Below are 229,749 nucleotides of genomic sequence, written 5' to 3'. Positions count from 1 at the left end.
CGATGAACAAGAACAACGACAGGACAATAATGCCGCCCTCTTCGTTTCTGAAAAAGCTGCGCGAAGCTTGCACGCGGCACGTGTGACGGTACTTTTGTTCAAATCCTGCCAACATTCTAAACAACCACTTCATCTCATGACCTGCAGGCCTTGATCCGGCCAGCGCAATATCTCTAAAATCCAACTGATACAGGTCGGATAAGGCCCCATTAAGGCGGAGTTTGTGGAAATAATGTCAGGACCTGGGCAAAATAGTGGCGCGCTCTGAGGCAGATATGGACCCCGGCTATACTAGCGGCATAATGCCCGTGCGCCACAACGGCGCGGCCAGTGTGATCCGGTCGAGGTAATCCAATGCATGTGACTTAAGAGCGAGGCATGTGTCGTAATATACGCCGGACAAGCCCCACGACGCGCGGGCTGGGCTATAACGCCTGTTTCGCCAATCAGAGCAACAGGCGGGATGTGTGCAGGTCGCCGCTACAGCAAACCCTCAAACATCCAGCTCCTCCACAAACCGCGCATTCTCGCTGATATACTGGAATCGCAATTCCGGTTTCTTGCCCATCAGCCGCTCGACCAGATCGGATGTCTCGCCCGGCAGGTCGTCATCCACCGACACCCGGATCAACCGGCGAGAGGCGGGGTCCATTGTGGTTTCTTTCAGGTCTTTTGCGTCCATCTCGCCCAAGCCTTTGAAGCGCGACACATCGACTTTGCCTTTGCCGCCAAAGCCTTCGGCCATCAGCCGGTCTTTCTCGGCCTGATCCAGCGCATAGACTCGCTTGGCCCCTTGCGTCAGGCGAAACAGCGGCGGGCAGGCCAGATACAGGTGGCCCGCATCAATCATGGGCCGCATCTGGGTGAAGAAAAACGTCATCAATAGGGCCGCGATATGCGCGCCGTCCACATCGGCGTCGGTCATGATGATGATTTTATCATAGCGCAGGTCATCAAGGCGGAATTTGGTCCCCATCCCGACCCCCATCGCCTGACACAGATCGTTGATTTCAGCATTCGTGCCCATCTTTGACGAGGCCGCGCCCAGCACGTTCAGGATTTTGCCGCGCAAAGGCAGCAGTGCCTGTGTCTTGCGGTCACGCCCCATCTTCGCGCTGCCGCCCGCCGAATCGCCCTCGACGATGAACAGTTCCGTGCCCGCGCGCGCTGTGGCCGAGCAATCGACCAGCTTGCCCGGCAGGCGGAGTTTCTTGGTGGCGGTCTTGCGGCTGGTTTCCTTTTCCTGCCGCCGCTTCAGCCGTTCTTCGGCGCGCAGCACCAGAAAATCAAGGATCGCGCCTGCGGCCTTGGGGTCAGCGGCCAGCCAGTTGTCGAAATGATCGCGCACCGCCCCTTCGACCAGACGCGCAGCCTCGGTCGTGGCCAGCCGGTCTTTGGTCTGGCCCACGAATTCAGGTTCGCGGATGAAGCAAGACACCAGCGCACAGCCGCCGGTAATCATGTCTTCGCGGGTGATCTGGGCCGCTTTCTTGTTGCTTGCCAATTCGCCGTAAGCGCGGATGCCTTTCAGCACGGCCGCCCAAAAGCCCGCCTCATGCGTGCCGCCCTCAGGCGTGGGTACGGTGTTACAATACGACTGCACAAACCCGTCGCGTGCCGGTGTCCAGTTGATCGCCCATTCCACAGATCCGGGCTGGTTGAACTTTTCCTGAAACTTGACTTTGCCCGCAAAGGGCTTGTCGGCATAGGTCAGATTGCCGGTCAGTTGCTCGTTCAGATAATCGGCCAGACCGCCGGGGAAATGGAACACGGCGTCCATCGGGGTGTCGCCATCTTCCACGGCAGATTTCCAGCGAATTTCAACGCCCGAGAACAGGTAGGCTTTCGAGCGCACCATCTTCAACAAGCGCGCGGGGCGGAATTTCAGCGTGCCGAAAATCTCGGGGTCAGGGTGAAAGGTAAAGGTCGTGCCGCGCCGGTTGGGGGCCGGGCCTACTTTGGCAACCGGTCCTTGCGGAATCCCGCGCGCGAATTCCTGCACATAAAGTTCGCGGTTGCGCGCAACTTCTACGCGCAGGTGATCGGACAGCGCATTGACCACGCTGGCCCCCACCCCGTGCAACCCGCCCGATGTCTCATATGCCTTGCCAGAGAATTTGCCGCCCGCATGCAGCGTGCACAAGATCACCTCCAACGCTGACTTGCCAGGGAATTTGGGGTGCGGGTCAATCGGGATGCCCCGGCCATTGTCACGAATTGTGATGGAATGATCCGCGTGCAACTCCACCTCGATCCGGCTGGCATGGCCCGCCACCGCCTCGTCCATCGAGTTGTCGAGCACTTCAGCGACCAGATGATGCAGTGCGCGTTCATCCGTGCCGCCGATATACATGCCGGGGCGCTTGCGCACCGGCTCCAGCCCTTCCAGCACTTCGATGGAGGAGGCGTCGTAACTCTCGGACGGGTTCAACAGGTCGGACATGGGCTGCTCGATTCTATTCTGGGTGGGTGGCACCACCAGTAGACCATTGCAGCAAGGCAGGCGCAAGGTTTAGCCCTTGCGCCGCTGCCGATTACAACATCGTCCAGAAATGGAACGCCACAGCGGTCGTAAACGCCCCGCCAAGCGATATGGCGACATACAGCGCGAACACCCGGAACTTGACCAAAGCCCAGACCGCGATGGCCGCAGGCAGCGAGGTTACACCCCCCGCAATCAGAAATGCCATGCCCGCGCCCGCCTGCATGCCCTGATCCATCAGCGCGCCAATCAGCGGTAGCGCCGCATAGCCGTTGAAATAGGCAGGCACCCCCACAAGCGTGGCAATTGCAATCGGGGCCAGCCCTGTGCCGCCCAGTGTCTGCGTGACCAACTCGGCAGGCAGATAGGCGAGCATCAGGCTTTCCAGCAGAAACGCCAGCGACAGCCATTTCAGCAAGAACAAAAAGGTCTTGGTCGCCTCAAGCCGGAACTTGACCACCCGCGCAGGTTCACGCCAGAAGGCCCAGACTGGGGGCGTTGGCGCACGCACTTTCGCACCGCCACAGCCGCCATTGCCAATACCCTCGCGCAACGGATTGCTCAGACCGCCCGCGCGGATGACCAGATGCACGATTGTGCCCCCCAGCACCCCCATACCCAGTGCAATCAAGGTCTTGGCAATCGCAAATTCCAGCCCCAGTACACCCGCTGTCAGAACAAACATCGACGGGTCCATCAGGGGCGAGGCCAGCCAGAATGCCATTACCGGGGCCAGCGGTACACCAATGGCCAGAAGTGCGGCAATCAGCGGAATCACCCCACAGGAACAAAACGGCGATAATCCACCCGCCAAAGCGCCCATCACGATCATCATGGCCGGTGCACCTGTGAATGCGCGCGCGATCAGGTTATCCGCCCCCGTCGCCCCGGCCCAAGCCGCCATCAGAATGGAAACGGCCAGAAACGGCGCAATCGAGACGAGCGCGCTGGCGACCTTCGCCACAGAGGGGGCGAATTGAGCGGGGTCGATCACAGTAACCACCAACAGGATCAGAAGAAATGCCGGCCAAGGCCGTTCCTTGCGCCACAAATGTTGCCATGCCGCCGACACAGGGCCGGGCTGTGGAAGGGAATTGTCCGTCATATCTATATCGCCGGCTTTCTAGTTATATTAGGCAGCAGTATTTCAGTCCTGCCGCGCAAGTGAGGGCACACCCTTGCAGCATTCACTCATCAAAAAATCGAGCACGTCGCGCATGGCGTGCGTGTCCGCGCGCGTCTCGACCTCGCGCCCTCTGCGGGTTTGCACGATCAGACCCGCCTGTTTCAGGCTGCGCAAATGATGCGCAAGCGTCGACAGCGGCATGTCAAGATGCGCGGCAATTTCCCCCACCAGCACCCCCTCCGGCCCGGCCCGCACCAACAATCGGAACACTGTCAGCCGCGCGGGATGTCCAAGGGCTGCGAGTGCCGCAGCGGCGGAATCAGTTTGTTTATCCATAGCGGAAATAATAACTATATTTCTAGTTTTGTAAACACTTCATTGACAGGCGGCAGTATGAACTGCGCAACAAATGAAAAGAAATCCGCCCCTTTCGCGCAATCACATCAGGTTTCGCCATTGACGCGAGGCCAGCGCGCGCTTAGTTACGGCGTGCTAGAGAATGGTGGATGGCAATGAAAAATGCACTTGTGGTGATTGTGGAGAGAATGCGCATGGGCCGGTAACGGACTCCCACACAGGAACCCATGCGCCCCCGAAATTGAACGGGGGCTTTTTTATTGCCTGCTGCCAAGCTACAGCGCCTTTGAACTCGACGTTGGATGGAGCAAACGATGACACGTCAGATGACCGGAGCGAAGATGGTGATTCAGGCCCTGAAGGATCAGGGCGTCGAAGTGGTATTCGGCTATCCGGGTGGTGCTGTGCTCCCCATCTATGACGAAGTGTTTCAGCAAAACGATATCCGCCATATTCTTGTGCGCCATGAACAAGGCGCGATCCATGCCGCCGAAGGCTATGCACGCTCGACCGGCAAACCGGGTGTTGTGCTGGTGACATCCGGCCCCGGTGCCACCAATGTCGTGACCGGCATTGTTGACGCGCTGATGGATTCGATCCCGATTGTCGTGCTGTCCGGGCAGGTGCCAACCTTTATGATCGGCTCGGACGCCTTTCAGGAAGGTGACACCGTCGGCATTACCCGCCCCTGCACCAAGATGAACTGGCTGGTCAAGGAAACCGACAAGCTGGCCGAAACCATTCATCAGGCATTTCACGTTGCAACCTCTGGCCGCCCCGGTCCGGTTCTGGTGGACATCCCCAAGGATGTACAATTCGCAACCGGCACCTATTGCGAAAAGCCAAAAGCAAAAACCGACCATTACGCCCCGCGCGCCAAGGGCGACCCCGAGATGATCACCAAACTGGTCGAATTGATGGAAACCGCTGAGCGGCCCGTCTTCTATACCGGTGGCGGCGTCATCAATTCCGGCCCCGGTGCCAGCCATCTTCTGCGCGAATGGGTCGAGGCGACGGGCTTTCCTGTCACATCAACCCTGATGGGCCTTGGTGCCTATCCGGCCAGTGGCAAGTCGTGGTTGGGAATGTTGGGCATGCATGGCACCTATCAGGCCAATTGGGCGATGCATGATTGCGACCTGATGATCAATATCGGCGCGCGCTTTGACGACCGGATCACCGGGCGCATCAATGCCTTCAGCCCCGACTCGAAGAAGGCGCATATCGACATTGACCCGTCCTCGATCAACAAGGTCATCCATACGGATGTGCCGATCGTCGGCGATGTTGGCCATGTTCTGGAAGACGCGCTGAAGATCTGGAAATCGCGGGGCCGCAAAGTCAACCGCGAGGCTATCGCGCGTTGGTGGAAACAGATCGAGGAATGGAAGGCAGTGAATTGCCTGGCCTACAAGCCAAGCGCCACCTCGATCCGGCCCCAGCACGCCATTGCACGGCTGGAAGCGCTGACCAAGGGCATGGACCGCTACATCACCACCGAGGTCGGCCAGCACCAGATGTGGGCCGCGCAATATCTGGGATTCGAAGATCCGAACCGCTGGATGACCTCTGGCGGGCTTGGCACCATGGGCTACGGTCTGCCGGCATCGGTGGGCGTGCAGATCGCACACCCTGATGCGCTGGTTATCAATGTCGCGGGCGAGGCGTCTTGGCTGATGAACATGCAAGAAATGGGCACCGCCATGCAATACCGCGCCCCGGTCAAGCAATTCATCCTGAACAATGAACGCCTTGGCATGGTGCGCCAGTGGCAGGAGTTGTTGCATGGCGAGCGCTACTCCAGTTCATGGTCGGAATCCCTGCCTGATTTCGTCAAACTGGCCGATGCGTTTGGCTGCAAGGGCATTCGCTGCGACAACGAGGCCGATCTGGATGACGCCATCCGCGAAATGCTGGCCTATGACGGGCCGGTGATTTTCGACTGTCTGGTGGAAAAGCACGAAAACTGCTTCCCGATGATCCCCTCGGGCAATGCCCATAACCAGATGCTCCTGGGCGAGGCCGAGACGCAGGGCGTTATCGGCGCTTCCGGCGCGGTATTGGTGTAAGGAGAAGACAATGTCGGCGCTACAAATCAAAAAAGGCTCGTCCAAGCATTCCGCCTATGACCTGCGCGACCCGAATGCCGAGCTGATCGAAACCCACACGCTTGCAGTCAGCGTTGACAATGAATCGGGCGTCCTCGCCCGTGTCATTGGTCTGTTTTCTGCGCGCGGATACAATATCGACAGCCTGACCGTGGCCGAGGTCGACCATCTTGGCCACCGCTCACGCATCACAGTCGTCACCTCCGGCACGCCGCAAGTCATCACCCAGATCAAAGCACAACTGGAACGTATGGTCGTGGTGCATGAAGTGCATGATCTGACTGCTGAGGGGCCATCCGTGCAGCGCGAACTGGCCCTGTTCAAGGTCAAGGGCCGTGGCGAGGCGCGGATCGAGGCGCTGCGCCTTGCGGAAATCTTCCGCGCCAATGTCGTCGACTCGACACTGGAAAGTTTCGTGTTCGAAATGACAGGCACCCCTGAGAAGGTGGACGCCTTCGCCGAACTCATGCGCCCGCTGGGGCTGGTCGAGGTGGCGCGCACAGGTGTGGCCGCTCTGGCGCGTGGCGCGTAAGCGCCCGCGACAGCATCGTCAAAGAAACTTGAAGGGCGGCCCATCGGGCCGCCCTTCTCAATGAGGTCAAACGTGCTTGAGCAGCTCTCAGGCTTCGTTTTCCAGTGCTTCGATTGCCTTTTGCAGATCGTCCTTGCCGATTTCTTTCTCGGTCACGGTGATCTGCTCGATGATGTGGTCAACGACCTTGTCTTCAAAGATCGGCGCGCGCAGTTGCTGCTGCATTTGCGGGTTCTTCTGAACAAACTCAAAGAAAGCACGTTCCTGGCCGGGATACTGGCGCGCCTGCGCAATAACCGCCTGCGTCATATCCTGATCGGACACTTCAACTTCGGCCTTCTGGCCGATTTCGGCCAGCAAAAGCCCCAGTTTCACGCGGCGCACGGCAAGCTTGTCGCTTTCCTCGGTGGCCGGGATTTCTTCGTGGTTGTGGTCGTTCTGGTCAACTTCTTCCTGCGCGTCATGCCACAACTGATGGGCAATCTGCTTGCTTTCCGCTTCCACCAGCGACGGCGGCAGATCGAAGCTCACAGCCGTGTCCAATGCGTCCAGCAGCCCGCGCTTCATTACTGCGCGCGATGCCTGCCCATATTCGGCCTCCAGTCGCTCGGTGATCTGGGTTTTCAGCGCCTCAAGGCTCTCTGCGCCAAACTGTTTGGCCAGTTCGTCATCAATCACAGCTTCTGCCGGGGCTTTCACCGCTTTGATGGTGCAATCAAACACGGCTTCCTTGCCAGCCAGATGCTCTGCGCCATAGTCGGCGGGGAAATTGACGGTCACGGCTTTTTCTTCACCCGCCTTTACGCCGACAAGCTGTTCTTCAAAGCCGGGAATAAACTGGCCCGAACCCAGCACCAGCGGGAAATCCTCTGCCGTGCCGCCCTCGAACACTTCGCCATCAATCTTGCCCACGAAATCCATGGTGATCTGATCGCCATCCGCTGCGGCGCCGTCCTTGTCTTCGAAGCTCTGTGCGTTCTTGGCAAGGTTTTCCAGCGCTTCCTGAACCGCAGCATCATCGGCCTTGACCACCAGCTTTTCCAGCGTGATGCCCGCGTAATCTGGCGCGTCGATTTTTGGCAGCGCTTCGTAATTCAGCGCAACAACAACATCATCGCCTTCCTTCCAGTCTTCGTTTGTCATTTTGACATCAGGCTGAAGGGCGGGACGATCGCCGCTGTCTTCGAAATGCTTGTTCATCGCGCCATCGACTGCGTCCTGCATCACTTCGCCCAGCATCCGCTGGCCAAACTGCTTTTTCAGCAGTGCCAAGGGCACCTTGCCTTTGCGAAAGCCCTTCATTTCGATATCGGGCTGTGCCTCTCGCAGTTTTTCATCAACTTTCGCCGCAAGTTCATCTGCGGTGATCGTGATTGTATAGCCGCGCTTGAGGCCTTCGTTCAGGGTTTCGGTGACTTGCATGAGCATCCTCGCATGTATGAAAGGCCGCTCTGGTGGCGGCCTGATAGAATCTGCGCCTTAGTATGGTGCTGTCTGACAAGGATCAACCCTCATTCTCTGCATTCCGGCGAAGTCGGCAGATGCGTTTTGCACTTTCCCTGCGCGCAAAACGCGCTCAATCTACCGTCAGGTCAAATTGCGAGGAAAAATGCGTCGACTGATTGCCCTTCTGTGTCTGGTCATCATCGGGCTGTCGGTCTGGCAGCTAGAGGCGGATCGCGCGGGGCTGACCATAACCCCCCTGCCCGTCGAGGGGGGCACCCCCGCCACCTTGTTTTTGCGCGATGGCGCGGGCACGGCCCCTGTTGTTGTTATTGCGCATGGTTTCGCAGGCTCGCGCCAATTGATGGAGCCCTTCGCCCTGACGCTGGCGCAGGCGGGCTATGTCGTGGCAAGTTTCGATTTTGAGGGGCATGGCCGCAACCCGCGCCCCATGTCCGGCGATGTCAGCACCATTGACGGCACCACCCGGCTGCTGATGGAAGAGACAGCGCGCGTCGCGCGCGCCGCACTTGCCCATCCGCGCGCAGATGGGCGGCTGGCCTATCTGGGGCACTCGATGGCGTCTGATGTCGTTGTGCGCCAGTCTCTCGACAGCCCGCCCGGCGATGCGGTCATCGCCATCTCGATGTTCAGCGAGGCGGTCAGCGCGGACGCCCCGCCCAACCTGCTGGTCATCGCGGGGGAATGGGAAACCATGCTCGCCGAGGAGGCCATCAAGGCATTGCGCCTTGCCGACCCGCAAGCGAACCCGGGCGAGGTCGTGGGCGACCCCGCGCACGGCACCGGTCGGCGCGCCGTGATCGCGCCAATGGTGGAACATGTGGGCGTGCTCTATTCCGCAACGGCGCTGAACGCGGCCCGCGACTGGCTGGATGCCAGCTTCGGGCGCGACAGCGCAGGGCCGGTCGCGCAACGTGGCGGCTGGATTGCGGCGCTGTTGCTGGCAACTGTCGGCCTTGCGTGGCCGCTGGCCCGGTGGCTGCCTGCGGGGACTGGCCCGGCCTTGCCCCCACTCTCCGCGGGTCGTGTACTTGTTGCGGCGCTGGCACCTGCCCTATCGGTGCCCCTTGCCCTTGCCCCGTTCGAGATACGCGTCCTGCCGGTTCTGGTCGCCGATTATCTGGTGCTGCATCTGGGGCTATACGGGCTGATGACGCTGGCATTGCTGTGGTATTGGGGCCAGTTGCACGGGCAATTCCCCAAACGCATCTGGTGGATTGCCGCTGCGGTAGCGATTTTTGGCATCGCTGTGCTGGGCGGGGCGATTGACCGCTATGTTGCGTCCTTCCTGCCCCATGCGGGGCGCATGGTCATCATTGCGGGGCTGGCACTGGGGGCAATGCCGTTTCTGCTGGCCGACGGCATCCTGACCGAGGGGGGCAAGGCGCGGCTTTGGCGTGTGGTTCTGGTGCGGGTGGCCTTTCTGGGGTCGCTTGGGCTGGCCGTGGCGCTGAATTTCTCGGCGCTGTTCTTCCTGCTGATTATCCTGCCGGTGATCGTGCTGTTCTTCTTGTTGTTTGGCACGATGTCAGGCTGGGTCGGGCGCAGGACCGGCCTGCCTGCGGCAGGCGGGCTTGGCCTTGGATTGGTGCTGGCATGGGCGTTGGGGGTAACATTTCCGATGTTTGACGCAGCCGCGTTCTAAAGCGGTGCCACCGGCGCGATCCGCCGCGCCTCAATCACCACGAAAGCTTGCGCCCAAGGGGCGTCATCGGTCAGGCTGACATGGATAACGGCCTCGTGCCCCTCTGGGGTCATCGCGGCCAGACGCTCGGCCGCCCAGCCCGAAACATGCATAACCGGCTGGCCGCCCAGCCGGTTTGTAACCCACATGTCGCGCCAAGAAATGCCCATCGCAAGCCCGGTTCCCAGCGCTTTGGAACACGCCTCTTTCGCGGCCCAACGCTTGGCATAGGTGGCCACATCGTCGCCCCTGCGGGCGGCACGGGCGCGTTCCTCATCCGTAAAAACGCGGTTGCGGAACCTGTCACCAAACCGCGCCAATGTCTTGGCGATGCGGTCAATATTGGCCAGATCCGTGCCGACCCCCAGAATCATGGCGTCTACATCCGCGCAAGGTTCATCTGCCGACGCATTTCGCGGATCACGGCTTCAAGCCCCACAAAGACGGCTTCACCCACCATGAAATGGCCGATATTCAACTCGACCACCTCTGGAATCGCGGCGATGGGGCCAACGTTTTCATAATTCAGACCGTGGCCCGCATGAACTTCAAGCCCCAGTTCCTGCGCCAGCGCCGCCGCAACAAACAGCTTGCGCAACTCTGTCTCTCGCGCGGCGTCGTTGCCTTCGGCGCAATACTCGCAATAGGCCCCGACATGGAACTCGACCACTTGTGCACCAACACGCGCCGCCGCTTCGACCTGCGCTTCATCAGGCGCGATAAACAATGACACCCGCGACCCAGACGCGCGCAAGGGGGCGATGAAATCGCGCAAACGGTTGTCGTCGCCCGCGACTTCCAGCCCGCCTTCGGTCGTGCGCTCTTCGCGCCGTTCCGGGACAATACAAACGGCATGAGGTTTATGCGCCAGCGCAATGCGCTGCATCTCTGCGGTTGCAGCAAGTTCGAGATTGATCGGCAGGCTGACTGCGGCCATCACAGCGGCAAGATCGGCATCCACGATGTGACGCCGGTCTTCGCGCAAGTGCAGGGTGATCCCATCCGCTCCGGCCTGTTGCGCCAGCAGCGCTGCGCGCACCGGATCAGGGTCACGCCCACCACGCGCATTGCGCAATGTCGCAACATGGTCGATATTTACACCCAGCCGCAAAGGGGTGTCAGGGCTAGTCAGGGGCATGTTGATCCTCTCGGTTCCGTGAGCAGAACATACGCCACTTGCATCAGAATTCAATGCGTCATGCTCGTGCTTGCGTCATTTCTTCGCGTCGCTTTTCCGAGCTTGTTCAAACCTTTCCTGAAGCTTTCTCAGCCTGCGGTTGCGATACGCCCGGATCAGCGGCAGGGACAGGAAATAGGCGATCACACCACATACTGTCCCGATAATGGCACCCCCCAACATATAGGGCACAAACACATCCCAGCCAAACCGGCCAAACTTTTCCCAGACAATGCTGTCCGAGGTGAACACCGCCAGAAAATTGCGCCCCAACTCCCCCCAGAGCGCACCAAAGGCACTCATCGCCTCGGAGGCTTTGGCCGATTTATCGCGCCCGAGTAAGAAATTTCCCAATTCCAGCGCGCTGACAACAATAATCGGAAAAGTGAAGGGATTGCCGAAAAACGTCGCCAGCAACGACGCCAGAATATTCCCGCGCAAGGCCCATGCGACCGATGCAGCGGCGATAAAATGCAACCCGAACAGCGGCAGGCAGCTGACTGCCACCCCAGCCGCGACCCCTTTTGCAATGCGCTCGGGGCTGTCGGGCAGACGCCGCAGGCGGTGCATGACGTAATTGGCGGACCGTCCCCAGCCGCCACCAGGAATGAATAAATTCACCACTGACTGGCGGAAATTCCTCGGGCTGCGACGTTTGAACACCAAGGCAACTGACCTTCCTGAGCCACGCCCCGACTGTCACAGTCAGGGACGCAGAGACGGATCGCGTGAACGGCCGACTTGCGCGACCGCTGTTTCAGCTTCGAGGGCCGTCAGCACCTGATGCAGATGCGAGATGCCGCGCAACTCCAATTCGACCAACAGACGGTAGAAATCGGGTTTACGGTCCACAAAGCGTAGATCAGAGATATTGGCCTTATGCTCGCCAATCAAGCTACAGACTCGGCCAAGTACACCTGCGTCGTTGGAAATCGTCAGATCAAGCGGCACACTATACACGGCGGGATGCGTACCATCCAGCCAATGCAGGTCGATCCAGCGTTCTGGCTGGTCCTCATAATCGGCCAAGACCTCGCAATCCATCGAATGCGCAACCACGCCCTTGCCACGATAGGTGATGCCGATAATGCGCTCTCCGGGCAGCGGGTGGCAGCAGGGTGCGCGGCGAAACGACTGATCCGCCTGCAACCCCACAACCGGACGCGCGGCGTCTACTTCGGGTTCGTGCAGAATCGTTTCGGGATATAGCGCGCTGACAACCCGCCGGGCGCTGATCTCGGCAGAGCCGACACGCGCGCGCAACTCGGCGGCATTGGGCACACTCAGCAATTTTGCCGCCGTTGTCAGCGCCTTGGCACTCACCTCGCGCCCGGCCCCTTCAAAGGCCAGCCGCAGCAATTCATTGCCCAGACGGATAAAGCGTTCGCGGTCCTCATTGCGCAACGACCGGCGGATCGCAGATTTCGCGCGCCCTGTGACGACAATATCAATCCAACTGGATTGCGGGCGCTGCCCCTCGGCGGTGATAATCTCGACCGATTGCCCGTTGCGCACCCGCGTCCAAAGCGGCACGCGCAACCCGTCAACCTTGGCCGAGACACAACTGTCGCCGATGCGCGTATGGATGGCATAGGCGAAATCCAGTGGCGTTGCGCCACGCGGCAACTGGATGACATCGCCCTTGGGGCTGAAGCAGAACACCTGATCGGAATACATTTCCAGCTTCACATGTTCGAGAAAGGCGTCGTGGTCTTCTTCGTTCTCGAACCCCTCGGTCAGGGTGCTGATCCATTTTGCAGGGTCCACCGCAAAGGGGTTTTCGCTGCGCTGGCCATCGCGGTAGGCCCAGTGTGCTGCGACACCTGCTTCGGCCACTTCGTGCATCTCGCGCGTGCGGATCTGGATCTCAACGCGCTTGCCATCGCGCCCTGATACTGTGGTGTGGATAGAGCGGTAGCCATTCGATTTGGGCTGGCTGATATAGTCCTTGAACCGCCCCGGCACGGCTGTCCACCGACGGTGCACAGCCCCCAAAACGCGGTAGCAATCCTCGAACTCCGCCGTGATGATGCGAAAGCCGTAAATGTCGGACAGGCGCGAAAAGGCCAGATCCTTTTCCTGCATCTTGCGCCAGACGGAATAGGGTTTCTTGGCGCGCCCGTAAACATCCGCGACAACCTGTGCGCGGTCCAACTCGGCGCGGATATCGGCGCTGATGCGGTGCACCACATCGCCTGCCTCGCGCTGCAAGGTGATGAAGCGGCGCAGAATGGAATTGCGGGCTTCGGGGTTCAACACCCGAAAGGCCAGATCTTCCAACTCTTCGCGCATCCATTGCATACCCATGCGGCCCGCAAGGGGGGCATAGATATCCATCGTCTCGCGCGCCTTTTGCGCCTGCTTTTCGGGGCGCATGGACCGGATGGTGCGCATGTTGTGCAACCGGTCAGCCAGTTTGACAAGGATCACGCGCAGATCACGCGACATGGCGATCAGCAGCTTGCGGATATTTTCGGCTTGTTTCGCCTCGGACGACGACAACTGAAGATTGGTCAGCTTGGTAACACCGTCGACCAGTTCGGCAATCTCGTCGCCAAACAGGCGCGCGACTTCCGAATAGGTCGATTTGGTATCTTCAATTGTGTCATGCAGCAGAGCCGTGATGATTGTCGCATCATCAAGGCGCATTTCTGTCAGCAAAGCTGCCACCGCGACCGGATGCGTGAAATACGGCTCGCCCGAGTGGCGGGACTGCCCTTCATGCATCGCTTCGCCATAAGCCCAGGCTTCGCGGATCAGTTTCTCGTCACTTCGCGGATTATAGTTGCGCACAAGTGCGATCAGATCGTCTTGCGTGATCACGCCTGCGGCCCTTCCCTAGCCTGTCGTCATCCCGGCCTGCGCGCACACGTTACGGCGCGCGGGCCAGAATGGCTCAGCCTGCCTGCCCTTGCGCTTCCATCAGCGCACGAAGCATTTGTTCTTCGCTCATGCCGTCCTGCTCGGGGGCATCGCGTTCTGCGCCGCCCATAAGCAGCGCCATATCGTCATCTTCTGGCATATCGACTTCGATCTGCGTTTGCAGGCTTTCGATCATGCGCTCTCGCAGATGATCGGCGGATTGCGTTTCTTCTGCAATCTCGCGCAGGGCAACGACAGGGTTTTTGTCATTGTCACGATCAACCGTGATCGGCGCACCCGCCGCGATTTCACGGGCGCGATGCGATGCCAGTGCCACCAACTCGAAGCGGTTGGGTACCTTGTCGACGCAATCTTCCACTGTCACGCGGGCCATGATGTCTCTCCAGTCTGTCGGATATCTCGGGTCAAGAGGGCTGCATACTGCGCCTGCGGCCATATGACAAGCGCTTGCACGCGCGAAATCACGTGAACTTACTGTGAAACCGGCCATATTTCCGCCAGATCCGCCGGATCAAGCGCTGCGTGCATTTCGGCAACGGTTTTGCCCAGCACGGGATGGCGCCAATCCGGCGCGATATCCATCAGGGGCACCAACACAAAAGCACGCTCATGCATGCGCGGGTGTGGCAGGATCAACTCGCCCGGGGCCAAACGCATCTGATCTTGCAAGTCCAGACCGGCCCAATCGCGGTAGCGCGCTATATCAGGGCAGATCAGATCGCCCACGGCCAACAGGTCAAGGTCCAGCACGCGCGGCTCCCACCGTTGCAAGCGGGTTCTGCCAGCGCGTGATTCGATCTCGTGCAGCGTTCTCATGATCGATGAGGGCGGCAAATCGGTCACGCAAGCTATCGCGGCGTTCACAAAGTCGGGACCGGCACCGGCAGGGAAACAGGGGGTCCGATACACCCTGCTTTGCGCCTCAACTTCAACGTCTGATTGTGAAAATTCGCATATGGCATCATGGATGTATTCTAAAGGACTATCCTTTTCCCCAATAAGATTGCCCCCAAGAGCTATGAGCACCCAATTGTAATCTTTGGATTCATCTATATTTCTCATGGTATAACGTGATGCATTTTGCGGTTACCTCATTCTGCTCTGATCTTCTCGAGGTTGAGCATGCGTCATTACCCGAAACACATACGATTGTAAGGCGAATTAGATGTTCTACAAAGACGAGCGGCTCGCATTATTCATTGACGGCGCAAACCTCTATGCAGCAGGCAAAGCGCTGGGTTTTGACATCGACTACAAGCTTCTTCGGCAGGAATTTATGCGTCGTGGCAAACTGCTGCGCGCCTTCTATTACACGGCATTGTTGGAGAACGAAGAGTATTCACCCATCCGGCCCTTGGTCGATTGGTTGCATTACAACGGCTACAACATGGTGACGAAGACCGCCAAGGAGTACACAGACTCGATGGGTCGGCGCAAGGTCAAGGGCAATATGGACATTGAACTTGCGGTCGATGCGATGGAATTGGCCCCAAGGCTTGACCATGCGGTTCTGTTTTCCGGCGATGGTGATTTTCGGCCTCTGGTTGAAAGCCTGCAACGTCAGGGTGTCCGCGTCTCGGTCGTGTCGACGATTCGCAGCCAGCCGCCAATGATCGCGGATGACCTGCGTCGGCAGGCAGATAACTTCATCGAGCTGGACGAGCTGCGCGATGTTATCGGTCGCCCGCCCCGCGAACCTCGCTTCGAGCGCGAACAAGACACAGAGATGTCAGAAAGCTGATCCCCGATCAGCCTATGTGATTTTTGGCCGGAATGCAGACTGCATTCCGGCCAATTCTCATGTATAAGGACATCCAACCTTGAAAAACATACGCTCAGCCAACTCTTCTCTGACATAGGACCGCCGCCAAAAAGCGCGGCCTTGGCGGTTGATACTTCCGGCACGCGCATCATTTCTGCTTTGAGAGTAGATTAAGGGCGCACGGCACATCCCGACGCACCGATGGCCTGCGACATAAATGCAAAGAATGACATTGCCATAAGTATTTTTGTTGCTCAGAGCAAAAGAAGGCCCTATGTAATGCTGCAAGCGCATAATAGAGAAAAGATCAGATTGGAGCCACACATGCCACATGATGGACAAGCAATGCAGTCGCCGATTATCGCAGACCTGCTTGATGTGACACGCGCCGCTTTACCGCCTGTAGAGGCAGCTCTCACGCTGGCCCTTGAAGCGATGCGCACCCGTATTGCACCCGCTGGCAAAATCGACGCAACGCTGCTTGATGCGGATCAATATGCGGCACATGGGCTGGCGTGGCTGGCAACTTATGTCGAAAGCCTGCGCCAGATGCAGGGCTGGGCCGAACGCTTGCAAGACGAAGGTCGCTTCGGCGAAATGGAGCAACTGATACACCAGATCGGTTTTGGCGAGTACCTGAACCAGATCGCGGGCGGCATCGCCATGAATCAAGGCGAAGTGGCGCGTCTGGCGGACCTTGGTGTGTCTGCCGATCTGGACGCTGGCGCGGCAGGACAACTGCGCCGCGATGGCAATAGCGATGCCGCGCGCATGTCGCTGGTCGCCTGTATGCGGTCCAACCACGGGCGGGCCACCTTCGGCGCGACGGGCTTGGATGAAGAATTGGAAATGATCCGCGATCAGTTCCGCCGCTATTCGGACGAACAGATCGCCCCACATGCCCATGAATGGCACCTGAAGGATGAACTCATCCCGATGGAAGTGATCGAGCAACTTTCGGAAATGGGCGTCTTTGGACTGACGATTCCCGAAGAATTCGGCGGTCTTGGAATGCCAAAAGCCGCGATGGTGGTGGTGTCCGAAGAATTGTCGCGTGGCTATATCGGCGTGGGCAGCCTTGGCACCCGCACAGAAATTGCAGCAGAGTTGATTATCTGCGGCGGCACCGAGGCGCAAAAGGAACATTGGCTGCCGAAACTGGCCTCGGGTGAAATTCTGCCAACGGCGGTATTTACCGAACCCAACACCGGCTCGGACCTTGGCGCACTGCGCACACGCGCAGTCAAAGCGGGCGAGGATTGGGAGATTACCGGCAACAAGACATGGATCACCCATGCCGCGCGGACCCATGTCATGACCGTGCTGGCCCGCACTGTTCCAGACACGCAGGATTACCGTGGCCTGTCCATGTTTCTGGCCGAGAAAGAACCCGGCACGGATGAACACCCGTTCCCCAGCCCCGGCATGACCGGCGGCGAGATTGAGGTACTGGGCTACCGCGGCATGAAGGAATACGAACTGGCCTTTGACGGGTTCAAGGTCAAAGGCGACAACCTGCTGGGAGGGGTTGAGGGCCAAGGTTTCAAGCAGTTGATGCAGACCTTCGAATCCGCGCGCATCCAGACTGCGGCGCGCGCCATCGGTGTGGCGCAAAACGCACTGGAAGTGTCGATGCAATATGCCGAAGATCGCAAGCAATTCGGCAAGTCACTGATCGAATTCCCGCGTGTCGCATCCAAGCTGGCCATGATGGCGGTTGAGATTATGATTGCGCGGCAGTTGACCTATTTCAGTGCGCGCGAAAAGGATGCCGAACGCCGCTGCGACCTTGAGGCGGGCATGGCCAAGCTGCTGGGTGCGCGTGTGGCTTGGGCTGCGGCCGATAATGGCTTGCAAATTCACGGCGGAAATGGCTTTGCTCTGGAATACCAGATCAGTCGTATCTTGTGCGATGCGCGCATCCTCAATATCTTCGAGGGGGCAGCCGAGATTCAGGCGCAGGTCATCACCCGCCGTCTGATCGCATAAACAAGTTATCCGGCCAATATTTCAAGGCTGGACTGGGGCGCGCGGAGGGAGGAGCTGCGCGCCCCGGACTTTTTTGAGATCTACAGCAATCGACGCTGGTGAATGATTTCGGGGATCTTCTTCTTTACCTTGAAAAATCCCGCCGTCGCATGGGGCCAGATTGCGCTGTCCCAAGGGCGCTGCCATTCGCAAAGGGTTATTCCTGCCGCGTCCAGCGCGGGGGCCGCCGCGCACAGCCAGTCGCGCAGCGGGCCTTCGGGCACATAAGGTGTCACGATCTGGCGTGCGCCTGCTTTAGCCGCCCAGCGGGCCAGATCGCTAGGCACGCCCGCACGCAATGGCGCGACTGACAGCCCGCTGCGCGTCGCGGCGTCTTGCAGAGCCTCTGCCTCGAACTGCATCACACCCTCTGCCACCGGATTGGGTGAGCGCAGATGCGATGCACTAAGCGTTGCGGCGGCGCGAATGTCGAACGATTCTAGGTCGAAATCTTCGACCCGGCAATCTTCTTCGGTCAGCAATACTGCACTCGGCAGCTTCGGGTCGGGCATATCGGGCTGGCGCAGTGGGGTGACAGAGGGCAGCCCCTCCGGCTCTGACGCGTCCAGCCCCTGCACCACCTCGTTCAGATCAGTATCGCGCGGGGTGAAGCGCTGGCCGGTGAATTTGGCTATGTTCCAGCCCTGCGCGGCATAGGGTTTGCCGCGCGTGTGCAGCCCTGCCACCCAACGCCAGCCAACGCCAGCCAAGTGTGTTCGAGGCCGGATCGCCATCCAGCAAGTGCCGATAGAAGAAATTCGCCCCCAACCGCCATGGCAGGCCCAAGCTGAAAATCCAGATCGAGGCGAACCACATCCGCGCATGGTTGTGCAGATACCCCGTCTCGACAAGTTCCTGCGCCCATGCGTCGAAACACGCCAACCCCGTCTGCCCTGCCTCTGCGTCGGCCACGGCACGGCGCAGGGCGCGGTCACGCGCCAATGCGTCCAGATCCTGCAATACCCCGTCGCGGTAGCTGGCCCAGATCACGGGGCGCCGCTCCAACCAGCCTTTGAAATAGCCGCGCCAGACCACTTCCTGAATGAATTTCTCCGCCTGTTCCGGCCCGTGGGCAGCAAGGGCGGCGGCGACCACCTCTTCTTCCAGCACCAGCCGACGCCGCAGATAGGCCGACAGGCCCGACACATCGCGGTGCTTGTCCGGCCCGTAATCGTAATTCCGGCCCGCCGCATAGTGCCGTCCCATACGTGGCACGAAAGCGGCCATGCGCGCCTCTCCCTCGGCCCGCGTTGCTGCCTGATATCGCATATTCTCGCCTCTGACTTGCTGCTCATGGGCGAGATAGCCTGACCCGCGCGGCCTTCAATCAGATGCGCGCTACTCAGGCGTCTTGGCGAAATCGAAATCATCCAGCCGCGCACCGCGCCGCGTGATCTTGTCTGCCGATATACGGATATCCGACAGATCACCTTGAACTTGGGCAAAATGCCCTTCCAGCTTTGCCACCCGCGCGCCCAGACGCGTTGCATCCTCGACCAGCAACTGCACTTCGCGGCGCACCGCGCGGGCCTCATTGCGCAGGCGCGTATCTTTCAGCACCGCGCGCAAAGTGACCAGCGTGGCCATGCAGGTCGAAGGCGACACGATCCAGACGCGCGCGGCAAAACTTTCGCGCAGCACATCGGCCATATTGGCGTGCAGTTCGGCATAAACCGCTTCAGAGGGCAGGAACATCAGCGCGCCCTCCGCAGTCTCGCCCGGCAGGATATAGCGGTCAGCAATGGCGCGGATATGCCCGCGCATGGCCCGCGACAAGGCGCGTCGCGCCTCACTGCGCTGCGCATCATCTGTGGCGCGGGTCAGCGCCTGCCAGGCTTCCAGCGGGAATTTGGCATCCAGCGCCAAGGGCTGTTCCAGATGGATCAGCGCATCTGCCCGCCGACCGTTCGAAAGGGTCGCTTGCAGGCTATAGGCATCGGGGGGCAAGGCATCGGCCAGAAGTGCCTCTAGCTGCACCTCGCCAAAGGCACCGCGCGCCTGTTTGTTTGAAAGGATATCCTGCAAACTCAGGACATTGCCCGAAAGCGCCTCGATCTTGGCCTGCGCAGCATCAATCACTTGCAACCGCTCGCGCAAGGCCCCCATGCTGCTGGCCGTGGCCTGCGCATTGCCCGCCAGTGTGTCGCCCATATAGCGGCCCATATCGGCAAGCCGCGCTTCAACCAGCCCGATCACCTGTGTCTGGTTTTGCGAAACCTGCCCCAGCCCGCCTGCAAGTTGCTGCTGGCTTTCGCCAAGGCTGGTCAGCCGTGCATCCAGCACCGCCAACCGCCCTGAAAGCGGCCCCAGCACACGCGCCAGCCGCCACAATACCACAAGCGCAACCGCCCCCAACACAAGCGCGATCATAACAGAATCGTCCCAGGAAAGGCTCATCTGCGGCCAAACAGCTTTTCGATATCATCAAGGCCCAGTTCAACATAGGTGGGCCGCCCGTGGTTGCACTGGCCTGACAGGGGCGTTGCCTCCATCTCGCGCAAAAGCGCGTTCATTTCCTCGACCCGCATTACCCGGCCCGACCGGACAGAGCCGTGACAGGCCATGCGCGACAGAACCGCATCTATGCGCACTTCCAGCGTCTGGCTTTGGCCCAGATCGGCCAGATCATCCAGAATGTCGCGCAACAGGTCTGCGGCATTCACCTGCCCCAGAATGGCCGGAGTCTCGCGCACGATGATACTGGCCCCGCCAAAAGCCTCGATCACCAGCCCAAGGGCGGCCAGATCAGGCGCGAGTTCCAGCAGGTGCGCCGTTTCATGCGCGGACAGTTCGACAATCTCGGGGATCAGCAACGCCTGTGACGCGACCCCGTTTTCCGCCCGCTGGCGCTTCAGCCGCTCATAGACCAGCCGTTCATGCGCGGCATGCTGGTCGACAATTACCATTCCGCGCGTTGTCTGGGCGATGATGTAATTCTCGTGCACCTGTGCGCGCGCGGCCCCCAAAGGCGCGTCTTGCGGGCCGTCAACGGGGGCGTCATGGCGCGCCGATACGCCCTGCGGCGCATCCCATAGCGCGGGCGCTTCCTCGAAGCCTTGCGGGGCTTGCATCTGATAAGCGCTGCGCACGGCCCCGCTGGACGGTCGGTCCATCTGGTAGCGGTGCGGCACGGCTTGGGGCTGCATCGCGCCCAGCATCGCACCCCCAACCGTGCTGGAGGCTCGATGCCCCGCCCCTGCCAGCGCATGGCGCAACCCGCTGACGACAAGCCCACGCGCAAGACCGGGGTCACGAAAGCGCACTTCGGATTTGGCAGGATGGACATTTGCATCCACCAGTTCCGGGTCACAGTTCAGAAACAGCGCCACAACCGGGTGGCGGTCGCGCGACAGCACATCGGCATAGGCCGCGCGCAACGCGCCCAACAGCATCTTGTCGCGTACAGGGCGGCCATTGACGAAAAGATATTGCGCCACCGCCGCGCCGCGCGAATAGGTGGGCAGCGCGGCAAGCCCTGTCAGATGAAGACCCTCGCGCTCTGCATCTATGCGCAGGGCGTTATCGGTGAATTCGCGGCCAAGGATCGTGGCCATCCGTTCTTCCAGCGCATCGAACAGCGCGCCTTGGGCGGCATCTGCGCGGAAAATCTGGCGGGCCTCGTCATTGGACACATCGCTCAGGGTGAAGCTGACATAAGGTTCGGCCATAGCAAGGCGCTTGACGATATCGGCTATCGCCTGCGCCTCGGCCCGGTCAGAGCGCATGAATTTCAGCCGTGCAGGCGTGGCGTGGAACAAATCGCGCAGGGTGACGGTCGTGCCGTATTGCGCAGCCTCTGGCCGCACCGCGCCAATACGCCCGCCATCGACCGACAGCGCAGCCCCCTCCTCGCCCGCAGCGCGGGTCGTCACGGTCAGCCGGCCGACAGCGCCCAGCGATGGCAGCGCCTCGCCGCGAAACCCGAATGAGCGGATATTGAGCAGATCACTGCCATCAATCTTGGATGTGGCATGCCGCGTCAGCGCCAAGGGCAGGTCTTGCGCGCTCATCCCGTGGCCGTCGTCGCGCACGCGGATCAGGGTTTTGCCACCATCCGCATAGGCAAGGTCCACGCGCGCAGCGCCTGCATCCAGCGCGTTTTCAACCAGTTCCTTGACGGCGGATGCGGGGCGCTCAACCACCTCGCCAGCGGCAATGCGGTTGATCGCCGCCTCGTCAAGCTGGCGGATTTCTGGGCGTATATTGCGATCTGGTGCGTTCATGCTACTGCATATAGCATGAGCGCGCGGCACCTGCCAAGCCTCAGTTCAAGCCGACAGGCTGGCCCACGATCACAAAAAACAGCGCGTCAGGATCATACAGTCTGGATGCCAGATCATTCACCTCATCCAGTGTCAGCGAACTGATCATGTCATTGCGGCGATTGACATAATCTATGTCAAACCCCTGATACTGCATCGAGGCCATGATCGACGCGATCGAGGAATTGCCATCAAACCGCAACGGATAGGCCCCTGTCAGATAGGTCTGAATACGCTTGAGTTCTTCCTCGGTTACGCCGTCATTGGCCATTTGCGCCCATTCTTCGCGCAGCAATTCCAGCACTATTTCAACATTGTCATTATCCGTAGACAATCTGCCCTGATAGCTTTCGCCAAGCGCACCAGAGGACAGAAAAGCGCCGATTCCGTAGGTTAGGCCACGCTCCTCGCGCAAGCTGCGCATCAGCCTTGTCCCGAAGCGCCCACCGCCGAATATCTCATTCACAACATAGGCGGTCAGAAATTCAGGATCATCCCGCGCGATACCGGCATGGCCGAATGCGACAACCGATTGCGGCCCGTCAAAGGGAATAACCTCCACGCCCGGCTCTGCCAAAAACTCGGCATGGTCGGGCAAGTCCCAACCGGTTTCAGGAATCCCTTCAAACAGACGGTCCAGCAATTCGCCCAGATCCTCGGCAGAGATATCGCCCGCAGCCCCGATATACACACGATCCCGCGCGATTGCGCCCTGATGGGCGGCGACAAGCGCGTCGCGGTCCAACGCGCCCACAGTTTCCGGTGTGCCATTCGCTTCGCGCCCATACGGGTGCCCGTCAAACGCCACGCTGGCAAAAGCGCGCGAAGCAAGCGTATTGGGGTCAAGCGCGTCGCGGCGCAATTGCGCCAAAAGCTGCCCGCGCGTGCGTGCAATCGCGTCTTCGTCAAAGCGCGGCTCGGTCAGGGCAAGGCGCAGATGTTCAATTACGGCTTCCGCATCTTCGGTCAGGAACCGCACCGAGACAGACACCGAATCGCGCCCTGCGTTGAAGCTCATGCGCGTCGCCAACTCCTCGCTGCGCGCGGCAAAGGCCTGCGCATCCATATCGCCCGCCCCGTCGCTGAGAAGCGCTGTCATCAGGTTCACGACACCGGCCTGCTCGTCGCTTTCAAGCGTCGCGCCCCCCGGAAAGATCAGGTCCAGCGACACAAACGGGATTGAGCGTTCTTCAACCAGCCAGGCGTTCAGCCCTGATGGCGATGTGACCTGCGTAATGTCCACCTCGGCGCGCAGCGGAAAGGCAGCAAGAATGAAAATGGCAATCAGGCGCTTCATTGGCTCAACTCCGTGCTCTGGGGTGCGGTCATGTAGCCTGTGACGGCGTTGCGGCGGTCCAGCAACATCTGGCCTGCGGCGATCACCTCTTCCGGTGTGACGGCTTCGAGCGCGTCGATCCAGCCTTCGACATCTTCGACCGTCAACCCGATGCTAAGGCCGACACCAAACTGGCGCGCGCGCGATTGTGCGTCATCCAGCCCATAGATTTCAGAGGCCCGAAGCTGACGGCGCACCCGCTCGAATTGGGCGGTATCAACGCCTTCTTCCAGAAACTCTGCGACAACACGGTCAAGCGCCGCCTCGCCCTCTTCCAGCGACACACCTTCAACTGGCGCAATCCCCAGCATGAACACACCATAATCGCGCGCCATGCCGTTATAGCTGGCCCAAGCCGACAGCGCGACGCCTTCGTCAAAATTCAAGCGCCGCTCCAGCACGGACGTGGTGGAACTGCCGCCCAGCAGGGCCGCCAGCATCTGCAACGCGGCCGCTTCCGACTGGTCGCCACTGCGGCGCACAGGGGCCAGATACATGCGGGCGACATAGTCCGTGCCCACGCGCGAATCTTCAAACACAATGCGCCGCTCGGCCAGATGCGGCGGCTCAGCGGGGCGGATCGTCTCGGTGACATTCGGGTTTGCCGGGATCGCACCATAATATTGTTGAGCCATCTCCAGTGCTTCATCCGTGTCGACATCGCCTGCAATCACCAGAATGGCGTTATTAGGGCCATAATGCTGATTGTAGAACTCCATCGCATCGTCGCCGGTCAGCCCTTCCATTTCGTGCCGCCAACCAAGGATCGGGGTGCCATAGGGGTGTGCCTTGTAAAGCGCGGCCAGCATGGTTTCGTTAAACTGCGCGCCCACACGGCTTTCCAGAACCTGACCCCGTTCCTCCAGAATCACACCGCGCTCTGGCAGCCATTCCGCCTCGGTGAAGGACAGGTTTTGCATTCGGTCGGCTTCCATTTCCATCATCAGATCAAGCCGATCTGACGCAACGCGCTGAAAAAAGCCTGTGTAATCCCACGACACGAAGGCGTTGTCGCGCCCGCCATTCTCTTCCACCACGGCAGAAAACTCGCCCGGATCACGTGTGTCTGTGCCCTTGAACATCAGGTGTTCGAGAAAATGCGCGATTCCCGATTTCAGCGGGGGTTCATCTGCCGCCCCGGCGCGGTACCACACCATATGCACAACAACAGGCGCGCGGCGGTCTTCGATCACCACCACTTCAAGCCCATTGTCCAATTCAGCATGGGTGACTGGCTCTGCGTGGGCGGGGTAAAGCCAGCCAAGCGAAAGCAAGGCAGCGAAAGCAAGATGACGCGCGAACATGAATTTCCTCCAAGACCCAGACATCGCGCAAGCTACCGTCTTTGGTCAGGGTTTCAAGCCCGCCCCACGCAAGCGTGACGACAATACCTGTGCCGGACCATAGTCCGGCACAGCCAATCCCTATTCGATTGTGACAGTAATCATCTCGGACACGATGGGCGGGTCATGCGGGACATGAAACTGATCGCCCATAACCAGAATAAAAGTATGGGTTCCAGTAGGCAATTCGAGCGTTGCTTCGGTCTGGCCACCCCCGAAATGCAGCGACGTATCCGAGAAAGCGATATCTGCGCTGAAATCGATTTCATCTGGCGCAACATTGATCAGCATGTGGTGATGACCCGTATCAGGCCAATCCACACCGGCTGGCGCAATTCCGATCCCGCGTGCACCGAATTGAAATGTCACCGGGTTTGACACCGTGTCACCATCTGCGGGACTTATGAAATAGACAGATGCCCCCTCTGGGGCCGGGGTGCGTTCGATGTGATCGTGACTGTGGCTATGGCTGTCTGCAAAGGCAGTGGACGCAGCAAAAATCAGACCACACGCAAATAGATTGGTTTTCTGCATTCTGGTATTCCTCCCTAATACGGCAATGTGCCGATATTAGCAGGGTAACGCAAAACGCGCGATATCAATATAAATTTCCGCAGCCCGACGCAAACATTACCGGCCAAAAGCCCTGCCGGAAGTGATTATTCCCGCGGTGGGGCCGTTGGTGTTTGCGCACCAGCACGGCGCCAGCGTTCCAGCTCGGCATATTTGTCCAGCCACATGAACTCATAGGCGTTGTGATAGACATTCACCGAGAACAAGCGCTCCAGCAGACGGCCCCGATTGCGCTGCCGGAATTCAAGGTCTTCTGCGGCCAACTGCGCGCGGATACCTTCGGACCGGCCAAAGCGACTGGCATGGTTCACGATGCCGCCATCCGCCGTGCCGCGCGTAACCGCAGCGGCGGGATTTCCACCCAGCGCACGTGCAATATCAGCCCGTGGCTGCGGGTCCACACGGTTCGCGCCCGCAGGATTGGGCGGGGGCAATTCACTTAGATTGGTGGGCATTTCCAGTGGCCGGGTGGGCACAATGCCGAATTCATCCGGCCCCCGCTCTTGCGCGGCCGCATGCATCAGGATGGGATTCTCATTGTCTGAACAACCGCTAAGCGACAGCACAGCAATGCCCAACCCTGCGAAGATGACCTGCCTGACCGCCATCAAGACCCCCATTCCTTCCGATCCAACGCCTTGCTCATAGCGCATTCTAATCTTTGCGTCACGCCCTCGATGGACAAATCGCAATATCACTTCTGTTGCCGCTGCGACGTATTGCGCCCTGAAAACACAATCAGGGCAAACGCACCAGCAAAGATCGCCGCATCTGCGATATTGAAAGAATACGGATTTCTGAGCCCGCAACAAGACATGTTGATGAAATCGGCCACCGCGCCCCAGCGCAACCGGTCAATAACATTGCCCAACGCGCCCCCGATCAGCAATCCTGCGCCCAGTTGCAGGCCGCGCGTGGCCCCTTCGTGTTTGACCCAGACCCAGACAAAGGCGCTGATCGATACCGCTAGCGCCACCAGCGCATAGCGCATGATGTCGCTGTCGGTCCCGAACAGCCCGAAATTTATGCCGGTATTCCACGCCATGGCGAAATTCAGATAGGGGTCGAACACCGGAATGAACAACCGCTGATCCAGCGCCAGCCGATCAATCACCCACCATTTGGTGGCCTGATCCGCGATCACTGTCAGCCCAAGCGTTCCTATTGCAACGCGCATTGCGTGGTGCTCCTTAATGGCGAAAATGGCGTTGGCCGGTAAAGACCATTGCCAAACCGGCGGCATCTGCGGCGGCGATCACCTCGTCATCGCGCAGTGATCCGCCCGGCTGGATGACTGCGCGCGCGCCCGCCTCTGCTGCTGCCAGCAACCCGTCTGCGAAAGGAAAGAACGCATCCGATGCCACGACCGAGCCTTGCGTCAGCGGTGCATCCAGCCCAAGCACTTCGGCCATGTCCTGCGCCTTACGCGCGGCGATGCGTGACGAATCAACACGGCTCATCTGGCCTGCGCCCACACCGACCGTCGCCAGATCCTTAACATAGATAATGGCATTGGATTTGACATGCTTTGCCACTTTCCACGCGAAGAGCAGATCGGCCAACTCGGCCTCGGTTGGCGCACGCTTGGTCACGACTTTCAGATCTTCAGGCAGGATCATGCCATTGTCGCGGTCCTGCACCAGAAACCCGCCGGATACCTGCTTGAACGCAAGCCCGGCAAGCCCCGGATTGGCCAGCCCCTTGGAGGTCAGCAGGCGCAGGTTCTTCTTGGTGGCGAAATGTTCAATCGCAGCCTGATCGGCAGCGGGCGCGATGACCACTTCGGTCAGGATGCCGGTGATCGCCTTGGCGGTTTCCAGATCCAGCTTCATGTTCAGTGCAATGATCCCGCCAAAGGCAGAGGTGCGGTCGCAATCATAGGCCCGCGCATAAGCTTCGGCCAGTGACGCACCGCGCGCCACACCGCAAGGATTGGCGTGCTTGATGATCGCGCAGGCTGGCCCGTCAGCAGGCAAAAACTCTGACACCAACTCGAATGCTGCATCCGTGTCGTTGATATTGTTATAACTCAACTCCTTGCCCTGATGCTGCACGGCGGTTGCCACCCCCGGACGGGTTGATCCGTCGCGGTAGAACGCCGCCCGTTGATGCGGGTTCTCGCCATAGCGGAGGGTCTGCGCCAGAGTGCCCGCAAAGGCGCGGCGGCGCGGGGTGGGCTGGCCAATGGCCTGCGCCATCCATGTGCTGACGGCAGTGTCGTAGGCAGCCGTGTGCGCATAGGCGCGCTGCGCCAGCGTCTGGCGGAAGGACAGGCGCGTCTTGCCATTCTCGGCGTCCAGTTCGGACAATAGCGGAATGTAGTCATCAGGGTCGGTTACAACCGTGACAAACGCATGGTTCTTGGCAGCCGCGCGCAGCATGGCGGGGCCACCGATGTCGATATTCTCGACCGCTTCGGCATAATCCCCCCCGCGCGCCACGGTTTGTTCAAACGGGTAAAGATTGACCACCAGCAGATCAATCGGGCGGATACCATGCGCGGTCATGGACCCCATATGCGCGGCGTCATTGCGCAGGGCCAGCAGGCCACCATGCACCGCCGGGTGCAAGGTCTTGACGCGCCCGTCCATCATCTCGGGGAAACCCGTCACATCGGCCACATCCTGCACGGCCAGACCTGCCTCGCGCAGCGCACGCGCCGTGCCCCCGGTCGAGATCAGCTCGACCTTGCGCGCAGCCAGTGCTTTGGCAAGGTCAATCAGCCCGGTCTTGTCCGAAACAGACAGCAGCGCGCGTTTGACAGGGGCAAGGTTCACAGGGGCCGGATTGGCAGAGGCCGTATCAGTCATATCTTATCCTTGGTTCACATTCTCTAAAGCTCGGGCACCGCGAACGGGTCGGCTTGTAAGGTATCTCGTACCGCAAGCGGGGTTTCTTGCGCCTTTGCAAGGCTCCAGATGACCTGCGTCGTATAGCCTGTGGCCCGCAAGGACAACACGATCTGTTGGCTGGCGCGCGGTTTCAGGCGGCCTTTCTCCAGATACACCGAAGGCGCAAGCGTCAGGTGCAGCCCACCTGCACGAAATACCCAAATCTCGCCCGAACGCAGGGCCACGGAAACCGCAGTTCCATTCATATCCAACGAGGGTTCTGCCTCTGGGTGCAGGTGGAAGCGCAGCGCGAAGGGCACACCTGCCCCGCCTGTGCGGGCCATCACATCGTCAAAGCGCGACATCGCGCGCTTAGAGGTCGAAATCAGACTGTCCTCGCCGGTCAGCACCCGCCCATCGCTGGACAGGTCCAGATAGCGCAGATGTTCAAGCCCGTGACTGGACAGATAGCCGTCATGGCTCAGGCGCACGGTATAGGCGTGGGGCATATGCCGAAATTCGACCCCTACATGACGCGGCCCATCAGCAAGGTCCAGCCGCGCCTGATGCTGGCTGGCAAAGCGCGACGAGGAATACCCCTCGAACGCCAATGTCGAATGCGACGCGGTGGCGCGACTCGCGCGGTGCCATTCCGCACCGAACTTGTGCCCATCTCCGCAAGACACGATCAGCGGCCGCCGATTCGAGGTCAACTCGAACGCAAGCGTCGAGGCATGGGCGCGCATGGGGGCCGATTTCAGCGGGGGTGGGGCCGCATCAATAATCACAGTGCTGCGCCCTGCCATCAGCCGGGCATAGCCCATCGCCTTATCTGCGCGCGAGATGACATGGGCAGGGTTAATGCCATCATGCAGCGACAAGGCTGCGGCCAGCGCGCCCTCCTGACCCCGCCCGCCGCCGTGAAACCGCACAAGGCCGCCATCGGCATGGCGCAACAGGCGCAACGCCCCTGCCATGCGGTCCAGAAGCCCCACAAACTGCGCGCTGACAGGGCGGTCATGGTCCGTCATGGCCTGCGCGGCCCACACCAGCAGCTCAAAGACTTTCAGCAATTCCTCGGGGTTGCGGGTTGTGATCCCGCCATCATCGGCGATCTGCGTGCGCGCCGCCTTGACCACCGCGCCGCTTGCATATGCAACACGGTCCGACAACCCCTCCAGCGAGAGTGTCGTATACAGCAAACCAACCTGCGCCTCGATCCGTGGCAGGCCAGCCGCAGCACGGCTTGCGCGGCGTTCAAGATAGGCGGAATGCTGGGCAAGGGCGCGCAAAAACAGCGTTTGCCCCTTGGCATCCATGCCCTGCATCAGAAACACGGCATGGGCGATCCAGCGAATCACGCGCGCGCCCGCCAGTCCCGGCGCCCAACCGGGGCCAGCACCCTGCCCGAACCGCGCGATCCAGTCCTGCAAACCGGCCTGCGCAAGCGCGCGCGCATCGCGGTCGCCCACGGCTGCCAGATGGTCAAGCCAGCCAAACCCGTGCAGCGCATCGGTGGCAGCGGCGCTTTTGGCGCTGAACGGCACCCCACCAGAGGTTTCGATCAATTCCCCCGCAACAAGGAAATTTCCCGCCATCATCTGTTTTCCGCGCGCATAAAGGCCAACCATGCGTGGCTCGGGGTCAGACACCAGCGCCGACACCTGCACCCGCCGCAGCAACCAGCGCAGCAACAGGCGGTCAGTAAACCTGATCTGGTTTTTGCCGGTCGCGCTTGGGTCACTCACAATAGCCGCGCCTTCTTTGCTGATGGCTCTCAGGGCAAAATTTTCTGTGCAAATCTGCTTGTGGCTGTACAAAGATATGCCCAATCCGGCAAGCCTGACGCGCCGCATTTCGGCACAGCACCGCTGTTACTGCTTATGTTGCAACACTGCGATGAAGAAACCATCCAACCCGCCCAATTCCGGCCAGTAGTCGGGCCGCGTGCGCAAGCACCCATCCGGCAAGCGCCATTCTTCCGGCAGGCCCGGCAGATCAGGGGACACAACCTGTATGCTGTGGCGGGCAAGCGCGGCTGCGATCTGGTCAGACCCTTCGCTGGGCAAGAGCGAACAGGTGCAAAACACCACCCGCCCGCCAGGCCGCAACAGCCCTTGTGCCGGATCAAGCACCCGGTCCAGCAGGGCGGCCTGTAGCGCCCGCAATGCCTTCACATCCTCCTTGCTGCGGATCAGCGGCAATTCAGGGTGGCGGCGCAAGGTGCCTGTGGCCGAACAGGGCGCATCCAGCAAGATTGCATCAAACGGCGCTTCAGGCTGCCATTCCAGCGCGTCAGCGATAACCAGTTCCGCCTGAAGCTGCGTGCGCGTCAGGTTTTCGCGCAACCGCACCATACGCGCCGCCGAGATGTCCAGCGCCGTGACCTGTGCGCCCTGTGCTGCCAGTTGCATCGTCTTGCCACCCGGCGCCGCGCAGATGTCCAGCACGCGCAAGCCCGCCACATCGCCGATCAAGCGCGCAGGCAGGGCGGCAGCGGCGTCTTGCACCCACCATTGGCCCGAATCATAGCCCGGCAACGCCGAGATCTGGCCCGCATCGCGCAGGCGCAGGCTGCCCGTGGGCAAAACTTCGCCCTCCAGCCCCTCCGGGCGCGTGTCGCGCAGGGTCAGATCAAAAGCTGCGGGCACCAGATGGGCCGCCTCTATCGCGGCAGTCACCTTGGCCCCGTAAGCATTCTGCAACGCCCCGCGCAGCCAGTCCGGCAGGCGAGGTGCGGGCGCAGACGCCCAGTCCAACCCATCGCCCAACTGGCGCAGCACCGCATTGACCAGCCCGTCCAGCCTTGGCTGACCTGCGCGGCGGGTCAGGGCAACCGCATCATTGATCACCCCATGCGCGGGGGCGGCCATGACATGCATTTCCGTCAGGGCAAGGCGCAACACCCACATCACCGGCTCTGGCGGCGCTTTGCGCATGGCACGGCGCAAATGCGCGTCGGCCCGCCCCATCTGGCGAAAGGTTTCACTGGCAAGCCGTTGCGCACGGGCGCGCCCTTCAGGCGGCAAACCCGCGAAGCTGTCCGGTGCGCGCGCGATCACATCGCTCAGGCTGCGACGATCCTGCAAAACCGAGGATATCAGATCGAGTGCTGCCGCACGCGGCGCGAGAGAGGGGGCATCAGCCATGAGCAGGTTTCTTGTCCTTTGAGGCCCGCGCGGTATATCAGGGGGGACGCCTGTTGCAAGGAAAACACCCATGTCCGACGATACACCCACACCAAATGAGCCCACCCCCATACCAGAGGCAGAGCGCCGCGCCACCCTGCCCGCCGCCGCCCAACGCGCGCTGGCCGAAGCCGATGCCCGCCGCGATGCGACCCAAGCCGATCAGCGCCCACCAGAACTGGGCGGACGCAAAGGGCCGGAACCCGTGCGCTACGGCGACTGGGAGAAAAAGGGCATCGCAATCGATTTCTGACCAAGGCGGTTTGTAACCCTGCGGCGGATGGTGACGTATATTTCAGCATCAGCCGAAGGGAAAAGCCGATGCGTATGCTTGCCACCTGCGTCACTGCGATCTTGCTCAGCCTTGGGGCGGTCCATGCGGACCCGTCGCAATGGCGCGCGGAATGGCCCGATACTGATTTCACGCGCAGCACGGTCGATTTTGCCGAAATCATCTCGGGCGGACCGCCCAAGGATGGTATCCCCGCGATATGGAACCCCGCGCTGATCGCGGCGCAAAGCGAACAGCGGCTGGATGCGCGCGAACCCGTACTGACCTATGCCCCCGAACACGGCCCTGCGCGCGCCTATCCGATTCGCTATCTGATGTGGCATGAGATCGTGAATGACGTGGTGGACGGGCTGCCGATCGCGGTGACGTATTGCCCGCTATGCAATTCAGCGATGGTGTTTGATGCGCGCATTGATGGGCAGCGGCTCACTTTCGGCGTCTCGGGCAAGCTGCGCCATTCCGACATGATCATGTATGACCGCGAAACCAAAAGCTGGTGGCAACAAGCCGTGGGCAAAGGGGTTGTGGGCCAACATGCGGGCACGCAATTGATGCAATTGCCTGCCTGGATGGAAGATTGGGCCAGCTTTCTCACGGAGCATCCCGACGGGCTGGTGATGGACGAACCTGATTGGCGGCGTGCCTATGGGTCAAACCCCTATGTCAATTACGACACCTCAAGCAGACCCTTTCTGTATCAGGGCGAAGACCCGCCGCATGGAATAAACCCGCTGGAACGCGTGGTGCGTGTCGAGAACCGGGCATGGCCTTTCGCGCGGTTGCGCGAGAAAGGCGAAATCCGCGAAGCAGGTGTGATGCTGGACTGGCGCGCAGGTCAGGCCTCCGCGCTGGATGCGCGCGATATCGCCTCTGGGCGTGATGTCGGATCAGTTCGGGTCCGCGATGAACAGGGCCGCGATATTGCCCATGACGTGCCCTTCGCATTCGCCTTTCATGCCTTCTTTCCTGACGGGGTCTGGATGCTGGGCGACTGACATCTGATCCGAGGCACGACCTCACCGCAGCCAGCCCCCCGACCCTCGCTGTCCCCGTCAGTGACTGGTGGGGCACACTCCGTTGAACGCTGCCCCTCAACCTCATATTAAATGCCGATTGGGCCACATGCAGATGCGACATGCAGCAAACTATTCTCCCATCTACGAAGTCGAGCGGTGCCCTGCGGCATTTGCCATCAGGGCCAGACCTACGGGATACACCGCCCCGAACCTGCCGATTAACTGCTCACCGGGATCGCCATACCCTTTTCCCGCGCAAGAGTGCGCATACGCCCCTGAAGTTTTTCAAATGCGCGCACCTCAATCTGGCGAATACGTTCGCGGCTGACATCATAGCGCTGTGACAGGTCTTCCAGTGTCACAGGCTCTTCGCTCAACCGGCGTTGTGTCAGCACATCCCGCTCGCGCTCGTTCAGCACATCCATTGCATCCATCAGCAATTCCCGGCGCAATTCCAGCTCATCACGTTCGGCGTAATCATTGGCCTGATCCGCGCCCTCATCCTCCAGCCAGTCCTGCCAGCTTGACGCGCCTTCTTCGCTGCCGATGGTCGCGTTCAGCGACGAATCGCCCCCGGACAGGCGGCGATTCATGGCGATGACCTCATCCTCGGTCACATTGAGTTCACGCGCGATCTGGGCCACGTTTTCTGGGCGCAAATCGCCTTCTTCCAGCGCGCCGATCTTGGATTTCGCCTTGCGCAGGTTGAAAAAAAGCTTCTTCTGCGCGCTTGTCGTGCCCAGTTTGACCAGCGACCATGACCGCAGGACATATTCCTGAATAGACGCCCTGATCCACCACATCGCATAGGTCGCCAGACGAAAACCCTTGTCAGGGTCAAATCGTTTTACCGCCTGCATCAGCCCGACATTGGCCTCAGAAATCACCTCGGCCTGTGGCAGCCCATAGCCGCGATAGCCCATTGCAATTTTTGCCGCCAATCGCAGATGGCTGGTCACCAGCTTATGCGCCGCCTCTGTGTCCTGATGATCAACCCAACGCTTGGCCAGCATAAATTCTTCTTCCGGTTGCAACATCGGAAAACGGCGTATTTCCTGCATATAGCGGTTCAGGCCCTGTTCCGGGCTTGGGGCGGGTAAATTGGTATAACTGCTCATCTTACCATCCTTGGAACGCGTGTTTGCCAGAACCGAATACGGCACCTCAGCACCGTATCATACCCGGATAACACGCAAAAGTTTACATGTAGTATACGCATGGCACGGGCTTTCCGACGCAACGCTCACTGCGTTGTGTTCGGGCGTGACATGCGCAAGACCTCCAACAAACCCTCCATATCGGGCGGCAAGGGGGCAGAGAAATCAAGCATTTCGCCTGACACAGGGTGCGCAAACCCCAATGTCGCGGCATGCAGCGCTTGCCGCGCAAACCCAGCGCAAGCCGCCACCCCGTCCACGCCCAGCGCGCGCTCGGACAGCTTGCGCCGCCCCCCATAGACCGGATCGCCCACCAACCCATGGCCCGCATGCGCCAGATGCACACGGATCTGATGCGTGCGCCCTGTCTCCAGCCAGCATTCCAGCAAGGCGAGTGCCGGCGGGGTGCCGAAACTTTCCAGCCTGCGCGCACGGGTGATCGCATGGCGGCCATTCGCCCAGACAACCGCCTGCTTCTGGCGGTCGGTCTTGCTGCGGGCCAACTGGCTGGTCACTTTCAAAATATTGCCTGTCTCGAAACTCACCCCGCGCATGCCGCGCAGGCGCGGGTCCCCGGCATCCGGCACGCCATGCACCAGCGCCAGATAGCGCCGCATGACCGTGTGGCGCTCGAATTGTGCCGCCAGCCCCTGATGGGCGCGGTCGGATTTCGCCACCACCAGCAGGCCCGACGTCTCTTTGTCAATCCGGTGGACAATTCCGGGCCGCTTCTCGCCACCGATCCCCGACAGGCTGTCGCCACAATGATGCAGCAAGGCGTTGACCAGCGTGTAGTCCGGGCTGCCGGGGGCAGGATGCACCACCATGCCCGCAGGCTTGTTCAGCACGATCAGCTCCTCATCTTCCCAGATGATATCCAGTGCAATCTCCTGCGCGCGCGTCTCCACCTCCGCAGGCTGGCGCATGCGCAGAGTCAACACATCGCCATCCGACACTTTCAGGCGCACATTGTCCAAAACTTCGCCTTCGCGCGACACGGCCCCGTCCTCGATCAGTTTTACCACGCGAGAGCGCGACAGGCCGTGCCCCTCTGGCACATCGCGCGCCAAGGCTTTATCAAGCCGTGCAGGGGGCTGTGGCCCGATCCTGACCTTTATCTCTGTGAAAGGCTCTTCAGCCATGGACCTGCCCCCTGATATGCCCCCGCCCCCGGACCAGCCCCCGCCCGATGTGCGGCTTATAAAATGGCTGGTTCTGGTGCTGACAAGCGTAATGATCCTCGGCGTCATAGTCATCATCGGGCTGCTTGTCACCCGCCTTGGTATGGCACCTGCCCCGTTGGCGCTGCCAGACAGCATCAGCTTGCCCGCAGACAGCACCGCGCAGGCCATCACGCTTGCGCCGGACTGGGTGCTTGTGCTGACACAGCAAAACGAGGTTCTTCTGTTCGACCGCGCCACAGGCGCGTTGCGCCATCAGATTGCACTGCCCGAAGATTAACACCGATCCTTGATCATTTTCTTGCCAAAAATACTCAAATCCCGTGCGCGATGACATGCGCAACAGATGATTGCCAGCCCTGCGCTGCCAAGCTACCCTTTCCCCACCACCATAAGGGAGAGACCAGCATGCGCCGCACCATCACCCAGACCATCGGAGACGCCAAGGTCAGCATCATCACCGACGGGGCCGTCACCTTCACCCCTGATCTGTTTCCGGGCACAGCACCCGAGACGATCACAGACCTGCTCACCCAGGCCGGTGCCGCAGAGATTGAGACGAATTTCAACGCGGTGCTCATTCGTCATTCCGGCCGCGTCATTCTGGCCGATGCGGGGCCGCGCGATCTGTTCGGACCAAGCTGCGGCTTTCTGTCCGAGGGGCTGACGGAACTGGGCGTTGCCCCCGATCAGGTGGATACACTGGTCGCAACCCATCTGCACCCCGACCATGTCGCAGGCATGATCACCCCGGAAGGGGACGCAGTCTTTGCCAACGCAACCCTGTTCGTGACGGATGCAGACCGCGCCTTCTGGTCAGAGGATACCAATTTCCAAGGCGCGCTGTCCGGGGTTGCAGACTGGGCAAAGCTGGCGCAATCCGTACTTGCCGCCTATGGCGACAGGCTGCAAACCCTGTCCGAGGGGAAAGAGGCAGCACCGGGCTTGTGGGGCATGGGCTTGCCGGGGCACACACCGGGCCATTTCGGCTGGCGGCTGGACAGTGGCGGGCAGAGCCTTGTGCATGTGGGCGATATTGTTCATGCGCCCGCCTTGCAGGTGCCAAACCCCGATATCGGGATCAATTTTGACATCGACATGGATCAGGCGCGCGAGACGCGCAAACGGCTGCTTGACCAACTGGCCAGTGAGGGGGCGCTGTTTACGGGTGGGCATTTCCTGCACCCCGCCTTCAACAAGGTCACGCGTGCGGCGACAGGCTATAGTCTGGAACCGGGCCGCATTTAGCGCCGCTGGGTGCAAGCCCCGTCGCGCCCTCCCAAAACGCAGACCTTGCGTCGGCTTTGGGGGCGTGTGCGGATCAAGTCCCGCAATAGGTGACGATTGACGGGGCATCTTGCGGGGCGGGTTGGGCGAATGCCTCCATGCCTGCGACCGGGTGGTAAGGGTTCTGAACACGCTCCAGCAGGGCATGGAACGGGTCCATATCGCCGTGATCGCTGGCGGCTTGCAGCGCCGCTTCGACCAGATGATTGCGCGGTATATACAGCGGATTGCGGGCCTCAAGCATGCGCGCCGCCCCCTGTGGGTCACTGAATGCCGCGCGGTAGCGCGCAAGCCAACTTTCCAGTCCCGAAGCGGACTTGAACAGCGCGGCCACGGGGGCGGGATCGCCCCGCAAGGCCTCTGGCAAGGCACGGAAGAACAGCGTGAAATCAACCTCCTGCCCCTGCCACAAAGCATGCATATCGTCGATGAGGGCCGCATCTGCCGTGTCCAGACCCAGCTTATGGGCAAAGACATTCAGCCAATCCTGACGATAGGCGGCCTCTGTCGCCTCGATCACTTTGCTTGCGCGGGCAATGGCGCGGTCTTCTTGCGTGTCGATCAGCGGCAACAAGGCCTCGGCCAGACGCGCCAAATTCCACGCCATGATTGCGGGCTGATTGCTGTAAGCATAGCGCCCCATCTGATCAATCGAGCTGAACACACTGGCCGGATCATAGCTGTCCATGAAGGCGCAAGGGCCGTAATCAATGGTTTCGCCCGAAATCGTCGAATTGTCCGTGTTCATCACACCGTGGATGAAGCCAAGCCCCATCCATTGGGCAACAAGCTTCGCCTGACGCTGGCCCACACGTTCCAGAAAGCGCAGCGCAGCATCCTCGGCGCCCGTCAGGTCAGGGTCATGGCGCGCGATAGCATATTCCAGCAACAGCTTCAGCTTTTCGCTTTCGCCGCGAGCGGCAAAAAACTGGAATGTGCCCACCCGCAAATGGCTGGAAGCCACACGCGCCAGCACCGCGCCCGGCTCCAGCCCGAACTGGCGCAGAACGCGGTCGCCTGTGGTGCAGGCCGCAAGCGCGCGCGTTGTCGGTACGCCCAAGGCGGCCATTGCTTCAGACACCAGATATTCGCGCAACACAGGCCCCAGCACGGCGCGCCCATCACCGCCACGGGCAAAGGGCGTGCGGCCAGACCCTTTCAGCTGAATATCCCAACGTGCACCTTTCGGGTCGATCACCTCGCCCAGCAAGATTGCGCGCCCGTCCCCGAGCTGCGCAGAAAACCCACCAAACTGATGCCCGGCATAGGCTTGTGCAATAGGGCGCGCAGTGTCGGGCAAGGCGTGCCCTGACAGCATGCCCACGCCTTCGGCCCCGCGCAAAGCGGCCGTATCAAGCCCAAGCGACTGCGCCAGCGGTTCGTTCAACACCAAAAGCTGCGGGTCGGGCCATTCCTGTCCCTGCCAAGGCACATATAGTCCCGTCAATTCCTGCGCATAGCTGTTGTCAAAGCGGATCGAGAAAGCCATCGCGCACTCCGGTTGTCAACTGCGCTTCATTGATACCACGAATCGTGTTCGTGACCAGCCTAGCCATCAACCTGATCCAACAGATCGCCATAGCCTTCTGCTTCCATCTCGTCTTTCGGGATGAAACGCAGCGCAGCAGAATTGATACAATAGCGCAAACCGCCACGGTCGGCGGGGCCGTCGGGAAAGACATGGCCCAGATGGCTGTCCCCATGGGCTGAGCGCACTTCGATACGGGCCATGCCAAGACTGTCATCACGCAACTCGACGACATGTTTGCTTAGAATGGGCTTGGTAAAGCTAGGCCAGCCGCACCCGGATTCGTATTTGTCGGATGACGCAAAAAGCGGCTCGCCCGAGACGATATCGACGTAAATGCCTGCCCGCTTGTTGCTGTTATATTCCCCTGACCAAGGCCGCTCGGTCCCGTTTTCTTGCGTGACATAATGCTGCTCCGGGGTCAGCGATTCGATGATTTCAGGGCGGCGTTCGTAACGCGACATGGTGGCCTCTTGGTCTGGTTTCTATGTTGTGATGTAGCCATCGCCGCGATGAAGACAACCCCGGCGGCTTCGCTCTGGATTTCCGTGCAAGGCTGGTGCATAAGGACGCAAATTCGCCGCGCCCTGAACCGAAGAGGTGGCCCATGAAATTCCTGCTGCGTATGCTGACATGGTGGAACTTCTCCACGCTGAACACAGCGTTCTTTACATGGCGTCACGGCAATAAAGTGGGCGAGGATGCGCAAGGCAACATCTTCTACCGCTCCGCCGATGACAAAAAGCGCTGGGTCATCTTCAACGGCGAATCCGAGGCCAGCCGCGTTTCACCTGATTGGCACGGATGGCTGCACCACACATGGGACGAGCCGCCGACCAAACGTCCGCTGACGCATAAGGACTGGGAAAAGAAACATCAGGAAAACCTGACAGGCACCCCGCTGGCCTATGCGCCAGAAGGGTCTATTCGGCGCGCGTCACCGGCCCCGCGCAAGGATTACGAGGCGTGGACACCAGAATGAATATGGGTCAGGCCATCGGACTGCTGATGCGCTTGTTGCGCATGGTACAGCGCAGACAACGCCGCAATCGGCGCAGATAGACATGCGGTTTCTTATTCTCTCCATATGCGCCTGTTTTGGCCTGGCGACGACCGGCCTCGCACAGGAAATAGAGCCGCCGACACCGTCGGAGCGCATTTCTGCCGCTGGCGGGGCGCTGTTGCGCGGGCTGGACAGGGTCGCGGGAACCAGCACGGATATCACGCTTGAAGTGGGCGACAGCGCGCAGATCGGGCATCTGGTCGTCATGCTGGAAGAATGCCGCTATCCGGTCGAAAACCCGGCAGGCGAAGCCTATGCGTGGATTGATGTGTTCGACAGCCGCGCCGATGAAATGGTTTTCTCAGGCTGGATGATTGCCTCCAGCCCGGCGCTGAGCGCGCTGGATCACGCGCGCTACGATGTCTGGGTCATAAACTGCATCACATCATAGGCGCTGGGCAGGGGCGCGCGGTCGAACGCGGCATCTGCTTGCAAGGCATGCGCCAGCCGTGCGCGATACGCGACGCGCGAAATCTCGACCCCGCCCAGACTGGCCAGATGCTCTGTAGGATATTGCGTGTCGAACAGCGTATAGCCACAGTTGCGCAAATGCGTGACCAGATAGGCCAGCGCGACTTTTGACGCATCGCGGCGGCGCGAGAACATGCTTTCCCCACAAAACGCCCCGCCAAGGCCCAGCCCGTAGACGCCGCCAACCAGCTCCTCCCCCTCCCAGACCTCGATTGAATGGGCATGGCCCTGACGGTGCAGAATCGTGAACAACCGCGCAATCTCGGAATTGATCCATGTCGATTCGCGCTCGGCACAGCCCGTCAGCACCGCTTCAAACGCCTGATCCAGACTAAGCCTGAATGGTTCGGCGCGAATCCGGCGGCGCAGACTGCGCGACATGCGAAATCCGTCCAGCGGCAACACCCCGCGCGCGACCGGATCAAACCAGTGCAGGCGCGGGTCATCACGGCTTTCGGCCATGGGGAACACGCCCATCCGATAGGCTTGCAACAATGTCTCGGGGGTCAATTCCAGCCGCATCACGCCCAAGCCTCAGAATTCGGCGGCGCAAGCCTCGCGGGCCATGTGATCCAACACCGCATTGACGAAATTGGTTTCGCGGCCTTCGGGGGAGAAAGCTCTGGCAATATCGACAAATTGCGAAATGACCACACGCGCCGGGGTTTGCGCACTTAGCATCTCGGCACCCGCTGCGCGAAACAGCGCCCGCAAGGTGGGGTCGATCCGGCTGATCGGCCATTTCGCCACCAGCGCGCGGTCCGTCATCTGATCAATCGCGGCCTGCCGGTCCACGGCCAGTTCGATCAGGCGGCGGAAATGGTTCACATCCGCCTCGGCCCATGTCTCGGTTTCCGTCTCGGCCCCGATACGGTGCGCTTCAAACTGGCGGGTGATTTCGCCAATCGGCACATCCGAGGCTTCCATCTGGAACAGCGCCTGCACGGCATAGAAGCGCGCGGCCCCTTTGCGCGCACGGCGTTCTTCCTGCGTGGGTCGGCGTTTCGGGGGGGTATCGCTCATGCAACCGGTCCCTTGTTCTGACCTGCAATCTGAATTTCTTCGCGCTCTGGCAAGAACCCGACCGAACGGCGCGCGCCGCCCCAGTGACGTCCAAGCGCGATCAGATGCAAGGCCGCCGCTGCGGCCCCGCCGCCCTTGTTCTGGCCCGAAACCTCGGCGCGGGCTTCGGCCTGTGCGCGATTCTCGACGGTCAGAATACCATTGCCGATGCACGCACCCTGCAACCCCAGAAGCGCAATCGCGCGCGAGCTGTCATTGCAGACCGTGTCATAATGCGTCGTCTCGCCCCGGATCACACAACCAAGGGCCACAAAACCGTCGAAATTCGACATGCGATGTGCCTGCCCAATGGCTGTGGGCACTTCCAGCGCGCCGGGAACCTCAATCACCTCATGGGTGCCGCCGACCTTTTCAATCTCGGCGCAAGCCCCTGCGACCAGTTGATCCGCGATATCCTTGTAATAGGGGGCGACCACGATCAGCAGTTTTGGGGCCTTGTCAAATTCAGGCAATGGCAGGGTGTAATGTGTTTCATGTCCGGCCATGTCAGGCGCCTTTCGCGGGTGGAATTTTGCGGGTGCCGACAATGGACAACCCGTAGCCATCCAGCCCCACCACTTTGGGCGTGGCGGAATTGGTCAGCAGAATCAGATCATGCAGCCCCAGCGAGGACAATATCTGCGCGCCCAGCCCGTATTGGCGCAGCACTTGCGGTGTGCCGCCCTCGGCGGGGGTCATTTTCATCTCTGTGTCACGCAGCAGCACCACGACCCCGCGCCCCTCAGCGCCGATCAGGCGCATCGCATCGCTGAATTCATTGGCACGCGCGCCCCCATCCGTGCCAACCATGTCCAGCAGCGGATCAAAGGCATGCATACGCACCAGCACAGGATCAGGCGTGGTGATATCGCCTTTGATCAGGGCAACATGCTCGGCCCCTTGAGTGGTGTCGGAATAGACCCGCATCATCCACTCGCCGCCAAAGGCAGAGGTGATCTGCTGCTCGCTCATCACGCGCACAAGGTTGTCATGACGACGCCGATACGCGATCAAGTCCGAGATTGTGCCGATCTTCAGCCCGTGTTTTTGCGCGAATGCCACCAGATCGGGCAGCCGCGCCATTGATCCGTCTTCCTTCATGATCTCGCAGATCACGCCCGAAGGGTTCAGCCCCGCAAGCCGCGAGATATCCACCGCCGCTTCGGTGTGGCCCGCACGCACCAGCACGCCGCCATCACGGGCGCGCAATGGAAACACATGACCGGGTGTTGCGATATCGGCCGCGTCCTTGCCTGCATCAATCGCCACGGCCACTGTGCGGGCACGGTCATGGGCGGAAATGCCCGTAGACACCCCTTCGCGCGCTTCAATCGACACTGTGAACGCGGTTTCATGGCGCGACGAATTGCTGGACGCCATCAGGGGCAGGCCCAGTTCGTCGATACGCTCGCCCGGCAGGGTCAGACAGATCAGCCCCTTGCCATGAGTCGCCATGAAGTTGATCGCCTCTGGCGTCGCCATCTGCGCAGGAATGACAAGATCCCCCTCATTCTCACGATCTTCATGATCCACAAGAATGAAGATCCGGCCATTGCGGGCCTCTTCAACGATCTCCTCGGTCGAGGAGATGGCATCTTTCCAGCTTTGCTCGACATCACCGGGTTGTTCGTAACTCATCGCGGACTGATCCTTTGCTCTGGAATTGGCAGATAGCCCAAAGGGCGCGGCGGGAAAAGGGGGCAAACAGGCACATCACCTGTGTACCGCACGCTCACTTAGTCTGGAATTGAGGGAAATCCGGCAAATTCTGGCAAATCTGTCCCTGCCAGAGGTGCCACATCATGAAATCCGTTCGCCAGCTTGCCACCGAGATTGTCGCCCGCGAAGGCGGCTTCGTCAATGATCCTGATGATCCCGGCGGGGCCACGAATTTCGGTGTGACGATCCATACCCTGCGCCGCCTGCGCCCCGGACAGCACGTCACCATTCAGGATGTGCGCGCCCTGACGCGCGAGGATGCCGTTGAAATCTATATCGAGCATTACTTCAACCGCCCCCGCATCGCCGAGTTGCCCGAACCGCTTTGGCCCACGATCTTCGATATGTATGTCAATGCAGGGGCCAATGCCGTGCGCATCTTGCAGCGGTTGTTCAACCAAATGGGGCTGCAAGTGGCCGTTGATGGTGTGATCGGCCCGCAGACCATCGCGGCGGCGCACCGCGCTTATGACATGGCCCCTGCGCATTTGGTGGATGCCTATGGCATTGCACGGCGCGACCACTACTACAGCATCGCAGACCGCCGTCCGGCCAGCCGCAAATTCGCGCGCAGACGTGATGGCGGCAAGGGCGGCTGGATTACCCGCGCCGAGGAATTCATCAGCGCACGCTTTCACCTGACCGACGGTCAGCACCGCGACCGCACACGGGGCTGGGCATGATCCGGTCGGTGTTCGGCTGGATCTTTGGCGGCGCGCGAGAGGCGCGTGCGCTGGGGCAGACTGTCACCTCAGTGGCAGAGGTGTTTCGCCCCAATGCCACCCGCGCGCTGGAACTGGGCCATGACGCCTATAAGGCCGCGCATGCCAGCCACACCGCAGAATTTCAATATGCGCGCGGCGGCTGGTTTGATTCGGCGGTCAACGGCCTGAACCGTTTGCCCCGCCCGCTTTTGGCATTGGGCACGCTGGGGTTGTTCGTCTACGCGATGGCCGACCCGGACGGATTTGCCATCCGTATGCTCGCCCTGAGCAATGTGCCCGAACCGCTCTGGTGGCTGCTGGGCGCTGTCGTGGCGTTCTATTTTGGCGCAAGAGAGGCGCATCACCTGCGTGTCAAGAAAGTGCCCGCACCCCCGCTGGCAAATAAGCCTGAGAGGCCAGAGCCGCTGCAAGATGCAGGTTCAAACCCCGCTTTGGCCGAATGGAGCAGCGCGAAAGGCTAAGCACGCAAGCTGCGGGTCAAGACCCTTGGCGCAAGAAGTCCTCTTCTTCGCCCGTGACATCTATGCCCAGCGCTTCCAGCCCGCTTTCAAGGTTTTCCGCCAGATGCGGCATTCCAAGCAAGTAATCTGCGGTCGGGGTCGTCGCCTCTGTGATGGCAGTTGCGACGGCTTCGTTGTATTCCTCCGCCTCGAACGCCCCGCGCCCGACCCATGCAACCGCTGTCAGGCTGGCCTGCTCATCGTCATTCAAACCGCTGATAAAGGCATGCGCTTCTCGGTCGCCCACGGTTCCTTCGCGGGCAAGGTAGATGATATGTACGATTTTGCGCGGGCTAATGGCGAGCATGAGAACCTCCTGTATCGCGGCCCCAAGTGTCGCTGAAACAGCATTGCGTTGCAAGGTTAGATCGTGACCGCTTATTTGCCCGCGAACACGCGGTAATACAGCCAGTCTGGCAAAAAATTCGCACCCCTGAACAAAAGCGAGAACAGGCGCGGAAAGGCACGCTGAAACTTGAGCGAGCGCATAAGCTGCATCATCTCTTCCGCAGCCTGATCCGGCTCCATCAGAAACGGCATTGTGAACTCATTTTTATCGGTCAGTCTTGTTCGGATGAAACCGGGATTGGCCAGTTGCACGTCAACACCAGAGCCGCGCAGATCGGCATGCATCGATTCGGCCAGATGCATCAGCCCGGCCTTGCTGGAACTGTAGCCGATGGACCCCGGCAAACCCCGATAGCCAGAAAGCGAGCCGGTGATGACGATATGACCGGCCCCGCGCGCGACCATCCCCGGCACCACTTGCCCCAACACGCGCGCGGCGCCGGTCAGGTTGACGTCAAACATCGCCTCGGTCTGCTCTGGTTGCCATTCTGTCGCGGGAAAAGGCCAATAAGCCCCCGCAAGATAGATCATCCCGTCAACAGCGCCCGCCTCTTGCGCCGCGCGAACAACCGAATCGCGGTCTGACACGTCACATGTCACGATCCGCGCTTGCCCCGGCAAACTGTCTGCCAGCGCTTTCAGGCTGTCTTCGCTGCGCGCACTCAGCACAAGCGTGCACCCTGCCTTGGACAGCTTTTGCGCCAAGGCGCGGCCCAGCCCCTCGGACGCGCCGACAAGCCAATAAGTTTTTCCTGACAGCTTTCTCATGCATCCACCCTGCGCAATGTTGCCACCAGTTCGGCCACCTTGATACCAAACTTGCGAAACTGGCTGCGGTTCACGATGGTCTTGTCATCGACCAGATACATCCAGTCCGTGACCTGCAACGTGTGCCCGCCCGCACTTTCAGGCAGACGGATCGTGTAGTTCAGATGCAAAGCGCCCCCCGTCTGCTGACCCCAGCCCGCGCCGACCAGATCATCCGCCTCGGCGGTGATGCGCCCGTCATTGCCCAGCGTCAGCCGCCATTCGCGGTCTTGCTTGGTGCCGCTGTCATAGGTGAAATGCTCGGCCAACACACCACGATTGCCGTCCCAGCGCCCGTCCATATCGGCGGTAAAGCGCGAGGTGACACGCCCCATAGGCCCATAAATCACGCCCTCGCACCGGATCGGACCAGACAAGTGATGACGGATATCCACAGGCGGTTCCAGCTTGGCATAATCCGCAGATTTTTGCGCACGAAACCCCAGCAGCCGCTGCGCCAGCGCCACAAGCACCACCATCAGCACGCAACCGGCTAGAAAAGTCAAAAATGTGCTCATGGTCAGCTCTCTTTCAAAGGGGTAAGCGCCAGAAGCGCGATGGCCGCCACCTTCAACACCGAAGGCAGGGCCGCATATAGCAAAACGAGGGTTGTCAGCGCGGCGGGGGTGTTGTTGGCCCCGGCCTCGAATCCTGCAACCTGCAAGGCTGGAAAGACCATCAGTGCGGCCAGCGCCAGTGTGGCCTTGGTCACAAAAGCCCACAGGCCAAAGCCCTTGGCCGCTTCGGGCGACAATTCGGCCATACGGCGCGAGAAGATCGCGGGCAAAAGGGTCAGGTCAGCCCCGATGCCCGCGCCCGAAATCACGCAGATCACCGCGAACAGCGCCAGATCGCCGGGGCCAAGCGTGGTGACGAAGGCAAAACTCAGCGCCGCCAGCCCCATTCCTGAGAGAAGCGCTGTCTTGGCCCCCGTCCGGCGCGCCAGCCGCGCCCAAAGCGGCGCAGATGCCGCCGCGGACAGAAACAGCAGGATCAACAACACCCCTTCCATGCCTTCGGCTTGCAACACACTTTCGGCATAAAACAGAAACAACGTTGAGGTGATGGCCACAGGCGTTGCATTGACCAGCGCGATAATCAGCAGCCGCCGCGCTGTCGGGTCGGCGAACACATCGCGCAACGACAAGCCGACATCGCCAATCTGCGCCGCCCGCGCGCGGGGCCATTCGGCGCGCATGGCCATAATTGCCAGCACGGTGATAACCACAAAGCCAAGGGCAAACCCCATAAAGGGCGCGGGCAGGACTGCGGCCAGCGCCACAGGTGCCGCCGCCGCCAGACATACGCCCAGCAAAGCACCGGTTTCGCGCCAGCCCGCCAGATAGACGTGCCCACCCTGCCCCAATGCCTCGCCACGCGCGGCACCTGTGGCGTAGAAGCAGATTGTCAGGAAGGAATAGCATGAAAACAGCAGCGTCAACGCAATAGCAAACCACGCAAGCGGCGCGAACAGGGGCGGAATGGCAAACAGCATCAGCATGGCCGCCGCCATGATGCTGGCCGTCAGCGCCACTGCCAGCCCGCGCATGTGACTGATGCGTGCCGCCAGCCAGCCCAGTGCCGGATCTTGCACAAAATCCAAGCCACGCAACACGAACAAAACCGTGCCCAATGCCGCAAGCGACACCGCATACTCATCGACGTAAAAATAAGGGGCGTGAATATAGATGGGCAATCCGGCCATCGCCAGCAACCCGCCGAACAGCGAATAGCCCCAAAGTTGGGGGCGCGCCGGTATGGCGACGGCCTCGGTCATTGGCTGATCTCTTGGGTGGGTGGCTTTGGCCGCGCGGTGAATTTCGCGCCCAGCCACCACAATTTGAACGCCTGCCAATGGATCAGTGCCAGCACCCGCCGCGATCCCATGCGCCGCACCATCGCGCCCAGTATGGTGCGATTGCGCAATGGGTGGCGCGTGCCGGTCAGCGTGGCCACCAGCCCGGAACCCGGCGCTTCATGGTCTTGCCGGTAGCCGATGCGGATCGAAAGCTTGTCAGCGCCAATATCGAAATTGAACGCATAGGCCCCCTCGACCGGCTGGAAGGGCGAGACGTAGAATATCTTTTGCGCCGCAAGCGTATCGCTGCCCTCAATAACCGAGCGGTCAGGCTTGACACACAGATAGGAATGCCGGTCGCCATAGGTGTTGTTAACCTCGGCAATGACCGCGCGCAGGCCGCCTTGGGCATCGTGGCACAGCCAGAAACTGACCGGATTGAACAAATGCCCCAGCACGCGCGGTTGCGTCAGTAATAATACCGGCCCGTTGGTGATGTCGGTCAGGTGATGGGCGCTTAACACGTCGCGCACCCAAGCCGCCCCGTGCCCCTGCCCCGGCGCGCCACCATGATCGCGGTCACTCAGGCTGGCGATGTTGCGCCCGTTGCGCGACAGCAGGCGCGGCAGGCGCAACTCCGCTTCGGCATCGAACAACACATAATCCACCCCATAGGTGAAGCGGTTGGCAATGGGACCACGCCGACCGTGAAAGGTCTGGCCTGCGATATGTTCGATATCTTTCATGCGACGGCCAGTTTGGCGCTGCGTTCTTCCATCGCACGCGCGACATCGACCGCGCTGGCAAAACCGTCCTCATGAAAGCCATTGCGCATCCACGCGCCGCAAAACCATGTGCGGTTGGTGCCGTTGAAATCTCGGATCGTGTTTTGGGCCTGCAACGCAGCACTGTCATAAACCGGATGCGAGAATGTGTAAGTGTCATAAATACACTCTTCGCGCACCGGATGATTGGCATTCAGCGTGATGAACATAGGGTCATCCTGCGGGATGGGTTGCAGCGAATTCATCCAGTAACTCAGCGAGATGCGGTCGCGGTCTTGTGGTCCGCGTTCCGTATAGACCCAGCTTGACCAGCATTTGCGCCGCTTTGGCATGAAATCCGTGTCGCAATGCAGGATCGCATCATTGGGCTGATAGGTCACAGCGCCCAAAGCCTGTGCCTCGGCCCCGGTCGGGTCTGCCAGCAGGCGCAGTGTGACATCGGAATGGGTGGCGAAGATGACCTCGTCAAATTGTTCTTCCTCGCTGCCATGCGCCTTGACCCAGACACCCATAGGCCCGCGCCGCACGGATTGCACCGGTGTGGCTGTGCGCAGGCTGACGCCCGCGCGGTCAAGATAGGCTTGCAACCTGCGCACATATTCCACCGATCCGCCCTGCACCGTGTACCATTGATGCTGCCCTTCATACCCAAGCAGGGCGTGATTGCGGAAGAAATCCATCATCGCATGGGCGGGGAAATCGAGGATCTTCTGTGTGGGCGTTGACCAGATCGCGCCAGAGAAGGGCAAAAGATACCGGTCGCGGAACCAGTCGCCTGTGCCGAGCTTGTGCAACAGCCCGCCGATGCTCAGGCTTGGGTCCGCGGCACTGGCTGCAAGGCCGTTCTTGTTGAAATGGACAATATCGCGGATCATGCGCCAGTAGCGCGGGTTTGCAAGGTTCTTGCGCGTGGCGAACAACTCGTCCAACCCCGACAGCGAATACTCGAATGCGCCATCATCGAAGGACGCGCCGAAAGACATGTTCGACTTCGCCACCGGAACATTCAGCTTCTCGAAAAGCGCGGTCAGATACGGGTAATTGGTATAATTAAAAACGATAAAGCCGGTATCGACAGGCTGGGTGCCATTTTTGCCCGCCAGAATTGTGCGTGCATGCCCGCCCAAGCGCGGCTCGCCCTCGAATACTGTGACACGGTGTCGCTGCGACATGAGCCACGCGCTCGCCATTCCAGAGATACCCCCACCGATGACAGCAATTCTTTTGGCGGGGGTATCAATAAGTTCAAATGGCATGCAGCCACTCCTTGTTGGTCTTGAGATATTGAGGTTACGCGCTGAATGAGGTGGCGGATCATTTCGTAAAAGCTATCATTCAAATGCCGATTTTTTCCTGCGCAGGAAGTGATCTGCTTGCGCATATGTGACGTAAACACAGCATGTTTGATTTTGCACACCCCTCGCACACTGCTCGACAAGCCGGTTTGGCTGTGGATATGCTGTTGTCAGAGCGCGAGGGAACTCGCCGCGGGAAAAGGCAGTCGGCAGTGAACGCACAGAACGGAGCGAAATGGGTTGTCCTTCTCGAAAAGGTCGCGGCCGAGCAAAGCACAGACGCTTTTACTGAGTTGTTTGAGCATTTTGCGCCGAGGGTCAAAGGATTTTTGATGAAGTCCGGCGCAGATCATGCGCTGGCTGAGGAATGCGCGCAGGATGTCATGGTAACTGTGTGGAAAAAAGCCGCGCAGTTCGATCCGGCCCGCGCGAGTGTGGCAACCTGGATATTCACCATAGCACGCAACAGGCGCATCGACATGATGCGCAAGGATCGCAGGCCAGAGCCTGAAGAATTAACCTGGGGACCGGAAGCAGAGCCAGACCAACTGGACGTGATGACATTACAGCAGGAAAGCGAATTGCTAATCTCAGCCATCGCAAACCTGCCAGAGAAACAACGCGTGATGATCGAGCGCGCGTATTTTGGGGATCTGACCCATAGTGAAATCGCAGATGAAACCGGGTTGCCGCTGGGCACCATCAAATCCCGAATAAGACTGGCGCTGGAGCGTTTGCGCCATTCCTTGAGCTGAGAAAGACGACCATCATGATTAACCACCACTTGAGCGACAAGTTATTGATGGCCTATTCGGCAGGCACCCTGCCCGAGGCATTCAATCTGGCTGTCGCAACCCACATTGCCATGTGTGACGAGTGCCGCGCGCGGCTGGCCAGCTTCGACGCTGTCGGCGGGGCTGTGCTGGAACAGGTTGCACAAGACAGCGCCGCCATGGACGACACGGCATTGTCTGCGACGCTGTCGCGCATCAAAGCGAAATCGCCCAGCGAGAGGCCCAGCGCCAAGCCCAAGGGCGCTGGAATTCTGCCAGAACCGCTATGCAGCTATGTCGGCGGCGATGTCGATGCTGTGAAATGGCGCAGCGTTGGCGGCGGGGTGCGGCAAGCCGTGATACCCACCTCTGACAGGGCCACGGCACGGCTGTTATACATTCCGGCCGGGGTTGCGGTTCCCGATCATGGCCATAATGGCATGGAGCTGACACTGGTGCTGCAAGGTGCTTTTGCAGACGAGGCGGATTGTTTTCGGCGCGGCGATATCGAGATTGCCGATGAGGGAACCGAGCACCAGCCCATCGCGCAAGCGGGGCTGGATTGTATCTGCCTTGCTGTGACAGATGCACCGTTGAAATTCCGTGGCTTTCTGCCCCGGCTGGCCCAACCCTTTCTGGGGATTTGACGCAGATCAAGGCAACCACAGACAAGCCATGCAACCTCGCATTCATATAAATAAATGTGAGGACGCAACATGGACTACCCTGCCTTCATCGCCGAAACACGCAACCAAAGCCGCACTCTGGCGAAAGCCCTGCCCGACACGATGAAAGGCTTTGGCACGCTCTCACGCGCTGTGAAGGAGGGCGGGGTTCTGGGCGTGAAGGAAAAGGAGTTCGTGGCACTTGGCATTGCCATTGCAGTGCGCTGCGAGCCCTGCATCGCGTTTCACGTCGAGGCACTGCTCAAGGCTGGTGCGGCGCGCGAAGAACTGGGCGATGTATTGGCGATGGCCATTCAGATGGGCGGCGGGCCTGCGGTGATGTATGCGGGCAAGGCCCTTGCGTGCTGGGACCAGTTGCAAACGGCTTGACCTGATTGTGCGGCTGCGCCGCAAGTCTATAAGACGCCCCCTGCCCGTTCCGGGCCGGGGGCGCCGGTTTTTTGAGTATTTTCAGCAAGAAAATGTCGCAGTGCAGGTGCTGACATTGAGATGAAAAAAACCCCGCCATGAAGCTAGGCGATTCACACATTTCTGAGTTTCCATCCGTGTGAGACGGATTTGAAGTATTGTAGGCCATGTCGGAATGTAATTGGACCTGGCGGTTTGGATTTTGGGTAGCCGTCCCATCCGCCGAGCTTGGCGATGATCCACGCGGCCCAGGCAAGTGTTTCCGGCGGGTGAGGGTTTTTCTGGAGCGCGGTCTTGCCTTCGAGTTCGGGCAGGAGAGCATGAAGGGTCTGGATTTCGGAGGATGAGAAGGCGATTTTGGCGTCTTGCCCGGACTTGCCATCGCGCGCCTGAACGAGTTGCATGATGGTGCAGGCCGCGCGGGCGGCAATCGCGGTCAGCTTGATCAACCGCTCGGCATTTTCCAGTTGGCTGTCCTCCAGTTGCAACCCCTGTTGCTTCAGGGTGCGGAAGAATTGTTCGATATGCCAGCGTTGCCGGTACCAGCTTACCGCGCGCCAGGCCATGTCCGCATCCTCGACCTTGTGAGTGGTCAAAAGCCGCCATGAGATGGGCTCGGCGCCCGGTGGCGCATTCACCTCGCTGACTTCGATCAGGCTGACCTCCACCGTCTCGGCCAGCCCCGGCTGTCTGGCCAGATTGGCAGGACGCTTGATCGTAACGGGGCCAAATCGGGCCTCAAGTCTGGCGGTGCGCGCCGGGCGCCCTGGGCGTGCGCGCATCGCCACTTGTGCCGTACCTGCCAATTTCAGCGGGGCAGAGGACAGCTTGCCGCCACCTTCCAGGATTGAGCGATCCGTCATGGCACGGGTCAGGATGTGAAAGCCCGGCTCCGGCAATCGTGCCCATTTCTCATAGATATCGCTCTCGCGATCGCCGATTTCAGTCACCATATGCGCCTGGGCCAGAACTGTCTTGGCAGCCTCTGCCGTGCTCAGCCACCGATGCGATTCCTTCTCGGACAGGGGGCGGGCCCGGTGGGGAGCACTTACGCGGCCATCGCGTGTCCATATCCGGCCCGCGGCCAAACCCAGAATGCCACCCGTCTCGGCATCCACACCCAGCATCGCGTGGAGCAAAACACCGCGCCCAGACCCCTTGCCGATTGCACCCAGTCCGCGACTGCGCTCTTTGGTTGTCGAGAAATTGAAGTCGCTGCTGTCCTGAATCGCAAGAATATGCCGCCCCGCGCAGGCTTGCGAAAGCTCCGCTCCCCAGCCTTCAATCACCGCCTCAGCCGTCACGCGCGGATTGGCCAGAAAGCGCGAAAATCCGACAATCCCACTGCGGCGGCCACCCGCCAGACGCCGAAGACAGGTGCTCGTGCGCGCCACCATTGCTGCGAGCAGCAGACCCCCCTTTTTGCCAGGCGTTCGTCTCCGAAATCACCCAGCCTCCAGCCTTCCGAAGTCACCACAGACGCCCTCCCACTTTAGGTAGAGCGATCGAATCATGCGCAACAAAAACGGTCAAGTGCCGAAAACCGGAGCGCACAGCCAAAGATGTGTGCATCCCTTAGCGCCATGAAGGCGGGGCAAGTTGGCGTCCCGGCGGGTAACACAGGACACCGGCGGTAAACTGTTGCAACGTCAGTCGTGCATCTCGGCGCGGATTTGCTGACGCAAAATGTCGATGGGGATCAGTTGGCCATCGCGTTTGAACTGCCAATAGGTCCAGCCGTTGCACGATGGCGCATTTTCCAATGCCGCGCCCACCTGATGGATGGAGCCGCGATGCTCGGCGCTGACCAGAGAGCCGTCGACGCGCACCTTGGCGGCCTGACCGCGCGGATTGACCAGCATTTCACCAGGGCGCAGCATACCGCGCTCGACCAGTTGGCCGAAAGCGACGCGCGGCTGTGCGCGTTTTGACAGGGTTGTTTGCAAGGCTGCTGTTTCCAGCGTGCGCACCTGCCCCAATCGTTTCGCGGCCACCTTGCGATAAGCCTCTTCGCGCTCGATCCCGATATAGTTGCGGCCCAGCAATTTGGCGACAGCCCCTGTGGTGCCTGTGCCAAAGAACGGGTCCAGCACCACATCGCCCGGTTTGGTCGAGCCGACCAGCACACGGTGCAGCAGGGATTCGGGTTTTTGGGTCGGATGGGCCTTGTCGCCCTTGTCATCCTTCAGCCGCTCATGACCTGAGCAGATCGGCAACACCCAATCCGAGCGCATTTGCACACCCTCGTTGAGTTCTTTCAGCGCCTCGTAGTTGAAAGTGTATTTCGCCCCTTCGGACTTGGAGGCCCAGATCATCGTCTCATGGGCATTGGTCAGGCGCTTGCCACGGAAATTGGGCATCGGGTTCGATTTGCGCCACACCACATCATTGAGAATCCAGAAGCCCGCATCCTGTAGCGCAGTGCCAACGCGGAAAATGTTGTGATAGGAGCCAATCACCCAGATCGCGCCATTGGGTTTGAGCAATCTGCGCGCGGCCTTGAGCCATGCACGGGTGAACTGGTCATAGACCTTGAAGCTGTCGAACTGGTCCCACGCATCATCGACGGCATCGACGCGGCTGTTATCGGGGCGGTGAAGATCGCCCTTGAGTTGAAGGTTATACGGCGGGTCCGCGAAGATCAGATCGATGCTGCCTTCGGGCAGGGAATTCATCACTTCGATGCAATCGCCAGAAAGTATCTCGTTAATAGGAAGCATTTTCGCCTCCTGCGCCACTATTGTCACTGCCATGCCTGCCTCAATCTTGCGCCTTTTTGACGCTTGTTGAGGGCATCATGAGTCAAAGGCGATTCGGCGTCAATTTCTTTTTGAATCAGCGATTTGAAAAACTTTCTTCATGTGACCTATGGACACAATATTTTGCGTATGGGGGCGAAGGAGCGTCTATGCTCTGGGGTCAGCCCCAAATCTGCTATGGCATTTTTGTGACGCTTCGTCGGATAGCCCGCATTCTCGGCCCAGCCATATCCGGGGTAGCGCAAATCCAACTCGGCCATAATCCGATCGCGCGTAACTTTGGCGATGATGGAGGCGGCAGCGATGGACAAGACCTTGCCATCGCCCTTGACCACCGCTTGCGCCGCGCATGGCAAACCAGTTGGCAGGCGGTTGCCATCGACCAGCAGAAAATCGGGCGGCACATCCAGTGCGGCAATAGCGCGGTGCATCGCCAGATATGTCGCTTGCAGGATGTTGATCTCGTCAATCTCAGACGGGCTGGCATGGCCGATACCAACATCGGCGCTGGCCATGATGGCGGCAAAAACCTGTTCGCGGGCGCGCGTGCTGACACGCTTGGAATCGTCCAGCCCCGCTGGCAGCGCCGTTGGGTTCAGCCAGACAGCAGCGGCTGTCACAGGCCCGCATAGCGGGCCACGGCCCACTTCATCCACACCGACCACGCGGCGCGCGCCTTGCAGAATTGCAAGGCGCTCATAGTCATAGTCGGGGCCTGATCTTGGGGTCATGACCGGGTAATGCCCGAACGTGCCCGGTTTGTGCAACCCTTACCGGCGCGGGCTGCGATAGCCACGCTCGGTCAGGCATTGCGCCGAATAGATCATTCCTGTTGTGCTGCGCACCTGACAAGTGCGGGGCAGATCGCGCACGCCGCGCTGCTCAAGACAAGAGCCGCGATACCCTGCCAAGGTCTGCCCACCGTAGCGGTAGGATATCAAACATTGTTGCGGCAAGTGAAGACCACTATGCCAACCGCCACCGCGCTGTGGTGGCTGGTGGCGGTCACGCCCGCGGTTGGGTGTGCCGCGCTCGGCGTAAAAGCCCGCATCCTGTAGGCAGGCGGCACGGTAAACGCTGCGTTGCCCGCGATTGGTGCGCGTGTTTTCCAGACAGTAGCGCGGCAGGTTGCGCAACCCAGCATCGCGCAGACATTGGGCGTTATAGAGCGAGATGTTGCGGTTGCGGACATTCCATGTCTCGCGGCAATGGTTGGGCAATTCGCGGCTGTGGGGCTGCGCGCGGTTGCTGCGCCCGTCAGACCGCGCTGCCTGCACCACAATCGCCACGGCGGCGGCCCCCAGCAGCAGTTTGATCAGCGCATCATCCGACGCCTGCGCAGGTGCAGCGGGCAAGGTCATAGCGCCCATGGCGATACCTGCTGCCACAAGGGCGCTGGTGGTTTTCAGTCTTAGGTTGCTTAGAAACGTGGTCATACCTTGGGGTCCTTTCTGTACAAAGGTCATGCCACGAGCCTGCTGCGAGCGATCGCGTCGTACAATAACGCCTGCCTGCTATCCGATAACACCCAAGCCGCATGGGCGCGGATATTGAATAACTCTGCCGCTGGTGCGATGGTTCCGGTATGAAGAACACCATCATAACTGCGGTCTTTCTGGTACTGGCGCTTGCGGGACAAGCCTCGGCCCAGTGTTACGCAGATTACAAAGCCAAGCAGGACAACCCTTTACGCCTGCAATATGGTATCATCGAATTGCCGCAAGCGGCTTGTGCCTCTCCGCAGGCCGCACGCACCTATGCCGAACCTGTTATTGCACGCAGCGGCTGGACGCTTCTACAGATTGAATCCATCTTTGACGAAACCGAGTTTCAACGCAGGAGCGCCAATGCCGGGGCCATCCATCTCCGCCAGTGATATTTCGCGGCTTGGCAACCGCGCGGTCATCTGGGGCATTGCGGCCATCGTAGGTGTTCTGGCGCTGACGGCGGTTTTGCTGTTTCTGAACTTGCCCGATGCTGGTGCGTTCAATGCGCGGGTCGAGCGGGTGTTCATCGAGAATGCCGACCTGACCAGCCAAGCCGAGATCAAGCTGCTGGAAATCCTTGCCCAATCGGGCACGGCGTTTTCCGAGACACTTGTGTCGTACCGCATTGTCATCTTTGTGCTGCTGATCTTTGCAACGGGTCTGTTGGTGACGTCGCTGGTCATGATCGTGATGCTGATCGTGCTGAACCGGCGCATGGCGATGGTCGAGAAGCAGGGTTTGCAGGTCTCGCAACTGGTGATCGACCGGGCGACCAATTCGGTGGCAATCAATGACATGGAATTCAAGCTGACGCCTGCCGCAGTCGAGACATTGGCGGTGCTGGCCGAGGCGCGCATTGATGACGAAGTGCTGACCGGCGCAGCGATCGAGGCGGTCATTTCGGGGCGGCAGGAGATTGACTGCGATGAGGCCGCCGGGGCCACGCGGATCAAACGCCTGCGCGATACGCTGGGAAACCAGTTGATCAGCGAGGTTCTGGTCAAGAATATTGCGCGCCAAGGGTATATGCTGGCGATTGACAGCAAGGTGATCCTGCTGCGCTAAGCCGACCCTTTTGCGCCATCATTCACGAGTGCCCTTGCACCCGCCCCCCTGCAATGCCAGATATTGCGGCAGAGAACAGGGAGAGATGCGATGCTGGACAAACGCCAATTCTATATCAATGGCAGCTGGTGCGACCCGGTCGCGGGGCAGGATCTGGACGTTATCAACCCCTCGACCGAAGAGGCCTGCGCGGTCATCTCGCTTGGGGGGGCGGCAGATACAGACGCTGCGGTTGCCGCCGCCAAGGCCGCCCTGCCCGGCTGGATGTATTCTGATCCCTCCGAGCGGCTGGCGTTGGTCAAGCGCATACTCGAGGAATATAAGGCGCGCGCGGAAGACATGGCACAGGCCATCAGTCTGGAAATGGGCGCGCCCATCGACATGTCGCGCAGCTCTCAGGCGACGTCGGGCACATGGCATATCAGCAATTTCATCAAGGCGTTCGAGAAGGTTCATTTCATTGAACCCTTGGGCGATCATGCCCCCGAGGACCGCATCATCCGCGAGGCGGTGGGCGTCTGTGCCCTGATCACGCCATGGAACTGGCCGATGAACCAAGTCTCATTGAAAGTGATCCCAGCCTTGCTGGCGGGCTGCACGATGGTGCTGAAACCGTCCGAGATTGCGCCGCTATCCTCCGCTGTCTGGAGTGAGATCATGGATGCGGCAGGCACGCCGAAGGGCGTGTATAACATGGTCAATGGCGACGGGCCGGGGGTTGGCACCCAGCTTTCGGGCCATAAAGATGTCGATATGGTCAGCTTCACCGGCTCGACCCGCGCGGGCATTGCGATTTCCAAGAATGCCGCCGAGACACTGAAGCGCGTGCATCTGGAACTGGGCGGCAAGGGCGCGAATATCATCTTTGCCGATGCCGATGAAAAGGCCGTGAAGCGTGGCGCGCTTCATTGCTTCAACAATACAGGCCAGTCCTGCAACGCCCCCACACGGATGCTGGTGCAGCGCGACATGTATGATCAGGCCGTAGAGACTGCGCGCGACGTTGCCGAGAAAACGGCAGTTGGCCCCGCATCCGAGTCCGGGCGCCATATCGGGCCGGTCGTCAGCCAAGCGCAGTTCGACAAGATACAAGACCTTATTCAGGCGGGCATATCAGAGGGCGCGCGGCTGGTCGCGGGCGGCTTGGGGCGCCCCGAAGGCGTCAATCGCGGCTATTTCGTGCGTCCGACTGTGTTTGCAGATGTGACCAATGACATGACCATCGCGCGCGAGGAAATCTTTGGGCCGGTGCTGTCGATCATCCCGTTTGAGTCCGAGGAAGATGCCGTGCGCATCGCCAATGACACCGTCTATGGCCTGACCAACTATGTCCAAAGTCAGGATGGCGCAAAACGCAACAAAATGGCACGGCTGCTGCGTTCTGGCATGGTCGAGATGAACGGCAAGCCACGCGGCGCGGGCGCACCCTTTGGCGGCATGAAACAGTCAGGCAACGGGCGCGAAGGCGGCGTCTGGGGAATCGAGGATTTCCTAGAGGTCAAAGCCGTATCCGGCTGGGCCAATGACGCGGAGTGAGCAGATGACTTACGCCTATGACGATCAGAACATCTTTGCCAAAATCCTGCGCGGGGAAATCCCGTGCAGCAAAGTGTATGAGTCAGATCATACACTGGCCTTCAACGACATCTCGCCCAAAACGCCGCATCATGTGCTGGTGATCCCGAAGGGGCCATATGTGTGCTATGACCATTTCGCGCAGAGCGCCTCGGACGCCGAGATCGTGGATTACACCCGCGCCATAGGCGCAATCTGCACGCAGCTGGGTGTCGCGCAGGGCGATGGTGGCAAGGGTTATCGGATGATCTCGAATGCCGGACCCGACGGCGTGCAGGAAGTGCCGCATCTGCACGTACATATCCTTGCAGGGCGCAATATCGGGCCAATGGTCATGATGCGCCCTTGACGGGCTAGGCGCGAGTGCATAATCAAGCGCTCAGGATGGCGAGTTGGCGGAGTGGTTACGCAGCGGATTGCAAATCCGTGTACAGGAGTTCGATTCTCCTACTCGCCTCCAAATAACCCCGAAATCATGAACAGGTGCGGCCCTTGGTGGCCCAACGCAGATCCGGCTTGTGGCATCTGACAGCACCCCCTCGCGCCCTGAAACGCGGGGGTTTCTGCGCCGGATGGGCGTCGGCATATAGGTCATTCACCCCCCATTTCGAACGTGAACACCGCGTGAGGGCTTGCGCGCTTGTATTCTTGATAATAAAATATTATTCTTATAGTGCATATTGAGGGGGTGCAGACCATGCTTGATGATCCCTACCCGAAAGTCAGACCCGGCCCGCCGCGCGCCAGTGCCATCATCTCGCCGCGGGTATTTTCATTGCCACCGGGCACCGAGCGATATGTCGTCGCGGGGGCGGGGGCGATTCTGGTGCCTGTCTGGTCGGGCGATTCGGTGCGTGTGCATAATGACGAAGGTGGTCAGCCCTGTGAAATCGTTTCGACCGACGCCAAAGGTCGTGCAGATGCCGGGATTATCGGCGCGGTTGCGAATGGCACCGCCTCTGGCCTGCAAGCGCTGCTTGACAGTGACGACAGTTCGCTCACCGGGCTGCGCATGGGGATTGCGGCGCGCAATATCGACCTGTCATCCGCCCCTGCCCTGCGCCTGTTCGAGGCAACGACCCCTGCGGGCACTGAAGAGACATTTCGCGTCGTCCGCAACGGTGTGGCGATCATCGCCGCCCCCGGTGGCGCGATGGATTTTGAGCGACAGGACACTGCCACCCCCCTGACCGTCACAATTACGCGCGCCACTCTGAAACCACATACGCGCTTCGAGTTGCCCGACCCGCTGGCCGAACCGCTGGCCGAGGTCCGCGTGCATTCGGCCACGGCAGAGGCCTATTTCGTCAAGGCGGGCGACTATATCCAGATACTGGATGTCGATGGTCGCCAATGCACGGATTTCCAGTGTTTTTCGGCGCGCAAACTGGATAAGGGGCTTCAGCACCCGCTCGATGTGACCACCACGCGCACCCTGATGGGGCATGCCTATCCCATGCCGGGGCTGCACGCGAAATACTACGATCACGAGATGGAGCCGCTGGTCGAGGTGGTGCAGGACACATGCGGGCGGCATGATGCCTTTGCGATGGCCTGTGCGGCGAAATATTACGACGATATCGGCTATCCGGGTCATGTGAATTGCACCGACAATTTCAATGCAGCGCTTGCGCCCTATGGCGCAGACCCGCGGCCGGGCTGGATGGCGATAAATTTCTTTTTCAACACCGGGCTGGATGAGCATGGCGTGCTTTACACCGACGAGCCGTGGTCGCGCCCCGGTGATTATGTGCTGCTGCGCGCGCTGACCGATCTGGTCTGCGTCAGTTCCGCCTGCCCCGATGACACAACGCCCGCGAATGGCTGGAACCCGACCGATATTCACATCCGCACCTATAGCGGCAAGGAAACCTTCAAGCGGGCCATCGCCATGCGTGCCACGCCCGATTCGGAGCCAAAGATGACCAAGGAAACCGGCTTCCATGCCAGCTTTGCCAAGCATACCGGCAATTTCATCGAATATAACGGCTATTGGCTGGCAAATTCCTTCGCCGAGACCGGCGCGGTAGAGGAATATTGGGCCTGCCGCCAGAAATCGGTCATCATGGACCTGTCGCCGCTGCGCAAGTTCGAGATTACGGGGCCGGATTCCGAAGCGCTGTGCCAGTATATTTTCACCCGCGATGTGCGCAAATTGGCCGAAGGGGGCGTGGTCTATACGGCCATGTGCTATCCGCATGGCGGTATGATCGACGATGGCACCTTGTTCCGGCTAGGGCGCGACAATTTCCGCTGGATCGGTGGTAATGACTATGGCGGCGAATGGATCAGAGAGCAGGCCGAGAAACTGGGGCTGAAAGTGCTGGTGCGTGCCTCGAGCGACCAGTTGCACAATGTCGCGGTCCAAGGCCCCGAAAGCCGCGATTTGCTGCGCAAGATCGTCTGGACCGCGCCGCACCGCCCGACATTCGACCAGTTGGGCTGGTTCCGGTTTACCCCTGCGCGGTTGCACAGCCATGACGGTGTGCCGATTGTCGTGTCCCGCACCGGCTATACTGGCGAATTGGGCTATGAGGTGATGTGCCACCCGAAAGATTGCGCGACGGTGTTCGAGGCGATCTGGGAGGCAGGGCAGGATCATGGCCTCAAACCCTTCGGGCTGGAGGCGCTGGATATGGTGCGGATAGAGGCAGGGTTAATATTTGCAGGCTATGATTTTTCCGACCAGACCGACCCGTTTGAAGCGGGCATCGGCTTTACTGTGCCGTTGAAATCGAAAGCGGATGATTTCATTGGCCGCGACGCCCTGATCCGGCGCAAGGAAAACCCCATGCGCAAACTGGTGGGGCTGGATATCGACAGCAATGTTGATGTCGGGCATGGCGACTGCGTCCATGTCGGGCGTGCGCAGGTGGGTGAGGTCACATCTTCCATGCGCTCGCCGCTTCTGGGCAAGAACATAGCCCTTGCGCGGCTGGATGTCGCCCATGCAGACTTGGGCACCGAGGTCGAGATCGGCAAGCTGGACGGGCATCAAAAACGCCTGCCCGCACGCATTGTCCCCTTCGCGCATTACGACCCGAAGAAAGAGCGCCCGCGCTCGTAGAAAGTCAGGCGCGCCAATGTCGTAGACACCCTTGATCGAACAAATGGGCGGCGAGAGCGCTGTGCGCGCGCTTGTCGAAACGTTCTACGATCTGATGGAAAGCCTGCCCGAAGGCGCGCATCTGCGCCTGTTGCATGAGCGCGGACAGGGCATGAACAATGCACGCTCGGAGCAGTTCGCCTTCATGTGCGGCTTTCTTGGCGGGCGGCGCTACTATGCCGAGCGCCACGGGCATATGGACCTGCGCGCGATTCACGCCCATGTGCCGGTAAGACCTGACGACGCAGAAAACTGGTTATTATGCATGGACCGCGCACTGGCCGCGTGCGGCCATTCAGGCCCAGAGGTGGAGCGCCTGCGCGCGTCCCTGCGTCGCGCGGCCTTGCGTCTGGTCAATGATCTTGGGGAATGGGGCGTGCGCCAGTCAAGCGCCCCGAAGTGATGGCAGACTCGGACCCCGTGATCTGGCGCAGACCTGCCCTTTGTATATTCGATTCGGACCAGCTTGGCGGAATGCGTGACGCGTCCAGACCAATTTCAGCCCAGTTAATACCAATCAGCATTGATCAGAACTCTTGAGCCCAGTCGCGGGTTCCAATGGAGGTGATTGTGTCGGGCATGCTGACCAATTTGTTCCAAGCCTTGCAGCAATGATCTACGATGTCTTCATAGGTTTCGAAGATGAGGTTTGATAGCCAGTTGTCTCGCATGAATTGCCAGATGTTTTCGACTGGATTGAGTTCTGGGCATTTTGCGGGGATCGGGATGATGGTGATGTTGTCCGGAATGACCAGCTTGTCAGTCATGTGCCATGCGGCTTGATCCACGAGCACAGCCCCATGTGCTTTGGGTGCGACAGTTTGGGAGATTTCAGCAAGATGCAGGGCCATCGCTTCGGTATTGCACGCTGGCAGCACAAGACCTGCAGCTTTCCCGAGGGCTGGGCAAATCGCTCCAAAGATGTAGCTTGAACTCGTGCGCTGATCATGTGGGGCGGAAGGTCGCGTACCGCGCTTCGCCCATCGGCGCGTGATCTTGTTTTTCTGGCCGACACGCGCTTCATCTTGGAACCAGACTTCGATCACAGTGCCTTGCAGGAGCCGTGCGCGGAGCTTTGCTACTGCGGCTGCAAACCCTTTTTTTTAAAGTCCTCCAGTGCGGCTGTATCTTGCGCGTGATGGCGCGGGCGTGCTGTGAGTTTGACATAACCAAGCGCCCTGAGTTCCCGGCTTATCGACGTCTCGTGAAGTGAAATCCCAAATGTGTCTGCAATCCATTTCCTCAGATCACTCAGGCGCCAGCGGACGACCCCATGGACCGATAAGGTCGGACCGCTCTCAACAATTGCAGCAAGCGCCCTGCGCTGCTCATCGTTAAGCTTAGACTGCTGACCAGGAGCTTTGCCGTTGATCAAGCCGTCAGGCCCGCGGGCATTAAACCGCTCCACCCAGTCACGGACAATTTGTAGGCCAACACCACCAATCCGAGCAGCATCGCTGCGCCGACCGCCATCATAGATCTCCGCCAGCGCCAAAAGCCTGCGGGCTTGGTTGGCATCCTTTGTCTTTCGCGCAAGTTCTCTCAACTTCATGCCGTCGTAGTCTGTCCGTAACGCGAGCGCTGCGCCCATAGAGAGGCCCTCCCCAGAAAATCTGACGCCATTGAGTCAGATCTTCATAGATTTGGGAATCCCAAAACCCTCAGAAGAGTCAGATTTCGCGAGACTTGGTATAAGGCCACTGAAACGGTGAAAACTGCGCCAATACTTGCCCAGCAGTAAAATATTTTTCTTTTAGTATTGATTTTGAGGGCAAGCTTCGGTCAACCTGTTGCCAAGTGGGTGCACTTGCGCAACCAATATAAACCAAAACGAACCAGTACGAACCAAACAGGGAGAGGTGACATGACAACATCTTGGCGATTTTCGGCGCTGGCGGATCGGCACCGGGCCATGGGCTCGGCGTTGGAAGACTGGTCCGGTATGGGCACGGCATGGAGCTACGACAAGGATCAGGAAGAAGAATACATCGCCATCCGCACCAAGGCCGGGTTCATGGATGTGTCGGGCCTCAAGAAAGTGCATGTGGTGGGGCCACACGCGTTCCATGTGATCGACCGCGCGACCACGCGCAATGCCGACAAGATCAAGCCGGGGCGCAGTTCCTACGCGACGATGCTCAATGACGAAGGCAAGTTCATCGATGACTGCGTGATCTACCGCACAGGACCGAACGCCTATATGGTTGTGCATGGCGCGGGGCAAGGCCACGAGCAACTGACCATGGCCGCGATGGGGCGTGATGTGGACATCCGCTTTGACGACAACCTGCATGACATTTCTCTGCAAGGGCCGATGGCGGTGGATTTTCTGGAAGCCCAAGGCGTGCCGGGTATCCGCGATCTGGCCTATTTCGCGCATGTGCAAACCATGCTGTGGGATAAACCTGTCATGATTTCGCGCACCGGCTACACGGGCGAGCGCGGGTACGAGATTTTTTGCCGCGCGCAGGATGCCGTGGCGATTTGGGATGCACTGGTTGAGAAGGGTGCGCCTATGGGCATTATTCCCACGCGCTTTACCACGCTCGATCTGTTGCGGGCCGAAAGCTATCTGCTGTTCTACCCCTACGACAACTCGGACCAATACCCGTTCGAGGATGAGAAATGCGGCGATACGCTCTGGGAGTTGGGCCTTGATTTCACAGTCTCCAAAGGCAAGACCGGCTTTCGCGGCGCAGAAGAGCATTACCGCCTGAAGGGCAAGGAGCGCTTCAAGATTTACGGTGTGAAGCTGGAAGGCACCACCCCCGCCGAGGAAGGGGCCGCGCTGCTAAAAGACGGCAAGCAGGTCGGTGTTGTGACAGTGGGCATGTATTCCTCGCTCAACAAGCACAATGTGGGCATTGCCCGTATGCCGGTGGAGTGCGCTGTCGATGGCACCGCAATGGTGGTCAAGAACTCGGACGGCGAAATTCCATGCGTTGCCCATTCCATGCCCTTCTATGACCCCGACAAGAAGCGTCGCACGGCCAAGGGCTAAGACAGATCCGGGCGCGGCACCTATCGGGGCCGCGCCCTTTTCACACGCAGACCGCAGAGGAGTGATGCCCGAATGAGCAGGTTTACCTTTCCCCCGTCCATACCCAGTCGGCCTGTTTATGGCACACTTGCCCCGCGCAAGGCCGCGCAACATCTGATGATTGCCGATGCCGAAGGCGCAGAGGCTTTGCTGGATCTGGCCGCCACCGCGCCCGAGATTATGGCACAGGCGCATGTCATCTTTATTCCGCGCCATACCGGCGACGCACTTGCCGACAAACTGCGCGCCACAAAACCTGCCATCCTGCATATCGGCCCCAGCTATCCGGCGACGGTCCAGCGCATCCGGCGCGTACTTTCCGACACGGTCATGGGCGCGCAGATTTATCTGGCAGGCACCGAAGGGCTGATCGGGCAGGCCATGCGCGAGGCCTTGCAGGCGGGCATTCCCATGGCGGCGATCCAGTCCGAGCATCGCGGATCAGTCGCGCGGCGGGTGCAATGTGTGCACTGCAAGGGGATCACCGAGGAGGTGATGACCGACCCGTTTGTGTGCAGCCATTGCGGGCTGAACCTGTTTGTGCGCGATCACTATTCGCGCAGGCTGGCCGCCTTTCAGGGCGTGTGCATCGATGCCGAAGACCCCGGCGAAGTCCCTGAACCCGTGGAATTGTATAAATGAGTGCTGGCACACAGAAAATCCCCGTCATCGTCACCGCCAAAGTGCCGCTGAACGATCTGGTCACACGGTTTGAGTTCCAGCATGCCGAGGGGGGCAGTTTACCCCCTTTCTCGGGTGGCGCGCATACAGTTGTCGAAATGCAGGACGGCGCGAAAACGCGGCTGAACCCCTATTCGCTGATGTCCGATCCGATGGACCCCAGCCATTACGCCATCTCGGTGCGGCGCGACGATCAAGGGCGCGGCGGGTCCATCTTTCTGCATGACAAGGTGCAGGTGGGCGACCGTATGGTCATCAGCTACCCGATCAATCTGTTCGCGCTGGACCTGACCGCAAAGAAGCATCTGATGATCGCGGGCGGCATCGGGATCACACCGTTCCTGTCGCAAATCCGGCAGCTTGAGCGGATCGCTGGGCGGTTCGAGTTGCACTATGCGGTGCGCAATGCAGCACTTGCCAGCTATGCCGATGATCTGACCACCCGCCACCCGTCGCAAGTGCATGTCTATCATGACGATCAGGACGAGCGTATTGCGCTGGCCGATCTTTTGCGCGGCCAACCCCTTGGCACACATGTCTATATCTGCGGTCCGCGCGGCATGATCGACTGGGTCTTGGGCACCGCCGCCGATCTGGGCTGGCCCGAAACAGCCGTGCATTACGAGGAATTTCTGGCCCCGCAATCCGGCAAGCCCTTTGAGGTGGAACTCGCCGCATCCCGCAAGACCGTGCGCGTGGGTGAACATGAAAGCCTGCTGGAAGCGATTGAACGCGCGGGCGTGGATGCGCCTTATATGTGTCGCGGCGGGGCTTGCGGGCAGTGCGAGACCCGCGTCATGCGCCATGACGGCACGCTACTGCACAACGATCACTGGCTAGATGAAGACGAACATGCCAGCGGTGAAAAGATCATGCCCTGTGTCAGCCGCTTTGAAGGCAAGACACTGGTGCTGGACCGCTAACAGGGAGATGCCGGAATGACCATTCAGTTCAACGACGAGACTTTCCGCGACGATTATACCTTCCGCAATTCGGACTGGGCGATCAGGCGATTTCCCTTTCCGTTCCACGAAGACAGCTACATGTATTCGGTCAATATGGAACAGCATCGGGGCGGGCCTGCGGGATCAGTCTATGAAAAGCGCTTCGATGTGGACGAGCATTACATATCAGAGATGCGCGACCGTGCGCTTGTTCTGGCTGAGGACCCGCTGCGCTGCCAGTCCCTGCCGCATATGACCCTTGCAGGCTGGGACTTGTTGGAGCTGATCATGGTCAGCAAATCCGAAGACTACCCCGATTTGTTCGAGCTGCATCGCAAGGGCGACACATGGCGCTGGATCAACAAGCCCTTGGGCATTGATGACACATTCACCTTCATGGATGACGCCAGCCTGCCTTATGGGCCGATGGAATACATCACCCGCCAAAGTCAGGGCGATTTCGCTGTGCTGGACCAGCGCGAAAACAACCTGTGGATGGATGCAGGTATGATTACGACACAGGCCGACTGGTCGCTGGATTTCGACATCGGCATGAATTTCTTTGAATGGCACGCGCCGGTGCCACGGGCGCATGAAATGGGTGTGTTCAAACGCGCGCTGAAATTCCTGCTCAATATCCAGCAAGGCAGCCCCGCGCGGCGGCTGAACTGGACCATGACGGTCAACCCGTTGCTGGACACAAGCCCAGAGAATTATCACAAATGGGGTGTGCAAAAGACCACGCTGACGCCAGAGAATATCGGGCGTAAACAACATTTGCGGGTGGAATTGCAGACGTTCTACCGCCTGCCGCGTTCCAACGCGCTGGTGTTTCCGATCCGATGCTACCTGATTGCGCTGGACGATCTGGTGACGGTGCCCAAATGGGGCCGCCGCTTGCACCGTGTGATCCGCGATCTGCCCGAAGATCTGGCCAGCTATAAAGGCTTCATCCGCAACCGACCGCTGATCCTTGAGTACCTGTCGCAATATGATGACGGCAAGCCCACGTCACCCGGTATCTGGCCCGATCTGGACACCGAGCCGCCGCTTGAGACATAGGTCAGCCGTTTTGCGGGTAGGCAATAATCGACAGATAGCGCGCTGGCAGCTTTTCCAGCCCTTCGGGGCCATGCGGGGAATCTGCGTCAAAGAACAAAGTGTCGCCAGGTCGCAAATGATAAAGCTGGTCGCTGTGGCGATACAGCAATTCGCCTTCCAGCATATAAATCGTCTCGATCCCGCCATGCTGAAATGTTGGAAAAATGTCAGAGCTGGTGCTGAGGGTGATCAGATAGGGTTCCACCATGACACCGCTGGCATTGGCCCCGATATGGCCGAGCAGGTTGTATTGATGCCCCGCCCGCGTGCCCGCGCGCTCAATCTCGACCCCCTCGCCTGCTTTGGTATGCACCGCTTCACGATGCTCCTCAAAGCCACGAAAGAAAGATGTCAGCGGCACACTCAACGCATGCGCAAGCGTCTGCAAGGTGGTCAGCGAGGGCGAGGTGTTACCATTCTCGATCTTGGACAACATGCCGATGGACAGCCCTGTCAGCGCGGCCAGTTCTGCGACAGTGATACTTTTCTGACGCCGAAAGGCGCGCACTTCGCGGCCAATCGCCACCTCCAGCACCTTTTCGCGTTCATCACGGATACGGTGGGGGTCTTGGCTGAACGTCGTCTTGCTGTCGGTTTGCTTCACTGCCTGAGGCATGCTGGCTCCGTGAAAATGGTGCTGTTTTTTCCCCATGATGACCGCGTCCGAGCAAAGGGAGTGGGATGATGTTTCACAAGAGTATAACCCGAAGCAACGAAAATGATCATATTCATCTGGGATTCCTGATTATGCCGGGCTTTCCCATGGCGTGCCTGACCTCGATGATCGAGCCATTGCGCGCGGCCAATGAGATCGCGGACACACAGGCGTTTCGATGGACATTGATTTCCGAGACGGGCGGCGCGGTCGAGAGCAGCGCGATGGTGACATTCCACCCCGCGATAAATTTGGCCGCCGCCGAAGCCATTGATTATCTGATCGTCCTCAGCCCACCGGATGCAAAATTTGCCAACCCGCGCGCCAGTAACGGCGCCTTGCGCATGATGGAGCGCCATGGCGCCACTCTGGGCGGGGTCAGCGGCGGGGTGTTCCCGCTGGCCCGCGCTGGCCTGATGGAGGGGCATGTCACCTCGGTGCATTGGTGTTATGCGGCGGCATTCGCTGATGAATTTCCGACCCACGCGACAACGGATGAAGTGATCATGCCCGACCGACGCCGCGTGACGATTTCCGGTGCGGCCGCCGGTTTCGATTTCGCGCTGATGCTGATTGATCACAAACTGGGCTCTGAGGTCATGACCGAAGTGGCCTGCTGGTTTCAGCATCCGTTGGTGCGGGGCGAGGGTGTGCGCCAGAAAATACCAGCCATGCAGGTTGCGACAACGTCCGACATGCTGCCCGACCCCGTCGCCAGCGCCATGCGGTTGATGTCGGAGAATCTGGAAGACCCGATCTGCATTGCAGATATCTGCGAGCAGATCACGATCTCGCCGCGCCATCTGGAACGGCTGTTCAAAAAGCTGACAGGCAAAAGCCCGCTTGCCTATTACCACACGCTGCGCATGACATCTGCGCGGCAATTGGTGATGTATTCCAACCGCTCTATGCGCGAGATTGCGCAAGCGGTCGGATACACCACGGCAAGCCCGTTCCGCCAGCGCTACGCAGAGATCTTCGGCCTGTCGCCGGACGAAGACCGCCGCAAGATCAACATGTTTCGCGTCCAAGGCAATGCCCCGCTGCCCTCGGCCACGCCGCAGCTTGGAACGCAGCACTGAACGCCGCGTGTGGACCAGGTTTTTAGTGCCGGAATTTTGAGTATCTCCGGCAAGAAAATGGGGGCTGCGGTTTAGGTATGCCCAAGGGTTCACGACCCACAACCGAACGCAGCGCATGATGATTCGCGCGCCATGTATGTTTTCGCAGTTTTGGCCGCCTCCGCGCCGATTTACCCAACTGGTCCGGTCCAAACTGCACCAAATCACTGCATATTTTCAATTATTAAGAAAAATATATTCTTTTAATGCAAAATATTCTTTGGGATTTGGGATATTTCAGTCAGAATTTGAGAGTTCTTGCTGCGACGCGCAACCAGCGAGAACCAAACAAGACCAGTCCCGGTGGAACGGCTTTCTGCTGGTGCAGGCCAAAGGGCGCAAACGCCCAAGACTTCAGAAACCAACGGGACAGGGAGACACTCATGTCGCTTAACCTTGCAGCGGTTCATGCTGATCAGGTCAGTCTGAACTCACTTGTACAAAACCTCGTCTATGCCTCGGGCACTGTCGGTGCCATCATGGTTGTTGTCGGCTTGCTAATGATTGACGCCGGCACCACGCGGCATAAGAACCTGCTGACCTCGACTGTGGAGAAGCTGATGGGCTTCTTCATAGGCTTTACAGTGTATTTTCTGATCGGCTTTTCGCTATGGGCCGCGCAATATTACATCATCGAGGACGCCACACTGGGCGATTCCATCGCGGATTGGTGGATGGGCGGCGGCATGTTGAATGCGCGCGCGCACGACGTTTCGCCCGATGTCTTTCCGGGTCTGAACAATTTTCAGATCTTCGTCTTCTTTCTGGCCTGCTTTGCCGGGATCATCAATGTGTTGCTGCATTTCGCAGTGGCCGAACGGATGAAGGCGGCGGCCTATTTCATCTTGTGCATTGCCGCGACGCTGGCGTCTTCGGCGCTGAGCTGGGCGACATGGGGATCTGTCGGCCCGCTGACCAATCCGGGCTTTCACGACTTTTTCGGGGTGGGGTTTGTCTATCTGTTCCCGGCAGGCATGGCGCTTGTGCTGGTGCCGCGCCTTGGCGCACGCCCCGGCATGTTTGCCCCCCACCCCAAGGTTCCCAGCTACAATGCCCCCAGCATCGGGCTGGCGGCAACCGGGCTGATGACCATCTTTGCAGGCCTGCCGATGGTCATTCTGTCCTGTCTGTTCTTTTTCGACCCTGAAGCGCTGGCCGTCAGCGTCACCATGGCCAACACAAGCGTGGGTATTGCGTTCAACAATTACGGGCTGGCATGGGCCGGTGGTGCGCTGTCTGGCCTGCTGATCGCGTATAAGACGCGCAACTATGCGTATACATTGCTGGGGCCATTGGCGGGCTATGTCGCCGGGGCGTCGGGCTTTGATGTCTATCTGCCGTGGCAGATGTTCATTGTGGCACTTGGCGCGCCCTTTGCGGCATGGGCGGTGTATGAGTTCACCCTCAAGCGCGGGATTGACGAGCACAAACTCTTCCCGCTGTTTCTGGGCGCGGGGTCGTACGGGCTGATCATGCTGGGCATCTTCAAGGCAGGCACACCGCGTGGCGGCTATCTGGGCATAGAAGAAGGGGCCTATGCGTTTCAGCACGGCCAGATCGGGATTGTCATGCAGCTTGTGGGCACTCTGGCCTGTATCGGTGCAGGGGCGCTGACCGCGCTGGTTGTGGGGCTGATCCTGGAAAAAACCATCGGGCTGCGCGTGGACGAAGACGCACAGGCAGACGGGTTGGACAAGCGGAACTGGGATGTGGAGCATGATGGCGATGCGATTGTGCTGACGCCCGGCGAGTAACCCCTGACATGCCGCCCCGGACCTTGCGCGCCGGGGCGGTCGTTTAAATGCGCCAGATCACTGGAGTTTCTCTGCCCACCGCATTATGTCGAAACCCTGCCACCTGCCCGCGACGATCCTGATGCTTGTGCAACAGGTGCGGGCTTGTGTAGACTGGGGCAGTATAAGGGTGAGTATGCGCATGACCATCAGGCTGGATGCAAACGACATTTCGGGGTATTCCGTTGGGGGCACGGTTCAGGTCGTCATCGACACGCTGTTTGCCAAGATCAAATCCGAGGAATATCCGGTCGACACACGCCTGCCCAGCGAACGCTCGCTTGCTGCTGATCTGGGTGTATCACGCAATACAGTGCGCGAGGCGCTGGATGTGCTGGAAAGCCACAAGGTGATCCGGCGCAGACCCGGAAGCGGCAGTTTCGTGACATGGCGTGCCGAACCTGAACCCCAGAACGAGCCTGACAGCGTGGCCGAGCGGACCAGTCCACTAGACCATCTGGTCGTGCGCAGCATCATCGAGCCGGAAATGGTGCGTCTTGCCACCATCAACATGAGTCCGCTTGATCTGGACGAGCTGGACGGCATCGTCTCGCGCATTGAGCAGGTGCGCACCGATGTAAACGCTTTTGTGTCCTGCGAAGAGGCGTTTTATCGCAAGATCGCCCAAGGCACGCGCAACCCGCTACTGGAAACCTGTTACGAGTTGACGATCACGGTTTGCCGCCAGAGCTTCCGCACCGCCCTGATGCGGCGACACCTGACCCCTGACCGGATCGAAGGGTATCAGAAACGCTACAACACGCTGTTCAACGCCATCGCATCGCGCGATGTGGAAGCGGCGGTCGAATTCATCAAGCTGCACCTGATCGAAGAGCAAAAGCTGCTGTTGCACGAAACCGGGTAACCGCTAGCCCGTGACACCAAGCGTGCGGGGCGACAGGGGCAGCGTCAGCGCCTTGCGCGAAAACCGCTGCGTCCAGAGCTGGCCCAAGGCGGACATCTCGTCATGCAGCAGGCTTTCATGTGCGGCCAGCCAGTCGGGCACCGACTCAAAACTGACAATCCGCGCCCTGCCTTCTTGAATCGTGACGACCGGCCATTCCCCGACCAGCGCATTGTCGATCCCGAACAGGCTTTCGCCCCACCATTGCGCCGGGCCAAAGGCATGGCTGACGCGGCCCATCTGCTTCATCGCCGCCATCACCGAAGCGGTGCTGAGCGCGCCGACCTTTTCAACGGCGGCGTGCCAGATATCGAGGATCGCGGCATATTCCCAGCTTACCGCACTCCAGCTGTCGGGAAAGCGGCGGTTATATTCGCTGAAGAACAGGTTGGGCTGATTGAAGAAAAATGCCTTTTCTGCCAGTGCAGGGTCGTCGAAATCTGGAAACTGAAAGATTGTGCCTTCCATGAAATCCAGCGACGTGCGCGCGACCAGCCGGTCATATTGGTCCATCGTGCACGACAGGATCGTGCCCTTGAACCCCTGCGCATGGGCGTATTCGGTCATGGCATGAACCATAGGGGTGTAGCTGGTGCACCAGCACAAGACCTCTGCGCCTGCGTCCAGCATTGGCTGCACAATCGCGGCGGCATCGGTCGTATCGGGCGCATACTGAATTTCCTTGCACACCTGCAATCCCGCCGCCTTGAACGCTGCGCGGTAGGTTGCCAGCGAGGGCAGCCCAAAGGCATCGGTCTGGCTGCACATTACGACCTTGCGCACTTGCGGCTTATTTTGCGCCAGCCATGTGACGCCTGTGACATTATAGACCGGATGCACCTCGGACGGGGCGATGAGATAGCGCGTGTCGGGGGACAAATCGCTGGTCAGCAAGGTCGAGGTCAGCACCTTGTGGGTGTTCAGAAAGCTGCGCAAAGGCGTGTAGCTGTCGCCGCCCAGCATCATCAAAAGCGTCACCTTGTCAGAGAGGACCAGTTTGCGCGCCCCTTCCAATGCCTGTTCGGCATCATAGCCACAATCCTCGGCAATGATCCGCACAGGATAGCGTCGCCCCTGAATAAGCGCCCCACCGGCGGCGTTCAGCCAGTCTTCCCAGATGCGGCACCCGTTCAGGCCCGGCTGCCCCCAAGACATGGCAGGGCCAGACAATGGCAGCAGCATACCAATCTTGATCTCTTGCGTCATGCCCACCCGATAGGTCGGCAATTGACTGCGCATGGCCATTTGATGTGCGAAACTTGATCCGATCATAGACCATGATTTAGCACAAGAGATACGCAACGCGAGACAGGAAACTAGCGTGATAGATGAAATTAATATTCCCTTTGTGAAAACCAGTTGACAGATTGGTTCTAGGTGGCGCAGATTTGGTACAGCCAAAACGCATAATTGGTCCCCTCGCCCAACAGCACGGAGAAAAACATGTCAGTAAAAAGAACAGCGATCATCGGGGCCGGCCCGTCAGGTCTGGCACAGCTACGCGCCTTTCAGTCCGCCGCGGAAAAAGGCGAGGAGATCCCGGAAATCGTCTGCTTCGAGAAACAGGACAATTGGGGCGGGCTGTGGAACTATACTTGGCGCACCGGGCTGGATGAAAATGGCGAGCCGGTGCATTGCTCGATGTATCGCTATCTGTGGTCGAACGGCCCGAAAGAGGGTCTGGAATTCGCGGATTATTCCTTCGAGGAACATTTCGGCAAGCAGATCGCCTCTTACCCCCCGCGCGCTGTCTTGTTCGACTATATCGAGGGGCGAGTAAAAAAAGCGGGTGTGCGCGATATGGTCCGGTTCAACACTGCCGTGCGCTGGGTCGAATACGATGAGGATACCGGCCTGTTCACAGTCACCGTGCATGACCACGCGAAAGACCATGTGTATTCAGAAACCTTCGATCATGTGATCGTGGCATCGGGCCATTTCTCGGTGCCCAATGTGCCCCATTACCCCGGCTTCGAATCGTTCAACGGCCGCTTGCTGCATGCCCATGATTTCCGCGATGCGCGCGAGTTTTCGGGCAAAGACATTCTGGTGATGGGCGCGTCCTATTCCGCCGAGGATATCGGTTCGCAATGCTGGAAATACGGCGCGAAATCGATCACATCGTGCTACCGCTCTGCGCCTATGGGTTTCCACTGGCCCGCAAATTGGGAAGAAAAGCCCGCGCTGGAGCGGGTCGAGGGCAACACCGCATATTTCATCGACGGCACCTCGAAGCATGTGGATGCGATCATCCTATGCACGGGCTACAAGCATTTCTTCAACTTCCTGCCCGATGACCTGCGTCTGAAAACCGCCAACCGACTGGCTACGGCAGACCTGTATAAGGGCGTGGTCTGGGTGCATAACCCCAAGCTGTTCTATCTGGGCATGCAAGACCAGTGGTTCACCTTCAATATGTTTGACGCGCAAGCATGGTGGGTGCGCGACGCGATTATGGGCAAGATCGAGATACCGGCTGACAAAGATGTTCTGCTGGCCGATGTTGCAGAACGCGAAGCCCGCGAGGAAGCGGACACAGATTCCAAATACCCGATCATCTATCAGGCCGAGTACATCAAGGAACTGGTCGCGGAAACCGACTATCCGTCGTTTGACATTGATGGCGCGTCAGCGGCGTTCTTTGAATGGAAAAAGCACAAGGCCAAGGATATCATGGCCTTCCGCGACAACAGCTACCGCTCTGTCATCACGGGCAGCATGGCCCCTGCGCATCACACCCCTTGGAAAGATGCGCTGGATGACAGCATGGACTGTTATCTACAAAACTGATCTGGCACGCGCAGCGCTGACAATAGGGATGTTGGCGCTGCATCTTGCCTGGGGCACGGGTCAAGACAGCGGCGGCCCCTCACCTGGTATCTGTTCGGTGTCAATTGCGCGCAGCAATGCCGCCAGTCCTTGCTCCAGCGCCGCGCGGTCATCTGCGGGCATTGCGTGCAGGATATTGCTGGCGCGCGCTTCGACCTGTGGAAGGATTTCGGCGAACAGCGCCTTACCGGACGGGGTGCAGGTATACAGCCGCAAGCGCCGGTCACGGGCAGCAATCGCGCGCGAAATCAGACCCTTCTCTTCCAGCTTCTGCGCGGCACGGCTGACCTGAACCTTATCTAGGGTGGTGCGTTGGCCCAATTCCAGCGATGTCATCTTGTCGACCCCGGCCAGCAGAAACAGCAAACGCCATTCTTCACGGCTTAACCCGTAGCGGCGGCCATAGACATTCATCAGGCTGCGCGAGAAAGCTTCGGCCGCGATTGCCAGTCTGTAAGGGAAGAACCCGTCAAGCTGGACAATATCCTTCATCATCAACGCCTTTTGTTGCTGCCTGCGCCGGGACCGTATCCGCGCCATGAACTTGCGCCACAATATCCATAATCATTGCAGTTGCAACGATTTCAGGGGGTGCGGGCTGGGCCGATCGGCGCTGAAACCAAGCCGCGCGCGTGATTATTCCACTTTCGCGGTGCAACCATGCCGCAGGTGGCGGCAAAGTGTATTGTTGCGTCGGGGAATAATGTCGTACAAGCTGCGCTGCCAAAACTTGCCAAAACAGGACTGCCAATGCAATCGTATGAGTACCTCGCCCTGCCCGCGCCGCTTCGGGGGCAGAAAGTCAAGGGTCTGAAAACCCCAGCCGAGCGTTATGCTCATGAACTGACGACAGTTCTGAACGACCTCTCCGCCGAAGGATGGGAATATTGCCGCAGCGAATGTCTGCCGAGTGAAGAGCGCAAAGGTTTCACAGGCAAGATGGTCGTGCAAAATCATCTGCTGATCTTTCGCAGACCCAAGGCAGAGGTGCTGGCAGAACGCATGACGCAAGAAGAAGCACCGCGCGTGTCGGTTGAGCCGCGTCAGGAATTTGTGGCCCCTCCTGCGATTGACAGCCCCAGCCCCGACCGGCCGATTCACGACAACCGCAGGGAGCCTATGTTTGCCCCGCGCAAGGACGACTGACGCCCCTGCGACAAGGCGTGATTACGCATCAATATCCAGCGCCAGCGCGTGAATGCGCGCAACCAGATCGCCGCCAAGCGCGGAATGCACCGCGCGGTGGCGTTGCAGACGGGACATGGGGCCAAAGGCGGCGGCGCGAATCTTCACGTTGAAATGTGTCTCGCCGCCCTCTCGCCATCCGCCGTGGCCGCGGTGACTTTCGCTGTCATCTTCGACAATCAGCAGGTTTGGCGTGAATGCATCATTTAGTCGCGCCTCGATTTCTTCACAAAGTCGCATCTCGGCTGTGTTCCCTCTTCAATCATCTGCCAAACATATCTAGAGTGTCGCCTCCGGATCGGAAAGGGGCACCCTGTCCTTTCGATCGCAGCAAGAGATTACAGACCGCACAGGATAATACATGGACCGCAAGCCGCTTTTCGATTTCGACATTCGCGCCTCAACCGACAAGATGAAACGCTCTCGGGGGCGTCGGGGCATGTCGGGGGCGTGGGAAACGTCGGTGCGGCAATGCGAACATCCGGGCTGCACAGAGGATGGCAAGTACCGCTGCCCAAGATCCCCTGATCTGCTGACCGAATACCTGTGGTTCTGCAAAGACCATGCCCGCGAATACAATCTGAAGTGGAACTATTTCGAGGGCCAGACCGAAGCCGAGATGATGGACGAGATGGAGCGCGACAGGGTTTGGGGCCGGACATCCAAGCCGCTGGGGCGCGATGACGAACGGCTGGCATGGCAGCGCTTGGGCATTGAAGACCCGCATCAGGTGCTGGGCGACAAGGCCACGCAGAACCCCGGAAAAGAATCGCGTATGGGCGGCACACGCAAACTGCCCGCCACTGAACGCAAGGCGCTGGAGATTCTGGATGCGCGTGACAGCTGGTCGCGCACCGATATCCGCAAGCAGTATAAAAGCCTCGTGAAAGACCTGCACCCGGACCGCAATGCCGGGGCGCGCGCGGATGAGGACCGGCTACAGGAAGTTGTCTGGGCATGGGACCAGATCAAGGATAGCCGTAACTTTCGAGACTGAGGCGCAGCTTGCCAACCCCCTGCGTTAGACGGTGCACAAGGTCGGGCCGCGCACATGGCGCGTCCTGTGCGTCAATCGTGCCTTCAAGTTCGCGCAGGATGTTCAGATCTTCCAGACGCCGGATCTCGGCATCGGACTGGCGCGCGGCCCCGGCATTTGGTGATATGTCCAGCATGGAAACCCCCTGATCTGTCTCATGCAAAGAATACCCGCCAAAGGTAAATACCTTATGACAGCGGCGCGCGGGCCATCTGATTTGAAAAAATCTGTGAATGCCTAGATTTCCCTCTTGCGGCGCACAGGGATAGTTTGTAAATCGCCCCTACCCAAAGGACGCGGGCGTAGCTCAGGGGTAGAGCATAACCTTGCCAAGGTTAGGGTCGTGAGTTCGAATCTCATCGCCCGCTCCAATCAAAAAGACCGTTGCTGCAAAGCAACGGTCTTTTTGCTTTTGGTCCCGACCGACCCATGCCCAAAAATTAACTTTCGAGTCTTTCTCAGCACTTATCCAGTCCAGCTTAACGTCAAGCTAAATTTCGTCATCGAAGTGTTAAATTACTCGTTGACGACTCCCCCTCAAATACGCCAGGTTGTGCATATCCACGGGCTACCCACTAAATCTGGCAAGCGACGCGAAGCGCAGTAGAGGGATTCGGGATAAGGAATATGAACAGCGCCTGAAAGGTTGCCAATCGGTCAGATTGGCAAACGAATTCTTTTTGCCGCGCGTCGTGCCTTAGCCCTAGCTTGAAATCAGAATATCCGGGTGCGCCCGGACAAATCAAACCGAACAAAGGGGCATCTGGCAGATGATCATCGAGCGGCACTTCACCACCACAGGCACAGACGCATATGCGGCGCTGGACTTCACCACCACGGTTTCGGAGATTCGCAACCCCGATGGGACAATTGTGTTCCGCAATGACGCAGTCGAAGTGCCCTCTAGCTGGTCGCAGGTTGCCTCGGACGTCATCGCACAGAAGTATTTTCGTAAAGCCGGTGTGCCCGCACGCCTGAAGCGCGTGCCAGAAGACGGTGTGCCGGAATTCCTGTGGCGTTCGGTTGCAGATGAGGCCGAATTGAAGAAATTGCCCGAAGACGCACGCTATATCGGCGAGAATTCCAGCAAGCAGGTGTTTGACCGTCTGGCAGGCGCTTGGTGCTACTGGGGCTGGAAAGGTGGCTATTTCACCACCGAGCAGGACGCGCGCGCCTATTTTGACGAGATGCGCTTCATGCTGGCGGCTCAGATGGCGGCCCCCAACAGCCCGCAATGGTTCAACACTGGCCTGCATTGGGCTTATGGCATCGACGGGCCAAGCCAGGGCCATTTCTATGTGGACCCCTTCACCCACAAGCTGGTGAAGTCGAAATCCAGCTATGAACACCCCCAGCCCCATGCCTGCTTCATCCAAAGTGTCAGCGATGATCTGGTGAATGAGGGCGGCATCATGGATCTTTGGGTGCGCGAGGCGCGCCTGTTCAAATATGGTTCCGGCACCGGAACCAACTTCAGCTCGCTGCGTGGAGAAGGCGAGAAACTGTCGGGCGGCGGTAAATCCTCTGGGTTGATGGGTTTCTTGAAAATCGGTGATCGCGCTGCGGGTGCGATCAAGTCGGGCGGGACCACGCGCCGCGCGGCCAAGATGGTAATCTGCGACATGGACCATCCCGATGTTGAGGAATTCATCAACTGGAAGGTGATCGAAGAACAAAAGGTCGCCTCGCTTGTTGCCGGCTCCAAATTGCACTCAGCGCGTCTGAACGAGATTTTCGGCGCGATCCGGGCATGGGATGGCAGCACAGAGGATGCCGTTGACCCCGTCAAGAACCCTGCGCTGAAAGCCGCGATCAAATCGGCCAAGAAGTCGATGATCCCCGAAACCTATATCGGGCGCGTGCTGCAATATGCCCGCCAAGGCTATGACAGCATCGAATTTCCAACCTATGATACGGACTGGGATTCGGAAGCCTATATTTCGGTATCGGGCCAGAACTCCAACAACTCTGTCCGTGTGACCGATGCGTTCCTGAAGGCGGTCAAGGATGACGCCGATTGGGAGCTGCTGCGCCGCACCGATGGCAAGGTTGCCAAGACCGTCAAGGCACGCGAGCTTTGGGATCAGGTGGGCCACGCGGCTTGGGCCTGTGCCGATCCGGGTATCCAGTTCCACGACACGGTCAACGCATGGCACACCTGCCCGGCGGATGGCCCGATCCGCGGCTCGAACCCCTGCTCTGAGTACATGTTCCTGGATGATACGGCCTGCAATCTGGCCTCGATGAACTTGCTGAAATTCTACAACAGCACCGAATTCGACGCCGAAGCCTATATGCACGCCACTCGCCTGTGGACGATCACACTGGAAATCAGCGTGATGATGGCGCAGTTCCCGTCCAAGGAAATCGCGCAGCGCTCGTATGAGTTCCGCACGCTAGGTCTGGGCTATGCCAATATCGGCGGCTTGCTGATGAATATGGGCTTTGGCTATGATTCCGACGAGGGCCGCGCGCTGTGTGGCGCACTAACCGCGCTGATGACAGGCGTGGCCTATGCGACATCTGCGGAAATGGCCGCCGAACTGGGTGCTTTCCCTGGCTACAAGAAGAATGCCGACCACATGTTGCGGGTCATTCGCAACCACCGCCGCGCCGCCTATGCCGATAACAGCTATGAGGGTGTGAATATCGCCCCCTTGGCGCTGGATGCCGCCAACTGCCCCGAAGCGCGCCTGGTCGAGCTGGCCCGCGCCGCATGGGACGAGGCGCTGACCCTTGGCGAAAAGCACGGCTACCGCAACGCACAATCCACAGTCATCGCGCCCACCGGCACGATCGGGCTGGTGATGGATTGCGACACCACAGGCATCGAGCCTGATTTCGCGCTGGTGAAATTCAAAAAGCTCGCCGGTGGCGGGTATTTCAAGATCATCAACCAGTCCGTGCCCGCGTCGCTGCGCAAGAAAGGTTACCGAGAGTCTGAGATCAACGAGATCATCGCCTATGCGGTCGGGCATGGCAGCTTGGGTCAGGCCCCCGGCATCAACCACACCAGCCTGCTGGGCCACGGTTTTGGCGAAGCGGAAATCAAGAAGATCGAGGCCGCGTTGCCATCCGCCTTCGATATCCGTTTCGTGTTCAATCAATGGACCTTGGGCGAGGCGTTCTGCCGCGAGACACTGGGCATTCCGGCCTCCGAGTTGAACAACCCCGGATTCGATCTGCTGCGGCATCTGGGCTTCACCCGCGCACAAATCGAGGCGGCCAATGACCATGTCTGCGGCACCATGACACTGGAAGGCGCGCCGCATCTGAAGCAAGAGCATTACAGCATCTTCGATTGCGCCAATCCCTGCGGCAAGACCGGCAAGCGCTATCTGTCCGTCAATGCCCATATCTACATGATGGCAGCGGCGCAAAGCTTCATCTCGGGCGCAATTTCCAAGACGATCAACATGCCCAACTCGGCCTCCATCGAGGAAACACTGGCGGCATATGAGTTGTCATGGTCGCTGGGGATCAAGGCCAATGCGCTGTATCGTGACGGCTCGAAACTGTCGCAGCCCTTGGCCGCAGCCCTGATCGAGGATGATGAGGAAGCCGAAGAAATCCTTGAATCCGGCAGCCAGCAGGAAAAGGCGCAGGTTCTGGCCGAAAAGATCGTCGAGAAGATCATCGTCAAGGAAGTGATCCGCCGTCACCGCGAGAAACTGCCAGAGCGGCGCAAGGGCTACACGCAGAAAGCCATCGTCGGCGGGCATAAGGTGTATTTGCGCACCGGCGAATATGGCAGCGGCAAGCTGGGTGAAATCTTCATCGACATGCACAAGGAAGGTGCGGGCTTCCGCGCGATGATGAACAATTTCGCCATCGCCGTGTCGGTTGGTCTGCAATATGGCGTGCCGCTGGAAGAGTTTGTCGACGCCTTCACCTTCACCCGCTTTGAACCGGCGGGCATGGTGCAGGGCAATGACAGCATCAAAAACGCGACCTCGATCCTCGACTACATCTTCCGCGAACTGGCGGTCAGCTATCTGGACCGCACCGATCTGGCGCATGTGAAACCTTCGGGCACCGCGTTTGACGATCTGGGCGCAGGCGAGAATGAGGGGCAGGCGAATATCTCGGAACTGTCCGACGGGGCTGCGTCCCGCTCGCTTGAAGTGCTGCGCCAGATCAGCTCGACCGGCTATCTGCGCAAGCGCATGCCACAGGAACTGCATGTGTTGCAGGGCGGGCAGTCCGCGACCAGCTACTCGACCGAAGGCAGCGCCGCGCTCTCTTACGAGACGCGTGAGGTGGAAACCCTGACAGTCGCCCCGCTGGATGCCCGCTCCAAAGCCAAGATGCAGGGCTATGAGGGCGATCCGTGCGGCGAATGCGGCAACTACACGCTGGTGCGCAACGGCACCTGCATGAAGTGCAACACATGCGGCGGCACGAGCGGGTGTAGCTAACATATTGAAAAGAATTATAGGATGCGTAAAGGAATAGTTGTTCGCAACAGTCAAAGTGTTCTCGTGTCGGGAAACCATGTCCACAATGCCGACATTGCATATGACTTCGAAGGGGTCGAAAACCTGACCGCAACAGGAAACAAAGCAACTTGGGACATTGATCCGATTTTGATCCAATTCCCAGTCTTGCAAGACGCAGAGGAAAACGATTTGGTAGCGGCCGCAAACGCAGTCGCCGCGGCCTCCCCAGATGAACGTGTAAACGTATTAAGGGGCACAAAGCTCGGGCAGTGGTTGGCACAACAAGCATTTCTCGATTGGGCCGTGCTCGCGGTTGCGCTAATAGGACTTACACAATAGTGACCCACTATTGAACGCTTTCGGCCTCGGCATCGCATGTGGCAACTACACGCTGGCACGCAACGGCACCTGCATGAAGTGTAACACCTGCGGCGGCACGAGCGGGTGTAGCTGACCTGACATTGGGAAACTCTGTCCAGAGCAGAAGTACGAGTGAGACGGGCCTGAGGGAAACACCCTCAGGCCCTTTTCAGTCGGCATTCGGAAAGAACAACTGCGCGCCGTTGATCGTGAAGCTGGCGATTGCCGCTTGCCCCGCGTCCGAGATCAGCCAGTCGATGAAGGCCTGTGCCTCTGTGGCTTTCACATGCGGGTGGCGTGCGGGGTTCACGAGGATCACGCCGTAAGGGTTGAGCAGCCCCGCGTCGCCCTCAAACACAATGTCCAGATCGCCGCGATTCTGAAAGCTCAGCCATGTGCCCCGATCCGCCAGAACATAGGCGGGCAATTGTGCTGCCATGTTCAGCGCGCCCCCCATGCCCGCCCCGATGGACAGATACCATCTGCCTTGCGGCGCGACCTCGGCTGCATCCCACAGTGCCATTTCCGCGACATGTGTGCCGCTGTCATCGCCGCGCGACACGAAAGGTGCACCCGCTTCGGCAATCGCGGCGAATGCGTCTGCGGCGCTGTCCGCGTCGCGCAGATGGGCCGGATCGTCACCGGGGCCGACAAGAACGAAGTCGTTATACATGACATCAACCCGCTGCACGCCGTAACCCTTGGCCACAAAGGCCTCTTCCTGCGCGCGGGCATGGACGAAGACAAGATCGACATCGCCCCTGCGCCCTGTCTCCAGCGCCTGTCCGGTGCCTTGGGCGACGACGCGCACCTCTATGCCGGTCTGTTCCTGAAACAAGGGCAGAATATGGTCGAACAGCCCCGAATTCTCGGTCGAGGTGGTCGACGCCACGGTGATGACCTGCTGCGCGCTGGCCGGAAACGCGGCCAGAAGTGCCAACCCAAAGGTTGCGGTCAGCATGAAGCGATGAACATGGGTCATGGTGCGCCTCTCTCCGGTCACCAGACCAGATCGCCCGCAAGGAAGGCGCGGGCCTCTGGGGCTATGGGGTCTGCGAAGAACGCGGCGGCCGGGCGGTGTTCGCTCAGCCGACCACGATGCAGAAAGGCCACGTCCTGTGCCAGTCGCCGCGCCTGCCCCAGATCATGCGTGCTCATGACGATGGTGATGCCGTCGTCTGAGAATTGCGCGACCATCTCTTCAATAATTCGCGTGGCGGACGGGTCGAGTGCCGAGCATGGCTCGTCCAGAAACAGCACTTGCGGGCGCATGGCCCATGCGCGTGCCAAGGCCAGCCGCTGCTGCTCGCCGCCCGACAAAAGCCGCGCGGGGCGATTGGCCAGTGCACTCAGCCCGAACCGCTCCAACGTCTGCGCAACACTGTTACGGCGCGTTTTGCGTGCCAGCCCCATCAGCGTCAGCGGATATTCCAGATTGGCCGCAACGGACCGGCGCAACAGGACAGGTCGTTGGAACACCATCGCCTGTTCGCGCGCGCGCACCGCACCATTCGCCCAGTCGCAATGGCCCGCTGTCGGCGCAATCAGCCCGTGGCACAGGCGCAAAAACAGGCTTTTGCCTGCGCCATTCGCGCCCATGACGATCAACCTGCGCCCCGCTTCAATGCGCAAGGTGATGTCCTGCAAAAGCGTCTGGCCCGCGACAGTGTAACCGGCCCCCTTCAGCGACAGGGGCAGAATGGGGGCATCAGCACTGCACAGAGGATCGCGCGCGCCCGTCATCCCAGCCGCTCCCGCGCCCATTGCCCTGCCCACCACGCAGCGGCGTTCAGGGTCAGGGTCAGCACCATCAGGATGATCCCCAGCGCCACCGCAAGGCCAAGCTGCCCCCGCGCTGTCTCCAGCGTGATAGCGGTGGTCATGGTCCGGGTATGGCCTGCGATATTGCCGCCCACGATCAGCACAGCGCCCACCTCGGCGCTGGCGCGCCCGAAACCGGCCAGCACACCTGTCAGCAGACTGACGCGCCCGTCCCACAGCAGCGTCGGTACTGCCCGCAAGCGCCCTGCCCCCAACGAGCGCAACTGCTCTCGATATTCGGCCCACAGGTCTTCGACCACCGAGCGCGTCAGCGACACCACGATGGGCAGGATCAGCAAGGTTTGGGCGATAATCATCGCCGTTGGCGTGAACAGCAGCGCAAGCGACCCGAACGGCCCGGAGCGCGACAGCATCAGATACACCAGCAACCCCGCCACCACGGGCGGCAGCCCCATCAGTGCGTTAAAGGCCACGATCACCACCCCGCGCCCCGGAAACCGCGCAAGCGCAAGCGCGGCACCCGAGGGCAGACCCACAACGCAGGCAATCAGCACCGCAGTCAGCGTGACCTGCAACGACAAGCCGATGATCTGCATCAGGGCCGCATCGCCACTGGCAATCAGGCTAAGCGCGGTTGCGAACGGGCTGTCCATGCACGAGGATTCCTTGCAGAAAGAAGTAGAAAAGAAACAGAAAACAAATTATAAATCAAATATGTAAATTTTGCAGGAAAATTCATGGATACGCAGGACGCATTGCCCGGAACACCCCTTGATTTGTCGCGCGCACCCTCCCCCATGCTGACAACGGCTGAGGTTGCGGATTACCTGCGGGTGAAGGAACGCACGATTTATGAAATGGTCGCCCGCCAAACGATCCCGTTCAGCCGCGCCACCGGCAAACTGCTTTTCCCGCGTCGGCTGATCGATGCCTGGCTGGAGGCGCAGACCGAATTGCCCGCCAGCGGAATCGCGCCCGCCCCACCCATTTACGCAGGGTCTAATGATCCGTTGCTGGAATGGGCATTGCGCCAATCGGGCAGCGGGCTGGCGGTGCTTGCGCGCGGATCGGCGCAGGGGCTGGACGATCTGGCGGCAGGCCGCGCAGTTCTGGCCGGCCTGCATCTGATAGACCCTGACAGCGGGCGCTGGAACCTGTCAGCTGCGGCAGCACATTTGCCGAGCTCAAGCCATGTCCTGATCCATTGGGCGCGGCGCGTGCAAGGTATGATCACTGCGGCGCGCAATCCCTTGGGGATAACCGGCCTGCAAGATGCCGTTACGCGCCGCTTGCGCTTTGCCTTGCGCGCCGAAGGTGCAGGCTCGACCCGGTTGCTGGAAGTGCTGCTTGCGCGCGAAGGGCTGACAATGGCGGACCTGACCACCACCGAGCGCCCCGCCGAAACCCATGCCGATCTGGCCATGCTGATCGAAACCGGCGAGGCGGATTGCGGTCTTGGCCTGCAAGCCGCAGCAGGACATCTGGGCTTTCTGCCCTTGCTGACGAATGAGAGCTTCGATCTGGCCATGAAACGGCGCGACTATTTTGAACCACATATCCAGCGCCTTCTGAGTTTCGCGCGCTCCGACAGCTTTGCCAAACGGGCGGAACACTTGGGCGGATACGACCTGACCGACCTTGGCCATGTGTTGTGGAATGGTTAAGCGGGGGTTTGCCAGTTCTTGCACTTCGCCACCGGCATGGATGGGGGTTTACCGACGCGCTTGTTGTAAAAGTGGTCGCAAAAATGATCTCAATCTCTAGATATGCGCAGTAGAAGCAGATCATATGGCGCGGCACCGCTTGCTGCGGCCTGCCGTGGTGGAATGACAGAATGAAAGTTTCGACCGAATGAAGAGGCTTGGCCTTGATGCAACTGATATTCGCATTCTCACGGCGATTCAGCAGCATGGCCAACTGAGCAAGACCAGATTGGCCGAAATCGCCAATATTTCGCCAACACCCTGCTGGGCACGACTGGACAGGCTCAAGGCGGCGGGCTTTATTCGCGGCTATCACGCTGACATTGTGCTGGACAAGGTTTGCAACTTTACCGAAGTCATCGTCACTGTCTCGCTGACCCATCACCGCAAGGCGGATTTTGACCGCTTTGAAAGCTTTGTGAAAACCCAAGACGAAATCACAGAGTGCATCTCTACAGGGGGTGGCATTGACTATATTGTGCGGGTTGTCTGCGCCAGCTTTGCCGCGTTTCAGGAAGTGATGGACGCCATGCTGTCAGATGAGTTGGGCGTGGATCGCTACATGACCTACATCGCGTCGCGCAGGGTCAAATCAATCCCCCCCAATCTTGCAAAACTGACAGGCAAGGCCGCCAAATAAACGCCCCCGTCTGAACGGTCTGGGAACGGGCGAAAAAATAGTCTGTTCAGTCTGCGTCGCGCGTTTCTTCAGCCCGGATACACCCTGCAATCTCTACTACAAGATCGTCACGATCAGACTTCGTGCAGCGGGTAGGGCTGCCGATAAGCAAGGGAGAGAGACATGACGCAAGCAGATGACTTCGGGTTCGGCACACAGATCCGCAAATCGCCCTATTTCGACGCCACCGTGCGTTGGGGCGCCAAAGGATTTTCTGTTTACAATCACATGTATATCCCCCGCGATTTCGGCGACCCCGAACAGAATTTCTGGAACCTCGTGAATGATGCGATCCTGTGCGATGTAGGGGTGGAGCGTCAGGTCGAAATCACTGGCCCGGATGCTGCGCAGTTTGTCCAGATGCTGACCCCGCGCGATCTGTCCAAGATGGCGGTCGGGCAGTGCAAATACGTCCTGATCACCAATGCCGAGGGCGGTGTTCTGAACGATCCGATCCTGCTGCGTCTGGCAGAAAACCATTTCTGGATTTCACTGGCAGACAGCGACATCCTGCTCTGGGCACAAGGTGTCGCGGTGCATTCCGGTCTTGATGTCACGATCTGCGAGCCAGATGTCTCGCCCTTGCAATTGCAAGGCCCCAAATCGGGCGAGATCATGCGCGAATTGTTCGGCGACAGCATCATGGACCTGCGCTACTACTGGCTGCGCGAGGTCGAGTTGGACGGCATCCCGCTGATCGTATCGCGCACGGGCTGGTCAAGCGAGTTAGGCTACGAGATCTATCTGCGCGATGGTGCGAAAGGTGATGCGCTGTGGGAACGCATCATGGTGGCGGGTATGCCATTCGGCCTGAAGCCCGGTCACACATCGTCCATCCGCCGCATCGAAGGCGGCATGCTGTCCTATCATGCGGATGCAGATATCAACACCAACCCGTATGAGCTGGGCCTTGACCGTCTGGTGAACCTCGACATAGAGGCCGATTTCATCGGCAAGGCCGCGCTGCGCCGCATTCAACAGCAAGGACCGCGCCGCAAGCAGATTGGCCTGATTCTCGATTGCGCGCCGCTTCCGGGGCCGAACACGCGGTTTTGGGGCATCAACAAGGATGGCGAAGATATCGGCAAAGTGACCTCTGCGGTGTATTCCCCGCGCCTGTGCCAGAACATCGCGCTGGCGATGGTCGATGCCGATTACGCCAATATCGGCGCAGAGGTGGAAGTCTGGACCAGTTCAGGCCCGACCCGCGCCACCATTGTAGAACGCCCCTTCTACGACCCCCGCAAAAAGATTGCCGCCGCCTGAGCGTACCGGCCAAGACAAGGTGCCTCGAACATGTCTGACCTTTCGATCGATCTGCACTGGCAGCGCGCTGGACCTGTGTTGCACACAGGCAAATTCTCTAACGCGCACACAGTGCAATATAACAGCAGTTTTGATGTGCAAGTGGACGCCGCCCCCGACTGGGGCGGCGATCCCGCGCACACCAACCCTGAACAGGCCTTGGCCGCTGCCCTGTCGAGCTGCCACATGATGACCTTTCTGGCGCTGGCCGCCAAGGCGGGCTGGCCGGTGGCCAGCTACCACGACCACGCAACGGCCCATCTGGGCAAGAACGCCAAGGGCCAGATGGCGGTGACGCAGATTGATCTGCATCCGGTGGTGCGCTTTGATACAGGGTTCACCCTTGATCCGACCGAATTGGCACAAATGCAGCACCGCGCGCATCGCTATTGCTTCATTGCGAACACGCTTTCTGATAGTGTGGAAGTCAACATACTGTAGAGTGCTTTGAAAAGGATCTGACCCCGTGCAAAAGACTGATATCCTGCTGCGTGAACTGAGCGAAGACGGCATCCTGCGTCTGACACTGAATGACGCCAAGCGGCGCAACGCCTTGTCCGAGGCGATGCTGACGGAACTGGGCACAGCCTTTGCAGAGGCGGGCGATAATCCAGACGTGCGCGTCATCATTCTGGCCGCGAATGGCCCTGCATTCTGCGCAGGTCATGACCTGAAGGAAATGACTGCCGGGCGCGCAGGCCCGGATCGGGGCCGCGCCTATTTCACCAAGGTCATGGCCCAATGCTCGGGCGTCATGCAGGGCATTGTCGGCTGCCCCAAACCCGTCATCGCCGAGGTGACAGGCATTGCCACCGCCGCTGGCTGTCAGTTGGTGGCCAGTTGTGATCTGGCGGTTGCCGCAGATACCGCGCAATTCAGCACACCGGGCGTGCATATCGGGTTGTTCTGCTCCACACCAATGGTGGCCTTGTCGCGCAATGTATCGGCCAAACACGCGATGAAAATGCTGCTGACCGGCGACATGACATCGGCTGCGCGCGCCGCCGAAATCGGCTTGATAAACCGCGCTGTCGCCCCCGACGGCTTGCAAGATACAACGCTTGAAATGGCCCGCAAGATCGCGTCGAAATCCAGTATGACCCTGTCCACAGGCAAGCGCGCGTTTTATGCACAACGCGAGATGTCGCTGTCTGCCGCCTATGACTTCGCCTCGACCGTCATGGTGGACAACATGTTGGCCCGCGATGCCGAAGAAGGCATTGGTGCCTTTGTCGAGAAGCGCGCGCCCCAGTGGCAGGACGCCTGACACGATGGCCCAGAACCCCTACAATACCGGGCTGGACCGCACCTCGGCAAATTATCAGCCCCTGACGCCGCTATGTTTTCTGGAACGCGCCGCAAGCGTGTTCCCAGATCATACCGCCATCGTTCACGGCGCGTTGCGGCGCAGCTATGCCGAATTTTACGCGCGTGCGCGCCAACTCGCCTCTGCGCTGGCGCAGGCGGGTATCGGGCGCGGGCATACTGTGTCGGCGATGTTGGCCAACACCCCTGCAATGCTGGAATGCCATTACGGGGTGCCGATGTGCGGCGGCGTGCTGCATTCGGTCAACACCCGACTGGACGCGGCGATCATCGCGTTCCAGCTGGACCATGCCATGTCCGACATCGTGATCGTGGACCGCGAATTCATGCCGCTGATGCAAGACGCGCTTGCGCTGGCCACCCGCAAGCCGCTGGTCATTCAGTATGACGACCCGGAATTCACCGGCCCGCCAACCGCAACGGACGCCACGGATTATGAGGCGTTCTTGTCCACAGGTGATCCCGATTTCGCGTGGCTGATGCCCGAAGATGAATGGGACGCCATTGCAATCAACTACACATCCGGCACCACGGGCGACCCCAAAGGTGTGGTGTCGCATCATCGCGGCGCCTATCTTCTGGCGCAGGGAAATGCGCTGACAACCTCAATGCAGAAGCACGCGGTCTATCTGTGGACCTTGCCGATGTTTCACTGCAACGGCTGGTGCTTTCCATGGACCTTGTCCGCCATTATCGGCACGCATGTCTGTCTGCGTCAGGTGCGCGCCGAACCGATCTGGAATGCCCTTGCTGATGAGGGTGTGACCCATTTATGCGGCGCGCCGATTGTCATGTCGCTGATGATTTCGGCACCCGAGGCAGAGAAACGCGGACTTGCGCAAACCGTGCAGTTCTTCACCGCAGCCGCCCCGCCACCCGAAAAACTGCTGGCGGATATGAAGACCGCGGGTTTTGACGTCACGCACCTCTACGGGCTGACGGAAACCTATGGCCCTGCGGTCGTCAATGACTGGAACGCAGCATGGTCTGAGCTGCCCGCCGACGCGCAGGCCGCGCTGAAATCTCGTCAGGGTGTACGGTATCTGGCGTTGGAAGCGCTGGATATTCTGGACCCGGAAACCATGACCCCCGTGCCCCGCGATGGCAAAACTATGGGCGAGGTCATGTTTCGCGGAAATGTCGTGATGAAAGGGTATTTCCGCAACCCGGATGCGACGCAGGCCGCGTTTGCGGGCGGATGGTTTCACTCGGGCGATCTGGGGGTCCGGCACCCGGACGGGTACATCCAGCTCAAGGACCGCTCGAAGGATGTTATCATCTCGGGCGGCGAGAATATCTCCTCCATCGAAGTCGAAGAAGCGCTCTATCGGCACCCGGCGGTTGAAGTGGTGGCCGTGGTTGCCATGCCGCATGAGAAATGGGGTGAAACGCCGTGTGCCTTTATCGAGCTTGGCGCAGGTCAGCAGGCCGATGGCGAGACATTGCGCCAATGGTGCCGCGACCAGCTTGCGCCCTACAAGGTGCCGGGGCGGTTTGTTTTCATGTCGATTCCACGCACCTCTACAGGCAAGATCCAGAAATTCCTGTTGCGTGACGAAGCAAAGAAGATTGCGGCCAGCGCAGACGCATGACTGTGCCTGTTTGAGGGCACCCCGAAACTAGACGCCGCGCGCCAGTCCGTTCATGGCCCGAGCATCCATAGCGCTATGGGTTTTTGCCTGCGCGCCCTCATGCCTTGCTTGCGGCGCGCTGTGTTTTACGGGTAAGAGATTTGCTTCAGCATCCAATTAAGTGATTTCGGCGATGACCCGAACAGAGTTTCAAACATGACACCCGACCAAGAATGGCAAGTGATCCTTGTGCTTTGGGGGACGAAATATCCGGTTTCGGATGTCAGTCATCTGATTGCGACAATCCGCGCCCAGTCTAACCCCGCACCCGCCCGCGTCGTGCTGCTGACCGATCACATCCGCGACGGGCTTGATCCAGATGTCATACAACGCCAGATGCCGGAATTTTTCCTGCGCCCTGAATTCAGGGGCAGCGGCTGTCAGGCAAAACTGTGCATCTTTGAAGAAGGGTTGGTCCCGCCGGATATGCCCGCGATCTTCGTCGATATCGACACGGTGGTTTTCGGCAATCTTGCCCGTCTGCTGGGGGGGATGGCCAACCGCAAGACAGTTGCGATTTTGCAAAGTGCACTCCTGCCCTTCAGCTCTTTCGCCCGTTTTCTGCATCGCGTCACATTGGGGCAGCGATATGCGCGGGGCAATTCTTCGATTGTGGTTTTCCATCCTGCGGAATGCACCCATATCGCGCGCCGTTTTCGAGAGTTGGAGGCCCAGCATGGGCCAAATGGTGTTCGGCCCATGATTGCGGATGAACGCTTTATGAGTTGGGCCAACCAGCCAAACATGCGCGCGATCCCCCGCCGCATGGCTGTGAAACTGCCGACCGAATTCATGCTGCCTTGGCGCTGGCTGATCCTGAGGCGCGCGTCGCTGCCGTGGGTGCGCAAGCGCTGGAATGGCTTGATTGCGGTCACGCTGCCGGGGATCGAAGTGAAGGGCGAGGCGCTGCTCGCCCTTGCAGATGGGGCCGAGATCGTAGACCGTAAGGGCAGACGGCTGATCTGGTCCGAGGCGGCACTTGGTCCGGTCAAGATGCAACTGGAAAACTATTACCGTATCCTTCAGGCAAACAAGGACGCCCCGCAATGATCCTCGGCCATATCGGCGCGCGCAAAGGCTCTAAAGGCGTGCCCGGAAAGAACTTTCGTAACATTTGCGGCAAGCCACTGATTGATTGGTCGCTTGACCAGCTTTTCGCCAACCCACGTATCGAAGATGTCGTCGTCTCGACAGATGATGCGGCGATCTATGACCACGCCATACAGCGCGGCGCGCTGGAGATCGGGTTGCGACCGGCAGAACTGGCGACGGACGCGGCCCCCAAATGGGGCGTGTGGCAACATGCGCTGGCAGCGGGCGAAGCCGCAGCAGGGCGGGCGGTTTCGGCCTTTGTGGATCTTGATTGCACCTCGCCCCTGCGCCTGCCCGAAGATATCGACGCAGCGCTCGATCTATTCCAAAGCGCGCGCCCCGATATGGTGATGAGCGTGTGTGAAGCGCGCAAGAACCCCTATTTCAACATGCTGGAACTGGATGCGCAGGGGGCCTTGCAGGTTTCCAAATCATTGCCCGGCGGGGTCTGGGCACGCCAGAATGCACCACTGGTTTACGAACATGTGGGCCTTGTCTATGTTGTGGCCCCCGACTACTTGCGGCGCGCGAAAACGCTGTATGACGGGCGGGTCATTCCGGTTGAACTGCCCGCAGAACGCTGCCACGACATTGATATGCCACATGATTTTCGTCTGGTGGAATTCCTGCTGCAAGAGCAGTTGAATGAGGGTGTCAGGAAGGTCTGAGAAGCTTGGGCAATGCCGCAAGGGTTTTGTCCGTGGCATTGGAATGGGCGGCGACAAATCCCTCGATCCGGCCCTTATCCGGGCGCCAGTCCGACAGCAGCACCGCTGTCAGTTCTTCTGCATCGCGCACCGACCGCGCAACGCCTGCCGCCTCGGCCTCGGCAAAGGGGTATTCGATTGTATGGACATGCGGGCCGGTGACGACAGGGCGGCCCAAAACCAGAGCTTCCGAAATGTTATGCGCGCCCTTCGGGTTGAAACCGCCCCCGACAATCACCTCATCCGCCATCGAGAGATAGGCATACATCTCGCCCAATGAATCGCCAAAGAAGACATCCGGGCAGTCAGGCACAGGCCCCCACCTGTCGGACATGAACTCCCCCGCGAAGGCAGACCTGCGCAACACCGACAACCCTGCGTCTTGCAAGGCGCTCGCGACAAGATCAAACCGCTCCGGGCGGCGGGGAACATAGACAAACAGCGGCATGACCTGTTGCCGCGCCATCGCTTCGCGGCGCAAGGCAGCAATCGCATGAAGATAGACCGCGTCCTCCCCCTCGATCGCGCTTGCGATGCAGATCACGCGGCGGTCATGCGCCCCGATCCAGCGCCGCGCGGCCTGTCCTGCCTTCACCAGCGCTTGCGGCACCGGTTGATCGAAACGCAGCTCACCCGTTATGGCGATATTGCGCACCCCGACCGAGGCAAAGCGGTCCGCCTGCATCTGCGATTTCACCAGCGCACCCGCAAAGCCCTGCATCACCTTCTGGCGCAACCGAAGGCCCCCTGAATCGCGCGTCAGGGATTTCACTGGGTATTGCGCATTGCACATGAACAGCGGCACCCCCGCATCTTGCGCCGCAAAGACCATGCGCGGCCATATCTCTATTTCCATCACCAGCCCGAATTTGGGCTGGAATGCTTGAAAGAACCCGCGCCACGCCCATGCCGTCTCGATCGGCACCCAAACTGGCCGAAGCTGCCCCGCTTGGATTTCTTGCGCAAAGACCTGTTCCGCCTCGCGTCGCCCTGCCGGTGTGAAATGCGTGACGACAATCCGCTCGCCCTGACCAAGCAACCCCCGAATAAGCGGCACGGCAGAACGCAATTCCCCCAAACTGACAGCATGTATCCACACACAGCCCTCCATAGGGTCGCGGTAGCGGCCAAACCGTTCCGACAAATGGGCAAAATACTCAGGATCTTTGCGCGCGCGTCTGCGCAGATACAGCAGCAACACCGGCAACCCAAGCGTCCAGATCGCAGACCAGAGGAAAAGAAACGGCACGAGGACAGCGCTTTTGGTGGCTCGGATCATTCTCTGGCTTCTCATACTGCGCGGCCCTCGATCTTGTTGACCGCCCGCAAGCTAACATACCATTTGGCAAATATTTCACAGCGATTACAGGGTTCAAACCGGAATGTCGACGATATGCGCTCTCAAAACCGCCAAGTGAGGCGCGTTCGGCGCGGCACCCCCAAACAGGTGCGCCTAAACACCCAGTGACAACAACTTGCGCGCCAATGGCGCAAGGTTGCCGCGTGCGTGTTCGGTCAGTTTGCGCGCGCGCGGGGCGAGTGCTGCAAGATCGGGGTCTTGCAAGGCCCGCGCAAGCTCTGCGGGTGCGATCTGTCGCGCGGCCTGCGCTTGTGCAAGGGATGCGTAATCTGCGGCGAAATTCGAAACCTTTGGGCCATGCAGGATCGCCACATCCAGCGCTGCCGCCTCCCACGGGTTATGCCCGTTTGTCGCATCGAAACTGCCGCCGATCAGGGCCGCGTCGGCCAGCCTGTACCACAGGCCAAGTTCCCCGTAACTGTCAGCAAGCCAGACCCGCGTCTGGGGCTGTGGCAGCCCCCCCGCACTGCGCCGCAGATACGCCAGCCCTGTCGCGGACAGTTCCGCCGCTATGCTGTCGGCCCGCCCGATATCACGCGGCACAAGCACCAGCAGCCGGTCAGGCAGCGCCTGCGCTGCCGCCAATGCCGCGCGTTCATCTGCCGGATGGGTTGAGGCCGCGACCCAGACCTTGCGCCCCGCAAGGCAGGCACGCAAACGCTCCAGCTCGGCCGCATCCACCCCAAGCGGGGGGGCCGCAGGTTTCAGCGACCCGCCAAGTTCAACCCCGCGCGCGCCAAGGCTGGCCAGTCGGTCAGCAGTCGCCCGATCCTGCGCAGATATATGGGCAAAGCGCGACAGCATGTCTGCATAGAGCCCGCGCAACCTAGATCGTTTGGCATGGCTTTCCTCTGTCAGCCGCGCATTGATCAGCGCAAGCGGAATGCCCCGCGCCCGCGCCGCGACCACGGCACCCGGCCAAAGTTCCTGCTCTGCCCAGACCGACAGCGATGGCCGCCAATGATCGAGAAACCGCGCAAGGTAGCGTGGCGCATCAAGCGGCAGGAACTGGTGAAGGGTGCGCGGCGGAAGATTGACCCCTATCACCTGCGCGGATGAGCGCGCGGTGGATGTGACCAGAAACGTAACATCGGGCCGCTGCGCACCCATTTCTTCGATCAGCCCGCGCAGGGCCAGCACCTCGCCCAGACCCACGGCATGTAGCCAGATGACCGGGCCGTCAGGGCGTGGCTGCGTGGGTTTGCCCAGTTTTTCCTGCCAGCGCTCCGCGTCTTCCTTGCCCCGCCGCAGGCGACGGCGCAGCAGGTTTGGGGCAAAGAGGGGCACAGTATGGCTGGCCAGAAGATAGGCGCGTAACAGCAGCCCAGAGGGGTCGCGCTCAGCCAAGGTCTTTGAACGCCTTTTGCAATCCGCGCTCCCAGAAATCAGGCGCGGCCAGAACAGCGCGGAAACAATCCGCCGCGCGTCCTTCGCCAAAGGCCGTGTCCGAGCGCGACCGCTGGCCCCATTGGCTGCGCAAAAACGCCTCGATTGCAGGGGTATCATCTGCCGCACAGACAGCGACAGTCGGCGCAAGGGCGCGATTGGTCTGGCGTGTGCCAATATCCAGCGACGGCAGGCCCAGAAACGGCGCCTCGCGCACGCCTGCGCTGGAATTGCCGACCATGCAGGCCGCGTTTTTCATCAATTCCGAGAAATGCGAAAACCGCATCGATGGGATGACCCGAAAACGATCGGTCGGCAAACCGTCCAGCACTGCGAAAATCGCTTCGGATCCGGGGTCATTATTGGGTGCGATCACCACGAACTGGCGGTTTGAGGCCTGCAATGCGCCAAAGAGGCTGCGCGCCTGTGCGGCCATGCTTGCCTGTTCGCTGGTGACAGGATGGAAAATTGCGATGCCATACTCGGGAAAGGCGATCTCATAACGCGCGCGCACGTCCGCGATGCTGACACCGGATGGCCCCGCGTGAAAATCCAACTCAGGCGAGCCGATGACATGGATCACCTCGGCAGGCTCCCCCATCGCCATAACACGCCGCCGCGCGCCTTCGGATGACACGAAATGATGCGTTGCCAGCTTGGTGTTGCAATGGCGAAACATCTCGTCAATCGTGCCCGAGACTTCGCCCCCCTCAATATGGGCAGAGGCGATGTAATTCGTCGCCGCCACCAGCGCGCCGGCCAGTGCTTCGATCCGGTCGCCATGCAGCACGATCAGATCGGGGCGGTGTTCGGTCACATAATCCGAAAACCCGGTCACAGTCTTGGCCAGCGTGATATCCTGCGGATCGCCGGGGCGCTGGTTTAGGAATTCATGCACGACCACGCCGGGCATGCGCCGCACTTCATTCACCGTCAGACCATAGCGGTCCATCAGATGCATGCCGGTGACAAAAAACGTCACCCGATGCCCCGCATCCCGCGCAGCAGCGGCCAATGGCTCCAGCTTGCCGAAATCGGCACGCGTGCCAGTAAGGAACAGGATGTGGCGGGTCATGGAAACTCTCGGATCAGGAAAACAACGTTACAACCCTGTCCCCCCACCCGCAAGACTGCGCTGTGGACATGCTCTGCCCTTGCGATTATCAGCGGATGACGAAAATGCAGGCAAAGAGCATGGATCGCACGGTTTTATGTATCAAATGGGGCACGTTATACAGTGCCGATTATGTCAACGTGCTGTTCAATGCAGCACGCGCAAACATCTCTGGGTCGTTCCGGTTTGTCTGCCTGACCGATGATCCCGAAGGCCTGTCCCCCCGGATCGAGCATTTTCCGATCCCCGATATCGGACTGGAACCGCACCATTGGAAAGGCGGCGGCTGGCCGAAGCTTTCGATGTTTGTACCCGACCTTTATGGGATCAAGGGGCGGGTTCTGTTCATTGATCTGGATATGGTCATCTGGGGGGCGCTGGATTCGTTTTTCACATGGGAAAAGGGCATGGTCATGCTCGACCATGGCCCTTGGCGGCACAATGATGGTGTTCCACGGCCCATGTCTTCGGTTTTCGCCTTCGATGCGGGTGCCCATGCGGATATGCTTGAACGCTTCGCGGCCAATCGTGACGCGCTGATGGCGCGTTACCGCCTGGAGCAAGATTTCATCGCAGGAGAGGCCGGACCACTTGCCTTCTGGCCACAGGACTGGATCAAGAGCTACAAGAACCACCTGCGCCCGCCACTGATTATCGACCGCTTTCGCGGCCCCTACCCGCCGGACCCATCGGTGCGCATCCTGTGTTTCCATGGCCAGCCGCGCCCCATTGATCTGGTGCATCCGCCCGCCGGAAACTGGGATGTCTTTCCGCACTACGGGCGCGGGCGTGTCGCTTGGATGGCGGAATATTGGAAGCGCTTTGGTGGGAAAATCTAGCTAAATCCACGCTTGTATGGGATCAATTTAGAATCGTATCCGACGCCGCAGCATTCCCCACCCCCTGCGCCCGTAATTCCCCGCGCGCATCGCGTAATTTCCAAGCCGCTTGTGGCGTGGGGCTTTCACAGCCCCCGCGTGGCCCGGCCCGTTGATCGTGCTGTCCCCGCCATCATCGACATGACTGGGGAAAGGCTCCAACCCCAGCAGGCGGAAATCATGCGCCCACCAGCGCGTGCCCTCGTAATCCACAGGCAGGCGCATGGGCAGCATGCGCGGCAACAACCGTGCGGCCAGAGCGCGCGTGATCAGATAGCCGCCAAAACCTGTCGCTGGCCCCAGATAGGCATTAAGCACCCAAGCCCCGGCCCGCCCCTGCCGCACAGGCAGTTTCGCGCGGATGCGGTTCAGCTTGAGCATGTCCCACTGCGCAACGGCCCCAAGGGCCGCATCCAGCGCGGGCAGGAAATCGTCGTGAAAGACCACATCATCTTCCAGCACCAGCGCAACGGGCTTGCCCGTCTCAAGAAACTGCTCCCACACAGCGAGATGCGACAGGTAGCAACCAACCTCGGCGGGCAGGGCGTCGCGCCCCATATTGGCGCGAAAGGCGGCTGCGTCCAGTGCATCGCGGATGCGTTCGGGGTCTGCGCGCCCGTCAATCGCAGCAAAGCGCGACACTGGCAGGCCCAGCCCCTCAAGTCGGGGTGCCATCTCGGCCCATCGGGCTGTGGCCCGGTCCAGATTGATGCAATAGGCCGCCAGATCTGAGCGGGTCACGCTCACCCCAGATCCTCCCATTTCAACTGCGTGTTGCGGCTTACCGCGCGCAGCAGGCGCTTGCCGACCACCGCGTCGAACTCATAGGCCGCAATCTCGCCCGAACCGGGACGGCGCGCCCAGATATCCTGCTCAGCGATTACATGGCCCGCCGCAAGGTCTGCATCCGCCACAATCGAGCCGCGCGCGAAACGATAGACATCTTCCTCCGGCCCGGAGCGCTGTTTGGGGTTGTTCGCCGCCACCCAGATTTCGCGCGAGCGGTCAATCAGCAGGCGCAGTTCCGCCGGGTCCATCGAGCAGGAAATATCCGGCCCCTTCCGGTAGCGCGTGTCGGTATAGTGCCGCTCCAGGATGCACGCGCCAAGTGCGACACTGGCCAGCGCCATTTCAGGGCCGATAGAATGGTCAGAAAACCCCACGACAGCACGCGGGAACGCATCGCGCAATTCGGTCACACCGCGCAAGGACACGATCTCAGCCGGGCTTGGATACAGGTTCGTGCATTCCAGCAGCGCATAAGGGACGCCCGCCTGATCGAGAATGTCCACGCTGGCGCGCAATGTCTCGATGGTCTGCATGCCCGTGGACAGGATGACGGGCTTGCCCTTGCGCGCGATATGGCGGATCAGCGGCAGATTGTCCGCCTCGCCCGAACCGATCTTGTAGGCGGGCACATCAAGACTTTCGAGGTAATCTGCCGCCGCCCGCGAAAACGGGGTGGATATCCAGATCACGCCAAGGGACTCGGTGTAGCGTTTCAACTCTGCCTCATCCTCCAGCGATAGCGCGCAGCGCGCCATCACATCCCAGATCGAGACATCGGCATTGGGCGGAAAAATCGACTTGGCCTCATCCGTCATTTCATCGGCAAGGATATGGGTCTGATGCTTGACCATCTCGCAGCCCGACTGGGCGGCAAGGCGCACCATTTCTTTGGCCACAGCAAGATCACCGCCGTGGTTGATACCGATCTCGGCGATCACCAGCGGCGGGTATTCCGGCCCGATCTTGCGCCCGGCGATGGTTATGGAATTGTGCACGGCTGTTCTTTCACTCTACATCATTGCGCAAGGCAGCACTCTGCCCGGCAGAGGCCAGACCACATTGCCCTCCCCTTCACCGCAAAGCTATGCAGGATCAAGGCCGCCCGCGTCAACCAGACCCTGTGGTGTTTTTGCCAAAACCGGGGCGCGTTATCGTAGGTGCAAAGCACATGCCAGATGGCCTTGCGCGCGGCCCTCAAAGGGCGCGCAATGCGCCAGATACGGTATAGCGGCGGGGCACGTTCACCGAACGACGAAGACCGACACTTTTGCATGTGCCGCGATATAGCCGCCATGAGACGAGAAAATATACTCCATCAATCCCGGCTGGTGACTGGCCATGACCACCAGATCAGCGCCGGTATCTTCAATGGCTTTCAGCAGTTTGCGGTCAACTTCGGCTGCGGGGTCGGGCGACGAAAGGTTCAGCGCAGTGACTGTGATTGCATACTCTTCGGCCTTGCGGTCGGCAAATTCCTGCAACTTCTCACCATACTCGCCCGAAGACCGCGCAATCTCTGACGGCAATTCCCCTGAAACGCTGACGAAACAGATATCCGCCTTATGCTCGCGGGCGGTGTTGCAGGCGAAAGCCACAGCTTTGCTTAATGTATCACGATGGGCCAGATCAACGGGGACCAGAATCTTGGAAAACATGTCAGACCTCCTGTAAATGATTCCAACCGGGCAAAGGCGCATTTGCCCCTGCCCGGTCGCTATGGGTCACGTGCCGTTACTCCGCCGGTTCTGCCGCACTAATTTGCATCCGGCGATGATCGTTGAACAAGGCCTTGCCCAACGAGATGCACATCAGCACCATTATCACAGCAAAGGGCAACGCGCCGATAATCATGGCATCCGACAGCGCATCCATACCGCCCCCGCCAGCCACCAGCAGCACACCGATCACAGATGTCAGGATCACACCCCAGATGATGCGATGCTTGATGCCCGTCTCCTCCTGACCGCCGGACATGATGGTGTTCATCACCAGAATACCGCTATCTGCCGATGTGACAAGAAAGGTCAGGATCAACACCACACTCATGATAGTGATACCGGTCAGCAACCCGCCGTCAATCATATGACCCAGCGTTACAAACAGCTTGGCGGTGTTGGAGGCGCTGATAATGGTGCCTTCAGCCACACCAGAGAGTTCCAGATCAATCGCCGAGCCGCCCAGAATGGTCATCCATGCAAAACAGACCAGCGACGGCGCGATGACCGCACCCAACACGAATTCACGGATTGTCCGCCCGCGCGAGATGCGCGCCAGAAACAGCCCCACGAAAGGTGCGAAAGCGATCCACCACGCCCAGTAGAAGGTCGTCCACCCGGCCTGCCAGCCGAACAAACGCCCGTCCGTACCCGCAGCATACAGCGCCGCGGTCGTTTCGGCGGGCAAGGCCGCAACCTCTTCTGGCAGGCTGTCGCGGAAGCCGTCGAGTGACCCCCACGCGTTTGTCGCCCCGCTATAGACTGCCGCCAGATCTTCGCCTGAAAGGCCGGATTCGCGGGCCGCAGTCGTAGCCGCGAAAGCATCCAGCGATTGCGGGCCATGCGCCCCGAAGCTCAGGTTGAGGAAGTTAAAGATGTAATCGACCAGCGCCGAGCCGTAGGTCGACATGGCGAAGGTGAAAGAGCCGAAGATGACAAAGGTCATAATCAGGATAAACGACATCACCAGATTGGCATTCGACAGCCATTTGATGCCGCGCCCAACGCCCGAGACTGCGGACAGGATCGACAGGCCCATGATCATGATAAGCCCCGCAATCAGCCCGACAGTGGACGGCGCAGGTGCATCGCCGGTCATGTTCATCATCCACTCCATGCCAGTGATCGCATAGACGCCGTCAACGAACTGGCTGACCCCGAAGCCGATTGTGACCGACACACCAAGGATCGTGGCGACAACGCCGATCACATCAACAACATGGCCAAACGGGCTGTTGATGAAACGCCCGAACAGAGGTGTCAGGGCCGTGCGGATGGTCAATGGCATACCGCGCGTATAGGCATAATAGCACAGGCTCAGGCCGGTCGCGACATAGATGGCCCATGCGTGAAACCCGTAATGCAGGAACGTATAGCGGTAGCCTGCTTGCAACCCCTCAGGGGTGTTGCCTTCAACATTTCCCCGCACGGTTTCAGGATTTGACCCCCAAAGCCCCAGTGGTTCAGCCGTGGCAAAGACCATCAGCCCGACGCCAAGACCGGCACCGAACATCATTGCGAACCACGAAAAGGTGGAAAATTCCGGCTTCTCGCCCTCATCCCCAAGAACCCGCTTGCCCGTCTGTGGAAGCAGCGCGATGATGAACAGGAAAAACGCAAAGAACCCTGCGGCAAGGACATAGAACCTGTTGAACCCCTCCAGCAACGTCCATTTGACGCTGGCCAGTTGCGCGCCGGCGGCCAAAGGCCAGATCAGCGCCCATAGCACGATCCCGACCATGATGGCCTTGGATATGGTTGCAATAGGGATTGAGTGCCCCTCATAGAAGCCCTGATCAGCGGTAGGAATATCGACATCCGTAAACGGTGGCTTTATGGCCATGATCGTTCCTCTCTGTTGTGTCCCGGAACACAGACTGTGCTCTGATACGTGATATGTTTCATGTTATTGGGCGGGCGCTCCGCCATGGGTAATTCCAATTTTAATCTGCTACGATATTTTGCCTCTATGCGCCGGAGCGCTGAAAAACGACACTTCATGTGTCGTTTTTCGACAATTTGCTGCATTTGTCGCTGTTCGTGTTGTGTATTCAATCATTGTCGCTGCCTTCTCCACCTGCGCCACTGAGCGAGTGATCCGAGGGCGGAACCGTCACCCGAAGGGCCAGAGCATCCAAGGCGCGCCATATATCCATCGGCGTCGAAGGCAGGGGCGCACAGGTCTTTTTCTGCGGCACGGGGCGCGCTTGCCGGGGGCCGAATTTCAGACGGATATCGCCGACGGACAGGTCACAAAAGGCCGCCATAGCCGCAAGATTTGGCGCTGTGCCATCCGCGTACATGCTGAAATCCTGCCCATTTGCGGCCACCCCCAGATAGGCACCGCGCAACCGCGCCGCCAGCGCGATAAAGGGCAACACCAACCCCGGCTGGGCGACATTGACCAGACGCGCATAGTCACGCGTCACCTCAGGCAGACTGACATGATCGACAAGGGCCACGCCTATGCGCAGCGGGCATTGCACCGAATGGGCGGGCGTCAGCGCATCCGGCCTCATCTGCAAGCGGCGCAGGATCAAGGCGCAGCCCGGAAGGCTGCGCGCGGCCAGCCATGCCGCCGCATGGCCCGCTTCCTCCGCATGGCCCCAGTCAAACCCCGCACCACGCGCCGCCTTGGCGCAGAGCGCCTGTGTCTCGGACAGCGACAGCACAACCGCGCCTTTGGCAACCTGAACCGGCGAGGACGCGATGCGCGTGGGGTCATGAGCGCTCATTTTCACACCATCGCCCCCATATCCTCGGGATATGGCGCGCCTTGAAACAGGCTGATGCGCACCCAGCGATCGGATCGCGGATCAAAGCGTGTGGCCCCGAAGAACGCCAATTTGCAGCGCAGCAAATCAATCGGCAACATGTCGGCCGCGATCAGATTGTCGCGGATTTCGGCATAGGGATGGCGCGCGGTGATCTGGGCACGGCGCAAGGCGGGGCGATGCTCTGGATGGGCCAGCAACAGATGCGCCGCCGCCATATCATCCGGCAGCCCCGCCAGCGCGCGCCACAGGGCCGCCGCCTGACGCCCCGTGTCCAGCGGCAATTCCCGCGCCGCGCCCGGCTCATCATAGCGTTCGCCCAAACGGGGTTCCAACTTGTCTTCCGAGATATACCAGAACCGCGCGGACTGCGCGCGCGCGGTATAATCCACATCCAGCGCCCAAGCATAGTGCGTGTGTAAAATGGCGCGTAACTCGGCGACCTGCATAGTGCCATCAATGAGGAAATACCCCTCACCATCGGCATCCATGCAATCGCCCAACCCGTCGATCAGATCGCCATGCGGCTCCAGCATCGCGGCCAGAAGGGCTTCTTGCCCCTCAATCGGCAGGGTGGCTTGCCCCCAGCGCCACAGCGCATCCCAAGGCTGCGGCGCGTGCCTGTCCCACCCCTGCCCCACATGTCGGGTGATCTGCGCAAGGCTGTCGCGCAACTGCACCAGTTTTGAGTGCTGGAGTTCATGCGCGCTGGACCAGAGCGCGGCATTCTCTGTCACGTCCGCAAGCGCGGCGGAGAAACCCGCCAGTTCCGCCGGACCAACGCTGTCTTGCGCGCGCACCCGCGCCAGCGCTTCTTCGCGTGCCAGCATCCAGTTGTTCAGCAATACCGGATGACGGATCAGAAACGGGGCCATGCCAAGGCCGGTGGAATTGCCCACGCCCAGCCCGCGCTTCAACGCAGGCTCCAGCCGCACCGCGCGGGTGCCGCCGCGTGCGCGCGCCAGATGTTCCACCAGATCGACCGTAAAGGCCCGCGTCAGCCAGACCGACAGCATTTCGGCCTGAAACGGCGCACGCAGTTCCGCGCGCGCACCAATCGCCACGCGATCCGCCGCCCCGAACTTGCCTGAACCATAGACCGCTGTGGTGCGCATCAGATAACCGGTTTCCAGCAACATGGCGGTATCGGGCTGCGCGCCCGCTGCCAGCCGTTCCACGACATGATCGAACAGCCGGACAGAACGGTTGGCGCGGCTCAGGCTTAACTCTTGCGCGCTCACGCGCCCGGCTTCTTGCAAGGGCACATTGGCGGCAAGGCGGTCCAGATCACCCGCCGTTGGCGTACCGTCAAACAGCGCAAATGTCGCATCCCACGCGGTGGCAATCACCCGGTCCGAGCGCGCCTCGGGGGGCAGATCATGGGCAAAGGCCACAAGGCTATAGGTCCGCTCTGGCCCGATCGCGCGGTAGACCGCGCGGCCCACACCCCGCGCGTCGATCTGCCAGACAGGCCGGTCAAAATGCCAGCCTTCATCCTGCATCCTGCGCAACAACTGGCGCAGAAAGGACAGGCGTGTGGGGTGGCTGCACCCCATACGGGCAAGGCGCATCACCTCGTCAGGACTGCGCCGGAAACTGTCGGCCTGCGGCATCGGGTTCAGCTCCGCGCAACTCATTGTGCGGCCTCGCGTTGCTGGCTTTCCGATGCACCAAAACTCTCGGCGAAAAAGCGTGCCCAGTTCCCGCCCATCACCGCCGCCACATCATCCGCAGACAGCCCAACCTCGCGCAGACCTGCTTCAATCTGCCTGAAATCGCGATTGTCGTTGAACCAGTGCGGCATGGGTGGAAAGCCGGGATTGTCGGCGCTGCCCTCGCCATAGTCGCGCGCCTTGGTCCAGCGGCCAGCGCGCATCCAGTCGACCACGCTGTCGGGCTGGTCCTGACACAGATCGGTGCCAATGCCGATATGCTCCATGCCCATCAGATCCGCCGTGCGCGCGATCATCTCGCAAAAATCGCGCAGACTGCAATCGCTGCCCCCCCGCAGATGGTGCGGATAGACCGAAAACCCCAGCATTCCGCCGCTTTCGGCCAGTGCGCGCAGCACATGGTCGGATTTGTTGCGCAGCGCCGGATGCCAGCTTGCGGGATTGGCATGGGTGATGGCGATAGGTCGGGTGGAATGGGCAATCGCATCCAGTGTGGAGCGTTCGCCCGAATGGCTCATATCCACCACCATGCCAACGCGGTTCATCTCGGCCACCACCTCGCGGCCCATGCGGGTCAGGCCGGTATCCGCGGCCTCATAACAGCCCGTCGCAAGCAGCGACTGGTTGTTATAGGTCAGTTGCATGAAGCGCAGGCCAAGCCGGTGCAGCACCGCAACCAGACCGATATCATCCTCGATGCAGGACGGGTTCTGCGACCCGAAGAAAATCGCCGTGCGTCCGGTCTGACGCGCCAAGGTGATGTCCTCGGCTGTGAACCCCTGAAAGATCAGATCGGGGAAACGCTCAAACCAGCCATTCCACGCCTCGATATTGAGCACCGTTTCGCGGAAATTCTCGTGATAGGTGATCGTGACATGCACCGCATCGACACTGCCTGCCCGCATCTGGCGGAAAACCTTTTCCGACCAGTTGGCATATTGCAGCGCGTCAATGCGAGGCGGCGTCATGCAGGCGCCCCCGAATAGATGTAGGATGTCTTGACGATGGTATAAAACTCCTCGGCGTAGCGGCCCTGTTCGCGCGGCCCATAGCTGGACGCCCCGCGCCCACCGAAAGGCACATGGTAATCCGTGCCCGCGGTGGGCAGGTTGACCATGATACACCCCGCACGCGCGTTGCGGCGGAAATGCGTGGCGCGCGCCAGATCGCGGGTCATGATGCCAGCGGTCAGGCCAAATTCGGTGTTATTGGCGATATGCAAGGCTTCGTCATAGCTGTCCGCCTTGATCACACAGGTGATGGGGGCGAACATTTCCTCGCGGTTGATCACCATGTCGTTGCGCGTGGCCGCGAATACGGCGGGGGCCATGAAATGCCCCTCGGTCGCGCGCTCCAGCCGCGTGCCGCCGCATAGAAGCTCAGCGCCCTCGCCCTTGCCAGTGTCGATATAGGCCAGATTGGCGGCAAGCTGGTCGGCGCTGACCACGGGGCCGATCTGCGTGCCGCTTTCCAGCGCATGACCCACCTTCAACGCTTGCGCCGCGGCCACCAGTTTCTCGACAAAGGCATCGTGGATGCGCGCGTGCACGATCAACCGGCTGGCGGCGGTGCATTTCTGGCCCGTTCCGCCAAAGGCGGCGTTGGTCGCATGGGCCACAGCCAGATCAAGGTCGCAATCGTCCATGATGACCATCGGGTTCTTGGACCCCATTTCCATCTGCAACTTGGTCATGTTGGGAATGGCTGCCGCTGCAATCCCGCGCCCCACCGGGACCGATCCGGTAAAGCTGATCGCGTCGATCTGCGCGCTTTCGGCAAGTGCTTGCCCGATGGTGTGCCCCGCCCCCATGACCAGATTGAACAGCCCCTTGGGCAGGTCTTGCTTGGCGATGATCTGGGTCAGGGCCACGGCGCTGGCGGGCGTCTGATTGGCAGGTTTCCAGATCACCGCATTGCCAAAGGCGAGTGCGGGCGCGATTTTCCAAGCAGGCGTTGCCACAGGAAAATTCCACGGGCTGATAATCGCCACCACGCCCACTGGTTCGCGCCGCACGTCGATTTCGATATCCGGGCGCACGCTGTCCGCGGTCTGGCCCAACTGGCGCAGCGCTTCGGCGGCGAAATAGGTGAAAAACTGGCCCGCGCGAAAGACTTCGCCCTTACCCTCGGCCAGCGGCTTGCCTTCCTCACGCGCGATCAGGGTGCCGATCTCTTCGGCGCGCGCCATCATCTCGGTGCCGATTGCCATCAGCACATCATGGCGCTTTTGCGGGCCGGTGGCCCCCCATACCGCTTGCGCATGGCGCGCGGCAGACAGGGCGGCGTCCAGTTGCGCCGCATCAGCCTGCGCAAACGCCCCGATCAGGTCCGACAGGTCCGACGGGTTGCGGTTGTCCAGCACTGTAGCGCCGTCTTGCCAGTCGCCTGCGATGAAATTCCGGGTTTCCAGTGTCATGTCATTCCTTCCTGCCCTTCAGGCAGATGTAATTCTGTCCATCAGCGCGGCATCAACCTGCACGCCCTCGCGTTCAATTCGGGCGCGGTTGGCAACGCGGCGCGCACCGGGCAGGCGCGCCCCCTCTTGTTCGGTGATCGCCGCTGCAAGCCTGTCCATCGACGCGCCGAACTGCGCGGCACCAAAGGCCGCCGGATCGACGCCCATAAAAAACTGCCCCGTTGCGGGCGGGCCGCCCTTTGGGCCGGAAAAGGGGCTGGCCTCGATGCTCAGGTTGGCACCGGCCAACGCGGCGGCGAATATCTCGACCATCAGGCCCGCGCCAAAGCCCTTTTGCTCACCCGCAGGACGCATGGACCCGGCAAGCGCGGCCTCTGCATCCGTTGTCGGCTGGCCATCCGCGTCAAGCGCCCAATCGGGATTGATCGCGCGCCCTTCGCGCGCATGCAGCAGGATTTCGGATTTTGCGATCACACTGGCGGATTGATCAATCACCAGCAACGCGCCGCCTGCCCCGTCCGGCACCGCCAGCGCGAACGGGTTTGTGCCAATTACAGGGCGCTTGCCACCCACAGGTGCAATCGACGCGGGCGCATGTGTAAAGCACAGCCCCACCAGCCCCTCTTCGGCAAGCCGTTCGGCATGATGCCCCAGAACGCCACAATTGTAAGAATTGTGCAACGCCATGGCCGCCACACCTAGCGCACGCACCGACGCTGTGAACCTGTCCCAGCCCGCATCTATGGCGGCATGGGCAAACCCGTTTCCCGCATCAACCCGCACGACGCCTGCGCGCGGCTGCGTGACCTGCGGCACCGCCTGCCCCAAAACCTTGCCGCAGCGCAAATGCTCGGCATAGATTGGCACATACATCAGGCCATGGCTGCGGATGCCGTCACGTTCGGCCAGCCGTGTTGACCGCGCCACCGATGCCGCCTGCATGTCAGAGGCACCCGCGCCCACCAGCGTGCGCGCAGCAAGCTGTTCGACCTGTGCCAATGTCAGTCGCCCTGCATCCATAATCCACCCCTTGCTTGTGGATCAGTTTAGCCGCGCCCTGCACTTCAGATCAATCGAATTAAATTGCATTTAGTTTCAGAAAAACTGAAAGCGGGCTTGAAACGCAGCGCAGGCAAAGCACCGGTTTCACGCCTTCACAGGGGCGGCTTCGGGGTCGTTCATCAGGCAGATTGGCTGGCCATGCGGGGTTGCCCATGCCGCGCGGTGCCATGCCTGTTCCAGTTCAGCGCGTTGCGCGCCGGTTGTCCCCAGCTTCGCGTCAAGAATAGTCTCCAGCGCGACAACCCAGCACAGGTAATACTCCGCGCCATCCGGTCCAACCGCTTTCAGTGCCTCCGACAAGGCCACCGTCCATTCGCCCCATGTGAACAGCCCTTGTTCATGCAGCGCGACGGTCATCGCAAAGGCTTGCGCCTGCCACGGCGCATCAAAGGGGTGTTCAGGCGCGTTCAAGATAGCTCTCCCATGCGTCGACAGAAACGGTCAGCCACGCTTCGGCATCCGCGCCCCACAAGGCGCGACCTTCAAAGACAACGGTATACAGCCGCTGCGGTGCCTCGCCCTGTCCATGTGCGTTGGTGTCGGGGAAAACATGCCCGCCATGATCGGCCTCCACCACCCCCACCGCGCCGCGCACATAACGCGGCAAGCGGGTGTGGCCGCGCGGATGCATCACCCGCGCGCGCACCCTGTCACCGGGGCGAAATAACGGGGCGGCGGACAAGGGCCGGCCCGTTGGTGCACCGCGACGCAAACCGGGGGCAACCGCCTCGGGTGTCAAACGCTTGGGGTGGGCGTCGGCAACTGCCGCCGTGCCTGCTGTCAGGTCCGCCTGCGCAATCAGGTCATGAGTTCGCAGCAAATCTTCAAGGGCGCGAATCCAAATCTCGTAATAGCTGGACCCATAGTAAACAGCCGGGGGCAGGCATTCGCGCGCATGGCGGCTTTCATCCAGCGTCCAGCGCCCCAAAGCGCCCGCACATAGCGTCAGTGCAAGCGCGCGCGCTTCCCAATCGGCATGGAAAAGCGGTGCGCCTTCGCCTTCGGGATGGACCCCGCCAAACCCCATCTGCCCGCCAAGGTCATGCGGCCCGTTCATGCGGGCACCTGTGGCAACCCCGCCCCGATCATGCTGTCACGCGTGACCAGTGCGGCGAGTTCTGCCTGTGACAGGCCGTCGCTGCCAGCGGGCCGCTCAGGGATCACAAGATAGCGCAATTCGGCGGTTGAATCCCAGACGCGCACCTGTTGGCCTTCGGGCAGGGTGACGCCAAATTCAGCCAGCACAGCACGCGGCTCGTAGACGGCACGCGACCGATACGCGGGCGATTTATACCATACTGGCGGCAGGCCCAAGACCGGCCACGGGTAGCAAGAGCACAATGTGCAAACCACAAGGTTATGCACGGAACCGGTGTTGAACACCGCGTGCATATGTTCGCCCTGACGCCCCGAAAACCCCATCGCCTCGATCGCCGCTGTGGCGTCACGCGCCAGCCAGTCTGCGAAATCGGGATCATCCCAAGCCCGCGCCACGACCTGCGCGCCATTCTTCGGGCCGACATCCTCGGAATAGGTTTCGATGATCCTGTCCATTGCGGCGGGGTCCACCAACCCCTTTTGCGTCAGGATGGTTTCCAAGGCCCGCACCCGTGCCTCCATCGGATCAAGATGGTTGTCGTGATCTGAGTGGTCATGTGGCATTCTCATTCCTTCCGACATGCAGGGTATTGGACCAAAAACCCCACGCTAGGGCAAACAAAAAGGCGCTTTGGCGCTGCAAGGGCAGCGCTATGCAGAACCGGCACCCGATTTTGCCAGATCCGGCACTGCGGCGGCCAGCACGTTCAGGCCGCACAGCAAATCAGCTTCATTCGTATCCTCGGAAAAGGCATGGCTGATCCCGTTGATCGAGGGCACGAACATCATGGCGGCAGGCATCAGCGACGCGACATTGGTGGCATCGTGCAAGGCGCCTGACTGCATCTCGCGCCACCCCTCCGGTACAAGGTCTTGCGCGGCCTGCGCGATGGCTTTGTGCAAATGCCTGTCCATCGCCACAGGTTCCAGCCCCAGCATTTCCCCAAACGACACCTCCATCCCCATCGTATCTGCCACCTCACAAGCCGTGTCGCGGATCACGTCCTCCATCCGCTTCAGGCGCACAGCGTCGCCGTCCCGCCACTGCATCGAGAACACCACCTTGCCGGGCACGATGGAATGCGCACCCGGATGCAAGTTGACATGGCCGATGGTCCATACGGATTGCGGCGTCACCACATTGCGCAGCCTGTCATTCAGCGCGGTATTGAAGGCCGAAAGCGCCTGAAACGCATCGCGGCGCAAATGCATCGGCGTTGTGCCCGCATGGTTTTGCTCGCCCTCCATCGTGATGCGCATGTCCCGTATGCCCACGATATCGGTGACAACCCCGATGGATTGTCCCGCATCGTCCAGCCATGGCCCCTGCTCGATATGGCATTCGACAAAGCCGCTGAACCGCGCCGGATCGACGAACTCCCCGGCCAGATGTGCCATCGCCGCGCGCGCATCCGCAAAGCTGGTGCCCGCGCTGTCGGTCAGCGTATCGGCATGGTCCAGTGACAAACTGCCGGACCAGATTGCACTTCCGGTTGTGACACCAAAGCGCCCCTCCTCATCCTGAAAACTGACGACGGATATGGCAGGCCCGCCCGCTTCGTTCGCCGCGCGCGCCAGCTCCAGCCCCATCACGACACCGAGCGCGCCGTCCAGCCAACCGCCTTCGGGCTGGCTGTCACTGTGAGAGCCGATCAACAGCGACCTCCCCTTGGCAAGCCCCCACAGGTTGCCAACCGGATCAAACCGGACATCAAGGCCCGCATCACGCATCCGGCCTACCAGCCATTCGCGCGCGGCAATGTCAGCAGGGGAATATGCGGGGCGCACAACGCCTTTGCCGACGCCAGAGGCACCGAACACGCGCAGATCGTGTAAATCCTTCAGGAACCGTTCACCATTCACCTGCATTCTCTGTCCTTTTCAAACCCTGACGCGGTTAAACCAAAGATTGTGCTGCCCGCCAATGGCGCAACTGAAAATGCGCTGTATTTCGTCAGGCTTCGTGCAACAGGTATCAGGATGCCGCAGACATTTGCCGCTTTCGCACGCGCAATCAACCGTCACACGCGGCCCTCGTGCTGTCGCAACGCGCCCCGCAGGGCCAGTGCGGACAAACGGGCCTTGAGGCTGTCAGGCTGGTCAAGCGCCATACGCTTTAGCGCATCTTGCTCGCGGCGGGCGGGTTCGCCGCGTAGCCCGTCGCGCATCAGCGGCAAAAGGGTCGATATACGCGCACTGGCGCGGCGCAAATCGCCAAGGGCGGGCAAAAGATACTGCTCTATATCCGTGAAATCCGTGCCGAAGGGAAAACTTGGCAGATGGTCGTCGCGGTGCGGGCCCAGCCATGTCTGCAACGCCTCTGGCGTGTTGTTGCGTGCGGCATCAGGCAAACGGTAGGAGTCTGGCAATTTCCCCGCCGCTTTGGCCTTGTCTTCAAGTTCTTTCTGAAAGCGGCTGTCGGAAACCTCTAGCAGGGCTGCAATGGTGTCAGCGTCGCTTTTGCCGCGCAGATCGGCAATGCCGTATTCCGTCACCACAATGTCACGCAAATGGCGCGGAATGGTGACATGGCCATAGCTCCAGCGAATGTTGGACGTCAGCCCGGATTTACCTTGCCGGGTTGCGGGCAGCGTGATGATCGCGCGGGCATCGCGCAGCGCAAAGGCTTGATGAACAAAATTGAACTGCCCGCCAACGCCGCTGACAACCGTGCCATCCTCGGTCGCATCGGAAACCACGGCCCCAAGCAATGTGACCATCATTGCCGAATTGATGAACCGCGCCTGTGGCCGTGCGGCGCGTTTTGCCTCCTCATCCCCCAGCAGCGAATTGGTAAAGGAGACCGGCATCATAGCGATACGCGCGCGCTCTTGCAGGGGCAGCGCTTTCAGCCGCGCATAGAAATCGCGGCTGTCCAGAAAGAAACCCGCATGGATCGCGGCCCCGTCCACCTCACGCCGGATGATCCCGCGCTCGAACAAGGCAAGCAGGCCATCCACCAACATCTCGGTCACGCTATACAGGCCGGACTGGAACGGGCCACACTCGTTGAAACGCTCTGCGCGCGGAAAGGGACAATCCGCCCAAAGCGGCGCGATCTGGTCGTCATGGCGCAGGGTCAGGGCATGGGCAATCGCATCGCCAATCTGGCCAATGCCGATTTGCAGCGTGCCGGCGTCGCGGATCAACCGCGAGGCATGCAGGCCAATCGCATGATCTTGCAAACTGACGGGCTGTTTGACGACAGAAAACAGATCATGGGGCGGCGCATCGGGCGTCATCAGCGCCGCGCATTCGGACTGCGCAATCTCACCCGTTCCGGGCATGAAGGGCAGATCCGCATGCACCTGCCCCACAAAGGCGAAGTCAGCCGCCCCCTGCTTGCGCAAGCGCAACAGATCGCTGCTGATATCGGTGTTGCAGGACAGGCTGTGGTTCTGGCCGTCGCGCGCCAGCAGTTGCAGGACAAGGTTCGGCTTCTGGTCCAGCAACACATCCAGCGCATGTGTGTAATTGGCCGATACATAACTCTGCTGCGCGGCCTGTACTTTGACCCAGTTTGGCGCTTGCAGGAAAAATTCGGTGACGCGAATATTGTCCGGCAATTTGCCCGCGCGCAGCAACCGCGCATATTCGATCTGCGGGTAGTCGCCGAATAACCGGTCGAGTGCAGGCTCCAAAAAGCGCCGCTCCATATCGGACGAGGGGTCAGGGCGCTCCAACGTCAGGGCAGTGAATATCTCCAACCGGATAGACGGGTCGTTACACGCGCGGCGCACCAATGCGTTGATCAGCGTGACAGGCTTGCCAAGCCCCAGCGGCAGCGCCACCCGCAGATCATGACCGACCGTTTTAAGTATCCAGTCGATTACGGGGTCATCGGATGTGAAATGCTCTGTCGTCTCAGGCATCCTTGCTCCAGTAAGGGTCCGGGGCAAAGCGCGCACCATGCGATTTCTCAAACTCTTTCAGGCACGCATGAAGGGCATCATGGCCACGCGCTTGCGCATAGTGCATCGGCCCGCCGCGGAATGGCGCGAAACCAGTGGCGAAAATCATCGCCGCGTCCAGCTCGTCAACACTGCCGACCACACCCTCGCGCAAGCAATACGCGCAGGCGTTCAGCATCGGCAGGATCAGGCGATCCGTCAGATTGAAGCTGATCTTATCTTCGCTGTCTGGTTTCGGCGTGCCGTCTGACCAGTCATAAAAGCCGCGCCCGGTCTTGCGCCCCAGATCACCCGCTTCAACCTTTTCACGCAGCATCGACGGTATTTCCGCAATTGGCGTGTCGAGCGATTTGTTCAGGCTTTCGGCGACATCAAGGCAGATGTCCAGACCGACCTGATCTGCCAGTGTGACAGGCCCCATCGGCATGCCGAAATCAAGCGCTGCGCGATCAATCTGCGTTTTCGAGATGCCCTCATCCATCAGCAAAAGCGCCTCTAGCAGATAGGGCATCAGGGCGCGGTTTACCAGAAAACCGGGCGCATCTGCGACCGCCACCGGCAAGCGGTCGATCGCGGTGCAAAACCCCATCAGGCGGTCGCGGGTATCAGCACTTGTGCCCTTGTGGCTGACCACCTCGACCAAGGGCACCTTGCTGACGGGGTTAAAGAAATGCAGCCCCGCAAACCGGGCCTTGTCGGGCACATGGTCGGTCAGCCCGGCCAGTTGCAGGCTGGATGTGTTGGTGGCCAGAATGGCCCCTGCTCTCATCTGCTTGGCCAGATCAGCAAAGATGCTGGCTTTCGTCTCGGGGTTTTCTGGTCCGGCCTCGATCACCAGATCGGCGTGGCGCAGGCCATAGCCCTGCGGGTCCGGCATCAGCCGGTCCAGCGTGTCACGGGTGGCAAGGCTGTCCTTATGCGCGTCCTTGCAGATGCGCGTGGCCTGCTTGATCATCTGGCCCAATGCTGCTTCATCCGGGTCAGTGACGGACACCTGTTTGCCCTGCATCGCGGCCCAAGCGGCAATTTCCGCGCCCATGATACCTGCGCCAATCACATGCACATTGGCGATTTTATCGGCCGCCTGCCCCCCTTGTTTCAGGGTCTGGCGCAGCATGAAGGCGCGGATCAGGTTCTTGCTGGTGTCCGTTTGCAGCAATTTGGCGAAAGAGGTGATTTCAGCCTCTTGCATCAAGTCCCGATCATTGCCGTGCTGCGCCCAGTTGTCGATCAGCGCATAGGGGGCGGGATAATGCTCTTTCGGGGCTTTCTTTTGTGTTTCGCGGCGCATTCTCTCTGCCGCCAGCGACCGCGCCGCAGACAGATCAAATGCCTTGGCCATCACACCGCGATTGTGTTTGGCGACCTTGCCATGCGCAATTGCCAGCACGGCGGGGCGCAAATGGCGCTCTTCGACAATCAGATCAACAATGCCAATCTCTTTCGCGCGTTTGGTATGCGCGGTCTTGCCGGTCAGCATCATCTCCATCGCGGCAAGTGGCCCGATCAATTCGGGCAGGCGCACAGTGCCCGCCAGCCCCGGATGCAGCCCAAGGCGCACTTCCGGCAGCCCGAAAGAGGCGCCTGTGATCGCAATGCGGTAATCACAGGCCAGCGCCAGTTCAAACCCGGCCCCCAATGCGGCCCCGTGAATTGCGGCGATCGTCGGACATGACAGCCCTTCCAATCGATGCAGCAGCGCGTGCCCTTCCTTCAGCAGCTTTTCGGTTTCGTCTGCGTCCATTGTGGCAAGGGCGCGAATATCGGCCCCAGCGGCAAAGCCTGCGCTTTTGGCTGACCGCATGACCAGCGCGCGCGGCGGGTCTGCCTCGATCTGCTCAATATGGCGCTCCAGCTCGCGCAGGACGGTGTCCGAGATGGTGTTGACCGACGCATCGGTGCGGTCCAGCACAAGCCAGCCAATCTTGTCGTCATCTACGCCGTAGCGCCAATGCCCGTCGCCCAGCGCCGCGACCGCGCCGCCCAGTTCAAGCTTTGACGCCTTTAGAAAGTCTTTCAGTTCGCCATCCATCACACTGCCTCCAGGATCATCGCGCCGCCCTGACCGCCACCAATACATTCGCTGGCCACACCGCGCTTGCCGCCCGTGGCGTGCAGCGCATTGGCCAGATGCAGGACAATGCGGTTGCCACTGGTGCCAACTGGGTGGCCCATTGAAATGGCCCCGCCATGAATATTCAGTTGCTCGCGCGGGATCATGCCAAAGGTGTCTTTCAGCCCCAGCACATCACGACAGAAATCTTCGTCCTGCCATGCCGCAAGGCAGGCCAGCACTTGTGCGGCAAAAGCTTCGTTGATTTCCCACAAATCTATGTCGTCGCGGCCAAACCCATGACGCGACAGCAGCGGCGTTGCCGACATCACCGGCCCCAGCCCCATGACAGACGGATCAAGTGCGGCCCATTCGCTGTCCACCAGCCGGGCGATTGGCGTCAGATTATGCTGCTTGACCGCGTCACCAGAGGCCAGAATGCACCATGACGCGCCATCCGTCACCTGCGAGGAGTTGCCCGCTGTCACCTGTCCGTAAGGTTTCTCGAAAACCGGTTTCAGATTGCCCAGCTTGTCAACAGCACTGTCCGCGCGCACACCATCATCATACTTGTAAACACTGCCTTCTTTGTCAAAAGCGGGCATCACCTCGGTCGACAGGGTGCCATTATGTTGCGCGGCGGCAAGGCGCTTGTGGCTTTCAACCGCATAGGCATCTGCCATTGCGCGGGTGATGCCGAAATGATGCGCCAGCACCTCTGCGGTCTGTCCCATACTCAGGTCGGTGATCGGGTCGGTCAAGCCGCGTTCCAGTCCGACGACGGGTTTCAAGTGCCTTGGCCGGATTTGCACCGCGTTCTGTGCCGTCGCCAAAGGGCCGGACGCGCTTTGCATTCCGGCCAGCCAATCGACAGCGTCATCGCGCAAGACCAATGGGGCATGGCTCAGCGCCTCGGCCCCGCCAGCAAGGATCAGATCGCCAGACCCTTCTCGAATGGTGCGAAAGGCCGTATCAATGGATTGCATACCAGAGCCGCAATTGATCTGGACCGTAAAGGCCACCATTGCATCACCCATGCCCAACCGTAATGCCGCCACGCGGGCGGGGTTCATCTCATCCGCGATGACATTGACACAGCCCAGAATAACCATGTCGAACGCATCCGGCGCGAAAGGCTGGCGCGCGAGCAAGGGGCGGCCTGATTGCACCGCCAGATCGACTGGTGTGAACGGGCCGCGCTTGCCGCGCACCTTCAGGAACAGTGTGCGCGCGCCATCTACCAAAAATACCTCTCTGGCTGTCATTCAGCGGCCTCCTTCTGCGTGGGCTTGTTCTTGGAGTCGGCGGATGCGGGCAGCAATGCGGCAAATTCCTCGGGCGAGAAATCATCCACAGCAATCACCCTTGCGACGACCTCGGCCAATTCATCAAGCTGGGTCTTTTCGGGCTGGCTCAGCAATCCGGCCTCAAGGGCCTGCGCCGAAGTCATGCCCAACTCGCGCAGGCGTTTGCGCAACCCATCTGTCGCAACTGTTCTGGAGTACGCCTCGTTCAAGGCCATGATGCCCACGGCTTGCCCCGGACCATTCAGCACGCCCGACAAACGATTGCGCGTTGGCCCCGGTTCACTGATCAGCGCCGCGCAGCGTGCGATCAGCACGTCGGACGGGCCACGCGTCACAGCACGCGGACGCGTCACAACCCGCAACACAAACGCCGCCCCGCGCGATGGGAAATTGGCGATTGTCTCATCCAGCAAGGCGCTGATGCGCGCAAAGGCGCGCTGCGCATTATAGGCGACAAGATCAAAGTCTTCGGCCTGTCTGCCCTCATCGTTCCAGCGCTTCAGCACCGCCGAGGTGAAATACAATTCGCTCAGTATATCGGCCATGCGCCCGGACAACATTTCCATGCGCTTCAGCCCGCCGCCAATGGTCAGAAACGCCAGATCAGCCGTGATCGCAAATGCCGCCGACCAGCGCGACAATTCGCGGTAGATCGGCGCATCGCGCGCTTCGGTTGCCGAGAGCGGGGCGGGCGCGAAACGCGCTCCGGTCATGGCACGGCCAAAGCTGCGCCCGACCGTGCGGATAGAATGGCCGACATGCTGCCAGAAATGCGTGTCAAAGGCAGCAAGACCCGCGTCTTTCTGCCCATCCTCCAGCGCCAGAATTTCGTCCAGCAAATGCGGATGCGCGCGGATCGCGCCTTGCCCGAACACCATCAGCGACCGCGTGACAATATTGGCCCCCTCAACAGTAATGCCGACCGGCACCGCGCGGTAATTGGGCGAAAGGTAATTGGACGGCCCGTCAATCACGGCCTTGCCCGCGTGAATGTCCATCGCATCATTAACCGCTGCGCGCATCCTGTCCGTGGCCGAATATTTCATCAGCGCCGAAATTACCGACAGCGCGCGCCCTTCATCCAGCCCCGCACAGGTTAGACGGCGCGCCGCCTCCACGGCATAGGCATTGGCCGCCAGCCGCGCCAGCGGCTCCTGAATGCCCCCGAATTTCGAGATTGGCAGATTGAATTGCTCGCGCACCCGCGCATAAGCCCCGCTGGAATGCGCGGCCGCACTGGTCGCAGCACAGGCCAGTGACGGCAGTGAAACCCCACGCCCCGCCGCCAGCGCACTCATCAGCATCAGCCAGCCCTTGCCCGCCTGCTCTGCCCCGCCGATGATATTCTCGATGGGGACAAACACATCCGTGCCTGTCGTGGGGCCGTTTTGAAACATGGTGCCCGCCGGAATATGCCGCCGCCCGATTTCGACACCGGGCAAATCGGTGGGAACCAGCGCACAGGTGATGCCCGGTTCGGGGTCATCCCCCAACAGGCCTTCGGGGTCTTCCAGCTTGAACGCAAGCCCCAGAAGGGTGCAGACTGGGGCAAGTGTGATATAGCGCTTCGCCCAGTTCAGCCGGATGCCCAGCACTTCTTTGCCCTGCCACTCTCCGCGACAGACAACACCCCGATCCACCATCGCGGACGCGTCCGATCCAGCCTCGTCGCTGGTCAGACCAAAGGCAGGCAATTCACGCCCATCGGCCAGACGCGGCAGCCAGTGGTCTTTCTGGTCTTTCGTGCCGAACAAATGCAACAACTCGCCCGGCCCCAGCGAATTTGGCACCATCACGGTCACCGCCGCAGGAATCGAGACCATCGACAATCGCCGCACAACTTCGGAATGGGCAAAGGCGGAAAAACCCAAGCCCCCGTATTCACGCGCGATAATCATGCCAAAAAACCGATTCTTGCGCATAAAATCCCACACAGCGGGGCTGATATCGCCATCGGTGTGGTTGATCGCCCAGTCATCCAGCATCCCGCACAACTCGACGCAGGGGCCATCAATAAAGGCCTGTTCGTCGTTGCTCAGGGTGGGCGCCCGTACAGCGGCCAGTTTTTTCCAGTCAGGGTTGCCGGAAAATAACTCGGCATCCCACCAGACTTCGCCGGCCTCAAGCGCCTCGCGCTCGGTCTGCGACAGGCCGGGCATGGCCCCCTTGGCCCAGTTGAAAATCGGACGTGTGATGTGACGACTGCGGAATGATGACATGATTCCCTCCAGCGAAATTAACGCGCAGGCAGGCGATTTGTTCCCGAAAGCACACCAGCGCAGGGCAAGCGGCGCTATGGGCGGCGCGGCGGCGATACCCCGTTGCGCAGGGACGTCAGCACCAAACCCTATGCCCCGCGCGACAGTGTCATCCCGCCCTGTCTGCCTTGTGCATGGCGGACACGCAGACAGGTTTTTCCTGCCTAAATCATAGGCGGTCGCGCCAAAGTTGTCGCCAAGCGGCAATCTGCCGGAAAAATTGCACTGCCTCGCCCCTCTTTTCCGGTGCTAAAACTTTTTCTTGCTGGAAGACACAAAATCGCCAACAGTAGCCACACACGGATCAACCGTAGAAAAATAATAAACTCAGGGAGAGTTCATGCCGGAAACCGGCCTGTCGGTTCTGCAAGTGCAGAACCTCAAAACTGTATTTGCCACCCGCGCTGGTGACATTCATGCCGTGAATTCAGTCAGTTTCGAACTGCAACCCGGCGAATTGCTGGGGGTTGTGGGCGAATCCGGCTCTGGCAAATCGGTCACGATGATGTCGCTGATCGGGCTGTTGCCCAGCCCTCCTGCCGAAGTGCGCGCAGGGTCGGTGCAGTTCGACGGCAAGGATCTGCTGAAACTGTCACAGCGCGATCTGCAAGCGCTGCGCGGGCGCGATATCGGGTTTGTGTTTCAAGACCCGATGACCTCGCTCAACCCGGTGTTCACGGTCGGTTTTCAGATCATGGAGCCGTTGCGAAAGCATATGGGCATGGACAAGGCCCGCGCACGCAAGCGCGCTGTGGACTTGCTGGAACTTGTGGGCATTCCCGACGCCAGCGCCCGGTTAAGCGATTTCCCCCATCAGTTTTCCGGCGGTATGCGCCAACGCGTGATGATTGCCATTGCGCTGGCCTGCGATCCCAAGGTGTTAATCGCGGATGAACCGACCACCGCGCTGGATGTGACCATTCAGGCCCAAATTCTCGAACTGGTGAAAGACCTGCGCCAGAAACTGGGCATGTCGATTATCTGGATCACGCATGATCTGGGCGTAATCGCGGGCATCGCTGATCGAGTGATGGTCATGTATGGCGGGCAAGTCGCCGAATATGGCCCTGTGCGCGAAGTGTTTGCCAACCCCGCCCACCCCTATACGCGCGCGTTGATGAAAACCGTGCCGTCAGTGCGCGGCGAACGTGCGCCGCAACTCAATGTCATTGCGGGCCAGCCGCCCATGTTGTCGCAACACCCCACTTCCTGCCCGTTCCGCGCGCGCTGCGCCCATGCTTTTGACCGCTGCGCCCGCGAGAATCCAAGCCGCGTTGTGGTGTCCGAGGGGCATGACACCGCGTGTTTCTGGGACCACAAGACAGGAGGGCCGCGTCATGGCTGAGCGGCGCAAACTGGTCGAAGTGCGCGACCTGAAAATGCACTTCCCAATCAATACCGGCATTCTGCGCCGTCACACAGGCAATATCAAAGCCGTCGACGGGCTGAGCTTCGATATCTATGAGGGCGAGACACTGGGCATTGTCGGCGAATCCGGGTGCGGCAAATCCACCTGCGGGCGCGCGGTGCTGCGGCTGTATGACATCACCTCTGGCACGATCAAGATTGACGGTGTCGAGATTGGCGGCAAAAGCCAGAGCGCGCTGCGCAAAATGCGCCCGATCATGCAGATGGTGTTTCAAGACCCACAAGCCTGCCTGAACCCGCGCATGACCGTCGCGGCCATCATCGGCGAGCCGCTGGACGAGCACACCGACTGGTCAAAAGCCAAAAAGCTGGAACGCATTTATGAATTGATGGATGCGGTCGGGCTGAACCGCAGCTTTGCCAACCGCTATCCGCATGCGTTTTCAGGCGGGCAGCGCCAGCGCATCGGGATTGCGCGCGCGCTGGCGCTCAACCCGAAATTCATCATCTGCGACGAACCGATTGCAGCGCTGGATGTGTCCATTCAGGCGCAAGTCGTGAACCTGCTGGAAGAATTGCAGGACAGATTGGGCCTGACCTATATGTTCATCAGCCATGACCTGTCGATGGTGCGCCATATCGCCGACCGTGTCGCAGTCATGTATCTGGGCAAGATCGTTGAACTGGCCCCGCGCGATGCGCTTTATGCCGACCCGCTGCACCCCTATACGCAAGCGCTGCTCTCGGCTGTGCCCGATCCCGATCCGTCGGTCGAGGCGCGTGTGCAGCGCATCATTCTCAAAGGCGATGTCCCCTCGCCCTCGAACCCGCCCAAGGGCTGCAATTTCTGCACACGCTGCCCCAAGGTCATGGACATCTGCCACCAGATCGACCCCGAATATAGAGAGCTGGCTCCGGGTCATTTCGCAGCCTGCCATCTTTATAACGACGCCGGGCAAACCGGCGCACCGAGGACCGAGCGCAACCAACAAGGAGAAGACGCATGAAAACCAGAGTAGCCCTTTTGGGCACTGCCGCCGCCATTGTCATGGCCCCAGCCATGGCGCTGGCAGATCGAGAGCGCGGCTCATCCGGCCATCTGAACATCATCTACTGGCAGGCCGTATCCACAATGAACCCGTATCTGTCGGGCGGCACCAAGGAAATGAACGCAGCCTCGGTCGTGTTGGAGCCGCTGGCCCGCTTTGACAATCTGGGCGAACTGACCCCGTGGCTGGTGGATGAAATCCCGACGCTGGACAATGGCGGCGTGGCCGAAGACCTGAAGTCCATCACATGGACCCTGACCGAAGGACTGTTGTGGTCCGATGGCTCGCCTGTGACGTCGGCCGATGTGGTGTTCAGCTATGAATATTGCACCCATCCCGAAGGCGGCTGTTCGTACCGCGACCGTTTCGCCGGGATCGACCGGGTCGAGGCCGTGGATGACCTGACAGTTACTGTCTATTTCGAGGATGTCACACCAAACCCCTACCTGCCCTTCGTGGGCGCAGGGTCGGTCATCATCCAGCAGGAGCAGTTTCAAGACTGCCTTGGTGCGCGCGCACCTGAATGCACGGACGCAAACTTTGCCCCTATCGGGACCGGCCCCTATGTGGTGTCGAACTTCCGCCCCAATGACGTGATCGAATTTGTGGCGAATGAAAACTACCGCGTGCCAACCCAGCCCTATTTCGAGACAATCACTTGGGCCGGTGGTGGCGATGCCAATGGCGCGGCGCGCGCCGTGTTCCAGACCGGCGAGATGGACTACGCTTGGAACCTGCAACTTGCACCCGAAGTCATCGAACAGATGGAAGCTGGCGGAATGGGCGAATTGCTGGTCGATTTCGGCCCGCTGATGGAACGGATCGAGTTGAACTTCACCGACGTATCGCCGGATCTGCCACCAGATGAGCGCGGAACCCGCGCGCATCCGCACCCGATCCTGTCGGATATTCGCGTACGCGAAGCACTCAGCCGCGCGATTGACCGCGAATTGCTGACTGAAATCGGCTTTGGCCCAATGGGCATGGCGACCTGTAACTTCATCGTCGCCCCGCCTGCTATGGCATCACCGAACAATGACAACTGCCTTGTGCAGGACATTGACCGCGCCAATGAACTGCTGGACGAAGCTGGCTGGGAACGTGGCCCCGATGGCATCCGTGTCAAGGATGGCGAGCGGCTGGAATTGCTGTTCCAGACATCGACCAACGCTGTACGGCAGGACTTTCAGGCGCTGATTCAAGCCGACTGGCGCGAAATCGGCGTTGAGACCCGTTTGCGCAATATCGATGCAGGCGTGTTCTTCGGGTCCGACCCCGGCAGCAACGACACCTATCTGAAGTTCTTTGCCGATGCACAGATGTATGCGTCGCTGTTTGAAGGCACTGATCCGACACCGCATCTGGAGCAGCGCCGCTGTGGCCGCGAGCCGCAGCCTTCAACACAGTGGCAGGGTCAGAACATCAACCGCTACTGCAACGAAGAGTATGACGAACTGTGGGCAGAGTTGAACCGTGAACCCGATCCTGATCGCCGTCAGGAACTGGTCATCGCACTCAACGACATGTTCGTGCAGGACTACGCACATTTGCCACTGGTCGCACGCGGTCGTGTGTCGGCAGCGTCCACCACAGTTGGCGGCATTGTCATGAATGTCTGGGATTCCGAGCATTGGAATCAGGCTGAATGGTACCGGATCGAAGAATGATCCCGCGCTGAAACCTGACCTGCCCTGCGCCCGCGCGGGGCAGGTCATCACGACTGACCAAGGCGGACCACATGCTTTCCTACACGCTGCGCCGATTGGCTTTTGCCATACCGACAGTGCTGGTTATCAGCCTGATCGTGTTTTTGATGCTGGACATGGCTCCGGGTGATCCGACGGGCAGCCTGCCCTTGACTATCCCGCTGGAAGTGCGCGAACAGATACGCCAGTCGCTGGGTCTGGGTGACCCGGTCATGGTGCGCTATTTCAAGTGGCTCTACATGATGTGCTTCATCGAGCCGATGCATATTCTGGCAGGCATGACCGGCTGGGACATCGCCCCTGATGGCCCGCGCATCCTGTCATGGCAGACCCGTTCGCCCGTTGGCGATATTCTGGTGCAGCGCGTGCCGCAGACCTTGTGGGTTGTGGGCATGGGCTATCTTTTCGGCATTCTGATCGCATTGCCCATCGGGGTGATTTCCGCTTACCGCCAGTATAGCTGGTTCGATCAAGTCGGCACGTTCGTGTCGATGATCGGCTTTTCTGTGCCTACATTCTTCACCGGTGTTGTGTTCATCTTGGTCTTTTCGGTCTGGCTGGGGTGGTTTCCGTCGATGTATGATACCACCCATAATGTCACGAACTGGGACAGCTTCCTGTTTCAGGTCAGGCAAATCGCCATGCCGGTCGCGGTGCTGGCCTTGTTCAACGCCAGCCAGATCAGCCGCTTCATGCGCGCCTCGATGCTCGACAACCTCAATCAGGATTATGTGCGCACAGCCCGCGCCAAGGGTCTGGGCGAAAAGACCGTGGTGCTGGTCCATGTGCTGCGCAACTCGATGATTCCGGTTGTGACTGTCATTGCCATCGGCATTCCCACTGTCTTTACCGGCGCGATCATCACAGAACAGATTTTCCGCGTGAACGGTCTGGGCGATGCGCTGATCCGCGCGATCTATGTCAGCGACTGGCCAATGGTGCAGACCATCACCTTTATCTTTGCGATCCTGATCGTGTTGTTCAACCTGATTGCAGATGTCCTCTATGGCATCCTTGACCCGAGGATTCGCTATGACTGACACCGCCACGCCCCCCATCAACCCGGATGAAGCCTTTCGCCCGCCGCGCAACCAGTGGTGGGATGTCTGGGACCAGTTCAAGACCCATCGCGGCGCCCTTGCGGGGCTTGCGGTGTTCGTCTCGATCATCCTGTTCGTAGTCGTCGGCCCAATGGTCTGGCAGGTTGATCCGGGACAGTTGAACATTCGGATGCGAAATCAAGGGCCCAGCTTGGACTTCCCTTTGGGCACCGACCAGTTGGGCCGCGATCTTCTGGCGCGGCTGATGTATGGCGGGCGCATCTCGGTTGCGGTCGGGCTGGTCGCCATGTTCCTTGGGCTGGTCATCGGCACGCTGATTGGCGTGTTGGCGGGCTATTTCAAGCTGCTCGACAGCCCGCTGATGCGCGTGACCGACCTGTTCCTTGCGCTGCCCCTGCTGCCCTTGCTGCTGATCCTTGTGACCCTGTTTCGTGACACGCTTGCGCGAACTTTCGGCGAATCCATCGGAGTGTTCCTGCTGATCTGCTTTGCCATTGCGATCACAAGCTGGATGCAGACCGCGCGGATTGTGCGCGGCGATGTGCTGGCGCTGAAAGAACGCGAATATGTGCTGGCCGCGCGCTCCATCGGCACACCGTCGCTGCGCATCAACACGCGGCACATTCTGCCCAATGTGCTGTCGCCGATCATGGTCTCGGCCACATTGGGCATTGCCAGCGCCATTATCACAGAATCCGCGCTCAGCTTTCTTGGGCTGGGCTTTCCGCCAGATTTCCCGACATGGGGCCGCATCCTGTATGAAGGGCGCGACTGGATCGAGCAGTACCCCGCCCGCGTCGTCTGGCCCGGCGTGCTGATCTCGTTGACAGTGTTGAGCGTCAATTACATTGGCGACGGTCTGCGCGACGCGCTGGACCCGCGCATTCGCGGCCGCTGACCCCCGACACCGGGGCCGCGCATTGCGGCCCCGCTCCAGGACCGCTATGCATATACGGCATAAATGACGGAAAGGGAGAAAGCCATGAAACTGCTGCGTTGGGGCCCTGCGGGGCAGGAAAAGCCCGGCATGCTGGATGCACAAGGCACCGCCCGTGACCTGTCAGGGCTTGTGCCGGACATCGCTGGCCCTGTGCTGTCGGATGCGGGGCTTGCCATGCTGCGCGGGCTGGACCCCGAAACCCTGCCAGAGGTGCCACAGGATGCGCGCCTTGGCGTTTGCGTTGGTGGCACCGGCAAGGTCATCTGCATCGGTCTGAACTATTCCGACCATGCCGCCGAAACCGGCGCCGAAGTCCCGTCAGAGCCGATCACCTTCATGAAAGCGACTTCGGCGCTCTGCGGGCCGAATGACCCCATCATCATCCCGCAAGGATCGAAATCGACGGATTGGGAAGTCGAGCTGGCCATCATCATCGGCACCCAAGCCCGCTATATTCCGCAATCCGAGGCGTTCTCGCATATCGCGGGCTATACGATCGGCAATGATGTCAGCGAACGCGACTGGCAAAAGCACCGCTCCGGGCAATGGACCAAGGGCAAAAGCTCTGACAATTTCGGGCCGGTCGGGCCGTGGCTTGTCACCCGCGACGAGGTGACCGACCCGCAAGACCTGAACCTGTGGCTGAGTGTCAACGGCACGCGCATGCAGGACGGCACAACCAAGACGATGGTGTATGGCGTCAGCTTTCTGGTCAGCTATCTCAGCCAGTTTTTCACGCTGCTTCCCGGTGACATTATCATGACCGGCACCCCCCCCGGTGTGGGGCTTGGGATGAAGCCGCCGCGCTTTCTCAAACCCGGCGATCTGGTCGAGTTGGGCATTGACGGGCTTGGACAGCAGCGACAAGAGGTGATCGACGACCCGCGCGTGTGACGACACAGCGCGCGCACCTTTTGTCGTGAACCACCTGAACCGCCCGCGCCACCGCGCCACAAGCCTCGTGGCGCAGCGGCATGGTGCAGGAATGCAAGGCCTATGGGCATAACGGTTCGGGAGTGCAAAGCGATTGTTGCCCCTATCGGGTATCTTGTGTCAGCTCGCGCATAGCAGGCTCGGCAGCATCCCTTTACGATCAAGACCGGCACAGGCCGCCTAGGGGCGCGGCACTTCCAGCCCGCTTGGCACCGCATCCGGCACGCCCAAGCGCCCCAATAAGGCTTGCGGGTCGGACAGGGTTTCCAGAAACGCCACCAGATCGGCAATATCGGCATCACTCAGCGCGATGGGCGGGGTGCTGACAGCCTGTGCAATCGCGGCGCGCTCAGTGGGGTCATCCATGATCTGCCAATCCTGAACATCCAGCGCGGGCAAGATGACCTGAGATCGGTCATAGCGCGCAAGTGCCGCGACCGGGTCGGCGTGGTCACGGATGAAACCTGCCAGCGTGGCATGTGATCCGGCATGACCATAAGGGGCCGTGTGCGCGATATTGCGCAAGGATGGCGTGCGAAAGGCAAAGGCATCTTCCGCGCGCCCGGTGACGCGCATACGTCCGGTATCGCGCCTGTGCGATTCAAACCGTGCGGCCTTGCCCGGCCCCAGTTGCGGGGTGCCGCGCGCATGAAAACGGTGATCGGTCTGGAACGGGCCAGAGTGGCAACTGGCGCAGGTGGCCGCGCCATAGAACAGGTCCAGACCGCGCTGCGCGGCGTCCGGCAACGCCCCCTCACCGCGCAGATAGGCATCAAACGGGCTGGTATCCGAGCGGAACTCGACCGCCACAAACACCGCAATGGCGTTCGAGACATGCGGGAAGGTGATTTGCGCAGGGCTGTCGATATCGTCTTTCAACGCCACGAAGCGGTCGGCATAGTCGGGAATGTCGCGGATACGCGCGGCGATCAGATCCCACGCGCCGCCCGGCCCTGTCAGACGCCCCTGCCGCACGGCCTGCGCGATGTCATTCTCGTTGTAATGGCCCGCCATCTCGTCCGGGCTAAGGACAGGAAACATGTTTTGCGCCGACAAAAGCGAGGCAAAGCCTGCGACCATGTCCTCTTCCAGCGGGGTGCGCAGTCCCGAGGGGCGGGTTTCATCCACCTCGATCCGGCCATCATGGAACATGCGGGTAAACTCTGCCGCGCCAAGGTTCCACAGCGCAGGCGAATTGCGGGGCATGCGTTGCTCTGGCGGGGTGTCGGGGTTTGCGCGGCGCTCAGGGCCAAGCCCCTGCGCCTTGGCCCCAAGGCCCAGCGACACCCCGTCAGAGCTGCCAAATTCGGGGTGGTGGCAGGTCGCACAAGCCACATCGCGGTTGCCCGACAGGATCGGGTCGTAAAACAGGTGCCAGCCCAGTTGCACCAAATCAGAAGGATGCTGGGCAAAAATCGCATCTTCTACGGGGTCGGGCAAACTGGTCTGCGCAGCACTTTGTCCCCCGACCAGCAGCGCCGCGACCAGACCGCCCCCCAATACCGATTGCCGCATCCCGCGTTTCCCCCCAACGGTTTTTGCCGATCACGAGAGTGCCGTGTTGCAGCCTCTGACACAAGCCCCGAGGCCGTCCGCGGTTCAGGCGGAGAGAGGGGGCGCTGCCCCCTCTTGGCCTATGGCCAATTCACCCCCGGAGTATTTGACGCAAGAAAATGGGGCAGGGTCACGCACTGATGGCGCGTTCGATCCAGTAGCGCGCATCGGGCAGGGCCTGTTCGATCTGCGGCAAATCGTTGACGCAAAGAAATTTGGCGTCGGGTAGAACCGAGCGGCGCAGATAAGCCTGCACGGCCTCAATCGGGAAGTCGATTACGGCACCGCTGCGCAGATGCAGGTAATCTGTCTGTCCAGGGGTGACATGGTGGCCGTTGCGGATGCAGGTGTGATTGTGCAGCGCCATCGGCTGGAATTGGGACACATCGCGGAAGGGATGCGCGAGATTGGCGATGAACGGCTGCGTGAACTGCGCGAAGAGCTGCGCCAGAATGGGGCGGCTAAGGGGGTGCACGACATGGGCGCTGGTCCATAGATGACCGGGCGCTAAGCCTGCCATGCGGGCGGCGTTGATCTGGGTGAAATGGTTGAACAGGGCGGGGTCGTGTTTCTTCTCCGGGTCGGCCTCCAGGGCTGTGTAATCGGCCCATTTGCCGCGCAAGACAGGCACATCACCTTGAAACACATCCTCAGGGCTGAGCGGCGCGGTCAGAAAGACATCATCATTGAAATACAAGAACCTGTCAGCCAGACCGGGAATGCGCCACAGGACTGTTTCGATGGACAGCGAATTGAAGGTCGGCAGATACTGCGTAAACCCCGCGAATATCTGGGTGTGGTCGATGATTTTCAGCCGCTCTCTCAGCAGGTCCGGCACGGCGGACAGGTCCGGCGTCTGGTCATCGGTCACGATCCAGATATGGCGCAGCCAAGGCGCGTTATTGGCAATCGACTGAAGGCAATAGCGCAGCTCGTCACTGCTGCCCCACCGGTGCGGATTGACCCCGTTCGGATGAAGCGGGAGGCGTGCTGCGCCCATAGCTTTGGCGCGTTTGGCCGCGTGGTTGCGGTCAGAGCCGTCAACCCATGTGATGACCGCGTCGATAGGCCCTTGCGCAGGGGATGGCATGTCAGGTGTCACAGCATGTTCCCGTCGTTGCGTCCGTGCCGCCCAAGGGAGATACCAGACGCAAGGTTGCGGGCCAGATTCGGCCCTGCCGCTGCGCGACGCGCCACATATCTGCATGGTTTTTCAGCGCACAGGCGGGGTTTGGCTGATTTAATGTGCATTTGGGGGGATACTCTCCTTCTTTGCGCGACGTGCTGCATCGGGATTTGCGTCGGCGCGGGCAAGTGTCAATAACAAAGCACGATTATATCAAAGAATGCATGTCCGACGGCCCGATCCTGGCAGACCCTGACTGCCGGACATGCGCAACATATGACTGCTGCCCTGGGTGATGTGGTGTGTGCAAATTCGCTTTCAAGTCAGCCTTTCCAGACGCATGCAGCCGTTTCACAGGAGTATGCATTACATGATCAAGAAAACCCTTCTGACCACTGCTGCCACAACAGCCTTGCTTTCTGCCACGCCCGCATTCGCAAATTGCCCTATTCAGGTTGGCGTACTGCATTCGCTGTCAGGCAGCATGGCAATTTCGGAAACCACGCTGCGCGATGTCATGCTGATGCTTGTCGACCAGCAAAACGCCAAGGGCGGCGTGCTGGGATGTGAGCTGGAAGCCGTGGTCGTTGACCCCGCCTCTGACTGGCCGCTTTTTGCGGAACTGACCCGCCAGTTGCTGACCGTGAATGAAGTTGATGTCATTTTCGGGGCCTGGACCTCGGTGAGCCGCAAGGCGTTGTTGCCGGTGCTGGAAGAATTGAACGGCCTGTTCTTCTACCCTGTGCAATATGAAGGGCAGGAAAGCTCGCGCAATGTGTTCTACACAGGTGCGGCACCAAACCAGCAGGCGATCCCTGCGGTTGATTATTTCCTTGAAGAACTGGGCGTCGAGTCATTTGCGCTTCTGGGCACTGACTATGTCTATCCGCGCACCACGAATGCGATCCTTGAATCCTATCTGCTGGACAAGGGAATCGCGCCTGAGGATATCTTCGTCAACTACACCCCCTTCGGCCATGCCGACTGGTCCACGATTGTGGGCGATGTGATCGGCCTTGGGGCCGGTGGCAAGCAGGTTGGCGTCATCTCGACCATCAATGGCGATGCAAATATCGGCTTCTATACCGAGCTTGCGGCACAAGGTGTGAGCGCGGATGACATTCCGGTTGTCGCCTTTTCGGTCGGTGAAGAAGAGTTGTCAGGGCTGGATACATCGCGTCTGGTCGGGCATCTGGCAGCATGGAACTACTTCATGTCCGCCGACACCCCTGTAAATGAAGAATTCATTGCGGCATGGCATGAATTCATCGGCGACGAGAACCGCGTGACCAATGACCCGATGGAGGCCCATTACATCGGCTTCAACATGTGGGTTCAGGCGGTTGAAGCGGCTGGGACCACCGATGTGGACGCTGTGCGCGAGGCCATGTGGGGGCAGGAATTCCCCAACCTGACCGGTGGTATGGCCGTGATGAACACCAATCATCACCTGTCCAAGCCTGTCCTGATTGGCGAAATCCGCGCAGATGGTCAGTTTGACATCATCAGCCAGACCGAAGAAGTGCCCGGCGTTGCCTGGTCACCCTTCCTAGAAGACAGCGCCACACTGGTCAGTGACTGGCAAGAGCTGGAATGCGGCATGTTCGACACAGCGACGGAAACCTGTGTTCAGCTGACCTCCAACTACTAAGCTGAAAAAGGGGTGTGGGGCATAGCCCCCCACACCCCGCCCCATGACCAAACCGAAAGTCCCCCGCCCATGCTGCGACTGCTGCCCCGCATCGCGAGTTTGTTCGCATGCCTGATTGCATTAGCCACGCTCGCCCCCGCCCGCGCTGTGGCGCAGGCCGAAACCCCGCTTCAGGATGTGCTGCAAACAGTGCAGCCCTTGGTCGCAAGCCCGTCGCGCGGCAGCGTGCCGGATGTGCTGGCCGCGCTGATGGACGCAGACGCCCCCGGCACCGTGGCGTTCTTGCGCGCATGGTCGGATCGGGACGTGTATGAGCGCCCCGAGGATGGACTGTTCTTCTTTGCCCGCGAGGGTGACGACCGCGACCTTGTGCTGATCGACATTGATACGGGCGAAGAGGTCGGCACCGCCAGTTCGCGCGCACTGAACCATATCCGCCCCAATGCCGGTGTGCGCCGCGAGGTGAACGCCGCGCTGGTGCAGTTTGAATTGCTGAACCCCGATCCTGCCCGCCGCATTGCCGCGCTGGAAAGCATCGCGCGCAGCCCCGATGCCGAACAGATCGAGGCGCTGGAAATCGCGCTTGAGGCCGAGCAAGTCAACGCCATTGCAGTGCGGATGCAGCGCCTGCTGGATCTGCTGAATGCCCGTTTCGCAACCGATACGCCCACGCGCGTCGAGGCAATTGAGGGCTTGCGCGGCGATATCAGCACCGAGGCGCGGCGCGCGCTCAACCAGATTTTGCAAACCCGCTCCGACTTTGCCGAGGCAGTGCCCGAAGGCACGAATGTCGCGCGCATCCGGGTTCCGGGCGATGATATGACGCTGATCGCCGCCTATACTGTGCTGTCAGACGCCGAGTTGTTTCCTGTCCGCCCCGGTCGCAATGCCATCCGCGATGTGCTGCGGGCCAATGTCGTGGACGGGGCGGTCGGCGGCATCCCGGTGCACCAGCTGGACACGGACGCGGCGCGGCGCGCGGCCTATCTCGCGTTGGAGGAGGCAGGCACTGTCGCGCCCTTGGTCACAACGGCGGATATGGAAGCCGCAGTGGCGCAATTTGTCTTCTATGACGCCTATCTCGAAGCGGACGCGGCCGTGACCGACGCCGCGCGCGACGCGCTGGACAGCACCCGCACGCGCATCTCGGTCTGGCAATTTGTGGGCATCTCGATTGATGCGCTCTCGCTGGCGTCGATCTTCTTTCTGGCCGCGATTGGTCTGGCAATCACCTTCGGGGTGATGCGGGTCATCAATATGGCGCATGGCGAATTTATCATGATGGGCGCCTATACCGGCTATGTCGTGCAAACGCTGATCCCGGATTACACGGTGTCCTTGGTGGTGGCGTTGCCGCTGGCGTTCCTGGTCACCTTCGCTGCCGGTGTGGCGATGGAACGGCTGGTGATCCGCCATCTCTATACCCGCCCGCTAGAGACATTGCTGGCGACCTTCGGCATCTCGATTGCACTCCAGCAACTGGCCAAGAACATCTTTGGCACGCAAGCGCGCCCCCTGACCTCGCCCGACTGGCTGGCAGGGGCGATTGCGGTGAATGATGTGGTGTCGGTGTCGACCATCCGGGTTGCGATCTTCTTCATGGCCTTGTTCTTCCTTTTGGCGTTGCTGGTCATTCTGAACCGCACGCGCCTGGGGCTGGAAGTACGCGCCGTCACGCAAAACCCCGGCATGGCAGCCAGCATGGGGATCAACCCCGACCGGATCAATATGCTGACCTTCGGGCTGGGATCGGGCATTGCCGGTGTTGCAGGGGTGTCGATCGGGCTGGTGGCGCAGGTCACCTCCGAGATGGGCGCGAATTACATCGTACAAAGCTTCATGACAGTGGTTGTAGGCGGTGTCGGGTCTGTCTTTGGCACACTGGCAGGGGCCACGCTGATCGGGTTCCTGCAAAAGGGGATCGAGTGGTTCAACCCTGCCAATACGCTGGCCGCCCAGACCTATATGGTCTTGTTCATCATCCTGTTCATTCAGTTCCGGCCCAAGGGTATCGTTGCCCTGAAGGGCCGCGCCGCCGGAGATTGAGGCCATGTCGATAGAAATTCCGCGCGTCACCTCTGCCTCAAAACCCCAAGGGCGCTTTTTGCGGGCAAACCCGTCTGTGATGTGGTTCATGGGGTTGTTGGGGCTGTTTACGCTTGGCGTCACAATCCTGTCCGAAGGCTTTGGGATCGGGGCGATTTCAACCAATCTGGTCAAGGTGCTGGGCATGACGCTGTGCCTGTGCCTGATCGCCATAGCGATGGATGTGGTCTGGGGCTATTGCGGCATTCTCAGCCTTGGGCATTTCGCATTTTTCGGGCTGGGGGGCTATGCCATCGGCATGTGGCTGATGTATGCGCGCACGGAAATCGTGATCCGCGACAGCCTTGGGCGCGGGACCATTCCGCCGACTGAACTGGAAGTGTCCGAAGGGGTGGCGGCGCAGATTTTCGGGGTCGTCGGGTCGTCAGAATTGCCCCTGATCTGGTCTTTCGCAGGCTCTTTGCCGTTTCAACTGGCAATGGTGGTTCTGGTGCCGGGGGCGTTGGCGCTGGTCTTTGGCTGGCTGGCCTTTCGCAGCCGCGTCACAGGCGTTTACCTGTCGATCCTGACGCAAGCCATGACACTGGCGCTGGCGCTGTATCTGTTCCAGAACGACACGGGCCTGCGCGGCAATAACGGGCTGTCGGGGTTGCAGAATATCCCCGGCTTTCTGCATGTACCGCAATCTGTGATCTCGATGTGGTTCTTCTGGGCCTCTGCCTTTGCGCTGGGTGCGGGGTATCTGTTATTTGCTTGGGTGGTGTCGGGCAAGTTCGGTTCTGTCATCCGCGCGATCCGCGACAATGAGGCGCGTGTGCGCTTCCTTGGCTATAATGTCGAAGGCTACAAGCTGTTCGTCTTTACCATCACGGCGATCATCTCGGGCATTGCGGGGGCGCTCTATTATCCGCAGGCAGGCATCATCAACCCCGCTGAAATCGCGCCCATCGCCTCGATCTATCTGGCGGTTTGGGTGGCCATCGGGGGCAGAGGGCGCTTGTACGGCGCAGTAATCGGCGCGGCTTTCGTGTCGCTTTTGTCCAGCTGGCTGACAGGTGGCGGCGCGCCGAACATTGATCTGGGGCTGTTTCGCATCGTCTGGACCGATTGGTGGCTGGTGTTTCTTGGCCTTGGCTTTGTCGCGGTCACGTTGTTTTTCCCCAAGGGCATCGGCGGGCTGTTTGATTATCTGGTGAGGAAACAGTCATGACGACCTTGCTGGAAGTCTCTGGCGTATCGGTCACCTTTGACGGGTTCCGCGCCATCAACAATCTGTCCATCGCCATAGGCGAGCCGGAATTGCGCGCGGTGATCGGCCCCAATGGCGCAGGCAAGACCACTTTCATGGATATCGTCACCGGCAAGACCAAGCCTGATGAGGGCAAGGTTCTGTGGGGCGAGCGGTCGATTGATCTGCTGAAGCTGTCAGAAAGCCAAATTGCCAAAGCGGGGATCGGCCGGAAATTCCAGAAACCCACTGTGTTCGAGGATCAGTCCGTCAACGACAATCTGGCGATGGCCCTGAAGAACAAGCGCGGCCCGTTTTCGGTGCTGATGTGGAAAGCCGCCGACAGCGACCGCGCCCGGATCGTGGAACTGGCCGAGGAGATCGGCCTGACCGACCGTCTGGCCCACCGCGCGGGCGATCTGAGCCATGGGCAGAAACAATGGCTGGAAATCGGCATGTTACTGGCCCAAGACCCGCGCCTGTTGCTGGTCGATGAACCGGCCGCTGGCATGACCCCCGCCGAGCGCGAACATACCACCGACCTGCTGAAACGTGCCGCGCAAACGCGTGCGGTGATGGTGATTGAACATGACATGGAATTCATCCGCCGCCTGAATTGCCGCGTGACCGTGCTGCATGAAGGGTCAGTTCTGGCCGAGGGCAGTCTGGACCATGTGACGAAAAACCAGCAGGTGATTGATGTATATCTGGGGCGCTAAGACATGCTGAAAGTTGACAATCTGACCCTGCATTATGGCGCGTCGCAAATCCTGTGGGGTGTCTCGCTTCAGGCGCGTGTGGGCGCGGTGACGGCAGTGATGGGCACCAATGGCGTGGGCAAGACCAGCCTGCTGCGCGCGATTGCGGGGCGGCACCCCTATTCGGGCGGCACTTTGTCGCTGGATGGGCAAGTGCTGGATCATCCCAACGCGGCCCAAGCTGCACAGGCCGGAATTGCCTATGTGCCCCAAGGGCGCGAGGTGTTCCCGCTGCTGACCGTGACCGAGAATTTGCAGACCGGCTTTGCCTGCCTGCCCCGCTCCGACCACCGGATACCCGACCGGATTTACGAGTTGTTTCCGGTTCTCAAGCAGATGAAAGACCGGCGGGGGGGCGATTTGTCAGGCGGGCAGCAACAACAGCTTGCCATCGCGCGCGCGCTGATTGCCAAGCCGAAAGTGCTGTTGCTGGATGAACCGACCGAGGGCATCCAGCCCAATATCATCAAGCAGATCGGCAAGGTGATCGAGCTTTTGCGCAGCGAAGGGGAAATCGCCATTGTGCTGGTCGAGCAATATTTCGATTTCGCCTACGGGCTGGCCGATGAATTCTGCGTGCTGAACCGAGGCGAGGTTGTTCTGGCCCAGCCCGCCAGCGCCGTGACCAAGCAGGAGATTCTGGAGCGCGTCTCGATCTGATCACTTTGCGGAAGTTGACCTGAAGCACCAAGCCGCGCAGCGTCGGGCCGCGGTGCGGCGATCCCCCATCGATTTATAGCACTTTATGCCAGCCAAATCCGAGCAAGATCAGAGCTTCGCGCATGGGGCAGCCAAATCGCCGTGCCTGGGGGCGGCCCGGCGATGCGCGGCGGGCTGACGCCCTTGATTCTGCGCGCGAGGGGCGACCACTAACTGTCCGGCGTCAGGACAACTCGCTGGTTCACGCCTTCAATCTTGCGACGGCTTGTCTGTCCATCGGGCCAGTCCACGACGATCACGGCTTGCGCGGCCTCTCCCAGCCCGAAATGCAGCGACCCCGCCTGCCCGCCCGCATGGCCACCGCCCACAGACACTTCCTGCCATTGCGCGCCCTGCGCCGTTTCAACCCGGACCCGCGCACCTATGGCAAAGCGGTTGCCGCCCTCCATGCGCAAATCCACCGCCAGCCAGTTGCCCATATCTTCTGTCACATTGCGGTACAGGCGCGCGGGCGCGCGGCGGTTGACCACCACCAGATCCAGCCGCCCGTCGCCGGTCAAATCCACCAGCGCCGCCCCACGAGAGCGCGCAGGGTCAGCCACCCCTGCCAGATGCGCTGCTTCGGTAAACTGCCCATCCGCGCCTTGCAGCAACAGGTTGTTGGGGTCCGACATCGCCAGATCGGGCATCTGGTCGACATTGCCCTTGGCCACGAACAGATCGGCCCGTCCGTTATTCGTCACATCGCCCCATTGCGCGTGCCATCCGGTCGAGGGGCGACCATCATCGCCCATAAACGGGCGATGCGCGGTATGGCCCATCTCGAACGGGGCCGTGCGGTAGGTGCCGTCGCTTTGCGCCAGTTGCAGCATCTGATCGGCCATTGAGGTCAAATAGACATCCGCCAGCCCGTTGCCGGTAATGTCGCGGCTGGCAATGCCCATGCCCCAGAGCATCTGCTCTTGCCAGCCATCTTCCGGCCCAAGATAGCGGGCATCGGCAATGTCCCACATCTGCTCGTATCCGCCGCGCACATAGTAATGGCGGTCATTGGACAGGCGCAAAGTCATGCGGCCCCGCGCATCGCGGGCAGCAAGCGCCGAGAGCGGGCAAAATCCGGGCGTCATGGCGGATGAGGCATAGCCTTGCGCCGCAGAGCGCAAAAGCTGGTTGTCGTCACAGGCGAAAAACGGCCCCTCCGGGTCGTCCAGATCGACATAATTGCCGACAAACAGGCTCGGGCGCGCTGCCCTATCGTCCCACCATGCCGTGAAGGCTGTTGACCAGCCCTGCCCCGGATCAACGCCCAGCGCCTCGGTCGCATCTTCAAATGCGCAATCGCCAAGGCCCCGCAGAACAACATTCGGCCCGACCCGCAGCACGAACAGGTCCAGCACACCATCGCCATCCATATCCAGCGGATAGGCTCCGGTAACACTGGTCAAGGGCACCTCTTGGGGCACGAACTGCATGTCGCCCTGATTGCGCAGCAATAGCGATGGCCCCTCGCCCCCCGCCAGAAACAGGTCCGGCAGACCATTCTCGTTGCAATCCAGCGCCGCGACACCACCGCCAACGAAATGTTCCCACCCGCCCGCGTAATGATGCGTTGGAATGTGCGCACTCATATCCTGATAGGCGGGCATCTGCGCCACGACTGGCGTGGCCGCCATCAGACATGCAGCAAGTGCGGCCTTCATGCGGCACTGCCCCGCGCCGAGGTGTTGCCCAACAGCTGCTCGGTCAGCGCCCCGAGTGCGAGCGCAACCGCCCCCTGCGCCCAGACCAGATCGCCCCATGCATGGATTTCCACCCGCGCGGGCGGGCGTGCACCGGTCAGGGTCATGGCCTGCATCTCGCTGAGCACCTCGCGCGCATAGAGGTAGTCATATTGCATACGCCCGCCCGACAGAATGATCACCTCGGGGTCGAACATCTGCGCCACATTCGACAGGCCCAGCGCCAGATAGCGCCCTGCGCGGCGAAAGATCGACAACGCGGCCTCATTGCCGCCGCGCGCCTCGGCAAACAGGGCCTCTAGCAAGACAAGCGGACTTTCGGACAGGCTTTCATGCTGATCGAGCGCAGTCGCCGCTTCGCGCGCAAGCGCGTAATCGGCGACATAGGCTTCCAGACAGCCGCGTTTGCCACAGCGGCACAGCGCCCCATCGAGTTGCACCTTGGTATGCCCCAACTCCATGCCCACCCCGCGCGCGCCGCGATACAGTTGGTTGAACAACACCAGCCCCATGCCCACACCATGTTCAATCGTGACCACGGCGAAATCGGATTTGCTGCGCCCGCCGCCGAACCACAATTCCGCCAGCGTCAGCAGATTGGCGTCATTGTCCAGCCATGTCGGCACACCAAAGGCTGTTTCAAACTGCCCGCGCAATGCTGTCGATGGCGCATCCAGCATTGGCGACCACGCGACATCGCCGGTTGCATATTCGACCATGCCCGCCATGCCCACCCCGACACAGCTTATATCGCGCCGGCTCATGCCGCGTGCAGACAACAACTGGTCCATCAGCGCGCGCGCCTCGGCGATCAGGATCGCGGCACTTTTGCGGTTGGGGCGGGTGGGCATACTGGTTTCGGCAATGCGCCGCCCTGCGAAATCGCTCAGCACTGCCGTATGGCGAAGATCGCCCAGCTTCATGCCGATGACATGATGCGCTTCGGCTGCGACCTGCAATTCCACCGGGGGCCGCCCGCGCCCGATGCGCGGCGTGTCCAGATCAGGCAGCGCCGCCACCGGACTTTCGCGCAGGAACCCATCCGCAATAAGATCACTTGTCACCGAGCTGACCGAGGCTGCGCTGACACCCAGCGCGCGCCCCATTTCGGCGCGCGTGGTACTGCCTTGGGCGCGCACATGGTCAAACAACACTTGCCGCAAGGGGCGCGCCGGTGCGACACTGTTCAGCAACGGGCCACAGCCCGCAGGTGCGCCCTCATTGCTTTGATCTGTGCTGCCCAGCCCTGACGCAATCATGACCCCGGCCTCCCCACCCAAGTTAAATTCGCGCTCTGAACAAAATAAGCCAGAATAACGCGGGTCATGCAAGAAAAAATCCTGAATACTGCTCGTTTTGGCAAAGTTCAGGCATGGAATCGTCAAATTTAATTTGACAGCCGAAAATTATATGGCATGCTTTCACTGTCGGCCGATCATCAGAAACTCGGCCCGATTTCGTTCTAGGGAGGAACACATGAACAAGATTCTTACAGCGGCTGTGGCCGCCACCATCGGCTTCAGCTCGGCCGCATGGGCTGATTCGCTGACAATTGGCGTCAGCTGGTCAAACTTTCAGGAAGAACGCTGGCAGACAGACGAGGCCGCGATCCGTGCCGCACTCGACGAAGCGGGCGCATCATATGTGTCTGCGGATGCGCAGTCATCGTCGTCCAAGCAACTGTCAGATATTGAAAGCCTGATTTCACAGGGCGTCGATGCGCTGATCGTTCTGGCGCAGGATGCCGCCGCGATTGGCCCCGCCGTTCAGGCCGCCGCAGATGAGGGGATTCCTGTCATCGCCTATGACCGCCTGATCGAAGATGACCGCGCGTTCTATCTGACTTTCGACAATGTCGAAGTCGGGCGGATGCAGGCGCGCGCTGTGTTAGAACAGATGCCATCGGGCAATTACGTCATGATCAAGGGCTCGCCCACTGACCCGAACGCGGATTTCCTGCGCGGTGGCCAGCAGGAAGTGCTGCAAGACGCGATTGACGCAGGCGATATCACCATCGTGGACGAAGCCTATACGGATGCATGGCTGCCCGCCAATGCCCAGCGCAACATGGAACAGATCCTGACCGCACAGGACAACATGGTCGATGCGGTCGTCGCCTCGAATGACGGCACAGCAGGCGGCGCGGTTGCGGCCCTGACCGCCCAAGGCATGGATGGTATTCCTGTCTCTGGTCAGGATGGCGACCATGCGGCGCTGAACCGGATCGCCCTTGGCACACAGACTGTTTCGGTCTGGAAAGATGCCCGTGATCTGGGCCGCAACGCAGCGGAAATCGCTGTGCAACTGGCAGGCGGCACTGCAATGGCCGATATCGAGGGGGCCGAAATGTGGACCTCTCCCGCCGGAACAGAGATGGTTTCCATGTTCCTAGAGCCAGTGCCGATCACCAGCGACAACCTCAGCCTTGTTGTCGATGCAGGCTGGATCACACAGGAAGCCCTGTGTCAGGGTGTCAGCGGCGGCCCCGCGCCCTGCGACTGATCCTAAGCTGAAATCCCACAAAAGGGGCGGCCCCGTGCCGCCCCTGTCTTGAGCGTGCGTGCAGATGCCACGCAGCGCAGGTTCCCTGACAGGACGGAACAGATGAGCACCCAAAACACGACAACCAGCACCCCCGCCACAAAGGCACGTCCCGCCCCGCGCGCCAAGCTGACCGACACGCTGGAACTGGACACACGCCTTATGGGCATGATCGGCGCTTTCATTTTGGTGATGGTGGTTTTCAACGTCCTGACCGACGGGCGGTTTCTGACCCCGCGCAACATATTCAACCTGACAATCCAGACTGTCAGCGTGGCAATTATGGCCACTGGCATGGTGTTTGTCATTGTCACGCGCCACATTGACCTGTCCGTGGGCGCGCTTCTGGCGACCTGCTCGGCCGTGATGGCCATGATGCAGACCGCGTGGCTGCCGCAACTGCTGGGCCTGCCACTGGGCCACCCACTGATACCATGGTTGGCGATTGGCGCAGGCATCCTGACGGGTGGGCTGATCGGGGCGTTTCAGGGGTATTTGTCCGGTTATCTAATGATCCCGGCCTTTATTGTCACTTTGGGCGGGTTGCTGGTCTGGCGCAATACGGCATGGTATCTGACCAATGGCCAGACCATCGGCCCGCTGGATTCCACCTTCCAGATGTTTGGCGGCATCAACGGCACCTTGGGCGAATTCTGGTCCTGGGTCATCGGGATTGTAGCCACGCTGGCCGCGATAGCGGCCCTCTGGGCGAAGCGCCGCGACAAGATCCGCCATGATTTCCCTGTAAAACCCATGTGGGCCGAAATCACGCTGGGCGCGATCATCGCAGGTGCAATCTTGGGCTTCATTGCGGTCCTGAATTCCTATCAAATTCCCGCCGCCCGCCTGAACCGCCAGTTCGAGGCGCGTGGCGAGGTGATGCCCGAAGGTTACAGCGCCGCTTACGGCCTGCCCATCTCGGTGCTGCTGCTGATTGTCGTGGCAGTTGTCATGACGGTTGTGGCGCGCAAGACGCGGCTGGGGCGCTACATCTTTGCCACCGGCGGCAACCCTCAAGCCGCAGAACTGTCAGGCATCAACACCCGGCTGCTGACGGTCAAGGTGTTTGCGATCATGGGCGCGCTTTGTGCCATCTCGGCGGTCGTGGCCTCGGCCCGATTGACCAACCATTCCAACGATATCGGCACGCTGGACGAATTGCGCGTCATCGCCGCTGCGGTCATCGGCGGCACGGCGCTGGCAGGCGGGATCGGCACGATCTATGGCGCGATCCTTGGTGCGCTGATCATGCAATCGCTGCAATCCGGCATGGCGATGGTGGGGGTCGATGCGCCCTTGCAGAACATCGTTGTGGGCAGCGTGCTGGTTCTGGCCGTGCTGATCGACATCATCTACCGCCGCCGCACCGGGAAAGGATAAGACATGCAACCCCTTGTAGAAATGCGCAATATCTCGATTGCTTTTGGCGGCGTGCAGGCGGTGGATGACGTCTCCATCGACCTGTATCCCGGCGAAGTGGTGGGGCTTCTGGGCCATAATGGTGCCGGCAAATCCACCCTGATCAAAATCCTTTCAGGGGCCTACCGTGCGGATAGTGGCGAGATTCTGATTGATGGCGAGAAAGTCACCATCAACAGCCCCCGCGATGCCCGCGCGCATAATATCGAGACGATCCACCAGACCTTGGCGCTGGCCGATAACCTGCCCGCGCCCGCCAATCTGTTTCTGGGGCGCGAATTGCGCACCATGTTCGGGTTTCTGGATGACAGCCGCATGGAATCCGAGACGCGCAAAATCATGGCGCGGCTGAACCCCAACTTCAAGAAAGTGGCCGATCCTGTCAGTGCGCTGTCGGGCGGGCAACGTCAGTCGGTGGCGATTGCGCGCGCGGTATATTTCAACGCACGTATCCTGATCATGGACGAACCGACCGCCGCTTTGGGCGTGCATGAAACCAAGATGGTGGCCGACCTGATTATGGAATTGAAGGCACAAGGCCTTGGCATTTTCCTGATCAGCCATGACACGCGCGAAATGATGGCGCTGTGCGACCGTGTCAGCGTCATGAAAAACGGCCAGCTTGTGGGCACAGACCGCGTCGAGGATGTGACCGAAGATGACATCCTGTCCATGATTATCATGGGCAAGAAGGCAGAGAAGGCCGCGTAATGTATCTAGGGCTTGATCTGGGCACCTCTGGCCTGAAAGGGCTGGTCATCGACGCCTCTGGCGCAGTGATGGCCGAGGCCAGCGCCCCCTTGCAGGTGGCGCGCCCCCATCCCGGCTGGTCGGAACAAGACCCCGCCGATTGGGTGGCGGCGGCGAGTGACGTGCTGCGCAAACTGGCGGGCAAGATCGACATGGCCGCGATTGCGGGCATCGGGTTGTCAGGCCAGATGCACGGCGCAACCGTGCTGGACGCCGCCGACAAAGTCTTGCGCCCTTGCATCCTGTGGAACGACACCCGCGCACACGCACAGGCCGCACGGCTGGACGCAGACCCGCGCTTTCGCGCGATCAGCGGCAATATCGTCTTTCCGGGCTTTACCGCGCCCAAACTCGTCTGGATGGCCGAGCAAGAACCAGAATTATTCGCGCGCGCCGCCAAGGTGCTTTTGCCAAAGGATTATCTGCGCCTGTGGCTGACCGGCGCGCATGTGGCTGAAATGTCCGACGCCGCAGGCACAAGCTGGCTGGATGTCGGCGCGCGTGACTGGTCGGATGATCTGCTGGCGGCCACGGGCATGACGCGCGACCAGATGCCCGCGCTGGTCGAAGGCGCGGCCATTTCTGGCAGCTTGCGCGCAGCACTTGGCGCCGAGTTCGGCCTTAAACCCGGCATCCCCGTCGCAGGCGGCGCAGGCGACAACGCCGCCACGGCCATCGGTCTGGGGGTTGCGCGGGCGGGGCAAGGTTTTGTCAGCCTTGGCACGTCGGGCGTGTTGTTTGCCGCCACCGACGGCTACGCGCCCGCACCCGAAACCGCCGTGCATACCTTCTGTCACGCGCTGCCCGGCACATGGCACCAGATGGGCGTGATCCTTGCTGCGACAGATGCGCTGAACTGGTTCTCCCACATTGCAGGGGCCAGTGCTGCCGACCTGACTGCTAATCTGGGCACACTGCAAGCCCCCGGTCGCGCGCTGTTCCTGCCCTACTTGGGCGGCGAGCGTACGCCTTTGAACGACGCCGCCATTCGCGGCGCTTTCATCGGGCTGGAACATGCCACTGACCGCGCTGCCGCAACCCGCGCCGTGCTGGAAGGCGTGGTCTTTGCACTGAAAGATTGCCAGCAAGCCCTTGCGGCCACCGGCACCAAACTCGACACGCTCATCGCCGCAGGTGGGGGCGCGCGCTCGGATTATTGGCTTTCGGCGCTGGCCACAGCCCTTGATCTTCCGATCCTCGTGCCCGAAGCAGGCGAGCATGGCGCAGCCCTTGGTGCGGCGCGCCTTGGGCTGATGGCCGCCACGGGGGCCAGCCTTGAGGCGATGCCCCTGCCCCCCATCGCGCACGAAATCATCCCCGATCCCACCCTGACCGCTGCATATGCAGACACATACAACCGCTACTGCGCGGCACAAACCGCAATCAAGGATCTGACATGACCGATTTTTTCGCAGGCATCCCGCAACTGACCTATCAGGGCGCAGACAGTGACAGCGATTTCGCATTTCGCCACTACAACCCCGATGAAGTTGTCCTTGGCCGCCGGGTGGAAGATCATCTGCGCTTTGCGGTCTGCTACTGGCACAATTTCGCATGGCCCGGCAATGATCCGTTCGGCGGCCAGACCTTTCTGCGCCCGTGGTTCGGCGACACAATGGCACATGCAAAGCTGAAGGCCGATGTGGCGTTCGAGATGTTCCACATCCTGAATGCCCCCTTCTTTTGCTTTCATGACGCCGATATGCGCCCCGAAGGCGACAGCTTCGCCGAGAATACCCGCAATCTGGAAGAGATGACCGACTACTTGGCCGCCAAGATGGAAGCAGGCGGGCCAAAGCTGCTCTGGGGCACGGCCAATCTGTTCAGCCATCGCCGCTATATGTCGGGTGCGTCCACCAACCCCGACCCCGATGTGTTCGCCTTCTCCGCCGCAACGGTCAAAACCTGCATGGATGCGACCCACCGCCTGAACGGCGAAAACTATGTCCTGTGGGGCGGGCGCGAAGGCTATGAGACGCTGCTCAACACCGATCTGAACAAAGAACTGGACCATATGGGCCGCTTCTTGTCGATGGTGGTGGATTACAAGCATAAGATCGGCTTCAAAGGGGCGATCCTGATTGAACCCAAGCCGCAGGAACCCACCAAACACCAGTATGATTACGACGTGGCAACTGTGTTCGGCTTTTTGCAACGCTTCGGGCTGGAGAAGGAAGTAAAGGTCAATATCGAGCAGGGCCATGCCATTCTGGCAGGCCACAGCTTCGAGCATGAAATCGCGCTGGCCTCGTCGCTGGGGGTGTTCGGCTCCATCGACATGAACCGCAACGATTATCAATCCGGCTGGGACACCGACCAGTTCCCGAACAATATGCCCGAGGTCGCACTGGCCTATTACGAAATCCTGCGCGCGGGCGGCTTTACCACAGGCGGCACGAATTTCGACGCCAAACTGCGCCGCCAGTCACTGGACGCCGAAGACCTGATCCTTGCCCATGCAGGTGCAATGGACGTCTGCGCCCGCGGGCTAAAGGCCGCAGCCGCCATGCTGGAAGATGGCAAACTGGAAGCCGCGCGCGCCACCCGCTATGCTGGCTGGGACAAGCCGGAAGCGCAGGCCATGCTGCATGGCGATCTGGCCAGCATCACCAAGGATGTACTGGCCAATGACCTGAACCCGCAACCGCATTCCGGCAAACAAGAGAAGCTGGAAAATCTGGTCAACCGCTACCTGTAAGTCGTTCTGGTCGCGGCCCCTGTTTCCGGCGGTCAAAGCTGGGAACAGGGCGCTGTAGGGCCGTTGCGGCATAGTGGCAGGTTTGGCATTCGTCACCTGACACAAGAAACCCAAAGTCGGATTTGAGCGCATTTGCGGACTGTCCCCAAGCGCGGAATCAAGGGCGTCAGCCCGCCGCGCATCGCCGGGCCGCCCACGGGCACGGCGATTTGGCTGCCACCAGCACAACGCTCTGATCTTGCTCGGATGTGGCTGGCATAAAGTGCTTTAACTTCAATTGCGGATCGCCGCACCGCGGCCCGACGCTGCGCGGCTTTGCACCCGGAAACGCAATGCCTACAAAGTCCCGCACAGCAGACCTTCGTCCCTGACGGCGTTTGAAGCGCAACAAACTTTTGTCAGGCAACCAGTTTCACGTGTATTCACGCCAAATTACTATGCTTTGGATTGCAGTGACGCGGAATTGTTCGTGGCCGGGCGCTTGAGCGCATCAAACTTGTTGAATATCTGAAAGATACAGCATAATCGTGGGGGCGCTGAAATAGGTCGACCGCTGAATGGTATCCTGCCAAGGCATAGCGAAACCCGCCGGTTTTATACCCGGCCACGACCGACAGGCTCTGATGCACGACAAGACACTACCCCCCCGTACAGCGCGCACCTGGCTAAGCACACTTGCGCGCTACCGTGATCCGACGACACACCGCAGCCTGTTTGAACTGGCCGTGACCCTTGTGCCGTTTTTCGCACTCTGGGCACTGGCTTGGATGGCCTTGTCTGTCAGTGCTTGGCTGGCCTTGGCGCTGGCGGTGATGAATGGCACTTTCCTTGTGCGGATTTTCATCATCCAGCATGATTGCGGGCACGGCTCATTCTTGAAAAACCGCAAGGCCCAAGACTGGGTCGGGCGCATTCTCGGGGTGCTGACGCTGACACCTTATGCTGTCTGGCGGCGCACACATGCGATCCACCATGCCCATCACGGCGATCTGGACCAGCGCGGCATCGGCGATGTCACCACCCTGACTGTCGAAGAATACCGCGCACGCTCGCCCTTTGGGCGGTTCCTGTATCGGCTGTACCGCCACCCTGTCGTGCTGTTCGTTCTGGGGCCAAGCTATCTGTTCATCCTGCAAAACCGTCTGCCGATGGGGCTGATGAATGCAGGCTGGCGCTATTGGACATCGGCCATGGGCACCAATGCCATGATCGGCATCGCGCTGGCGCTGATTATCTGGTTTGGCGGGCTTTTGCCGGTCCTGCTGGTGTTCCTGCCCACTTCGGTAATCGCGGCGACGATTGGTGTGTGGCTGTTCTATGTCCAGCACCAGTTCGAGCAGACACATTGGTCCAAGGGCGAAGACTGGCAATTGCACGACGCCGCATTGGAGGGCAGCTCGCATTACGTTCTGCCCCAGCCGTTGCGCTGGCTGTCTGGCAATATCGGCATTCACCACGTCCATCACCTGTATTCGCGCATCCCCTTCTACCGGTTGCCCGAGGTGATCCGTGATTTCCCTGAACTGGGCGAAGCGCAGCGCCTGACCATTGGCGAGAGTCTGGCCACGGTAAAGCTGCATCTGTGGGACGAAGCGGGGGGGAAACTTATCTCCTGCTCTGACGCCCACCGGCAATACGGCATCGCCTGAAATTGCACCCAGCCTTGCCCCAAGTGACAACCCTCACTTGGGCACGGCCGCCTTGCAGGCCCGCACCATGTAATCTGCAAACAGCCTGATCTTCGGGTCTTGGTGGCGTCTGTGCGGATACAGACAGGCAAATATTGCGGATAATGGCGGCGTGTCGGGCAAAATGGCCACCAACGCGCCAGTGTCCAGATGGGGCGCGAGTTCCATCACGGGGCGGTTGACAATCCCTGCCCCGGCCAGCGCCCAATCCACCAGAACACTGGCATCATCGCAATCCAACTGGCCTGTCAGATCCAACCGCAACAGCCCGTCGAGGGTCTGCACTGTCCAGAAATACTCAAGCGAGCGCGGATAGCGCAGCAGCAGGCAATCATGCGCCTTCAACTCTTCCGCGCTGCGCGGTGTGCCGCGCCGCGCCAGATAGTCGGGACTGGCGGCGATCACGCGGGGCGCATCCGCGATCTTGCGCTGCTTCAGGCTGGATTCAGGCAATTCGCCCAGCACAAAGGCCATATCTATCTGATCTTCCAGAATATCCACCCGCTTGTCCGACAGCCGCAGATTGATCCGGATTTCCGGGTAATCCTGCGCGAAGCTATGCGCGAAAGGGGCAATCAGCCTGCGCCCGATGCCCAGCGGCGCTGTCACCCGGATTGTGCCGCGCAAATGGCCGGACAGCCCGGACACGGCCGCCTCGGCATCCTCCAGCGCGGTGATGACACGGCGGGCATGATCGTAGAATTCGCGCCCGATTTCGGTTTGCGTCAGCTTGCGCGTGGTGCGGTTGAACAGACGCACACCCAGACGCCCCTCCAACTCCTTGATCCGCTTGCTGGCCACGGCAGGCGTCAGCCGCAAATCGCGCCCGCCCGCAGTGATCGAGCCTAATTCGCTGACGCGCACGAACACGCGCAGGGATTCCAGATAGGACATAACCTCACCCCCATTCACCGCGACTGCACAGGAAACCAGCACAATTCCCAACACTGCGTTGAAACAGTCTAACCGTTTTATCACTCACGTTGAAAGTGACATTGTGACAAGGTTTCTTATGTTAGAATAAGACGCAAACAAGGACGCCCAAATGCCCCTGCGCCACACGATCAGAGGCTTGCTCAACGACCGCGCCGTGACCTTGCCTGCGGCAGGGGCCACCGACATGTTGCTGGACCATCTGCGACTGGACCAGCGCCTGCGCGGCACCAAAGAAGGGTGCGCCGAGGGGGATTGCGGCGCTTGCACGGTGCTTGTGGGACGCCTGACCGCGCAAGGCCTGGTCTATGAGCCGGTGAATGCCTGCATCCGCCCGCTTGTGTCCTGCGATGGCTGCCATGTGGTGACGATCGAGCATTTGCGCGGCACAGATGGCGGCCTGCACCCTGTCCAGCGCGCCATGGTGGAACATCACGGCAGCCAATGCGGCTTTTGCACGCCCGGCATCGTTATGGCGCTTTATGCCCTGTGGATGGAACAACCCCACCCCTCTGAGCAGCAGATCGAGCGCGCCTTGCAAGGCAATCTGTGCCGCTGCACCGGCTACGCACCGATCATCCGCGCAGCACTTGCGATGGGCGATTATGGCACCACCGACCCGCTGATGGGTGAGCGTGCGCAAGTCAGTGCGACCTTGCTTGGATGGCAAGACGGCGCGCGCGTCGATGTGACTAAAGACGGCAGCCGGGCGATCCTGCCCGCCTCGGTCGAGGATCTGGCCGATGTGCTGGTGGAACACCCCGACGCCCGCATCATCGCAGGGGCCACGGATGTGGGCCTGTGGGTCACGAAGTTCCTGCGCGATCTGCCCTTGGCGGTGTTTATCGGCCATCTGGACGATCTGCGCAGGGTGACCGAGACGGACACGGCCCTGCATTTCGGCGCGATGGTCAGCTATGAGGGCGCGCGCGCGCCCCTGCTGGCCCATTTCCCGCATCTGGCCCGCTATTGGGACCGCATCGCAGGCTGGCAGGTGCGCGCGATGGGCACGCTTGGCGGCAATATCGCCAATGGCTCGCCCATCGGCGACACGCCGCCGCCGTTCATCGCCATGGGGGCACGGCTGGTGCTGCGCCACGGCGCGACGCAGCGCGACATCCCGCTAGAGGATTTCTTCCTCGATTACGGCAAGCAAGACCGCGCGCCCGGCGAATTTGTCGAAAGCATCATCCTTCCCAAACCCGCGCCGCACAGCCTGCACGCCGCCTATAAACTCTCCAAGCGCCGGGATGAGGATATTTCCGCTGTGGCCGCAGGCTTCAACCTCACAGTGGAGGAGGGCACCATCACCGCCGCGCGCCTTGCTTTTGGCGGCATGGCCGCAACCCCGAAACGCGCCACCCATGCCGAAGCCGCCCTTATCGGCCAGCCCTTTACCGAAGCGACATTGCTGCGCGCCGCCGCCAGCTTGCCGCAGGATTTCACGCCCCTGTCGGACATGCGCGCCAGCGCCGAGTACCGGATGCACGCCGCGCAAAACCTGTTCACCCGCTTCTGGCACGAATCCCAAGGCACCCCAGCCACATTGGAGGATGCAACATGAAGGACGACCCCCGCATTCGCGGTGCCGCCCATGACAGCCTGATCCACGACTCGGCTATCAAGCATGTAACGGGCCGCGCTGAATATACCGATGACATCACCGAACCGGCAGGCACGCTGCACGCCTATATCGGCGGCGCGGGCATTGCGCATGGCCGGATCACCTCGGTCGATCTTGCCGCCGTACGCGCGGCCCCCGGTGTGGTGGCGGTGCTGACAGCCGCCGATATTCCGGGCCGCAATGACGTCTCGCCCACAGGGCTGATGGACGAGCCGATCTTCACCGATGATCTGGTACAATATTACGGCCAGCCGGTTTTCGCTGTCGTTGCAACCACCCGTGACCTTGCGCGCCGCGCCTGCACGCTTGCGAAGATCGACTACGCCCCCCTGCCCCATGCCATCGACATCGACAGCGCCGAAGCCGCCGGTTACCCCGATGTCACAGCGCCGTTGAAACTGGAACGCGGCGATGTGGCCCCCGCGCTGGCCGCAGCCCCCCACCGGATCACCGCGCGTATGCGTGTGGGCGGGCAGGATCACATGTATCTCGAAGGCCAGATCGCACTCGCCATCCCCGGCGAGGACGACGAGGTCGTACTCTTCGCATCCACCCAGCACCCGAGTGAGGCACAGCACATGGTCGCCCATGCGCTTGGCGTGCCGTCCAATGCCGTGGTCATTAACGTGCGGCGCATGGGCGGCGGGTTTGGCGGTAAAGAAACGCAGATGAACCTGTTTTGCGTCATCGCCGCCATTGCCGCAAAGAAACTGGGCCGCGCGGTCAAACTGCGCCCCGACCGCGATCAGGATATGGAAATCACCGGCAAGCGTCATGATTTCCGCATCGACTATGATCTGGGCTTTGACGATCAGGGGCGCATTCTGGCGGTGGATGGCGTCTTTGCGGCGCGCTGTGGCTGGTCGTCGGACCTGTCCGGCCCCGTGACCGACCGCGCGCTGTTTCATGCCGACAATGCCTATTTCTACCCCGCCGCGCGCCTGCAATCGCGGCCCCTGAAAACCAACACTGTCAGCAACACCGCCTTTCGCGGCTTTGGCGGCCCGCAAGGCGTGATCGCCGCTGAACGCATGATCGAGGAAATCGCCTATAGTCTGGGCCGCGACCCGCTGGAAATCCGGCGCGCGAATTTCTACCGTGACGGAGGCGACATCACCCCCTATCACCAGCGCGTCGAAGACAACATCCTGAACAGACTTGTGGACGAGCTGGAAGCCTCCGCCGACTATCAGGCGCGCCGCCGCGCTGTGCTGGAATACAACGCCAAAGGTGGCATCATCCGCAAGGGCATCGCGCTGACGCCGGTCAAGTTCGGCATCAGCTTCACCGCGACATGGTACAATCAGGCCGGTGCGCTTGTGCATGTCTACAATGACGGCTCGATCCATCTGAACCATGGCGGCACCGAAATGGGGCAAGGGCTTTATACCAAGGTCGCCCAAGTGGTGGCCGAGGCGTTTCAGGTCGATATGGACCGCATCAAGATCACCAAAACCACGACCGAGAAAGTGCCCAACACTTCGGCCACCGCCGCCAGTTCCGGCACAGACCTGAACGGCATGGCCGCCCTAGACGCCTGCACCCAGATCAAGGCGCGGCTGGTCGAATTTGCCGCCCGCCATTGGAATGTGAGCGAAGACGCTGTGCAATTCCTGCCGGGGCGCGTGGCTGTTGGCGCGCAGGTCATGGGCTTCAACGAATTCATCCATGCCGCCTATATGGCCCGCGTCCAGCTTTCGGCGGCAGGGTTCTACAAGACCCCTGAAATCCACTGGGACCGCGCGGCGGGCAAAGGCCAGCCGTTTTATTACTTCGCCTATGGTGCCGCCTGTTCCGAGGTCAGCATCGACACGCTGACCGGCGAGACGCGCGTGGACCGCGCGGATGTGCTGCATGATGTCGGCAAATCCCTGAACCCTGCGCTGGATCTGGGGCAGGTTGAAGGGGCCTTTGTGCAGGGGATGGGCTGGCTGACATCTGAAGAACTGGCGTGGGACGATCAGGGTCGCCTGCGCACCCATGCGCCCTCGACCTATAAAATCCCGCTGGCCTCCGACCGCCCGCGCATCTTCAATGTCAAACTCGCCGACTGGTCGGAAAACGTGAAACCCACAATCAAACGCTCCAAAGCCGTGGGTGAGCCGCCCTTTATGCTGCCGATTTCCGTGTTCGAGGCGATTGGCATGGCCGTGGCCTCGGTCGCCGATTACCGCATCTGCCCAAGGCTGGACGCCCCCGCCACGCCCGAACGCGTGCTGATGGCGGTAGAACGTTTGAAACGGTCATGAAAGGTGCGCGCGACATTCTGACGGGGGCTGCGTCCGTCATCCATGCCCGCATTGCCCGCGTACAAGGCTCATCCCCGCGTGACGAAGGGGCCGAGATGTTTGTCACCGCCACCGCACTGGCGGGCACAATCGGCGGGGGGCAGGCCGAATGGCAAACGCTCACACGGGCCCGCGACATGCTCGCGCAAGGTGGGATGCGCGCGCAGCTCGATATCGCGCTGGGGCCGGAGATCGGCCAATGCTGCGGGGGGCGGGTCAGTGTGGAGCTTCAGCGCCTTGGCGAAAGCCAGCGCGCCGCCCATCTGGCGCGGATCGAGAATGCCCAACGCCCGCATCTGCTGATCCTTGGCGCAGGCCATGTGGGCCGGGCCTTGGCGCAGGTGGCGCTGACGCTGCCGTGGCGCGTGATCCTTGTCGACACGCGCGCCAGCGAGTTGGCGTTGGTGCCCGAAGGTGTGGACACCCGCCTGACCCCCCTGCCCGAAGCCGAGATTGCAAATGCGCCCCCCGCCAGCGCCTATGTGGTCACAACCCATGATCACGGGCTGGATTTTCTGCTGACACTGGCCGCACTGCGCCGCAATGATGCGGCCTATGTCGGGCTGATCGGGTCGGCCACGAAGCGCGCGCGGTTTGAACGCTTCGCGCGCGACACCGCCGGCGTGTCATCCGAGGCGTTGATCTGCCCCATCGGGGCCCAAGGTCTGGGCGACAAGCGCCCCGAAGTGATTGCCTTGATGACCGCGCAGGAAATCTTTACCGCCTTGCGCAAACTGTCCCCAGACGTCGCGGCCACTGCGGCCCAAATCTGAAAGCCTTTTTCATGGACCGAAAAATCATCCGCGCGCGGCTGCTGACCTTCCTGCGCGAACCCCAGACCCCGGACGACACCGACAGCTTCCGCTATTTTGAGGATGGCGGCGTGCTGATCGAGGGCGGCCAGATCACCGCGTTGGACGATTTCGACCGGATCGACCCGGCAGGGGCAACCCTCATCGACCACCGCCCGCATCTGGTCATGCCCGGTTTCATCGACACGCATCTGCATTTCCCGCAGATGCAGGTCATCGCCTCATGGGCGGCCGAGTTGCTGGACTGGCTGAACGACTACACCTTTCCCGAAGAAACCCGCTACAGCGACCCCGCCCTGTGCGCGACAATGGCCAAGGCCTTTCTCGACCGGCTGACCGAACATGGCACCACCACAGCTGTGGCCTATGGCTCGGTCCATGCCACATCCGCCGAGGCGCTGTTTTCCGAGGCTCATGCCCGCGACATGCGCCTGATCACTGGCAAGGTCATGATGGACCGCAACGCGCCCGCAGCTTTATGCGATACGCCGCAATCTAGCTATGATGACAGCAAGGCGCTGATTGAACGCTGGCATGGTGCGGGGCGGCTGTCCTATGCGATCACCCCGCGCTTTGCCATCACCTCGACGCCTGCGCAGATGGACGCCGCGCAAGCGCTGGCGGCAGAGCACCCGGACTGCTACATCCAGACCCATCTGAGCGAGAACCACGCCGAAATCGCGCTCTCCTGCCAGCTTCACCCCGAGGCTGTGGATTACACCGATATCTATGCACGCTACGGGCTTTTGCGCGCGAACAGCCTGCTGGGCCATGCGATCCACCTGTCCGACCGCGAGATCGGGGCTTTGGCCGAAGCGGGTGCAAAGCCGGTATTCTGCCCCACCTCGAACCTCTATCTGGGCTCTGGCCTGTTTGATGACGCGAGATTGCGCGCCGCCGGTCTGACCAATGCGATTGCCACCGATATCGGCGGCGGCACCAGCTATTCCATGCTGCAAACGCTGGCCGAGGGCTATAAGGTGCTGCAACTGAACCGCCAGCGCCTGCACCCCTTCCGCGCCTTTCACTGGATCACGCGCGGTAATGCGGTGGCCCTTGGCCTGCAAGACCAGATCGGCACGCTGGACGCAGGCACCGAGGCTGATCTGGTGGTGCTGGATGCGCACGCCACCCCCGCAATGGCCCTGCGCATGGAGCGCGCGCGCAATCTGATGGATGAATTATTCACCCTGCAAGTGATGGGCGACGACCGCGCCGTGGTGCAAACCTATGTCGCAGGGCGCGCCCAGAAGGCGACAGCACCGGCTAGTGCGTGACATGTGATGAATGGGGGCGGTGCTGTGGAGTCGTTTAGTCAGAAATGGTAGCTGTGCGGACTTTGCAGGCATTGCGTTTCCGGGTGCAAAGCCGCGCAGCGTCGGGCCGCGGTGCGGCGGTCCGCAATTGAAGTTAAAGCACTTTATGCCAGCCACATCCGAGCAAGATCAGAGCGTTGTGCTGGTGGCAGCCAAATCGCCGTGCCCGTGGGCGGCCCGGCGATGCGCGGCGGGCTGACGCCCTTGATTCCGCGCTTGGGGACAGTCCGCTCAGGGCTCAAACCCGTCACAACAAATCTTGTACCAAAAGGCCAACACTAGTCCTCATGCGCCGCTTGGCGCAGCCAATAGCTGTGATCGCCCTTTTCGGCAGCTTGCCCGTCCGACGCGTTGCCGTCGCGCAGATAGAGCGGCACTTGTTGCAACAGGCGGCGCAGACGGCGCAGGCCCAAGGGTTTGGTCATCAGCAAAATGCCACACTCTTCGGCCTGAGTGATAAGCTCGGGGCTGTGATTGGCCGTAATCAGCACCGCAGGAACCGGACCGTGGCGCGCGCGCAGTGCCTCGATCAGGTCCAGCCCGGACTCATTATTATCAAGCTGGTAATCCGCCAAAATCACATCTGGTGGCACGCCAAGTTCCGCGACAAGGGCATCAGCCTCGGTCAATTTAGTCGCCTCGATCGGGCTGGCCCCCCAGTCTTCTAGCACGCCCATCATGGCGTGGCGCACATCGGCGTCATTCTCGACCACCAGCACCAGCAGGTCATCCAGTGCCCCGCGCGGTTCGGGCACCGATTGGGCGGCAGTGTCACTGGGTGGGGCGGCGGTCTTGGGCACGGTCACACTGAACACCGTGCCGCGCCCCACCACAGAGCGCAGCATCAGCGGGTGGTGCAACAGCGCGCAGGCCTGCTCGACAATCGCCAGCCCCAACCCCATGCCCCCGTCGCTGCCAGCAGGGGCCAGACGGGTGAATTCCTGAAAGATGTCGGTCTGTTTGTCTTCGGGAATGCCGGGGCCTGTGTCCCACACCTCCAGCCGCAGGGTGCCGCCTTTGTGACGCACGCCAAGCACCACCCGCCCCTGATCGGTATAGCGAATGGCGTTGGACAGAAGGTTTTGCAAAATCCGCTTGAGATAGATCGGGTCGCTGGTGACATGGGCACGGCTGGGCAAAACCTGCAACTTCAGGCCGCGCGCATGGGCGACGGGCATAAACTCCTCGCGCAGCCGTTCCAGTAGCGGGGCAAGCGCAAAGGTTTCGGTTTTCGCCCGCGCCGCCCCGATGTCGAATTTCGAGATATCCAGCAACGCGCCCAATATCTGTTCAACCGACCCAAAGGCGCTGGTGATGCGTTCGGTCAGGCGGGCCTGTTCGCGGGGCTGATCCATCGCCGAGAGTGACGCGAGAAACAGTTTGGCCGCATTGAGCGGTTGCAACAGATCATGGCTGGCCGACGCGACGAAGCGCGATTTCGAGGTGTTCGCGCGCTCTGCCTCGTCGCGGGCGGATTCCAGCTCGACCGTGCGGGCGCGGACACGCGCTTCCAATGTCTCATTCAGGCGGTGCATCTCGGCGATGGCGCGGCGTTCCTTGGTCAGATCGGTAAAGGACACTACAAACCCCCGATCCGGCATGGCCTGCGCCGAGAGTTCCAGCACGCTGCCTTCATCCTGCACAATCTCCAGCGTCAGGGCCGGGCGGTACGGGGGGCCATTGGCCCAGTCGGTCAGCGCGGCGCGGATATTGCCACGCCCCAATTGCTTGCGCCGCATCAGATTGTTCAGCAATGCGGTAAAGGGCGTGCCGGTTCCCAGCAAATCGACCGGCGGCGAGAACAATTCCCGCAAGCGGCGGTTCCAGCCTGCAAGCCGGGCTTTCGCGTCAAAGATCATCACACCCTGATCGATATGGTCCAGCGTGGCACGCACCATCTGCGCCTGTTCATCCAGCAGTTTGACGCGTTCTTCGCGTTCATTGCGCACCATGCCGGTCACATCGGTCTGGGTCACGGCTGTGCCGCCCGAGGCCATGCGCTGTTCAGACACCTGAAGCCACTGGTCATCTATCAAGGGCACCATGAAGTTCACATCGCGGCGGCGATGGCTGTCCATCCGCTGCGTGACCCATTTGTGGCGCGCCTGCGGATCGGGCAGGTTCAGCGCCGGGCTGTCGGACACGATGCGCACATAATCGCGGAACGACAGGCCGGGCCCGATGCGGCGGCGCACATCCGGCAGATCGGCGCAAAAGCGCGAATTCCACATGGTCAGCGTGTCGCTGGCATCGAACATGGCAAAGCCTTCGCCCATCGCTTCCAGTGCATCGGCCAGATTGTTGCGCGCATTCACCGCGTCGCGTTCCGCCTGCGACAAGCGCGCATTGGCGATGCGCAAGCGGTCCAGCGTTTCGGCCAGATCGCGGGTGCGGGTGCGGATTTGCTGCTCCAGCGCCACAACATGGCTGAGTTGCCCCATGGGTCGGCTGGGGCTTTGCGCGCGCTCCGAGCGGTCCATCAGCGCCACAACAATCGCGCGCAGGCGGGCGTTTTCTTCCTCAAGGCTCAGCCCGTCGGTTAACAGGGTTTCAAGCATTTTCAGGCGCTCCGGGCTGGCGGGGCACGAAAGCCGAGACTTCCATCGCATCGGTGTCTTCGTCGGGCGGATAGAAGGCAAGGCCGGTGAAGGTCTGGTTCACATGCACAAGATTGAACTGCTCGCCATAGGTGTTAAAGCCGGTGACCCCGTAGCGGTCGAGCACGGAAGATATCCGGTGGCGCGTCTGAGTGTTCTCTGCCTCCAGCCGTCGCAGGATGCAGTCACAGGCCAGAATTGTGGGGCGTTCGCCCTTGGGGGCAAGCCCCGCCAATTCGCGTTCCAGATGCGCCTCAAGGTCGGTGCTTTGCGCAAGGCGCAGCACAAGCCCCGTCTCGATCGCGGAGAAGAAACGCAATGTGCCGTCAGGCTCTACCCGCTGGATTGCAAGGACATGATGTTCATCCCCGATCTTGGACAAGACCGGATTGGCCGCGAAGATGAAGGGCGACAATTGCTGCGGGTCTTTGCCAAGAATGCGCGCATATTCCGGCCCTGCGGGCATACCGTTGATTTCACGCACCAATCGCTGCGCCGGACAGGCATCGGTGACAACCATGCGCTGCGCGGTCGGTTCCAGATGATCAAAGCGAAAGGCCGTCACACGACAGGGCGTGCGCAGCACCGCCAGCACAGCGGCATCGGTCATAAAGCGGCCCTCATGCAGCACAAAGGTCTTGCCAAAGCGCAACCCGTCGCCAGCAGAGCCGCCGACAAGCGGGCTTTGGCCCAGCGCCTCGGACAAGGCCCAGACAAGCTGATCTTCCATCAGCGACAGCCCGTCCGTCAGCAAGAACGCCACTTCATTGGCCCAATCCGCCGTTGAAAACGTGACTTCGGCGCGCAGTTCAAAGGCCAGATTGCGCGCGGCCTCGGGGTCGAAGCGGCTGAGATTGGTCAGACTGCCCGTCGCCACCCGAAACAGGCTGCGCGGCAGGCCAAGGGCTACGATCTGCCCCTCCAGATAGCCCCCTGCCGCAATCTCGCCAGCGGTGGTGCAGCCGATGATCTGTGTTTTTCCGACAAGGGGCGCGAGCGCTTTCTCCAATGTCGGCAGGTCATGCCCCTCGCCCACGAACAAGATAATCAATGCCAGATCATGACAGGGAAGCTGCGCCAGAATTTCGGCTATCGCGCGGCCCGTATCCGGGGCGGCGGATTGCGCGCGTGTCACAAACACCTCTGACCGCAGCATCTGGCGCTCCTCCCTATGGCGCTTAGTCTAGCGCAGGTTTCGCAGGCCGCGCAAAGGCTTTGACACAGTCAGCCCTTGGGTTTTTCGCGCAGGATTTCGGCATAGCTGGCGGAATTGGCGATGCGCACGGCTTGCGTGCGGCTTTGCGCACCCAGTTTGCGCAAAATCGCCGTGACATGCGCCTTGACTGTGGTTTCGCTGATCGACAACTCATAGGCGATCTGCTTGTTCAGATACCCTTCGCAGACCAGTGCCAGAATACGCCCTTGTTGCGGGGTCAGGTCTGACAGGCGGTCGATTGCGTTGCGTTCGGCATCTTGCTGCGTATCTTTGGTGGGGGGCGCATAGTCTTGCGGCAGATAGCTGCCGCCCTGCGACACAACCCGAATGGCGGCGACAAAGTCTTCGCGCGGGCTGTGTTTGGGCACAAACCCCGCCGCACCGGCATGCAGCACGGCCGTGATGATCCGCGCTTCGGACATGGAGGACACTACGATCACCGGCACACCGGGGGCAGCGTTGCGCAAACGCGCCAAACCATCAAGGCCTGCGACATCAGGCAGGTTCAGATCCAGAATGATGGCGTCAACTTCCAGCCCCGCGCGAAACGCGTCCAATGCGGCACCAAGCGAGCTGCGCGTCTCAATCTGTGCCAGCCCCAATGCTTCGGACAATGTTATTTGCAGGGCTTCGCAAAACAGCGGGTGGTCGTCGATCACCAGTATCATCTCGCCCCTCTCTGTGGTGACAGCGTCCATGGTAATCATTGTTTCACGCATATGCCGCTCGTTTGTGCTGCGTTGCTCCTGAACTCAGTCTAGACACAACTTCCCCGGAATGGTCCCCCTCCATAGGTCTTATACCAAGTCTCGCGAAATCTGACTCTTCTGAGGGTTTTGGGATTCCCAAATCTATGAAGATCTGACTCAATGGCGTCAGATTTTCTGGGGAGGGCCTCTCTATGGGCGCAGCGCTCGCGTTACGGACAGACTACGACGGCATGAAGTTGAGAGAACTTGCGCGAAAGACAAAGGATGCCAACCAAGCCCGCAGGCTTTTGGCGCTGGCGGAGATCTATGATGGCGGTCGGCGCAGCGATGCTGCTCGGATTGGTGGTGTTGGCCTACAAATTGTCCGTGACTGGGTGGAGCGGTTTAATGCCCGCGGGCCTGACGGCTTGATCAACGGCAAAGCTCCTGGTCAGCAGTCTAAGCTTAACGATGAGCAGCGCAGGGCGCTTGCTGCAATTGTTGAGAGCGGTCCGACCTTATCGGTCCATGGGGTCGTCCGCTGGCGCCTGAGTGATCTGAGGAAATGGATTGCAGACACATTTGGGATTTCACTTCACGAGACGTCGATAAGCCGGGAACTCAGGGCGCTTGGTTATGTCAAACTCACAGCACGCCCGCGCCATCACGCGCAAGATACAGCCGCACTGGAGGACTTTAAAAAAAAGGGTTTGCAGCCGCAGTAGCAAAGCTCCGCGCACGGCTCCTGCAAGGCACTGTGATCGAAGTCTGGTTCCAAGATGAAGCGCGTGTCGGCCAGAAAAACAAGATCACGCGCCGATGGGCGAAGCGCGGTACGCGACCTTCCGCCCCACATGATCAGCGCACGAGTTCAAGCTACATCTTTGGAGCGATTTGCCCAGCCCTCGGGAAAGCTGCAGGTCTTGTGCTGCCAGCGTGCAATACCGAAGCGATGGCCCTGCATCTTGCTGAAATCTCCCAAACTGTCGCACCCAAAGCACATGGGGCTGTGCTCGTGGATCAAGCCGCATGGCACATGACTGACAAGCTGGTCATTCCGGACAACATCACCATCATCCCGATCCCCGCAAAATGCCCAGAACTCAATCCAGTCGAAAACATCTGGCAATTCATGCGAGACAACTGGCTATCAAACCTCATCTTCGAAACCTATGAAGACATCGTAGATCATTGCTGCAAGGCTTGGAACAAATTGGTCAGCATGCCCGACACAATCACCTCCATTGGAACCCGCGACTGGGCTCAAGAGTTCTGATCAATGCTGATTGGTATTACAGAGCGGGGCGATTTATCCAAGAACATGCGCAATATGGCGCAACGCCAGAAGGTAGCCTTGCGTGCCGCACCCTGCGATCACGGCATCCGCGCGCGCGCTGACATAGGAATGGTGGCGAAAGCTCTCGCGTTTGTGGATATTCGAGATATGCACCTCGATCACTGGCCCCTCGAAGGCGGATAATGCGTCGAGAATGGCAACCGAGGTGTGGGTATAGGCGGCGGGGTTGATGATGATGCCCTGCGCGGCATGTCGCGCCTGTTGGATCATCTCGACCAGCGCGCCCTCATGGTTCGTTTGCAGGCATTCGGTCTGCAAGCCAAGTTCCTGCCCAAGCTGCGCGCAGGCGCGGGCGACATCGTCCAGCGTCTCATGGCCATAAATCTCTGGCTGGCGCTGGCCAAGCAGGTTCAGGTTGGGGCCGTTCAGAATATGGATCATTGCAGATGACATGATGGCCTCTTGTGTCACGATATCACGTTGATGCCACAGCGCCCGGCATCTGGAAAGAGGCTCAGGTGATTGCGCGCGCGTTCAACTGCTGCCGTGCTTCGTCTTCCAGCCTGTCCGAGGCCGCCTCGACCACCTGCTCCAACTCGGCGATAAAGGCGCGTGGGGCTTTGCCTGCCGGAATAGGGGGCAGAAATTCGACCACTGCCAGCCCAGGTTCGCGGTACAGGCTGTGGCGCGGCCAGAACATGCCGACATTGGTGGCAACCGGCACGCAATCCTGCGCGAGTTCCTCATAAAGCACGGCTGTGCCCACCTTGTAGGGCTTCTTGACGCCGGGGGCCACGCGCGTGCCTTGCGGATAGATAATCAACTGGCCCGCATCCTCGATGCCTGCCTTGACCCGCGCGGTCATCTGTTTGATGGCCTGCCCGCGCTTGCCGCGATCAACCGGCACACAGCCGACGCGCAACGCATACCAGCCCAGAATGGGGGCATAGACAAGCTGCTTTTTCATGATGAAGCGCGGGCGCGGCAGCGCGCCAAAGATCATGAGAATATCCAGAAATGACTGATGTTTGGCCGCGATCAGTACTGGCCCTTGGGGCACTTCACCCCGAACTTCCGAGTGCAGACCCGCAATTGCACCCGCGGACCAGCGCACATAACGGCAATAGACATGCATGGCCTTCAGCGCCCCTTCGCGCCGCATAATTGCATAAGGCAAAAAGACGACTGCCAGCACCAGCATCGCGCCATACATCTGCCCGATAAAGATGACAGATCGCACCCATTGCACTGCATACCGCATCAGGTAACCCCTTTCAGAACGTAAAACGCCGTGGCCATGCTGGCAATCCATGCAAGTGCCATTGCAAGCACAGGAATGACAAGTGGCAAGGCCCAGCCCATTCCCTGAAACCCTATACCCGCCAGCACATGTGCTGTGCCATCCAGTTCAGGCATGGTCAGCAGGGCAGCACAAGCGGCAGCCGTTCCCGCGCTGGCCCCCAGAAGCGCACGGCGCGAGATGCGGCGCACAAAGGCGCGCGCGATAAAGCGGTCTTTTGCGCCCACCAGCCGCAACACCTTGATGACCTGCCCGTTCGACGCAAGGCTGGCACTGGCTGCCAGCGCGATGATTGCGGTCATGACCGCCCCGATCAACACCAGCGAAAACACAGCAAAGGTGCGCATACGCGCCGCCGCCTGCGCAAGTGGTCTGCGCCAGCGGGTGTGGTCATCATACACTGCGCCCGGTGCCTCGGCGCTCAGGCGCAGGCGCAGGCCTTGGCGGTCCGGCCCTTCCTCAGTCTCGCGCAGCTCGATCAGGCGGGGTAAGGGCAGCGCATCCAGCGGCAGGTCAGGGCCAAGCCACGCTTCCAGCAGGGCGGCCTGTTCCTCGACCACCATAACGCGGGCCTCGGCGATGCCGGGGGTCGTGCGCAACACATCCAGCACAATGGCGGTCTGCGCGTCCAGCTCCGCCGCCGCAGCAGAGATCCGCACCGTCGCCGTTTGCGCCAGCGAGGCAGACCAGCCGCGCGCCAGATTCGCCGATGTGACCGACAGCGCCAGCGCGAACACGGCCAAAAATCCCATCGCCGCCGCACTCAGCGTGATAAGCCAGATGCTCTGGCCAGAGCGCGGCACCACCAGATCGGATATCGCGCGCGCACTCACAATTCGGCCCCAGCGATTTGCAGTTTGCGCCCTGCGAAACGCAGCACGCGCGCATTCACATGTGCTTTCGCAAAGCGGATCAGGTTCAGGTCATGCGTGGCGATCAGCACCGCCGTTCCCATGCGGTTCAACTCGACCATCAACATCAACAAGCGCTGCGACATGTCCCAATCCAGATTTCCCGTCGGCTCGTCCGCCAGCAACAGCCTCGGTCCAGCGATGACCGCGCGCGCAAGCGAGGCGCGCTGGCGCTCGCCCCCCGACAGGGTTGGCGGCAGGGCCGAGGCATGGTCGCCCAAGCCGACCCAGCCCAAGAGGTCTGTCAAATCGCTTTCTGCCAACTCGCGGCCCGTTGTGGTCAACGGCAGGCCAACATTCTGCGCGACACTCAGATGGTCCAGAAACTGGCAATCCTGATGCACGACCCCGATGCGCTGGCGTGTCTCGGCCAACTGATCGCGGGTCATTTTGCCCAGATCATGATCAAGCACACTCACTGTCCCCGAACTGGGCTGCAATTCGCCATAGCACAGCTTCAGAATCGTGCTTTTACCGGCACCGGATGGCCCTGTGAGAAAGTGAAAACTGCCCTGCTCCAGCCGCAACGAGACATCGCGGAACAGCGGCCCGCCGCCATAATCATGCGAGACATCCTCAAAAGCGATCATGTGCGCGCCAGTCCCATACGACTGCGCAATTCAGCGGATGCGCAGTTATGTGCCAAACTGACCATCTTGCATCTTCCCACCGTAATACCTGTTAATAAACTTGGAGATCGCTTTAGGGCTTGCTACAACATAAGACATGTAACGCCAATGCCTCGTGATGCGGTTTTGCCTGAGGGAACTTAATGCGGTTAATTTGTACCGAATGTAACGCACAATACGAGATCGACGCGGCATTATTGCCCGACGCCGGGCGTGAAGTGCAATGCTCTTCCTGCGGGCATGTGTGGTTTCAGGAAAAAACACCCAAAGCTGTGCGCCAGCCCCCCCTTCAGATGCAGGCCCCGCTGCCGCAAGAGGCACCCCCCGCGCCCAATGACGCCATCGCAGAACCCGACGTCGCCGTCATGGCGGCCCCGCGCAAGGTGGATGAGAAGGTGTTGGAAATCCTGCGCGAGGAAGCAGAGTTCGAGGCCCGCCAACGCGCACGCGAGGCCGGCACGCTAGAGACGCAGCAAGATCTGGGGTTGAGCACCGCAGCCCCGTGGCCAAGTGCAGCAGACCGGAGTGCGAAAACACCCCCCCCTGCGGACGCGCCGGATCTGGCCCCGAAGGCAACGCCTGCGGCCTTTCCCGATATCGAGGATATCAGCGCCTCGCTCGAACCCATCGGCAACAGCCGTATGGGCGGCAAACATGCGGAATTCGATTTGCCGACCACGGTCAGCGAACGCAGGCGCAGCTTCTGGACCGGACTCGCGGTACCTGTTGTGCTGGCGCTGGTGCTGACTGTGCCGTATCTGCTGGCACCGGAAATCGTGACTGCGCTGCCCGCCTCAGAGCCTGCGCTGACCAGCTATGTCGGTGCTGTCGATGAGATGCGCCTGCGCCTGTCAAACCTGATTAACGGTTAAGCGGCGGACCTTGGTCAAGGCCCGCCTGTACTGCCCACACAGCGATGCGGGGTCAGTTTCCGCCGAATATTGACCCCAACACCCCTCTGATCGTTTCTTCCAGAGAATTTGTGTTGCCGCGTTCGGTAAAGGGCTGTTGTCCTTGCGCGGGCGCTGATTGAGGTGCTTCAAGCACCGGGCGCTCCGGCTCCAGCATCGGCAAGGGGCGGGGCGGCACACCTTCATGCACGCGGACCATCGTTTCGCGCCAGATTTCGGCAGGCAAGCCGCCACCTGTCACGCCCTGCAAGGGCGAGTTGTCGTCATAGCCCATCCAGACGCCGGTGACATAATCTGCGGTAAAGCCAATGAACCACGCGTCGCGTGCGGCCTGCGTTGTGCCAGTCTTGGCCGCGACCTGCCGCCCGTCAAGGCGTGCGCGCTGGCCGGTGCCCTCGGCCACGACCCGCGTCATCATCCATGTCAGCACTTGTGCCGAACGCTCGGATATAACGCGATCCCCGATGCCGCCGCGTGCCTCGAACAGTGGCGTTGCTTCTTGCAGCAGGCGCAATTCCTCGATCCCGTAGGGGCGCACGGCATTGCCGCCGTTCAGAATGCCCGCATAGGCGGCAGTCATCTCCAGCAAGCTGGATTCGGAAGCCCCCAGCGCCAGCGCCGGACCTTCGGCCAGATCGCTGTGCAGGCCGAATTGATTTGCCACTTCGCGCACCCTTGCGCGCCCCATCGCCTCGGATACGCGCACGGCCGGCGTGTTCAGCGACCGCGCCAGGGCTTCGGTCAATGTGACAAAGCCGTGGAACTGGTTGTCGTAGTTGCGCGGCGACCAAGGGCCAGAACCGGGTGTGGTGATCGTCAGCGGGGCATCCTCGACAATATCAAACGGCTCGAACCCGTTTTCCAGCGCTGCCGCATATAGGAAGGGTTTGAACGCAGAGCCTGTCTGGCGCATGGCCTGTGTCGCACGGTTAAAGCCGCCGACACTGGCGGAACGCCCGCCCACCATGCCACGCACAGCGCCATCAGCAGACATGACCACCACGGCCACCTCTGCCTCGGACCCTTCGCGGACACGGTTGTCAAAGATATGGGCCACGGCATCTTCTGCGGCGGTCTGGATGCGCGCGTCAAAGGTGGTGCGCATCATCACGTCTTCGGTCGTGTTGCGCGTCAGAAAGGAGGGGCCGGATTGCATCAGCCAATCGGCAAAGCTGATCCCGCGCTGCGTTTCTGCGCTGCTTGACAGGGTCGCAGGGTATGAGCGCGCCTCTGCAACCTCATAGGGCGTCAGATACCCTTGTTCCTGCATCAGGCCCACCACGACATTGGCACGCGCTTGTGCGCGGGCAAGATTGCGTGTCGGTGCGAATGTGGACGGCGCAACCAGAAGGCCCGCCAGCATGGCCCCTTCGGCAGGGCCAACTTCATTGGCAGAGCGCCCGAAATAGCGCTGCGCCGCTGCTTCAAACCCGCGCGAGCCTGAGCCAAGAAATGCGCGGTTCATGTAGATGGTCAGGATTTCGTCTTTGGAAAACTTTGCCTCCAGCGCGAAGGCATAGGGCAACTCTTTGATCTTGCGCCAGATGGTGCCCCGGCGGCAATCGGATTCATACTCGGCCTCGGAACTCCATTCATCGGGATCAAACGGAACGCCAATGCAAAGCAGTTTGGCAACCTGCTGCGTAATGGTTGACCCGCCCGCCCCTGAAAAGGCGCTGCGCCCTGATTGCATGTTGGAGCGGATCGCCCCGGCAATCCCGCGTGGTGATACGCCTAGATGGCTGTAGAACCGCCTGTCCTCGGTCGCAATGATCGCATTGCGCAGATGCGGCGATACGGTGTCGGCGGTGATGATGCCGCCAAATGTCTCGCCGCGCCACGCAAAGACATTGCCAGAAGCGTCGGTCATCGTGACCGATCCGCGTGAACGGGCATCCATCAGATCGCCCAAAGGCGGCATGGTCATGTAGAAATACCCGGTCGCCACGAACAAAAGCATCGCAATCGTGGCACCCAGACGCCACGTGACGCCCCAGATTATGCGCCAGAACAGCGCAACCGTGCCTGCGACGAACCGGACCAGAATATTCCCGGATTTGCGTTTGGCAGGGGCCGCCTTGCGCGCGGATGTGGTGCGCGCCTGAGACTTAGGGGCTTTCGCAGGCCGCGTATTGCGTCGATCCGCTGCCAGTTTGCGACCGCTTCCACCAGAACTGCCCATACCCAAACACCTTTTTTCGTAAATCTGCGCAAGGACGCAAACCCTGATTGTATTGGTCCGTATTTGCCATTGTCGCGTTCAAATTGCTACCTCAATCGCGGTAAATTGTAGACACGAGATCGCACCAGCCCTTGCCAAAATGCCTATTATTTAATCGTTGATGCATTTTTGTGCACATTTTTTTCCCATTTGGGCCTGAGATGCGCGCTGCGGTGCGGCAAATTATTGAGACTCGGTCACTCCAGACCCCTGATTGGCGCGTGCGGTCCGGTGGACTCTCGCTCTCGAAGAAAGGGGATGACCTGTGAAATACATCATAGCGGCAATAAAACCGTTCAAGCTGGAAGAGGTGCGCGAAGCGCTGACCTCGATTGGCGTGCGCGGAATGATGGTTACTGAAATCAAGGGGTTTGGTGCGCAGTCCGGCCATACCGAAATCTATCGCGGTGCAGAATACGCGGTGAATTTCGTGCCCAAGCTGAAGCTCGAAATCGGTGTGTCCGATGCAATGGCGGATCAGGTGGTTGAAACGCTGCAAAAGACAGCGCGCACCGACAAAATCGGGGACGGCAAGATTTTCGTGCTGGATCTGGCGGCCGCGACGCGGGTGCGCACCGGGGAAACTGGCGATGACGCGCTCTGAGGCCACGGCGGGACACTTTCAAAAAGGACATATGCAGATGCAACTGAAAAAGATACTCCCACTCGCGGCCATAGCAGCATTGCTGCCCGGTCTTGCGCTGGCACAGGAGGCAGAGGCCGTCGCGGATGCGATGGAGGCGGTCACTGCCCTGAACACCGAAATGGTGTTCATCATGAACTCGCTGCTGTTTCTGGTTGGCGGTTTTCTGGTGTTCTTCATGGCCGCCGGTTTCTGTATGCTGGAAACGGGCCTTGTGCGTTCAAAGAACGCAACCATGCAGGCCACCAAGAACGTGGCGCTGTTCTCGCTTGCGACGATTGCCTATTTTCTCATTGGCTTCAACCTGATGTACCCGCTGGGCGATTGGGTGATTGAAGGCTGGCTGGGCGGGATTTCCCCCACCGTGCTGGAACCCGTTGGTGTCGCGCTCGAAGATGTCGATGACATCGAATACGCCTCGATCGGGTCGGACTTCATCTTCCAGTTGATGTTCTGTGCTGCTGTCGCCTCGATCGTTTCGGGTGCTGTGGCCGAGCGTATCAAGCTGTGGCCCTTCCTTGCATTCGTGGTCATCCTGACCGGCGTCATTTACCCTATTCAGGCAAGCTGGAGCTGGGGCGAAGGCTTCCTTGACGAGATGGGCTTCTCTGACTTCGCTGGCTCGTCCATCGTTCATGCCGCAGGCGGCTGGGCTGCGCTGGCAGGTGTAATCGTTCTGGGTGCGCGTTATGGCAAATATAGCAGTGACGGCAAGGTTACTGTTATGCCGGGCTCGAACCTGCCGCTGGCAACATTGGGCATGTTCATTCTGTGGCTGGGTTGGTTCGGCTTCAATGGCGGCTCGCAGCTGGCTATGGGCACCATCTCTGATGTCGCAGATGTCAGCCGGATCTTCTCGAACACAAACACCGCTGCTGCTGGTGGTGCTGTAACGGCGCTGATCCTGTCGACACTTCTGTACAAGAAGCCTGACCTGACCATGGTGCTGAACGGTGCGCTGGCTGGTCTGGTGTCGATCACGGCTGAACCGCTGACCCCCGGTCTTGGTTCTGCAACTCTGATCGGTGCTGTCGGTGGCGTGATTGTTGTCCTGACTATCCCACTGCTGGACAAGTTCAAGATCGACGATGTGGTCGGTGCGATCCCGGTTCACCTGTTCGCTGGTCTGTGGGGCACAATGGCTGTGCCGCTGACCAACAGCGACGCCAGTTTTGTGACGCAGTTCATTGGCATGGCCGCAATCGGTATCTTCATGTTCTTTGCCTCGCTGGTGGTGTGGCTGATCCTGAAGGCCGTGATGGGCATTCGTGTCAGTGACGAAGATCAGGTCACAGGTCTGGACAAGACCGAGATGGGTATGGAAGCCTATCCAGAGTTCAGCAACCGCTGATCCTGCACTTCCAAGACATGAAAAGGCCCCGCAGGTTGCGGGGCCTTTTTTATGGGTGCGGCCTATCGCAGACTGCGCCCCTTCACCACGCTGTCCGGGCCAAAGCGAGCGCGCAAGCGGTCCATTGCGCGCTCGGCCTCGGCGCGGCGGGCGGCGTGCGGGTCCAGCAAGTCGGCGCGAAAGCCCACACCTTGATCCGCGCTCAACTCGGAAATCCCGACACCGATCAGCCGGAATGGGGCCGATGTCATGGCCTGTGCCAAAAGCGGACGCGCGGCGCGGTAGATCACATCGGCCAGCGTGGTCGGGTCAGACAGGCTGAGCCTGCGCGTCAGAATGCGGTGATCGGCGCGTTTGAGTTTCAGCGTGACCACGCGGCCCGCCAGCCCCTTGGCCTTGGCCCGCACCGAAACCTGATCGGCCAGCCGCCACAGATGCCCGTCCAGCGTCGCTTCATCACACAGATCGGTGTTAAATGTCGTTTCTTTCGAGATGGATTTCACCTGCTGGTCACGCGCCACGCGCCGTGTGTCCTGCCCGCGCGCCAGATGCCACAGCCGCGCGCCCATAGACCCGAATCGCGCGACAAGATCGGACTGGTCCCAGCGCTTCAGGTCATCAATCGTTGTAATGCCCGCACGTTCCAATTGCCCGCGCATCGCAGCACCAACCCCCCAGATAATGCTGACGGGTTTGCCGCGTAAAAACCCTTCGGTGGCAGCCTGGGAGATCACCGAAAACCCGCGCGGCTTGTCCAGATCGGACGCGATCTTGGCCAGAAATTTGTTATGCGACAGGCCCACGGACCCGGACAGGCGCAACTCTGCCTCCATGCGTTGCAGCAAGCGCGCCAGCATCACCGCAGGGGGCGCGCCATGCAGCCGCGCGGTGCCTGTCAGGTCCATAAAGGCCTCATCCAGCGAAAGCGGCTCAATCGCGGGGGTCAGTTCTTCCATCATCGCGCGGATTTCGCGCGAGGCGGTTGCATAGGCGTCGAAACGCGGCTTGACGATGACCGCTTCGGGGCACAGTTTGAGCGCCTTGAACATCGGCATGGCCGAGCGCACACCGTGGATGCGCGCGATATAGCAGGCCGTGGTCACGACACCGCGCTGCCCGCCGCCCACGATCACAGGCTTGTCGCGCAATTCTGGGTTATCGCGCTTTTCCACACTGGCGTAGAAGGCGTCGCAATCCATATGCGCGATGGACAGATCATACAACTCCGCATCCGCCACGACACGCAGCGAATGGCAGGACGGACAACGCCGCCCCTCAGGAAAACAGGTCAGACAATCGCGGCAAAAGGCAGGCATGGCGACACTATACCGCGAAGACCCGCCCGCTGGCTATGGGGACCATCACGGCTGGGCGATGGAGCAATCCATGCTGCGCGCGGACAGGCGCAGGCAGGCGCGTTCTGCCTCGGTCTGGGTCAGGCCGGCGACGGTTGCCTCGAACCGGCCACTGGCCTGCCGGATACGGCTGACGCCATTGCCAAGTGCTGCCGCCTCGGCCATCTTGACAGTTATCAGGCTGCGCTCTGCGGCGTTGCGCGAATTGAACTGGCCCAAAGACACCCCCCACAGTCGCCCGCCATCCGATGTCGACAGTCGCGTGACCACTTCGGGGCCGGTGTCCGACGCCGTGGCACTCAGATTTGCCTCGATTGCACTGGCAAGGGCTTGCGGTGTGACCTCTGCGCCGCGTGGCTGGCTGGGGGTGCTGGTCAGAATCATGCCGGAATTGGCTTGCGGGGCGGCGGCTGCGCCGCTGTCCAGCGCCGCCATCTGGAACGCGCCATCTTCGTCCTGGATCAGGTCATCCTCGGAAGCGGCCTCGGCCAGCATCGATTCCGATGCACCGATCCAAGTCACCTCACCGTCATCGCCCAATTCCGCATCATCACGGGCCGCAATCTGCGTGTCGGGGGTGTCCTGCGCCGCCTCTGCGATCTGTGCGGGGGCGGTGGCGCTGTCATCTTGGTTCATGTCCACAGCTTCGGACATCAGGACCACATCTTCTGGCGCGGAATTTCCAGTCTCCTCTGACGCAACCACCGCGTCGTCAAGCGACGCGCCGTCCAGGTCGCTGAGTTGCGCGATATCGTCGGGGTCGGCGATCGTGAACCCGGCTGCAATGGCGGCATCCAGCGCCACCTCTGTTGCGGTGTCTGACTGCAAAACATCCGCCGGACGGGGTGGTGGCGTCACACCAAGCGCATCCGGGGCCAGCCCTGCCATATCTGTATCTGCTGCATCCGTTGCCGAGGTATCAGACGCCCTTGTTTCCGCATCTGCCACAGCGGAACTGACAGCCAGTTCGGACACGGCACTGTCCACACTTTCGCGCACGGCCATAAGGATTGCATCATCCGGGCCGCTGGTCGGGCGCGGCTCTGGCCGCAGGCTGGTGCGGACGGCGGTTTGCAAACGGATTGTCTTGGCCGCAGCACTCGGGTCGTCATCACCATTGCGCGTGGGCGCTTGTGCCACCGCCACAGTCCCGCGCCCGCGATAGGCCGGAGTGGCTGGCGCGCGAGTCGCCACACGTGCGGCCGCACGGCTAAACCCAATATCCATAAGCTCCGCAACATGCGCATTGCGCGCCGCGGTGGAGCTGCCCCCGAACATTGTCGAAATGATATGCTTGCCGCCCCGTTTTGCCGACGCTGTCAGATTGAAACCTGCGGCGCGCGTGTAGCCTGTCTTGATCCCGTCGGCCCCGGAATAGGCATCCAGAAAGCGGCGGTTGGTGTTGGGAACTGTCGCCACACCCGCATGGTCGCTGCGGCGTGAGAAGATGTTAAAATATTGCGGATAGTCGAAATACAGCTGACGACCCAGAATGGTCATGTCGCGTGCGGTCGACAGGTGGCCTGCCTGCGTCAGCCCATGCGGGTTGCGAAAGCTGGTGTTGTTCATGCCCATTGCTTGGGCTGTGCGGGTCATACGCTCGGCAAAGGCTTCGACCGAGCCGGAAATCCCTTCGGCGATTACCACAGCGGCATCATTGGCAGAGCGCAACGCCGCAGCCCGGATCAGATAACGCAGGGAAAGGCGCTGACCTTCACGCAGCCCAAGGCAAACGCAGGTCTGCTGCGTGGCACGTCGGCTGGTGGTAAACTGCGTATCCAGTGTTACTTCGCCATGTTTGATCGCCTCAAAGGCGACATACAGCGTCATCATTTTAGTCAGGGATGCAGGGTGCAGTTTGGTGTCGTGGTTGCGTGCAAATATGACTTCGCCGTTGCGCGCATCCATCACCATCGCAGCATAGGGTGCCGCATGAGATATTCCCGCACCAATGGATACGGCCATAAGCAAAACGGTCGCCAACACATGGCGATAGAATCGCATGGAGTGCGCCTGCATACTGTGCCTCTGATTCTGCCCAATTTATTTTTTATTCGGGCTTACTGCTCAGTCAGAGGTTAGCACGACCGCGCCCTCAGGAAAAGCATGAATTTTCAATGCATTTTAGGCGTTTCTTCATCAAGATTTGGGCAAATATTGTGGCCTGCCTCAAGCGCTATACCATATTCGGCACGCGCCTTAGCTGCCATCAATCCAACCGACCAATTCGTCCAATTCGCCCAGATGCGCGATGGTGCGAAAGCGCGGATGATCGCCTGGTGTCTCGGCCCATTCGATCTCCCACTCGATCCCATGCGGCACATGAACCCCCCAACCCCCCGCCATTATGGGAGGAATCACATCGAATCGCATCGAATTGCCCACCATCAGCGCCGCTTCCGGCCCATCGCCGTGGCGGGCAAAAATCTCGGCATAGACCGGCGGGGTCTTGTTCGAGACAATCTCGACCGCGTCAAACATCTCGCCCAGACCCGATTGCGCCAGTTTGCGTTCCTGATCCAGCAGATCGCCCTTGGTGATAAGAACCAGCTTGTGCGAGGGGGCCAGCGCGGCAATGGCATCCTGTGCATGGGGCAGCAATTCGATGGGGTGGCGCAGCATGTCCTGACCTGCGGCCAGCAATTCGGCAATCACGCTGGCAGGGACACGCTGTTGTGTTACGTCAATCGCGGTTTCGATCATCGACAACACAAAGCCCTTAATCCCGAAGCCATATTGCCCAAGATTGCGTCTTTCTGCCGCAAGCAGGCGCGCCATAAGCGTGTCTTTGTCAGTATAATCGGCCAACAGAGCCGCGAAATGTTCCTGTGTGATGCGAAAGAAGCGCTCATTATGCCAAAGCGTGTCATCAGCATCGAATCCGATAGTTGTGATGCGGGTCATCGGCTTTGGCCTTGCAACGGGGGGGGTTTCAGAACGATGTGATACGCTATATTGCTTTGTGCAGCCGCAATCCAGCCTTTGAAAGAGTTGATGATTCATATGAACCGCGACCCACAGATGACCGACGACGACTCGGACGGGCCACAAGATGATGGCGCTGTGGTCACAAAGACGCGCACGCGCACCAAACGCCCGCCCATGTATAAGGTCATGTTGCTGAATGACGACTACACGCCGATGGAATTTGTCGTGCATGTGCTGGAGCGTTTCTTCGGCATGTCGCACGCCATGGCTTTTGACATCATGCTGACCGTTCACAAGAAAGGGGTGGCAGTTGTTGGCGTCTTCTCTTATGAGGTCGCGGAAACCAAGGTTGCGCAAGTGATGGATTTTGCGCGGCGACACCAACACCCGCTGCAATGCACGCTGGAAAAAGAAGAATAGGGCGCGGTGCGCCGCCATGGCAAACATATCCCCAATCATGACTGACCCTGCCCCGCGCGAGGCACGGCTGACACTGGCCTTTGACGAAGGTCTGAGCTTGCCCGAGGGCGACATCTCTGTGCTGCGCCCCCGCGCGGGCGAGCGGTTCGACCCGCTGCCCGCCGCGCGCCTGAAGCTGGCGCAAGGGTTCCGCCCCGACCATGACGCGCTTGTGCAGGCGGGCTTTGAGCTTGCGCAGGCACCCGTCGCGGCCCCTATAGCGCTGGTTTGTCTGCCGCGCGCCAAGGCCGAAGGGCTGGCGCTGATTGCACAAGCGGTGCAACTGGGGGCTGACCTTGTGCTGGTGGATGGTCAGAAAACCGATGGGATCGAGTCGGTCCTCAAGGCCGTGCGTGCGCGGGTTGAGGTGTCGGGAACAGTCTCCAAGGCGCATGGCAAGCTGTTCTGGTTCGCCCCATCGGGCACGGATTTCAGCGATTGGCAGGCACAGCCACAAACCGTCTCGGACCCGGACTTGGGCGATTTCCAGACCTTGCCGGGTGTGTTCTCTGCCGACGGGATCGACCCCGGATCAGCGCTGCTGGCGCAACACCTGCCCGACAAACTGCCAGCGCGCATGGCCGATCTGGGCGCGGGCTGGGGCTATCTGTCCGCCGCCTGTCTGGCACGCAATGGGGTCGAGGCGCTGCATCTGGTCGAGGCAGAGGCCAGCGCGCTGGAACTGGCGCGCAGCAATATCACCGACCCGCGCGCGCAGTTCCACTGGCACGATGCCTGCAATTTTGCCCTGCCCGGCCCGGTCGATGGTGTGGTGATGAACCCGCCCTTTCACACGGGCCGCAAACCGCAACCCGAATTGGGGCTGGCCTTTATCGCGTCCGCCGCGCGCAGCTTGGGCAACCGGGGCAAGCTGTGGATGGTGGCAAACCGGCATTTGCCCTACGAGGTGGCCTTGGCCAGCCTGTTCACCAAACATGAGATCATTGCCGAGACAGGCACATTCCGTGTCTGGCTGGCGCAGAACCCGCGCAAGAAACCCGCATCAGCCCCCGTGGCGCGGACGCGGCGATAAGGACGGCATCATGAGCTTTTCCATAGCAGGCAAGACCGCGATTGTGACAGGGGCTGCGAATGGCGTCGGTCTGGCCATCGCACGGCATTTTGTGGATCAGGGTGCCAATGTGGTTCTGGCTGACCGCGATGAATCGCGGCTGAAAGCCGAAGTCGCCACCATGTCAGGTGCCGAAGACCACGCCACCTTCTTTGCGGGCGATCTGCGCGAACGGCTGACTTTGGCCAATCTGCTCTCGGCGACGATTGATGCGTATGAGCATATCGACATTCTGGTGAACGCAACGCGCCAATGTATTGCGTCTGACCCGCTGGATGACCAAAGCGACACCGTGCAGGAAGCGTTGCAGCAAAACCTGATTGCCAGCCTGAAACTTAGCCAGCTTGTGGCCAAGCGCATGATCACGCAGGCCGAAGGCGCGGACGAGCGCAAGCACGCCATCGGCTCTATCATTAACCTGTCCTCTATCGCGGCACGGCGCACGCAGCCCGAGTTGATGGCCTATTCCATCGCATCGGCAGCGCTCGACCAGATGACACGGTCAATGGCTGTGGCCTTTGCGCAGCACCGCATCCGCATCAACGGTGTCGCACTTGGCAGCGTCATGAGTGCCAATCTGAAAGATCAGATGCACACGCATGACAATTACCGCGAACTGATCCTGCGGCAAACCCCGATGGGCCGGATCGGTGCCGCGTCAGAGGCGGCGGAAGCAGTGCAATTTCTGGCCTCGGATGCTGCGGCCTTCATGACCGGACAGATCATGACCATTGATGGCGGGCGCACCCTGCTGGACCCAGTTTCTGTACCGGCGCATTAAAGCAATTTCAGAAAAAGTTGATGGACTTTTTTCGGTGCGAGATTGCGAGAAAACAAAAGGTTAAAGCGATTTCAGGCAGCGCGGCACTGTGCGATGCGAGTGGCGGTTGCGGCGGCAACCTCGGCGCGCTCTGCGCGCAGCCGGTCAAGTTGCGCCTGCTCACTGGCCCTGTCCACGGCCACGCGCGTCTCAGGCGCTTCCGGTGTATGGCGGGTGCAGAACAAGACCGGTTCTCTCGGCCAAGCGCATAGATGCAGTGTTGTGCGCCGTTCGGTCGCGGGGATAATGCGATGGCCGCGCGCAAGAGCTTGCGCGCTGTCGGCGATCTTTGCGTCCAGCGCAGTCAGTTCGGTTTGCGCCTGACGGACACAGCGGTCTTGGGGCGCGGCACAGGCCGCAAGAAGGGCGGCGGACAAGATCAACATTAGGCGCATGCTCTCTCCCTCGCGACGTCCCTGACAAAACTACCCCGATGGAAGCAGTGTATCGGGCAGTTGTCCAGCATCTTTGACCTAGAGCGTCGAGCCTTTAACCTGATGCATATCCAGCCCCACAGAAGAAGTTCCAGCATTCGTCCGGTGTGAAGAGGTCGCAGATTTCCGTGAGCGCGTCGAACATCTGATCGAATGTTCTGGCTCCAATCCTACGCAGATGTGCCTTGAGCTTTGAGAAAGCCATCTCGATGGGGTTGAGGTCAGGGGAGTATGGCGGCAGGTACAAGAACCAGCATCCCACATCTCTTAAAGCCGTCGCAGCAGCCTTGTTGTAATGGGTGGCGAGGTTGTCGCAAATAACGACAGTGCCTGGCTGTAATTCCGGGGCCAGGACATTTCGGACATAGGCCTCAAAGGCTTCACCATCCATTGCCCCTTTGATGACCCACGGCGCGATCAGATTGTCGTGCGTCAAACCAGCGATAAATGTCTGCGTTCCCCACGCCCCGAACGGGGCATCCATTTCCAGGCGCTTTCCGCAGAGACTGCGTCCGTATTGACGGGTCAGGTTGGTTTTGACGGAGGTTTCATCAATAAAGACAAGCCGATCAGGATGCGCTTGCATGGCAGGCAGGTGATGCCTGAACCAGTTCTTACGCCGCTCCTTCACATGAGCGCGCAACCGTTCGGTGGCAACCAGCGACTTTTTTTATATGTGTATCCGAGCTTGCGCAGAAACCGCCCGATGGAGGCCGCGTGCGCGGTAATGCCAGTGGCAGCTTCCAATGCACCGGCAAGTTCTGGCAAAGTGATATCACCATCCTGCGCCACCAATTCTTCCAGCAACGCTTGATGAGAAGACAGCTTCCCATGACCAGGAGGACGGCCTTGGGGCTCCGGCTCAATCGAACCCGTTTCCCGCAGCCTGCGTTGCCATCGCACACCAGTGGCGGCGGACAACTTCAGCCGTGCTGCTGCGGCACGACCGCTCAATCCTTCTACAATACACTCTTGAAACCGCGCACGAAGCGCTGACGGCAATGCTGATGACATAAGACATCCTCCCAAGGAACATGAATCACAAATCAACCTCAAAGGGAATCCATCGATTCACGTTTCAAGCGCGGCGCTCTAAATGGTCAAATGGTGGCCAGAAGGGCGTTGCGGTCATTGAAACGGCGCACGAGCCGGGCCGCGGTGCGGCGATCCTCGATTGAAGCCAATGCACTTTATACTGGCCGAATCCGCGAAAGATCAGATCTATGCTATTGTGGCAACTAAATCGCCGTGCCCGGGGGCGGCCCGGCAATGCGCGGCGGGCTGACGCCCTTGACGCCGCGCAAAGGCGCTTAGTGGTCCCGCAAATCCATCATCCGTCCAACCGGGCACACTGCACGCAGATTATGTCACACGGGGCACGTCAGCGCGGCGAGCGTTTGGCCAGAATACGCTGAAGCGTGCGGCGATGCATGCTTAATCTGCGCGCCGTCTCCGAGACGTTGCGGTCGCATTGCTCATAGACGCGCTGGATATGTTCCCAGCGCACGCGGTCTGCCGACATCGGGTTTTCGGGCGGCAGCGGCAAGGCATCATCGCCCTGCACCAATAGCGCGCGAACCACATCATTGGCATCGGCAGGTTTCGACAGATAATCAGTCGCGCCGATCTTGACGGCGGCGACCGCTGTTGCAATCGCACCATACCCCGTCAGAACCACGATCCGCGCATCCGCCCTTGCGGCGCGCAATGTCTCGACCACATCCAGTCCATTGCCATCTTCCAGCCGCAGGTCGATCACGGCATAGGCAGGTGGGCGCGCCCGTGCAATCGCCTTGCCCGCAACAACGCTGCCTGCTGTCTCGACCGTAAAGCCGCGCGATTGCATGGCGCGGGCCAGACGTTTCAGAAAAACCTCGTCATCATCGACCAGCAAAAGCGAGGGGTCGGGGCCGAGGTCCAGGGCTGTTTCAGTTTCCATGTGCGCTCTCACTTTCATGGGTGATAAGTAGGGCGCGGGGCGGCAAAGGTCAATTTGTACAACCGCTCAGGCATTATCCATGAAACAGGACAAGACATCTGCCACCTGCTCGGGCGACTGGTCGCGGCGAATGACATCGACAAAGCCATGACCAGGCAGCAGGAAATAGCTGAATGTGGAATGATCGATCAGATAAAAATCGTCATCGGTTTCTTGCAAGGCGAAATAGACGCGATAGGCCTGCGCGGCGGCGCGAATCTGGGCCTCGGTGCCGGTCAGACCGACCATTTCAGGGTGCATGAAGCGCACATACTCTGCCAGCGCGTCTTGCGTGTCGCGCTGATGATCGACAGATACGAAAACCGGCGTCACGTCATAGCCCTGCTCGGCCAACAGATCGACCGCCTGCGCGTTGCGCGCAGTGTCGAGGGGGCAGACATCGGGGCAAAACGTGTACCCGAAATAGACAAGCGTCGGTTTGGCTTCGAAATCAGCCTCTGTCACAGTGCGGCCAGTGTGGTCCACCAACTCGAACGGCCCGCCAATAGACCCGCCCCCCCCCGAAATCGAGGTGCCGCGGCATTGGGCAAGGACCGTCTGGCCCTGCCCGACAAACACCATATATCCAAGCCCACCCAGAAGTGCTGCAATCAGACCTACGGCAAGAGCAGAATACAGTCGAATCATGGCATACCTCATTTCGCGGGATTGCGCCCTTGATGCCGCATGCCTCGCGCCCTAACAATCCCGTATAGCAGAACTGTGACATCACGTCCTGCTGCGACCCCTGTAGCGGAGTGTGCATGACCAACCCCACCTTTGGCGAAATCTCTCAGGAATATCGCGGCGATTGGGTGCGGCTGCGCACCATGACCTATGTGCGCGTGCTGGCGCTGGCCGGTCAGGCCGTGGCGCTGATCGCGGCGCATTACCATTTCGGGTTGCGGTTCAATGTGTCGCTGGTGTGGCTGGTCATGGGGGCAGCGGCGCTGTCGGTCTTTCTGTCGCTGTTGCTGTTTCCCCAGACCAAACGCCTGTCCGATACAGAGGCCATGCTGACATTCCTGTTCGATATCGCGCAGCTTGTTTGCCTGCTGTATCTGACCGGTGGCATCACCAACCCGTTCAGCCTGTTGATCCTTGCGCCCGTGGCCGTGTCTGCAATGTCATTGAAGCCGCGATCAACCTTGTTGCTGGCAGTGATTGCCGTGGCCCTGGTAACGCTGATAACACTGACCTATCAACCCTTGCGGTTTCAGGATGGCACTGTCCATATCGTGCCGCCCATCTTTGCCTTCGGGTTCTGGGCCGCAATCATCATCGGCATCGTGTTTCAGGCCTTCTACGCGCACCGCGTCGCGGCCGAAGCAAATTCGATGGCCGATGCACTGCTGGCTGTGCAAATGGCGCTGTCGCGCGAACAGAAACTGACCGATCTGGGCGGGGTGGTGGCAGCAACGGCGCATGAGCTGGGCACGCCGCTGGCCACGATCAAGCTGATCAGCTCGGAACTGGCCACGGCCCTGCGCGACCAGCCGGAACACGCAGAAGACGCGCAGATACTGGTCGAGCAGGCCGACCGCTGCCGCGATATCCTGCGCTCTATGGGGCGGGCGGGCAAGGATGACACGCATCTGCGCCGCGCCCCGCTGGAAGCAGTGTTGCACGAAGCCGCAGAGCCGCATCTGGGCCGGGGCAAGCAGGTTCATTTCGTCCTGAAACCCGCAGGCAACGGCACCCCGCAGCCCCTGATCCTGCGCCAGCCAGAAATCATTCACGGATTGCGCAACCTGATCCAGAATGCCGTCGATTTTGCCAAATCCGAAGTCTGGGTGCAGGGCGAATGGTCAGACCAGCGCCTGACCATCCGCATTCATGACGACGGGCCGGGGTTTCCGGCGCAAATCCTTGGCAATATCGGCGAGCCGTTCATCCGCCACCGGCGCGACCCCGAACGCCCAAGGCGACGCCCCGCTTATGACGGCATGGGGCTGGGCCTGTTCATTGCCAAGACCCTGCTGGAACGCAGCGGCGCGCAGCTTCTCTTCGACAATAACGACGGCACGCAAAGTGATCTGCCGGGGGGGCCACATCTGACCGGTGCGCGGATTACCCTTGTCTGGCCCCTGCCCCGCATCGCCGCCGACCCGCAGGCCGCACTGGCCCCCAACCTGCCTGTATCGGGTTAGTGTATGACCGCTGTGCAAAGCGTGAGTGGACAATCGCGCGGCATTTGCTAGTCTTGCTGGTATATAATGAAGGATGACGCTCATGGCACTTCCCTTGGCCCCTCTCGCTGTAGTGGCGGCGAAATACGGCGCTGTTGCTATTGCTGGCTATGCGCTTATGCGCCAGATCCAGCCCGGACGCCTTGACCAGCGCACCGAAGATGCGCTTGACGAGGTAGAGGACGGGCTGAGCAGCCACCGTCCGCGCGACCGTGAACAGCTGAATGGAACCGCGCGCTTCCGGCGCGTGATCCGGCTGGGCGTGAACGGGCCGGGGTTCGAGATTGACGCAACCGCCCTAGGGCGCCTGAAAATGCGCCGCATATGAGTGGGCTGACGCTGCATTTCAGCCACACCTCGCCCTATGTGCGCAAGGTGATGGTGCTGGCACATGAGGCCGGGCTGGTGGACCAGTTGGAACTTGTCACCGGCTCTGGTACCCCGCTGGACGCAGGCGGTGCCCCGATTGAGGCGAATCCCCTTGGCAAAGTGCCGACCCTGACACGCGCCGACGGCTCTGCCCTCTATGACAGCCGGGTCATTTGCCAATATCTGGATGCGCGCGCTGGTGGCGGGCTGTATCCCGAAGGCGCGCGGCGCTGGGATGCCCTGACCCTAGAGGCGACAGCGGATGGCATTCTCGATGCGGCGCTGCTGATGGTCTATGAGGCCCGCCTGCGCCCCGAGGAAATCCGCTTTGCGCCATTTGTCGAAGGGCAGTGGGACAAAATTGACCGCGCGCTGGATGTGATCGAGGCGCGCTGGATGGCCTATCTGGCAGGGCCGCTATGCATCGGGCAGATCGCGCTTGGCTGTGCGACCAGCTATCTGGACCTGCGCCATGCGGCGCGCGACTGGCGCGCAACGCGGCCCGCGCTGGCACAATGGGACGCACGCTTTGGCGCGCGCGACAGCATGCGCGCGACACGGCCCCCCGTTGGCTAGGTCGGTGTTTGCGCTCACGGGGTCGGATTGGGTGCTTTGCGCCTTGAAAGAACCCCAAGATTCAGCATGCCTGCGACACCTTTACCCGCTTTCGCGGCTAGACGGGGTGGGTATTCCCCGCTAAATAACGCCTTTGAGAGGCTGCGGAATTCTGTGGCCATATGCAATTCGCAGCCCCGTACCCATTGAAAAGGGAGAATGCTCGTGTCCCACGCTGATGACAACGACAGCACTCGCAGGGATTTCATCTATTATGCCACCGCCGGTGCCGGCGTGGTGACGGCTGGTGCCGCCGTTTGGCCGCTGGTCAATCAGATGAACCCTTCGGCAGATGTTCAAGCGCTTTCATCTATCTTCGTTGATATTGGTGGTCTGGAACCAGGTGGCCAGGTCACAGTAAACTTCCTTGGCAAGCCGGTGTTTATTCGCCGCCGCACCGCCGAAGAAATCGAAGAGGGGCGCGCAGTCGAACTGGACGATCTGAACATCGACCGCGAGTCGCGCAATCCTAACCGGCCGGGCACGGATGCGTTGGATCAGAATCGCACGATGGATGAAGAAGGCGAGTGGCTGGTCATGACCGGTGTGTGCACCCATTTGGGTTGCGTGCCTTTGGGCAACGGCGCTGGCGATTTTGGCGGCTGGTTCTGCCCCTGCCACGGGTCGCATTACGACACCGCTGGCCGCATCCGGCGTGGCCCTGCCCCCGAGAACATGCATATTCCGGTGGCTAGTTTCGTTGACGACGTCACGATTCAGCTCGGCTAAGGGAGAAACACGTCATGTCTGGTATTCCACACGATCATTACGAGCCGAAGTCGAACGCGGAGAAGTGGATTCATCGCAGATTGCCCATTGTCGGGCTGATCTATGATACGATCACAATTCCGACCCCGAAAAACCTGAACTGGATGTGGATCTGGGGCATTGTGCTGATGGTCTGCCTTGTGTTGCAGATCGTGACCGGCATCGTGCTGGCCATGCACTACACCCCGCATGTTGACCATGCCTTTGCCAGCGTCGAGCATATCATGCGCAACGTGAATGGCGGGCATATGATCCGCTATCTGCACCAGAACGGCTCTATGCTGTTCTTCTTTGCTGTCTATCTGCACATGTTCCGCAGCATGTATTACGGCAGCTACAAAGCCCCGCGCGAGATTACTTGGATCATCGGTATCCTGATCTATCTGGCGATGATGGCAACGGCATTCATGGGCTATGTGCTGCCATGGGGTCAGATGTCCTTCTGGGGTGCAACGGTTATCACGGGTCTGTTCGGTGCAATTCCGGGTATCGGCGATATGCTGCAAACATGGCTGCTGGGCGGGCCTGCGGTGGATAACGCGGCACTGAACCGCTTTTTCTCGCTGCATTACCTGCTGCCCTTCGTCATTCTGGGCCTGAGCATCGTGCATATCTGGGCGTTCCACACCACGGGCAACAACAACCCGACCGGTGTCGAAGTCCGCCGCGCCTCCAAGGAAGAAGCGGCCAAGGATACACTGCCATTCTGGCCCTACTTCGTCATCAAGGACTTGTTTGCGCTGGCGATTATCCTTGCGATCTTCTGGGCGCTTGTGGGCTTCATGCCAAACTTCCTTGGCCACACCGATAACTACATCGAAGCCAACCCACTGGTGACACCGCCGGAAATCGTGCCAGAATGGTACTTCCTGCCCTTCTACGCAATTCTGCGCGCCTTTACGTCGGATGTGTGGATCGTGATTGCCGTGAACTGGCTGACCTTCGGGATTGTCGATGCGACCTTCTTCGGGGTGCTGGCGATGTTCGGGTCGATCTTTGTCTGGGCGCTGCTGCCATGGGTGGACACATCGTCCGTGCGTTCGGGCCGCTATCGACCCATGTTCAAGTGGTGGTTCTGGCTGTTCATCATCAACTTCGTGGTGCTGACATGGGCCGGGGCAATGCCTGCTGAGGGGATCTACACCAACATCTCCCTGATCGGCACGACCTACTGGTTTGCGTATTTCCTTGTGATCCTGCCGTTGCTGGGTGTGCTGGAAAAACCACTGCCAGAGCCCGCCAGCATCGAGGAAGATTTCAAGGCAAGCCTGAAATCCAAGTCGGACAATGACCCCAAGGGGCCATCCGCTGAACCGATCCCTGCAGAGTAACGGCACACCGAAAGGATGATACACATGAAACTGAGGAACCTTGCCGTTGCTGCCCTGTCCGCTGTCGTGCTGGCCCTGCCAGCCACGATGGCCGACGCCTCGAAGGTGAAGGGCGAAGTCACAAATTTTGACTTCTCCTTTCAGGGACTGACCGGCACATATGACCGCAACCAACTGCAACGCGGCTTGCAGGTCTTTCACGAAGTCTGCGCCTCGTGTCACGGGCTGGAATATGTGGCCTTCCGCACGCTGTCCGACCGCAATGGTCCAGAGTTGCCCGATGACCAGATGCGCGCCTTCGCGGACATGTACGAAGTCTGGGACGACGAGTTGCGCGACTGGCGTCCAGCGACCGGGCCGGACCATTGGCCCGAATCGCAGTTCGAAGGGGCACCTGACCTAAGCCTGATGACCAAGGCACGCGCGGGCTTTAGCGGCCCCTACGGTCTGGGCATCAACCAGTTGATGAAAGGGATCGGCGGGCCGGAATACATCGCCTCCTTCCTGCTGGGCTACACAGGCGAGGAAGATTTCCAAGCCGGGTCGATGTTCTATGAGAATAAAGCCTATGGCGGCTGGGTGTCGATGGCCCCTGTTCTGTTCGATGACATGGTGTTCTACGAAGACGGCACACCCGCCACCGAAGAGCAGATGGCCCTTGATGTCGCAGCCTTCCTGACATGGACAGCCGAACCCAAATTGGTCGAGCGCAAACATGCAGGCTTTGTCGGTGTGATCTTCCTGTCGGTTCTGGCAGCGCTGCTGTACCTGACCAACAAGCAGCTTTGGGCACCCGTCAAGAAAGCCGCAAAGAAAGACTGACCTTTGCGTCATCGCAGGATCAAGGCGCGCCCCTCGGGGCGCGCTTTTTTGCTTTCAAAGGCCAAGGTTTCGCGTTAGCACTCGCATCCTTAACCTGTGAAGGAACATACCATGTCCGACAATCTGCGCGGTGCGGTCCTGATGGCGCTGGCCATGGGCGGTTTCGCACTAGAGGACATGTTCATCAAATTGCTGGCCGATACGCTGCCCGTGGGGCAGATTCTGGTCTTTCTAGGCGTTGGTGGCGCGGTTGCTTTCGGGGTGATTGCCCATCGCAAGGGCCAGCAACTGCTGTCGCCTGCCCTGCTGACCCCTGCCCTTCTTATGCGCAACACGGCCGAACTGATCGGCACTGTCGGCTTTGTTCTGGGCTTCGTGCTGGCGTCATTGGCGACAGCATCCGCCATTTTGCAGGCGGCCCCCTTGGTCGTGACGCTGGGCGCGGTCCTGTTTCTGGGCGAAAAGGTCGGCTGGCGGCGCTGGACAGCTATCGGCGTCGGATTTTTCGGGGTTATGCTGATCGTCCGTCCCGGCATGGCAGGGTTCGAGCCCGCGTCCCTGTTCGCGGTGATTGGCGTGATCGGCCTGGCCGGGCGCGACCTTGCGACCCGCGTTATCCCGCGCACAGTCTCCAGCTACCAGATTTCAAGCTGGGCCTTCGCCATGATTATACCGGCAGGAATCTTCCTTATGGTCATGATGGACACGCCAGCCATCATGCCCAGTGCGCTGGAAACCTCGGGCCTTGTCGCGGCATTGGGCGTCGGTGTTCTGGCCTATTACGCACTTGTCGCCTCTATGCGGGTGGGGGAATTGTCCTTTGTCACCCCCTTTCGCTACACGCGCATGCTGTTTGCGTTGATCGTGGCGGTGCTGGTCTTTGGCGAGCGGCCAGATGCCCTGACGCTGGTGGGCGCTGCGATCATTGTCAGCGCGGGCATGTTCACGCTGTGGCGGGAAACGAAAGTAACCTAGAAACTGTTGCAAACTGCCGTTATAGAACCTGTGAACCGCATACCAACGCAGCAGGGGCAGCGCATGAGCACGATTATCGACATTATTGGCCGCGAGATTCTGGACAGCCGGGGCAACCCGACGGTCGAGGTGGACGTAATTCTGGAAGATGGCACGCTGGGCCGTGCGGCGGTGCCCTCAGGTGCGTCAACCGGTGCGCATGAGGCCGTCGAGCGGCGTGATGGCGACAAGGCCCGCTACTTGGGCAAGGGCGTGCTGGAAGCCGTGGCCGCCGTGAATGGCGAACTGGCAGAGGAATTGATCGGGCTGGATGCAACCGAACAAGTCGCCATTGACGCGACCATGATCGACCTTGATGGCACCCCCAACAAGGCGCGACTGGGCGCAAATGCGATACTCGGTGTGTCGCTGGCCGTCGCCAAGGCCGCAGCCGATTACACCGGCCAGCCGCTATATCGCTATGTTGGCGGCACCTCGGCCCGCACGCTGCCAGTGCCGATGATGAACATCATCAATGGCGGTGAGCATGCCGACAACCCGATCGACATTCAGGAATTCATGATCATGCCGGTCGCGGCGACCAATATCCGCGAGGCGGTGCGCATGGGGGCCGAAGTGTTCCATACGCTGAAAAAGGAACTCTCTGCTGCGGGCCTGAACACCGGCATCGGCGATGAGGGCGGCTTTGCCCCGAACCTGTCCAGCACCCGCGAAGCGCTCGATTTCATTCTGAAATCCATCGAAAAAGCAGGCTACAAGCCCGGCGAAGACATCTATCTGGCGCTGGATTGCGCGGCGACCGAGTATTTCAAAGGTGGCAAATACGAGATGGTGGGCGAGGGCAAATCCCTGACACCCGCCGAGAATGTGGATTATCTGGCGGCACTTGTGGCCGATTACCCGATTATCAGCATCGAAGATGGCTGCTCGGAAGATGACTGGGATGGCTGGAAACTACTGACAGACCGTCTGGGGGCAAAGGTGCAACTTGTCGGCGATGATCTGTTTGTCACCAACCCCACGCGTCTGGCGACAGGGATCACCAAAGGCTGCGCCAATTCGCTGCTGGTCAAGGTGAACCAAATCGGCACGCTGACCGAAACGCTGGCCGCTGTGGATATGGCCCACCGTGCGCGCATGACCTGCGTGATGTCCCACCGCTCGGGCGAGACAGAGGATGCCACGATTGCAGACCTGGCCGTTGCCACGAATTGCGGACAGATCAAGACAGGCAGCCTTGCGCGCTCGGACCGGTTGGCGAAGTATAACCAGTTGATCCGCATTGAAGAAGCACTGGCCGAAACGGCTGTTTATGCCGGACGCTCGATCCTGCGTTAATCTGCCTTACCCCTGTTCAGACCGGCCCGCACCATCCCGTGCGGGCCGTTTTCATGTGTGTCTCCTAAAATTTTAAGCAGTGAATCCAGAGGTGTTAGCCTTTCGTAAAGGCTGAACTGGCACAATCACTCAAGGCGATTTTTCTATCACGCTTGCACGAAATGGAGGCAAGAATGTCTGCGACACCTATTATGCCTGCCTTGACCCTGCCGCCCTTGCGCGACGCGCAGCCATTGGCCGCACCGCCCGCAGCACAAACGAGTCCCGCAGTTGCCGGAACGCTGACAAAATCCGCCGTCCAGCAGGTGCAATCTAGCCGCGAAAACGAATGGATCGCGCATGTGAACCGGGCACTATGGCAAGATACGCGCGCCCAAATAGCAGGGCCGCCACCATCTTTTCAAGTCAGTCTTTTGCAACAGGTGCGCGACACACAGACAGACCCGATATCGAAGGATGTGGATTCTGACATCTTACCCGCAGCCATATCAGACCCACGCGAAACCGCGCGTGACCCGAAAGAGCACGCACCCTACAAGGCACTCCAAGGCATGTCGGAACCGGCAGTGGCCGATCACAAGGTCGAACTCAACGTCTGACGCGCCGCGCGCGCAGGCGCCGCGCTCAGATACCCCCTTATGCGCGCAGCGTCCCGCCGGTGGCTTTTTCGACCTTCTCGATGATCTTGCGGCTGATGCTTTCGATGTCTTCATCCGTCAATGTGCGCTCAACCGGCTGCAAGCGCACCGAAATGGCAAGCGACTTGCGCCCTTCGCCAAACTGCGCCTCGGCCTTGGGTCCGGTGAATTCGTCGAACACCTGCACACCGGTGATCAACGCCTTATCCGCACCTGCGGCAGCGTTGACAACATTGATCGCCTCGACCTTGCTGTCCAGAACGAAGGCATAATCGCGTTCCAGCGGTTGCAGCGTGCTGATGCTCAGCGATTGACGGGTCGTCTTGCGCGCCTTGGGCTGGGGCGGGTTTTCGACATAGACAGTGAAGCCGACAACCGGGCCTTTCAGATCAAACGCCTTGATCATTTTGGGGTGCAATTCCCCAAACACAGCCAAAGGCAATTTCGGCCCAAGGCTGATAACCCCCGCCCGCCCCGGATGAAACCAGCCGGGCAATTTGCGGTGGATCTGGAACTTGGCCGGTGCCCCGATCGCGGCCAACACCGCCTCGGCATCCGCTTTGGCGTCATACAGGTCCACCGCACGGCGGCTGCCGAATGGGTCGCGCGGCACAGTTGCACCCACAAGAATGCCCGCCGCCTGCACATGCTGCTCGCCCGGCTCGCCACCCGTGAAGACGGGTCCAACCTCGAACAAGGCCATATCCGACGCGCCCCGCGCCTGATTGCGGGCAGCAGCCTGCAACAGCCCCGGCAACAGGTCAGGCCGCATATGGGTCATTTCAGATGAAATCGGGTTCTCCAGTCGCACAGCCTCGGTCCCGCCGCCAAACGCGGCAGCAGAGGTCGCGTCGATGAAGCTGTAGCTGACGCATTCATTATAGCCCTGCCCCGCAAGCATCCGGCGCGCCGCACGTTCGCGCAGTTGCAACGGCGTCAGGATGGGGCGCGCAACACCCGCCTGCGGGCGCGGCAGGGGCTTGCCCTGCAACTTGCTCAGCGACGCGACACGCGCGATTTCCTCGATCAGGTCGGCAGCACCCAGAATATCAGGACGCCACGTTGGCGGGCTGGCCTGATCGCCTGTCAGCGCAAAGCCAAGCGCGGCCAGTGTTTCGCGTTGATCTGCCTCGGGAATGTCCATGCCGACAAGTGAATGCACGCGCATCGGATCAAAGCGGTAGCTGCGGGCCGTGTCGGGCACATCCCCGTCACGCACCACATCTGACGCCTCGCCCCCGCACAGCTCCAGCACCATGCGGGTCGCCAACTCCAACCCGTCCAGCGTGAAGGCGGGGTCCACGCCGCGCTCAAACCGGTAGCGCGCATCAGAATTGATTTTCAGCGCGCGGCCTGTGGCGGCAATGGTGATCGGGTCCCAATAAGCGGATTCGAGGAACACATTGACTGTCTCATCCGTGCAACCCGAATGCGCGCCGCCCATGATCCCGGCGATGCTTTCAATACCCGCATCGTCGGAAATGACCATCTGACCGGCATCAAGACGGTAGGTCTTGTCATCCAGCGCCACCACCTCTTCGCCGCCTGTGGCCGGATGAATGCGCAGCCCGCCCGAAACCTTGTCCGCATCAAACACATGCAGGGGGCGGTTCTGGTCGAAGGTGAAGAAATTGGTAATATCCACAAGGGTCGAGATCGGGCGCAACCCGATGGCCCGCAGGCGCTTTTGCAGCCAGTCGGGCGACGGGCCGTTTTTGACCCCGCGAATGACACGCCCTGCAAACAGCGGGCAGCCTGCATCTTTCAATTCTGGGGCGATGCTGACCGAAACAGGGCTGGGAAATGCGCCTGCAACCGGTGCCACATCCAGCGGTTTCAACTGACCAAGCCCGCGCGCGGCCAGATCGCGCGCAACGCCGCGCACGCCCAGCGCATCGGGGCGGTTGGGAGTGATGGAAATATCAATCACCGGGTCGTTCAGGCCCGCATAATCAATGAAGCGCGCACCCAGCGGCGCGTCATCTGGCAGATCAATAATGCCGTCATGCGCATCCGACAGCGTCAACTCGCGCTCCGAGCACAGCATCCCGTTGCTGGCCTGCCCGCGAATGACACCGGGTTTCAGGTCCACCCCGGTGCCGGGCACATGCGTGCCGACAGGGGCAAAGACACCGCGCATACCTGTGCGGGCATTGGGCGCGCCGCACACGACCTGCACTTCTTCGCTTGGCCCCTCGGGGCCATTGGGCCACGTCTCCACACGGCACAGGCGCAGGCGGTCAGCATCGGGGTGCTGCGCCGCCTCGATCACGCGGGCGATGCGAAAGGCACCAAGGCTTTGCGCGGGGTCGATAACCTCTTCGACCTCCAGCCCGAGATCGGTCAATGCCTCGGTAATCTGGTCCAGCGTTGCGTCGGTTTCCAGATGATCCTTAAGCCAGGACAGCGTGAATTTCATGTCTTTTCCCCGAATTCGCCTAAGATGGCGGTCAGGCAGCGACTAGCCGATAAACAACGCCTTGAAAAGCGGCTTGCGCGCCCTGCATGACTGCACCGACGGCTTACCGATCGCGCTTGTTGGTGCTGTCGTCGTCTTCTTCGTCCTCGTCCTCATCGTCGGGCAGGTTGAAGAAACTGTCAGCATCGCTGTAATCTGCGGCGGTGCTGGTGCGATCCGCTTCGACATTCATGTCGCTGATCGAGAAATTCTCCAGCCCGGCAATGCCTGCGGGCATTTTCGGTTCGGCATCCGCTTCCAGCGACTGTTCGGTCGAGACCAGCTTGCGACGCTCGTCATCATTCATGACACCACCTTCGGCGGCACGCTTGGCCGCAGCTTTCTGCACTTCCTTGTCCAACTCGGACTGGCGGCACAGACCCAGCGCAACAGGGTCGATGGGTTGCAGATTCGAGATGTTCCAATGCGTGCGCCCGCGGATTGCCTCAATCGTGGAATTCGTGGTGCCCACCAGACGGCGGATCTGGGCATCGGCCAGTTCCGGGTGAAACTTGACCAGCCACAGGATCGAGGCCGGGCGATCCTGGCGTTTGGACAGCGGCGTGTAACGCGGGCCACGGCGCTTTTCTTCGCCTTGGGCAGCGGCGTTGTATTTCAACTTCAACGGATAGCGCGGGTCTTTTTCGCCACGCTCGATCTCGATCGGGTCAAGCTGGTTGTTGGCGACAGGGTCAAACCCTTTCACACCGCCTGCGACATCGCCATCGGCAATGCCCTGCACTTCCAGTTCATGCAGGCCGCAGAAATCTGCAATCTGCTTGAAGCTGAGTGTCGTGTTATCGACCAGCCAGACGGCGGTCGCCTTGGGCATCAATGGTTTTGACATCACATCAACTCCTGTCATACGAGCGCGGGCAATGCGCATGCTTCATCGGGCGCCGGAAGATCGGCTGCAGGGCGGACCTGCGTTTCCACGATTTCTGGAATGATGGCCTTATAGCGTGTGTAGCAGGCGAGGGAAAGACGAAATGCGCAAAATCATGCTGGCTGCATTGGTGCTTGTAGCGTTGACAGCTTGGGCATGGCTGCAACCGCGCGAAGATGTGAACGCGCGCGACAGCTATCTGGTTCTCGCAGTTAGCTGGACGCCGAGTTGGTGCGCAGCACATGGGGCCGCGCGCGGCGATCAGCGCTGCGATGCGGGGTCTGGCGCGGGATGGCTGGTGCATGGGCTTTGGCCGCAGCACAGCGTTGGCGGCTGGCCCGAATTTTGCGACACGGATCACCCCGCGCCTGCGCGCCCGGCATTGCAGGGCATGGTCGATATCATGGGCTCTGCGGGGTTGGCGCGTCACCAATGGGCCAAGCATGGCAGTTGCACAGGCCTGGATGCAGAGGGCTATTTTGCCCAGACCCGCACGGCCTTCAATGGGCTGACATTTCCGCAAACCATCCGCGCACGAGCGCAGCCCCAAAATCTGGCCCCTGATACGCTGTTGGCAGAGTTTCGCCGCGCAAACCCTCAATTCGGCCCGGAGAATGTGACACTGACCTGCCGGTCAGGCATGGCGCAGGAACTCAGGCTGTGCCTGACGCATGATCTGACGCCGCAGCCTTGCGACGCAAGGTTACAGGCGCGCGGATGCGCGGCAAACTTAGTGACACTTCCGGCGCTGCCCTAGCTTTCGGCGGCCTGACCGGATCAGGATTCAGAACTGTTGGCAAGATACTGTGCCAATCTGGCCGGATCAGGCCTTGCGCCGGGACAGCCCTTGATTATAACGCGCACAATTTACGCCCCAGTCCCACCGGCACTGGGGCGCATGCGCGCGCAGGTCAGTCAGGGGTCCGTCATGCCAAAAAGAACCGACATCCAATCCATCATGATCATTGGCGCAGGGCCGATTGTGATCGGGCAAGCCTGCGAATTTGACTATTCGGGGGCGCAGGCCTGCAAGGCGTTGCGCGAAGAAGGGTATCGGGTGATTCTGGTCAATTCGAACCCCGCCACGATCATGACCGACCCCGGTCTGGCCGATGCCACCTATATCGAACCCATCACGCCAGAGATTGTTGCCAAAATCATTGAGAAGGAACGCCCCGACGCGCTGTTGCCGACAATGGGCGGGCAGACGGGGCTGAACACCTCGCTGGCGCTGGCCGATATGGGCGTGCTGGACAAATTCGGGGTCGAATTGATCGGCGCGAACCGTCAGGCCATCGAAATGGCCGAAGACCGCAAGCTGTTCCGCGAAGCGATGGACCGGATCGGGCTGGAAAACCCCAAGGCCACGATCATTGCGGCCCCGAAACTGGACAGCGGCAAATATGACATCAACGCCGGTGTTGCCGCCGCGATTGAGGCTATTGAATATGTGGGCCTGCCTGCCATTATCCGCCCTGCCTATACGCTGGGCGGCACAGGCGGGGGTGTTGCCTATAACCGCGACGATTATGAACGCATCTGCCGCTCTGGCCTTGATGCGTCACCAGTTGCGCAGATTCTGGTCGATGAATCGCTGCTGGGCTGGAAAGAGTTCGAGATGGAGGTCGTGCGCGACCGCGCCGACAATGCGATCATCGTCTGCGCCATCGAGAATGTCGATCCGATGGGCGTGCACACAGGCGATTCGATCACCGTGGCCCCAGCCCTGACGCTGACCGACAAGGAATACCAGATCATGCGCAACGGCTCGATTGCTGTGCTGCGCGAAATCGGGGTCGAAACCGGCGGTTCCAACGTGCAATGGGCGATCAACCCCGCCGACGGGCGCATGGTCGTGATCGAGATGAACCCGCGCGTGTCGCGCTCTTCCGCGCTGGCGTCCAAGGCCACAGGCTTTCCGATTGCGAAAATCGCGGCCAAGCTGGCGGTAGGCTATACGCTGGACGAGTTGGACAATGACATCACGAAAGTGACACCTGCCTCGTTCGAGCCGTCAATAGATTATGTCGTTACCAAAATCCCAAGGTTCGCTTTTGAAAAGTTTGCCGGGTCCAAGCCAGAGCTGACCACCGCCATGAAATCGGTGGGCGAAGCGATGGCGATTGGCCGGACCTTCCACGAATCGATGCAAAAGGCGCTGGCGTCTTTGGAAACCGGCCTGAGCGGGTTTGACGAAATCGCCATCATCGGCGCGCCGGACAAGGCCGCCATCATCAAAGCGATATCCGCGCAAACCCCCGACCGCATCCGCCTGATCGCGCAAGCCATGCGCGAAGGGCTGACAGATGACGAGATACAGGCCGCCACCGCCTTCGATCCGTGGTTTCTGGCGCGTATCCGCGAGATTATCGACGCCGAGGCGGAAATCAGGCGCGATGGCCTGCCCGTATCCGCCGAGGGGCTGCGCGGGCTGAAAATGCTGGGCTTTACCGATGCCCGCCTTGCCACGCTGACCGGCCGGGACGAGGGCCAGGTGCGCCGCGCCCGCCGCAATCTGGGTGTGAATGCCGTGTTCAAACGTATCGACACATGCGCGGCAGAGTTCGAGGCGCAGACCCCCTACATGTATTCCACCTATGAGTCGCCCGTCATGGGCGATGTCGAATGCGAAGCGCGCCCCTCTGACCGCAAGAAAGTGGTCATCTTGGGCGGTGGTCCAAACCGGATCGGACAAGGGATCGAGTTTGATTATTGCTGCTGTCACGCCTGTTTCGCGCTGACCGATGTCGGCTATGAAACCATCATGATCAACTGTAACCCCGAGACAGTATCAACCGATTACGACACGTCCGACCGGCTGTATTTTGAACCGCTGACGCTGGAACATGTGCTGGAAATTCTGCGGGTTGAGCAAACGAATGGCACGCTTCACGGGGTGATCGTGCAGTTTGGCGGCCAGACACCGCTGAAACTGGCCAATGCGCTGGAAGAAGAAGGCATCCCGATCCTTGGCACCTCGCCCGACGCGATTGATCTGGCCGAGGACCGCGAGCGCTTTCAGGAACTGCTGAACAAGCTGGGGCTGAAACAGCCGGTGAATGGCATTGCCTCTACCCCGGAGCAGGCCTTCGATATTGCGCAGCGCGTGGGCTACCCGCTGGTGATCCGTCCGTCCTATGTGCTGGGTGGCCGCGCGATGGAGATTGTGCGCGATGACGCCCATCTGGAACGCTATATCCGCGACGCGGTTGTCGTGTCTGGCAAGAACCCTGTCCTGCTGGACAGCTACCTTGTCGGCGCGGTCGAGGTGGATGTGGATGCGCTGTGCGATGGCACAAATGTGCATGTCGCAGGGATCATGCAGCATATCGAGGAAGCGGGCGTGCATTCGGGCGACAGCGCCTGCTCACTCCCCCCCTACTCGCTAAGCCCTGAAATCATTGCTGAATTGCGCGTTCAGACCGAAGCAATGGCGCGGGGTCTGAATGTTGTGGGCCTGATGAATGTGCAATTCGCCATCAAGGACAATGTCATATATGTGCTAGAGGTGAACCCGCGCGCCAGCCGCACGGTGCCCTTTGTCGCCAAGGCAACCGACAGCGCAATCGCCTCAATCGCCGCACGCCTGATGGCGGGAGAGCCGCTGACCAACTTCCCCCTGCGCGCCCCCATTGATGGCAATGTCGCCCCGACAGAGCCGCTGCCGATGGGCGACCCGATGACACTGGCTGACCCGCAAACGCCGTGGTTCTCGGTCAAGGAAGCAGTGCTGCCCTTCGCGCGTTTCCCCGGCGTCGACACGCTGCTTGGCCCAGAGATGCGCTCGACCGGCGAAGTGATGGGCTGGGCGCGCAACTTCGCCCGTGCCTTCTACAAGGCGCAGCTTGGCGCTGGCGTCACGCTGCCTGAAACGGGCCGCGTGTTCCTGTCGATCAAGGATTACGACAAAGGCCCGCTGATTGCAGAAGCGGCCCAAACCCTGACCGATCTGGGCTTCGAGATTGTCGCCACGCGCGGCACAGCGGACTGGCTGGGCACGCAGGGCATCGCCTGCGAGATCGTGAACAAAGTCTATGAGGGGCGCCCCAACATCGTCGATCTGCTGAAAAGCGGCGAAATCGTCATGGTGCTGAACACCACCGAAGGGGCGCAGGCCATCGAGGACAGCCGCGAAATTCGCGCGGTCGCGCTCTATGACAAGATCCCCTATTACACGACCGCTGCGGGCAGCCATGCCGCCGCAATGGCGATCAAGGCGCGCGAAGAAGGGGAAATCGGGGTGCGGGCCTTGCAGCACGCCGCCGACCCGCTCTAGGTACCGCCTAAATTACGGGCAGACAGGCCGCGCGTCATCACTGACGCGCGGCTTTTTCTTTGCGCTCCCCCCCATCCACCGCACATCCTCGCGCAGTTTTTGCGGATTCCTTATTGCAAACGATTTGCATTTGCATGTATAGCTCGCATTCAGAACACACTCCCGGAGGATGCAATGCCAGCCAATCGGCACACAACTGCCATGATCACAACCCTTTCAGCACTCGCGCTGACCACACCGGCCTATGCGCAGGATGCCCCCCTGAACATCCTCGCCACTGTCGGTATGATCGCTGATGTCGCGCAGAATGTGGCAGGGGAATGCGCTGCGGTCAGCACTCTGATCGGCCCCGGCACCGACCCGCATTACTTTTCCGCCACCCCGCGCGATGTCGATGCGCTGGCGCGGGCCGAGTTGATCTTCTATGTCGACCGCACCCTTGAAGAACGCCTTGCCGATATTCTGGACAATTTCCGCGACCGGACCCCCACTGTCGGGCTTGCGGATGCGACATTCGACATGGACACGCTGCTCGAAGACCCAGACGCGCCGGGCACACTTGACCCGCATCTGTGGATGGATGTCAGCCGCTGGGCGCGACTCGCGCCCGTCATCGCGGACAGCATTGCCGCGCAGCGCCCTGATTGCGCCGACGCTATGGCCGACAATGTCGAACGCTACGCCGCGCAGCTCGACGCCCTGCATAGCTGGGTCGGCGACGCCATCGCCACGATCCCCGAAGGGCAACGCCTGCTGGTGACAGCACATGACGCATTCTACTATTTCGCCGATGCTTATGGCATCGAAGCCTCTGAGGCGATTGAGGGGATTTCCACGGCATCCGAGGCCAGCATTGGTGATATTCGAGAAGTCGCAGCCTTTGTGATCGAGCGCGGCGTGCCTGCGGTATTTGTGGAAACCACCATCAACCCGCGCACAATGCAGGCGCTGGTTGCCGAAGTGCAGTCGCAGGGGCATGATGTCACCATCGGGGGCGCGCTATTTTCCGATGCAATGGGCGATGACGGCACGCCCGAAGGCACCTATATCGGTATGATCCGCGTCAATACGGCCACGGTAACGACAGCACTTGGCGGCACCCTGCCCGACTGGCCCGAAGCCTTGGCCGATTGGGCGCAGGACTGGGACATTCCCAACTGAGTGTTGTAAGCATAGCCAACCGCCACTGGCACACAGCCCCCGTGCCACAAGCCAATGAGGCACAGCCCCATGCGTGACGACAGCCTGCACGAGCCGGGACAGGCCCTGCATATCGAGGATATCACCGTCAGCTATGGCGCAAACCCCGCGCTGTGGGACATTGATCTGGATATCCCGCCCGGTGTCATGTGCGCCATTGTCGGGCCGAACGGGGCTGGCAAATCCACACTCATCAAGACTGCATTGGGGCTGGTGCGCCCTGTGGCGGGGCATGTCCGCTTTCTGGGTCGACCCGTCGCGCAGATGCGCGGCAAGATCGGCTATGTCCCGCAGCGCCACAGTGTGGACTGGGATTTCCCGACGACCGTGCGCGATGTGGTGGAAATGGGACTGTATCAGCAGCTTGGCTGGTTTCGCAGGCCCGGTGCGCAGGCACATGCACGCGCGCTTGGCGCCTTGGCGGAAGTGGGGATGCAGGATTACGCGGGCCGCCAGATCAGCCAGCTTTCGGGTGGCCAGCAACAGCGCGTCTTTATTGCGCGCGCATTGATGCAGGACGCGCCGATCCTGATCCTTGACGAACCCCTCGCCGGTGTCGATGCCGCAACCGAGGCGGTAATCATCGCCCTGTTGCAACGACTGCGCGACGCAGGGCGCACGATCATCGTCGTGCATCATGACCTGACAACCGTGCAAAGCTATTTCGACTGGCTGGTCATGCTGAATGTGCGCATCATCGCCCAAGGTCCGATGGCCGAAGTCTACACGCCTGAGAATTTGCGCGCAGCCTATGGCCGGCAACTGGCCATGATCGCCACCCCGCGCGAGGAAAGCACGCTGTGAGCGCACTGGCCGATCTGTTGTCCAGCGGCATTGTCCGCACAGTGCTGATCGGGGCCGCGATGCTGGGCGCGATCAGCGGGATGCTGGGCGCGTTTGCTGTGTTGCGCCGCCAAAGCCTGCTGGGCGATGCACTGTCCCATGCCGCCCTGCCCGGTGTCTGCCTTGGCTTCATCATTGCAGGCACGCGCGATCTGGGCAGCATTCTGGTCGGCGCGTTCATCACTGGTGCATTGGCCGCACTGATCATGATGCTGATCGTGCGCCGCACCACACTGAAAACGGACGCCGCCTTGGGGATCGTGCTCAGTGTGTTTTTCGCAGTGGGGGTGGTGCTGCTCAGTTGGGTGCAGGATCAGGGCGGTGCTGCAAGTGCGGGGCTTGCCAGCTTTCTGTTCGGTCAGGCTGCGGCGATTTTGGCCAGCGATTTGTGGGTCATGGGCGGGGTCGGGTTGGTCGCGCTGGCGCTGGTGCTGGCGCTGTGGAAGGAATTTAAGCTGGTCAGCTTTGACGCCGATTTCGCCCGCGCCCAAGGCTTCCCCGTCACCTTGCTAGAGGCCACACTGACCGTGATGGTCGCACTGGCCATCGTGGTGGGGCTGCAACTGGTGGGGGTGGTGCTGATGGTGGCCTTGCTGATCGCCCCTGCGGCAGCAGCGCGACAATGGGCCACGACTCTGGGGCCGATGGTCGCGCTGTCGGCGGCGATTGGCGCAGCTTCCGGGGCGGCGGGCGCGCTGGTCAGCGCCACAACGCGCGGCCTTGCGACCGGGCCGGTGGTGGTGCTGATCGCAACCGCTGCGGTGGTGATCTCGCTTCTCATAGCGCCGCAGCGCGGCCTCTTGTGGCAGGCATTGGCGGCGCGCCGTGCCCGCGCGCGCATCAGCGACGGGCGCGTGCTGACAACCTTGCAAGGACTGGCCGCCGCGCATGACGACGCAAGCTACCCGGCAGAGCGCGGGATGCTCGAAACGGCGCTTGGCGCGCGCGCGCCCTCTGCGCGCATTGCCGCGCTGGAACGGCGCGGGCTGATCCACCCCGTCACCCACCCGCCGGAGACGACACCGCATTGGGAATTGACCGAAGCAGGCCATGCCGAGGCCGCGTCCCTGTCCGGCAAACCCGCCCCCGCACAAGACGAGGGCACACGATGATCGCATCCTTTTTCGGCTCGATCCCGGCGATGATCTTGCTGACCGGCATTCTGGTGGGCGTGTCGGGTGCGCTTCTGGGCTCATTTCTGGTGCTGCGCGGCAATGCAATGCTGACCGATGCCATCAGCCATTCCATCGTGTTCGGCATTATTGTGGTGTGGCTGCTGACGGGGCAGATGTCGGGGCCAGTGCAGGTGCTTGGCGCGGCCCTGACAGGGGTGCTGACGGTGGTGCTGTCGGAATTGCTGGCCCGCTCGCGTCTGGTCAAGATGGACGCGGCGATTGGTCTGGTGTTTCCCGCCCTGTTTGCCGCCGGTGTGCTGCTTATCTCAATCTATGCCCGCGATGTGCATATCGATGTCGAAACTGTGCTGCTGGGCGAGATTGGCTTTGTCTGGTTGAATACAGTTGTGCTTTGGGGCCAGCAGGTGCCGATTGCCGTCGCCACGCTGGGCGCGGTGCTCGTGGTCAATCTGGTCTTTGTGTTGGTGCTGTGGAAAGAGTTGAAACTGACCACATTCGATCCCGGCCTTGCGGCGGCGCTCGGGTTCCTGCCCGGCGTGTTGCATTACGCGGTGCTGACACTGACCAGCGTGACAGCCGTGGCGGCGTTCGATGCCGTGGGGGCGATCCTGTTCATCGCCTTCGTCATCGTGCCGCCTGCAACCGCCTATCTGCTGACGCGGCGCTTGTGGGGGGTGGTTGTGCTGGCCGTGGCGCTGTCGGTGGCGGCCTGTGTGGCGGGCTATGTGTTGGCGCTGCGCTGGAATGTGTCCATCGCGGGCATGATGGCCAGCATGACCGGCGTGTGGTTTGCACTGGCGCTGCTGCTCGCGCCCGGTCATGGGTTGGTGGCCCAGGCGCTCGGGCAGCGCAGCAAGCGGCTGGATCACGATTGCCGCGCCCTTGTCGCCCATCTGTTCACCCATCAAAACACGCCCGCTATGGCCGAGGAAAACACCCTGCGCGCTTTGGTGGACCATCTGCGCTGGCCAGAACCGCGCGCCCTCGCCGCGATCCTGCGTGCCCATGACCGCGACCTGATCGAGCGGCGCGCAGGCCTGTTGACCCTGCGCCCGAAAGGCAATGCCGAGGCAGAGGCGATCTTTGGCAGGATAGAGCCGGAGCGGTGATATTCTCCGCGCGTTGCTGGCAGATGCCCGGCGCATTTTGGCGAGAGAGGTCAAGATAAATGCGTTGAGGAAGCTGAGACGGCGATCAAGCCGCGCAGCGTCGGGCCGCGGTGCGGCGATGCCCGATTGAACACATCGCACTTTATGCATACCAAATCCGCGAAAGATCAGAGCCGTGCGCTCGTGGCAGCCAAATCGCCGTGCCCGTGGGCGGCCCGGCGATGCGCGGCGGCCTGCGGCCTTGATTCCGCGCGGGTGAGACCAAGCAAATGACGGTTTGGACCCTCAAAACGGACCCTCACGACAATGGCAGAACAATCATGGCTTGCGACATGGACAATCTGAGGGGCCAGACCATCGGCACGAGAAACGCCAGATAGGTGCCAAACCCCAGCAGCTACACCGTCAACTCCAACCGTGACAGCGCCAGATCGGCCCGCATTTCGCGCCCGATTGCCACCAGTCCGATCCGCGCAAGCCGTGCCGGATTGACGGGCAACTCTGTCCGGTGGGGGTGAAAGCGGGTGAAGGGCATATCCAGCCGCGTCCATGTGTCGGGGGCTGTGAACTCTGCACGCCACGATTGCCACACGCGGGTCATTTCAGGGCTGCGCAGATGGATGTTATACCGCTCATTATTGCCCATGACCCAGAGCGACAGGCCAGAGAAGCCCGAAGCATCCAGCGCCGCGCCGGGTTCGGCAAGGTCCAGCGACATCTGCACGAAGCCACCATTGTTTTGCAGGCTGACATCGCCGGTCATGCGCAGGGCGCGGACACTGTCCCGTGTCACGCGCTCCAGCGTGGCAGTGCTGACACCGCCCATGACGCTGTCACAGATGCAGCGCCATGAGTGCCCGTTCTCGGCCCTAAGGCCGGGACCGGTGCCACCTTCCAGAAGCATCGCTTATGCGGGCGGTTTCGAGGGGCTGCTGGCCGCCAGCTTGCTGGCCTGATCCAGCCATTCATCCCGCCCGATGCGGCCCTTGAAGTTCAAAAAACCATCGACCCACGCGACTTCGGCCGCGCTCCAACCCGCGATCTGCCAGAAATGATAGACGCCCAGATCATTCAACTTGCGTTCCAGCACAGGGCCAACGCCGGAAATCTGCTTGAGGTCATCCGCCGTGCCAACAGGGGCTTCCAGCGCTTGCGGCTGCACACCTGCATCTGCGTCGCTCTCTTGCGCAGACACGGTTGTCGGCGCAGCGGGGGTCGCGGCGGTCTTGGCTGTGACTTGTTGCGTCGGCTTGACGGGTTTGCTGGAAGGGGGCGTTTCAGCGATGGTGAAAACCACCCCGACCACCAATGTGATGACAGCGCCGATCAAGACCGAGCCATTGCCCTCGATGCCGATCAGGAGAAAGGACACGGCGGCGGCAACGGCCCCCGCTGCTACGGCGATGGACCAGCCATATAACGGCGGTGCGTTCTTGATTTCCGAATGTGGCATTGTGTAATACCAAGTCTCGCGAAATCTGACTCTTCTGAGGGTTTTGGGATTCCCAAATCTATGAAGATCTGACTCAATGGCGTCAGATTTTCTGGGGAGGGCCTCTCTATGGGCGCAGCGCTCGCGTTACGGACAGACTACGACGGCATGAAGTTGAGAGAACTTGCGCGAAAGACAAAGGATGCCAACCAAGCCCGCAGGCTTTTGGCGCTGGCGGAGATCTATGATGGCGGTCGGCGCAGCGATGCTGCTCGGATTGGTGGTGTTGGCCTACAAATTGTCCGTGACTGGGTGGAGCGGTTTAATGCCCGCGGGCCTGACGGCTTGATCAACGGCAAAGCTCCTGGTCAGCAGTCTAAGCTTAACGATGAGCAGCGCAGGGCGCTTGCTGCAATTGTTGAGAGCGGTCCGACCTTATCGGTCCATGGGGTCGTCCGCTGGCGCCTGAGTGATCTGAGGAAATGGATTGCAGACACATTTGGGATTTCACTTCACGAGACGTCGATAAGCCGGGAACTCAGGGCGCTTGGTTATGTCAAACTCACAGCACGCCCGCGCCATCACGCGCAAGATACAGCCGCACTGGAGGACTTTAAAAAAAAGGGTTTGCAGCCGCAGTAGCAAAGCTCCGCGCACGGCTCCTGCAAGGCACTGTGATCGAAGTCTGGTTCCAAGATGAAGCGCGTGTCGGCCAGAAAAACAAGATCACGCGCCGATGGGCGAAGCGCGGTACGCGACCTTCCGCCCCACATGATCAGCGCACGAGTTCAAGCTACATCTTTGGAGCGATTTGCCCAGCCCTCGGGAAAGCTGCAGGTCTTGTGCTGCCAGCGTGCAATACCGAAGCGATGGCCCTGCATCTTGCTGAAATCTCCCAAACTGTCGCACCCAAAGCACATGGGGCTGTGCTCGTGGATCAAGCCGCATGGCACATGACTGACAAGCTGGTCATTCCGGACAACATCACCATCATCCCGATCCCCGCAAAATGCCCAGAACTCAATCCAGTCGAAAACATCTGGCAATTCATGCGAGACAACTGGCTATCAAACCTCATCTTCGAAACCTATGAAGACATCGTAGATCATTGCTGCAAGGCTTGGAACAAATTGGTCAGCATGCCCGACACAATCACCTCCATTGGAACCCGCGACTGGGCTCAAGAGTTCTGATCAATGCTGATTGGTATAAGCTCCTTTTGGTTGCGAAAGCTGAATTGCGCAAAGAATCTTATCTAACTAACGTTAGTCCTGTTCTGCCCACGGGCAAGGGCCTCTATACCCAAAGCCTGCAAGGCTTTGTGCGCGATATCATCTGCGGTCAGGCAGGCGTCGCGGTACATCTCGGCGGGGCTGGCTTGTTCGATGAACCGGTCAGGCAGGGTCATGGTGCGCACTGCAAGCCCGCGTTCCAACAAGCCGCTATTGGCCATGTAATGCAGCACATGCGCCCCAAATCCGCCCTCGGCCCCCTGTTCAACGGTAATCAGCGCCTGATGATGACGCGCCAACTGGTCGATCAATCCGTGGTCCAACGGTTTGGCAAAGCGGGCATCAGCGATGGTGCAACTGATGCCGCGCGCTTCCAGCGCCTCGACGGCCAGCGTCACTTCCGTCAGGTGCGCCCCGAAGGACAGAAAGGCCACCTTGCTGCCTTCGCGCAGCACACGGCCACGGCCAATTTCCAGCACCTCGCCACGGGCGGGCAACTCCACGCCCGACCCTTCGCCGCGCGGATAGCGAAAGGCAATCGGACCTTCGTCATAGGCAGCGGCAGTGGCAACCATATGGACAAGCTCTGCCTCATCGCCTGCGGCCATCACGACCATGCCAGGCAGATTGGCCATAAAGCCCACATCGAAACTGCCCGCATGTGTCGCCCCGTCAGCGCCCACCAACCCCGCGCGGTCAATCGCAAAGCGGACAGGCAGTTTTTGCAGCGCCACATCATGTACGATCTGGTCATAGCCGCGCTGCAAGAAGGTCGAATAAATCGCGCAAAACGGCTTCAACCCGCTTGCGGCCATACCGGCGGCAAAGGTCACTGCGTGCTGCTCGGCAATGCCCACATCGAACACCCGCCGCGCAAAGCGTTTGCCCATGATATCCAGACCGGTGCCATTGGGCATAGCCGCCGACACGCCGACGATTGTCGGGTCGCGCGAGGCCTCATCCGTCAGGGCGTTGCCGAACACCGCTGTATAGCTGGGCGCATTGGCACGGCCCTTGCTTTGCGTGCCAGAGGCGACGTCGAATTTCGACACGCCGTGATATTTGCAATCTGCCGCCTCGGCAGGGGCATAGCCCTTGCCCTTGACTGTGCGCACATGAATAAGCACTGGCCCTTCGGCGCGGGCATGGGCAATGCGCAAGGTGGCCAGCAGGTCGGGCATGGAATGGCCGTCAATCGGGCCGATATAGGTGAAACCCAGATGCTCGAACATGGTGGCATCGGGCGGGCCACCGCAGGCGCGGGCGCGGGTCGCAAGTGCCTGTTCGCGCAAGGAAGCGGGCAGTGCGGCCATAAACCCCTGCGCAATTTCACCGAGCGAGGCATGTGGCATGTTCAAGCGGTTAAGATAAGAATTCATCGCCCCGACCGGCGGCGCAATCGACATGTCATTGTCGTTGAGGATGACAAACAGGCGGCGCCCTTCACTACCTGCATTGTTCAGCGCTTCATAGGCCATGCCTGCGGTGATGGAACCATCGCCGATCACGGCAATCGCATCGCCCGTAGGCTGGCCCATATCGCGGCCAATGGTAAAGCCAAGTGCTGCGGAAATGCTGGTTGAGCTGTGCGCGGCACCAAACGGGTCAAAGACGGACTCACTGCGCTTGGTGAAGCCCGACAGCCCGTCTTTCTGGCGCAGGCTGTCCATCTGGTGACGGCGGCCTGTCAGAATTTTATGGGGGTAGCATTGATGACTGACATCCCAGATCAACTTGTCAAAGGGGGTGCGAAACACGGCATGCAGGGCGACGGTCAGTTCCACCACGCCCAGCGACGACCCCAGATGCCCGCCCGTTCGACTGACCGTCTCGATCGTCTCGGTGCGCAATTCCTGCGCCAGCAGTGTCAGTTCGTCATCGGTGAAATCGCGCAGGTCCGCAGGGCCTGCTACACGATCAAGATGCGGTTTCGGTGCCATTGGATTCCCCCCTCTTTGTTTTCTGAACGCTTTTTTCATCAGTCAAAAAAGCGGCTCTGTGTGGCATCGTGGTTTTTCATCCCTCGAAAAACGCTTTCAGAATGAAAAAACGGTGCCGTGGGGCTGCCCCACACGGCACCAGTTTCCTGTCGCCAACAGGAAAGGGAACCGGGCGTCACGAGCCCGCGTTCGGACCGGCTATATGGTCCAAACCTCTGCGGGACAGGCCAGCTTGTGCGGGCCTGCCCCTTTGTTATTATACTTTTGCCGTATTCAGTGGCGCATGCAGCGCGCTGAAGGGCATGGGTGGTGGCGCGTTCTTGCTTTCGGCAGGAAGGAGCTGGCCTATGCCCCAGATGATGCCGTAGCTCACCCCGATCGCAAGCAGCAACAAAGCCGCATAACCCGCACCGCGCAACATTTCGGACAGAACCCAGTTTCGCAGTCGTTGACTGGGTGTTTCCTGAATGTAGTCATGTTCAACCATGGTAAGTCGCTCCTTAGTCATAGGTCGGACGGAAGCCGCGTTCCTCGGCCCAGACGGCCCAGTTATCGACAACAGTTCCTGTCAGCAGAATACCGATACCGCCTGTCAGTGTGGTCAGCACAGCAAACCACCAGGCCCAACGGTGAATCCCTTCCATTGTGGCATTGAAGCCCATCGTCCAGCGCCAGAACAAAGCGGCGCGTTCCGACGCCGTGCCACGATCCACGATCTGCTCCAATTCACGATCACCGCCAAAGCGAGAGACAGCAAGAATGGTCGCCCCGTGCATGGCAAACAGCAGCGCCGAGCCATACAGGAACACGATCGAGAGCGCGTGGAACGGATTGTAGAACAGGTTTCCGTAGCGCAAGGAGAACAGGTTGGTCCAGTCCAGATGGGTGAAGATGCCGTAAGGCACAGCCTCGGACCATGAGCCCATCAGCATGGGCCGGAACAGCCCCAGCACAAGGAACAGCCAGATGGCGCTGGCAAAAGCCCAAGCCACATGTTTGCCCATGCCCAGTGCCTCGGCGCGCAAATATGTGCGCACCCACCATGTCATGACCGAGATCAGCAGGAAGAACGAGGCAATCAGGAAATAGCCCCCTTCGCGCATCGGCGGCATACCCAAACCGTATTCAGGGCTGGGCGGGTCCAGCGACAGCCAGAACAGATCGCGCAGAAAGACAGCCGGGTTATAGCCCGCCTGATCCCAGAACCACAGGCCCACCATGACGAACCAGATCGTGCCGGTCACCAGCGAGATGAACCCCATCGTGCCCAGATAGATCGGCCCGAGTTGGGCATTGCCGAACCAGCCCGCCAGATTGGAGAAGCTTGCGCCTTTGGTGCGGTTTCCCAGCTCTACGCCTTCGACCAAGCCCATTTCCGGGGCGGCGCGCACCTGCACCTGGGTAAATATGTTCTGATACTCAGCCATTTACGCCTCCTGCGATATCGCGCCACCAGGGCAGATCAAGCCAGAAATCCCACCAAAAGACCCACTGGTCGAACCAGATGGTGCCCGAGATGACGATACAGACAGCCGACCAGAACCCGGCATTCAGCGCCAGCAACAGACCCAGACGGTGAATGCCCAGCGTGCCGACCGAATAGCCGATAAGGTCACGAAAGAACGTGTCCTCATGGTCGGGCGTCTTCATTGTATCGCCTTTTTTGGCGGGATTTGCCGCTGACAGAACCAGCGCGCCATGCAGCGCCAGCGCCAGCGTCGTGGTGAAGAAGAAGGTCACCGCGATCATATGCGCCGGATTGTAATGAAAGTTGCCATAGGTGTAGCCGACATTGGACACCCAATCGAGATGCGTCCAGATCCCGTACGGGAAGGCATGACCCCAAGCGCCCATCAGGATCGGGCGAAAGACAACCAGTGTAAGATAGGCAAAGATCGCCACACCAAAAGCAAAGGGCACATGCATGCCCATGCCCAGCTTGCGCGCGATTTCAACTTCGCGCAACATCCATGAGACAAAAGCCCCGATGGCGCAGATGGTCACGATTTGCCACAGCCCGCCTTCAAGCAGCGGTGCCGGACCCAACCCATAAGACAGGGGTGGGGGATTGATTGAAATTAGCCAGGGATTCCACGTGCCTTGCAGCACGGCCCCCCAGAAAATCAGCAGTGTTCCGAGCAGGGCAAAAAAGACCGTCGTTACACCGAAAAAGCCGACGTAGAATGGCCCAACCCAAAAGTCGAACAGATTTCCGCCGACCAGCGTGCCTCCTGGCACGCGGTATTTTCGTTCGAAGCTGAGCAGTGCCATGCTTCCCTCTCCACTCTCAGGCGGTCAAACCCTTGGAAGGGCCACCGCGTTGGGAAAATCCCATTTGAAGTTTGTCGTGGGCGATACACAAATCGCCCATCGCCCACGACATTTTGGTGCCTCTCGCCGGCTCAGCTGCCCGCTGCGCGAGCTGCCGCAGCAGCGAACCAGTTGATGCCATTCGACAGCACCACCAGATGGATCATTGCAGCAAGCAAGAAGAGGAAGACGCCCTGTGCCACGAATACGCGGCGCGGGTCGAAAATGAGCCAGATCTTGTAGAATTTTGACATTGCTTGTTCCTCCTCAGAACCACGGGCGCCAGATATAAGTCGCGATATGTGCGACCACTGCCACGCCGACAAAAAGCGTCAGACCGCTCATGTATACTGAATGCAGCTCTTGAGCTTGCTCATCAGTGAGACCTGTAAAAGACAGATCAGTATTTTCAGCCATAGTATCCTCCGGATAATCAGACTGCGCCGCACACCCTGCGGCGAGGATGGCAGCCCTTCCCCGAAAGGCAGGACCACCGCACCCAAAGACAGTGCCTTTGGGAATTCGGAACCCTCAGCGTTTCAGCTGCGGAAAATGATCGGCGCGATGACGCTGGCGTCATTCAACGCACGGCCCACAGGGCCAAGTGCCGGCAATTTGCCAGTTGAAGCGACGCGCCACGACCAGGTGATTACGCCAGTCGCCAGCGCGAGTAGAAAAATCACGCTGAAGTAAAGCTTATATTCCCATTCCCGTGCGCGTTCGGCGCGGGGGCGGGGGGCATTGACAGTATAGTCAGCCATGGTGCGTCCTCCTTTTTATCAGGCGCGTGTCAGGTTGGGGCGCAAGGCCGCAACCAGATCTGTGTCAACTTCTTCGGCCCCGCGTTCGAGCGCGGCCTTCTCCACCGCGTCGCGCATGGTGCGCGCGGCTGAAATGCGGGTCAGAATGGGGTGCTCGCCCACGATGCGGTCCAACTCGGCCTTGGCCGCATCGGACCACGGCAAGTCGCGTTTCAGGTGCGCAGGTGTCTGATCGATCGCATCCATCGAGCTGCCCAGCGGCAGAATATGGAACAGCGCGTCAAACAGCCCGTTGCACACTTCCTGCAACAGATAGGTGGCCCCGGCATAGCCCATCATTGGCGTGCCGGTATGGCGCCGGATGGCTGCCCCCGGAAAACTGGCCGGAATAAAGGCAGGCGCAGGCCCATGCCCGGCCTTCAACTCGGCCAGATACATTTTCTCGTTGATCGACCCGAACACGATCAGCGGCCGTTTCTGGGCCAGCAAGTCGCGCACACGGTCATTGTCGGTCTTCTGCCCGCGTGTGCGGGCCACCGCAAAGGCGCAGGGCATGCCCAGATCATTTTCCAGATAATTGCGGATGCCACGCGCATATGTCTCGCTGGCCACCACGGCGAAGCTGGCCGTTGCATAGAAATCCTGCGTGACCGAGCGCCACAAATCCCACATCGGCTTCAGGGTCGAATGCTTCTCGCGGGTGATGAAGGGCTCTACGTCCAGCCCCAGCATGTCGCCCAACTGGCGCAGGAAGCGGGTTGTGGAGTCCATGCCGATGGGGGCTTGCAGATAAGGTTTGCCCAGGCATTCCGCGAGGCCGCGCCCGAATTCGCGGTACATCACGATATTCGCGTCGGCATTCACCAGATTGCGCATCTCGGCCAGATGGGCGCCCAGCGGCATGACCATATTGACCTCGGCGCCGATCCCCTCGACCAGACGCCGAATTTCGGCCAGATCAGAGGGCATGTTGAATGTGCCATACATCGGCCCCAGAATATTGACGCGCGGGGCCGAACCCTCGGGGCGCTTTTTCTCGGGCGGCATACGACCCTTGGTCATGCCGTATTCAGTGAAAATCCATGTCATGGCGCGGTCGGCGGCCTGCCACTGATCTTCATCAATGGTGCGCGGCAAAAAGCGCTGGATATTCGTGCCTTGGGGCGTCACACCGCCGCCGATCATCTCGGCGATGGACCCTGTGACAACGACAGCAGGCAGGGCCGGGTCCAGCACTTTCCACGCGCGTGCCATCGATTCCTCGGTCCCCGAGGACATCTCTTCCTCACCCAGTCCGGTGACAACGATGGGCAATTCATGCGGTGGCAGTGCATCAGTATAGTGCAGCACCGACGTAACCGGCAGGTTCTCGCAGCCCACAGGGCCGTCAATCACCACTTGCAGACCCTTGACGGCGCAGAAGGCATAGACTGCCCCCCAATAGCCGCCCGCGCGATCATGATCTTGCACAAGCATCAGATCATCTCCTGCGCGCGCGCCGCACGTGCGGCTTTGTCGAGTTTCTTCTGATGCGCTTCGCGGAAATCGGGGCGAAGATTGGGCGACCCTTCCCAGATACCGGCTGTGTCGTCAGTCCCTACGCCCTCGAAGAAGTCGCGCATCTTGTCCATGCGCTCTTTGCCTGCGATGGCGGCATTGACCACCTCGCCCAAAGACCCCGCACCGGCTGGCCCCATCAAGGGGCGCGCGGAAATCAGGTTGGTGAAATAGAGTGACGGCGTGCCGCGCTGCTTGGCATGTTGCACAACAGGCGTGGTGCCGATCACCAGATCGGGGTCCAACCCATCCGCTGCGGCCAGATCATCGGCCAGGGAGGCACGGAATTTCACAACAACGCCGCGCGCTTCCAGCCAGTCCTTATCCGCCGCCGACCACTTTGATGCCGCACAAGCCGTGCCGACATAGGCGACATCTGCGCCACTTTCGATCAGCAGACGCGCGACCAGAAGTTCCGAGCCTTCATAGCCCGACAGCGTGATCCGCCCCGTGATCGGCGCCTTGGCCAACGCCGCTTTCACCGCAGGCACAAAGGCATTCTGCGCGGCGGCAATCTGCGTCGGGGCCACATTGAAGGTCTGGCCAATCGCGGCCAGCCAATCATGCGTGCCCTCAACCCCCACTGGGGCAGAGCCGATGACGGGTCGGCCTGCGGCCTCGAACTCGCGCACAGCGCTTGAATAAAACGGATGGATCGCCGCAACCGCGCCGCAATCCAGCGCGGCATACATTTCGCGCCATTCGCGGCAGGGCACAACCGGTCCTGCGGCCAGTCCCATAGGGGCCAGCATCGCGCCGATAATCATCGGGTCTGCGGGGAACATCTCGCCCAGCAGGGTGACGGTCGGGCGATCCTCTCGGCCCGCTTCGGGTGCAGGAACCGGCCCCGCCATCGCTTCCTGACGGGCATAATTCAGCATCGCGCCAGCCAGCACATCCTTGGCCTCGGCATGGGTCGGCACACCGAATCCCGGCACATCAATGCCAATGATCCGCACGCCGTTAATTTCCTTGGGCAACAGCCGCAGCGGCACGCCGCTGGCTGTGGGCACACACAGGTTCGTCACCACAATCGCGTCATAGCGGTCAGGGTCTGCCATCTCATGCACACCGTCGCGGATATCCTCGAACAGCTTGCCTGTGACCAGCGATTCCGAATTGAACGGCACATAGCCGACCGAGCGGCGCGCCCCGTAGAAATGGCTCACGAAGGTCAGGCCATAAACGCAACAGGCAGACCCGCTCAGCACAGTGGCCACCCGGCGCATCCGCAGCCCCACCCGCAACGACCCAAAGGCCGGGCACATGGATTCGGGCTTGTCATGCGGCCCGCGCGGGTAGTCCTTGGCGAACTGGTCCAGAATTTCACCATTGCCAGCGGCGCGCGCGGCGGCCTCCATCTTTTCAGACGGGGCGTGGCAGCCCATGCCATCCGCTTGCACCGGTGCCTCTGGCGCGGCCTCGGATGAAGTCAAAACCTCGATCGGGGTGTCGGCAGCGGCATCATAGCTGACCTCTGCGCCCATTTTCTTGCCCGAAATACTCCGGGGGGAGGAGGCGGAGCCGACGGGGGGCTGGCCCCCCTTTTTCTCTGGTCCAAAATCCTCAGGCATCGTCATACACCACTTCCAGCGACGCCTTCACAACCGCATTCTTGCCGCGCATATCCGCATCGGTTGCAGGTTCCAGCACGACATCGCCGCCGGTATCCTTGCTGTCGAACAGCGCCAGCAAACCATCTTGCGTCAGGGGTTCAGGGCGCACGGGGGGCGCAATGCCCACGGCATCGGCCAGTCCGGCAAACAGAGAGCCCCATTGGCTGTCAGCCGTGCCGACAATCTGGTAATTCGCGGATTTCTTGCGCAGATCATCATTTGCCGGGATCGTGGCCAGCACCGGGATCTGAACGGAATTGGCGAAGGCCTGCGCCTCGCCCGTGCCGTCATCCTTGTTAATGACCAGCCCGGCCACACCGACATTGCCCCCCATCTTGCGGAAATATTCAACCGCCGAGCAGACATTGTTCGCCACATACAGCGACTGAAGGTCGTTCGAGGCGACAAGGATCACCTTCTGCGCCATGTCGCGCGCAATCGGCAGGCCGAAGCCGCCGCAGACCACGTCGCCCAAGAAATCCAAGAGCACATAGTCGAAATCCCAGTCGTGGAAGCCGAGTTTTTCCAGCAGTTCGAACCCGTGGATAATCCCGCGCCCGCCGCAACCGCGCCCGACTTCCGGGCCGCCCAGTTCCATCGCAAAAACGCCGTTGCGCTTGTAGCAGACATCGCCAATCGCCACTTCTTCGCCAGCCAGCTTTTTGCGGGTCGAGGTCTCGATGATGGTCGGGCAGGCCTTGCCTGCGAACAGCAGGCTGGTCGTGTCGGATTTCGGATCGCACCCGATCAGCAGCACGCGCTTGCCCATTTCCGCCATCATGCACGACAGATTGGCCAGCGTGAAGCTTTTGCCGATGCCGCCTTTGCCATAGATCGCAATGATCTGGGTGTGTTTCGTAGGCTCACTCTGCGGCACTTCGAGTGACGGCTCCTCATGGGCTTCTTCGCGCAGGCGCTTGTCGAAATCCTTTAGGTTCGGGATGTCGAGGGTCATGAATGGGCCTCCCAGTCCAAGATCATTTTAAGGCAATCAGGGTTGCTGAAAGCAGTCTCATAGGCGCGCGCCGCGTCGGCTGTATTGGCGTGATGCGTGATCAGCCCCCCCAGCGACAGGGCGCTTGCCTCTATCAGATCGCGCGTGGCGATCAGATCGTCAGGCTGCCATTCAGCGGCGACGCGCAAGCGCGCCTCGCGCATGAAAGCAGGAACAAAAGAAAATTGCAGCGGTTTCGTGTAGAACCCCGCCAGCACCACTTCGCCGCCCTTGGCGACACGTCCGATCAACTGGTCCAGCAGATCTTCGGCACCCGAGGCGTCCATGATGCAGGTATAGTCGCGGCGGCTGTCATCCTGAGGCAGGCAAACATCATAACCTTGCGCCCCGGCCAGTCGGCTTGGATTGGTATCCCAGACCTGCGGTGCGGGTGCCCCCATTGCGATGGTGATGCGCGCGATCAGACGACCCAGAACGCCGTGTCCGACAATCAGATCAGGCGGTGTGGCATTCGGCCCGGCCACGGCATGGCGCGCGGTCGCGGCCAGCGCCAGAAGCGCGCCCTCGGCCCCCATGCCGGGATCAATGCGTGTGACCCTTTTGGCATCGGTCACCAGATGGCGTGCGGCCCCGCCGAACAGTCCGAATACCGGCCCCTGTTCTGAGGGTTGGAAACAATTGGCCCCCGGCACGAACACCCGCTCGCCGGGCTTGAAGCCCGTCTCGCGGCCCGCCTCGATCACTTCGCCCGTCGCCTCGTATCCCGGCACCAGCGGATAGCCCATGCCCGGAAAGGGCGGCATCTCACCGGACCAGAACAGTTTTTCGGTGCCTGTGGAAATACCCGACTGCGCAATCCTGACGACCAGATCGCCCGGCCCTGCTGGCTTCAGGCCGACCTGACCCAAGGCAAGCTGGCGCGGTTCGGAAAGGATGATGGCGTCAGTCTGCACAGGTCCCTCCAGGTTCGGTTATCCATGTTTGTCAGGCAGACAGAACACGACTCGATTGCTGCTTATGTAATCATAACAAGACACATCATACTGTCAACTCTTATTGACACTTTATTCTGTGCTCAACCGGCAGGCTGCGGCTTGGACGCCGTCAGAACACACGTAATAAAGGGTCTATCCGCATGTTCTTTCGAGATTTCATCAAAACCCGCCTCGCGCAGAAGCTCGGCAATTCGGGCCGCGCTGCGGGTTTTCCCCGTTTGCATCGCCAGTGTGTAAACTGAAAAATACACATCTGTCTGCGGGTCGGGGCGGGTGCCGCCGGACATCGGCTCGATAATCAGCACGCGCCCAGCGGGGGGGAGTGCTGCGAAAGCCTTGGCCAGCAGCGCGCGCACTGTGTCATCGGAATGATCGTACAGAACCCGCACAAGGCTGATGACATCCGCCCCTTGCGGCAGCGGGTCTGTGCGGAAAGACCCGCCATGCCGCGCGATATCGGCAGGCAAGGCCGCCTGCGCTACCACATCGGGCAGATCGAACAGGGCAAGTTGCAACTTTGGATAGCGCGCGCGCACTGCGCGTATGAACACACCGGTGCCGCCGCCCACATCCAGTAGCTTACGCGTGCCTTTCAGCGACAGATGGGCCAGTGCCTCTGCCGCGACAAGGCTCTGGCTTTCGGCCATCAGCCGCGAATAGCGCGCGGTCTGCGCCGGGTCCATCGCGCCCTTAGCGCCAAAGACATAGGGCCAGAAATCGGCCAGTTCGGTCGTGGTATCCCCACGGATGAATGCCACCGGGTCGGCAAGATCGCGGTAGAGTACGTCATGATGGCGCACCATATCCTGCAATCCGGGAACGGTCAGAAGGGCTGTGCCGCGCCGCGCCAGTGCAAAGCGGTCACCGCGCCGCTTGAGCAGGCGCATCGCAGCGCCCGCTTGCAGCAGGATTTGCAAGCGCTCAGGCGGTACATTGCAGCGCGGGGCCAGTGCCGCCGCGGTTGCAGGACCATCAGCAAGCAAATGCAGAATGCGCAATTCGACCAGCGCCATCAGCATCTGGCTTTGCACGAATCCCTGCATCAGATCGAACAGGGCCGCCCCTTCCCGCCGCGCAACCCCGCGCAAGCCCGGAACGCGCGCGCACAGCGCTTGAAACCGCGCTGAGGCCACAAGACGATTGACAAGGCCCGCTGGCCGGAATGGCAAATCAGGTGCCGGAATGTCGGCCATGCCCCTCAGACCCGGACAGGCGCGACCGGCGTCATGCGTTCGGCATAAAGCCGGACAAGCTGCGCCAACTCGCCCTCGCCGGGGCAAGAGGGGATAGAGGCAATCGCACCGCCCAAGATATCTTGCAGACGCTTGATCGCACCCTGAACGCCAAATTCCTCAACGGCCGAGGGGCGCTGGTGAATCGCGTCCTGCCCGGCAGGCTTGCCCAGCGCTGCTTCGTCATACAGCGCATCGCGCAGATCATCAGCGACCTGAAACGCCTCGCCGATGCGCGCGCCCAGCTCTTCCCACGGCTCTGGCTCGTGGCCTGCGGCCTGGGCGCCCATTTGCGTGGCCGCGACAAACAGGGCGGCGGTTTTCGAGCGGTGATAGGCCCCCAGATCAACTTTCGCTTCGCTTTCCCAGCCCTGACCGGCGCAAATACCGTAGGGCATACCCGTATGGCGCGCCATCAGACGCAACAGGCGCAATGCGCGGACGGCATCCATATCAGACGCGCCTGACAGCACATCAAAGGCCGAAATAATCAGGCTGTCGCCCGTCAGCACCGCAAGTGGTTCGGAATAGGCCATATGCACGGTCGGCTTGCCGCGCCGGAAATCGGCATCATCAAAGGCAGGCAGATCATCATGCACAAGGCTGGCGCAATGGATTAGTTCCAGCGCGATGGCGGCGCGGTCCGAAAGATCGGGCCGGTCATCACCGCAGGCACGGGCCACAGACAGGCAAATTGTCGGGCGAATACGTGCGCCGCCCGGTGTCACCGCGTAGTTCAGCGCTGCGGCCAGGCGACCGGGCGCTTTGCAGCTTGCGTCCCCCACACCTTGCGCCTGCGTAATGGCAGATGTCATGGCTCTGTCGATCCGTTTGCTCAAGTCCATGGCATCCTCGCTTTGCTGTGTGTAATCTATATTAGACATGTGACTGTAAATAATACTGGACACTTTCGCATAAAGAGTCAAGAATCTCTGACATGGATATTCAGAAAGACTCGGTAGTGGTCATCGGGGCCGGAATTGGCGGATTGGCAGCCGCCATCCGGCTGGCCGCGTCCGGGCAAGCTGTCACGCTGCTGGACGCGCAGGACTGGCCGGGCGGCAAAATCCGCGTCATGGACAGCGCTGCCGGGCCGGTCGATGCCGGGCCAACCGTGCTGACCCTGCGCGATGTGCTGGACGAATTGTTCGACGCCGCAGGCACCACAACAGAGGCGCATCTGACGCTGACACCCCTGCCCGTGCTGGCGCGCCATTTCTGGCGGGATGGGCGCAGGCTGGACCTGATGCCCGACGCGCGCGCCAATTCAGACGCCATTGGCGCGGCCTTTGGCACAGGTGCGCGCAGCGAATTTGATGCTTTCCAGCGCGAGACGCGCGCATTGTTTGACGCGTTTGATGCGCCGATCATGCGCGCGGCGGCCCCAAGCACGCTTGGGGCCGCGCGTGCAGTATTGGCGCGCCCGCATTTGCTGCCTTGGCTACAACCCGGCAAGACGCTGCAAACCATGCTTTCGCAACGGTTTTCCGACCCCCATCTGCGCCAGCTTTTCGGGCGCTATGCGACCTATGTGGGCGGCAACCCGTTGCACGCGCCTGCTGTGCTGGGCCTGATCTGGCAGGCCGAGGCGGCGGGCGTCTGGGCGGTTCAGGGGGGCATGGCCGCATTGGCGCACGCGCTGGCGGGGCTGTTCACACAGTTGGGCGGCACTTTGCGGCTGAACACGGGCGTTGCGCGAATCCAGACATCGGGCGGTCAAGTGTCGGGCGTTCAGCTTGCCGATGGCGAGGTTATTGACTGCGCGCAAATCATCTTTAACGGCGACCCTACCGCATTGCCCTATCTTCTAGACAGGCCAACCCATGCGCCAAAGCGCCGCCAGACCCAGCCGCGCAGCCTGTCGGCGCAGGTCTGGACCTTTGGCGCGCTGGTGCAGCCCCAAGGGCTTGGGGCTGATGCGCTGGCCTATCACAGTGTGTTCTTCGCTGATGATCCGGCGCAGGAATTCGGACCCTTGGCGCAGGGGCGTCTTCCGCAAGCGCCCACGATTTACGTCTGTGCACAGGACCGCGCGCAGACCATCCCCACGGGGCCAGAGCGGTTTCAATTCATCCTCAACGCGCCCGCACTGCCTGAGGGCGCACGCGGCAGCAAGGACATGACATGTCACACACATCCATTCGCGCGGCTGGCGCAGTTCGGGCTGCATCTCAGCCCGCGCCCGACCCTTTCAGCAGTGACGCAGCCGCAGGATTTCGCGCAGATGTTCCCGCACAGTCAGGGCGCACTTTACGGCCTCAGCCCGAACGGGGTGATGGCGACATTCCTGCGCCCCACAGCGCGCACCAAGCTCAGGGGCCTGTATATGGCGGGGGGCGGGGTGCATCCGGGGGCGGGGGTGCCGATGGCGGCACTTTCGGGCAAACACGCAGCGGCGGCGGCCCTCAGCGACCGGATTTCCGCCGCGACGTGGCGCCGAACGGCTATGCGTGGTGGTATATCGACGGGATCAGCGACGACGGCAGCCGCGCCCTCTCGGTGATCGGGTTTATCGGCTCGGTGTTTTCGCCGTGGTATCGCTGGTCGGGGCGGCGCGATCCGCAAAACCATTGCTGTATCAATGTTGCGACCTATGGGCCAAAGGGGCGGTTTACTATGACCGACCGGGGCCGCAGCGCGCTGCGGCAGAGCGAAGATGTGTTCGAGGTTGGCCCCTCCTCCATCCGGTGGGAAGGGGACCGGCTGGTGATCGAGGTGAACGAGATCTCCTCGCCCCCGCTGATCAGCCATGTGCGCGGCACGATTACCCTGCACCCCGAAGCCCTGTTTGGCCAGACCCATAACTTGACCCCAGATGGTCGCCATAGCTGGCAGCCTTTTGCCCCGATTGCGCGGATCGAAGTGGACATCTCACCCGGTCATCGTTGGCTGGGGCATGGGTATTTCGATGCGAATTTCGGCACTGCCGCGCTGGAGGATGATTTCAACTACTGGACATGGGGGCGATTTCCCAACCGGGGCGGGGCCACCTGTTTCTATGATGCGGAATTGCGCGATGGGCAGGCACAGGAAACCGCGCTGCATTTTCACCCCGATGGCCGCATGGACACTGTCACCCCACCGCCCATAACACGCTTTGCCCGCAGTCGCTGGGCCCTGCGGCGCGAGACGCGGGCCGATGCAGGCTTTCAGCCAAAGCAGGAATTGGCGATGCTGGACGCGCCCTTCTACACCCGCGCTGCGGTGCGCACCCAAATTGACGGGGTCGAAAGCGTGGGGGTGCATGAAGCGCTGGATTTGCGGCGCTATGCGCAACCGCTGCTCAAGCCGATGCTGGCTGTGCGGGTTCCGCGCCGCAAGAATTGGGCGTTCTGATCAGACCGGACCTGCGACCAATGACAGCCCGCCACTATTCTCATCCAGAAACTGCAAGATAAGGTCGCAGACGCGGTCTGGTGCTTCTTCATGCAGCAAGTGCCCATAATCGGCAATCTCGACATAGCGCGCGCGCGGCATGCGTGCGGCGGCATCACGCGACACGCGCGCAGGCACTGCGCGGTCCTTCTCCGACGCGATCAGCAAGCTTGGCACCATGATTTGCGGCAAGCGTTCGATCAGCGGTTCCAACTGCCATTGGGCCATCATACCCAATGTACCCTCGATATGGCGTTTGTCGCTGACCAGCCGTTGATACAGCGCCACCCCCTGCGCATCGAGCGTCGAGCCTGTCCCTTTCAGCAACATCTCGACCTGATTACGGTTCGAGACAAGCCGCGTGACAATCGCCGCCACGAAAGGGCTGGCAGACATGGCCTTGGCCAGCTTGGGAAACAACCAGCCCGCAAAGCCGTCAAACGGGCCAAGGGCGGCATTCAACCCGATCACTGCGCGCGGCGGGTTTGGCAAAACTTCGGTCATGCGCAGCGCAATCGCGCCGCCCGCCGAATGGCCGATTATGCCGGCGGGACGCCAGTCCTGATCGCGGCACAGCGTGGCCAGATCATCGGCCATCGCATCCAGCCCCAGCCGCAGCATTCCGCCCGCGCGGGTGAAACCCTGCCCCGGCAAATCCGGCATAATCAGCCGGTAGCCAGGCAAGAGCGGGGCCAGACGGTGAAAGCTATGCCCCGATGCGCCCGCGCCATGCAACAGCAACAGATCAGGCCCCTGCCCCATCACCTGAACATGCCATTCATGGGGGCGGCACCGGATGACATGGGAATGGTCGCGCAGGGGCCAGTCCGCAGGAATCACCTGCATATCTAGCCCCCCAACGCAGCAGAAAGCGTGCTGGACAGGCTGCGCGCATCGGCCCGTGGCAAGGCAATCATCGTGGCCCCCATCTGCGCGCTCAATTCGGCCAGTTGCGGCTTGGGGCGCAGGCTGGTGTCGATCACCAGCGCCGGAATCGCCTTGGCGGCGATGATCTTGGCAAGGCGCGTTGCATCAAGGGTGGCTTGTGCGCGGTTGGCGCTGCCATCCAGCGCGATATTCCCGCGCCCGTCCGTCAGCATGGCCAATGTCGGCGTCATGCCGTGGCGGCGGGCTTGTTCTGCCGTGGCCAAGGCCACCTCCAGCGCATGGGCCAGCGGTGTGGCCCCGCCCCCCGGCAAGCCCGCCAGCCTGCGCTTGGTCTGCACAAGCGAGCGGGTGGGCGGCAGACTGAGTTCCGCCCTATGCCCGCGAAAGGTCACGAGCGCCACATGATCGCGGCTGGAATAGGCTTCGGCCAGCATCAACTCAACCGCGCCCTTGGCCTCGGCCAGTCGCGCAAGGGCGGCAGAGCCAGAGGCATCGACCACGAAGATCAGAACGCGGTCGGTCTGTTCCTGATAGCGCTTGATGCGGATGTCGGACGGCATCAGCAACAAGCGGTCCGCCACGCGCCCCGGCATCATGGCGCGGCGCATTTTCTGCCAGGGGGCTGCTTGGCGCAATGTGGCAATCACATCGACCCGCGCACCCGATCCGGGCTTGCCTGCGCGCGAAGGCATGGGGCGGCCCCGGCGCATGGATTTACGTTTGGCCCCTGCGCCGGAATTGGCGCTGGCCGCTTGGCGCGCCGCCCGCGCGGCTTGCAACTGCGCCAGCAATCCGGGTGGCAAGGCGGTGCGTGCGGCCTCGATCAGCATCTCGTCGGGGATGTCCAATGCGCTCTGGTCGCGGTCGCGGTCTTGATCCGGTTGGTCCTGTGGCGGCTCTGGCGGGGGGGTGTCATCGGGTTCGGGCGCATTTTCGGGAAAGGCCAGCGCCTTATGCGCCATCACCAGGGCAACAGCGACTTGCAAATCCTGCTCCTCAATCGCGGACCCGCCACGCCATGCGGCATGTGCACGCGCGCAGGCCAGTGCCAGAAGTGGTGCACGCATACTGGGAATGGCCAATTCTGCGGCAACCCGCGTCAACCGCGCCAGCGCATCACCCGGCGCGATCTGGCGCAGCCGCACCTGTGCCGATGCGATCAGGCCGGGGTTCAGCGCAATGTCAGTGCTGTCAGACCATGCAAAACCGTCAATATCCAGAAACAGGCCCAAACGGTCGGCCAGTGCGTTGGGCAGGCCCTCGCCTTCCTCTGCCGCCTCGTCCAGCGCGATCAGGCTTGGCCGGGCGGCATTGTCCAGCGCCTGCCCCAAGCGCACGGCCAGCCCCGGCGGGCAGCGTTCGGCCATTGTCAGCATCAGGCAGCCGGCATGGTCCAACAGGCCCGCATGGCGGTGCATCTCGCCTGTGGCCAAAGTCGCGCTCAGGTCCATGCCGCCCATCAACGCCTCGTCCGAGGTGAAAGGATGGAGCTTGCGCGGGTGCAGCGCGCCAAGCCCGGCCAACACACGGTCGCGCACAGGTCCGGCGCGGCCCCGCAGCCACAAGCCGCGCAAGCCATGCGGGTCCACGGCCAGAAGTGTCAGCGCAAGGGAAACCTGCGCCCAAGGATCGGCCTCGGGCGCAGGGCGGCCGGGTTGGCCGCTGGCCTCGTCAAAAGGGGTCAGGGCAGCACCTCTGCCAGTTGGCGCGCAACGCGTGCGCCGGTGCCCGCTTCATCCAGCGGATCGCGGCGCAAACGGTGGCGCAGCGCCATCGGCGCACCTGCACGGATATGGGCGCGTGTCACTTCGGGTGCTCCTTCGAAGGCGGCAAGGGCGCGGGCGGTGCGCAGCAGCGTCAATTCACCCCGCAACCCGTCAGAGCCCAGCGCCACACAGACCGATGCGCAATCATGCAGCACCACGTTGGAACTGCGCACCCCTGCAAGGGCTGCGCGGGCCGCGAGTATCCGCGCGCGCAAGGCGGCGTCCTGTGGCTGCCATTCGGCCATGAAGCTGTCATAATCGTTTTCATAGGCATCACGGCGGCGGATAACCTCCACCCGCGTGTCGATTTCCTTGGGGCTGGTCACTTCGACCGACAGGCCGAAGCGGTCCAGAAGTTGGGGGCGCAATTCGCCCTCTTCCGGGTTGCCAGACCCGACCAGCACAAACCGCGCGGCATGGCGGATCGACATGCCTTCGCGTTCGACCACATTCTCGCCTGACTGCGCGACATCCAGCAGCAGATCAACGATGTGATCTTCCAGCAGGTTCACCTCATCAATATAGAGATAACCACGATTGGCGCGCGCCAGAAGCCCTGCTTCAAACGCCTTTTCGCCCCGCGTCAGCGCGCGTTCAATGTCCAGCGCGCCGGTCACGCGGTCTTCGGTCACGCCAAGGGGCAGGTCCACGACAGGGGTGGGGCGGGTGACGATTTCAGCCTCGGTCACCTGCGCCCAGTCGGGGCAATCCTCGAACCGTGCGGAATTGACGGGGCAGCCTTTGACGGCCTCGATGGGCGGCAATAGGGCCGCAAGCGCGCGCACGGCTGTCGATTTGCCTGTGCCACGGTCGCCAAACACCAGAACGCCGCCGATCTTGGGGTCGATGGCGGTCAGGATCATTGCGGTTTTCATCTCATCCTGCCCGACAATGGCAGCGAAGGGGAAAGGCGTCATGCGGCCTCCTGTCTTGCGGTTGCGGCAAGCGGGTCGCGCCCGTGCCATGTGCCCACGCATCCGGTGATCCGGAAGCGGGCGTAAAGTTCCTCATTGAACCAACCCTCATCACGCACAGCGCGAATAGCCTCGGCATGGGGGCCGCGCCGCGCGAAGGCGGCCATAGATTCTGCGTCAGGCCAGATCGAGAACGTCACTTGATGCAGCATCGGCACCTCGCCAATGCCGATCTTGAAGATGATATTCTGGTCTGCGCCCACGCGCGCGGAAATATCCGGCACCCGCCCCCAGAAGCGCAATGCGCGCGCAGGTTTGACGGTGGCGCGGGTCATGACGGCGATGGGGCCATCCGGGCCGCCAGCGGGGGCAAAGGGCTGCACCCCCGCCCATTGTCCGCGTGCGGAATAAGGTTCCAGAAACAGTGTCATGTCTTCGTCTGCGCGCTTGCGCCACTGGCTGAACGGGGGGCGCTGCAATCCGGCATCGGCCTGATCGCGGCTGTCCCATCCTGCAAGGATCGCCCATGTGCCCCAATTGGGCCGGGGCGTGAACCCCTCGCCCGTGCCAGAGCCGCACAGCTTCCAGAAATTCAGGCCTGCAACACGGGGCAGCACGAAACGCGCCGCGCCCATCTGCCCCAGCACCCATAGCCGCGCCAAGGCCCGGTCAAAGCGAAACAGACTGAGCGTGACGGTTTGCATGACGATTCCAATAGCTACAGTGTAAACCCAGATTGTCACATGAACTGGACAGAGTAAAGAGCACAATGTAAATCTTGATTGACACATCTACAAAGTGTAAGCTTGATGGAACACAAAAAGACGGGAACCGAATATGTCTGATTCTGCGGCGCCACAACGCGCAATTGTCATTGGCGCGGGCCTTGGCGGGCTTGCCTCTGCCATGCGACTGGGGGCCAAAGGGTATAGTGTCAGTGTGATCGACAGGCTTGATCTGCCCGGCGGGCGCGGGTCATCCATCACACAGGGCGGGCATCGGTTCGATCTTGGCCCGACCATCATCACAGTGCCACAAGGTCTGCGCGACCTTTGGGCCGCATGTGGGCGCGATTTCGACCGCGATGTGACCCTGAAACCCATGGACCCGTATTATGAAATCCGCTGGGAAGACGGATCGAGTTTTACCATGCGTCAGGACGAGGCCGCGATGGAGGCAGAGGTCACGCGCCTCTCGCCCGGTGATCTGAAAGGGTTTCGCAAATTCTTGGGCGATTCCGAGGATCGCTACTGGTTCGGCTACGAAAATCTTGGCCGCCGCCCCATGAATGAGCTGTGGGAGTTGATAAAAGTGCTGCCGCGTTTTGTCTGGCTGCGCGCGGACCGGTCCGTCTATGCCCATGCTGCGCGCCGTGTGCGCGACCCGCGCCTGCGCTTTGCGCTCTCGTTTCATCCGCTGTTTATTGGCGGCGATCCGTTTCGCGTGACGTCGATGTATATCCTTGTCAGTCATCTGGAAAAGGCATTCGGCGTGCATTATGCGATGGGCGGGGTGCAGGCGATTGCGAAAGCCATGGCGCAGGTGGTGCGCGATCAGGGCGGATTGGTCCGCATGGGGGCCGAAGTTGATGAAATTCTGGTCGAGAATGGCCGCGCCGCTGGTGTCCGGTTGGTGGGCGGCGAGCGGCTGGAGGCGGATATCGTCGTCTCCAATGCCGACGCAGGCCATACTTATACCCGCCTGTTGCGCAACAAGCCCCGCCGCCGCTGGACTGATGCGAAACTCAAGCGCCAGCGTTGGTCGATGGGCCTGTATGTCTGGTATTTCGGCACGCGCGGCACGCGTGACATGTGGCGCGATGTCGGCCATCACACCATCGTCGTTGGCCCGCGCTACCGCGAACACATCAAGGATATCTTCATCAGGGGCCATTTGTCCGATGACATGAGCCTGTATGTGCATCGCCCCTCGGTCACCGACCCCTCAGTTGCGCCTGATGGCGATGACACGTTCTATGTCCTATCACCTGTGCCGCATCTGGGCCATGACAATGGCGTGGACTGGACGCAAGAAGAAGAACCCTACCGCCAAAAGATGCTGGCCATGCTGGAGGACCGCCTTTTGCGCGGATTGTCTGACCATGTCACTGAAAGCCTTGTTTTCACCCCCGACACATTCCGCGACCGCTATCTGTCGCCGCTGGGGGCTGGCTTCTCGATTGAGCCGCGCATCCTGCAAAGTGCGTATTTCCGCCCGCATAATGTGTCCGAGGAAGTGCCGGGCCTGTATCTGGCAGGGGCGGGCACCCATCCGGGCGCGGGCGTGCCCGGCGTGATCGGCACGGCCGAAGTGTTGGGCCAGCTTGTTCCCGATGCCGCCCCTGTGGCCCCGCTCAGGATGGCCGCAGAATGAGCGCCGACATGGATATGGAGGCCTGCCGCGCCGCGATCCGCACCGGATCATTGTCGTTTCACGCCGCGTCAAAGCTGTTGCCCGCGCATGTGCGCGACCCTGCACTGGTGCTCTATGCTTTCTGCCGACTGGCCGATGATGCGGTGGATGAGGGGCAAGACCCAACTGCCGCTGTCTTGCATCTGCAAGACCGGCTCGACAGTGCCTATGCCGACCGGCCCCATAATTCCCCCATCGACCGCGCCTTCGCGCGCATGATCCAGACCCATGACATGCCGCGCGCCCTGCCGGACGCGCTTCTGGAAGGGCTGGCATGGGATGCCGAGGGGCGGCGGTTTGATACGCTGTCGGGGGTGCTGGACTATTCCGCGCGTGTGGCCGCTGTCGTCGGCGCGATGATGTGCGTGCTGATGGGGGTGCGCGACCGCCACCGCCTTGCGCGCGCCTGTGATCTGGGCCTTGCCATGCAACTGACCAATATCGCGCGCGATGTCGGCGAGGATGCGCGGCTGGGCCGGATTTACCTGCCACTGGACTGGTTTGCCGATGCCGGGCTTGAACCGGCGGCATTTCTGCGTGCACCGGCCGCATCGCCCGAAATCCGCGCCATGACAAACCGTCTTCTGCGCGAGGCAGACCGGCTCTACCAACGTTCCGAGCCAGGCATTGCAGCGCTGCCGCTCAGTTGTCGCCCCGGCATCTTTGCTGCGCGCACGATTTATGGCGGCATTGGTGGGGTGATCCGCACGCAGGGCTGCGACAGCATCACCCGGCGCGCCGTCACCGGCAAGGCCCGCAAGATCGGTTGGCTTGCCACCTCTGGTTTGCGCGCGGCCTTTAGTCTGGTGCAGCCGACAATGGCCACGCTCTATGGCAAACCCTGCGCGGAAGTGGCCTTTCTTGTGGACACTGCCGCCCATGACAGCACCAAATTCAGCCGCTCGGACACATTGATAAACGCGCTTGCACGGCTGCGCGCGCAGGATATGGCCCGACGTGACCGCCATCTTGGCTTGGATCGGCGCTCCGCCTGAGCTACATCATGACAGATAGGGTGTGCGCCACCGCGCCCGCACGGGCGCCCAAGCCAAGGCTTGCGCCCGCAAGGGCGCGCATTCAGGTCAGACTTGGAACGCCGCGCGCGATGGCAGGAACAAAGGATACGCGATGGACTGGCCGCTTTTTCTGACATTTCTTGCCGCCTGCGGTGCCGCAGGCGCGACAGGGTCCATGTTCGAGCCGGGAAACTGGTACCGCGATCTGGACAAACCGGTCTGGACGCCGCCGGGCATCGTTTTTCCGATTGTCTGGATCACGCTTTACATCGCCATGGCCTATGCGGGCATGCGCATCGGGCTGCTGGACAATTCGCAACAGGCGCTTGCCTTTTGGGCGGCACAGATTGCCTTCAACACACTGTGGTCACCGGTCTTTTTCGGGCTGAAGCGCATGCGCGCGGCCCTTGTGATCGTCGGGTTTATGTGGGTGTTTGTGGCCGCGACGATGGTCAGCTTCTGGGCGCTTGATCCCATCGCGGGGATGTTGTTCGCACCCTATCTGCTGTGGGTCACCATTGCAGGGGCGCTGAATTTCTCGGTCATGCAGCGCAATCCGCAATACGCGTAAGCGCTCAGTTGGTCAGGGCATGGTGCGGCTTTGCCGCGCTATGCGCCCCAAAGATCATGCCCAGATGCTTGGCCAGATAGATGCGCAGCCAGGGCGTGAACCGTTCTGGCACGCGCTCCACAACAGCGCGGAGCGCGGGCAGGTTGATCCAGTCCGTATCGGCCACCTCATCCGGGTTGGGCGTGATGCTTAGATCCGGCATGACGCGAGCGGTATAGACCTGCACCAGTTCATGCTCGATCAAGCCCGCCCCGACATCGGCGCGGTACTCGATTTCGCCCGCGTGGCGCAGCGCCAGACCCGTGATGCCCAACTCCTCGCGCAGCCGACGCCCCGCGCAGTCCAGATCAGATTCGTCCCAATGCGGATGCGTGCAGCAGGTATTCGCCCACAGCCCCGGCGTGTGATATTTGCTCAAAGCGCGGCGCTGGATCAGAACCCGGTCGCCTTCGGTCACAAAGACCGAAATCGCCTTATGCCTTAGCCCGCGCCTGTGCACGTCCATCTTGTCGATGGGTTGCAACACGCCGTTCTCCCAGGCCGGGATCAGCGCGCTCATGTGTGGCCCGGTCGGACAAGGCCGGTCAGGTGCAGCATGTTCTTGATGCCGATCTTGATATGCGCCATTGGGCGCGCGGCCACCAGTTTCTTGTTCATATACGCCTCGAATGTCAGGCGCTGCACGTCTATATCGTGGCACAGGCTCACGAAACGTTCACGCCGCTCATCTGATTTGTAATAGGCATCCTGCATCTGGCGCAATACCCGGAACACGGTCTTGTGCTCGCGCATGAACAGTTTGCGCGCAAGTTTCAGGTCTTTCATCTTGCCAGAGGCCAGCGCCGCCTGTACCGCCGTTGCGGCCACGCGCCCGCCGACCATGGCATAATATATCCCCTCGCCCGAGCTGGGCGCGACAACGCCTGCCGCATCGCCTGCCAGCACCACATCGCGGCCATTGTCCCAGCGGTCCATCGGGCGCAGCGGAATGGGCGCGCCTTCGCGCCGGATCGTCTCGCAGCCTGTCAGGCCCGACATGGCGCGCAGATCAGCCGTGGCTTTCTTCAGGTCTGCGCCATTGATCTCGGTGCCCATGCCCACGCTGGCATGTTCGCCATGCGGAAACACCCAGCCATAAAAATCGGGGCTAATGCGCCCGTCATAGATCACATCGCAGCGCAGCGGGTCATACACATCGTTGGCGGGTGGGGCCTTGATGATCTCGTGATAGGCAATCACATAGGGGGTCTTGTCGCCCCCCGGCACTTCGGCCCGCGCAACATTCGAGCGCGCGCCATCTGCGCCAATCACCAATTGGGTTTGCGTGCGCCGTTCCTCGCCGCTTGTCTTGTCGCGCCAGATGACATGCGTGCCTTGCACGTCGCGCTCAATCCGCAGAAAGGTGCCGGTCAGGCGCGTAGCCCCGTTCCCCTCGGCGCGGTCGCGCAGAAATTCATCGAAATGTTCGCGGTCCACCATGCCGACATAACCGTTTTCAATCGGAATATCGACCGCGCGGCCAGTGGGCGAAATCATCCGCGCTGTGGTGATCTGCGCCACGACCTGGCTCATGGGGATGTCAAAATCCGCAATCGCGCGCGGGGGGATTGCGCCCCCGCAAGGCTTGATCCGCCCTGCGCGGTCCAGCAGTGCCACGCGCTTGCCCGCGCAGGCCAGATCATCCGCCGCGGTTGCACCCGAAGGCCCACCGCCCACGATAAAGACATCATATTGCATCGCTTATTCCCCCGGAACCATCAGCACCCTTGGGCGCGGTGACATGATGCGCGCGGCCAAAGCCGCTGACGCAATGAAAATTATCGCCTGAAACAGAAAGACAGCACCAAACGCATCAGCCACCGGCAACAGACTGCGCGCGATATCCACCAATGCCGCGCCCGTCAGCCCGCCAAAGCCTGCTGCAATCGCCTGCGATGCGCCCCAAAGCCCGACACGCGTGCCTTCGCGCTTGTCACGCCCCTCGCCTGCAAGCTGCATCATCGACCCAATAGCCGCGACCGCGAACATGCCGTTGAAGAACCCCAAAGCGACCACCAGCAGCACCAAGGGCAGCATCCAGAAGGTTGCGCCCGCAATCGCCACCAGCGTCAGCGCCGACCCCATACAGCCCGCAACAACCCAAGCCCGCAGACTGCCGATGCGCAAACCCGTGGCGGCAACACCGACCAGCACCATGCCAAGGAACACGCCGCCATTTTGCGCGCCCGACATTTGCGTGGATTGCCCCGGCGTGTAGCCAAAGACCAGCCCGGCATAGGGTTCAAGGATCAGTTCCTGCATGAAATAGGCGGTCATCGACAGGAATACGAAAAAGGTAAAATTCCGCGCACGGCTGTCGGCCCATATCTCGGCGATGCCGTCCCGAAAGCGTTGCGGCGCGGGTGCGGGGCGCGCGATCACGCGCCGCTCTATCCCCCAGACCGCGATTGTGGTCAGCGCCACAGCCCCCGCACAGATAATCGCCACAACCGTCAGCAGCCGTGCATGGCTGTAAGGGTCAAGGAATTTGCCTGCGGTGATGGCGGTCAGCGCAATGCCGGCGATCATCATCAGCCATGTGATTGTGGCTGCTGCGGGGCGGCGGTGTTCTGCTGTGGCCGTGGCCAGAAGTGCCAGAAGCGATGTGCCCGACGCCCCCACGCCCAGACCGATGACCGCATAGGCGATGACCGACAGCGCAAGGCCCGCGCCGAAATGGGTTTCCAGCAGCGGAATGGCCAGCGCCGCGCCAAGCCCCCCAAGGGCCAGCAGGCCCATGCCCGCAATGATCCAGCGTGTGCGGTTGCCGCCCTGATCGGCCAAATGGCCCCAGTTGGGCCGCGTGATCTGCACGCCGTAATGCAGCGCCACCAACAGCCCCGGCAGCACCACAGGCAGCGACAATTCCACCACCATCAGCCGGTTCAGGGTCGAGGTCATCAGCACCACAATCGCACCAAGGCAGGCTTGCACCAGCCCAAGGCGGAAAATCTGCACCCAACTCAGCGTCATGCGCCAATCCCCCTGAGCGCGAAGGCCGCGACCATCATGCCCAGAACGTAGGGGCCAACCCCTGTGCCATTGAACCACGGGGCCAGTTTCGCAGGGTCTTTGCGCCAGCGCCCCAGCGCCCATATCTGCACGCCAATGCCAAGCGCGATAATGCCTGCGTGAATGGGTGCGCCCCAGATCAGCAGCAGGATGACGACGACCAGTTGCGCCATTACCATGACCGTGCCCGCAACGGTTGCCGCATCGACAGGGCCAAGTGTGACGGGCAGTGATTTCAGGCCCATCTGGCGGTCGCCCTCAATCGCCTTGAAATCATTGATTGTCATGATGCCATGCGCGCCCAAGCCATAGAGCACGGCAATCGCCACAATCTCGAATCGCGGCGCACCTGCGGCGATAACGGCCGCACCCGTGAACCACGGCAGCGCCTCATAGCTCAGCCCCACCAGCCCCGGCCCCCACCAGCCGGACCGCTTGGCGCGCACAGGCTCGGCGGAATAGGCCCAAGCGGCCAGCACGCCTATGATTGTTGCGCCAAACCCCCAAGGGCCAAGCTGCCAGCCCACGGCCAATGCCAGCACGGTCATCATCAGCGCAATATACAGCCCCCAACGGCCCGGAATGCGCCCCGAAGGGATGGGGCGGTTCGGTTCGTTGATCGCGTCCACGTGCCGGTCGCACCAGTCATTCGCCGCTTGTGACATGCCGCAGACAATCGGCCCTGCCAGAAGCACACCAAGCACCACCAGCGCCCATGAGTCCGGCCAGACACCGACCGAGATGATGCCGCATAAATAGGCCCACATTGGTGGAAACCATGTGATCGGCTTTATCAGCTCCAGCATGGCGCGGGGTTGCGGCACACGAGAGGGGTTCGGGCGGGTTTCAAGACTCATATCGCTCATGCTGTAAACTTTGCCTTACATTTTTGGTTCCATCAAGTGTTAATTTATGCTGACACTGCGCGCATTTCCGCGCAGCCCGAAGCAGGCACATTGCAGGGCTGCGCGATATCCTTATGTGTCTGGTCAAGCCAGAACCGGAGACGACATGAAATTGCGGTATATTTTCCCGATGGCCCTTGCCCTCAGCGCCGGCCCCGCCTTGGCCGACCGCACTCCACCTGCGAAAGCGTTGGCGCTTTCTGAAATCGTAGCTGCCCTCGAAAGCCAGTATGATATTCACTTCATCGACGATATTGATTGGGATGATAACGGGTATTGGGATGTCGAGTTCTTCACCCGCGACGGGGCCAAGGTGGATTTGAAAATCGACCCCGTAACGGGCAAGCCGCATGGCTAGGCGCGGAGTTGCGCAGGACCAATCTGAAAGCGGCACGCAGGCGCGCCGGTGGCAGCGCAACTGACCTCTGTGACCTGTACGTCCGGCCAGACCAGTGCAGCAAACAACCGCTCGAACACGGCTGAGTGCCAGTGGCAGACGGGACCATCCGCGCGCGTTTGCGCCAGCGGGTTGCGCTTTATCTCAAATATCAGGGGTGCATGGCTGACCACACGAAACTTGCCAGAGCCCGCGAAGGTCCAGGAGTGTTTTGCGATCGCCATCGACAAAAGACGTGCGCCCAGCGGGGCAGGAAGCGCGCGGATCAGGCGCTGCGCCACGCGCGGAATGCGATTGGCAAGAATGTAATCCCCTGTCGCCAGCCCGGCGGCACGCTGAATGCGCGCGGCGCGGTCTGGCAGGAACAGCCGCACCGCATCATGCAGGCGCACCACGTCCTCTTCGGGAAGCATGCCCGCATCTGGCGCAGGCTCAATGATATCCGCACGATAGAGCAGCGCCGCGCGTAATGCCGAACCTATCTCGGCATCCAGCACCGGCAGATGTTGCAAAACCGCGTTCGGCCCGATCCGCGCCTGCGCTATCATGTGACGCTACTCCGCCGGTTCGCGGATTGCGGGGGTTGCCCCGTTTGGCATGCGAAAGACGCGGGGGGGTGCGACACCCTCATCCATTTGCCCGCCACCGCCACAGGCCTTGATCGCGTTGCGTTGCTCGGCGCGCGCCTTGCCTTGGGCGCGCAGCGCCTCGCGCCGCTCTGCCGCCTTGCGTTTGATATCGGCGTGATCTTCCCAATCGGCCATTTGCGCATCTGCAATGGTGCGGGTCATGTCGAAGCCGAAATCCATCTTGTCGCGCGACTCGAGCGTGAAATAGCCGTTTTTGCCAAGATCATAAAACTGGCGCTGCACACCCGCCTTGAGAAACGCCTTCAGGCAGCCCAGCAGGTATTTCCGCCGATACCCTGTCCCGCGCCACGGGTAATGGAACAGCGCCTTGCGCATGTAAAAGCGGCGATAATTCTTCAGCACCCCTTCCAGCAACCCGCCCCGCGTCATTTCCTTGGGCTTCATGATCGGGGTGACGAAATTGTATTTGGAATAGTCGAACACCTCGACCTGATCGCGCAATTCCTGAAACAGCGGCGTGAAGGGCCAAGGCGTATACATCGCCCAATTGGCCAGATCGGGCTGCCAGTCCCATGCCATTTGAAAGGTTTCTTCCAACGTTTCGGCGGTTTCATTGTCGAGGCCAACGATAAACTGCGCCTCGGTGAAGATGTCAGCCTCGCGCAGCAGGCGGATGGCTTCCTTGTTCTGCTCGACCGTGGTTTCCTTGTTGAACTGGTCGAGTTTCAACTGCGCCGCCGCCTCGGTGCCAAGTGACACATGCACCAGCCCTGCCTTGCGGTAGAAGGGCAGCAAATCCTTGTCGCGCATAATATCGGTCACGCGGGTATTGATGCCCCATTGTATCCGGCGCGGCAGGTCGCGGGCGATCAGTTCTTCGCAAAACTCGATGAATTTCTTGCGGTTGATGGTGGGTTCTTCATCGGCGAGGATAAAGAAGCCGACGCCGTGGTTCTCGACTAGATCTTCGATTTCATCGACCACTTTCTTGGGGTCACGCACGCGGTAATCGCGCCAGAATTTCCACTGCGAACAAAACGAACAGGTGAAGGGACAGCCGCGCGCCATATTGGGAATCGCCACACGTCGGTTCAGCGGCACATAGATGTATTTGTCCCATTCGAGGATCGACCAGTCCGGCTTGATCCCGTCAAGGTTCTTGACTGTTGCGGCGGCCTGCGTGGCGACGATTTCACCCTCTTCGGTGAATGCCAGCCCTTGGATTTTGCGCCTGTCCGTGGGCCAGCGCCCCTCGGCAATGGCCTGCATCAGCTTGACGACAATTTCTTCCCCTTCGCCACGTACGATCACATCAATCCACGGCGCTTCACTCAACACCTGACGGAACATGAACGTGCCGTGAATGCCGCCCAATACGGTCACAGCATCGGGCGCGACATCCTTGGCGATGCGCAGCACTTCTTCGGCGACATAGATTGACGGGGTGATGGCGGTTGTGCCGACGACATCGGGCTGCAACTCTGCCAGTCGCGCGCGCAGGGCGTCGTCGTCAACGTGATTGGTCATCGCATCAATGAAATGGATGTCGTCGAAGCCAGCAGCCTTGAGTGACCCGGTCAGATAGGCGACCCATGCGGGCGGCCAGCTACCGGCAATCTCGGCGCCGCCAGAATGATAATTCGGGTGAACAAAGACGATTCGCATGGGTTCCCTCCACTGTGTAAACAGAGGTTGACACACAAAGTGGAAACTTTAATTGACACAGATCAAGTTCGTGCAGGTGCCCGACTGAAAAGCCGGATCACCCTTCGTCCTTGCTGACCAGATCATACTTCCGAAGCTTGACATAGAGCGACTGGCGCGACAGCCCCAGCATTTCCGCAGCCGCAACACGGTTGTTGCGCGTCAACTCCAACGCTGTCTCAATGCAAATCCGCTCGATCACATCTGTCGTCTCGGACACGATATCCTTCAGCGTGGACGACCCGACCAGCTCGATCACACCCTGCATGTTCTGATCTTGGCCACCCGCAGCATCGGGGCGCACGGCGCCGGAACTGGACGAATTGCGCACCACAAGCGCGATCACAGGATCGAACTGGTCATCCAGCCATGTCGCCGAAATTTCGACGCCCACTTGCGCCCCGTAATCCGTGTTGAGTTTGGTGGCATACATGCGCAACTGCCCGGCGCGGCGCGCATTCTCCAGAAGCACGCGCAAATCGACCGCACCGCGCGCCAGAAACTCTGCCAGCGAGCGCCCGCGCACAGCGGCGGCGGATGACACATCGGTCAGGTTCAAAAATGTCTCGCTTGCGGCCAGAATACTGCCCTCACGATCCGCAAAGACAATCGCATCGGACCCGTGGTTGAACAATTGCCGCAAATTGGATGACAGCCGCTCATCTGCGACAACCCCGGCACCGGGTTCAGCCAGACGGATAATCGCCAATTGCTCACCTGAGGCACGGAACATTTTGCCCGCCAGTTGCAATTTGCGCTGCGATGCCTTGACCTCAACCTCGAAATTCGCAGGCGCTCCGGCTTGCTGTGGCTTTTCCAGCGCAGAAACAAGGCTGTCGCGGCTGTGGCCGACAAAGAAATCCGCCAGCGACTTGCCCAGCAAATCACTGCGCGCGCGCCCCAGAACCAGCGCCGCACTTTGGTTAATATCCACAATCAACCCCGAACCGACCGAAATCAGCGCGATGGAGTCATTGGTGAAATCCATCAGCAGCCGATAGCGGGTGTCAATCTCGCGCTGCGCCTCGTGGTCACGTTCCAGCGCGATCTGGGCATTCAGCAACATTTGCTGCATTTCAATCGTCGGCCGCTGATCCTGCCCCAGCATCAGGACATGCCGCTTGTCATGCATCAGGTGCAATGCATAGCGCACCGGCAACGTGTCGCCATGCCCCAGAACATGCTGCAACTCGACCCAACGTGGCGGGCTTGATGGCCCTGCCCCGTCGCCCTTGCTGATCTGAGTGATCCGCTTGCGCAGCTTTTCAGTCGACATATCATCAACCAGATCGGACAGCGCCTTGTCTTTCCACCCGGACAAAGCGCCCGCCAAGGTTGAACCGGGCCGCGCGGTCACGGCCTTGATGCGACCTTCGGGCGACAGTATCATGCAGATATCAGCCATGCTTGTCAGCACGTTCGACGTCAAGGGATCATCAATGAACCTTGCTATATCTTCTGGCCCAGACAGCCCACTGTGATCTGGCAAGGTCACGCGCTTCCCTCCTGCTGCCGCATTGGCAGCCAACTTGTGGTCTTCAGCAACGACGCCTTATTCAGCGGCCGCACTGATCTGCTGTATGCCGCAAGATTGCAGGGCGCAGACTATGTCACTTGTAACAAGATCAGCACCAGAAACTTCTGCGATTCGGCGGTGTTTAGTATCGCTTTGCGCGCTTGAAACCAAGCCCCCTCCGATCACGATCGGAGTGTGGCCTTGTGACCATGTCCGTAACTCCTGCACCATAGTGGCGCAAGGCAGAAGCGACGTTTCGTTCGACACCGAGATGAATACGGCATGAAACTGGTTATGCGTCAGGATATCGCGCAATTCGGTCGCGCGCGGCAACAGCATGACCTTGACCGAAACGCCGATCCGCCGAAGCTGGTTCGCCGCCAGCATTGCGCCAAGCGTGTGCTGCTCTCCTGCGGGCAAGGTCAGCAAGATCCGGCCATCGCCAACAAGCCCGCACCGGCTTGACGCCCAAGCCCGGCCCAATTCGCGCAACAGCCCTTGCAGCCGCGCACAAGCCAGCGAAGCGTGCAGGATATCTATTTCCTCGTCATGCCATTCCTGCCCGATCGCGCCCAAAGCATCGGGCAGATAGGCATCCATGACATCTTCTGCCGAGACGCGCCTTTGGCGCATTTCAGCAAGCAAGGCGCTCAGGGCCTGTTTGTCCCCACTGCGCGCAAAATCTGTCACCAGTTTGGCGACAAACGCGCTCGCGGTATTGCGCCCGCCATCAGACGCGCGCGTCAACTCCGCGACAACGCGCATAGCAAACCTGCGCAGCGGCATATCATCCGCCCGCTTCGCACATGTTACAGGCTGTACCAGACCATTCATGTCACCCGCCCTCTCAAATGCGCGGCAGCTACGGCCATTTAATGCAAAGGGCCTTGACGACGGCGCGTCGTCACCTAGTAGCGTCTCAGGAACCCAGAACATTGTCAAACAAAACTTACACTCCTGCGGGGGGAAAGCGCAGTTGATCCTGAAATTTGAACCTATGCTTATGTTTTATATGAATAATGCCTCACTATACCCTGCACCCTCATACAGATCGCATAGACCGTATCTGTCAATTTCAACATGTAAGTTTTAGTTGACACTTATGACGGTCAAAGGCTAAGCTCCTCTTAGGAATCGCGATTGGGGGGCCTTATGGCGCAGAATTTGCAGACAGCGCTCTACACGCCAGAGCAGCGCAAAAAGCGCGACGCCTCGCGCTGGACGCTGGTGCAAGGCATTCTGGCGCCAGTGCAATTTGTCATCTGCATCGTCTCGGCGGCCCTTGTTCTACGCTTCCTGATGACAGGCGACGGCTATATGGCCGCGACCATCTCGGTCCTGATAAAGACGCTGGCGCTGTATGCGATCATGGTGACCGGCGCGATCTGGGAAAAAGAGGTGTTTGGCCAATATCTGCTGGCCCCGGCCTTTTTCTGGGAAGATGTCGTCAGCTTTGGCGTGATTGCGCTGCATACGCTGTATCTGGTCGCGCTGTTCATGGGCTTCATGACGCCGGATCAGTTGATGATCCTCGCGCTGGTCGCCTATGCGGCCTATTTCGTGAATGCCGCGCAATTCATCTGGAAACTGCGGATGGCCAGATTGTCAGCCGCCCCACAGCAGGAGGTGTCCGCATGACAACCGGTTGCCGTGACACCCCCGTCCTGAAACAGCGCGGCCAGCGCGAAGTCTTTTGCGGCCTGACCGGCATCATCTGGCTGCACCGCAAGATGCAGGACGCCTTTTTCCTTGTTGTCGGCTCGCGCACCTGCGCGCATTTGCTGCAATCGGCGGCGGGCGTCATGATTTTCGCCGAACCCCGCTTCGGCACCGCCATTCTGGAAGAAAAAGACCTCGCCGGTATGGCCGACGCCAATGAGGAACTGGACCGCGAAGTGGCCCGCCTGCTGGCGCGCCGCCCCGATATCCGGCAGTTGTTCCTTGTCGGCTCCTGCCCGTCCGAAGTCATCAAGCTGGACCTTACGCGCGCCGCAGAACGCCTGAGTGTGGCCCATGGCCCCAATGTGCGCGTGCTGAATTTTTCCGGCTCGGGCATCGAGACGACCTTTACCCAAGGCGAAGATGCCTGCCTCGCGTCCATGGTGCCCGCACTCGCGGAAACTCCGGCCAAAGAGCTGTTGCTTGTCGGTGCCCTGCCCGATGTGGTCGAGGATCAGGCGCTTGATCTGCTGGCACAAATCGGCGTCACACCTGTGCGCTGCCTGCCCTCGCGGCGCGTACAAGACACGCCAGTCATTGGCCCCAACACGGTCTTTGCCCTGACACAGCCCTTCCTTGGCGATACACATGCCGCCCTGACCCGGCGCGGCGCGCGCCATATTGCAGCACCCTTTCCCTTCGGGGCCGAAGGCACCACCCTCTGGCTCAAGTCGGTTGCCGCCGAATTCGGCATCTCGCCCGAAAAGGTCGATCAGGTTGTCGCGGCACCGCGCGCCCGCGCCGAAAAGGCCATCGCTGCTGCCGCCACCTCCCTGCGCGGCAAGCGCATCTTCTTCATGCCCGACAGCCAATTGGAAATTCCGCTCGCACGCTTCCTGACCCGCGAATGCGGCATGCAAGCCGTCGAGATCGGCACCCCATACCTGCATACCGACCTGCACGGCCCCGAATTGGACCTGATCGCTTCCGGCCCTGTCATCTCCGAAGGCCAGGATGTCGATCTGCAACTCGACCGCGTCCGCGCGGCCCGCCCTGACCTGACCGTTTGCGGCCTCGGCCTTGCCAACCCGCTGGAAGCCGAAGGTCTGGCGACGAAATGGGCCATCGAGTTGGTCTTCACGCCTGTGCATTTTTACGAACAAGCGG

The 229,749-nt window shown here is 60.6% G+C and carries 212 protein-coding genes, 2 tRNA genes and 1 pseudogene (2 of these 215 running past the window's edge); 97 read left to right on the top strand and 118 right to left on the bottom strand.

Features of this window, described 5'->3' with window-relative positions; all coding sequences use genetic code 11:
- The 4 genes from BD293_RS02590 to BD293_RS02575 all read right to left on the bottom strand — a co-directional run.
- On the bottom strand, positions 1–115 hold the 5' portion of the coding sequence (locus BD293_RS02590) for a VWA domain-containing protein (RefSeq protein ID WP_170207036.1). It extends 1,208 nt beyond the left edge of the window; only the first 115 of its 1,323 coding nucleotides appear in the window; the start codon lies at positions 113–115; its stop codon lies beyond the left edge, outside the window.
- A 378-nt stretch (positions 116–493) separates the two neighbouring features.
- Positions 494–2,443 (bottom strand): DNA topoisomerase IV subunit B, encoded by a 1,950-nt coding sequence (parE, locus tag BD293_RS02585; protein ID WP_142079734.1) that lies wholly within the window; start codon positions 2,441–2,443, stop codon positions 494–496.
- Between the two features lie 91 nt (positions 2,444–2,534).
- On the bottom strand, positions 2,535–3,587 hold the full coding sequence (locus BD293_RS02580; protein ID WP_211840980.1) for a permease: 1,053 nt from the start codon (positions 3,585–3,587) through the stop codon (positions 2,535–2,537).
- A 42-nt stretch (positions 3,588–3,629) separates the two neighbouring features.
- Positions 3,630–3,944 carry an ArsR/SmtB family transcription factor gene (locus tag BD293_RS02575; RefSeq protein WP_142079732.1) on the bottom strand — a complete coding sequence of 105 codons (315 nt, stop codon included), beginning with the start codon at positions 3,942–3,944 and terminating at the stop codon, positions 3,630–3,632.
- A gap of 335 nt (positions 3,945–4,279) precedes the next feature.
- Here BD293_RS02575 and BD293_RS02570 point away from each other — a divergent pair, with 335 nt between their 5' ends.
- Both BD293_RS02570 and ilvN read left to right on the top strand, forming a co-directional pair.
- Entirely contained in the window at positions 4,280–6,034 is a 1,755-nt protein-coding gene (locus BD293_RS02570) for an acetolactate synthase 3 large subunit (protein ID WP_142079731.1), read from the top strand.
- Positions 6,035–6,044: 10 nt separating this feature from the next.
- Positions 6,045–6,605 carry an acetolactate synthase small subunit gene (ilvN, locus tag BD293_RS02565; RefSeq protein ID WP_142079730.1) on the top strand — a complete coding sequence of 187 codons (561 nt, stop codon included), beginning with the start codon at positions 6,045–6,047 and terminating at the stop codon, positions 6,603–6,605.
- 87 nt (positions 6,606–6,692) lie between these two features.
- Here the strand turns inward: ilvN and tig are convergent, their stop codons facing one another.
- The gene (gene tig, locus BD293_RS02560; RefSeq protein ID WP_142079729.1) at positions 6,693–8,027 is read right to left on the bottom strand and encodes a trigger factor; all 1,335 of its coding nucleotides are present in this window, start codon (positions 8,025–8,027) and stop codon (positions 6,693–6,695) included.
- Positions 8,028–8,214: 187 nt separating this feature from the next.
- Here tig and BD293_RS02555 point away from each other — a divergent pair, with 187 nt between their 5' ends.
- Positions 8,215–9,714, top strand: a complete 1,500-nt coding sequence (locus BD293_RS02555; protein ID WP_142079728.1) for an alpha/beta fold hydrolase — start codon at positions 8,215–8,217, stop codon at positions 9,712–9,714.
- Here the strand turns inward: BD293_RS02555 and acpS are convergent.
- From acpS to folK, 6 genes are all read right to left on the bottom strand, one after another.
- Positions 9,711–10,127: a holo-ACP synthase gene (gene acpS / locus BD293_RS02550; protein ID WP_142079727.1), complete on the bottom strand. Its 417-nt coding sequence runs from the start codon at positions 10,125–10,127 to the stop codon at positions 9,711–9,713. The two genes, BD293_RS02555 and acpS, sit on opposite strands and share 4 nt — an antisense overlap.
- A gap of 5 nt (positions 10,128–10,132) precedes the next feature.
- A complete protein-coding gene (locus tag BD293_RS02545; RefSeq protein ID WP_142079726.1) occupies positions 10,133–10,891 on the bottom strand; it encodes a pyridoxine 5'-phosphate synthase in 759 nt (252 codons plus the stop codon).
- A gap of 75 nt (positions 10,892–10,966) precedes the next feature.
- A complete protein-coding gene (locus BD293_RS02540) occupies positions 10,967–11,593 on the bottom strand; it encodes a DUF2062 domain-containing protein (RefSeq protein ID WP_211840979.1) in 627 nt (208 codons plus the stop codon).
- 42 nt (positions 11,594–11,635) lie between these two features.
- Positions 11,636–13,753, bottom strand: coding sequence for a RelA/SpoT family protein (locus BD293_RS02535; RefSeq protein WP_142079724.1), 2,118 nt, complete (start codon positions 13,751–13,753; stop codon positions 11,636–11,638).
- Between the two features lie 73 nt (positions 13,754–13,826).
- Positions 13,827–14,186 (bottom strand): DNA-directed RNA polymerase subunit omega, encoded by a 360-nt coding sequence (gene rpoZ, locus BD293_RS02530; protein WP_071468545.1) that lies wholly within the window; start codon positions 14,184–14,186, stop codon positions 13,827–13,829.
- A gap of 98 nt (positions 14,187–14,284) precedes the next feature.
- Positions 14,285–14,875 carry a 2-amino-4-hydroxy-6-hydroxymethyldihydropteridine diphosphokinase gene (gene folK, locus BD293_RS02525; protein WP_142079723.1) on the bottom strand — a complete coding sequence of 197 codons (591 nt, stop codon included), beginning with the start codon at positions 14,873–14,875 and terminating at the stop codon, positions 14,285–14,287.
- A 103-nt stretch (positions 14,876–14,978) separates the two neighbouring features.
- Here folK and BD293_RS02520 point away from each other — a divergent pair, with 103 nt between their 5' ends.
- Both BD293_RS02520 and BD293_RS02515 read left to right on the top strand, forming a co-directional pair.
- Entirely contained in the window at positions 14,979–15,554 is a 576-nt protein-coding gene (locus tag BD293_RS02520) for a LabA-like NYN domain-containing protein (RefSeq protein ID WP_142079722.1), read from the top strand.
- Positions 15,555–15,899: 345 nt separating this feature from the next.
- The gene (locus BD293_RS02515; RefSeq protein ID WP_142079721.1) at positions 15,900–17,564 is read left to right on the top strand and encodes an acyl-CoA dehydrogenase family protein; all 1,665 of its coding nucleotides are present in this window, start codon (positions 15,900–15,902) and stop codon (positions 17,562–17,564) included.
- Between the two features lie 80 nt (positions 17,565–17,644).
- Here BD293_RS02515 and BD293_RS23530 read toward each other — a convergent pair.
- The 11 genes and pseudogenes from BD293_RS23530 to BD293_RS02460 all read right to left on the bottom strand — a co-directional run bounded on the left by BD293_RS23530 (position 17,645) and on the right by BD293_RS02460 (position 31,097).
- A pseudogene (locus BD293_RS23530) lies at positions 17,645–18,872 on the bottom strand (FAD-binding domain-containing protein).
- A 69-nt stretch (positions 18,873–18,941) separates the two neighbouring features.
- Positions 18,942–19,973: a DNA recombination protein RmuC gene (locus BD293_RS02505; RefSeq protein WP_246086189.1), complete on the bottom strand. Its 1,032-nt coding sequence runs from the start codon at positions 19,971–19,973 to the stop codon at positions 18,942–18,944.
- Between the two features lie 23 nt (positions 19,974–19,996).
- Complete coding sequence (mutL, locus tag BD293_RS02500) at positions 19,997–21,826, bottom strand: DNA mismatch repair endonuclease MutL (RefSeq protein ID WP_142079719.1); 1,830 nt, start codon at positions 21,824–21,826, stop codon at positions 19,997–19,999.
- Between the two features lie 40 nt (positions 21,827–21,866).
- Positions 21,867–23,162: a M16 family metallopeptidase gene (locus tag BD293_RS02495; RefSeq protein ID WP_142079718.1), complete on the bottom strand. Its 1,296-nt coding sequence runs from the start codon at positions 23,160–23,162 to the stop codon at positions 21,867–21,869.
- Positions 23,159–24,505, bottom strand: coding sequence for a M16 family metallopeptidase (locus tag BD293_RS02490; RefSeq protein WP_142079717.1), 1,347 nt, complete (start codon positions 24,503–24,505; stop codon positions 23,159–23,161). Before BD293_RS02490 ends, BD293_RS02495 begins: the two co-directional genes overlap by 4 nt.
- 120 nt (positions 24,506–24,625) lie before the next feature.
- Positions 24,626–25,078 (bottom strand): DUF4399 domain-containing protein, encoded by a 453-nt coding sequence (locus tag BD293_RS02485; RefSeq protein WP_142079716.1) that lies wholly within the window; start codon positions 25,076–25,078, stop codon positions 24,626–24,628.
- A 125-nt stretch (positions 25,079–25,203) separates the two neighbouring features.
- Positions 25,204–25,725, bottom strand: a complete 522-nt coding sequence (locus BD293_RS02480) for a DUF3035 domain-containing protein (protein WP_142084244.1) — start codon at positions 25,723–25,725, stop codon at positions 25,204–25,206.
- An 86-nt stretch (positions 25,726–25,811) separates the two neighbouring features.
- On the bottom strand, positions 25,812–26,294 hold the full coding sequence (gene lspA / locus BD293_RS02475) for a signal peptidase II (protein WP_142079715.1): 483 nt from the start codon (positions 26,292–26,294) through the stop codon (positions 25,812–25,814).
- A 13-nt stretch (positions 26,295–26,307) separates the two neighbouring features.
- Positions 26,308–27,927, bottom strand: coding sequence for a bifunctional phosphoribosylaminoimidazolecarboxamide formyltransferase/IMP cyclohydrolase (gene purH, locus BD293_RS02470; protein WP_142079714.1), 1,620 nt, complete (start codon positions 27,925–27,927; stop codon positions 26,308–26,310).
- Between the two features lie 23 nt (positions 27,928–27,950).
- A complete protein-coding gene (locus BD293_RS02465) occupies positions 27,951–29,696 on the bottom strand; it encodes a heparinase II/III family protein (protein WP_246086188.1) in 1,746 nt (581 codons plus the stop codon).
- Between the two features lie 126 nt (positions 29,697–29,822).
- Positions 29,823–31,097 (bottom strand): RsmB/NOP family class I SAM-dependent RNA methyltransferase, encoded by a 1,275-nt coding sequence (locus tag BD293_RS02460; protein ID WP_142079713.1) that lies wholly within the window; start codon positions 31,095–31,097, stop codon positions 29,823–29,825.
- A gap of 70 nt (positions 31,098–31,167) precedes the next feature.
- On the opposite strand from BD293_RS02460, the gene BD293_RS02455 reads away from it, so the two are divergent.
- Together BD293_RS02455 and BD293_RS02450 are read left to right on the top strand one after the other, a co-directional pair.
- Positions 31,168–31,389 carry a DUF1674 domain-containing protein gene (locus BD293_RS02455; protein WP_142079712.1) on the top strand — a complete coding sequence of 74 codons (222 nt, stop codon included), beginning with the start codon at positions 31,168–31,170 and terminating at the stop codon, positions 31,387–31,389.
- 68 nt (positions 31,390–31,457) lie between these two features.
- Positions 31,458–32,423 (top strand): DUF3179 domain-containing protein, encoded by a 966-nt coding sequence (locus tag BD293_RS02450; RefSeq protein ID WP_142079711.1) that lies wholly within the window; start codon positions 31,458–31,460, stop codon positions 32,421–32,423.
- Between the two features lie 239 nt (positions 32,424–32,662).
- Here BD293_RS02450 and rpoH read toward each other — a convergent pair whose 3' ends face one another.
- Positions 32,663–33,562 carry an RNA polymerase sigma factor RpoH gene (gene rpoH / locus BD293_RS02445; protein WP_142079710.1) on the bottom strand — a complete coding sequence of 300 codons (900 nt, stop codon included), beginning with the start codon at positions 33,560–33,562 and terminating at the stop codon, positions 32,663–32,665.
- Positions 33,563–33,687: 125 nt separating this feature from the next.
- Positions 33,688–34,743, bottom strand: coding sequence for an RluA family pseudouridine synthase (locus tag BD293_RS02440; protein WP_142079709.1), 1,056 nt, complete (start codon positions 34,741–34,743; stop codon positions 33,688–33,690).
- On the opposite strand from BD293_RS02440, the gene BD293_RS02435 reads away from it, so the two are divergent.
- Positions 34,742–35,062: a DUF6476 family protein gene (locus BD293_RS02435; protein ID WP_142079708.1), complete on the top strand. Its 321-nt coding sequence runs from the start codon at positions 34,742–34,744 to the stop codon at positions 35,060–35,062. The two genes, BD293_RS02440 and BD293_RS02435, sit on opposite strands and share 2 nt — an antisense overlap.
- A gap of 128 nt (positions 35,063–35,190) precedes the next feature.
- Entirely contained in the window at positions 35,191–36,030 is an 840-nt protein-coding gene (locus tag BD293_RS02430) for an MBL fold metallo-hydrolase (protein ID WP_170207035.1), read from the top strand.
- A gap of 73 nt (positions 36,031–36,103) precedes the next feature.
- Here BD293_RS02430 and BD293_RS02425 read toward each other — a convergent pair whose 3' ends face one another.
- Together BD293_RS02425 and msrB are read right to left on the bottom strand one after the other, a co-directional pair.
- The gene (locus BD293_RS02425) at positions 36,104–37,558 is read right to left on the bottom strand and encodes a protein adenylyltransferase SelO (protein ID WP_142079706.1); all 1,455 of its coding nucleotides are present in this window, start codon (positions 37,556–37,558) and stop codon (positions 36,104–36,106) included.
- A 59-nt stretch (positions 37,559–37,617) separates the two neighbouring features.
- Positions 37,618–38,061, bottom strand: a complete 444-nt coding sequence (gene msrB / locus BD293_RS02420; protein WP_142079705.1) for a peptide-methionine (R)-S-oxide reductase MsrB — start codon at positions 38,059–38,061, stop codon at positions 37,618–37,620.
- A gap of 143 nt (positions 38,062–38,204) precedes the next feature.
- On the opposite strand from msrB, the gene BD293_RS02415 reads away from it, so the two are divergent.
- Positions 38,205–38,579, top strand: coding sequence for an NADH:ubiquinone oxidoreductase subunit NDUFA12 (locus BD293_RS02415; RefSeq protein WP_142079704.1), 375 nt, complete (start codon positions 38,205–38,207; stop codon positions 38,577–38,579).
- A gap of 82 nt (positions 38,580–38,661) precedes the next feature.
- Complete coding sequence (locus tag BD293_RS02410) at positions 38,662–39,051, top strand: DUF2155 domain-containing protein (protein WP_142079703.1); 390 nt, start codon at positions 38,662–38,664, stop codon at positions 39,049–39,051.
- Here BD293_RS02410 and aat read toward each other — a convergent pair.
- The 4 genes from aat to ribB are packed head-to-tail and all read right to left on the bottom strand — an operon-like array spanning position 39,015 to position 41,831.
- A complete protein-coding gene (gene aat / locus BD293_RS02405) occupies positions 39,015–39,647 on the bottom strand; it encodes a leucyl/phenylalanyl-tRNA--protein transferase (protein WP_142084241.1) in 633 nt (210 codons plus the stop codon). The genes BD293_RS02410 and aat overlap by 37 nt on opposite strands.
- 18 nt (positions 39,648–39,665) lie before the next feature.
- Complete coding sequence (nusB, locus tag BD293_RS02400; RefSeq protein WP_142079702.1) at positions 39,666–40,154, bottom strand: transcription antitermination factor NusB; 489 nt, start codon at positions 40,152–40,154, stop codon at positions 39,666–39,668.
- On the bottom strand, positions 40,151–40,699 hold the full coding sequence (locus tag BD293_RS02395; RefSeq protein ID WP_142079701.1) for a 6,7-dimethyl-8-ribityllumazine synthase: 549 nt from the start codon (positions 40,697–40,699) through the stop codon (positions 40,151–40,153). The genes nusB and BD293_RS02395 overlap by 4 nt, the downstream gene beginning before the upstream one ends.
- A 1-nt stretch (position 40,700) precedes the next feature.
- Entirely contained in the window at positions 40,701–41,831 is a 1,131-nt protein-coding gene (ribB, locus tag BD293_RS02390; RefSeq protein WP_142079700.1) for a 3,4-dihydroxy-2-butanone-4-phosphate synthase, read from the bottom strand.
- A 164-nt stretch (positions 41,832–41,995) separates the two neighbouring features.
- On the opposite strand from ribB, the gene BD293_RS02385 reads away from it, so the two are divergent.
- Positions 41,996–42,595 carry a holin-associated N-acetylmuramidase gene (locus BD293_RS02385; protein WP_142079699.1) on the top strand — a complete coding sequence of 200 codons (600 nt, stop codon included), beginning with the start codon at positions 41,996–41,998 and terminating at the stop codon, positions 42,593–42,595.
- A complete protein-coding gene (locus tag BD293_RS02380) occupies positions 42,592–43,098 on the top strand; it encodes a holin family protein (RefSeq protein ID WP_142079698.1) in 507 nt (168 codons plus the stop codon). Before BD293_RS02385 ends, BD293_RS02380 begins: the two co-directional genes overlap by 4 nt.
- Positions 43,099–43,114: 16 nt before the next feature.
- Here BD293_RS02380 and BD293_RS02375 read toward each other — a convergent pair whose 3' ends face one another.
- The 6 genes from BD293_RS02375 to BD293_RS02350 form a co-directional block, all read right to left on the bottom strand.
- Positions 43,115–43,444, bottom strand: coding sequence for a DUF3775 domain-containing protein (locus BD293_RS02375; protein WP_142079697.1), 330 nt, complete (start codon positions 43,442–43,444; stop codon positions 43,115–43,117).
- Positions 43,445–43,515: 71 nt separating this feature from the next.
- Entirely contained in the window at positions 43,516–44,253 is a 738-nt protein-coding gene (locus tag BD293_RS02370) for an SDR family NAD(P)-dependent oxidoreductase (RefSeq protein ID WP_142079696.1), read from the bottom strand.
- Positions 44,250–44,810, bottom strand: coding sequence for a DUF3833 domain-containing protein (locus BD293_RS02365; protein WP_142079695.1), 561 nt, complete (start codon positions 44,808–44,810; stop codon positions 44,250–44,252). The genes BD293_RS02370 and BD293_RS02365 overlap by 4 nt, the downstream gene beginning before the upstream one ends.
- A gap of 2 nt (positions 44,811–44,812) precedes the next feature.
- A complete protein-coding gene (locus BD293_RS02360) occupies positions 44,813–46,069 on the bottom strand; it encodes an MFS transporter (RefSeq protein ID WP_142079694.1) in 1,257 nt (418 codons plus the stop codon).
- Entirely contained in the window at positions 46,066–46,836 is a 771-nt protein-coding gene (locus BD293_RS02355) for a DUF1365 domain-containing protein (RefSeq protein WP_142079693.1), read from the bottom strand. Before BD293_RS02355 ends, BD293_RS02360 begins: the two co-directional genes overlap by 4 nt.
- Entirely contained in the window at positions 46,833–48,131 is a 1,299-nt protein-coding gene (locus tag BD293_RS02350) for an NAD(P)/FAD-dependent oxidoreductase (RefSeq protein WP_142079692.1), read from the bottom strand. The genes BD293_RS02355 and BD293_RS02350 overlap by 4 nt, the downstream gene beginning before the upstream one ends.
- A 143-nt stretch (positions 48,132–48,274) precedes the next feature.
- On the opposite strand from BD293_RS02350, the gene BD293_RS02345 reads away from it, so the two are divergent.
- From BD293_RS02345 to BD293_RS02335, 3 genes are all read left to right on the top strand, one after another.
- On the top strand, positions 48,275–48,925 hold the full coding sequence (locus BD293_RS02345; protein ID WP_142079691.1) for a sigma-70 family RNA polymerase sigma factor: 651 nt from the start codon (positions 48,275–48,277) through the stop codon (positions 48,923–48,925).
- 14 nt (positions 48,926–48,939) lie between these two features.
- Positions 48,940–49,590: a ChrR family anti-sigma-E factor gene (locus tag BD293_RS02340; protein ID WP_142079690.1), complete on the top strand. Its 651-nt coding sequence runs from the start codon at positions 48,940–48,942 to the stop codon at positions 49,588–49,590.
- Positions 49,591–49,659: 69 nt separating this feature from the next.
- Positions 49,660–49,998: a carboxymuconolactone decarboxylase family protein gene (locus BD293_RS02335; protein WP_142079689.1), complete on the top strand. Its 339-nt coding sequence runs from the start codon at positions 49,660–49,662 to the stop codon at positions 49,996–49,998.
- Positions 49,999–50,150: 152 nt separating this feature from the next.
- On the opposite strand, the gene BD293_RS02330 is transcribed toward BD293_RS02335, so the two are convergent.
- From BD293_RS02330 to BD293_RS02315, 4 genes are all read right to left on the bottom strand, one after another.
- Entirely contained in the window at positions 50,151–51,434 is a 1,284-nt protein-coding gene (locus tag BD293_RS02330; protein WP_142079688.1) for an IS4 family transposase, read from the bottom strand.
- Positions 51,435–51,686: 252 nt separating this feature from the next.
- Positions 51,687–52,790, bottom strand: coding sequence for a site-specific DNA-methyltransferase (locus BD293_RS02325; RefSeq protein WP_170207034.1), 1,104 nt, complete (start codon positions 52,788–52,790; stop codon positions 51,687–51,689).
- Positions 52,791–52,903: 113 nt separating this feature from the next.
- Entirely contained in the window at positions 52,904–53,527 is a 624-nt protein-coding gene (locus BD293_RS02320; protein ID WP_142079687.1) for a ribonuclease HII, read from the bottom strand.
- A gap of 39 nt (positions 53,528–53,566) precedes the next feature.
- Positions 53,567–54,232, bottom strand: coding sequence for a hypothetical protein (locus tag BD293_RS02315; protein WP_211840978.1), 666 nt, complete (start codon positions 54,230–54,232; stop codon positions 53,567–53,569).
- Positions 54,233–54,381: 149 nt separating this feature from the next.
- On the opposite strand from BD293_RS02315, the gene BD293_RS02310 reads away from it, so the two are divergent.
- The 7 genes from BD293_RS02310 (at position 54,382) to BD293_RS02280 (ending at position 60,432) form a co-directional block, all read left to right on the top strand.
- Positions 54,382–54,672, top strand: coding sequence for a hypothetical protein (locus BD293_RS02310; RefSeq protein WP_142079685.1), 291 nt, complete (start codon positions 54,382–54,384; stop codon positions 54,670–54,672).
- Positions 54,644–55,348 (top strand): winged helix-turn-helix domain-containing protein, encoded by a 705-nt coding sequence (locus BD293_RS02305; RefSeq protein WP_142079684.1) that lies wholly within the window; start codon positions 54,644–54,646, stop codon positions 55,346–55,348. The genes BD293_RS02310 and BD293_RS02305 overlap by 29 nt, the downstream gene beginning before the upstream one ends.
- A gap of 90 nt (positions 55,349–55,438) precedes the next feature.
- Entirely contained in the window at positions 55,439–56,884 is a 1,446-nt protein-coding gene (locus tag BD293_RS02300; RefSeq protein WP_142079683.1) for an aldehyde dehydrogenase family protein, read from the top strand.
- 4 nt (positions 56,885–56,888) lie between these two features.
- Positions 56,889–57,272: a histidine triad nucleotide-binding protein gene (locus BD293_RS02295; protein WP_142084237.1), complete on the top strand. Its 384-nt coding sequence runs from the start codon at positions 56,889–56,891 to the stop codon at positions 57,270–57,272.
- 37 nt (positions 57,273–57,309) lie between these two features.
- Positions 57,310–57,383 (top strand) — tRNA-Cys (locus BD293_RS02290).
- A 237-nt stretch (positions 57,384–57,620) separates the two neighbouring features.
- Entirely contained in the window at positions 57,621–59,990 is a 2,370-nt protein-coding gene (locus tag BD293_RS02285; protein WP_142079682.1) for a trimethylamine N-oxide demethylase, read from the top strand.
- A 31-nt stretch (positions 59,991–60,021) separates the two neighbouring features.
- Positions 60,022–60,432, top strand: coding sequence for a group II truncated hemoglobin (locus BD293_RS02280; protein ID WP_246086187.1), 411 nt, complete (start codon positions 60,022–60,024; stop codon positions 60,430–60,432).
- A gap of 124 nt (positions 60,433–60,556) precedes the next feature.
- On the opposite strand, the gene BD293_RS02275 is transcribed toward BD293_RS02280, so the two are convergent.
- Positions 60,557–61,620 (bottom strand): IS630 family transposase gene (locus BD293_RS02275; RefSeq protein WP_142079576.1). Its coding sequence is split into 2 segments (ribosomal slippage): positions 60,557–61,132 and positions 61,135–61,620, totalling 1,062 coding nucleotides; the frame shifts between segments, so codons are not numbered across the junction.
- Between the two features lie 273 nt (positions 61,621–61,893).
- On the opposite strand from BD293_RS02275, the gene BD293_RS02270 reads away from it, so the two are divergent.
- From BD293_RS02270 to BD293_RS02255, 4 genes are all read left to right on the top strand, one after another.
- Positions 61,894–63,030 (top strand): aminomethyl transferase family protein, encoded by a 1,137-nt coding sequence (locus BD293_RS02270; protein WP_142079681.1) that lies wholly within the window; start codon positions 61,894–61,896, stop codon positions 63,028–63,030.
- A 72-nt stretch (positions 63,031–63,102) separates the two neighbouring features.
- Positions 63,103–63,711 (top strand): dimethylamine monooxygenase subunit DmmA family protein, encoded by a 609-nt coding sequence (locus BD293_RS02265; protein WP_142079680.1) that lies wholly within the window; start codon positions 63,103–63,105, stop codon positions 63,709–63,711.
- Positions 63,708–64,673: a PDR/VanB family oxidoreductase gene (locus BD293_RS02260; protein WP_142079679.1), complete on the top strand. Its 966-nt coding sequence runs from the start codon at positions 63,708–63,710 to the stop codon at positions 64,671–64,673. The genes BD293_RS02265 and BD293_RS02260 overlap by 4 nt, the downstream gene beginning before the upstream one ends.
- A gap of 15 nt (positions 64,674–64,688) precedes the next feature.
- Positions 64,689–65,756, top strand: a complete 1,068-nt coding sequence (locus tag BD293_RS02255; protein ID WP_142079678.1) for a heme-dependent oxidative N-demethylase family protein — start codon at positions 64,689–64,691, stop codon at positions 65,754–65,756.
- 1 nt (position 65,757) lies between these two features.
- On the opposite strand, the gene BD293_RS02250 is transcribed toward BD293_RS02255, so the two are convergent.
- The gene (locus BD293_RS02250; protein WP_142079677.1) at positions 65,758–66,411 is read right to left on the bottom strand and encodes a helix-turn-helix domain-containing protein; all 654 of its coding nucleotides are present in this window, start codon (positions 66,409–66,411) and stop codon (positions 65,758–65,760) included.
- A 131-nt stretch (positions 66,412–66,542) separates the two neighbouring features.
- Here BD293_RS02250 and BD293_RS02245 point away from each other — a divergent pair, with 131 nt between their 5' ends.
- The 3 genes from BD293_RS02245 (at position 66,543) to BD293_RS02235 (ending at position 70,229) form a co-directional block, all read left to right on the top strand.
- The gene (locus BD293_RS02245) at positions 66,543–67,532 is read left to right on the top strand and encodes a GlxA family transcriptional regulator (RefSeq protein ID WP_246086186.1); all 990 of its coding nucleotides are present in this window, start codon (positions 66,543–66,545) and stop codon (positions 67,530–67,532) included.
- 422 nt (positions 67,533–67,954) lie between these two features.
- A complete protein-coding gene (locus tag BD293_RS02240) occupies positions 67,955–69,325 on the top strand; it encodes an ammonium transporter (protein ID WP_142079676.1) in 1,371 nt (456 codons plus the stop codon).
- Between the two features lie 181 nt (positions 69,326–69,506).
- Positions 69,507–70,229, top strand: a complete 723-nt coding sequence (locus BD293_RS02235) for a FadR/GntR family transcriptional regulator (RefSeq protein ID WP_142079675.1) — start codon at positions 69,507–69,509, stop codon at positions 70,227–70,229.
- Between the two features lie 3 nt (positions 70,230–70,232).
- Here BD293_RS02235 and BD293_RS02230 read toward each other — a convergent pair whose 3' ends face one another.
- Positions 70,233–71,540: an ABC transporter substrate-binding protein gene (locus BD293_RS02230; protein ID WP_142079674.1), complete on the bottom strand. Its 1,308-nt coding sequence runs from the start codon at positions 71,538–71,540 to the stop codon at positions 70,233–70,235.
- Positions 71,541–71,711: 171 nt separating this feature from the next.
- On the opposite strand from BD293_RS02230, the gene BD293_RS02225 reads away from it, so the two are divergent.
- The gene (locus BD293_RS02225; RefSeq protein WP_142079673.1) at positions 71,712–73,058 is read left to right on the top strand and encodes an NAD(P)-binding domain-containing protein; all 1,347 of its coding nucleotides are present in this window, start codon (positions 71,712–71,714) and stop codon (positions 73,056–73,058) included.
- Between the two features lie 60 nt (positions 73,059–73,118).
- On the opposite strand, the gene BD293_RS02220 is transcribed toward BD293_RS02225, so the two are convergent.
- A complete protein-coding gene (locus tag BD293_RS02220; protein WP_246086185.1) occupies positions 73,119–73,592 on the bottom strand; it encodes a MarR family winged helix-turn-helix transcriptional regulator in 474 nt (157 codons plus the stop codon).
- A 255-nt stretch (positions 73,593–73,847) separates the two neighbouring features.
- On the opposite strand from BD293_RS02220, the gene BD293_RS02215 reads away from it, so the two are divergent.
- Complete coding sequence (locus BD293_RS02215; protein WP_142079672.1) at positions 73,848–74,243, top strand: DUF4177 domain-containing protein; 396 nt, start codon at positions 73,848–73,850, stop codon at positions 74,241–74,243.
- A gap of 21 nt (positions 74,244–74,264) precedes the next feature.
- On the opposite strand, the gene BD293_RS02210 is transcribed toward BD293_RS02215, so the two are convergent.
- Complete coding sequence (locus BD293_RS02210) at positions 74,265–74,522, bottom strand: BolA family protein (RefSeq protein ID WP_142079671.1); 258 nt, start codon at positions 74,520–74,522, stop codon at positions 74,265–74,267.
- Between the two features lie 121 nt (positions 74,523–74,643).
- On the opposite strand from BD293_RS02210, the gene BD293_RS02205 reads away from it, so the two are divergent.
- Positions 74,644–75,279, top strand: coding sequence for a J domain-containing protein (locus tag BD293_RS02205; RefSeq protein WP_142079670.1), 636 nt, complete (start codon positions 74,644–74,646; stop codon positions 75,277–75,279).
- Here BD293_RS02205 and BD293_RS02200 read toward each other — a convergent pair.
- Positions 75,251–75,454 carry a hypothetical protein gene (locus BD293_RS02200; RefSeq protein WP_142079669.1) on the bottom strand — a complete coding sequence of 68 codons (204 nt, stop codon included), beginning with the start codon at positions 75,452–75,454 and terminating at the stop codon, positions 75,251–75,253. The genes BD293_RS02205 and BD293_RS02200 overlap by 29 nt on opposite strands.
- Before the next feature lie 160 nt (positions 75,455–75,614).
- Between BD293_RS02200 and BD293_RS02195 the strand changes: the two genes are divergently transcribed.
- The 3 genes from BD293_RS02195 to BD293_RS02185 all read left to right on the top strand — a co-directional run bounded on the left by BD293_RS02195 (position 75,615) and on the right by BD293_RS02185 (position 80,096).
- Positions 75,615–75,689: transfer RNA gene (locus tag BD293_RS02195), tRNA-Gly, on the top strand.
- A gap of 399 nt (positions 75,690–76,088) precedes the next feature.
- On the top strand, positions 76,089–79,736 hold the full coding sequence (locus tag BD293_RS02190; protein WP_142079668.1) for a vitamin B12-dependent ribonucleotide reductase: 3,648 nt from the start codon (positions 76,089–76,091) through the stop codon (positions 79,734–79,736).
- Between the two features lie 21 nt (positions 79,737–79,757).
- Positions 79,758–80,096, top strand: coding sequence for a hypothetical protein (locus BD293_RS02185; protein ID WP_142079667.1), 339 nt, complete (start codon positions 79,758–79,760; stop codon positions 80,094–80,096).
- Between the two features lie 190 nt (positions 80,097–80,286).
- On the opposite strand, the gene BD293_RS02180 is transcribed toward BD293_RS02185, so the two are convergent.
- The 3 genes from BD293_RS02180 to BD293_RS02170 are packed head-to-tail and all read right to left on the bottom strand — an operon-like array spanning position 80,287 to position 82,552.
- On the bottom strand, positions 80,287–81,099 hold the full coding sequence (locus BD293_RS02180; RefSeq protein ID WP_142079666.1) for an ABC transporter substrate-binding protein: 813 nt from the start codon (positions 81,097–81,099) through the stop codon (positions 80,287–80,289).
- 17 nt (positions 81,100–81,116) lie between these two features.
- Entirely contained in the window at positions 81,117–81,860 is a 744-nt protein-coding gene (locus BD293_RS02175) for an ATP-binding cassette domain-containing protein (RefSeq protein WP_246086184.1), read from the bottom strand.
- Positions 81,857–82,552, bottom strand: coding sequence for an ABC transporter permease (locus BD293_RS02170; RefSeq protein ID WP_142079664.1), 696 nt, complete (start codon positions 82,550–82,552; stop codon positions 81,857–81,859). Before BD293_RS02170 ends, BD293_RS02175 begins: the two co-directional genes overlap by 4 nt.
- Before the next feature lie 84 nt (positions 82,553–82,636).
- Between BD293_RS02170 and BD293_RS02165 the strand changes: the two genes are divergently transcribed.
- From BD293_RS02165 to BD293_RS02130, 8 genes are all read left to right on the top strand, one after another.
- Positions 82,637–83,563: a helix-turn-helix transcriptional regulator gene (locus BD293_RS02165; protein ID WP_142079663.1), complete on the top strand. Its 927-nt coding sequence runs from the start codon at positions 82,637–82,639 to the stop codon at positions 83,561–83,563.
- Positions 83,564–83,750: 187 nt separating this feature from the next.
- Positions 83,751–84,242 carry an Lrp/AsnC family transcriptional regulator gene (locus tag BD293_RS02160; protein ID WP_142079662.1) on the top strand — a complete coding sequence of 164 codons (492 nt, stop codon included), beginning with the start codon at positions 83,751–83,753 and terminating at the stop codon, positions 84,240–84,242.
- A gap of 162 nt (positions 84,243–84,404) precedes the next feature.
- Positions 84,405–85,547, top strand: a complete 1,143-nt coding sequence (locus BD293_RS02155; RefSeq protein WP_142079661.1) for a glycine cleavage T C-terminal barrel domain-containing protein — start codon at positions 84,405–84,407, stop codon at positions 85,545–85,547.
- 30 nt (positions 85,548–85,577) lie between these two features.
- Positions 85,578–86,027: an OsmC family protein gene (locus BD293_RS02150; RefSeq protein ID WP_142079660.1), complete on the top strand. Its 450-nt coding sequence runs from the start codon at positions 85,578–85,580 to the stop codon at positions 86,025–86,027.
- Between the two features lie 25 nt (positions 86,028–86,052).
- A complete protein-coding gene (locus BD293_RS02145; RefSeq protein WP_142079659.1) occupies positions 86,053–86,853 on the top strand; it encodes an enoyl-CoA hydratase in 801 nt (266 codons plus the stop codon).
- Between the two features lie 4 nt (positions 86,854–86,857).
- Positions 86,858–88,504: an acyl-CoA synthetase gene (locus BD293_RS02140; RefSeq protein ID WP_142079658.1), complete on the top strand. Its 1,647-nt coding sequence runs from the start codon at positions 86,858–86,860 to the stop codon at positions 88,502–88,504.
- Positions 88,505–88,699: 195 nt separating this feature from the next.
- On the top strand, positions 88,700–89,593 hold the full coding sequence (locus BD293_RS02135) for a hypothetical protein (RefSeq protein WP_142079657.1): 894 nt from the start codon (positions 88,700–88,702) through the stop codon (positions 89,591–89,593).
- Positions 89,590–90,303 (top strand): acylneuraminate cytidylyltransferase family protein, encoded by a 714-nt coding sequence (locus BD293_RS02130; protein ID WP_142079656.1) that lies wholly within the window; start codon positions 89,590–89,592, stop codon positions 90,301–90,303. Before BD293_RS02135 ends, BD293_RS02130 begins: the two co-directional genes overlap by 4 nt.
- Here BD293_RS02130 and BD293_RS02125 read toward each other — a convergent pair.
- The 3 genes from BD293_RS02125 to neuC form a co-directional block, all read right to left on the bottom strand.
- Positions 90,290–91,621, bottom strand: a complete 1,332-nt coding sequence (locus tag BD293_RS02125; protein WP_170207033.1) for a 3-deoxy-D-manno-octulosonic acid transferase — start codon at positions 91,619–91,621, stop codon at positions 90,290–90,292. The genes BD293_RS02130 and BD293_RS02125 overlap by 14 nt on opposite strands.
- Before the next feature lie 174 nt (positions 91,622–91,795).
- Positions 91,796–93,049 (bottom strand): 3-deoxy-D-manno-octulosonic acid transferase, encoded by a 1,254-nt coding sequence (locus BD293_RS02120; RefSeq protein ID WP_170207032.1) that lies wholly within the window; start codon positions 93,047–93,049, stop codon positions 91,796–91,798.
- A complete protein-coding gene (neuC, locus tag BD293_RS02115) occupies positions 93,042–94,163 on the bottom strand; it encodes a UDP-N-acetylglucosamine 2-epimerase (RefSeq protein ID WP_142079653.1) in 1,122 nt (373 codons plus the stop codon). Before neuC ends, BD293_RS02120 begins: the two co-directional genes overlap by 8 nt.
- A 104-nt stretch (positions 94,164–94,267) precedes the next feature.
- On the opposite strand from neuC, the gene BD293_RS02110 reads away from it, so the two are divergent.
- A complete protein-coding gene (locus tag BD293_RS02110; protein WP_142079652.1) occupies positions 94,268–95,041 on the top strand; it encodes a glycosyltransferase in 774 nt (257 codons plus the stop codon).
- Between the two features lie 27 nt (positions 95,042–95,068).
- Here BD293_RS02110 and BD293_RS02105 read toward each other — a convergent pair whose 3' ends face one another.
- The 17 genes from BD293_RS02105 to BD293_RS02025 form a co-directional block, all read right to left on the bottom strand.
- Positions 95,069–95,827, bottom strand: a complete 759-nt coding sequence (locus BD293_RS02105; protein WP_246086183.1) for a glycosyltransferase family 25 protein — start codon at positions 95,825–95,827, stop codon at positions 95,069–95,071.
- Entirely contained in the window at positions 95,824–96,864 is a 1,041-nt protein-coding gene (locus BD293_RS02100; protein ID WP_281286608.1) for an N-acetylneuraminate synthase family protein, read from the bottom strand. The genes BD293_RS02105 and BD293_RS02100 overlap by 4 nt, the downstream gene beginning before the upstream one ends.
- Positions 96,865–97,110: 246 nt before the next feature.
- Positions 97,111–97,524: a universal stress protein gene (locus tag BD293_RS02095; protein WP_142079650.1), complete on the bottom strand. Its 414-nt coding sequence runs from the start codon at positions 97,522–97,524 to the stop codon at positions 97,111–97,113.
- A 76-nt stretch (positions 97,525–97,600) separates the two neighbouring features.
- Positions 97,601–99,427, bottom strand: coding sequence for a BCCT family transporter (locus tag BD293_RS02090; protein WP_142079649.1), 1,827 nt, complete (start codon positions 99,425–99,427; stop codon positions 97,601–97,603).
- 208 nt (positions 99,428–99,635) lie between these two features.
- The gene (locus tag BD293_RS02085) at positions 99,636–100,319 is read right to left on the bottom strand and encodes a DUF3726 domain-containing protein (protein ID WP_142079648.1); all 684 of its coding nucleotides are present in this window, start codon (positions 100,317–100,319) and stop codon (positions 99,636–99,638) included.
- Positions 100,320–100,321: 2 nt separating this feature from the next.
- Complete coding sequence (locus BD293_RS02080; RefSeq protein WP_246086182.1) at positions 100,322–101,995, bottom strand: hypothetical protein; 1,674 nt, start codon at positions 101,993–101,995, stop codon at positions 100,322–100,324.
- On the bottom strand, positions 101,992–102,999 hold the full coding sequence (locus BD293_RS02075; RefSeq protein ID WP_142079647.1) for a membrane dipeptidase: 1,008 nt from the start codon (positions 102,997–102,999) through the stop codon (positions 101,992–101,994). Before BD293_RS02075 ends, BD293_RS02080 begins: the two co-directional genes overlap by 4 nt.
- Positions 102,996–104,447 carry an aldehyde dehydrogenase family protein gene (locus tag BD293_RS02070; RefSeq protein WP_142079646.1) on the bottom strand — a complete coding sequence of 484 codons (1,452 nt, stop codon included), beginning with the start codon at positions 104,445–104,447 and terminating at the stop codon, positions 102,996–102,998. Before BD293_RS02070 ends, BD293_RS02075 begins: the two co-directional genes overlap by 4 nt.
- Before the next feature lie 18 nt (positions 104,448–104,465).
- Positions 104,466–105,467, bottom strand: a complete 1,002-nt coding sequence (locus tag BD293_RS02065) for an Ldh family oxidoreductase (protein ID WP_142079645.1) — start codon at positions 105,465–105,467, stop codon at positions 104,466–104,468.
- A gap of 126 nt (positions 105,468–105,593) precedes the next feature.
- Positions 105,594–105,920 (bottom strand): nitrile hydratase accessory protein, encoded by a 327-nt coding sequence (locus BD293_RS02060; RefSeq protein ID WP_246086181.1) that lies wholly within the window; start codon positions 105,918–105,920, stop codon positions 105,594–105,596.
- A complete protein-coding gene (gene nthB / locus BD293_RS02055) occupies positions 105,907–106,566 on the bottom strand; it encodes a nitrile hydratase subunit beta (protein WP_142079644.1) in 660 nt (219 codons plus the stop codon). The genes BD293_RS02060 and nthB overlap by 14 nt, the downstream gene beginning before the upstream one ends.
- Positions 106,563–107,171 (bottom strand): nitrile hydratase subunit alpha, encoded by a 609-nt coding sequence (gene nthA, locus BD293_RS02050; RefSeq protein WP_211840977.1) that lies wholly within the window; start codon positions 107,169–107,171, stop codon positions 106,563–106,565. The genes nthB and nthA overlap by 4 nt, the downstream gene beginning before the upstream one ends.
- 87 nt (positions 107,172–107,258) lie before the next feature.
- The gene (locus BD293_RS02045) at positions 107,259–108,476 is read right to left on the bottom strand and encodes a hydantoinase/carbamoylase family amidase (protein ID WP_142079642.1); all 1,218 of its coding nucleotides are present in this window, start codon (positions 108,474–108,476) and stop codon (positions 107,259–107,261) included.
- Positions 108,477–108,628: 152 nt separating this feature from the next.
- The gene (locus tag BD293_RS02040) at positions 108,629–110,479 is read right to left on the bottom strand and encodes an acetyl-CoA hydrolase/transferase C-terminal domain-containing protein (RefSeq protein ID WP_142079641.1); all 1,851 of its coding nucleotides are present in this window, start codon (positions 110,477–110,479) and stop codon (positions 108,629–108,631) included.
- Positions 110,472–112,550, bottom strand: coding sequence for a 3-hydroxyacyl-CoA dehydrogenase NAD-binding domain-containing protein (locus BD293_RS02035; protein ID WP_142079640.1), 2,079 nt, complete (start codon positions 112,548–112,550; stop codon positions 110,472–110,474). Before BD293_RS02035 ends, BD293_RS02040 begins: the two co-directional genes overlap by 8 nt.
- Positions 112,550–113,836: an acetyl-CoA C-acetyltransferase gene (locus BD293_RS02030; RefSeq protein ID WP_142079639.1), complete on the bottom strand. Its 1,287-nt coding sequence runs from the start codon at positions 113,834–113,836 to the stop codon at positions 112,550–112,552. Before BD293_RS02030 ends, BD293_RS02035 begins: the two co-directional genes overlap by 1 nt.
- Positions 113,833–116,097, bottom strand: coding sequence for an acyl-CoA dehydrogenase (locus tag BD293_RS02025; RefSeq protein ID WP_142079638.1), 2,265 nt, complete (start codon positions 116,095–116,097; stop codon positions 113,833–113,835). The genes BD293_RS02030 and BD293_RS02025 overlap by 4 nt, the downstream gene beginning before the upstream one ends.
- 379 nt (positions 116,098–116,476) lie before the next feature.
- Between BD293_RS02025 and BD293_RS02020 the strand changes: the two genes are divergently transcribed.
- The 6 genes from BD293_RS02020 (at position 116,477) to BD293_RS01995 (ending at position 123,154) form a co-directional block, all read left to right on the top strand.
- Complete coding sequence (locus BD293_RS02020) at positions 116,477–117,481, top strand: ABC transporter ATP-binding protein (protein WP_142079637.1); 1,005 nt, start codon at positions 116,477–116,479, stop codon at positions 117,479–117,481.
- Positions 117,474–118,511 (top strand): ABC transporter ATP-binding protein, encoded by a 1,038-nt coding sequence (locus BD293_RS02015; protein ID WP_142079636.1) that lies wholly within the window; start codon positions 117,474–117,476, stop codon positions 118,509–118,511. Before BD293_RS02020 ends, BD293_RS02015 begins: the two co-directional genes overlap by 8 nt.
- Positions 118,508–120,220, top strand: coding sequence for a peptide ABC transporter substrate-binding protein (locus BD293_RS02010; RefSeq protein ID WP_142079635.1), 1,713 nt, complete (start codon positions 118,508–118,510; stop codon positions 120,218–120,220). The genes BD293_RS02015 and BD293_RS02010 overlap by 4 nt, the downstream gene beginning before the upstream one ends.
- Positions 120,221–120,291: 71 nt before the next feature.
- The gene (locus tag BD293_RS02005; RefSeq protein ID WP_142079634.1) at positions 120,292–121,299 is read left to right on the top strand and encodes an ABC transporter permease; all 1,008 of its coding nucleotides are present in this window, start codon (positions 120,292–120,294) and stop codon (positions 121,297–121,299) included.
- Positions 121,292–122,218 (top strand): ABC transporter permease, encoded by a 927-nt coding sequence (locus tag BD293_RS02000; protein WP_142079633.1) that lies wholly within the window; start codon positions 121,292–121,294, stop codon positions 122,216–122,218. The genes BD293_RS02005 and BD293_RS02000 overlap by 8 nt, the downstream gene beginning before the upstream one ends.
- Before the next feature lie 84 nt (positions 122,219–122,302).
- Complete coding sequence (locus BD293_RS01995; protein ID WP_142079632.1) at positions 122,303–123,154, top strand: fumarylacetoacetate hydrolase family protein; 852 nt, start codon at positions 122,303–122,305, stop codon at positions 123,152–123,154.
- A gap of 219 nt (positions 123,155–123,373) precedes the next feature.
- On the opposite strand, the gene BD293_RS01990 is transcribed toward BD293_RS01995, so the two are convergent.
- Positions 123,374–124,708, bottom strand: coding sequence for a cytochrome-c peroxidase (locus tag BD293_RS01990; RefSeq protein WP_142079631.1), 1,335 nt, complete (start codon positions 124,706–124,708; stop codon positions 123,374–123,376).
- A gap of 169 nt (positions 124,709–124,877) precedes the next feature.
- A complete protein-coding gene (locus BD293_RS01985) occupies positions 124,878–125,849 on the bottom strand; it encodes a Stealth CR1 domain-containing protein (RefSeq protein ID WP_211840976.1) in 972 nt (323 codons plus the stop codon).
- Positions 125,850–126,243: 394 nt separating this feature from the next.
- Between BD293_RS01985 and urtA the strand changes: the two genes are divergently transcribed.
- From urtA to urtE, 5 genes are all read left to right on the top strand, one after another.
- Positions 126,244–127,524 carry an urea ABC transporter substrate-binding protein gene (gene urtA / locus BD293_RS01980; protein ID WP_142079630.1) on the top strand — a complete coding sequence of 427 codons (1,281 nt, stop codon included), beginning with the start codon at positions 126,244–126,246 and terminating at the stop codon, positions 127,522–127,524.
- Between the two features lie 69 nt (positions 127,525–127,593).
- The gene (gene urtB, locus BD293_RS01975) at positions 127,594–129,570 is read left to right on the top strand and encodes an urea ABC transporter permease subunit UrtB (RefSeq protein ID WP_142079629.1); all 1,977 of its coding nucleotides are present in this window, start codon (positions 127,594–127,596) and stop codon (positions 129,568–129,570) included.
- A gap of 4 nt (positions 129,571–129,574) precedes the next feature.
- Positions 129,575–130,780 (top strand): urea ABC transporter permease subunit UrtC, encoded by a 1,206-nt coding sequence (gene urtC, locus BD293_RS01970; RefSeq protein WP_142079628.1) that lies wholly within the window; start codon positions 129,575–129,577, stop codon positions 130,778–130,780.
- Positions 130,777–131,517, top strand: coding sequence for an urea ABC transporter ATP-binding protein UrtD (urtD, locus tag BD293_RS01965; protein ID WP_142079627.1), 741 nt, complete (start codon positions 130,777–130,779; stop codon positions 131,515–131,517). Before urtC ends, urtD begins: the two co-directional genes overlap by 4 nt.
- A 3-nt stretch (positions 131,518–131,520) precedes the next feature.
- Positions 131,521–132,216 (top strand): urea ABC transporter ATP-binding subunit UrtE, encoded by a 696-nt coding sequence (gene urtE, locus BD293_RS01960; RefSeq protein ID WP_142079626.1) that lies wholly within the window; start codon positions 131,521–131,523, stop codon positions 132,214–132,216.
- Positions 132,217–132,425: 209 nt separating this feature from the next.
- Here the strand turns inward: urtE and BD293_RS01955 are convergent, their stop codons facing one another.
- Complete coding sequence (locus BD293_RS01955) at positions 132,426–133,916, bottom strand: CRTAC1 family protein (protein ID WP_142079625.1); 1,491 nt, start codon at positions 133,914–133,916, stop codon at positions 132,426–132,428.
- Positions 133,913–135,214 (bottom strand): ROK family protein, encoded by a 1,302-nt coding sequence (locus tag BD293_RS01950; RefSeq protein ID WP_142079624.1) that lies wholly within the window; start codon positions 135,212–135,214, stop codon positions 133,913–133,915. The genes BD293_RS01955 and BD293_RS01950 overlap by 4 nt, the downstream gene beginning before the upstream one ends.
- Positions 135,215–135,431: 217 nt before the next feature.
- Between BD293_RS01950 and xylF the strand changes: the two genes are divergently transcribed.
- The 6 genes from xylF to BD293_RS01920 all read left to right on the top strand — a co-directional run bounded on the left by xylF (position 135,432) and on the right by BD293_RS01920 (position 143,012).
- Positions 135,432–136,457 carry a D-xylose ABC transporter substrate-binding protein gene (xylF, locus tag BD293_RS01945; protein ID WP_142079623.1) on the top strand — a complete coding sequence of 342 codons (1,026 nt, stop codon included), beginning with the start codon at positions 135,432–135,434 and terminating at the stop codon, positions 136,455–136,457.
- Between the two features lie 102 nt (positions 136,458–136,559).
- Positions 136,560–137,876, top strand: coding sequence for a sugar ABC transporter permease (locus tag BD293_RS01940; RefSeq protein WP_142079622.1), 1,317 nt, complete (start codon positions 136,560–136,562; stop codon positions 137,874–137,876).
- 3 nt (positions 137,877–137,879) lie between these two features.
- Complete coding sequence (locus BD293_RS01935) at positions 137,880–138,626, top strand: ATP-binding cassette domain-containing protein (protein WP_142079621.1); 747 nt, start codon at positions 137,880–137,882, stop codon at positions 138,624–138,626.
- Entirely contained in the window at positions 138,626–140,065 is a 1,440-nt protein-coding gene (gene xylB, locus BD293_RS01930) for a xylulokinase (RefSeq protein WP_142079620.1), read from the top strand. The genes BD293_RS01935 and xylB overlap by 1 nt, the downstream gene beginning before the upstream one ends.
- Positions 140,062–141,363 carry a xylose isomerase gene (gene xylA / locus BD293_RS01925; protein WP_142079619.1) on the top strand — a complete coding sequence of 434 codons (1,302 nt, stop codon included), beginning with the start codon at positions 140,062–140,064 and terminating at the stop codon, positions 141,361–141,363. The genes xylB and xylA overlap by 4 nt, the downstream gene beginning before the upstream one ends.
- A 623-nt stretch (positions 141,364–141,986) precedes the next feature.
- Positions 141,987–143,012 (top strand): fatty acid desaturase, encoded by a 1,026-nt coding sequence (locus tag BD293_RS01920; protein ID WP_142079618.1) that lies wholly within the window; start codon positions 141,987–141,989, stop codon positions 143,010–143,012.
- A 33-nt stretch (positions 143,013–143,045) separates the two neighbouring features.
- Here the strand turns inward: BD293_RS01920 and BD293_RS01915 are convergent, their stop codons facing one another.
- Entirely contained in the window at positions 143,046–143,945 is a 900-nt protein-coding gene (locus tag BD293_RS01915) for a LysR family transcriptional regulator (protein WP_142079617.1), read from the bottom strand.
- Between the two features lie 151 nt (positions 143,946–144,096).
- On the opposite strand from BD293_RS01915, the gene xdhA reads away from it, so the two are divergent.
- The 4 genes from xdhA to guaD are packed head-to-tail and all read left to right on the top strand — an operon-like array spanning position 144,097 to position 149,985.
- Complete coding sequence (gene xdhA / locus BD293_RS01910; RefSeq protein WP_142079616.1) at positions 144,097–145,548, top strand: xanthine dehydrogenase small subunit; 1,452 nt, start codon at positions 144,097–144,099, stop codon at positions 145,546–145,548.
- On the top strand, positions 145,545–147,857 hold the full coding sequence (gene xdhB, locus BD293_RS01905) for a xanthine dehydrogenase molybdopterin binding subunit (protein ID WP_142079615.1): 2,313 nt from the start codon (positions 145,545–145,547) through the stop codon (positions 147,855–147,857). The genes xdhA and xdhB overlap by 4 nt, the downstream gene beginning before the upstream one ends.
- Positions 147,854–148,669 (top strand): xanthine dehydrogenase accessory protein XdhC, encoded by an 816-nt coding sequence (gene xdhC, locus BD293_RS01900; RefSeq protein WP_142079614.1) that lies wholly within the window; start codon positions 147,854–147,856, stop codon positions 148,667–148,669. The genes xdhB and xdhC overlap by 4 nt, the downstream gene beginning before the upstream one ends.
- 11 nt (positions 148,670–148,680) lie before the next feature.
- Positions 148,681–149,985 carry a guanine deaminase gene (guaD, locus tag BD293_RS01895; protein WP_142079613.1) on the top strand — a complete coding sequence of 435 codons (1,305 nt, stop codon included), beginning with the start codon at positions 148,681–148,683 and terminating at the stop codon, positions 149,983–149,985.
- A 317-nt stretch (positions 149,986–150,302) separates the two neighbouring features.
- On the opposite strand, the gene BD293_RS01890 is transcribed toward guaD, so the two are convergent.
- From BD293_RS01890 to BD293_RS01880, 3 genes are all read right to left on the bottom strand, one after another.
- Complete coding sequence (locus tag BD293_RS01890; protein ID WP_142079612.1) at positions 150,303–152,582, bottom strand: hybrid sensor histidine kinase/response regulator; 2,280 nt, start codon at positions 152,580–152,582, stop codon at positions 150,303–150,305.
- On the bottom strand, positions 152,575–153,777 hold the full coding sequence (locus BD293_RS01885) for an FIST N-terminal domain-containing protein (protein WP_142079611.1): 1,203 nt from the start codon (positions 153,775–153,777) through the stop codon (positions 152,575–152,577). The genes BD293_RS01890 and BD293_RS01885 overlap by 8 nt, the downstream gene beginning before the upstream one ends.
- 68 nt (positions 153,778–153,845) lie before the next feature.
- On the bottom strand, positions 153,846–154,556 hold the full coding sequence (locus tag BD293_RS01880; protein ID WP_246086180.1) for a response regulator transcription factor: 711 nt from the start codon (positions 154,554–154,556) through the stop codon (positions 153,846–153,848).
- Between the two features lie 182 nt (positions 154,557–154,738).
- Here BD293_RS01880 and BD293_RS01875 point away from each other — a divergent pair.
- Positions 154,739–155,802 (top strand): IS630 family transposase gene (locus BD293_RS01875; RefSeq protein ID WP_142079576.1). Its coding sequence is split into 2 segments (ribosomal slippage): positions 154,739–155,224 and positions 155,227–155,802, totalling 1,062 coding nucleotides; the frame shifts between segments, so codons are not numbered across the junction.
- A gap of 33 nt (positions 155,803–155,835) precedes the next feature.
- Here BD293_RS01875 and aroQ read toward each other — a convergent pair.
- The 4 genes from aroQ to BD293_RS01855 form a co-directional block, all read right to left on the bottom strand.
- Positions 155,836–156,276 (bottom strand): type II 3-dehydroquinate dehydratase, encoded by a 441-nt coding sequence (gene aroQ, locus BD293_RS01870; RefSeq protein WP_142079610.1) that lies wholly within the window; start codon positions 156,274–156,276, stop codon positions 155,836–155,838.
- Positions 156,277–156,337: 61 nt separating this feature from the next.
- Positions 156,338–157,084 carry a lysophospholipid acyltransferase family protein gene (locus BD293_RS01865; protein ID WP_142079609.1) on the bottom strand — a complete coding sequence of 249 codons (747 nt, stop codon included), beginning with the start codon at positions 157,082–157,084 and terminating at the stop codon, positions 156,338–156,340.
- A complete protein-coding gene (locus BD293_RS01860) occupies positions 157,084–157,956 on the bottom strand; it encodes a cell division protein FtsX (protein WP_246086179.1) in 873 nt (290 codons plus the stop codon). Before BD293_RS01860 ends, BD293_RS01865 begins: the two co-directional genes overlap by 1 nt.
- Positions 157,953–158,624 carry a cell division ATP-binding protein FtsE gene (locus BD293_RS01855; protein WP_142079607.1) on the bottom strand — a complete coding sequence of 224 codons (672 nt, stop codon included), beginning with the start codon at positions 158,622–158,624 and terminating at the stop codon, positions 157,953–157,955. The genes BD293_RS01860 and BD293_RS01855 overlap by 4 nt, the downstream gene beginning before the upstream one ends.
- 182 nt (positions 158,625–158,806) lie before the next feature.
- On the opposite strand from BD293_RS01855, the gene BD293_RS01850 reads away from it, so the two are divergent.
- Positions 158,807–159,535 (top strand): zinc-ribbon domain-containing protein, encoded by a 729-nt coding sequence (locus BD293_RS01850; protein ID WP_142079606.1) that lies wholly within the window; start codon positions 158,807–158,809, stop codon positions 159,533–159,535.
- 52 nt (positions 159,536–159,587) lie between these two features.
- Here the strand turns inward: BD293_RS01850 and BD293_RS01845 are convergent, their stop codons facing one another.
- Positions 159,588–161,756, bottom strand: a complete 2,169-nt coding sequence (locus BD293_RS01845; RefSeq protein WP_142079605.1) for a transglycosylase domain-containing protein — start codon at positions 161,754–161,756, stop codon at positions 159,588–159,590.
- A gap of 304 nt (positions 161,757–162,060) precedes the next feature.
- On the opposite strand from BD293_RS01845, the gene BD293_RS01840 reads away from it, so the two are divergent.
- Together BD293_RS01840 and BD293_RS01835 are read left to right on the top strand one after the other, a co-directional pair.
- Entirely contained in the window at positions 162,061–162,399 is a 339-nt protein-coding gene (locus BD293_RS01840) for a P-II family nitrogen regulator (RefSeq protein WP_142079604.1), read from the top strand.
- A 37-nt stretch (positions 162,400–162,436) separates the two neighbouring features.
- Positions 162,437–163,789 (top strand): ammonium transporter, encoded by a 1,353-nt coding sequence (locus BD293_RS01835; RefSeq protein WP_142079603.1) that lies wholly within the window; start codon positions 162,437–162,439, stop codon positions 163,787–163,789.
- Positions 163,790–163,851: 62 nt separating this feature from the next.
- On the opposite strand, the gene BD293_RS01830 is transcribed toward BD293_RS01835, so the two are convergent.
- The 3 genes from BD293_RS01830 to BD293_RS01820 form a co-directional block, all read right to left on the bottom strand.
- Positions 163,852–165,105 (bottom strand): DNA polymerase IV, encoded by a 1,254-nt coding sequence (locus BD293_RS01830; RefSeq protein WP_142079602.1) that lies wholly within the window; start codon positions 165,103–165,105, stop codon positions 163,852–163,854.
- A gap of 45 nt (positions 165,106–165,150) precedes the next feature.
- Complete coding sequence (locus BD293_RS01825) at positions 165,151–167,148, bottom strand: serine hydrolase (RefSeq protein ID WP_246086178.1); 1,998 nt, start codon at positions 167,146–167,148, stop codon at positions 165,151–165,153.
- 195 nt (positions 167,149–167,343) lie between these two features.
- On the bottom strand, positions 167,344–168,048 hold the full coding sequence (locus BD293_RS01820) for an HAD family hydrolase (protein ID WP_142079601.1): 705 nt from the start codon (positions 168,046–168,048) through the stop codon (positions 167,344–167,346).
- Positions 168,049–168,147: 99 nt separating this feature from the next.
- Between BD293_RS01820 and clpS the strand changes: the two genes are divergently transcribed.
- Genes clpS through BD293_RS01805 form a run of 3 tightly spaced genes read left to right on the top strand, consistent with a single transcriptional unit; the run spans position 168,148 to position 170,384 of the window.
- Entirely contained in the window at positions 168,148–168,492 is a 345-nt protein-coding gene (gene clpS / locus BD293_RS01815; RefSeq protein WP_142084219.1) for an ATP-dependent Clp protease adapter ClpS, read from the top strand.
- A gap of 16 nt (positions 168,493–168,508) precedes the next feature.
- Entirely contained in the window at positions 168,509–169,564 is a 1,056-nt protein-coding gene (locus BD293_RS01810; RefSeq protein WP_246086177.1) for a class I SAM-dependent methyltransferase, read from the top strand.
- A gap of 10 nt (positions 169,565–169,574) precedes the next feature.
- Complete coding sequence (locus BD293_RS01805) at positions 169,575–170,384, top strand: SDR family NAD(P)-dependent oxidoreductase (RefSeq protein ID WP_142079599.1); 810 nt, start codon at positions 169,575–169,577, stop codon at positions 170,382–170,384.
- A 71-nt stretch (positions 170,385–170,455) separates the two neighbouring features.
- Here the strand turns inward: BD293_RS01805 and BD293_RS01800 are convergent, their stop codons facing one another.
- The 4 genes from BD293_RS01800 to BD293_RS01785 all read right to left on the bottom strand — a co-directional run bounded on the left by BD293_RS01800 (position 170,456) and on the right by BD293_RS01785 (position 173,483).
- Positions 170,456–170,818 carry a hypothetical protein gene (locus BD293_RS01800; protein WP_142079598.1) on the bottom strand — a complete coding sequence of 121 codons (363 nt, stop codon included), beginning with the start codon at positions 170,816–170,818 and terminating at the stop codon, positions 170,456–170,458.
- A 94-nt stretch (positions 170,819–170,912) separates the two neighbouring features.
- Positions 170,913–171,871, bottom strand: a protein-coding gene (locus BD293_RS01795) for an IS630 family transposase (RefSeq protein WP_142079597.1) whose coding sequence is annotated in 2 segments (ribosomal slippage) — positions 170,913–171,527 and positions 171,530–171,871 — 957 coding nt in all. Because the reading frame shifts where the segments join, the coding sequence is not laid out codon by codon here.
- Between the two features lie 367 nt (positions 171,872–172,238).
- The gene (locus BD293_RS01790; RefSeq protein ID WP_142079596.1) at positions 172,239–172,796 is read right to left on the bottom strand and encodes an ActR/PrrA/RegA family redox response regulator transcription factor; all 558 of its coding nucleotides are present in this window, start codon (positions 172,794–172,796) and stop codon (positions 172,239–172,241) included.
- A 66-nt stretch (positions 172,797–172,862) separates the two neighbouring features.
- On the bottom strand, positions 172,863–173,483 hold the full coding sequence (locus BD293_RS01785; RefSeq protein ID WP_142079595.1) for an SCO family protein: 621 nt from the start codon (positions 173,481–173,483) through the stop codon (positions 172,863–172,865).
- A gap of 116 nt (positions 173,484–173,599) precedes the next feature.
- Here BD293_RS01785 and regB point away from each other — a divergent pair, with 116 nt between their 5' ends.
- The 9 genes from regB (at position 173,600) to BD293_RS01740 (ending at position 181,841) form a co-directional block, all read left to right on the top strand.
- Positions 173,600–174,985, top strand: coding sequence for a sensor histidine kinase RegB (regB, locus tag BD293_RS01780; protein WP_142079594.1), 1,386 nt, complete (start codon positions 173,600–173,602; stop codon positions 174,983–174,985).
- A gap of 82 nt (positions 174,986–175,067) precedes the next feature.
- Positions 175,068–175,352 carry a hypothetical protein gene (locus tag BD293_RS01775; protein WP_142079593.1) on the top strand — a complete coding sequence of 95 codons (285 nt, stop codon included), beginning with the start codon at positions 175,068–175,070 and terminating at the stop codon, positions 175,350–175,352.
- 5 nt (positions 175,353–175,357) lie between these two features.
- Positions 175,358–175,969 (top strand): glutathione S-transferase, encoded by a 612-nt coding sequence (locus tag BD293_RS01770; protein ID WP_142084217.1) that lies wholly within the window; start codon positions 175,358–175,360, stop codon positions 175,967–175,969.
- 204 nt (positions 175,970–176,173) lie between these two features.
- On the top strand, positions 176,174–176,737 hold the full coding sequence (gene petA, locus BD293_RS01765) for a ubiquinol-cytochrome c reductase iron-sulfur subunit (RefSeq protein ID WP_142079592.1): 564 nt from the start codon (positions 176,174–176,176) through the stop codon (positions 176,735–176,737).
- A gap of 14 nt (positions 176,738–176,751) precedes the next feature.
- Positions 176,752–178,107 (top strand): cytochrome b, encoded by a 1,356-nt coding sequence (locus tag BD293_RS01760; RefSeq protein ID WP_142079591.1) that lies wholly within the window; start codon positions 176,752–176,754, stop codon positions 178,105–178,107.
- Positions 178,108–178,131: 24 nt separating this feature from the next.
- The gene (locus tag BD293_RS01755) at positions 178,132–178,929 is read left to right on the top strand and encodes a cytochrome c1 (protein ID WP_142079590.1); all 798 of its coding nucleotides are present in this window, start codon (positions 178,132–178,134) and stop codon (positions 178,927–178,929) included.
- Positions 178,930–179,040: 111 nt separating this feature from the next.
- Positions 179,041–179,904 (top strand): DMT family transporter, encoded by an 864-nt coding sequence (locus BD293_RS01750; RefSeq protein ID WP_142079589.1) that lies wholly within the window; start codon positions 179,041–179,043, stop codon positions 179,902–179,904.
- A 63-nt stretch (positions 179,905–179,967) separates the two neighbouring features.
- On the top strand, positions 179,968–181,242 hold the full coding sequence (gene eno, locus BD293_RS01745; RefSeq protein ID WP_142079588.1) for a phosphopyruvate hydratase: 1,275 nt from the start codon (positions 179,968–179,970) through the stop codon (positions 181,240–181,242).
- A 173-nt stretch (positions 181,243–181,415) separates the two neighbouring features.
- A complete protein-coding gene (locus BD293_RS01740) occupies positions 181,416–181,841 on the top strand; it encodes a hypothetical protein (protein WP_142079587.1) in 426 nt (141 codons plus the stop codon).
- A 37-nt stretch (positions 181,842–181,878) separates the two neighbouring features.
- Here BD293_RS01740 and pheT read toward each other — a convergent pair whose 3' ends face one another.
- Together pheT and BD293_RS01730 are read right to left on the bottom strand one after the other, a co-directional pair.
- Positions 181,879–184,299, bottom strand: a complete 2,421-nt coding sequence (gene pheT / locus BD293_RS01735) for a phenylalanine--tRNA ligase subunit beta (RefSeq protein WP_142079586.1) — start codon at positions 184,297–184,299, stop codon at positions 181,879–181,881.
- 103 nt (positions 184,300–184,402) lie between these two features.
- Complete coding sequence (locus tag BD293_RS01730; RefSeq protein WP_142079585.1) at positions 184,403–185,185, bottom strand: DUF1013 domain-containing protein; 783 nt, start codon at positions 185,183–185,185, stop codon at positions 184,403–184,405.
- 142 nt (positions 185,186–185,327) lie between these two features.
- Here BD293_RS01730 and BD293_RS01725 point away from each other — a divergent pair, with 142 nt between their 5' ends.
- From BD293_RS01725 to BD293_RS01700, 6 genes are all read left to right on the top strand, one after another.
- Positions 185,328–185,981: a ribonuclease T2 family protein gene (locus BD293_RS01725; RefSeq protein ID WP_142079584.1), complete on the top strand. Its 654-nt coding sequence runs from the start codon at positions 185,328–185,330 to the stop codon at positions 185,979–185,981.
- Between the two features lie 171 nt (positions 185,982–186,152).
- Positions 186,153–189,500 carry a carbamoyl-phosphate synthase large subunit gene (gene carB / locus BD293_RS01720; protein WP_142079583.1) on the top strand — a complete coding sequence of 1,116 codons (3,348 nt, stop codon included), beginning with the start codon at positions 186,153–186,155 and terminating at the stop codon, positions 189,498–189,500.
- 201 nt (positions 189,501–189,701) lie between these two features.
- The gene (locus tag BD293_RS01715) at positions 189,702–190,661 is read left to right on the top strand and encodes a metal ABC transporter solute-binding protein, Zn/Mn family (protein ID WP_142079582.1); all 960 of its coding nucleotides are present in this window, start codon (positions 189,702–189,704) and stop codon (positions 190,659–190,661) included.
- A gap of 69 nt (positions 190,662–190,730) precedes the next feature.
- Positions 190,731–191,504, top strand: a complete 774-nt coding sequence (locus tag BD293_RS01710) for a metal ABC transporter ATP-binding protein (protein WP_142079581.1) — start codon at positions 190,731–190,733, stop codon at positions 191,502–191,504.
- Positions 191,501–192,655 (top strand): metal ABC transporter permease, encoded by a 1,155-nt coding sequence (locus BD293_RS01705; RefSeq protein WP_142079580.1) that lies wholly within the window; start codon positions 191,501–191,503, stop codon positions 192,653–192,655. Before BD293_RS01710 ends, BD293_RS01705 begins: the two co-directional genes overlap by 4 nt.
- On the top strand, positions 192,652–193,788 hold the full coding sequence (locus BD293_RS01700; protein WP_142079579.1) for a metal ABC transporter permease: 1,137 nt from the start codon (positions 192,652–192,654) through the stop codon (positions 193,786–193,788). Before BD293_RS01705 ends, BD293_RS01700 begins: the two co-directional genes overlap by 4 nt.
- A 397-nt stretch (positions 193,789–194,185) precedes the next feature.
- On the opposite strand, the gene BD293_RS01695 is transcribed toward BD293_RS01700, so the two are convergent.
- Positions 194,186–194,692: a CIA30 family protein gene (locus tag BD293_RS01695; RefSeq protein ID WP_142079578.1), complete on the bottom strand. Its 507-nt coding sequence runs from the start codon at positions 194,690–194,692 to the stop codon at positions 194,186–194,188.
- A gap of 3 nt (positions 194,693–194,695) precedes the next feature.
- Complete coding sequence (locus BD293_RS01690; protein WP_142079577.1) at positions 194,696–195,241, bottom strand: hypothetical protein; 546 nt, start codon at positions 195,239–195,241, stop codon at positions 194,696–194,698.
- Between the two features lie 108 nt (positions 195,242–195,349).
- Here BD293_RS01690 and BD293_RS01685 point away from each other — a divergent pair.
- Positions 195,350–196,413, top strand: a protein-coding gene (locus tag BD293_RS01685; protein WP_142079576.1) for an IS630 family transposase whose coding sequence is annotated in 2 segments (ribosomal slippage) — positions 195,350–195,835 and positions 195,838–196,413 — 1,062 coding nt in all. Because the reading frame shifts where the segments join, the coding sequence is not laid out codon by codon here.
- A 62-nt stretch (positions 196,414–196,475) separates the two neighbouring features.
- On the opposite strand, the gene dxs is transcribed toward BD293_RS01685, so the two are convergent.
- From dxs to BD293_RS01620, 13 genes are all read right to left on the bottom strand, one after another.
- Positions 196,476–198,392 (bottom strand): 1-deoxy-D-xylulose-5-phosphate synthase, encoded by a 1,917-nt coding sequence (gene dxs / locus BD293_RS01680; RefSeq protein WP_142079575.1) that lies wholly within the window; start codon positions 198,390–198,392, stop codon positions 196,476–196,478.
- A 256-nt stretch (positions 198,393–198,648) separates the two neighbouring features.
- Positions 198,649–198,879, bottom strand: coding sequence for an RC-LH1 core complex protein PufX (gene pufX / locus BD293_RS01675; RefSeq protein ID WP_170207030.1), 231 nt, complete (start codon positions 198,877–198,879; stop codon positions 198,649–198,651).
- A gap of 13 nt (positions 198,880–198,892) precedes the next feature.
- Positions 198,893–199,819: a photosynthetic reaction center subunit M gene (gene pufM, locus BD293_RS01670; protein ID WP_142079570.1), complete on the bottom strand. Its 927-nt coding sequence runs from the start codon at positions 199,817–199,819 to the stop codon at positions 198,893–198,895.
- Positions 199,812–200,663 (bottom strand): photosynthetic reaction center subunit L, encoded by an 852-nt coding sequence (gene pufL / locus BD293_RS01665; protein ID WP_142079569.1) that lies wholly within the window; start codon positions 200,661–200,663, stop codon positions 199,812–199,814. The genes pufM and pufL overlap by 8 nt, the downstream gene beginning before the upstream one ends.
- A 131-nt stretch (positions 200,664–200,794) precedes the next feature.
- Positions 200,795–200,956 (bottom strand): light-harvesting antenna LH1, alpha subunit, encoded by a 162-nt coding sequence (gene pufA / locus BD293_RS01660; RefSeq protein WP_071469793.1) that lies wholly within the window; start codon positions 200,954–200,956, stop codon positions 200,795–200,797.
- A 13-nt stretch (positions 200,957–200,969) separates the two neighbouring features.
- The gene (gene pufB / locus BD293_RS01655) at positions 200,970–201,119 is read right to left on the bottom strand and encodes a light-harvesting antenna LH1, beta subunit (protein ID WP_071481891.1); all 150 of its coding nucleotides are present in this window, start codon (positions 201,117–201,119) and stop codon (positions 200,970–200,972) included.
- A gap of 122 nt (positions 201,120–201,241) precedes the next feature.
- Positions 201,242–201,463 (bottom strand): cytochrome PufQ, encoded by a 222-nt coding sequence (gene pufQ / locus BD293_RS01650; protein ID WP_142079567.1) that lies wholly within the window; start codon positions 201,461–201,463, stop codon positions 201,242–201,244.
- 18 nt (positions 201,464–201,481) lie between these two features.
- A complete protein-coding gene (gene bchZ / locus BD293_RS01645) occupies positions 201,482–202,939 on the bottom strand; it encodes a chlorophyllide a reductase subunit Z (RefSeq protein ID WP_142079565.1) in 1,458 nt (485 codons plus the stop codon).
- A complete protein-coding gene (bchY, locus tag BD293_RS01640; RefSeq protein WP_142084215.1) occupies positions 202,939–204,507 on the bottom strand; it encodes a chlorophyllide a reductase subunit Y in 1,569 nt (522 codons plus the stop codon). Before bchY ends, bchZ begins: the two co-directional genes overlap by 1 nt.
- A 79-nt stretch (positions 204,508–204,586) precedes the next feature.
- Positions 204,587–205,591 (bottom strand): chlorophyllide a reductase iron protein subunit X, encoded by a 1,005-nt coding sequence (locus BD293_RS01635; protein WP_142079563.1) that lies wholly within the window; start codon positions 205,589–205,591, stop codon positions 204,587–204,589.
- Entirely contained in the window at positions 205,588–206,544 is a 957-nt protein-coding gene (bchC, locus tag BD293_RS01630) for a chlorophyll synthesis pathway protein BchC (RefSeq protein ID WP_142079561.1), read from the bottom strand. The genes BD293_RS01635 and bchC overlap by 4 nt, the downstream gene beginning before the upstream one ends.
- Before the next feature lie 122 nt (positions 206,545–206,666).
- Positions 206,667–207,779 carry a methyltransferase gene (locus BD293_RS01625; protein WP_142079559.1) on the bottom strand — a complete coding sequence of 371 codons (1,113 nt, stop codon included), beginning with the start codon at positions 207,777–207,779 and terminating at the stop codon, positions 206,667–206,669.
- Positions 207,780–207,784: 5 nt separating this feature from the next.
- Positions 207,785–208,663 (bottom strand): polyprenyl synthetase family protein, encoded by an 879-nt coding sequence (locus BD293_RS01620; RefSeq protein WP_142079558.1) that lies wholly within the window; start codon positions 208,661–208,663, stop codon positions 207,785–207,787.
- A gap of 92 nt (positions 208,664–208,755) precedes the next feature.
- Here BD293_RS01620 and crtD point away from each other — a divergent pair, with 92 nt between their 5' ends.
- Together crtD and crtC are read left to right on the top strand one after the other, a co-directional pair.
- Complete coding sequence (crtD, locus tag BD293_RS01615; RefSeq protein ID WP_142079556.1) at positions 208,756–210,321, top strand: 1-hydroxycarotenoid 3,4-desaturase CrtD; 1,566 nt, start codon at positions 208,756–208,758, stop codon at positions 210,319–210,321.
- Entirely contained in the window at positions 210,288–211,154 is an 867-nt protein-coding gene (crtC, locus tag BD293_RS01610) for a carotenoid 1,2-hydratase (RefSeq protein WP_281286686.1), read from the top strand. The genes crtD and crtC overlap by 34 nt, the downstream gene beginning before the upstream one ends.
- On the opposite strand, the gene bchO is transcribed toward crtC, so the two are convergent.
- Genes bchO through crtA form a run of 4 tightly spaced genes read right to left on the bottom strand, consistent with a single transcriptional unit; the run spans position 211,155 to position 215,465 of the window.
- The gene (bchO, locus tag BD293_RS01605) at positions 211,155–212,039 is read right to left on the bottom strand and encodes an alpha/beta fold hydrolase BchO (RefSeq protein WP_142079555.1); all 885 of its coding nucleotides are present in this window, start codon (positions 212,037–212,039) and stop codon (positions 211,155–211,157) included. It abuts the gene before it with no gap.
- A 2-nt stretch (positions 212,040–212,041) separates the two neighbouring features.
- Positions 212,042–213,766, bottom strand: coding sequence for a magnesium chelatase subunit D (locus tag BD293_RS01600; protein ID WP_142079554.1), 1,725 nt, complete (start codon positions 213,764–213,766; stop codon positions 212,042–212,044).
- Positions 213,763–214,764 (bottom strand): magnesium chelatase ATPase subunit I, encoded by a 1,002-nt coding sequence (gene bchI / locus BD293_RS01595; RefSeq protein ID WP_142079552.1) that lies wholly within the window; start codon positions 214,762–214,764, stop codon positions 213,763–213,765. The genes BD293_RS01600 and bchI overlap by 4 nt, the downstream gene beginning before the upstream one ends.
- Positions 214,761–215,465, bottom strand: coding sequence for a spheroidene monooxygenase (crtA, locus tag BD293_RS01590; RefSeq protein ID WP_142079551.1), 705 nt, complete (start codon positions 215,463–215,465; stop codon positions 214,761–214,763). The genes bchI and crtA overlap by 4 nt, the downstream gene beginning before the upstream one ends.
- A gap of 133 nt (positions 215,466–215,598) precedes the next feature.
- On the opposite strand from crtA, the gene BD293_RS01585 reads away from it, so the two are divergent.
- The 3 genes from BD293_RS01585 to tspO all read left to right on the top strand — a co-directional run bounded on the left by BD293_RS01585 (position 215,599) and on the right by tspO (position 218,760).
- Positions 215,599–217,134 (top strand): phytoene desaturase, encoded by a 1,536-nt coding sequence (locus BD293_RS01585; protein ID WP_142079549.1) that lies wholly within the window; start codon positions 215,599–215,601, stop codon positions 217,132–217,134.
- Positions 217,131–218,168 (top strand): 15-cis-phytoene synthase, encoded by a 1,038-nt coding sequence (gene crtB / locus BD293_RS01580; RefSeq protein ID WP_142079548.1) that lies wholly within the window; start codon positions 217,131–217,133, stop codon positions 218,166–218,168. The genes BD293_RS01585 and crtB overlap by 4 nt, the downstream gene beginning before the upstream one ends.
- Positions 218,169–218,301: 133 nt before the next feature.
- On the top strand, positions 218,302–218,760 hold the full coding sequence (gene tspO, locus BD293_RS01575; protein WP_142079547.1) for a tryptophan-rich sensory protein TspO: 459 nt from the start codon (positions 218,302–218,304) through the stop codon (positions 218,758–218,760).
- A gap of 4 nt (positions 218,761–218,764) precedes the next feature.
- Here tspO and idi read toward each other — a convergent pair whose 3' ends face one another.
- The 4 genes from idi to chlG are packed head-to-tail and all read right to left on the bottom strand — an operon-like array spanning position 218,765 to position 222,668.
- On the bottom strand, positions 218,765–219,319 hold the full coding sequence (idi, locus tag BD293_RS01570) for an isopentenyl-diphosphate Delta-isomerase (protein WP_142079546.1): 555 nt from the start codon (positions 219,317–219,319) through the stop codon (positions 218,765–218,767).
- Positions 219,316–220,497: a geranylgeranyl diphosphate reductase gene (locus BD293_RS01565; RefSeq protein WP_142079544.1), complete on the bottom strand. Its 1,182-nt coding sequence runs from the start codon at positions 220,495–220,497 to the stop codon at positions 219,316–219,318. Before BD293_RS01565 ends, idi begins: the two co-directional genes overlap by 4 nt.
- 3 nt (positions 220,498–220,500) lie before the next feature.
- The gene (locus tag BD293_RS01560; RefSeq protein WP_142079543.1) at positions 220,501–221,772 is read right to left on the bottom strand and encodes a BCD family MFS transporter; all 1,272 of its coding nucleotides are present in this window, start codon (positions 221,770–221,772) and stop codon (positions 220,501–220,503) included.
- Positions 221,769–222,668: a chlorophyll synthase ChlG gene (chlG, locus tag BD293_RS01555; protein ID WP_142084211.1), complete on the bottom strand. Its 900-nt coding sequence runs from the start codon at positions 222,666–222,668 to the stop codon at positions 221,769–221,771. Before chlG ends, BD293_RS01560 begins: the two co-directional genes overlap by 4 nt.
- A gap of 154 nt (positions 222,669–222,822) precedes the next feature.
- Between chlG and BD293_RS01550 the strand changes: the two genes are divergently transcribed.
- Positions 222,823–223,074, top strand: a complete 252-nt coding sequence (locus BD293_RS01550) for a PepSY domain-containing protein (protein WP_211840973.1) — start codon at positions 222,823–222,825, stop codon at positions 223,072–223,074.
- On the opposite strand, the gene bchJ is transcribed toward BD293_RS01550, so the two are convergent.
- From bchJ to BD293_RS01530, 4 genes are all read right to left on the bottom strand, one after another.
- Complete coding sequence (gene bchJ, locus BD293_RS01545; RefSeq protein ID WP_142079542.1) at positions 223,071–223,661, bottom strand: bacteriochlorophyll 4-vinyl reductase; 591 nt, start codon at positions 223,659–223,661, stop codon at positions 223,071–223,073. The two genes, BD293_RS01550 and bchJ, sit on opposite strands and share 4 nt — an antisense overlap.
- A gap of 6 nt (positions 223,662–223,667) precedes the next feature.
- A complete protein-coding gene (gene bchE / locus BD293_RS01540) occupies positions 223,668–225,368 on the bottom strand; it encodes a magnesium-protoporphyrin IX monomethyl ester anaerobic oxidative cyclase (RefSeq protein WP_142079540.1) in 1,701 nt (566 codons plus the stop codon).
- 97 nt (positions 225,369–225,465) lie between these two features.
- On the bottom strand, positions 225,466–226,902 hold the full coding sequence (gene ppsR / locus BD293_RS01535; protein WP_142079538.1) for a transcriptional regulator PpsR: 1,437 nt from the start codon (positions 226,900–226,902) through the stop codon (positions 225,466–225,468).
- Between the two features lie 57 nt (positions 226,903–226,959).
- Positions 226,960–227,757, bottom strand: coding sequence for a cobalamin B12-binding domain-containing protein (locus tag BD293_RS01530; RefSeq protein ID WP_170207028.1), 798 nt, complete (start codon positions 227,755–227,757; stop codon positions 226,960–226,962).
- 318 nt (positions 227,758–228,075) lie between these two features.
- On the opposite strand from BD293_RS01530, the gene bchF reads away from it, so the two are divergent.
- Entirely contained in the window at positions 228,076–228,561 is a 486-nt protein-coding gene (gene bchF / locus BD293_RS01525; protein ID WP_142079535.1) for a 2-vinyl bacteriochlorophyllide hydratase, read from the top strand.
- Positions 228,558–229,749: the 5' portion of a ferredoxin:protochlorophyllide reductase (ATP-dependent) subunit N gene (locus tag BD293_RS01520; RefSeq protein WP_142079533.1), read on the top strand. It continues 89 nt past the right edge of the window; only the first 1,192 of its 1,281 coding nucleotides appear in the window; it begins with the start codon at positions 228,558–228,560; its stop codon lies beyond the right edge, outside the window. Before bchF ends, BD293_RS01520 begins: the two co-directional genes overlap by 4 nt.

Source organism: Roseinatronobacter monicus (assembly GCF_006716865.1).
Taxonomy (GTDB): Bacteria; Pseudomonadota; Alphaproteobacteria; order Rhodobacterales; family Rhodobacteraceae; genus Roseinatronobacter; species Roseinatronobacter monicus.
This window is presented reverse-complemented; position numbering and strand designations above follow the sequence as displayed.

What these genes read in the sequence shown, in the direction of transcription:
- BD293_RS02230 (WP_142079674.1), bottom strand. Translation starts at nt 71,540, where the DNA reads ATGATCGGATCAAGTTTCGCACATCAAATGGCCATGCGCAGTCAATTG.
- BD293_RS01865 (WP_142079609.1), bottom strand. Translation starts at nt 157,084, where the DNA reads ATGCGGTATGCAGTGCAATGGGTGCGATCTGTCATCTTTATCGGGCAG.
- BD293_RS02095 (WP_142079650.1), bottom strand. Translation starts at nt 97,524, where the DNA reads ATGTTTTCCAAGATTCTGGTCCCCGTTGATCTGGCCCATCGTGATACA.
- xylF (WP_142079623.1), top strand. Translation starts at nt 135,432, where the DNA reads ATGAACAAGATTCTTACAGCGGCTGTGGCCGCCACCATCGGCTTCAGC.
- BD293_RS02010 (WP_142079635.1), top strand. Translation starts at nt 118,508, where the DNA reads ATGAAAACCAGAGTAGCCCTTTTGGGCACTGCCGCCGCCATTGTCATG.
- BD293_RS01955 (WP_142079625.1), bottom strand. Translation starts at nt 133,916, where the DNA reads ATGAAGGCCGCACTTGCTGCATGTCTGATGGCGGCCACGCCAGTCGTG.
- BD293_RS02345 (WP_142079691.1), top strand. Translation starts at nt 48,275, where the DNA reads ATGTTTGATTTTGCACACCCCTCGCACACTGCTCGACAAGCCGGTTTG.
- urtA (WP_142079630.1), top strand. Translation starts at nt 126,244, where the DNA reads ATGATCAAGAAAACCCTTCTGACCACTGCTGCCACAACAGCCTTGCTT.
- BD293_RS01820 (WP_142079601.1), bottom strand. Translation starts at nt 168,048, where the DNA reads ATGACCCGCATCACAACTATCGGATTCGATGCTGATGACACGCTTTGG.
- BD293_RS02425 (WP_142079706.1), bottom strand. Translation starts at nt 37,558, where the DNA reads ATGGCTTTCTCGATCCGCTTTGACAACAGCTATGCGCAGGAATTGACG.
- pufQ (WP_142079567.1), bottom strand. Translation starts at nt 201,463, where the DNA reads ATGGCTGACTATACTGTCAATGCCCCCCGCCCCCGCGCCGAACGCGCA.
- BD293_RS01635 (WP_142079563.1), bottom strand. Translation starts at nt 205,591, where the DNA reads ATGACCCTCGACATCCCGAACCTAAAGGATTTCGACAAGCGCCTGCGC.
- BD293_RS02225 (WP_142079673.1), top strand. Translation starts at nt 71,712, where the DNA reads ATGTCAGTAAAAAGAACAGCGATCATCGGGGCCGGCCCGTCAGGTCTG.
- BD293_RS02065 (WP_142079645.1), bottom strand. Translation starts at nt 105,467, where the DNA reads ATGGATGCAGGGCGACTGACATTGGCACAGGTCGAACAGCTTGCTGCG.
- nthB (WP_142079644.1), bottom strand. Translation starts at nt 106,566, where the DNA reads ATGAACGGGCCGCATGACCTTGGCGGGCAGATGGGGTTTGGCGGGGTC.
- carB (WP_142079583.1), top strand. Translation starts at nt 186,153, where the DNA reads ATGCCAAAAAGAACCGACATCCAATCCATCATGATCATTGGCGCAGGG.
- BD293_RS01785 (WP_142079595.1), bottom strand. Translation starts at nt 173,483, where the DNA reads ATGATTCGACTGTATTCTGCTCTTGCCGTAGGTCTGATTGCAGCACTT.
- dxs (WP_142079575.1), bottom strand. Translation starts at nt 198,392, where the DNA reads ATGGCACCGAAACCGCATCTTGATCGTGTAGCAGGCCCTGCGGACCTG.
- BD293_RS02110 (WP_142079652.1), top strand. Translation starts at nt 94,268, where the DNA reads ATGCAGGCAAAGAGCATGGATCGCACGGTTTTATGTATCAAATGGGGC.
- bchZ (WP_142079565.1), bottom strand. Translation starts at nt 202,939, where the DNA reads ATGCTTGTGCAAGATCATGATCGCGCGGGCGGCTATTGGGGGGCAGTC.
- acpS (WP_142079727.1), bottom strand. Translation starts at nt 10,127, where the DNA reads ATGATTCTGGGGGTCGGCACGGATCTGGCCAATATTGACCGCATCGCC.
- BD293_RS02075 (WP_142079647.1), bottom strand. Translation starts at nt 102,999, where the DNA reads ATGACGCCGCCTCGCATTGACGCGCTGCAATATGCCAACTGGTCGGAA.
- BD293_RS02460 (WP_142079713.1), bottom strand. Translation starts at nt 31,097, where the DNA reads ATGGCTGATGCCCCCTCTCTCGCGCCGCGTGCGGCAGCACTCGATCTG.
- pufX (WP_170207030.1), bottom strand. Translation starts at nt 198,879, where the DNA reads ATGGTTGAACATGACTACATTCAGGAAACACCCAGTCAACGACTGCGA.
- BD293_RS02125 (WP_170207033.1), bottom strand. Translation starts at nt 91,621, where the DNA reads ATGATCCGAGCCACCAAAAGCGCTGTCCTCGTGCCGTTTCTTTTCCTC.
- BD293_RS02520 (WP_142079722.1), top strand. Translation starts at nt 14,979, where the DNA reads ATGTTCTACAAAGACGAGCGGCTCGCATTATTCATTGACGGCGCAAAC.
- BD293_RS02365 (WP_142079695.1), bottom strand. Translation starts at nt 44,810, where the DNA reads ATGAGCACATTTTTGACTTTTCTAGCCGGTTGCGTGCTGATGGTGGTG.
- BD293_RS01560 (WP_142079543.1), bottom strand. Translation starts at nt 221,772, where the DNA reads ATGACGCTGAGTTGGGTGCAGATTTTCCGCCTTGGGCTGGTGCAAGCC.
- BD293_RS01550 (WP_211840973.1), top strand. Translation starts at nt 222,823, where the DNA reads ATGAAATTGCGGTATATTTTCCCGATGGCCCTTGCCCTCAGCGCCGGC.
- BD293_RS02490 (WP_142079717.1), bottom strand. Translation starts at nt 24,505, where the DNA reads ATGTTCGCGCGTCATCTTGCTTTCGCTGCCTTGCTTTCGCTTGGCTGG.
- BD293_RS02305 (WP_142079684.1), top strand. Translation starts at nt 54,644, where the DNA reads ATGCCGGGGCCATCCATCTCCGCCAGTGATATTTCGCGGCTTGGCAAC.
- BD293_RS01585 (WP_142079549.1), top strand. Translation starts at nt 215,599, where the DNA reads ATGTCTGATTCTGCGGCGCCACAACGCGCAATTGTCATTGGCGCGGGC.
- BD293_RS02360 (WP_142079694.1), bottom strand. Translation starts at nt 46,069, where the DNA reads ATGACCGAGGCCGTCGCCATACCGGCGCGCCCCCAACTTTGGGGCTAT.
- pheT (WP_142079586.1), bottom strand. Translation starts at nt 184,299, where the DNA reads ATGAAATTCACGCTGTCCTGGCTTAAGGATCATCTGGAAACCGACGCA.
- BD293_RS01885 (WP_142079611.1), bottom strand. Translation starts at nt 153,777, where the DNA reads ATGCTGCGGTCAGAGGTGTTTGTGACACGCGCGCAATCCGCCGCCCCG.
- BD293_RS02385 (WP_142079699.1), top strand. Translation starts at nt 41,996, where the DNA reads ATGAAATCCGTTCGCCAGCTTGCCACCGAGATTGTCGCCCGCGAAGGC.
- BD293_RS02245 (WP_246086186.1), top strand. Translation starts at nt 66,543, where the DNA reads ATGCCGGGCTTTCCCATGGCGTGCCTGACCTCGATGATCGAGCCATTG.
- nusB (WP_142079702.1), bottom strand. Translation starts at nt 40,154, where the DNA reads ATGAGCGATACCCCCCCGAAACGCCGACCCACGCAGGAAGAACGCCGT.
- urtE (WP_142079626.1), top strand. Translation starts at nt 131,521, where the DNA reads ATGCTGAAAGTTGACAATCTGACCCTGCATTATGGCGCGTCGCAAATC.
- BD293_RS02025 (WP_142079638.1), bottom strand. Translation starts at nt 116,097, where the DNA reads ATGTCATCATTCCGCAGTCGTCACATCACACGTCCGATTTTCAACTGG.
- bchJ (WP_142079542.1), bottom strand. Translation starts at nt 223,661, where the DNA reads ATGATAGCGCAGGCGCGGATCGGGCCGAACGCGGTTTTGCAACATCTG.
- BD293_RS02185 (WP_142079667.1), top strand. Translation starts at nt 79,758, where the DNA reads ATGCGTAAAGGAATAGTTGTTCGCAACAGTCAAAGTGTTCTCGTGTCG.
- BD293_RS02295 (WP_142084237.1), top strand. Translation starts at nt 56,889, where the DNA reads ATGACTTACGCCTATGACGATCAGAACATCTTTGCCAAAATCCTGCGC.
- BD293_RS02325 (WP_170207034.1), bottom strand. Translation starts at nt 52,790, where the DNA reads ATGGCAGTGACAATAGTGGCGCAGGAGGCGAAAATGCTTCCTATTAAC.
- BD293_RS02330 (WP_142079688.1), bottom strand. Translation starts at nt 51,434, where the DNA reads ATGGTGGCGCGCACGAGCACCTGTCTTCGGCGTCTGGCGGGTGGCCGC.
- BD293_RS02255 (WP_142079678.1), top strand. Translation starts at nt 64,689, where the DNA reads ATGACCATTCAGTTCAACGACGAGACTTTCCGCGACGATTATACCTTC.
- BD293_RS02165 (WP_142079663.1), top strand. Translation starts at nt 82,637, where the DNA reads ATGGATACGCAGGACGCATTGCCCGGAACACCCCTTGATTTGTCGCGC.
- BD293_RS01790 (WP_142079596.1), bottom strand. Translation starts at nt 172,796, where the DNA reads ATGGAAACTGAAACAGCCCTGGACCTCGGCCCCGACCCCTCGCTTTTG.
- BD293_RS02265 (WP_142079680.1), top strand. Translation starts at nt 63,103, where the DNA reads ATGAGCAGGTTTACCTTTCCCCCGTCCATACCCAGTCGGCCTGTTTAT.
- BD293_RS02045 (WP_142079642.1), bottom strand. Translation starts at nt 108,476, where the DNA reads ATGCAGGTGAATGGTGAACGGTTCCTGAAGGATTTACACGATCTGCGC.
- BD293_RS02380 (WP_142079698.1), top strand. Translation starts at nt 42,592, where the DNA reads ATGATCCGGTCGGTGTTCGGCTGGATCTTTGGCGGCGCGCGAGAGGCG.
- ilvN (WP_142079730.1), top strand. Translation starts at nt 6,045, where the DNA reads ATGTCGGCGCTACAAATCAAAAAAGGCTCGTCCAAGCATTCCGCCTAT.
- BD293_RS01920 (WP_142079618.1), top strand. Translation starts at nt 141,987, where the DNA reads ATGCACGACAAGACACTACCCCCCCGTACAGCGCGCACCTGGCTAAGC.
- pufB (WP_071481891.1), bottom strand. Translation starts at nt 201,119, where the DNA reads ATGGCTGAAAATACTGATCTGTCTTTTACAGGTCTCACTGATGAGCAA.
- BD293_RS01935 (WP_142079621.1), top strand. Translation starts at nt 137,880, where the DNA reads ATGCAACCCCTTGTAGAAATGCGCAATATCTCGATTGCTTTTGGCGGC.
- pufM (WP_142079570.1), bottom strand. Translation starts at nt 199,819, where the DNA reads ATGGCTGAGTATCAGAACATATTTACCCAGGTGCAGGTGCGCGCCGCC.
- aroQ (WP_142079610.1), bottom strand. Translation starts at nt 156,276, where the DNA reads ATGTCATCTGCAATGATCCATATTCTGAACGGCCCCAACCTGAACCTG.
- BD293_RS02200 (WP_142079669.1), bottom strand. Translation starts at nt 75,454, where the DNA reads ATGCTGGACATATCACCAAATGCCGGGGCCGCGCGCCAGTCCGATGCC.
- BD293_RS01855 (WP_142079607.1), bottom strand. Translation starts at nt 158,624, where the DNA reads ATGATCGCTTTTGAGGATGTCTCGCATGATTATGGCGGCGGGCCGCTG.
- BD293_RS02395 (WP_142079701.1), bottom strand. Translation starts at nt 40,699, where the DNA reads ATGGCCGGACATGAAACACATTACACCCTGCCATTGCCTGAATTTGAC.
- urtD (WP_142079627.1), top strand. Translation starts at nt 130,777, where the DNA reads ATGACGACCTTGCTGGAAGTCTCTGGCGTATCGGTCACCTTTGACGGG.
- idi (WP_142079546.1), bottom strand. Translation starts at nt 219,319, where the DNA reads ATGAGCGCGCTGATCCCGGCCTGGGAGAACGGCGTGTTGCAACCCATC.
- BD293_RS02575 (WP_142079732.1), bottom strand. Translation starts at nt 3,944, where the DNA reads ATGGATAAACAAACTGATTCCGCCGCTGCGGCACTCGCAGCCCTTGGA.
- BD293_RS02415 (WP_142079704.1), top strand. Translation starts at nt 38,205, where the DNA reads ATGAAATTCCTGCTGCGTATGCTGACATGGTGGAACTTCTCCACGCTG.
- parE (WP_142079734.1), bottom strand. Translation starts at nt 2,443, where the DNA reads ATGTCCGACCTGTTGAACCCGTCCGAGAGTTACGACGCCTCCTCCATC.
- nthA (WP_211840977.1), bottom strand. Translation starts at nt 107,171, where the DNA reads ATGCCACATGACCACTCAGATCACGACAACCATCTTGATCCGATGGAG.
- BD293_RS01830 (WP_142079602.1), bottom strand. Translation starts at nt 165,105, where the DNA reads ATGCCTGCCTTTTGCCGCGATTGTCTGACCTGTTTTCCTGAGGGGCGG.
- guaD (WP_142079613.1), top strand. Translation starts at nt 148,681, where the DNA reads ATGGACCGAAAAATCATCCGCGCGCGGCTGCTGACCTTCCTGCGCGAA.
- BD293_RS02300 (WP_142079683.1), top strand. Translation starts at nt 55,439, where the DNA reads ATGCTGGACAAACGCCAATTCTATATCAATGGCAGCTGGTGCGACCCG.
- purH (WP_142079714.1), bottom strand. Translation starts at nt 27,927, where the DNA reads ATGACTGATACGGCCTCTGCCAATCCGGCCCCTGTGAACCTTGCCCCT.
- BD293_RS01725 (WP_142079584.1), top strand. Translation starts at nt 185,328, where the DNA reads ATGCGCAAAATCATGCTGGCTGCATTGGTGCTTGTAGCGTTGACAGCT.
- pufA (WP_071469793.1), bottom strand. Translation starts at nt 200,956, where the DNA reads ATGTCAAAATTCTACAAGATCTGGCTCATTTTCGACCCGCGCCGCGTA.
- tspO (WP_142079547.1), top strand. Translation starts at nt 218,302, where the DNA reads ATGGACTGGCCGCTTTTTCTGACATTTCTTGCCGCCTGCGGTGCCGCA.
- BD293_RS01940 (WP_142079622.1), top strand. Translation starts at nt 136,560, where the DNA reads ATGAGCACCCAAAACACGACAACCAGCACCCCCGCCACAAAGGCACGT.
- BD293_RS01990 (WP_142079631.1), bottom strand. Translation starts at nt 124,708, where the DNA reads ATGCGGCAATCGGTATTGGGGGGCGGTCTGGTCGCGGCGCTGCTGGTC.
- chlG (WP_142084211.1), bottom strand. Translation starts at nt 222,668, where the DNA reads ATGAGTCTTGAAACCCGCCCGAACCCCTCTCGTGTGCCGCAACCCCGC.
- BD293_RS02160 (WP_142079662.1), top strand. Translation starts at nt 83,751, where the DNA reads ATGAAGAGGCTTGGCCTTGATGCAACTGATATTCGCATTCTCACGGCG.
- BD293_RS02440 (WP_142079709.1), bottom strand. Translation starts at nt 34,743, where the DNA reads ATGGCTGAAGAGCCTTTCACAGAGATAAAGGTCAGGATCGGGCCACAG.
- BD293_RS02070 (WP_142079646.1), bottom strand. Translation starts at nt 104,447, where the DNA reads ATGACACTGGAAACCCGGAATTTCATCGCAGGCGACTGGCAAGACGGC.
- BD293_RS01625 (WP_142079559.1), bottom strand. Translation starts at nt 207,779, where the DNA reads ATGGCCGACATTCCGGCACCTGATTTGCCATTCCGGCCAGCGGGCCTT.
- BD293_RS02310 (WP_142079685.1), top strand. Translation starts at nt 54,382, where the DNA reads ATGAAGAACACCATCATAACTGCGGTCTTTCTGGTACTGGCGCTTGCG.
- BD293_RS02015 (WP_142079636.1), top strand. Translation starts at nt 117,474, where the DNA reads ATGGCTGAGCGGCGCAAACTGGTCGAAGTGCGCGACCTGAAAATGCAC.
- BD293_RS02315 (WP_211840978.1), bottom strand. Translation starts at nt 54,232, where the DNA reads ATGACCACGTTTCTAAGCAACCTAAGACTGAAAACCACCAGCGCCCTT.
- BD293_RS02375 (WP_142079697.1), bottom strand. Translation starts at nt 43,444, where the DNA reads ATGCTCGCCATTAGCCCGCGCAAAATCGTACATATCATCTACCTTGCC.
- BD293_RS02130 (WP_142079656.1), top strand. Translation starts at nt 89,590, where the DNA reads ATGATCCTCGGCCATATCGGCGCGCGCAAAGGCTCTAAAGGCGTGCCC.
- neuC (WP_142079653.1), bottom strand. Translation starts at nt 94,163, where the DNA reads ATGACCCGCCACATCCTGTTCCTTACTGGCACGCGTGCCGATTTCGGC.
- BD293_RS02370 (WP_142079696.1), bottom strand. Translation starts at nt 44,253, where the DNA reads ATGAGAAAGCTGTCAGGAAAAACTTATTGGCTTGTCGGCGCGTCCGAG.
- BD293_RS02335 (WP_142079689.1), top strand. Translation starts at nt 49,660, where the DNA reads ATGGACTACCCTGCCTTCATCGCCGAAACACGCAACCAAAGCCGCACT.
- BD293_RS02040 (WP_142079641.1), bottom strand. Translation starts at nt 110,479, where the DNA reads ATGCCTGAGACGACAGAGCATTTCACATCCGATGACCCCGTAATCGAC.
- BD293_RS02320 (WP_142079687.1), bottom strand. Translation starts at nt 53,527, where the DNA reads ATGACCCCAAGATCAGGCCCCGACTATGACTATGAGCGCCTTGCAATT.
- bchI (WP_142079552.1), bottom strand. Translation starts at nt 214,764, where the DNA reads ATGACGCCTTTCCCCTTCGCTGCCATTGTCGGGCAGGATGAGATGAAA.
- BD293_RS01730 (WP_142079585.1), bottom strand. Translation starts at nt 185,185, where the DNA reads ATGTCAAAACCATTGATGCCCAAGGCGACCGCCGTCTGGCTGGTCGAT.
- BD293_RS02090 (WP_142079649.1), bottom strand. Translation starts at nt 99,427, where the DNA reads ATGGCCATAAAGCCACCGTTTACGGATGTCGATATTCCTACCGCTGAT.
- BD293_RS02450 (WP_142079711.1), top strand. Translation starts at nt 31,458, where the DNA reads ATGCGTATGCTTGCCACCTGCGTCACTGCGATCTTGCTCAGCCTTGGG.
- BD293_RS01695 (WP_142079578.1), bottom strand. Translation starts at nt 194,692, where the DNA reads ATGCTTCTGGAAGGTGGCACCGGTCCCGGCCTTAGGGCCGAGAACGGG.
- eno (WP_142079588.1), top strand. Translation starts at nt 179,968, where the DNA reads ATGAGCACGATTATCGACATTATTGGCCGCGAGATTCTGGACAGCCGG.
- BD293_RS01810 (WP_246086177.1), top strand. Translation starts at nt 168,509, where the DNA reads ATGGCAAACATATCCCCAATCATGACTGACCCTGCCCCGCGCGAGGCA.
- BD293_RS02240 (WP_142079676.1), top strand. Translation starts at nt 67,955, where the DNA reads ATGTCGCTTAACCTTGCAGCGGTTCATGCTGATCAGGTCAGTCTGAAC.
- BD293_RS02410 (WP_142079703.1), top strand. Translation starts at nt 38,662, where the DNA reads ATGCGGTTTCTTATTCTCTCCATATGCGCCTGTTTTGGCCTGGCGACG.
- BD293_RS02485 (WP_142079716.1), bottom strand. Translation starts at nt 25,078, where the DNA reads ATGCAGAAAACCAATCTATTTGCGTGTGGTCTGATTTTTGCTGCGTCC.
- urtB (WP_142079629.1), top strand. Translation starts at nt 127,594, where the DNA reads ATGCTGCGACTGCTGCCCCGCATCGCGAGTTTGTTCGCATGCCTGATT.
- BD293_RS02355 (WP_142079693.1), bottom strand. Translation starts at nt 46,836, where the DNA reads ATGAAAGATATCGAACATATCGCAGGCCAGACCTTTCACGGTCGGCGT.
- BD293_RS02140 (WP_142079658.1), top strand. Translation starts at nt 86,858, where the DNA reads ATGGCCCAGAACCCCTACAATACCGGGCTGGACCGCACCTCGGCAAAT.
- lspA (WP_142079715.1), bottom strand. Translation starts at nt 26,294, where the DNA reads ATGCGCGTTGCAATAGGAACGCTTGGGCTGACAGTGATCGCGGATCAG.
- BD293_RS02175 (WP_246086184.1), bottom strand. Translation starts at nt 81,860, where the DNA reads ATGACGGGCGCGCGCGATCCTCTGTGCAGTGCTGATGCCCCCATTCTG.
- BD293_RS02135 (WP_142079657.1), top strand. Translation starts at nt 88,700, where the DNA reads ATGACACCCGACCAAGAATGGCAAGTGATCCTTGTGCTTTGGGGGACG.
- BD293_RS02340 (WP_142079690.1), top strand. Translation starts at nt 48,940, where the DNA reads ATGATTAACCACCACTTGAGCGACAAGTTATTGATGGCCTATTCGGCA.
- rpoZ (WP_071468545.1), bottom strand. Translation starts at nt 14,186, where the DNA reads ATGGCCCGCGTGACAGTGGAAGATTGCGTCGACAAGGTACCCAACCGC.
- BD293_RS01950 (WP_142079624.1), bottom strand. Translation starts at nt 135,214, where the DNA reads ATGATTGCGTCAGGGCTGGGCAGCACAGATCAAAGCAATGAGGGCGCA.
- BD293_RS02030 (WP_142079639.1), bottom strand. Translation starts at nt 113,836, where the DNA reads ATGACAGCCAGAGAGGTATTTTTGGTAGATGGCGCGCGCACACTGTTC.
- BD293_RS02250 (WP_142079677.1), bottom strand. Translation starts at nt 66,411, where the DNA reads ATGCCTCAGGCAGTGAAGCAAACCGACAGCAAGACGACGTTCAGCCAA.
- BD293_RS02545 (WP_142079726.1), bottom strand. Translation starts at nt 10,891, where the DNA reads ATGCCCCTGACTAGCCCTGACACCCCTTTGCGGCTGGGTGTAAATATC.
- BD293_RS02210 (WP_142079671.1), bottom strand. Translation starts at nt 74,522, where the DNA reads ATGCGACTTTGTGAAGAAATCGAGGCGCGACTAAATGATGCATTCACG.
- BD293_RS01880 (WP_246086180.1), bottom strand. Translation starts at nt 154,556, where the DNA reads ATGCGTGAAACAATGATTACCATGGACGCTGTCACCACAGAGAGGGGC.
- BD293_RS02170 (WP_142079664.1), bottom strand. Translation starts at nt 82,552, where the DNA reads ATGGACAGCCCGTTCGCAACCGCGCTTAGCCTGATTGCCAGTGGCGAT.
- BD293_RS01775 (WP_142079593.1), top strand. Translation starts at nt 175,068, where the DNA reads ATGGCACTTCCCTTGGCCCCTCTCGCTGTAGTGGCGGCGAAATACGGC.
- BD293_RS01915 (WP_142079617.1), bottom strand. Translation starts at nt 143,945, where the DNA reads ATGTCCTATCTGGAATCCCTGCGCGTGTTCGTGCGCGTCAGCGAATTA.
- BD293_RS01800 (WP_142079598.1), bottom strand. Translation starts at nt 170,818, where the DNA reads ATGCGCCTAATGTTGATCTTGTCCGCCGCCCTTCTTGCGGCCTGTGCC.
- BD293_RS02085 (WP_142079648.1), bottom strand. Translation starts at nt 100,319, where the DNA reads ATGAGCGCTCATGACCCCACGCGCATCGCGTCCTCGCCGGTTCAGGTT.
- BD293_RS02205 (WP_142079670.1), top strand. Translation starts at nt 74,644, where the DNA reads ATGGACCGCAAGCCGCTTTTCGATTTCGACATTCGCGCCTCAACCGAC.
- BD293_RS02215 (WP_142079672.1), top strand. Translation starts at nt 73,848, where the DNA reads ATGCAATCGTATGAGTACCTCGCCCTGCCCGCGCCGCTTCGGGGGCAG.
- BD293_RS02020 (WP_142079637.1), top strand. Translation starts at nt 116,477, where the DNA reads ATGCCGGAAACCGGCCTGTCGGTTCTGCAAGTGCAGAACCTCAAAACT.
- urtC (WP_142079628.1), top strand. Translation starts at nt 129,575, where the DNA reads ATGTCGATAGAAATTCCGCGCGTCACCTCTGCCTCAAAACCCCAAGGG.
- bchO (WP_142079555.1), bottom strand. Translation starts at nt 212,039, where the DNA reads ATGCAGGTGATTCCTGCGGACTGGCCCCTGCGCGACCATTCCCATGTC.
- BD293_RS01825 (WP_246086178.1), bottom strand. Translation starts at nt 167,148, where the DNA reads ATGCGATTCTATCGCCATGTGTTGGCGACCGTTTTGCTTATGGCCGTA.
- BD293_RS01995 (WP_142079632.1), top strand. Translation starts at nt 122,303, where the DNA reads ATGAAACTGCTGCGTTGGGGCCCTGCGGGGCAGGAAAAGCCCGGCATG.
- folK (WP_142079723.1), bottom strand. Translation starts at nt 14,875, where the DNA reads ATGAGAAATATAGATGAATCCAAAGATTACAATTGGGTGCTCATAGCT.
- BD293_RS01845 (WP_142079605.1), bottom strand. Translation starts at nt 161,756, where the DNA reads ATGGGCAGTTCTGGTGGAAGCGGTCGCAAACTGGCAGCGGATCGACGC.
- BD293_RS02000 (WP_142079633.1), top strand. Translation starts at nt 121,292, where the DNA reads ATGACTGACACCGCCACGCCCCCCATCAACCCGGATGAAGCCTTTCGC.
- BD293_RS01690 (WP_142079577.1), bottom strand. Translation starts at nt 195,241, where the DNA reads ATGCCACATTCGGAAATCAAGAACGCACCGCCGTTATATGGCTGGTCC.
- BD293_RS01805 (WP_142079599.1), top strand. Translation starts at nt 169,575, where the DNA reads ATGAGCTTTTCCATAGCAGGCAAGACCGCGATTGTGACAGGGGCTGCG.
- ribB (WP_142079700.1), bottom strand. Translation starts at nt 41,831, where the DNA reads ATGAGTTACGAACAACCCGGTGATGTCGAGCAAAGCTGGAAAGATGCC.
- clpS (WP_142084219.1), top strand. Translation starts at nt 168,148, where the DNA reads ATGAACCGCGACCCACAGATGACCGACGACGACTCGGACGGGCCACAA.
- BD293_RS02480 (WP_142084244.1), bottom strand. Translation starts at nt 25,725, where the DNA reads ATGGCGGTCAGGCAGGTCATCTTCGCAGGGTTGGGCATTGCTGTGCTG.
- BD293_RS01755 (WP_142079590.1), top strand. Translation starts at nt 178,132, where the DNA reads ATGAAACTGAGGAACCTTGCCGTTGCTGCCCTGTCCGCTGTCGTGCTG.
- BD293_RS02190 (WP_142079668.1), top strand. Translation starts at nt 76,089, where the DNA reads ATGATCATCGAGCGGCACTTCACCACCACAGGCACAGACGCATATGCG.
- BD293_RS02270 (WP_142079681.1), top strand. Translation starts at nt 61,894, where the DNA reads ATGACAACATCTTGGCGATTTTCGGCGCTGGCGGATCGGCACCGGGCC.
- crtA (WP_142079551.1), bottom strand. Translation starts at nt 215,465, where the DNA reads ATGCAAACCGTCACGCTCAGTCTGTTTCGCTTTGACCGGGCCTTGGCG.
- BD293_RS01890 (WP_142079612.1), bottom strand. Translation starts at nt 152,582, where the DNA reads ATGCTTGAAACCCTGTTAACCGACGGGCTGAGCCTTGAGGAAGAAAAC.
- BD293_RS02260 (WP_142079679.1), top strand. Translation starts at nt 63,708, where the DNA reads ATGAGTGCTGGCACACAGAAAATCCCCGTCATCGTCACCGCCAAAGTG.
- bchF (WP_142079535.1), top strand. Translation starts at nt 228,076, where the DNA reads ATGGCGCAGAATTTGCAGACAGCGCTCTACACGCCAGAGCAGCGCAAA.
- BD293_RS02435 (WP_142079708.1), top strand. Translation starts at nt 34,742, where the DNA reads ATGGACCTGCCCCCTGATATGCCCCCGCCCCCGGACCAGCCCCCGCCC.
- BD293_RS01530 (WP_170207028.1), bottom strand. Translation starts at nt 227,757, where the DNA reads ATGAATGGTCTGGTACAGCCTGTAACATGTGCGAAGCGGGCGGATGAT.
- rpoH (WP_142079710.1), bottom strand. Translation starts at nt 33,562, where the DNA reads ATGAGCAGTTATACCAATTTACCCGCCCCAAGCCCGGAACAGGGCCTG.
- regB (WP_142079594.1), top strand. Translation starts at nt 173,600, where the DNA reads ATGACCAACCCCACCTTTGGCGAAATCTCTCAGGAATATCGCGGCGAT.
- BD293_RS01750 (WP_142079589.1), top strand. Translation starts at nt 179,041, where the DNA reads ATGTCCGACAATCTGCGCGGTGCGGTCCTGATGGCGCTGGCCATGGGC.
- xdhA (WP_142079616.1), top strand. Translation starts at nt 144,097, where the DNA reads ATGCCCCTGCGCCACACGATCAGAGGCTTGCTCAACGACCGCGCCGTG.
- BD293_RS01740 (WP_142079587.1), top strand. Translation starts at nt 181,416, where the DNA reads ATGTCTGCGACACCTATTATGCCTGCCTTGACCCTGCCGCCCTTGCGC.
- mutL (WP_142079719.1), bottom strand. Translation starts at nt 21,826, where the DNA reads ATGAACGCACCAGATCGCAATATACGCCCAGAAATCCGCCAGCTTGAC.
- BD293_RS02430 (WP_170207035.1), top strand. Translation starts at nt 35,191, where the DNA reads ATGCGCCGCACCATCACCCAGACCATCGGAGACGCCAAGGTCAGCATC.
- BD293_RS02005 (WP_142079634.1), top strand. Translation starts at nt 120,292, where the DNA reads ATGCTTTCCTACACGCTGCGCCGATTGGCTTTTGCCATACCGACAGTG.
- xdhB (WP_142079615.1), top strand. Translation starts at nt 145,545, where the DNA reads ATGAAGGACGACCCCCGCATTCGCGGTGCCGCCCATGACAGCCTGATC.
- BD293_RS02555 (WP_142079728.1), top strand. Translation starts at nt 8,215, where the DNA reads ATGCGTCGACTGATTGCCCTTCTGTGTCTGGTCATCATCGGGCTGTCG.
- BD293_RS02080 (WP_246086182.1), bottom strand. Translation starts at nt 101,995, where the DNA reads ATGAGTTGCGCGGAGCTGAACCCGATGCCGCAGGCCGACAGTTTCCGG.
- xylB (WP_142079620.1), top strand. Translation starts at nt 138,626, where the DNA reads ATGTATCTAGGGCTTGATCTGGGCACCTCTGGCCTGAAAGGGCTGGTC.
- BD293_RS01700 (WP_142079579.1), top strand. Translation starts at nt 192,652, where the DNA reads ATGATCGCATCCTTTTTCGGCTCGATCCCGGCGATGATCTTGCTGACC.
- BD293_RS01710 (WP_142079581.1), top strand. Translation starts at nt 190,731, where the DNA reads ATGCGTGACGACAGCCTGCACGAGCCGGGACAGGCCCTGCATATCGAG.
- BD293_RS02235 (WP_142079675.1), top strand. Translation starts at nt 69,507, where the DNA reads ATGACCATCAGGCTGGATGCAAACGACATTTCGGGGTATTCCGTTGGG.
- xdhC (WP_142079614.1), top strand. Translation starts at nt 147,854, where the DNA reads ATGAAAGGTGCGCGCGACATTCTGACGGGGGCTGCGTCCGTCATCCAT.
- BD293_RS02505 (WP_246086189.1), bottom strand. Translation starts at nt 19,973, where the DNA reads ATGATCGCGCTTGTGTTGGGGGCGGTTGCGCTTGTGGTATTGTGGCGG.
- BD293_RS02155 (WP_142079661.1), top strand. Translation starts at nt 84,405, where the DNA reads ATGACGCAAGCAGATGACTTCGGGTTCGGCACACAGATCCGCAAATCG.
- BD293_RS02495 (WP_142079718.1), bottom strand. Translation starts at nt 23,162, where the DNA reads ATGAAGCGCCTGATTGCCATTTTCATTCTTGCTGCCTTTCCGCTGCGC.
- pufL (WP_142079569.1), bottom strand. Translation starts at nt 200,663, where the DNA reads ATGGCACTGCTCAGCTTCGAACGAAAATACCGCGTGCCAGGAGGCACG.
- BD293_RS02515 (WP_142079721.1), top strand. Translation starts at nt 15,900, where the DNA reads ATGCCACATGATGGACAAGCAATGCAGTCGCCGATTATCGCAGACCTG.
- xylA (WP_142079619.1), top strand. Translation starts at nt 140,062, where the DNA reads ATGACCGATTTTTTCGCAGGCATCCCGCAACTGACCTATCAGGGCGCA.
- BD293_RS02570 (WP_142079731.1), top strand. Translation starts at nt 4,280, where the DNA reads ATGACACGTCAGATGACCGGAGCGAAGATGGTGATTCAGGCCCTGAAG.
- BD293_RS02455 (WP_142079712.1), top strand. Translation starts at nt 31,168, where the DNA reads ATGTCCGACGATACACCCACACCAAATGAGCCCACCCCCATACCAGAG.
- BD293_RS02180 (WP_142079666.1), bottom strand. Translation starts at nt 81,099, where the DNA reads ATGACCCATGTTCATCGCTTCATGCTGACCGCAACCTTTGGGTTGGCA.
- BD293_RS02220 (WP_246086185.1), bottom strand. Translation starts at nt 73,592, where the DNA reads ATGATGAAGGATATTGTCCAGCTTGACGGGTTCTTCCCTTACAGACTG.
- BD293_RS01620 (WP_142079558.1), bottom strand. Translation starts at nt 208,663, where the DNA reads ATGGACTTGAGCAAACGGATCGACAGAGCCATGACATCTGCCATTACG.
- crtD (WP_142079556.1), top strand. Translation starts at nt 208,756, where the DNA reads ATGGATATTCAGAAAGACTCGGTAGTGGTCATCGGGGCCGGAATTGGC.
- tig (WP_142079729.1), bottom strand. Translation starts at nt 8,027, where the DNA reads ATGCAAGTCACCGAAACCCTGAACGAAGGCCTCAAGCGCGGCTATACA.
- msrB (WP_142079705.1), bottom strand. Translation starts at nt 38,061, where the DNA reads ATGTCGCGTTACGAACGCCGCCCTGAAATCATCGAATCGCTGACCCCG.
- BD293_RS02150 (WP_142079660.1), top strand. Translation starts at nt 85,578, where the DNA reads ATGTCTGACCTTTCGATCGATCTGCACTGGCAGCGCGCTGGACCTGTG.
- BD293_RS02285 (WP_142079682.1), top strand. Translation starts at nt 57,621, where the DNA reads ATGCTTGATGATCCCTACCCGAAAGTCAGACCCGGCCCGCCGCGCGCC.
- BD293_RS02035 (WP_142079640.1), bottom strand. Translation starts at nt 112,550, where the DNA reads ATGGATGGCGAACTGAAAGACTTTCTAAAGGCGTCAAAGCTTGAACTG.
- bchE (WP_142079540.1), bottom strand. Translation starts at nt 225,368, where the DNA reads ATGCGAATCGTCTTTGTTCACCCGAATTATCATTCTGGCGGCGCCGAG.
- BD293_RS02350 (WP_142079692.1), bottom strand. Translation starts at nt 48,131, where the DNA reads ATGCCATTTGAACTTATTGATACCCCCGCCAAAAGAATTGCTGTCATC.
- bchY (WP_142084215.1), bottom strand. Translation starts at nt 204,507, where the DNA reads ATGGGCGCAGAGGTCAGCTATGATGCCGCTGCCGACACCCCGATCGAG.
- BD293_RS01850 (WP_142079606.1), top strand. Translation starts at nt 158,807, where the DNA reads ATGCGGTTAATTTGTACCGAATGTAACGCACAATACGAGATCGACGCG.
- BD293_RS01835 (WP_142079603.1), top strand. Translation starts at nt 162,437, where the DNA reads ATGCAACTGAAAAAGATACTCCCACTCGCGGCCATAGCAGCATTGCTG.
- BD293_RS01565 (WP_142079544.1), bottom strand. Translation starts at nt 220,497, where the DNA reads ATGCAATATGATGTCTTTATCGTGGGCGGTGGGCCTTCGGGTGCAACC.
- BD293_RS01760 (WP_142079591.1), top strand. Translation starts at nt 176,752, where the DNA reads ATGTCTGGTATTCCACACGATCATTACGAGCCGAAGTCGAACGCGGAG.
- BD293_RS01715 (WP_142079582.1), top strand. Translation starts at nt 189,702, where the DNA reads ATGATCACAACCCTTTCAGCACTCGCGCTGACCACACCGGCCTATGCG.
- BD293_RS02580 (WP_211840980.1), bottom strand. Translation starts at nt 3,587, where the DNA reads ATGACGGACAATTCCCTTCCACAGCCCGGCCCTGTGTCGGCGGCATGG.
- crtB (WP_142079548.1), top strand. Translation starts at nt 217,131, where the DNA reads ATGAGCGCCGACATGGATATGGAGGCCTGCCGCGCCGCGATCCGCACC.